Here is a 230,686-nt window from a genome sequence, read left to right as displayed (position 1 = left end):
AGCGACCGCGCGCGCGACGCCCGGGCACTGGGCCGCGAGCTGGTCCTTGCTGCAAGCGAGAGCGGGCTCTCGCCGGACGACCTGGTGATGCGCTCCACGTTGCTCGGCGGCGCAGGTCGCGCGCTCTCACTCCGGAGCATCGAACAGACCAAGGTGTTGCCGGTCGGGGCAGATGCGGTCGGCTCCGGCGAGCCGCCGGCTGAAGCTCCGTCGGCGGTCGTTTCGGAGTCGGCGCTCAGGCCTGCCGAGCCGGACGACGATGCGGTCGAGCCTCGGCTCGCCATTCCCGGGGCGAGTGTTTCACCCGTGAAGTGGCTGCTGGTGGTGTGTGCGCTGGGTGTCGCTGTTGCACTCCTCGCCCTCGGAGGGCGCTGGTTGTGAAGCTGCGCGCCGCTCTCCTGCTTGCCGCGTCCACGCTGACGGTGGGCTCGCTCGCGACTCGCCCCGCCCCTGCGCACGAAGGCGGCCAGCCCCACCCCGGTGGCACGCTCGACCACGACCGTCTGACCGGCATGGCGGAGTTCGGCCTCGGCTGGTTGCTCTTGCCGGGTGCACAAGTCTGCGTCGAGCCGAGCATCGCGGGCTGCAGCCAGGGGGACTCGAGCCTCGGGCTCGAAGCCTGGCAGTTGTTTCGCGCGACACGCTCGTTCACCTTGGGCGCGGGACTGCTGCTCGGGCTCACGCCGACCACGGACGCGCCGCGGGAAGATCCTCCCGGCGTGTCGCGGGACCACACACGTCGCTATTTCACGGTCGAAGGGACGGCGCGTTACTACGCCTTCTCCGGGCCCACGTTCGAGGGCTGGCTCGGCCTCACGAGCGGGCTGGTGGTCGTGAGTGATCGTTTTGCATCGAACCGAGGCAGTACCGACAAAGCGCTGGTCGGCCCCCGGGGGGTCACGATCCGCACCGAGGGTTACACCGTCGGTCTGGCCGTGGGCGCGGCGTATCGCTTGAGCACCAACTGGTCCACGGGCGCGGCACTGCGCTACGGCAGCTGGTTCTTACCGGAAAAGCCCGCGCGCTCGCCGTTTGGCGACGAAGCCTCGCTGCGTGGACAGAACAACCTGCTGAGCTTCGGCATCAACATCGCGTATCGCGTCCCGCTCTGATCCTTGGAAGACGGCCAACGCCAACTTCTCCGAGGCGTGTCGCGCGTCGGCGTTCTGAGCTGACTGCGAAGATCGAAGACGCAGAGATTTCACAGGAAGGCGGAAGGGCGGAGGATTTGCATTCAGCAGAGCGTGCATTCGATCGTTCTGCCACCTCTGAGTCCCTCTAATTTCCGTCCTCCCGCCTTCCTGTGAATTCCTCCGGCTCTTCCTCCGCCTCTCGCTGTGAAGGCCAACGCCTCTCGCTTCGATTCTCACACGGGTCTTGCGGCCAAGATCGCCAGCAGCTCGAGCATGCGTTCGAGCACGACGGCGGTGACCGCGAGCAAGCCCAGCGAGCGCACCGGTGCCAGGAGCGGGCCGATGAACGCCGGGCTCGCCGCCCGAGCGACCAGCGAGCCCGCAACCTCGATCACGACCGACGCCACCAGGATCGGCGCCGCAATCGCGAGCGCCAGCTCGATGCCACCCACCAGACTCTGCGTCGCATGAAAGAGCGATGCGCCGACCTCGATGTCCGGGCGCGAGAGCGCCTGCACGATGCGGCCGGGTCCACCGCTCTCCAGGAACAAGATGGACGTCAAGAGCCCGAACAGCGCGCCGAGTGGCGTTGCACCGGCCTCGACCGTAGGCAGGGACGAGGTCTCTCGAGCACCGCGTAGATCATCGATGGCGCCGCCAGTCATGCTGGCGACCCAGAGCGCGACGGACGCCGTCACCGCGATCGGGAGGCCCTTGGCAACTTCGACCAAGAGAGCGACCGGCCAGGCGACTCCGTTCGGTCCGACCACCGGCAGCCCGGGCGCCACGGAAGCTGCGAGCGCCAGCGCCAGCACGACCCGCGCCGGCCCCGGAAAGGCCCGGAGCCCGAAGGCCGGCACCAGTGCAACGCTGGGGGCCACCCGCGCCCAGGCCAGCCCCAGGCGCGATAGATCGACCCCGCTCTTGTCGAGCGCCGCTGCGACCTCGCCGACCAGACCCGTCACGGCGGCGAGCATTCTTCGATGCGGGGCCGGGCGCAACGGCCGACGCGCCCCTTTTGGCTTTGCCGTCGTTGACGCGAGGCGTGGGGGCCGGTAACGGTTCGCGGCCCAAGGCCAGAGGAGAGGATGCGATGAGTCTCGACACGTCCACCGTCGGCTACACGACCCCCGCTTACGAGTTCGCGTACGACTGGAAGACCGTCGTGCTCTACGCCCTCGGGATCGGCGCAAAACGTGACGAGCTCGACTACCTGTACGAGTCCAAGGGCCCGAAGGTGTACCCGACCTTCGCCGTCGTTCCCGCCTACGCCGCGCTGGGTGACGCGCTGGTGAAGACCCAGGGCAACCTGGCGATGGTCGTGCACGGCGGACAGACGGTGAGCATGCGCCGCCCGATCCCGTCCGAAGGCACGATGAAGACCATCGCGACCATCACCGGCATCTACGACATGAAGAAGATGGCGGCGGTCACCGTGAAGACCAGCACCGAGGTCAACGGCGAAGCGTGCTTCGACACCGAGTGGTCGATCCTCTACCGCGGAGCCGGAAGCTTCGGCGGCCCACCGCCACCGCGCGAAGAAGTTCCGAGCGCTCCCAAGGACGCGCCCCGCACCTGGATCTTCGAAGAACAAACGGCGCCGGAGCAGGCACTGCTCTATCGCCTCTCGGGGGATCTGAACCCGCTGCACGCGGATCCCGAGTTCGCCACGATGGTGGGTTTCCCGCAGGGGCCAATCCTTCACGGGCTCTGCACGTACGGCTACGCCTGCCGCGCCATCGTGAAGAACGCCTGCGGAGGCGACGCCGGAAAACTCAAGCGCTTCACCGCGCAGTTCCGCAAGCCAGTTTGGCCCGGTGAGGCCATCCGCACCGAAGCGGTGGCCCTCGACGCCGGCAAGCTCGCGCTGACGGTGTTCGCGGGAGGCCGTGACGACGCAGTGATCACGAACGCATGGGCAGAGATCGGTTGAGCAATGGCTAAGAGCGACAAAAAAGACAGCGACGAGAAGAAGAAACCGCTTGAGACCTCGGAACCCCCGTGGGCCAAGAAGGGTGGCAAACCCGAGCCCGAGCCCGAAGAGGACGACGACGACGACGACGACGACGACGACGACGACGAGCCGGCTGTCGCTCCCAAGAAAGCGGCTCAACCCACGTCGGACGACGACGACGACGACGAGGACGAGGACGACGACGACGACGACGACGAGGACGAGGACGAGCCGCCTCCACCGCCACCGCGCTCGAAGCGGTCGGCCCAGGGCCCAGCGAAGAAGTCCGCGCGCCCATCGGACCGCGCGCGTCCCTCGACCCGCCAGCCCAAGAAGTCAGAGCCGCTACCGGACGACGGCCTGCCCAACTGGCTCCCCTGGGCGGTGATGATCGGCCTCATCGGCGTCGGTGTGCTGGGCGCGACCGGCGTATTTTCGAAGGGCTCGAAACAGGCGACGGCGGCCGAGGCCCCGATCTCGAGCGCCGAGGCAACCACTCCGGACCAGATCTCCGCGCAGCACCTGCTGGTCCAGTACAAAGGTTCGATGCGCGCGGCTCCGACCGTCGAACGCACCAAAGAACAAGCCAAAGCCCGCGCGGAAGAGGCGCTGAAGAAGGCCAAGAGCGGCGGCAACTTCGACGCCCTGGTGGGTGAGTATTCGGACGAACCCGGTGCTGCCCAGCGCAAGGGACAGCTCGGCAAGTTCTCTCGCCAGATGATGGTGAAAGAGTTCTCCGACGCGGCGTTCGGGCTCAAGGTCGGGGAGCTCTCCGGCATCGTGGAGACCGGCTTCGGCTTCCACGTGATCAAGCGCACGGAGTGAGGGTGCGCTACCTACCGTTGCTCTCGGCCGCGCTCGCGCTCAGCGCGTGCGCGCTGACGACCTACGAGGGGCCGAGTGAGCCACCACGCGGCGCGGCTCAGCCGATCTGGCCGCCGCTCGGCGAAGCACCGGCCACTCCGCCCTCGGAGTCGGGCGAAGAGGCCGAAGGCACCACCGCCGCGCGCCCAGAGACCATCGCCGCTCGCCACATCCTGGTCATGCATCGCGCTGGCATGCGCGCCCCGGAGACGATCACGCGCAGCAAGGAAGAGGCGAAAGCGCGCGCGGAGGAGGCGCTCAAGCGCGCGCGCGCGGGGGAAGACTTCGTGAAGTTGGTCGGCGAGTACTCCGACGAACCCGGCGCGAAGACCCGCGGTGGCACCCTGGGTCGTTTCCCGCGCGGCGTGATGGTCAAGGAGTTCGAGAAGGCAGCGTTCGCCCTCGAGCCGGGTCAGATCTCGGACGTGATCGAGAGCCCCTTCGGCTTCCACGTGATTCAACGGACCGAGTGACTCACGCCCTGAGCAGGTGTTTGGCGATCACCATGCGCTGAACCTCGCTGGTGCCCTCGCCAATCTCGCAGATCTTCACGTCCCGCAGGTGACGCTCGACGTCGAACTCGCGGGTGTAGCCGTAGCCGCCGTGGATCTGCAGCGCGTCGTTGCAGGCCCGCGTCGCCGCTTCGCTCGCCCAAAGCTTCGCCATCGCCGCCTCGCGACTGTAGGGCTGTCCCAGGTCACACAGCCAGGCCGCACGGCGGATCAACAGCTCTGCCGCGTCGAGCTCGGTGGCGGCGTCCGCCAGCTTCCACTGGATCGCCTGGAACTCGGCGATGGCTTTGCCGAAGGCGCGCCGCTCCTTGGCGTACGCCACCGCCATGCTGACGGCCCCCCGTCCCAGACCGAGCGCCATGGCCGCGATGCTGATCCGCCCGCGGTCGAGGATCTTCATCGTGTCGTAGAAGCCCTGATCGACGTTGCCGACCCGATGGCTGTCCGGCAGGCGCACGTTCTCGAACGTCAGCTCGACGGTGTCACTCGAGCGGCAGCCGTACTTCTCCAGCTTCTTGCTGGCAGAAAAACCCGGCGTGCCGCGGTCGACGACGAACGCCGTGATGCCGCGCTGAGCGGGCACGTCGCGGTTGGTGATGGCCAGCACCACGCAGAACCCGCCCACGGAGCCCTGGGTGATGAACATCTTCGTGCCATTGAGCACCCAGTCCTCGCCGTCGCGCACTGCTGCGGTCTTCATCCCGGCGCTGTCGGAGCCGGAGCCCGGCTCGGTCAGCGCCCACGCAGCGAGCCACTCACCGCTGGCCGCCTTGGGCAGGTACTTCTGCTTCTGCTGTTCGTTGCCGAAGCTGAGGATGTGGCTGGTGCCGAGCCCGTTGTGACTTGCGACGGTCAGCGCCAGCGAGCCGTCGACTCGCGCACACTCTTCGACACACAGGGCGTACGACAGAGTGTCCATCGCTGCGCCGCCGTACTCTTCGGGGATGCGAATGCCGAGCAGGCCGAGGTCCGCCAGCTTGGGGACGATCTCGTGAGGAAAGCGCTCCTCTTCGTCCCACTGTTTTGCGTGGGGTCGAACCTCGCGCTCACAGAACTCACGCACGGATGCGCGAAGGAGTTGATGCTGCTCGGATAGCTCGAAGTCCACGGGCCTCTCAGCGCGCGGGACAGGGGCCGCGCAGGGCTCCTAGCTAGCACGATTCAGCCGCGCTTCACCACGCCCACAGACGCTGGCTCGGAAGGCTGGAGTCGCCGGCTTCACTTCGCCGGAACGTCCAACAGCTTCTTCAATCGCTCCAGCTTTTCGGCCTCGCTCAGGCTGACTTTCTGGGCTTCGGGCGCGGCCATGCCCGCGCTGAGCGCATACTCTTCGTCGCCGATACCAAAGACCTGGTCCCCCTTACGCCCGACCACCCAGCCGATCTTCGGGCTGGTGTCGTCGTCGCGCCGCTCCATCGACAGGCCGTCGAAGGTCACACCCTTCAGCGCCTTGGATCCGTCGGCCTTCTTCAGCGTCTTCAGCACGTCCTTCGCGGCGTCTTCGTCCGCACGCGCCACCGACAGCACACGCCAGCGCTTGCTGCCGTCCTTGTAGAAGCCGACTGCACCCGCACCGACGCCCGCGATGCCGAGGGCATCCGTGGTGGTGAAGTTGACCCCCATCGGGATGCGATTGTCCGAGGGCAACGCCGCCACGGCCTTGGGTGGCTCCTTGTCGCCGCTGAGTTTCTCTCCGATGGCCTTCGCGATCGGCGGGATTGCCTTCGCCGCGCTCTCCTTCAACTGGTCCGGCGCCTCGACCTCGTTGGTGTACGAAAGCTCGACCACGTGCTCACCCCGCCACACGTAGGCGATGCCGGTCCCCGCAGCGGCGGCGCCGCCGGCCTCGAGCTTGGCCGGCGCCGACTCCACCGGGTCGGAGTCAGCCACCACACGCTTGGTGAAGAACGCGTACGCGCCTTCCTTGCTCGCGAACTGCGACAGGTTCACGTTGACGGCGCCGGGTGAGCCTTTGCCGTCGACGTAGCGCAGCGTGACGACGCGCCGCAGACCGAAGCTCTTGTAGACCTCACACTCCCCATCGAACAGCTCGGTGCAGACCTTGTCGACGTTGGCGGGTGCGTTCTCGCCGTATGCGCGGGTCTCGCCGTTTGGATCGACGCAGTAGTCCCCAGCCGCGCGCGAAGAACCCGGCCGAGACCTTGTCGGAAACCGTCCCACCCCCCGCCGCGCAGGTCCCGGGTTTGCTACTCGCGATGGGGGGTGGCGCGACGCCCTTGTCGGCCTCTGCCGGCTTCTTGTCGCAGGCCGGAAGCAGGAAAGGGAGCAGGGCCAAGGCGTGCCGGACGTTCATGGGCCGGACTTAGAACGAGGGGCGGTCCCAGGCAATTCCCCGGTGACCGCTGGGCCGGCGCTGAGCATCCGGCAAGTCCTTCGAGCCCTGAAACGATTGCATAGCGCTGCAATCCTTACTGCCTCGGGAATCCATCACGGCCCACAATTACCTGGAATTCCGGGGGGGTCAGATCTCGATCCTCGGCACAGGCCTTGCTCAGTACAGGCTCGTGGTGGTGCGTTTTCAGAAATCAGGCCTCTCTTGGGTCACGGCCCCGGCCCGCCGGCGGAGCCGGGGGTTCACCCTCATCGAGCTGGTCGTGGTGGTGATCATCGTCGGTGTGCTGGCGGCCATCGCCATTCCGACCATCACGGGTCAGATGCGCTCCCGCCGCACGCAGTTCGTGGCGAAGGAGCTGTCGAGCCTCTACCGCAACGCTCGCATGCGGGCCATGGGTCGCGGCTCGGCGGTCATGGTCCGCTTCGACCGCTCGGTGGATCAGGAGGGACGCTTCGAGGTCCGAGAAGCCGTCCGCAGCGCTCAGGCCAACCCGAACTGTGATCGGCTGCCGGTCTCGAGCTGCACGCTGACCACGTGGTTGCCCAACAATCCCGACAGTCAGGTCATCGGCCAGCTCACCATCAAGGGCCGCTCCGAGCTCGACGGCATCATGACCCGAGTGAAGGATCCGCTGAACAACGACCAGGCCTCGATGGATGTGTGTTTCACGCCCATGGGCCGCTCCTTCATGCGCTACGGGCAGGCCAACCCCTTCGCCGCGCTGACCACCGTGCCCCGCGTCAAGATCACGCGGGTCAACACCACCTCACTGGAGCCCTACGGCCCGTCGCGCTGGGTGCTGGTGCTCCCGAACGGCAACACCCGACTCGGAGTCGCGACCGTGGAGACCACGCTGTGACCCGCGCACGCGCCCCCCGTCGCACCCGTCGCGGTTTCACCGCCGTCGAGCTGCTGATGGCCATCAGCATCTTCGCGATCGGCGTCGCCGGCATCATCGCGATGCAGAAGGTCACCGTCGGCGCCAACAAACACGCGAAGAACCTTTCCATCGCCACCCACATCGCTCAGGCCTGGCTCGACCAGCTAGCGGTCGACGCCGCGGCGTGGAACCACCCGTCGCCGGGCATCCCGACACCGGACCTCAACGACACGATCTGGCTCCAAGCGGCCGGCAACAATGCCAACCAGTGGCTGCGCCCGGCGTTCGATGCCAATCGCAACTTCGGCGCGGCCTTCGATGCGCTCGGTAATCCCGTGGCCGATGCCAACGCCGGCACCGCGGTGTTCTGCGCGCATGTTCGGCTCTCGTGGATGTACCCGGCGACGGCGGGCAACGGCCTGCTGCGCACGGAGGTCCGCGTGTTTTGGCTGCGCGATGGCCAGGGCGGCACCGTCAACGGTCAGCCCACCTGCGCCGTGCTCACCCCGCCCGCCACCATCGAGGCTGCTGGGCTCAAATACCACTTCGTGCACACGGCCTCCGCCGTGAAACAGAACACCGCATCGTGACCCTCTCACTCCTCTCTTCGGTCCGCTCCTCCCCGCTTCGCCGGCGGCGGCGGGGTTTCACCCTCGTCGAGCTCATGGTCGCCGTCACCGGTGGCTTGTTCGTGTCGCTCGCGGTGTTTGCCATCTCGCGCCAGACGGGCCGCTTCTACACCCGGGAGTCGCGGGTGGCGGACGCCACCATGAGCGCCATGCTCGGCTTCGAGCGCCTGAAGGCCGACATCGGCCGGGCCGGCTTCCTGAGCAGCCCGAACATTCGACAAGATCCGAACTTGTGCGGAGACTCGACGACCTACCCGGTGCTGCTCCAGCGCCTGGCGCCCCTGCGCATCCGCCCGGGGGGCTCGGCCGCGAGCGCCGCCGCGCACATGTCGGACAACGGCCTCGCGCCGGACGAGCTGACCCTGATGGGCAGCTACACGGCGGCGGAGGTCTTTCCGATCTGGAACGTCGACAATGTCGGCGCGACCTACGTCGTCCACTTGCAGCAGAACACCGGCCCGCTCGGCCGCATGGGTTATCCGTCTTCGCCGAATCAGCTGACGATGCTGGAGTCGATCTTCGGCGCCCAGCCGGGGCGAGGCGTGCGCATCCAAGACCAGTCCGGTGAAACGCAGTACGCCACCGTGCAGAGCGTCGCGAGCGCCAACGGCCCCCAGGTCATCTTGAGTCAGGTGCCCGCGCTGCGCTTTCGCCAGGGCGTCGGCAACATCTGTGGGCTCAAGGGCAACGTGACCGGCGCCACCATCAACGTGGTGAACTTCATCAAATACGACCTGCGCAACATCCAGAACCAGTCGAACCTGGGCGCCAACGCCGCCTACGACCCGGCCTACGTCGCCGGCGCCCACCCCTACGACGTGGGCACTCGCTTCGACCTGGTGCGCGTCGAGCTCGACACCTCGGGTACTCCCATTCAGACCACCGAGGAGCTGGTCGCGGAGTATGCCGTCGATTTCAAGCTCGGCATCACCGTCGCCGTCACCGTGCCGGCCAACAAAGATCAGACGCTGCTCGAAATCCCGGCGTCGCCAGCGGTCGCGAACTGGGCGGGGGATCTGGTGACCGACATCGTCAACCCGGCCAACGGCCCCCAGCGCGTTCGGGCGGTGCGGCTGCGTCTCTCGATCCGCTCTCAAGAGCCGGACCGCGACGCCAACCCACCCAACCCCGGCCAGCTGTTCCGCGTCGGCCTCGGCACCGGCGCCGCCCCGCCCTTCGCGCGGGTGCGTTCGGTCCAGGCCGACGTGGCCCTCCACAACCAAACCGCGGTGTTCTACTGATGCGCCCGCAGAATCCAAAACTACGATTCCGGCGCGACGAGCGCGGTGCTGCCGTGTTCGTGGTGGTGCTCGCCATCACGCTGCTCACGGCGGTGGGGGTCTTTGCCCTGCGCAGCGCGAGCCTGGTCGATCAGGCGGCGGGTTATGACCGCCAGGCCTCTCAGACGACGTATCTCGCCGAGTTTGCCGGCCGCGCCGTTGCTGCCGAGGTCGGGGACGGTGCCGCCCGTGTCTACATCGACAAGGTCGCGAACGGCACGGACACCTGCTTCGCCAACAAACTGCTCGACCCCAACGCGCTCGACCCCAACATCACCTATCTCCCCTGCTACAAGCTCTTTTACAACGAGATTGGCAGCCGGGTCGACGCCCACTTCTCCGGCAACACGGTGCTCTCCGATCAGTCGACGACGGGCGCTGGCAGCCTGGGCCCTCAGCTGGACGCAACCGGCGCCATCACGCCAATGGAAGGCGTGTTCGTGGTCGAGATGACGGACCCAGCGGAGAGCACCCCCACCCCGGGCTCGGCCGTCGGCAGCAACAACCCCGCCAATACTTTCCGGGACGTGCAGCTCACGTTCACGGCTTTCGCGCAGGTGCGCCCCTTCGACGTCACCCCGGATGATCCGTGGTGTGCGGCCAATTCCCTTTCGACGTCCGCCAGCGTCACGTCGCTGCGTGCGCACGTCACGCTCAGGAACGTACCGCGGTGAGGAGAGAACGATGAGGCAGGCTTCTCGGCTATGGATCGGCTCAACACTCGCGCTGGGTGCGCTACTGGTCAGCCTTCGGGCTAGCGCTCAGAAGGACGTCAACCCGCCGCCCCCGAACGTGCTCTTGCTCGTCGATTCGTCCGGATCGATGGAGTACAAGTCGTCGAACCCGAGCTTCCCGGTGTGCGACCCGACGACGAACAACGTCAGTCAGAAGAGCCGCTGGATCGAGCTCGTCGAGGTGATGACCGGCACCGTCAAGGACTATCGCTGCGAGGCGATGGACCGCAACAGCAACAACTTCAACACCCAGTACACCCTCAACGGCACCGATCCGCCGGACCGGTATTATTCGAACCCGTACCACCGGCCCATGCACAAGGACTGCGCGCCGGGCCCGGGAACGCTGCCCGCAAACGTCTGGGACTGGGTCGATCTGGAGCCCCGCAAATACAACAACCTCGGCAGTAGCTGTAACTTCGAGCAGGAGAAAGACGGCCTGCTCGACGATGGCGCCTTCCGCAAGACCGTGCGCTTCGGCCTGATGACGTTCGACAACCACGCCGACGCCGGCCAGGGCTTCGCCGGCAACGCCCCGAACTACACCTCGGGCTCGACGGGCGCCTGGAGTTATTTCCTCAGCAAGGCGACCGGCAAACCCGCAGGCTGTAACACCATGAGCGACATGGAGGTCGGCGCTCGCAACAACGCCGCCCCGCCCTGGGAGGGCCGCCTGATGAATTTCGGGAAGTCCGGCGACAAACCCGAGAAGCAGAACGACCGCATCCAGCAGGTGCTGATCGGCACCCGTCCCTACGGCGCCACGCCGATCGCCGGCATGCTGGACGACGCCCGGGAGTTCCTCTGGAACGACGCCTCGACCGATCCGCTCGACGTGAACGAGAAGTTCGGCCCCAAGGACGACCCGTATCTCGCCGGCGGTTGCCGCAAGAACGTCATCATCCTGCTCTCCGACGGCGAGCCGAACATGGATCTCCGGACGCCGTGTGAAGACACCGCCAACGGTGGCAAGTGTCCCTATCCGACCTCCGAGGCGACGGCACTCACACTCTCGAGCGACCCGACACACCCGGTCGAGACCTTCGTGATCGGCTTTGCTGTCTCGAACGTGACGCTCGCGAACAACACCAACGTGGACTGCAAGACCCTCTCGAACTTCGACCTTTCGAACAACGCCGGGCTCTGCAAGTCGTTCCCGGGTGAGTCGCAGCTTCAAGCCTGCTGCGTGCTGAACCGCATCGCCTACAACGGCGGCACCCAGCGCGCCTACTTCGCCAACGACAAGGACGAGCTGCGCGCCGCCCTGTCGGGGATCTTGTCCGGTCTGGCCGTCGCGGCCTCGAGCCGCACGCTGCCGGTGTTCGCCTCGGTCCCCGGTGGCGGCTCGGGCGCGGGCCCGGCGGGTTTCCGTTTCTACAGCTCGTTCAAGCCGAATCAGTTCGGGCTCTGGAAGGGCATCCTGGAGCGGCAGCGGGTGGAGTGCATCACCGACGTCAACACGGGCACGGTGGATCCGATCCCGCAGCTCCTCGACTCGACCAAGGGCGACGACTTCGTCTGGAACGTGAACTCCGGCAAGGGACCGCAGCGCAGGTTCTGGACCGTCTCGGGTGACCTGGACAACGGCAAGATCCACTCCGATCGCAGCATTCGGCCGGGCCTCGCCAGCGACGTCGACGGGGTCGGCCTCTACGGCGGCACCACGGTCTGGGGCGACGCCAACACCTGGACCTCCAACACGCCCCCCGAAGCGCTCGATATCGACAACAACACCTGCAAGAACCTGAACGCGGCGCAGTGCCGCGACCTCTATCTCCTGTGGCTCACCGGCGCGGACACCGCGTCGTCGTACGCACGCTGCAAGACCCCTGGCTCCCAGAGCTGCAGCCTGATCGGCGACATCTACCACTCGACCCCCCGGGTCATCGGCCGGCCAGACGAGCTCTTGCGCGACGAGTCGTACCAGATCCACGCGCTCAAGAACGGCAAGCGCCACACGCTCCTCTACACCTCCACCAACGACGGCTTCCTGCACGGCTTCAAGGTTCGGTCGGGTGACCCGGCGAACGACCTCTTCAAGGTCGAGAACGACGACAACAACGAGCTGTGGGCCTTCATGCCGCCGGCCGTCTTGCCCGCCGTGAAGAGTGAGTATCCGCCGGCCCACCAGTCGCTGCTCGACGGCGTACCGGTGATCCAGGACGTCGTGGCGGTGGAGAACCCGCCGAACAGCGGCAAGTACAAGTTCGAGCGCAGCAAGGCAGACGCCCAGGCCGGCAATGGTCAGTGGCGCACCATCATGGTCCAGAGCTTCGGCGGCAACCTCGGCGGCTACTTCGCCATCGACGTCACCGATCCGGTGGTGCCGCAGAACCCGAACGACCCGAAGAAGGGGCCGAAGTTCCTGTGGCAGCTCAGCCAGTACAGCGATGGCAAGCCGCTCTTTGGGCGGGGCGGTGCGACGCCGCTGATCACGACCATCTTCTACGACGACGGCGGCGGCGCGAAGGAGGTCGCGGTGGCGATTCTCCCGGGCGGCGAGGATCCCGACGGGCCGCAAGGCGGCGATCAGAACCGCAAGAACCAGTCTCCGACCAACGTGGACTCGCGCTTCAATCCGCGCAGCAAGGTCCGGAAGTGGGACAACAACGAGTGGAACCACGCTGCGCGCGCGCTCACTGTCGTGCGCCTCGACACCGGCGAGGTGATCCGCAGCTTCCGCGCCGACGCCAACAAGGCCGGCGCCCTGCAGACGAAGAACCGCGTGCTCGAGGTGGACATCGACTCACCCATCACCGGCATCCCGGTGGCCTTCCCGGGCACGACGGGCGCGGTCTCGGACCGGGTCTTCGTGGGAGATAGCGACGGTACGCTGTGGCGCGTGGATCTGGCGTCGACCAACCCCGACAACTGGAAGATGAATCTGTTCTTCGACCTCTACGCCAACGACGGTCCGAAGGACGGCCAGCCCATCGCCACCGCGCCGGTGCTGTCCGTGGATCTGCTCGGTAACGTGACCCTGGCGGTCTCGAGCGGTGATCAGGAGTTGCTGGTCAAGCAGGGCGGCATGAGGAACTACGTCTTCTCGCTGCTCGAGCGGCCCAACGCAGGAAAGACCGCCTACGAGTCCTACGCCAACTGGCTGGTCGAGTTCAAAGACGGCGAGCGCGTCACGGGTCCGATGTCGCTCTTCAACGGCGCGCTGTTCTTCACCAGCTTCAACCCGGATTCGGGCAACGGTCCGGTCTGCGGCTCGGGCACGAGCAAGGTCTGGGGCATGGACTACATCCTGCCCAAGACGCCGGGCAACACCGTCAACGACATGGACGACGGCGGCAAGGAGCGTCTGCCGGACTCGGGCACGCTCGTGCAGTACCTGGACAACACCTCGGCCACCCTGGCCAACTCGGGCATCATCTTCGGCGTCGGTGTGACGCAGCTGCCTTCCTGCGTTCAGGAAGATCCGAACGCCACCGATTCGTTCTTCGGCTCCGGAAACCACACGACCATCAGCAGCGTCACGCCTGGCCAGTTCCAGCTCGTCATGCACACCTCGGGCACGGGCAACACCAGCGACAACTCCCAGACGCAACGCATCCAGATCACCCTGCCGACTCCGCCCTCGACCAGCCGGATTGATTCCTGGGCTGCGCTGGTGGAGTGATCTCGAACCGGTCCGTGCTTCGAGCCTCGACAACCCTCGTCTTGTTCGCGCTCACCCTCGGGTGTGAGAACAAGAAACCCATCGAGTTTGGCCCCCTCGCGTCCAGCTCGGCCAAACCCGTGGATCGCCTCGCCCCCGGGGAGCTTGCCCCGGGGACCGACCAGGTCTGGGGTTTTGTCGCGCCGCGGGAGATGCGCCTGGACAAGCAGTTTCCGACACAAGCCTTCTTCATCGGTCCAGTCTCCGCCGAGGCCCTCGCCAACTACGTGCGAACCCGGGTCGAGGTGGAGCGCATCGAGATCGGCGCGGCGCGCACGGTGTTCCCCCTCGCCCGCATCAAGGGCGGTCAGGCAGACCGTACCTACCGCATCGAGGTGCTGCAGGTCGGGACGAGCTCACGCTTGATCATCAACGACGTGACGCCTCCGCCCTTCGAGCCAGGCCTCAGCGACGAAGAGCGCTGGAAAAGAGTGGGGCTGACGCCGGACGGGCGGCCGATCGATCCCAAAAAGTTCGAGTGAGCCCGATGGGCGCAGCCCGACCCGTGCCATCATGGCCGGCGGAGGACGGACATGAAGCTTTCGAGGAAAGAGTTCTTGCGGGGGACGCTGGCGGCGGCCGGCGGCGTGATGGGTCTCGCCGCGGTGAACACCGGCTGCGGTGGCGACGACGATGGCGGCGGTGGCGGTGGCGGCAGCGGCGCTTGCTCGACCTCGTTCGACACCAACCACGGCCACACCCTGAGCGTGTCGCAAGCCGACGTCGATGCGGCGGCGGACAAGACCTACGACATCAAGGGCTCGGCGCCTCACAGTCACCAGGTCACGCTGACCGCGGCCCAGTTCGCGTCGCTCAAGTCGGGCAAGAACGTGTCCGTCGAGTCGACGGACGGCGGCGTTGCACACACGCACAACCTCACGATCAAGTGCGGCTGAGAGCGGCCCTCTCTGCGCTGGGTCTTGGCGTCGCGGCCCTCGGCGCGTGCGGGCACGACGAGCGGCTGTCGATACTGGCCGACGCAGGCGCTCCAGCCGGGGGCGCCGGGGGAAGCGACGCGGGCGCCGGCGGCAGCGCCGGCAGCTGGCTCGAGTCGGTAGAGGCGCTGCGGCTGTTTCCGACCTCGAGCCACCCCTCGGTCAGCTTCGAAGATTGTCTGTTCGGTTCACCCCTCGCGTTCGAGCGCGGCGCGAGCTCGGAGATCATCGTCGCGGTCGGCGAGCGGGTGGTGGGTCTCGAGCCGGAGTCCGGGGCGGAGCTCTACAGCATTCTGCTGCCGGCGACGGGGGCGGAGCGACCCTTCGTGATCAGCACGCCGGTGCTGGTAGGTCACCGGCTCGTCGTTGCGTATCACACGACGGAGATGCCGGGCGAGACGCACAAGCCAGGGCGCGACGTCATGGACCCGCGCAAGAGCCAGCACGTCGCGGTCGTCGATCTCGAGGCGCGCGCGCTCGATGCTTCATTCCCTCTCCTCACGCTCGCCGCGACCGCGCCCGCCTTCGACGCGGGCAAGACCGTGCCCTTCCGACCGGATCACGCGCTGCAACGCGGAGCGCTCACCCACGTGCCGAGCGCGTCGGGCCTGGGAACCATCGTCGTCACCTTCGGCAACGGGCGCGACCTGCAACCCTGGCACGGCTGGGTCTTCGAGCTCTCGTTGGACGCCTGGCAGAAGAGCGGCGCCGCCGCCGCCATCAGCCTGACGCGAGTGCTCACGCCGGAGCACGACTGCGGCCCCGAAGACGAATCGGGCTCGCGCGCTCGGCTCTGCGGCGGTGGACTCTGGGCGCCGTCCGGCCCACTGTTGATCGACGCTGATGCCGGTCCCGAGCTGATCCTGTCGCCGGGAAACGGCAAGCTCGATCTGCCGCGGGGTGACTACGCGAACACGCTGCTCCGCGTGCGACCCGGTCTGCCGTTCGTGCCTGAATGCAACAACCAAGCGTGCAGCAACTTCGACGCCGATCAGCCGGCCCTCGCCTGCATCGAGTCGTGCACGAACCTATTCGTGCCCCGCGTGCCCCCGGATGATCCCCCGCTCCGACCCGAGAGCGGCGTGTGCGACGGAACCAGCTTGTTCCAATGCTGGGAGAAGCTCGACTACGTCGGAGGCAGCACACCGGTCGTCGCGGCGACACCGAAGGGAACCCGCGTGCTCGTGTACCCGACCAAAGAGGGGCACGTGTTCCTGGTCGACCTGGCCCACTTCGGCAAGCTGTATCAGCGCAAGAAGTTGGTCGATGTCTGCGGCACGAAATCCGACGGCTGCCAGGCCGACTGGGCCGGCATGATCGTCACCCAACCCGCGCTCGCGCAGATCGGCGCGGAGACGCTGCTCGTCATCCCCACCTTCATGCCGGACACGACGCACGAGTCCGGTGTGTTCGGCCTCGCGCTCAGCGACGGACCGAGCGGACCCGAGCTCGAGAAGCGCTGGGTGTTCCCCGCCGCCGGCAGCTCCGCAGCAAGAAAGCGCTTCCGTTGGCATCCGTCCCGCGCCAGCGTGGTCGAGCTCGCCGGCGAACAGACCGTGTGGCTCGTCGAGCCTGGCACGGTCGACCAGGTGCCCGGCAAGCTGCTCGGACTGCGCGCGTCCGACGGCGCACTCCTGATCGATCAGCCAATGGCCGGGCGCGGTTTCCGTTTTGTAAAACCACTCGCACACCGCGGCGTGCTCTACACCCCGAGCTGCAATCGGGACCAGGGCGCCGGCAGCCTCGAGGCGCATCGGCTGCTGCCGCTCAGGACCGGGCGGACCGCCGGCTCCGCCAGCGGGTTTCAGGCTTCAACTCCGAGGTAGCCTCCCCGCCCCGATCGCGGTACGCAACCGGCCGTGACCGAGACGCTCGCGCGCACGCCGCTCTACGACGAACACGTGAAGGCCAGAGGGCGCATCGTCCCCTTCGCCGGTTGGGAGATGCCGGTCCAGTACGCGGGGATCAGCGCGGAGCACGAGGCCGTGCGCACGCGCGCGGGAATGTTCGATGTCTCCCACATGGGGGAGCTGGAGCTCTCGGGGGAACACGCCGCGGCGGTCGTGAACTACCTGGTCACCAACGATCTGGGTCGGCTCGACGACGGGCAGGCCATGTACACCTGCTGCTGCAACGAGCGGGGCACCATCCTCGATGACCTGATCGTGTACAAGCGCGCGGCCGACCAGATCCTGGTCGTGTGCAACGCCTCGAATCGCGGGAAGATCAGCCAGCATTTTGCCGCGGCTGCCAAGGACCACTGTGAGTTCAGGGACGTCAGCGACGACACGGCGCTGCTCGCGCTTCAGGGACCGAAGGCCCTCGCGGTGCTGGCGGCCGCCGGCACGGATCTCGGTGACATCGAGCGTACACTCGGCGTGTTTAGATTCCGCGACGGTGTCGTCGCCAACATCAAGACCACGGTTGCTCGCACCGGATACACCGGTGAGGACGGCGTGGAGATGTTCTGCGCCTCGAGCGACGCTGCGGCGCTCTGGCGCGCCCTGATGGCGGCCGGCGAGAGCTTCGGCATTGCGCCCGCCGGGCTCGGCGCGCGGGACACCTTGCGGCTCGAGGCGCGTCTGTCCCTGTACGGCAACGACATCGACGAGACCACGAACCCCATCGAGGCGGGGCTCGCGTGGACGGTGAAGCTCGACAAGGGAGACTTCGTCGGACACAAGGCCATCGCCGACGTAAAAGCGGCGGGCCCTTCGCGCAAGCTGGTCGGTTTCGAGATGACCGGTCGTGGTATCGCCCGGCACGGCTACCCGCTGGTCGGGCTCGACGGCGCAGTGATCGGCCTCTGCACCTCCGGCGGGCCTGCCCCGACGGTCGGCAAGAACATCGGCCTCGGCTACCTGCCGAGCGCCATGACGGAGATCGGCCAGACCTTCCGGGTCGACTGCCGCGGCAAACACGTCGACGCCGTGGTCGTGAAGACACCCTTCTACAAACGCCCGAAGGCGTGATTAGCCCCCGAGCAAGCCTCGGAGAAGCGAGCGACAGATGAGCGGAGCGAACGAGGTCAAGACCGACCGCAAGTACACCAAGGATCACGAGTGGGCGAAGCAGGTCGGCAACGAGGTGCTGATTGGCATCACCGCTTTCGCCGTCGAACAGCTCGGCGACATCACCCTGGTCAACGTCGACCTGAAGGCGGGCGACACGGTCGATGCCCACAAGGGGTTCGGCACCATCGAGAGTGTGAAGACCTTGAGTGATCTGTTTGCGCCCATCGGGGGCAAGATCACCCGCGTCAACACCGAGCTCGAGAACAAGCCCGAGCTCGTGAACGACGACTGCTGGGAAAAGGGCTGGATGGTCGCCATCGAACCCGCCAACTGGGACGCGGACTCGGCGGCACTGCTGGAGCCTGCGGCCTACGAAAAACACGTGGAGGAGTCCGGGCACTGATGCGCTACCTGCCCCACACCCCGCTCGAGATCGAGCAGATGCTCGGTGCGATCGGCAAGGGCTCCGTCGACGAGCTGTTCTCCACCGTCCCGGACGAGGCGCAGTTCCGCGGGGCCTTGAACGTGCCTCCCCCGGTCGACGAGGCGACGCTGATGGCCCACGTCGCCGAGCTGAGCCAGAAGAGCACCGGCGCGCGCATGCTCTCGTTCCTGGGTGCGGGCATGTACAGCCACCACATCCCGCCCGCCGTCGACCAGCTGCTCCTGCGCAGTGAGTTCTACACCGCATACACACCGTACCAACCCGAGGTCGCGCAGGGCACGCTGCAGGTGATCTGGGAGTTCCAGACCATCGTCAGCGAGCTCTTCGGCCTGCCGCTTGCCAACGCGAGCCTGTACGACGGCGCCAGCGCCACGGCCGAGGCGGCGCTCATGGCCAGGCGCCTCACCCGCCGCAGCAAGATCCTCACGAGCGGCTGTGTGCACCCGGAGTATCGCGCGACGACCGCCACCTATCTGTCCGGGGACACGACCCCGGGCGTGGTGGACTTGCCGATTGGCGAAGATGGCCGCGCCGATCTCGCGGCCATCGAGGCCGCGCTCGCGGACGACGTCGCCGCCGTCATCGTTGGTTACCCGAGCTACGTCGGTCCCTTGACGACGCTCGGCCCCATCGCGGAGCTCGCACATGCGAAGGGTGCGCTGTTGATCGTGGCGTGTCCCGAACCCTATGCGCTGGCCATCGCCGAGGCGCCGGGCGCTCAGGGCGCGGACATCGTGGTCGGCGAAGGGCAGCCCATCGCCTGCCCTCCGCAGTTCGGCGGTCCCGGTGTGGGCCTGCTCGCCTGCCGGCAAGACCGCCAGTACCTGCAACACCTGCCCGGCCGGGTGTGCGGCGAGACGGTCGACGCGGCCGGACGCCGCGGCTACGTGCTGACCCTGTCGACGCGGGAGCAGCACATCCGGCGTGAGCGGGCGACGAGCAACATCTGCACGAACCAGGGGCTCCTGGCGCTGTCACTCACGATCCGCATGAGCCTGCTGGGCAAGACGGGCTTCATCGCCGTCGCCGAGCAGTGCCTCGCCAAGGCCACCTACCTGCGCGGCCGCATCCTCGGTCTTCGGGGTTACTCCGCGGGTTTTGGCGACGCGCCGTTCTTCAACGAGTTCGCCATCCGCAGCGGACGCGGCAGCGCGGCCGAGCTGTGTTCCAAGCTCGAAGCCGACGGCATCATCGCCGGTTTCGATCTCGGTCGAGTGAACCCCGCCTGGCAGGACCGCCTGCTGATCGCGGTGACGGAGCTGCACACGAAATCCGATCTCGATCGCCTCGTGACCGCCCTCGACGCGGCGTGACGCCGCGGGATCAAACCCCCGACCGCGCCCACTCAGCGCGCGAGGCTGCTGCCGATCTCCGCCCCGGCGGCGAAGTAACTGCCGGTGCTCGACAGTGGCAGGATGTCGAAGGTGCGCGCGTGCGCATACGGAATGCGCTCGACCGACAGCACGACGTGACCCGAATCGAGCTCGTCGCCGGGCCGAAGCGCCGCGAACGTGCCGCCAGCCGCCGTTGGGTGGCCCGCGCTAATTTCGAGCACTCTCCCGCCGGCGAGGGTCACCCGCAGCACCTCGTGATTTGCGACCGGCGTGCTGGCGACCCGGGCAAGCGGAACCGCCACGATTGCATCGTGGTCGACGCTGTACACGAGGTCACCGGCACGCAGCTCCGAGATCGAGCGCTCTCCCGCCGGCGTCGCGATGGGCGTCTCGGGTGAGGCGCAAATGGGACAGCTGCCCTGGCGCCAATTCCAGATGCCGCCTTCGCAGACGATCTCGAGCTCGCAGCTCGGTCCGCAAGAGGCTCCGGGGCTGTCGCAGGTCGAGCCGGCCTGGGGGAGCTGGCTCGGACAGCCCGCCGCCGGCGTGGCGCAGGCCCACTCGGGCGGATCGATGGTCTGACACACCGGATACGCTGAGCCACCCTTGCATCCGCTGCACGCGCAGCGCGCTCCGCTCTCGTACCAGCAAGCCAGCGTTGCGTCGCTGCAGGTGGTCCCGCTCGTGGGCGGCGCCCCCGGGCAAGCGGCAGGCAACGGCGGCGCCGCGCAGACGTTCGCGTCGGGAGCCTTCACCGCCCAGGTCTCGTCACTCATGCACTTGGCGGTCGTGCGGCACGCCGGTCGCGGGTCGTCCCCCCAGCTGCAGTGGGCGGCGTCCGGAAACAAGCTGCCGTTGTCCGGCGGCGGCGTGCAGCCAGCGCCATTCGTCGGAGGCGACGCCGGGCAAACACTCGCGCCTCCCCCCGCACCGGAGGCGCCGCCGCTGGCACTCGAACCGCCGCCTCCACCGCTGGCGCTCGAGCCACCGGTTCCACCGCTGGCGCTCGAACCACCACCGCCGGTTGTGTTGGTGTTCGTCGTCTCGCCGCTGCACCCTACCAAGCCGACACAAGTCAGCGCAGCCGCGAGCGTGAAGCTGTGACGCATGCGCGCAAGTCTAGCTCATCCCCGCATGACGAGCAGCGCCCGTTTTGGGCCTCACCCGGATGGCTCGGGTTCAGTTGGCCTCATCGTCCGGTGGATCGAAGTCCTCCACCTCTTCGAACGCCCCCGTGCCCTCGCTGCGCTCGAAGGCCGAACCGATGGGTGCTTCCAGGAGCGGGATGATCTCCGGATCGTAGTTGGCGATGGTGTTCACGTCGTAAATGGCGAAGTTGTCGGGGTCGCTCATGTACTCGTCCGACTCGAAGCCGGACAGAAAACGCCAGCCACTGTCGATGTCACGATCCGGTTCTTCGCGGTACATGAAGGCGATCTTGCGGCCGTCGACCGTGATCTTGTCGGTGGCAAAACAGGCGCCGTACCCGGTGGCGAGCGGCTTGATCTTGGCCGGGCTGAGCTTGAACTTCTTGGTCTTCGGCATCACGGCGTCTCAGGATGAAGAGTGTCCGAGTTGGGCGGCGGCCATACTGCCACATCGGGCGCCGTCGCCCCCACGCCGATGGCAGTGTTCGGTTTCGGCGCAGCCGCCCAGCCCCGAGTCATTCCTCTTCCGGCCGGTACGCAGGGAACGGGTTCTTCCACCAGCTCTCGCCGGTGCGGCGGTAGACCGTGAGGCGGGCCAGATCGATGCCGAGGGTCACACTCATGTGCTGCCCCTGGTTCGTGCCCTTGCCGCCGCCGGCGGCCAACGTGATGCCCCACGGCGCTCCAAGCACGAGCTGCCCCATGCCACCCGCGGAGCCGAGCTCCCACCAGCGTTCGTAACCCCCGAGATCGATGGCGGCACCCCAACCTCCGTTGACGAAGCCGTGGGTCGCCGTGCGGAGCAGCAGGCCGAGATCGGTGCCGTGACCGAAGTGGGTCTGCCAGTGGAGGATCCCACCAAAGATGACGGTGTGCGCCGGCGGAGTGCCGAGGCCCGTGTCGAGCTGAAGCGTTGGCTGCGACTGGGTCGATTGTGTGCCCTGTTTCGTCCATGACGCACCCGGCGCGACGTAGAGCCATGAAGACACATCGGCCTTCGCCGCCCGCGGCGCCACGACCAAGCCGAAGAGCAGGCCGAGCGCGGACACGTGAGTCTTCAACACGTGCGCCGAGGTACCACGATACGGCAGGCCAACCAACGCATTTCAGGCGCCGCTCGCGGCTTGCCCGCGCCGCATCGCCGATCTCAACGGTCGGGCCCGCGGGCCGCGTTCTTGGCCTCGAGCACACGCTCGACGACCAGCCCGGTTGCGTCCGGGTGGTAAAGCAATCCGTTGTGACCACAGCCTTCGATCAGGATCTCGTCGCCGTGGTGCAGCGCAGCGCCTTGGGTCACGACGCTATCCGCGCCCGCCACGACCGACGTGTGCGGCACGCCGCAGTCGCCGCGCTCGGCGAGGCGGCGCAGCACCACACTCTCGGGCACGATATCGCGCCCGGCCTGCACCGGCATCAACCAGCCGCGGCGCGTTCCCCGGAACGGACTGGCGAGTGAGATGCTCTGCACGACGCGAGGGTCACCACCGAGCTCCTGGACGAACCAGCGGGCGACCAGCCCGCCCATGCTGTGGCCGACCAAGTGCACGCGCACGGCGGCGGGCAGGCGCTCGACGAGCTCGGCCAAGCCTTCGGCCACACTCGCGACACCCGGGCCGGGCGCGTAAGAGAACGATGCGGTGTGCGCGCCGGTGCCCTTCTCGATGGCTTCACGCATCGGGCGCAGCACTCCCGCGGTGGCGAACAGTCCGTGGAGCAGCACCACGACATCGCTGCCAGGCTCAGCCAGCCGAGGGTACGACGCTGTTACGTCCCGATGCAGCAGGGTGGCCTGGCGCGCGAACGCGATCGCCTCATGGCTCGCCTGGCGGAATCTCGATAGCGGCGAGCTACCGGCCAACGCCCCAAATGTTGCGAGCCCACGCTTCATGCGTCTCTCCCTGGTTTGTAGCGCAGGAACGCTGCCTCGGACACCTTCTCGTCGTCCGTTCAGCGGCAGACGAGCCAGCGCGTCGCCGGCTTCGCATGCACTAGTCGGGACGCCGGCCCCAAAGCGACGGTGGTATGAGGAGGATCGGAGCCGAACCGGAAAACCCCTGCGTGAGCTCGTCCGATCCCGTCGCCCCCGCGAACGCCTTTTCGCACCAATTCGTAGTCCCGGCGTCGGACATCGACGACCTCGGGCACGCCGGCAACGTGAGCTGGGTGCGCTGGCTGCAGGACGCGGCGACCGCGCACTCGCACGCGGTCGGGCTCGGGCTCGACGAGTATCGCCAACTGGGCGTCGTCTGGGTCGTACGCCGACACGAGGTCGACTACTTCGGCGCGGCGTTCATCGACGAGGCGTTGACGGCGTGGACCTGGATCGAGTCGATGAAGGGCGCGACCAGCCTGCGCCGCACGCGCTTCGTCCGGGATAGCGACGGCAGCAAGCTCTGCGAAGCGGCGACCACCTGGGTGCTGCTCAGCATCTCCAGCGGCCGCCCGACCCGCGTTCCCAAAGCTCTGCTCGAGCGCTACGGCTTCGGCTGATCAGAGCGGCGCTACCGGGGCAGCATGGATCATGAAGTATCAGCCCGTCAGGTCTTCGGCCAGCGCACCGACCGTGCGCACCGGCAACTCCACTTCGTAGGTGTACTCCGGATGCGCAACCCCCAGCCAGACGGGTTTCATGGCGCTCACGGCCGCGGCGGCCGCGGCGGACAGCGGGATCTTCACGTAGTGAACGGCGGTGGTGCGGTCACGCCGATCGTTGCGTGGGTCGGGAGTGGCAGCAAAGCGCTCCCCCGCGATGAGCGCATAGAACTTGTCCTCCAACCCAGCCAGCTTCTGCAGCATGACTTCGCGCTCGGCGCGCTCGTCGTACTCGACGAAGATCGTGAGCGACAGCTCGCGGTCCCCGGGTACTAGCTCGTTGTAGGTCTCGATCTCGTGCAGCACGGCCTTCTCGGCCGTGATGCGCTCGGTCCGCAACATCTCCTGGATCTGGAGCAGCGCCGTGTCGTGATTCTCGAACACGGCGCTCATGTTGGGCCCGAGGGCGACGCGCCGGAGCTTCTTCTCCGCAATGACGCGGGCGCGAAAATGCTCGCGCACTGCTTCATAAGCGCCCAACTCCAGGATTTCACCGCGCGTCACCGGTTTCACGCCGAAGCCTCCGGCTTGGGGTTGCCCTGGTCCGCTCCGACAGCGTCGGACTCCGGACCCTCGCTCAAGCCGTACGCGGCGGCCAGCGCCTGGATCGGGTGCAACGACCGCCGCCGGTTTTCCTTCAGCACCCGCAGGCCAGCCAGGCTGCAGTCCGTGACCACCAGCGCCGGCTCCTCGTTCTCGATCGCCTGGGCCAGGCGCGACGCGTAACGCCGCCCCTCTTCGTAGTACGCCGCCTTCATGCCCCAGGTGCCGTCGACCGCCGAGCACCGCTCCACGATGCGGACCTCGGTGTCGGGCAGCTGGCTGAGCACCCGCGCGCCCGGTACCGCGATCTTCTGCGCGCGCAGGTGGCAGGCGGCGTGATAGGCGACCACGCCAAAACCCCGCTCGAAGTCCCGGTTGAGGGTCTTCTCCCGGCGGAGCCCGTCCAGGAACTGCATCAAGTCGAGCGTGGCGTCGGCCACCTCCTGTGCCTCGGGTGTCCCGAGATACACGGGCCACTCCTTCTTCATCGTGTACCCGCAGGTGGGTCCGGGCACGACGATCTTCAGTCCCCGCCGCACGTGCGGCAAGAGCGCCTCGACGTTGTGCTGCATCTTGCGTTTTGCCGCGTTGATGTCGCCGCCGTCCAGGTTCGGCATGCCACAACAGGTGAGCTCCGCCGGCAGCGTGACCGCATAACCGTTCTTCTCCAGCACCAGCACCGCGTCCCGCGGGACCTCGGGAAAGTTGTATTCGCCGTAACAGGTGGGAAACAGCACGACCTCCCCCGCTTCGCCCGCCTCGGCAGGAGCGGCGTGCGACCGCAGCCAGCGCGTGAAGGGTTCGTCGGCCAAGGGCGGCAGCGGGAACTCCGCGCTGATGCCTGTGACCTTCTCCATCACCTTGCGCGTCAGGCGCTGCGCGTTGACGAAGTTCGCCATCGGTGCCGAGCGCCCCGCACCGGCCCAGCCGACCAGCTGCGGCTCGCCGAGCACTCGGTCGACGATCGGGATGCCGTCGCGGCGCGCGCGCTGGGCCTTCTCCCGTGCCATCAAGCGCGGGAAATCCAGGAGCTCCCGCGCCCCCTCGTCCTCGGTGTACGGGCACTTGATGTAACAGAGCTTGCACTGCCAGCAGTGGTCCGTGACCGCTTCGAACGTGGCCGGACGCAGCCGCTCCGCGCCGTCCGCACGCCCGGACTCGATGTCGCGATCGATGGCGTCGAACAGCAGCGGAAACGACCCGCAGTACGTCACGCACATGCGGCACTCGTGACAGATCTGGAACGTGCGCCGGAGCTCGGCTTCGAGGTCGCGGGGATCCCAGTAGAGTGGCGTGTTGGGATCGAAGACCGGCGGGGACTGGGGGTGGCGCGGGATGTTGCTCATCGGCTCCAACTGTTCATGACAAAAGGGCCCCCGGCTCCGCGACGGGCGCGGAGACCGAAGGCCCATTTTTCAAGTGTACATCTTCAGGGGGGTGCTCAGGATTCGAGCTCCTTGAGCGCCTTCGCGAAGCGCCCAGCGTGGCTCTTCTCGGCCTTGGCCAGGGTCTCGAGCCACTCGGCGATCTCGTCGAAGCCCTCTTCCCGAGCGGTCTTGGCCATGCCGGGGTACATGGTCTCGTACTCGTGGGTCTCACCGGCAACTGCCGACGCCAGGTTCTTGGCCGTCGAACCGATGGGCTTGCCCGTCGCGGGATCACCCACCTGCTTCAGAAAAATCGAGGTGGCCATGGGCATGGCCGGTCTCGCCGTCCGCCGTGTCCTTGAACAGGCCAGCGACCTCCGGCAGACCTTCAATGTCCGCGACCTTCGCGAAGTACATGTAGCGGCGGTTGGCCTGAGACTCGCCGGCAAAGGCGTCCTTCAGGTTGTTGTGCGTCTTGGTTCCTTCGAGCTTGGGCATGTTCCCTCCAGGGAAGGCGCGCGACTTCACGCGCCTGAAACGGGTTTTCGTCGGGCCAGCCGACGGGCAGTTACCTAACGCCGGGAGAGGCCCGTGGCCAATCGAAACTTTTGATGTGCCGTTAAGCGTTGCTTATGGGCACAGCGGCTGGTTCCCAGTGGCGAAATGGGCGCAATTTTGTATGCTCGGGACGCTCGCCGCCGTCGTCCGAGATGGACCTCTCCAACGTCACCTTGACCCAGCTCCGCTACGTCGTCGCCGTGGAGCGTTTTCGCTCGTTTCGGCTGGCCGCGGAGAGCTGCCACGTCTCCCAGCCCGCGCTGAGCATGCAGCTGAGCAAGCTCGAAGAGCTGCTGGGGCTGACGGTGTTCGATCGCTCGCGACAGCCCGTGGTGCCGACCGAGGTCGGTGTGCCGGTGGTCGAACAGGCGCGCACCATCTTGCGGGAAATGGAGCGCCTCGCGGAGGTCGGCCAAGGGGAGCGCGAAGTCGTGGGGCGTTATCGCCTGGGCGTGATCCCATCTCTGGCTCCGACCCTGGTCCCGCTCTTTCTACCGGGCTTCTCCCAGCGCTACCCGCGCGTCGAGCTGATCGTCGAGGAGGTCCAGACCGAGGCGATGCTCGCGCGCCTGCACGGCGACTCCCTCGACGGCGGCCTCGCCGTGACACCGCTCGGCGTACCGGGCCTGAAGGAGCAGGAGCTGTTTCGCGAACCGTTCTTCGTGTACCTGCCGCCGGGACACCTGCTGCTACGGCGTGCGCGGGTGAAACAGACGGAGCTCGCCGACGAACCGCTCTGGCTCATGGCCGAGGGCCACTGCTTCCGAACCCAGGTGCTGCGGCTGTGCCAGGCGGACCGCCGGGCCGATCCCATGGGAGCACGCTTCGAGAGTGGCAGCTTCGAGACCCTGGTGCGCCTCGTCGACGCGGGCGAAGGGCTGACCATCTTGCCCGAGCTCGTGGTCTCGGGGCTCCCGGCGCGAAAGCGCAAGGCTCAGGTGCGTCCGTTTTCGGTACCCGTGCCCGTCAGACAGGTGAGCTTCATCTACGTCCGCGAACACCTGCACCGCGCCATCACCGACGCACTGATCGCGACCCTGCGCGCGCGCACCGACTCGCTGCTGCCGCCTGCGAAGGGCGCGACGGTCATCTCTCCGGTCGTGCCGGACTGACGAGGGCCACCCTCGCGACGCGGAGCGGCGCGGGCCTCCGCAACACGAGCCCAGCACCGCCGTGACGGCCAGCGGGCGAGGCGCCGCTCGCGGCGAACCCTACCGCTCCCCGTCCGGCGAGGGCTCGGCCTCGAGCAACACCGACAACCCCTTGGCGCCGAGCACGGCGTAGTTCCGCACGCAGTTGTTGAAGATGGCGTGCACTCGCTCGGCCTTCTCGGCCAGGGCTCGCACGGGGGCGACCCACGCGGCGAGCTCTGCCTCCGCATAGAGGTAGTCGAAGCGCTCGTGAACGCTGGCGCCTCGTTTGCTCCAGCCCGCGCGGTTGTGTCCGTGAAAGCGCACGAGCGCGAGTTTGTCCGAGGTCACCGCTGACACGGGCGGCACGCCGCCGTGCTCGACCTCCGGCTCGTCCACGCACACGTACGCAAGCTCATGCGCGCGCAGCAGCTCGAACAGCCGCTCGCGGCGGCCAGGCTCGAACCAGGTCTTGTTGCGCAGCTCGATCGAGAACGGCACATCCGGCCAGCGCGCGCGCAGCGCCTCGATTCGGCGAGCGTTGCCTCGAGTCGCGGAGAACCAGGGTGGGAACTGCGCCATCACACAACCGAGCCGCCCCGCTCGCACGAGGGGCTCGAGCAAAGCAGAAAATCGCGCACTGATCTCGTCCGCGATCGCGGCAGGCATGCGGTCGGGGTACACACGCCCCGTGTGCCCCGCGTGGGCGAGCTCCGCCGCGAGCTCCTTGGGCAATCGCTCGATGTCGATGGGATGACCCGTCACCACCGGGTGCGCCTTCACGTCGAACACGAACGTCGGCGGCGTCCACACGACCCAGTTCTCGGCGACCGACGGCGGCAAGAGGGTGTAATAGGTCGCGTCGACCTCGACCAGCGAGAAGTGCGCGGCGTAGTGACGCAAGCGCGCCTCGCTGCTCGACACCCCGCGCGGGTAAAATAGCCCGCCCTTCACCAGGGTCTTGTCGGTCCAGCCGGCGGTGCCGAGTGCGATGTTACCGAGCGCCGCCGGTTCGCGCGCACGCTCGGCGAGCCGGGTCGCGCTCGCGTAAGCTTCGGGATCCGGCTCCGGGATCGCCAGGCCTGTCGCGGGACCGGTCATTTCTCTGCGGGCCGCGCCAGGCGTTCGGCCAGCGCGCGCACGGTGAGCGGACTCGAACCCTCGGCCTTGTTGTTCACGATCACCAGCAAGACCTTGCCCAGCGCCTCACAGGCCGCGGCCAAGCGCTCCACGTCCGCGCGCATTTTCTCCTCGGGGGCCACGATGCGATCGAACGGCTCGAGCTTCTGGCGGCGGTCGGCGTAGCGCTCACCCGGGGGGATCAGCAAGCGGGTCACTACGAAGGGCGCGGTCAGCACGCCGGGCACGTCGAGCTGCTCCCCCAGATCGGGCATTTTCTCCCAGAAGTTCAGCACGTGCCCGACGCCGTGTTCGGTCAGCACGTCGAGGTAAGCGTGGGTGAAGAGCGCGCGATTGCGCAGCTCGACGGCGTACTCGAACCCTCGAGGCAAGCGCGAGAGGAACGCGCCCAGCTGGTCCGCAAACGCCGCGGGCGCAGGCAGCTCGCTCTGCCGGAGCGGCATCAGCTCGAACACGAGCGGTCCCGCGTGCTCGACGAACTCTTCGCTGACCGGCTCGAGCACGTGGCGTTGAAACAGATCGACGTCCAGGAACCGCGGGTTCCGCTCGCGGGTCTTCGGGTGGACCGCGCTCGTCACCTCACTCCAGACCTTCATCACGGCGCGAAACTCCGGAGGCAGCTCCGCGCCGTAGCGGGCCAGGGTCGGTCGGTCGAGCGGAGCGTAATAGCTGCGGTCGATGCCCACCGTGCGGAACAACGGGTAACGGCTGTACAGCTCGAGGCCGTGAGCCATCAGGTCTTTGTCCGTCGTCCCGGGCGGGTAGACGAGGCCCGCCCAACCGGGGAACGTCCATGACGAAGTGCCGAAGCGCACATGCTCCGGCAGGCGCGCCCTGAGCTGGTGTTCGGCGCTGAGGTCGAGCTGTCTCGAGACCGGGGCTTGGGGCGCAAACAAGTCGAGTTGATGGCCCATCAGATCCGCCCGAGCCCGATCGCCTCCACGCCGCGCTCGGAGAGCAGGCGCACGCCATGGATCAGCCAGGCAAACCGCTCGTCCTTCGTCAGCCCGCGTTGGTATCGATAGTAGATCTGCTGCAGCACGACGGCGGTCTTGAACAGGCCAAAACAGTAATAAAAGAGCACGTTCGAGACGTCCCGGCCCGTACGCTCGGCGTAGCGGTCCGCAACTTCGCGCCGGGTCAAGCTGCCGGCGATCGTGGTCGGCCCCCAGCGCACGGCCTGAAACGGCTCGCTGTCGGCGGCGTCGATCCAGTAGCTGAGCGTCGTTCCGAGATCCATCAACGGGTCGCCGAGCGTGCACATCTCCCAGTCGAGCACACCCACGATGTGCGTGGGCGCGTCCGGATCCAACACCACGTTGTCCAGCTTGAAGTCGTTGTGAATCAGGGTCGGCGCGCCTTGTTCGGGGATGCGTTGGCCGAGCCAGGCCCCGAGCTCGGTGACCGAAGCCAGGTCGTCCGTCTTCGCAGCGGCGTAGCGCTCGGTCCAACCCCGCACCTGACGCTCGACGTAGCCGGTGGGTTTTCCCAGATCCGCGAGCCCCGCCGCGGCGAAGTCCACGGCGTGCAACTCGGCCAATCGGTCGACCAGCTCGAGGTGCAGCGCCCGGACCTGGGTCGCATCGAGGGAGAAGCCCGCGGGCAGATCCTTGCGCAGGATGACCCCGACCAGGCGGCGCATGACGTAGAACTTCGCGCCGAGCACACTCTCGTCCTCGCACAGGGCGAGGGGCTCCGGCGCCAAGGGGTAGACGGAGTGTAGCCGCGACAGCACTCGGTATTCGCGGCTCATGTCGTGAGCCGTCTTGACCCGACTGCCGAAGGGCGGCCGACGCAGCACGTACTCGTTGCCACCAGCCCGCACCAGGTAGGTCAGGTTCGAGTGTCCCGAGGGGAATTGTTCGATCGTCAGCTCATCGGTCGGCGCAATTTCCGCGATGTGCTGCCGCAGGTACGCGGCCACCGGCTCGAGGTCGAGCTCTTCTCCAGGGCGGATGGCTCTCGGGCTGTCGAGCCAACGGTTTGACGTCGTCATCGGCTGCGCGGCGGAGTGTAACACCAAGCGCGCATTCAGTTCGTCCCGGAGAGAAACCCGACCCGTGGGTCACGCGCCGGGCTTGCTCGCCGAACTGCCGGGCATGGAGGCGGTGGCCACCAAGCGGATGGTCGGGGAGACGCTCCAGCTCGAGATCCCCACTTGCGCGAGATGCTGGAGCTCCTCGACGAGTCCGGTGCCGAGCTCTGTGCTCACGATGCACCTGCTCGAGCTCGAGAACGCAGGCTTCGGTCCCTCGGGCAAAAAGCGAGGATTTGGCCGTGGATTTCATGGACAATTCTGAGGGGGCCCAAGTAATTTTCGTGTAATTCTCGGGGGTGCCTGCCTGCCGAGGCCGCCCCCGGAGGGGTCCGGGCGTGGTATCTTTGCGGGTGGAATGCGCGATCCCGAAGGGAACAAGTCCGGCCCAGCAACCCGCCCGCAAGCGCGGCCCGCGTTGCTGGTGAAGGAGCATGAAGTCCCCCTCGCCGAGGGTGTGACGGTGATCGGCCGCGGCGGCAGCGCACACATCTCGATCTCGGGCTCCCTGGTCTCGCGGGAGCACGCTCGTCTGATCTGCACGGATCTGCGCGTCACGGTGGAGGACGCCGGGAGTCGAAATGGCGTCTTCGTAAACGGAATGCGGCTGGACTCGCCGGCCCTGCTCGAGGATGGCGACACGCTCTTGGTCGGAACCACGCAGCTCACGTTCTTCTTGACGACAGGCGACGACGCGGCGCCGCCGAGGCGGATCGCGGTCGACGAGCAAGGAAACATGATCGCCCTCGACGAGGTGGCCGACGCGCTGACCACGCGCACGGAGATCCGCTTCGAGGACGAGCTCGACGACACGCTGGATTACGATCGCGATGAGCTCACCGTTCAGGGGCAGCGGCCACCGGCACCGCGCATGGTGTCGGCGCTGCGGCAGATCCCAGCGCCGGACACCGAACCGCCACCCGCGCCGCAGGCGACCGAGACGCTGACCGCGGCCAACCCCAAGCCGCCCTCTGCCGTGCCGCTGGCGCGGGTGAGGATGACCAGGGCGGCATCACGCCCCTCGTCCCCACCCCGGGTGGGTCCGGTGCGGAGCGTCACCCCGTCGACGTCTCCGTACGCCGCACCGCCCCCTTCGACGGGGGCGTACCCCGCGGTCCCGGGACAGGATCCGATGGTGCCCGTGCTTGGCGTGGTCGAGCGTATGTTGGGGCGCGGTGACGTCGACGCCGCGACCCGCTCGCTCGCCGGGAACCTGGACAAACGCATCGACGCTCTGCGCCGCGGCCAGGCCGTCAGCGAAGCCCTGCTCGAACAGGCATCCCTCGCAGCGCTGGGGCTGCTCGAGCTCTCCGGAGATCCCGAATGGTTCGATCGGGTGGTCGAGCTGCACCTGGCCGCCGAAGTCCCGATGGGCCACGCGGTGCTGGACCGCGCGACGCCGTTCGTGGGGGTGGTTCCGAGCGCCAGTCAGAGCCGTCTGGCCGAATACCAGAACCTGATTCGGGAGCGATTGGGCGACGTCGAGGTGCAGGTGCTCGAGCGCTGCGAGCGCATCCTGGCCCTCGGCAGCTGACCCTGGGGCTGGGAGCTCCCCGTGCCCATGCCGTGCCTCTGCCCATCCGCGAAACCCAGGCGCGCCCCCCGGCTCAGCTGTCAGACTTGATCACGAGGCCGTGCGCCTTGAGGATCCGACGGGCGAGCGCCGCTTTGTGCACCTCGTCCGGGCCGTCGTAGATGCGCGCCGCGCGCTCGTGCAGCCACCAACTCGCGAGCGGTGTGTCGTCGGTCACGCCCAATCCGCCATGCGTCTGGATGGCGCGGTCGAGCACGCGCCCGAGCACGTTGGCAGCGTAGAACTTGATCGCGCTGACCTCGTTCCTGGCCTCGTACTGGCCGAGCTTGTCGATCTTCCAGGCGGCGTGCTGGATGAGCAGCTTGGCGGCGTCGATCTCGGCCCGACTCTCGGCCACGAAGTCCTGAATCATCTGCTTGGTGCCGAGGGGTTTGCCCGGAGAAACTTCCCGGGTGGCGGCGTAGCGACACATCATCTCGAACGCGCGCTCGCAGATCCCCATCCAGCGCATGCAGTGGTGGATGCGCCCGGGCCCAAGGCGCTCTTGCGCAATCATGAAGCCGGCACCCTCGTCGCCCAGCCGGTTCGTAGTCGGGACACGGCAGCCGCGATAACGGATCTCGGAGTGGCTGGCCCAGCCGGAGCCCTCGTGCCCCATCACCGAGATGCGCCGCACGTGCTCGAACCCCGGGGTGTCCGTCGGCACCAAGATCATGCTCGCCCGTGCGTAGGGCGGAGCGTCTGCATTCGTGACGGCCATCACGACCGCAAACGCAGCGCCGTCCGCCGAGCTGGTGAACCACTTGTGGCCGTCTATGACGTAGCTGTCACCGTCGCGCACCGCTCGTGTCTCGAGCCAGGTCGGGTTCGAGCCCGCTCGCTCCGGCTCGGTCATGGAAAAACAGCTACGGATCTCGCCGGCGGTCAGCGGCCGGAGAAATCGCTGTTTCTGCTCGGGGGTACCAAACAGATGGAGGATCTCCATGTTGCCCGCGTCCGGCGCCTGACAGTTGAAGACATAGTGACCGAGCGGGCTTCGGCCCAGCACCTCGCTCACGAGCCCATGCTGGCGAAACCCAAGTCCCAGGCCGCCGTACTCGCGGGGTACTTGCGGGGCGAACAGGCCCGCCGCCCGCACGCGCTCGCGCACGGCCTCGAGCTCACTGGTTGCGTCGCTGAAGGCTCGACCGAGCATGAGCTTCTCCAGCGGATGGACCTCGCGCTCCATGAAGTCCCGCACGCGTGCGAGCAGGTCGACCATCTCCGGGTTTATCTCGAACTCGAACATGAGCGGTCTTCAGCACCGATTCAGCGGCGCGTCCAGTCGGCGGGATCCGGCAGGTGCGGGAGCGCGTTGAAGCTGGCGAGCCCGCTCCTCCCAGGCGTAAAAGCGATCTCGGTGAGCGACGAGTTGTGGATCATGAATCCGAGGTCGAGGGCGACCTGGGCCGACGCCGACAGGATCTGCGCAACCAGCGCGCCGATGGTGCCCGCGGAGGTGACGCACAGAATGCGGCGACCGCGGCCGTCGTCCCGAGTGACACGGGCACGGGCGCGCTCGAGCCGCCGCTGAAATTCGCCAAAGCTCTCGTGCCCAGCGTCGGGCGCGTCCGTGAGCGCCCAATCGACGAGGGCCTCCCGCAGCAACAGATCCAGCGCGCGTCCGCGCCGTCTGAGATCACTCGCAGCGAGATCCTGCGCGACGGCGCCGAGCTCGGGTCGTGCCTGAAGCAGATCGGGAAGCCGCGCCGGCAGCAGCAGGTCGGCGGGGTACTCGTCGAGCTCGGGCAGACACTCGAGCTCAGGCGGTGAGCCGAGCTGTTCGAGGATGGCCTCGGCAGTGTGCCGGTGGCGGCGCCTCGGTCCGGAAAAGACCGCGTCGATTGACCAGCGATGAGCCTGAAAATAGCAGCCGAGGCGCCGCGCTTGCTCGACTCCGTGGTCGCTCAGGCGGTCGTAGTCGTCGCTCATGAACGACGCCTGCGCATGGCGGACCAGAAACAGAGCGCTCATCTCACGGCAACGACCCGGCTCAGACGTTTCCGGCGACGATCAACTGCCACTGTGCGCTCGCGTCGCACGGTCCCGCTTTGTGGCGCACCTCGATCACGACCCAGCGGCCGTCGTCACCGCCGTTTGCGATCGTACCTTCGCCCCAGCTCAGCTTCAGCTGTTCGTTGGCGCCAATCCCGCCCGCTTGACTGCTCTTCGCCGGGCTCGTGCCACAGGGCATCACGTCCGAGGTCGTGTTGAGGTACGCGTAGATATCGTAGTCCGCGGTCGCCGGCGCAGTGAGCGTGACCTTGAGCGTCAAAGCTTGGCCGAGCACGCTGTTGTTGTCTTCGGTGACTCGCACCTTGAAGAACTTGGTCCCGGTGCCGGTGCTCTGCTGCGTCCCGGAGCCGCTGTCCCCGCTGACGGTGCCCAGGCTGGTCGACGCTTCGCAGCTCGCGGTGCCGGTGCACGAGCCGCCCGAGCCGCCGCTGCCGCCCGAGCCGCCGCTGCCGCCCGAGCCGCCGCTGCCGCCAGCGGCGCTGCTGCCGCCGCTGCCGCCGCTTGCGCTGCTACCGCCGCTGCCACCCGTCGCACCGGCGCCGCCACTGCCACCGGTCGCACCAGCCCCACCCGCTCCTCCACCGCCGCCACCGATTGCCCCGGTGCCGCCGCCGCCCGTCGGCCATCCGCCTCCACCCCCGGTGTTCCATGCGCCGCCGTTGCCCGACCCTGCAAGCCCGCCTGCACCCGCGGCGCCGCCATTGCCCTCGTCGTCGACCTCCGCTGCCGTGGCACAGGACAGGGTCAGGGCCGACACCAGCCACAACGCTCGAAGCTGCGCCATCTCGGCCCATCGTAGCGCGAGATGACCTGGGTGCGCCATCAGAGCCTGCGGGCTCGCACTCTTGCGCGCGGTGGTTACGCCGGAGGCGGGGCAAGCCGGCAGTCGATGAAGGCGCCCGGCGCCGCCACAAGAGCGACGCCGGGCCGAGGGTTCATGCGCCGCCCAAGCGGACGAGCGTGCCGATGACGCGCTCGAGTTTCGCGACGATTCGCAACATCTTCTTCCCACTTGTCGGCGCAAGCCGACGGCCCCCCGCCCGCGCCACGCACAGCGCGCCTCGAGGCGCACGCGCTCGCCTTCCGCCTCGCCCGCGCGTCAGAGTCGACTGTGAACCAAACGCGCACCGCCCCTCGTACGCGCAACTCCGTGAATCGCCAGCGCCTCGACTGCGAGTTGATCGCGTTCGGCCACGAGTCTCCGCCCCAGCTCAGCGGCGTCGGCGACGCGGTTCGACAGCGCTCGCTCGATCACACGTCTTGCCGAGACACCGCAGGCCGCTCGGGATTTCTCGTCCTCGTTGGCGCAAACCAGCACCCAGCAGGTCTTCCGCGCCAGCGCGCAACGCGCCTGGAGCGTGGCGATTTCCAGCCCTGTGGGTTCTGCCGGGAGCGAGAGGGCAGTGGTGCGATCCCGTTGCCAATGACCGACCACGACGCTGGCGCCGAGCGCGTTCGGTTGCTCCAGCCTCGACCAGAGCTCGGGCAAGCGCGCCGGCAACACGAACACGAGTCTGCGCGGCGGGTCCGCGCCTTCAGAACCGCGCGCCGGCTTGGCAGCCGAACCACCAAAGGCAACCCGCTCTGCCTCGTTCGACTCGGGCACGAGCGCAATCAGCGTCGGAAATGAGCCCGGAAGAGCCAGTGAGGGAAGCGCGGGACGGTCGGTGGGAGATGGCACTTCGGACTCGTCCGGACCGAGCAGCAGAGAGAGCACATTTTGACTGACCTCTTGCCCCAACTCCTCGGCCAGGGACTTCCAGGTCTTGCTGCCCGTGGCGACTTCGTCGCCGACCGCCGCGAGACCGATCTCCCGCTCGAAGCCGGGCACGCGCGAGCCGAGGCGACCGAGATCTTCCGCGGCGCCCGGCGCGATCAGCGGCGCTCCGCGCGGGCGCAGATTGCGGCCTGCAAGGCTCCCTCGGGTGAGATCCTCCCCCGCCCGTCTCGCGCCGCGTGCGCCGACCCGAGCCAGGTCGTCGCCCACATTGCTCGCGGCGCGAACGCCAGCTGCCTCGGCAGAGACACCGCGTGCGCCCAGACGCGCGCAGTCATCGCCGAAGTGCGCAAAAGCCCCGCCCAAGGCGGCGAGGATCCCCCCGATGATCCCGACTTTTTTCCCGTCTTCGCTCACCCGACCCCGCTTGATACGCCCGAGACACCGCCTCACTTCCCGCGCACCTTCGAGGGTGCACGGACGCCGCCGGACCCCGCGCTCGAGGTGGTAGTCTCCGAGTGTGGCAAAGCTCGGCTCCACCTCCGTAGTTCGTGGTCTCGTCATCGCCTTCGCCGCCATCGTGCTCATGTCGTGGGCCTCGCTGGCCCACGCGCTCACCACCCCGATCGCCGGCGCAGTTCCCTACCCGGCGAGCGGACCCAAGCTGTACCTGCCGTTCCCCGCAGGCTCGAAGATCCGCGTGCTCTCCGGCTACAGCCCGAGCGGCGGCTCGAGCCTGCACGCGGACACCAACGCAACCAGCAAGGCGAACGACTACTACGCCCTCGACCTCGTGTACGACGACCAGCCCAACTCCGGCAAAGGCTTGCCAGTGGTGGCACCGCTCGCGGGCAAGGTCGTGCGTGCGGGTTGGGCAACCAGCGGCTGGGCCAACTACGGCCAGCGCGTGATCCTGGAGCACGATCTCGGAGACGGGCACGTGTACCACAGCCTCTACGCGCACATGGACTCGCTCGCCGTGACCGAGGGTGCGCAGGTGACCGTGGGGCAGAAGCTCGGAGCGCTCGGGCAATCCTGTCAGGGCACACTCTCGTGCAGCTCATTCTCGACCCCCCACCTGCACTGGGCGCTGCATCGGGACAGCTTGGTCGGTGGCAGCGGCACCGGCGGCTCTTACGGCGGCAACGCCGTCGTGCCCGAGTCCATGGACGGCGTCGAAGATCTGAAACAGGGCACGCTCATCACGAGCACGAACACGAGCAACCCCGTGTGTGGCGACTCGGTGTGCAACGGCACCGAGACCCAAGCAACCTGCCCAGGCGACTGCAAGGTGTGCGAGCTGATCCCTTCACAAGGACGGATCGTCGACGAGACCGAGGACCTGTGTTTCAAGCAGTCGGGTTCGCCCGCGTACTGGTACAGCGCGAGCGTGGGATATCAGAGCTCGTTGTTCTGGACCAACGCCACCAACGATCCGAACCCCGACAACTTCGGAGTCTGGGAGCTGAACTTCGCCGAGGCGGGCGACTACGACGTCGAGGCGTACACGGCGAGCTTCGCCCAGTCGAAACAGGCGGCCTACACCATCAAACATGGCGGCCAATCGAGCAAGAAGACCCTCGATCAATCCGCCAAGGACGGCTGGCAGTCACTGGGAGTCTTTGCGTTCGCGAAGGGCGCGGCCCAGTCGTTGCGGCTCGATGACAACAGCGGCGAGGCCGTCAGCCTCAAGCGCAAGCTGGTGTTCGACGCCATCCGGTTGACCCGAATCAACGGCGGCACGGGCGGCACGGGCGGCAGCGGCACCGCAGGCAGCGCGGGCTCCGCCGGCGCTGTTGCCGGCGGCAGCGGCGGTGCCAGCTCGTCTGGGGGTCAGTCGAATGCGGGCGGCGCGCCGGCTGCGGGCGGCGGCTCGACCAGCGAAGACGAAGCCGGCGGCTGTGCCTGTCGGTTGGGTTCTGCAGAGCCCCCAGGGCTGCGGCTCTGCGCGCTCGGCTGGTTGCTCGCGCTCAGCCTCGCTCGGCGCCGACGCTCGCTCAGCCGTCACCCTCGGCTCTGAGCTGCTTGGCGAGCTCGATCAGCTGAGACAGCTCGTGCCGTTCCGGGCTCGACTGCTCCGCGGCCCGACTGATCTCACACCCGGAGCCTGAGCGAGAGGGTCATGGGCGGGTTCGACAGCGTCAGCCGTGCCGAGTTCCGCGCCCGTCTAGTGTGCCGAGTCCGCAAATCGGGCAAGATGTGACCTCGGCACACTAGCGAATTCGCGGAGCGAATTCCGCGGGGTGAATCGCGCGAAGCGCGAGAGGGGCGCGCGGCGCCCTTTCGAGGAAGATAGTGTCCGCGCTGCGATAGCAGCGCCGCGCGGAGCGCGGTCCGCAATTCGGTTGCGAATTGCGGACTCACGACACTAGCGCCCGCTCAATCAACGTCCCAAACGGCGAGCGAGCAAGGCAGATCGCCGTTCTTCAGGCGATGTCTGCGCGCGCCGCGCGGTGGGTTGAACGGCACGTCCGGACCGAGCAGCAGCGCCACGCGATGTCCGCGCGGCAGACGAGCGAACACCTCCGCGAGGTCGGCGTAAAATTCTCGATCCGCAGCCAAGCGTTCGCCATACGGCGGGTTCGAAACCACCAGGCCCGGCGGCTCCGTTCCGCGAAAGTCGGACAGCTTCGCCTCGGAGATCTCGACTCTTGCGCCGGCGCGGGTCGCGCTCGTCTTCCCCAGCGCCACGGCTCTGGGGTCGTAGTCGTAGCCAAAGATCGCCGGCCCCGATGTGCGTTCACGCCCGCGGGCGCGCTCTCTGAGAACGGCGACACGTTTGGCCAAGGTGCGATCGAAGCTGGCCCAGCGCTCGAAGCCGAAGCGCCGCCGTGCCAGGCCCGGAGCTACGCGGCGCGCCAAGTGATCCGCCTCGATCAGCAGCGTGCCGGACCCACACATCGGATCGGCCAGCGGACGTTTGGTATCCCAGCCCGACAAGGCGATCACCGCCGCGGCCAGGTTCTCCTTGAGCGGAGCCAGGGACCCGGGTTCCCGATAACCCCGTCGATGCAGCGACTCACCCGAGAGGTCGAGCGCCACCGTCACGCGCCCACGCGCGAGCCGCACGAACACACTCACGTCGGGATCCCTTCGATCGACCGAGGGCCGCGCGCCGGTCACAGCCCGCAGTCGGTCGACGATGGCGTCCTTGGTGCGCTGGGCCACGAACATGGTGTTGTCCAGACCGGGTGCGGTACCCACCGCGCTCACGGCGATGGTCGTGTCCGGCGTCACGTGCGTCTCCCAACGCACGCTGTCCGCCGCGCGGTACAGGTCCGCTTCGCCGTCACAGGCAGCCTCTGCCACCGGCAAGAGCACACGCATCGCGATGCGACTCTCGATGCACACGCGGTAGGCGTCCTCCCAACGACCCGACAGCTCGACCCCGCCCACGACCGAGCGCACGCGGCCAATGCCGAGCTCGCTCAGCTCGTCCGCGAGCACGCGTTCGACTCCCATGGGAGCCGTAATGAAGAACTTCATGAAGTGGGCCGTTCACCCGGACCTGCGCCGGGAGCGTCGCAAACCGAGGCTCGTGATAGCCTGTTTGCATGCGGCGCGCGACGACGTCCGTCCCGTCCGAGGCGAACCGACGCACGCTCGGGCTCGGCGTCGCGCTGTTGTCGGTATTCGGTTGCGCGCTGGCGTTCGGCGACATTTCCGGGGCGTCGAGGCTGCGTCCGGGCCAGTTCGACGCTGCCTCTTTGGTGACGCCGAACACCCAAAGCACGACCGCCGCCGGTACTTCGACCCAAACCGCGCGAGGCGCGCGAGCGATGGGCACCGGCGCAGCGAGCTCGGCGTCGCAGCCTGCCCGCTGCCCAAGCGACATGGTCGACGTCGCGGGCCGCTTTTGTGTCGACCGCTACGAGAGCAGCCTGGTGGACGCGCGCACGGGCCACCCGCTCTCGCCCTACCACCATCCGACCCCGATGCTGGCGCTCCGAGATCAGCAAGAGTGGCAGGCGAAGGCGCTCGGCATCGGACCCATCAGAGCGCACGCCGTGCCGCTGCCCGAGCTCCCACACTGGCAGCTCGAGCCCGGCGTCGTACCCCGGGCGGTGTCGGAGCCGAACCGCGTGCCGAGCGCGTATCTCGATCTCGACGCCGCGCGCCTGGCCTGCGCGAATTCGGGCAAACGCCTGTGCAAGAAGCGCGAGTGGATGATGGCCTGCCGTTCGGAGCGCGGCACTCGCCATCCTTACGGGGAAGAGCTCGACCCGGCCCGCTGCAATCTCGCGGCGCCACTCCACCCCGCCGTGGGCCTGCACGGCATGCGGGAGCTCGGCGGCCGAGATCCTCGCCTCAACCTCGTCGAGCTCGGCGGGCGGACGCTGCTCAGACCGACCGGCTCGCTGCTGGGATGCGCGAGCCCCTGGGAAGGCGACGCCGCCTGGGACATGGAGGGCAACCTCGACGAGTGGATCGATGATCCGGCGGGCACGTTCGTCGGCGGGTTTTACGCGCGCGAGACCCACTGGGGTTGCGACGCGAAGGTCGAAATCCACTCGGCCGATTACTACGACTACAGCCTCGGCGCGCGCTGCTGCGCCGACTGACGCCTTCAGCTCTTGTTCGCCCGCTGGCGGATGGCATCGAGTCGAAGCCGGAGCCCCGTCAGCCGGATGAACCCCGTGGCGTCCCGCTGGTCGTACACGTCGTCGCGCTCGAAAGTGACGAAGTCCTCGCGATACAGCGTGTGCTGCGACTTCCGGCCCACGATGGTGACGTTGCCCTTGTACAGCTTGAGCCGCACCGTTCCAGTCACGAGCTCCTGGATCGAGTCGAACATGCCCTGCAGCATCAGCCGCTCCGGCGCGAACCAGAAACCTCGATAGACCAGCGCCGCGTACTCGGGAATGAGCCCATCACGGATGCGGATCTGCTCGCGATCCAGCGTGATCGACTCCATGGCGCGGTGCGCCTTGTGGAGCACGGTTCCGCCCGGGGTCTCGTACACGCCTCGGCTCTTCATGCCGACGTAGCGGCTCTCGCACAGATCCACGCGACCCACACCGTGCCGGCCAGCGATCTCGTTCATGCGGGCGAGCAGCATGCTGGGGCCGTACGCGTGCCCGTCGATGCTGACGGGGTTGCCCTTTTCGAAGCCAATCTCCAGGTACTGAGCCTCGTTGGGGGCGTCCGCGGGATCCTTGCTCAGGATGAACATGTCCTTGGGCGGTTCGTTCCAGGGATCTTCGAGCACCCCGCCCTCGAACGAGAGGTGCAACAGGTTGCGATCCATCGAGTACGGCTTCTGGGCCGTCGCCGTCACCGGAATGCCGTGTTTCTTGGCGTACTCGATGCAGTCCGTACGGCTCTTGAGGGACCACTCGCGCCACGGCGCGATCACCTGCACCTCGGGATCGAAGAACATCGCCCCGAGCTCGAAGCGCACCTGATCATTTCCCTTGCCGGTCGCGCCGTGAGAAATGGCGTCCGCACCCGACGCCTTCACGGTCGCCATCATGCCTTGAATGATGCACGGCCGCGCCAGCGAGGTACCGAGCAGGTATTCGCCCTCGTAGATGGCGTTGGCTCGGAGCGCCGGGAACACGAAGTCCCTGACGAAGGTCTCGCGCAGGTCCATCTGGACGTACTCGACCGCCCCGCTGTCTTTCGCCTTTTTCTCCAGGCCGGAGAGCTCCTCGGCCTGACCCACGTCGGCGCACCACGCGACCACCTCACAGTGATAGGTCTCGATGAGCCAGCGCAGAATCACGCTCGTATCCAGCCCCCCCGAGTACGCGAGCACGACCTTCTTGATGGGTTTCACGACAGTTCCTTCTCCGGGTCCTCGAGCACTTCTTTGAAGCGCTTCGCCATTTTGCCGGCCTGATAGCCGTCCGCGACCCGGTGGTCAAACGAAGCACCGAGGGTGAGCATCGGCCGCACCATTAGCTGGCCATCGACCACCGCCGGGGCGTCCCGAACGGCGCCGACCGTCAGGCAGATGGGCGTGCGGGACGGCGGGAAGAGGGGGGCCTGGCCCACGGTGAGACCAAAGCCGCCGACGCTGCTGACCATCGCGGAGCCGAAGGCGTCGTAGGGGATGCCCACGGCGCCGAGGTCCAAGTCGTAGTCGTAGGTCAGGCGCTCCCCGAGCTGCATCAGGGCGCCGACCAGCGCCGGCGGCAAGCTCGACAGCATGCGCGCGGTCTTCTGGGTCGGGTGATCCTTCTTGACGCGGATCCGCTCGGCCCGTTCGGTCAACTCGCGCGCCAGCTCCGTGAGGCTCTTCTGATCCACACGGCTCACCTTGGCGCCGGCGAGGTTCTCACCGTCCTCGAAGGCGACCTGAAAAAAGATGTCGACGGTATCGCGCACGTAGATGCGGCCACGCCGGATGATGGCGTTGACCTCGGGCCGCTTTGCGATGGCGAGCGCGAGCGCTTTTCCGACCAGGTGCGTGAGTGTGATCTTCACGCCCGAGGCGCGGCGTTGGCGCTCCAGGAACGCGAGGGCGTTGGTCGCGTCCACGTCGATGATGCCGTACACGGTTGGATCCCGCGGCGGGCCCCAGGCGTGAACGGCCATGGAGCGCCAGGCGGGCAGGTCTTCGAGGCGGCGGAAGCTCACGGCGGCGGAGCAAAACCGCGGCGCGCGCCGAGCGCAAGGGCCTGCTCGATGGACCGGGCATCCGGCACGCCGGTCCGCCTCCAGACCTCCCGCCCGGAGCGGTCCAGGACCACCAGGGTTGGCACCTGAGTGATCGAACCGAAGGGCCCGCCGCCAGTGAGCGTGAACGAGTCCGCCATCGCAATCGGGTACGAGAGCGCGAGGGTCGACCGATACGCGACCGCCAGCTGAACGTATTTGGGTGCCTCGAGCACGACAGCGCCCGCGTTGGCCCGGGGCACGTGCGAACGGATGACGTCCTCCAGCCGCTCGGCAACCACCTGCGACGCGATGTCGTACGTCGTGACGAACAGGATGGCGGTGGCGCGTCCCCGCGTGGTCTCGCTCGAGAGCTCCGCCCCGTCGGTCGTCCCGAACGCAAATTCCACGGGCGCGCCGGTCGGCTGGGGGGGCACCTCCAGGTCCTGACGCCGATCACCGCCGCAGCCAGCCAGGGCAGCAGCGCCGGCGACCAGGGCGGCGAACGCCCAAGCAGAGCCCGGCCTGCGCCCGCGGCGGAACGACGCGCGGGACGGCATCACGGAGACGACGCGACGGGCCCCACGCTGTACTCCGGCTCGAAGAGATCCGCGCACATTCTCAGGGCCTCGGGGTACTCCCGCCCGTTACGCCGGTGAGCGAGCACCACGAGCGCCAGCTCGTCCACCAGCGCACTGACCGGCGCCTTTTCGAGGCGAGCTCCGAACAGCTCCTCTCCGTGGCGGGGGGCCGCATCGTTCTGCACGATGGGATCGTGCCGCACCCACTCGAACCCGTCCGCAGCGCGGTAACCACAAGCCAGAACCTGTGCGAAATCCAGATACAGCGGCGTGACGATGGTCGCGATGCGCAGGCCATCCGCGGCCACGCCCGAGAGCGCCCGCACCGCCGCGCCCGGCGCGAGCTGCAGGTCCATCGTCCCCACGGCCGAGGTGATGCGCGCTCGTCGCGCCGGGTCGCTCTCGACCGCCAAGAGCGGTGCGTAGAGGGCGATTCGCGGCACACTCACCCGCTCGGCGTCCTGCTCCAGCGCATTGAGCCAGCGATCCCGCGCGACCGCATCGAGGGCTTTGTACGCCATCGCAGCAGCCAGGGCGGCTTCGGCGTCCGTAGCCAGGGCGTCGAGCCACTCGCACCAAGCGGCGATCACCCGCGGCTCCACGCCGGCCGCAACGGCGCTTGGGAGCGCAGACTCGCCGACACCACTGGGTGCTGACGCTTCGAATTGCCGACGTGGCGGCCCCTCGCTCATCGTGGGCGACCCTAAAGGATCACGGCCAGGCTCGCAACCCTCATGCGTGTCAGGAAAAACGCCGAATGAGAACGCGCCCTTCGTGATGTTCAGCGCTCGACGAGCGCGCCGATCTCTAGTGAGAGGTCTCGCAGAAGTTCGTCGAGTTCCTGCACGCGACTCGCGTGCGCCGCGATGGTGAGATCGCCACCGCGCTCGGCGAACAGCGCACCGAGGCCCTCGCTGGCCTCGAAGATCCCTTTGACGAACACGACGTCGCGAGCACGGACACGCACACTGCGGGTTACCAGGTCCGGACCGATGAGCGGGGCGATGGGCACGGCGACCGAGCCTAACAGAAACGGCAAACCCCGAACCGGCGAGGTCTTCCGAGCGCCCGTGGTGCGCAAAACCGTCGCCGAGAGCCAGCGTCACCGTGACGACCAGACCCAAAATGCTCTAGCGTGCGCTCCCAGATGCCCACGCCCGAACCCAAGGACGACGCGGAGGAGCTCGACGAGCTCCCCCCGCTCGATCCCTCGTTCGACGACGAGCGGGACGATCCGGACGAGGCCGAGCTCGTTGCGCTGCTCGACCCGCTCGAAGAAGACGTCGACATGGACCCGGAGCCCCACATCCCGGAGCTCGAGCTGGGGCTCGAATTGCCGGACGAACCCGACATGCTCGGCGATGAGCACGAGGGGATCCTGGACATTCAGGGACTCTTGACGCTGGCGGACGAGGCCGAACCCTCGGAGGACGGCGACAGCGCCGGCCCCGAGAAATTGGACCCGGCGGCGGACATCCGTGAAATCGAGGAACCGATCGTCGGCTCCCTCGAGGAAGGCACCGACGAGCCGCTGGAGGATTTGATTTCGGAGGATCTGCCCGAGCTCGACGCAGACGAAGCGGGTGGGCTCGAGGACGAAACTTCGTGGCTCGCCGCCGAGCCAATGCTCGATGAAGAGATGCCCGAATGGTCCGAGCGCCCGTGGGTCGTGATGCGACACGAAGAGGCGGGAACTGACCTCGGTGCGCTGGCACTGACCGCAGGCCGCGTCTGGGTGGCCGGCAGGCGACTCTGTGCGATCGACCGGACCGGGTCGGTGCAGGTCTTTCCGACCAGCTCACGCGTGGTTCGCCTCGCCGGGCTCGGACGCGGTGTCGTGACGTTCTCCGCGTCCGATGCCCTCGAGTGCTGGAGCGAGGACGGGCTGACCCGCCAGCTGACTGGCCACCGCGAGTGCCTGGGCCTGACGACCGACGCGCCGGCCCAGATCGGCATCAGCGCCCTCGGCGATGGCGCTCGCGCCTTCCTGCTCTCCGCCGAATCGAACCGCATCGCGGTGAGCCACGATTCGGGCGCAACGTTTCAGGGCAGCGAGCTCGGAGGCAAGGTCCAGGCGCTGTCGGTGGGCGCGCCGGCACGCCTCGTCGTGCAGGGCAACGAGGGGTTTTCGCTGCTCGAAGCCGGCGCACCCGGCGCCACGCTGAGCCGCGTCGAGCTCGACGCCCTCGCGGAAGAGACGGCGCGCGGCGCCGGTCTCTTGCTCGGATCGGCGGGCCGCGTCGTTGCGCTCGCCAGTCGAGATCGCGGGCTGGTCGTGTCCGCCGACGGCGGGCGCTCGTTCTCGCGCGTTCCGAGCACCGTCCACGCCACCGCGCTGTGTCTGGGTGAGACCCGCGGGCGCCCGCGGGTCTGGCTGGCGGTGTTCATCGAGTCCGAAGAGCGGAGCGTGGTCATCGAGGTCGACGTGACGACGCGGTCGGCGGAGATCGTGGCGGAGCTCGATCGCGCCGATCTCGCGCCTGCGCACGAGGTCGACGACGGCCGGGTCAGCGCGCTGCTGTGGGACGGAGCCTCCGGCTGGCTGTGGGCCGCGGGCGGCTCGGGCCTGTATCGCATCACCCCCCCCGCCTCGAGCTCGTGAGAAGGTCCTCGAAGCTTCGGCCGCGCGCGCAGAGCTCCCTTCCCGTCCTTTGCGCGTCGCGCGAGTCCCTCCGGGGCGACGGGCTGACCTCCCGGCTCGCGCCGCAGCACCTCCGCTTGGTGTACTTGGCCAAGTTTTGCGCGACGTGGTAGGCGCGACGAGTCATGGCGATCATCGTCCAGAAGTACGGCGGCTCCTCGGTGGCGGACATCGGCAAGCTGCGCCAGGTGGCCGACCAGGTCGTACGGGCCCGGGCAGAGGGCAACGAAGTGGTGGTCGTGGTGAGCGCGATGGGCAAGTCCACCGACAACTTGCTCGCGCTCGCACGCGAGGCGGCGCTGCCGCCGGATGTCGCCCCGTCGAACGGCGGCGCGCAGCCGGAGCCCGCGAAACGCGAGCTCGACATGCTGCTCTCGACCGGAGAGCGGGTGAGCATGTCGCTCTTGTCCATCGCGATCCAGGCCCGCGGCTACGACGCGGTGAGTTTCACCGGGTCACAATCGGGGATCATCACCAACGACCGGCACTTTGACGCGCGCATCATCGAGGTGCGCCCGCATCGCATCGAGGACGAGCTACACCGTGGTCGCACCGTGATCGTCGCGGGGTATCAGGGCATGAGCTACAAGCGAGAGATCACCACGCTCGGGCGCGGGGGCTCCGACACCACCGCGGTCGCGCTGGCCGCGGCGCTGGCCGCGGATCGGTGCGAGATCTACAGCGACGTCGACGGGGTCTACTCGGCCGACCCGCGGGTGATCGCAGACGCTCGTCACCTGCCCTCGCTGGACTACGAGACCATGCAAGAAATGGCCGAATGCGGCGCGAAGGTGCTGAACGCGCAGGCTGTCGAGTGGGCGCGGCGCAACAAGATTGCCATCGTCGCGCGCCGCACCGGCGACGGCGTGGACCAGGCACCGTTCCGGGAGACCGTCGTCTCGGACGCTTCCCACTCGGACGCCGCGCGCCGCGCGGTGGTCGTCCAGAAGAGCCTCGCGCTGATCAGTGTGGACCGCGCCGCCGTCGGAGCTCTGCTCGAGGTTGCGGCCCGACACTCCCTGCCGCTCGGTGATCTGACGCTGGGCAGCACCGAGGCCGTCGCTTGGGCGCCGCTCTTGAACGTCCCGAACTTCCGAGAGGTCAGCGGCGCGCTCCAGGCCGCGGGGCTCGCCGGCCTGAAGCTCGAGGAGGGCCTCGGCCTGCTCAGCTTGGTCGGTGTCGAGGTCGGCACTCGCGCCGACGTGCTGTCGGAGGGTCTGCGAGCGCTGACCGCCGCGCCGCGCTTCGTGTTCAGCCATCCACTCCGGCTGTCGTGTGTGCTCCCCGAAGCAGCGCTCGAGCCGGCGGCCCGCGCGTGGCACGAAAAGCTAGGCCCCGGCGCGGCGCAGCCGGACGCCACGCGGCTGACGGCCTGAGCGCGCCGCTTCGCGCGCAGGCTCAGACTTCTTCTTCGTCGAGGGCAGCGAGCGCAGTGCGATACAACGTCGCCTCACTGAGCCGTCCGTCTCGAACCGCGCGCGACGCCAGCCGCGACAGCACCTGACGCAAGCGCCACATCAGATCGGCGCGGCGATGTTCGGCGATCTCCTCACGGCGAGCTGACAGGAGCGCGTACACCTCGTGATCACGGCCGAGTCGTATCAACACGTCTGCGAGCTCGAGCGCCAGCGCGTCGTCCTCGGCGTTCGCGCGGACGGCGAGCTCGAGGCGCGACGCCAGCTCCACGTCTCGTGGATCGAACTCCGCGGGGATCTCCGGGTCTTCCGGGGGCACGAAGGTGTCGCTCGGCTCGTCGGAGCGCGGCTCACGCTCTGCTTCCGTGTCGATGGCCACGAGCCTCCCCGGCGGCTCGTCCGATCCGAGCGCAAGCTCCTGCTCCACCTCGCGGCCCGGAGGCAATTCGACCTCGAGCGGCTCCGCCTCCGCCAGCCGAAGCTCCACCCGCGCAGCTTCGCGCTGAGGCAGCTCGACCTCGAGCGGCTCGGGCGTTGCCGCCGGCAGCTCCACCTCGAGCCCAGCGTCGGCACTCGCTGCCGCCGGCGGGCGGCGCGCAGCCTTGCGTTGCGGTTCGGGTTCGACCCGGCCGCGTTCTCGGCGACCGCGTGCCGCCACCACAGCCGCGACCTCGCGGTAGGCGCTCGCGACGTCCTTGTCCCGCGGACTCACCCGCAGCGCGACCGCCAGGTGTCGCTCCGCCGAGAGCACGTCACCTTGGGTGTCGCGTTCGAACCGCGCCGCCTGCATCAACCACTCGGCGGCCGCATCGGGCGGTGCTTCGGCGAGCTCGATGCGGTCGCGCATGCGCCCAAACGCCAGGCTGGCACCAGCAACGTCCCCAATTGTGGCACGCCACTGCCCTTCCAGAAGCGCCGCCTCGATCGCACGCGGTGAGCCGGCATGCACCTGCCTGACACGAGCAATGGCTTGGGGCATGTCCTCTAGATCCGTCGCGAGCAATCGCGCCATGTCCACCAGAGCATCAGCGTCCCCGCGTCCGGTTCGTTCGGACAGCGCAACTGCGCGCGCCAACAACGCAAACGCACGCTGACTCTTGCCCGCTTCCATCAGCGAGCGGGCCAGGCCCGCTGTCGCCACCGCGTCGTCCGGCACGTAGCGCAGCGCGCGCTCGAACAGGCGTCCCGCGTCCTTGACGAATCCGTGAGTGAGCAGGGCGCGCGCGGATCGGGTACATGCTCCGTGTCGAGCACTCGCCCCGAGCGACGCCGCCTCCAGGTGTTCGGCGTCCGCCAGAGCCCCATCGACGTCACCCAGCTCGACGCGAGCGTCGAACCGGGCCCAGCGCACCTCGGCGAGGCCTGGCGACGCCGCCACGGCGCGGTCCAAGAAGCCCCTCTGCTCGGCGCCGGAGCTCGTGAGCTCACTCAAGCGCAACCACAACCGGGCGCTCAGCGGGGCAAAAGGCTCACCTTGCACCATGTTTTCGATGGCTTCGGAGGCACCAGCGAGATCTCCAGTTCGGGCCAAGAGCTCCGCTCCGATGAAACCCGAGCGCGCCGCCGGCAGCCTCTCGACGATGAGCCCTAGGGCCGCCTCGGCACGCCCAGCGGAGAACAGATCGATCTCACCAATCAGCTGAGTGATCTGCGGGTGTCGCGGCGCGTGCTCGAGCGCTGCGATGTAAAGCGCACGCGCCGCATCGAGCTCACCGCGCACCAGTGCGTCATCGGCCTGCAGCGTGAGCGTCGCGAGCTCGAGTGCTCGAGCCGCGGCCGCGTGCATCAACGCCGGCTCGAACGCCGAGTCGAGTGCCACATGCACCTCATCGCCGTGGGACTCCAGCTCACCAAACCGCACGCGCGCGGTCGATGGGGCGCGCGCTCCAACCGCAGGCAACACCGCCCGCGTGAGGCGTGCAGCCACGCCGCGAACGGTGACCAGCCTGCCCGTTCGCTCGCCGAGCTCGCCGAACAGCGTGTCGACCGCCTGCAACGCAAACAACAGCGCGGGCGCGCTCAGGCCCGCACCGCGAACGTGGCTCAGCACGAAGCGGGCATCCCCGCCGATGGGCGCCCACAAGAGATCGAAGGCAAGTGCTCCTCTCGCCCCGGAGAGTCCCAGTGCCAGCCCCTGCGGCAGGGTCCACACGCTGGGTGCGCGCTCGAGCGGCCCGACGATGTCGCCGAAGCGCGGCGCGAGCCACGACGACAGTCCGGTGTGGGTGACCGCGAGCTCGAGCCGTTCGAGATCTCCACGCCGATGTCGAAACACCGGCACGCCGCCGGACAGGTCGACGGGAAAGCGCAAGCCCGGCAGGGTTGCCGACAAGCCTCGCAGCTCGAGCGGTCCCACTTCCACCGGCTCGTACAGCTCGATGCCCAGCGCGCCGCGCGTGGCGGTCAGCCGGAGCGGGACCCGACCATCGGCGAGGGCTGGATCGGCCGCGAGCGGCCACTGCCCGATCGGGCTCAAGCCGGGGGAGCGCTCGGACTGCGACACGTTGGCGCAATCGTACCAGGTCGAAAGCAGGCAGGGTAATGCCGTGCGCGTCCGCTCACGAAGCGCTTATCGAAGCCGTGGTCCGGAGTCCGGCGGGCATTGGTCCGAGGGCAGTGCTCACCGACCGGAAGGCTGGAGCTCGGGCGTAGGCAGGCGCGCGTGAGCTCCTCGGACGGCGCCGCGGCGCGCTGCGGACAAAACGAGCGCGCGGGCCATGTGGCCCGCGCGGTGACTCCGGGCGTGACGTCTCACGCGCCGTCTTTGCCTGCCTTCTTCTTCATTCGACGCATCAGCTCGGCAAACCCGCTCTTCTTGATGACGCGCCCGAATTGGCTGCGGTAGTTGCCGACCATGCTCGCGCCCTCGGTCACGATGTTACCCACGACCCACTTCCCGTCGACTTTGTGCATGGCGTAGTCGATGTGAACCGGCTCTTCGCGCGCATTGGTCTTGCTCTTCGCGACGGTCTTGACCAGGACGCCCTTCTTGGCGTCGGAGACGCCGTCGTAGGTCACCTCGTAGTTCGCGGTCTTCTTCAGGTTCTTGCGGTAGGCGTTCTTCACCAGCCGCTTCAGGAGGTCCTGGAACTCCTGCTTCTCGGCGTCAGTCCGGTCGTCCCAGTGCGTGCCGAGGGACTCCTTCGCGAGGTCCGCGTAGTCCAGCAGCTCGTCGAAGACCTGGTCCATCTTCTTCACGTCCGCCGCTTTGCCCTTCTTCACCTGCGCGCTGAGCTCTGCCTGTTTTGCCTTGAGCACGGCGTCAGCGTTGCCGTCGGCCAGGGCGGTTGCCGAGAAGCCGAGCAGGAGGCCGATGACGGTGACGAAGTGGAACCAGCGGCGACGGAACATGACGTGATTTTCCATGGGGCTACTCTTCGTTTTACGCAACGGGGGTGCCAAAACTTCACTGCCGGCGAAATTTCCGGTCAAGTCCCTGAAATTCATTCACTTACGCCCGGAGCGCGAAGGCGGGGGGTAGCCCCTGACCGTGCCCCGCCCGTGATCTGTGCGTCCGGCGCACACCGACCGTCGTTCACGCCGCGGGCTCCGGGTCATGGGCCGCGAGCGACCGCCCCAGGCTGACCCGGAAGGTCGCACCCTGCCCGGCCTCGCTATCGACCCGGAGGCCGAACCCGTGCTCTTCGGCGATGGCCTTGACGACCGCGAGCCCGACACCGGTCCCGTGGCTGCGGGTGGTGAAGAATGCGTCGAACAGTCGCGGTCTGGCCGCCTCGTCGATCCCTTCCCCCTGGTCGGACACACTGAGCTCGGCGACGCCGTCGGCGACGGTGACCCGCACGTTCACCACCTCACCCGCGCTGCTTGCCTGTACCGCGTTGCGCACGAGGTTCCAGGTCAACTGTTTCATGTGGCCCGCGTCTGCCTCGACACGAACACTCTCCTCCCCTTCATACACGACGTCGACGTCGGACACCGCCCGTCCGGACTTGCCAGCCAGCTCGACGACATCGCGGGCAATGCGGGCCACATCCACCTCGGCGATCTGCGGTGTACGAGGTCGCGTCAGGTCCATCATGTCCGTGACGAGGTCGTTCAAGCGGCCGGCCTCTCGCTGCACGATGTCGCACAGCTGTTTGTCTTCATCCGAGAGCTCGGGGCTGTCCCTGAGCAGCTGAATCGAGCCCGCGATCGACCCGAGTGGGTTCCTGATCTCGTGGGCGAGACCGGCGGCCAGGCGGCCAAGCGCCGCCATCCGCTCGGCCTGATCTGCCCGGGCCTCGGCCGCGACAACCCGCCCGCTGGCAATGCGCAGCCGCTCCGCCAGGTAACCCGAGAGCAAGGTCACCACCACCAGCATCAGCAGGTTGACCAGGACGTAGTAGACGACCTCGCTCGGGCTGAGCTCGTACAGCGTACGGGGTTGGTCGGAAGGCGGAGGCAACCAACCGCGTTCGAGCAGCGTGACCACGCCGATGTAGAAAGCGCCTCCTGAAGCCGCAGCGACGGTTGCGCCTCTGAGGCCGGCGAGCGCCGCGCCCGCGACGCAGGTCAGACCGTAGAATGACGTCGCGCCGCTCGCCGCGCCTCCGGAGAGATAGACGAGGACGGTCCATGTCGCCTGATCGATGACCAGCTGCGCGAGCGCCAACAGCTCGAGCCTCTTCCCGGCGCGGAGCACCGCTGCGTAGATGCCGGCGCTGGCGAAGGCAAATCCCAGCGTCGCCCAGCCGACCTGGGTGCTGATGGTCTCGCCGCCGGCGCTGCGCAGGTAGAAAGAGCCGATGACACCCAGCGCCGCCGACAGGAAGAAGAGCCGGGCGGCCGTGACCCAGGCCAGACGCCGCGGCAAAGGCGCGCCGGCGAGGTTGTCGGGAATGCCAAGGCGGACGGGCACGAGCGCCGCCCGTCAGTCGGCCTTGATGTTACCGGCGAGGGAGAAGATCGGGAGGTACATCGCGATCAGCACCACACCCACCATCCCGCCGACACCCACCATCAAGATCGGCTCGATGGCGCTGGTCATCGCCGCCACGGCCACGTCGGTTTCTTCTTCGTAGAAGTCGGCGATCTTGTTGAGCATCTGATCGAGGGCGCCGGTCTGCTCACCCACCGCGATCATCTGGACGACCATGTCCGGGAACACCTTGGTCTCGGCCAGCGGCTCGGCCATGTTTTTGCCCTCGCTGATCTTGGTCCGCACGTGCTGAATGCCCGACTCGATCACGACGTTGCCGCTGGTTCGCGCGCAAATGTCGAGTGCGTCGAGGATGGGCACACCGGACTGAAGCAGCGTGCCCAGCGTGCGCGTGAAGCGTGCGACGGCGATCTTGCGGAGCACGGGGCCCACGATCGGCATCTGCAGCATCGCCTTGTGGACGACGCGTTTTCCGGCGGGTGTCCGGTAGAAGTAGATGAACGAGCCGGTCGAGATCAACAGCACGACGATGATGAACGGCAGATAGCTCACGAAGCCGTGGGACAGCGCGACGATGATCTGGGTCAGCTTGGGCAGGGCGTCCTTGCCACCGCCGAAATCCGCGAACATGCGCTCGAACGCCGGGATCACGAAGGTCAGGAGGACCGTCATGACACCGCCGGCAATCACGATGACGATGCTCGGATAGACCATTGCGCCGCGCACCTGACGCACGAGCTTCTGGCGCTTCTCGAGGTACACCGACAAACGCTGCATGATGGTGTCCAAGATGCCGCCGACCTCGCCGGCGTGGACCAAGTTCACGAACAGCTCGTCGAAGACCTTCGGGTGTTTGCGGAGAGCGTCGCTGAACGACGCGCCCTGCTCGACGGCGCTCTTCACTTCTCTGAGCACGTTCCCGAAGATCTTGTTGGTCTGCTGACCGCCCAAGATCTCCAGGCACTGCACGAGCGGCAGGCCCGCGTCGATCATCGTGGCAAAGAGGCGCGTGAAGGTGACGAGATCTTTGGTCGTGACGCCTGACCCGATGGTCAGGTTGAGGTCTTTGGCCTTTTTCTTGACCTTGACCGGGTTGAGCTGCTGCTGTCGCAGGCGCTGATTGACGGCGTCCGCGCTGTCCGCCTCCATGACGCCCTTGCGGACTTCCCCGGTTCGGGCGCGTGCTTCCCACGCAAACTCGGCCATGCTCACTCTTATCGGACGGACAGGACCGAAGCATAGCGGCGTCGACCCGAGAGCGTCAAAAGGTCGGCCATGATTGATGACCCGTCGCTCCGCGAAATCGCCGAAAACTCCCTGGTGCGGCTCGGCGTCAGCCCAGGAGCCAGCCTCGCGCTCGCCCATCGCCGAGCGGGGGCCTGGGAGGTTCGTGTCGGGGGGGCCGGCCACCTCGACCGGGCCCGGCGCCGGCCGGTCTCAGCGGAAACACCCTTCGATCTGGCCTCGGTGACCAAGTCGGTGTTCGCGCTGACGGTGGCGCGCCTGGCCCATCGGGGCGCCATCGATCTTGGTGCTCCTCTCGCTCGATACCTGGCCGAGGCGCGGGGAACCCCCTCGGCCGAACTTCCCCTGGAGCTCTTCCTGGCCCATCGCGCGGGCCTCGCCGCTCACCGCACTCTGTTCGCCCCGCTGGTCGCCGGTCAGCCCGTTCGGCGCACCGTGGCCCTGCAGGCGGCGTGCAACGCGCGCCGAGCCGACGCTCGAGGACCGGTCCCTGAGCATGGATTCGCGCCGGTCTACAGCGACCTCGGGTACCTGCTCGCCGGCGTTGCCGTCGAGCGGGCGGTCGGGCAACCACTCGACGAGGTCGTCAGGGACGAGGTCACGGGCCCGCTCGGGCTCGCTTTCGTCTCCGCTCGCCAAGCCGTGCGGGCCGAAGGTTTCTCGTCCCGGGTCGCGGCCACCGAGGTCGTTGCATGGCGCGGTGGGGTCGTGCGCGGGCTCGTGCACGACGAGAACGCCTGGGCCCTCGGAGGTCACGGCCTGTGTGGGCATGCCGGCCTATTCGGCACCGCCGAGTCCGTCGCCCGTTTCGGTTGCGCGGTCCTCGATGTCCTCAGCGGGCGCGCTCCGGAGCTACTGCCCCCGGAAGCTGCCGAGTGGCTCGTTCGCCCCCGGCCCGGTTCGACCTTGCGCGCCGGCTTCGACGGAGTCGAGGGCCCAGGGTCGGCCGCGGGCACCCAGATGAGTCGCCGGACTTTCGGGCACCTCGGGTTCACCGGCACCAGCCTCTGGTGCGATCCCGATGCCGGGGTCGTGGCGGTGATATTGACCAATCGGGTGCATCCGACGCGCGATCACCTGGCCATACGCAAGGCACGCCCCAGGGTTCAAGACGCATTGATTTCGCTGCTCTGTCCCCGCCCCTGACGCTGCCTCGATGCGCGCGGCCGGACACCTGCCGCCAAATTCCTGGAAACATTCGGAAAGACGTGCAAAATTTCCAATTGTTCCTGCCGTCGTTGGCGACGGCGCCCTTTCGCGGCAGGATCGAGGCAGTCAGCCGATGTGGAAGCTCTCAATCGAAGACGACCAGGCCAATAAGACGGTCGTCAATCTCGTCCGCGACGAGTATTCGATTGGGCGCGCCGAGGAGAACACCGTCCGACTGACGGAGCGGAACATCTCTCGGCTCCACGCCAAGCTGGCGCGCAACGGCACGGGCTGGGTGCTCGAAGACGGCGCCAGCTACAACGGTTGTTTCGTCAACGGCGTGCGGGTGAGTGAGCCGCAGGGCCTGGAGCACGGCGACCTGGTGCAGGTCGGCGACTACCGCCTGGAGATCACGGACGAGCAAGTTTCGCAGGCCGCCTTCGCCAAGTCGACCGTGCCCGCGATGGCCAAGGGGCAGTCGATGATGAGCCAGCCGGACCGGCTGGTCATGTTGGCGGGCCCGACACCCGGTGCCGAGTTCGCGCTCGCAGGAGCTCGTGTCGTGATCGGTCGCGGAGAGGAGTGCGAGATCTCCGTGAACCACGCGTCGGTGAGCCGGGTTCATTCGGAAATTCAGGCGCTCGGCGACGGGCGCTACGAGATCGTGGATCGCGAGAGCGCCAACGGACTGCGCGTGAACGGCGTCGACCTGAAACGAAGCTTGCTCGACGCGCGCGACACCATCGAGCTCGGCGACGTGGTCTTCAAGTTCATCCCGGCCGGCCAGATTTACCATCCCGGCGCCGATACGACGACGCAGATCGGCGCCGTCGGGGCCAGCATGCTCGAACGCCACACTCCTGCACCCGGTGTTGGCATGGAGCGGCGCACCGCGGCCAACGTCGGGATCCCGCCGATCTTGAAGGGAGTCGCGGGGCTGGCATTCCTGGGTGTCCTCGTCATGGTCGGCATGGTGGCGCTCGGCAACCGTCAACCCACCGCCGGCGACCCGGCAGCTCAACCAGGGGACACGACGCTGCAGGTGCTAGCCGACGCGATGACGCTCGTTCAGAACGGCGACGTCGAGGCCGCACACAACAAGGTCACCGGCGAAATCCCCGAGAACAGCAACGCCCGCCAGTCCAACGAGTTCAAGGACATCGAGGCACGCTGGGCGGACATGTTGCTCGACCTCGCGGGCCGCGAACCCGATCCGCAGAAGAAGCGCGCACTGCTCGAGCGCGTGGCGCAGGCGACCAGCGTGGACTCGGTCCGTCGCAAGCGCGCCTCCAACGAGATCGCCGTGCTCGATCAGGGAGTCGATCCCTCGGAGCTGCCCAGCGCGCCCAAACCGGAGGGCACACCCGCAGACGCGGCGGCGGTTGCGCCAGCGCTCTCCGGGGGCATCGTGCGCAGCGATCCTTTCGCGACACCGGGCTCGAAGCCGAGAAAGCCGGAACCGTACGCTGCCAAACCGAAGCCGAGCGCGCCGGAGACCGGTGGCCCGGACGTCAAAGATCTCGCCCAGAGTGGTGATCGCGCCAAGCTCACCAGCGCCAAGAATGCGCTAAAGGGCAAAGCGGCGAGCCGCAAGGCCTCCGATAGCGAGCTGCGCATGCTCAGGGCGTTGTGCCGGCAGCTCGGTGACATGAGCTGCGTGAACTGAGCCGCGCGTATCTCGACACGAGGTGCGCACGCCCTTCCGGATCCTCCGAGCAGCGAGCGATGACTGAAAGAGAGCTCCGAGTTCGTGTGCGCGGGGCGATGACCGAGAGCCCGCGGGGCGCGCTCACCTCACGCCCGGTGCTCGCCGTGCTCACTCTGCTCGTGCTCGGCGGGTTGGCCGAGGTCACGCCGGCCTTTCGCAAACTCCGATTGCTGGTCGCCCCAATCGAGTCGGAGGCAACGCCAACGGGAGTTGCCCCGCCGGTTCTCGAGGTTGGCCAAGCGGAGCTCGAGACCGAGACACGCTCGCGCCCAGAGCTCGCACAACCCGAGCACGTCGAGATGCCGGCCGAAGCTCGCGGGCCGATCGCCCAGAAGACCGCAGGGGGTACGCCCCTGCCCGCCATCGATGCGGAGAAACCGCCCATCCCGCTCGAAGGCGGCGAGACCGGACTGGCGGGTTTTTATCGCGCGCTCGAGCACACGATCAAGAAAGAACCCGGCGCCGTCACCCGCGTCGTGCACTTCGGTGACTCGATCGTGACCAGCGACTACGTCTCCGGCACGCTGCGACGCAAACTTCAGCGCCAGTTTGGCGACTCGGGGCACGGCTTCTTGCTGATGGCCAACGCCTGGCCCGCCTATTTCCACAACGACGTGAGCCGCTTTGCATCGAGCGGCTGGCTGGTGAGTCGCATCGTCGGACCGCTCGCGCCGGACGGCCTGTATGGCCTGGGTGGCGTCTCGTTCCGCGCACCCCCCGGCTCACGCGCGCGCTTCGGGACGGCCAAGCGCGGCAGTTTCGGGCGCAACGTCTCACGCTTCGTCGTGGCCTACGTCAAAGAGCCCGGCGGCGGGAAGGTGAAGCTGCGCATCGACGGGGCGGACCGCGTGGAGCTGGATACCGCGGCGCCAAGCACCGTGGTGGCGTACGAGGAGGTCCAAGTCGAGGACGGCGAACACGAGCTCGAGGTCGTGACCACCGCCGGGACGACGCGGGCGTTCGGCGTCGTCATGGAGCGGGATGCGCCCGGCATCGTGCTCGACGCCATCGGGATCCAGGGCGCGCGCGTGCGGTTCCTCGACAAACAGGACGATCAACACTGGGCGGAGACCCTGCGCTGGCGGCGCCCGAACCTCCTGATCTACGAGTTCGGTGCCAACGAGAGCGGCGACGGATTCGCCTACCCGATGGACGAGTACTTCCGCACGATGAAGGACGTGCTCGAGCAGGGGAAGCGTGCGGTTCCCGATGCCGGCTGCCTGGTCGTCGGCGCGATGGACCGCGCCGAGAAGAAGGGCACGACGCTGGCGTCGATGGCGGTGATCCCGGCGATCGTCGCCGAGCAGCGCAAGGCCTCGGCTGCCGCCGGGTGTGCGTTCTTCGACATCTACAAAGCGATGGGGGGCCCTGGCAGCATGGCCGCTTGGGTCGGGCGCGGCTTGGGCCAGGCCGATCTGACCCACCCAACCGGCGTCGGCTCGGAGGTGCTGGGCAACTGGATCTTCCGGGCGCTCATGGCCGGCTACGACGACCACAACAAGGCTGCGCCGCCTTGAGCGCAACACCGCCGCACGCACCTCACTCGGGACGCGGGGGCAGCGCCCCGAGCAACGCCGCGTACAGGGCCTGGCCCAGCTTTTCGTAGCCACCCGGCGCCAGGTGGATGCGATCGGGGGCAGCCAGCGGCGGTTTCTCCTTCGCCCAGCGCGCAAAACTCCCCTCCCCGCCCATGGCGTCGAACGCGCTGAAGAATCCGCATCCGAGCTTTACCGCTGCGCCCTTCGCAGTGCTGTCGAACTCGAGCACGCGCGGGGCGCTTCCGCCAGCGAGGGTTGCCATGTCCGGCGGGCCGACGATCAGACAGTCAGCGTTCGGTGCAGCCGCGCGCACGCGGCCCACCAGGTCGTTCAGGTGCTTTTCGTAGCGCGCGCTCGGCAAGGTCGAGGCCGCTTCGTTGGTGCCGTAGACGATCACCACCAGCGCCGGCGCGCGCTCGGCCAGCGCCTGACGCCACTCCGCTTCGTTCCACGCGAGCGGTGTCGCCACTCGGGCGCCGTTGATGCCGAGAGTGTCGAGCACGATCCCGGGCGCGACACTCTCGACCAGCACACCAAAGAGCTGGGGCGCACCGGCCTCGACCCCCACATCGAGCGTCGCTCCCGCGTCGGCGACGAGCTCGAGGTGACGCAGCTGCCCCACCGCTCTGCCAGCCTTTGCATCTGCGCGCTCACTCGTCGTGCCGCCCCGGAAAGACACCCGCAGCCGGTCACCGGGCTCTGCGCGATACATGAGCGTGAAGCGCGTCTTCCCCGCCGATGAGCCCTTCAGTCCTTCGACGCTGACCTTGGCGTCCAGGCTCGTCGGCACGGCGCGCTGACCGCCGAGCCCGAACACACCGTCGAGTTGTTTCATGCTGCCGGCGGGTGACGCTGGCTCGCGCCGCCACTGCCCCTGACGCGCGACCTTGAGCAGTGCGTGTCGATACGGCTCGACGCCGAGCTGCACGAAGCCCGGCCCCCCGTTGCCGAACTGGGCTTGTAGCGGCCGGCGCACCGCGTGGGTGTAGAAGTCCGCCGCGGTGTGGGAGTCGCCGAGCCACACCAATCGCACGGGTGATTTCCGTTCATGCCGCTCGAGCTCCGCGATCTCAGCGGCGAAGTGCGGCAGTGACAGGCCCGCGGCGCGGGGCGACCCTGCGTCGGCGGGCGTGGGCGGCGGCGCGCCGTTTGCGGCGGCGCTCGGGGCGGCGCTCGACGTGCTCGGGGCGCTGGGCACCGCGGCTACGCCCGGGCGCGCGTCGGCCGGCGGCGCCGCACCGGGAAAGGACGCCGTGCCCGCAGCGCACGTCACCGCGATCAACGCCGCAACGCTCGCCAGCGCCAGCGACAAGAGGTCGGAGCGATCAGAAGAGGGCGTCTTCGATCTCACCGATTCGCTCCGTTTCGCTCTGGATGCGCCGCTCTTGGACGCGCTTTCGCACGTACGACACCAGGGCGTCGACGTAGCTCTCGAACGGCGGGCAGCGAATCGGCGTTGGCGCGAGGATCTCGTCGGTGTTGCGAGTGTCGTAACGCACCGGCGTGGCCAGGGTGTCGACGAATGCTCGCGGGCTCTTCGCGAATAGACCGAGGCCCGGCGCGGAGAGCAGCGCCTTGGTCAGCTGCGTCGGAATGAAGCCGCCGGGGAGGCGTTTGCCGCCACTCTGTGCCACCAGCTCGAAGACCCTGCGGACCGTCAGCGGTCGAGGGTCGGCCAGGTGAAAGGTTCGCCCGACGGCGCCTGGCTGGCGCCCAATGTGGTGGGCCGCGCGCACCACGTAGTCGATGGGCACCAGGTGCAGCAGGGCATCACCCCGCGTCGGCAACGGCACCGGGAAGTCCTGCGGTGAAGTGACGATCACCAGGATGAGCAGATAGGGGCCGTCGAAGCGCTCGATCTCACCGGTCGCCGAGTCTCCGACGATCAACGTCGGCCGCAGCACGACGATCGGAAGCGGTGACGCTTTTCTGGCCAGGCGTTCGGCGCGCGCCAAGCTCTCTTCGACGTGGCTGCGAAAGGTCTGCCCACGGTTGAGCTCGTCTTCCAGCACCAGCCCTTCGCGGTTGCCGCTCACCAGCGCGCTCGAGTGGACCACGATGGATCTCACGTTGGTACAGCAGCGCCCGAGCTCGACGACCTCGCGGATCGCCCCGATGTTCGTCTGCTCGGTGGTGTCGCGCGGCACACCCGGATAGGTGATTTGCGCCAGGTGGTGCACGCGGTCGATCTCGGCCCCAAGCGTGCGATACTCCGCGCCGCTCAGCCCGAGATCCATGGCGGCGGCGTCCCCCTCGATGATCACCACACGCTCGCGATGTGCCTTCGGCAAAGCGGCGATGATTTTCGCCGCGTCCTTGGCGAACTTGTCGCGGACGATCAGGTAGAACAGCGAGCGCGGTTCGACCACGAGCAGGTACTCGACCATCTTCCGCGCGCGAAAGTTGGGGAATCCGGTGACCAGGGTCACGTCGTCGTAGCCGCGCTTGGCCAAACCCTCAGCCTCCGCCGCAGTAGTAGCCGCCGACCTGGCCGAGCCACTGGCCGAAATCTCCCTTGTACTCGCAGAAGGGAGCCGGGCCGGACAGCGCAGCCTGCGCGCAGTAGTACCCGTAGATGTAAGGACGGCACACGCCGTTCTGAGCAAACAAACCGTCGCGACACGCCTCTTCTTTGTTCGCAGGACACGAGCCACACGACGTGTTGGAACAAGCGAGCGCACAGGTGAGTGACTCGTTGCAGCTGGGATTCAGGAACGGTGCCAGGCAACGCGCGTACGCATTCTCGGTCGCGAACTGGATCAAGCAGTCGTAACAACCGGGGTCGCTGCTCAGCAGCTTGCTGAAGGTGTCCTGGCAGGATTGCTGTCCGCCCTCACCCTTGCAGGCGGCGGTGATCGTGCTGAGCTGAGCGCCACTGCACGCCTTGAAGGACGCAGGCGGCGACGTGACCGTGTTGGGCGCGCAGCCGGCGTACCCCGCAGGGCAGTTGCCGCCGGAGCTGCAGACTTGCCCGGCGCAGCTCTTGCCCTTGGCGCTGCAATTGTCACACAGGCCGCCGAACTGCCCGCAGAAGGCGTTGTTGGAGCCAGGACGACACTGGCCGGTCGCGTCGCAGCAACCGGCACAGTTGTCCGGCCCACAGTGCGGTCCTTTGTAGCAGTAACCTTGCGGAGCGCAGGACAGCCCACTCTTGGTGCAATCGCCGCACGCGGTCCCATTCACACCGCACTCGGTGTCCGAGTTCCCGACTTGGCACTGACCTTTGGAGTCGCAGCAACCGAACGGGCAGGTCAGCGCGCCGCAGCTCGGCAGGTATGCACAGTAGTTGCCGGGGACACCGCACTTCTTCGGTGAGACGCAGGCTTCGCACGCTTTGCCGCCAGCACCGCAGCTCAGATTGTTCGTGCCGGCGACACACTTGCCCGCGGTGTCGCAGCAGCCCCCGCAGGTCCCGGGGCCGCAGGTCGGCGGCGCCCCCTGGCACGCTCCTCCAACGCAGCCCTGCCCTTGGGTCAGACAGTCGTCGCATTTGCCGCCGCTCACCCCGCAGGCGTCCGACTCGCCGCCATTCCGACAAACGCCCTTCGCGTCACAACACCCTCCACAGTTCGCGGGTCCACACGGGGGCGGCGGCCCCTCGCAGCTACCCCCGACACAACCGAAGCCAACGGAGCCGCAGTCGAAACACGCGACGCCGGTCTTGCCGCAGGCGTTGGTCTCGTCGCCCTTGCGACACACGCCCGCCGCGTCACAGCATCCATCACATGGGCCGCAGCCCGGACTGCCGCCAAAACCACCAAAGCCACTCGTGCCGCCAGCCCCGCCGAAGCCACCGCCGAAGCCGCCGTCGCCCCCAACACCACCGCTGCCGCCGGCACCGAAGCCCCCTGCCCCACCGGCGCCGCCAGCCCCACCCAATCCGCCCCCGCCAAATCCACCTCCGCCCACTCCGCCTCCGCCAAATCCGCCTCCGCCGGTGCCTGCGGCGCCGTCGGCTTGGGGCAGCGGTTCCTCCAGCTCGAGCGGACTGCGTCCGCAGCCTGCTGGTAGGAGCAACGCCCCCGCCGCGATGACGAGACCAAGGGTCAAGAGCCGCTGAGCCGCGATGCCGACGGGGCGTGCCATGCGGTGATTGTACCCCAAAGCGGCGCGCACCGGGCGACGCCGGGGTGCGAGGACTACCGGCTGAGGGCGATGCTCTTCAGCAGACTCTCGAGCGCCGCTTGATCGGCCTCCGCCCGCAAAAACCCGGTGCGGCCCCGCCGCCCGAGCGACACCACGACCGGCGAGCCCGGCGTTGCACTCGGGGTGCCTGCACCCAGGCGGAGCGGCTGCACGAGCACGACGAACGACGCATCCTTCACCCGCGAGAGCGCCGCCGCGACCTTTGCGTCGCCCTTGTGGCTGGCCTTCTCGTCGGAATCCGCCGCCACCATCACGCCCAAGATCGGCACCGCATCCAGGGAGCCCGCCCCGAACACCCGACCGTCCTTGTGCGCCCACAAGAGCTCGAGATCTTGGGTCTCGGCGCTCACCTTGCCCGACTTGTCCGCGGCGGTCCGCATCGGACTCGGCTTGAGGCCGAGCAGCGTGCGCTGCGCGGTGCCCGGCACGCCGGGGATCTGCGCCGAGCTCTGTTTCACGCTGAGCTCACCGGCGAATTGCCGCAGCGGTTCGCCGAGCGCCTTGACCGACAGGAGCTTGAACAGATCCTTGGCGCCGGCGTCGAACTGCTTGGCGTCGGTGGTAGAGGCTCGATAGACGGCGCCACCCTTGCCCGCCTCGACGTAGACGCCATAGGTCTCCCAGTCGCCTCGGCCGCGCGAGAGTTTGTCGAGCACGCCTTTGACCTTCTCGCGGTCGGGCGCCGACAGCCGATCACCGAACAGATCACCGAGGCCTTGTTCGATGTTCTTCGCAGACGCTTCGCGGCTTGCGCTGCTGGTGCGAACCAGGACGGCGATCGGCGTCGCGGCGGGGAGCGCGCCGATCGGCGCCGCATCGCCGAGAGCAAAGCCCGAAAAAATCTCGGCCGCCGCGCCCTCCTTGGCAGCGTCGAGCTCGACCATCACCTCCAGCCGGTCGCCCAGGGGCTCGACGACGATGCGCCCCGCGTCGGCGCTCTCCAGGACTTTGACGAACGAGTCCACGGCGCCCGAGAGCGCGGCGATGGCGGCGGCCGGATCGCCGAAATCTGGCGCGCGTCCGCCGTGTGTCTGTCGGTTCTTGCCGTCCAGCTGCTCGAGCTCGGCCTTCTTGCTCTTCCATGCGTCACGCAGCGTCGAGGCGACCGGACCCGAGAGCGCGGACTTCCTCAGTGACAGTGAGATGGGGCGCTTCGGTGGCGGCTCCTTGCTCAGCGTGCGCGCAGCGTAGGGTCCAACCTCGGTCAAGTCCGCGGCGTGACGCGAGGCGAGCAGGTAGTTGCCGAGGATCGCCAGGCTGACCTCAGTCGAAGCCTTGCCCGGCTTGGGCTCGATCAACGTCATGCCGGTCTCCGCGTGCGCGCGGGCCGAGTAGAGAGCGTCGGCGCCGGCGGTGAGCTGCGCCGTCAGCTCGCGACCACTCCGGACGTGGATCGCGACGGCGACCTGGACCGCGCCGCTGGCGTCGGCGCTTGCCGCGCCGGTCATCGGCACGTCCGCGTCGATGGCCTCCGCCGCCGCCGTCGGCAGGCCGAGCAGCATCGACACGAGGAGGCCAAAACTCTGCGGCAGCAGGCGGGCCGGGCCTCCGCCCGTCTCACGCAGCTTGCCCCAAGCCTCGCCCGGCTTGCCCACCACGAACGTCGCGGCGAGCCCCTTCGGCTCGGGCACCGGAGACAGATCGACCGCTACCGTTCCAGCTTCGGGTCCGCCTTTGGGTTTGTCGTCACACGCGAGGGTGAACCCACCAAGCGCGAGCACGGCAAACCCCACGAGGCGGCGCCACCGGCGACGTTCAGAACGGGATGTCGTCGTCGCCACCACCACCGTAGTCCGCGTCGTCATAACCACCGCTCGGCTGGGGGGATTGCTCATCGGGGGCACCATAGTCGTCCCGGGAGCCGCCGCCACCACCGCCACCACCACCAGCGCCGCCGCGAGCGCCGCCACCACCGCCGCCGCTGCCGGACAAGATGATGTTGTTCGCAACGATCTCGGTGCGGTAACGCTTGTGCCCCTCGCGGTCCTCGTAGCTCGAGGTCCGAAGCCCGCCCTCGACCATCAGGCGCGAACCCTTGGTCAGAAACTTACCGAGCGCTTCGGCGCGTTTGCCCCACACCACGACGTTGTGCCATTCGGTGCGCTCTTGTCGGACGCGATTCTTGTCGAGATAGGTCTCACTCGTCGCAAGCCGCATCTTCAATACAGCCTGCCCCGAGCTGGTGACCTTGAGTTCGGGATCCGCTCCCAGATTCCCAAGCAAGAACACGCGGTTCAGTCCTTCAGCCATCGTCCGGCACTCCTTGAGCCAAATAACCCCGGGCCTCGGGGAAGTGGCCCACGGGTGTGGTCGCTCAGCCGGGAGGAGTCAAGCGCGCCCCGGACAGAATACGCCCGGCCTGGCCGGCCCCGTCTTCCTCGCCCAGTTCGGCCAGCAGTCCCACGACCTCGGCGCGCAGGCTGACCAGGCTCTCGCGCAGCGCGGGAGGCGCGCTCGCGGCGGCGGTGACCGGCGTCGGCGGAGCCAACGGCTCTTCCTTGGCCTCACGCAGGCGCTTGCGGGCGCCCGCAATGGTGAAACCGTGGGAGTAGAGCAGGTCCTTGACCTTGAGCAGTTTGTCGACGTCACGCCGAGAATAGACCCGCTGCCCCTTCGCGCTCTTGCTCGGACGAATGGAGCGAAACTCCGTCTCCCAGTAGCGCAGCACGTGGGGCTCGACGCCGACGATCTCCGCGACCTCCCCGATGCGGTAGTAGAGCTTTACGGGGATGTCCGCGCGCGGTCCGCTCACCAATTACTCCTTCGCGAGCTCGGGGGAGACACCCGTGGGGCCGCCCGTGCGTTCGTCATTGAGCGCCTGCTTGAGCAGCTGGCTCGCTTTGAAGTTCAGCACCCGGCGCTCCGTGATGACGATGGGATCGCCGGTCTGAGGATTGCGACCCTGCCGCTGCCGCTTGTCGCGGAGCACGAAATTGCCGAAGCCCGAGATCTTGATCTTCTCGCCCCGCCCCAGGGTCTCCTTCATGGTCTCGAAAACCAGATCCACGAGATCGGCTGACTCCTTCTTCGAGAAGCCCCCGAGCCTCGCGTAAACGGCTTGGACGATGTCGGCCTTGGTCATGCGCTCCCCCTTCAGCGCCCAGTCGGGCTGACCCCCGGAACCACACCCGGGTCGGTCGTCAGGGTAGGGTCATAGTACAGGTCCGCGACGAAAAGTCCATGCGTCACGAGAGCATGGCTCACGTGACCCGGGCCGCTTTCAGGCTGCCCGGGAGAGCACCGGCGCTTCCGCGGGCTCGGCCGGCGGCTCGGACGCCCGGGCGAGGACCGCCTTGCGAACGGCGACCTGCTCCGCCACCACCAGCCAGGCCACGTAGGAGTAGCCGAAGGTGAACAGCGAAGCGAATGGCGCGGCGAACCAGTGCCCGGTTTCAAGCGCCGCGACGACGCTGACGGCACTCAAGAGGGCCAGGCCGATCTCGAGCATCGGCAGCTCGGCGTGTTGCCGGTAACGGCCGGCAATGATGCCCTTCTTCGGGGTCCGGACGAACTCGCCCGACATGCTGTTCAGGCCCTCGTAGACGGCTCGAGACAGATGCGGGGCGAGCCCAGCACCGAGGGCGATCAGGAGCGGCAGGCGTTTGACGGCCATCCATGCCGAGCGGCCCTGAGCCCGCTCAGCGACGATGTAGAAGCCGGCGAGGGAGCCCGTCGCACCGAGGCAGAGCGGCAGGTCGACGATCAGCATCATGCGCGGATCCGTCGCGGGCATCAGGATCAGCGCCGGCAAGAGCAGCACCGAGAGCAGCACCATCAGCGGATAAGCGAAGTGCGGCGTGAGGTGGAAGAAGGCCTCGAGGCGTTGAGAGAAGGTGAGCTTGGAGGCGATCAGCCGCCCCATGAGCTTGCGGGAGGTCTGCACCGTGCCCTTCGCCCAGCGGAACTGCTGCGCGCGAAACGCGCTCATGTCCTCCGGCAGCTCTGCCGGGGTGATGACGTCGGGCCGATAGACGAAGCGCCATCCGGCGAGCTGCGCCCGGTAGGACAGATCCAGATCTTCGGTGAGCGTGTCGTGCTGCCAGCCGCCGGCCTCTTTGATGGCCGCGCGCCGCCAGATGCCACCCGTGCCGGAGAAGTTGAACATCAACCCCGCGCCGAAGCGGGCGCGATTTTCCACCAAGTGGTGGCCGTCGAGCATCAACGCCTGAATGCTGGTGAGCAGGCTGTGGTTGCGGTTCAGGTGACCCCAGCGCGTCTGGACCATGCCGGTGTTTGGGTTCTGAAAGTGGCCCACGACGTCGCGGAGAAAGCGCGGCTGCGGGATGAAGTCCGCGTCGAAGATCGCGACCAGCTCGCCCTTCGCCCGGGACAGACCGTAGTCGAGGGCGCCGGCCTTGTAGCCCACGCGGTCGGGACGGCGGATGTAGACCATGTCGAGGCCCTGGCGGCGCAGCTCCGCGACCTTGGCCTCAGCGATCGAGCGGGTCTCGTCCGACGAGTCGTCGAGCACCTGGATCTCCAGCCGATCGCGCGGGTAGTCGATGGTGGCCGCCGCTTCGAGCAAACGCGCCACGACCGTGGCCTCGTTGTAGAGCGGGAGCTGGACCGTCACGGACGGCAGATCACTCTCGCTGATCTCGGGAGTGCAGACGGCCTGGGCCAGGCGGCGACGGTGACGCGCCACGAGCAGCACCAGGTGAGCGCGGTGCACGCCATAACCACAGAGCAGGAGGAGGACGGCGAAGTAGAGGACGACGAGGGCGGTTTCCATGGGTTACCGGTGTTCAGGTAACACCCGGAAAACCGGCGATCGTCACGAGCTTGTAATTTGTTGCACTGCGTTGTCGAACAGGGCTTTACATTACAATTTCGAGGGTTTGTCGCTACCGAACAAGATGTCGCCGCCGATTCCGAGGCTGACGACGAAGTGGCCGGCCTTGGTCGGGCCTTCAGGGTCCCCCCATGGGGTCTTGGGGATGTTTCCGTAGCCAGCCTCGGGGAAGAGCGGCACCCGGTTGGAGTTGGGGGGATCGGGCGGCGTCGTGGCTTTTCCGCAGCCGTCTTCCAGGCTGAAATCCGCGGATTGCCCAAACGCAATGGCCGCGTAGGGCGAGAGCTGAAGCCACGGGGTCATCGGGATCTGAAGCCCGCCTGTGAGCCGGAGCGCAGTGCCGAGGGCCTTGAGTGTCTGGCTGCAGTCGGCGCGGGGCGCCTTCCAGTCGATGTCCCGCTTCACGTCGAAGCGGTGGATGAACAGGAAGTCGAGCTCGCCAAACAGCCCCATCTTGCCCGGCGGTGCCGAATACATCAGCCCGACGCCGAGATCGATGCCCTGAGGCACCACCTTGATCGTCGTCTCCGGTGGCCCGAGCTCGAGGCTCTTCCCGGGCTGGTAACTGTTGGCTCCGAACAGGAGCAGCGCCGAGTACTGGCGGAACACGCGCACGCCGCCCCGCAGCTCGACCCCGCCGCCTGGGCCGAAGAAGTCCTTCATCTGATAGCCGCTGGCCAGCTCGCCCGCGGGGATGCTCGCGCCGACCCGGGCCCCGACCAGAAATCCGAAATTCCCCTCAGCCTCCGCGGGCGCGGCACCAGCGGCGCCCCCTTCGCCGCCGTTCTTCGCGCCGCCAGCGCCCGCGCTCGCGCCGCCTTCGCCACCACTGCCGCCCGCTCCGCCTGCCCCCGCCGCCGCTGCGTCGGGATCGACCTCGAGCTTGAGCTGCAGCTTCTTCTTCTCGCCGGGCTTCAGCTCGAGCGTCTCCTCCAGTGACTTGTATCCTTTGGCCGAGACGGTGACCTTCCGGCGTCCTGGGTTCACCGGACGATCCGCGCCCAACGCGGCGGTGGGCACGTCCATGCCATCGATCTCGAGCTTCAAACCTTCCGCACCCGCCGGCTCGATGTTGATGCGCAGCGCGGCAATCTTCGGCTCGACGTCCGGCAGCTCTTTCTTGGCGTCCGCCACGGCGTCCTTGAAGACCTGCGGTGCGTTGTCGGGGAGCTGGGTGCGCACGAGCCGGCGATACGCCTCGGCAGCCTCGACGAACTGACCCAGCTGCGCCTGACAGCGAGCGATGTAGACGAGATGAACGGGCGCGTCGTAGAGCTGCTCTGCGCGCTGGAGTTTGTCCAGGGCCTCGGTGAACTTGCCCGCCTTGTACTGATCGATGCCCTGCGTCGCGAGCTGACGCGCGGTGGCCTTGTCGGCAGCAGACTGGGCCACGGTCGGCGGCGCCACGCTGACGATCGAACCGAGCACCGCGGCCCCGATGATGACGCGGGCGAGCCCGCCCGCAAGAAAGCTTCGAACCAGGCGCATGGCTTTCCGTACGGCCAATCACCTCGGGCGGTCAAGGATTGGAGCGGATCTCAGTACCCGACGTCAGTCCCGCCGGTGGTCTTGCCGCCGGTGGTCTTGCCGCCGGTGGTCTTGCCGCCGGTGGTCTTGCCGCCGCTGGTCTTGCCGCCGCCGGTGTGTGGGACCTGCGGGGTGGTGGGCGGCTTTTCGGCGGTCGGCGGCTCGGCGGAGGCACTCGCCGAGGTTGGAGGCTCGACTGTCGGCTGGACAGAGGGGGTCGGAGTCGGGGTCGGCGCCGGCGCGGCCGTTTCAGTGGTGGCGGGATCGACCCCGGTCACCGCGACGATCGCGGGCTCGGGGTTGGAGGTTCCCGACCCCGAAGCGACGCGCATCACCACGAGCGAAGCCACACCCAACAACAGCAGCCCGCCCACGACCGCACCGATCAGCAGCCCGGCGTTGCTCTTCTTCGGCGGGGAATGTGCGTTTTGAGTCGTGAACGGCGCCGCGGTCACACCCTCGACCCGGATCGGTGTCGCGTGGGTCGACGGCGCGACTTGAGTGGGGCTCGAAGCGAGCGCGGACTCCATGGAGTGCATGCGCGAGCGGGTGATGCCCGCCAGTTGCGCGAGCGCGTCCGATAGCTCCGCGGCGCTCTGGAAGCGACCCGCGGGTTCCTTCGCCAGACCGCGGGCGACCCAGCCGTCGAAACCGGGTGGAATGCCGGCCTCGAGCTGCGAGGGGATGGGTGTCGGCGCAACACACAGCTGCACCAGCAGATCACCCACCGCTTCACCGCTGAACGGCAGCCGACCCACCACACACCGATAGGCGATGACCACCAACGACCACAGGTCGGAGCGGTAGTCGATCCCCCGCAGTCCCCGGGCCTGCTCGGGGCTCATGTAATACGGCGTCCCGAGCACCGAGCCCGTGCGGGTCGACGACGAGAGACCGGTGGAGCCGTCGGTGAACTTCGCGATGCCAAAGTCGACGACCTTGGCGATCTCCGTGCCGTCCTCGTCGTCGTGAACGAGGAACACGTTCTCGGGCTTGAGATCCCGGTGCACGATGCCGACGTCGTGAGCCTTTAGCAGGGCGCGGGACACGTGCATGACGATCTGCGCGGTCTCGGCGATGGAGAGTCGGCCCACTCGATTCAACCGCGAGTCGAGCGGTTCGCCCGACAGGTACTCCATCACGATGTAAGGGCGCCGGTCGCTCATCACCCCGTGGTCGAACACCTTGACCACGTGCTTGCTCAGCAGCTGCGCCGCCGCTCGCGCCTCGTTTTCAAATCGACTGCGGGCCTCGGCGCTGTCGACGAATTCGGTCTCGATGAACTTCACGGCGACGCGGGTACCAAGGGAGCTGTGAACCCCCTCCCAGACCGACCCCATGCCGCCACGGCCGAGCAGGCGGGTCAGGCGATACTTCCCCGCAACGAGCTCGCTTGGCGGTGTCTCGTCCTCTCCCGTCATCGAACCGAGGCAGAAGATTAGCTGGCCCATTCCCAGGGCGCCAGGACCCGGCAATTTGGCGCGAGCCGGCCGCCGGACCTGACCCCGGAATCGCGCCGGAACCAGGCGTCGCGGCCCGCGCACCGGTGAGGTAGACGCCCGCTCATGGGCACGCATCTTTTTCCGCCGGGCGACCCGAAGGTCCTCTACCTGGTCGACCTGTCGAGCTATCTGCTGCGGGCGTACCACGCCATCGGAGAGCTCACGAGCCCGACGGGGGAGCCGACCAACGCCACCTTTGGCACCGTCACCATGCTCGAGCGCCTGGTGCGCGAACGCAGGCCGGCGCTGATGGCCATTGCCATGGACTCCGGGCGGGACACCTTTCGCCGCGAGCTGTACGCGGACTACAAAGCCACGCGCCCGCCGGCACCCGAGGATCTCAAGCTCCAGATCGGACGCTGCCAGCAGATCATCGAGGCGTTCGCGATTCCAATCCTGAAACAACAGGGCGTCGAGGCCGACGACCTGATCGCGACCGGCGTGCGCGAGGCGCGCAAGCTCGGACTCTTGGTGGTGATCGTCGCGGCCGACAAGGACCTGATGCAGCTCGTCGGGGACGACGTCGTCATGTGGGACACGATGCGTGACCGAGTGTTCGGCCCGCCGGAGGTCGAAGAGCGCTTTGGTGTCCGCGTCGATCAGCTCCGCGATTTACTCTCGCTGATGGGCGACAGCAGCGACAACGTGCCCGGCGTCCCCCACGTCGGACCCAAGACCGCGCGGGACCTCCTGGTCGAGTTCGGCACCCTCGAAGAGGTGTACGCGAACCTCGACAAGATCTCGAAGAAGAGCCTGCGGCAAAACCTCGAGGCCAACCGCGACAAGGCCTTCATCAGTCAACGGCTGGTGACGCTGAAGGACGACTGCCCCATCGAGTTCGAGGAAACGGCACTGCGTTTTGGCGGGCGCGACATCGAAAAGCTCCGGCACATCTACGCGGAGCTGGGGTTCCAGCGCCAGGTGCAGGCGCTGGACGCCGCCCAGGAGCCAGCCGGCGGCGCCGGGACCGAGAGCCCCGATCGTGCCCGACGAACCAGCGGGTGAAGTTGCGGTGTCGACGCTGCTCGAGCGGGCACAGCTGGAGGCGTGGGCGGGAAAGATCCGCGCCGCCGGACAGCTCAGCGTGCTGGCCACGACCGCGCGTCCCGCTGCGGTGGCGGACCTGGTCGGCATCGGGCTGTCGGTGGAGCCGGGAACCGCCGCCTACGTTCCGCTCGCCCACCGCGCCCTCGGCACTCCGCGGCAGCTGACGCTCGATGATGTGCGGGAGGTGCTCGGCCCGCTGTTCGCGGACACGAACATCACGAAGGCCTCCCATAGCCTCAAACACACTCAGGTTGCCTTTGGCTGGAACAGCCTGGAATTCGCCGGCGGGCGGGCCGACGCACAGCTGAACAGCTACCTGCTCGATCCGGAGCAACGCCACGATCTCGAGTCCATCGCCAAGCGCGAGCTCGGCTTGGTGCTCGCCACTCTCGACGAGCTGACCAAACCGGCGCGCGGCAAACGCATCGACTTCGATCAGGTGGCCCTAGAAGAGGCCGCCCCGTTTGCCGCGCTCGGCGCTGAAGCCATGCTGCGCGCCACGAGCCGCACCTCCAAGCGCATTGCCGACGAGGGCCTCAGCGGACTGCTGGACGACATGGAGCTGCCGCTCTCACCCATCCTTGCCGAGATGGAACAGCGCGGGGTGCTGATCGACATCGCGCGGCTGGCCGAGATCGGGCGCGTGTGCCGCAAAGATCTGGAGCGCCTCGAAGCGGAGGCTCACCGCGTCGCGGGCCGAGCCTTCAACCTGGCTTCGCCTCGACAGCTCGAGGTGCTGCTGTTCGACGAGATCGGCCTCACGCCCCTCCGACGCACCAAGACCTCGCGTTCCACCGATGCCGAGACCCTCGAGTCGCTGGCCGACCAGCATGCCCTGCCGAGGGTGATCCTCGAGCACCGCCAGCTCGCCAAGCTGATGGGCACGTACATCGATGCGCTACCGAGCCTCGTGAACCCGAAGACCGGGCGCGTGCACACTTCCTGGGAGCAGGCGGTGGCCGCGACCGGCCGCATCTCGAGCACCGACCCGAACCTGCAGAACATCCCCATCCGCAGCGAGGTCGGGCGGGAGATCCGCAGCGCGTTCGTCGCGCCGCCCGGCCACTCCATCGTCAGCGCCGACTACTCGCAGATCGAGCTGCGTGTGCTCGCGCACCTGTCCAAGGACGCTGTGCTAGTGGACGCCTTCCACCGCGGCCAGGACGTGCACACCCGCACTGCGATGGAGGTGTTCGAGGTGGACGAGGCCGGCGTCAGCTCCGAAATGCGGCGCAGGGCCAAGGCCGTGAACTTCGGGGTCATCTACGGGCAGGGCGACAGCGGCCTGGCCAAGAGCCTCGGCATCCCGCGGGCCGAAGCCTCGAACTTCATTGCCACCTACTTCCGCCGCTACGAGGGGGTGCGGCGGTTCATGAACCAGACGCTCGACGGCGCGCGAGCCAGTGAGTCCACTCACACGCTGCTTGGCCGGCGACGCATGGTCCCGGACATCAAGAGCGGCAATCGACAGAAGCGTCTGGCCGCCGAGCGGGTGGCGATGAATGCCCCGATCCAGGGCACCGCCGCCGACATCCTCAAGCTCGCGATGCTCCGCTTTCGTGAGCCACCGACGCCTGGCGCCCACATGGTCCTCACCGTTCACGACGAGCTCGTGTTCGAGGTCCCGGACGGCGAGGTCCCGCTGGCTGTGGAGCGGATCAGACACGCAATGGAGTCCGCCTTCGCACTCGACGTGCCCCTGGCGGTCGACGTTGGATTCGGGCGCACCTGGAAAGACGCGCACTGAGCCGACCTTCCACCAACGGCCACCGCGGGTGACGCGAGCAACCGCGCCTCGCCAGGCGTCGTCAGTCGGTCGCTGCGTCACCAGCGTCGTCCGGCGGGGCATCCGCCGCACCGCCGCCAGAAGGCTCGCCAGCCGCGGAAGCTTGGTCTAGCTTGCCGCGCGCCATGTCCGCCGACGAGCGAAAATCCCACGTGCCGGTCGCCATATTGGGCGCCGGGCTCACGGGTATGAGCGCCGCCCTCCAGCTGCAGGAGGCGGGCGTCGCTCACCGCATCTTCGAGAAGCTGGGCCACGCCGGCGGTCACGCCATTACCCTCGAAGAGGGCGGTTACCGCTTCGATCGCACCGGCCACCTCTTGCACCTTCGGAACGCTGCCTTGCGCCCGCGCGTGCTCGGCTGGATCGGCGACGATCACACGACAGTACAGCGCAGCAGCGTGATTTGGTCGAACGGCGTCTACACGCGGTATCCATTTCAAGCCAACACCTTCGGCTTGCCGTCGGACGTCGCCTACGAGTGTGTGATGGGCTTCGTGCAGGCGCACTTCGCCACGGACAAACCGGAGCCGAAGAACTTCGAAGAGTTCTGCCAGATCCACTTCGGCGCGGGCATCAGCCGCCACTTCATGCTCCCGTACAACTCGCGGCTCTGGGGTGTACACCCGAGCGAGATCACCGCCGCCTGGTGCCAGCGCTTCGTCCCACTTCCCAAGCTCGAAGACGTGATCGCCGGAGCAGTCGGTGTGAGTGGGCGAGAGCTCGGGTACAACCAGAGCTTCGTCTACCCGCGACTCGGCATCGGCGAGCTTCCGAAGGCCATGGCGCGGGAGCTCCCGAAGCTCGAGCTCGGACGCTCGCCGGAGCGCATCGACTGCGCCGAGCGCCGCCTGACCTTCGCCGACGGCGAGCAGGTGACCTACGACGCCTTGGTCAGCACGGCCCCCCTACCCGCGCTGGTCTCGCTGCTGTCCGACGCACCAGCGGCCATCCGGGCGGCGGCCCAGAAGCTCCGGGCAAACCCGCTCTATTACCTCGACGTTGCCCTCGATGCGCCGTGCGGCAAACCCTACCACTGGGTGTACGTCCCGGAGGCCGAGTATCCCTTCTATCGGGTTGGCTGCTACTCGCATTTTTCCCCGGCCATGGCGCCCGACGGAAAATCGTGTCTGTACGTCGAGCTAGCGGACCGCGAAGCCCCGGACCTCACGAAGCTCTTGCCTCGCGTCGCGCAAGGCCTGACGGAAATGGGGCTGATCAGAGGCCCCGAGGCGATCGCTTTCGCGCGCGTGCGGAAGATCGACTACGCATACGTCATCTTCGATCATGCGTATTTCGACGCTCTCGCCGTGGTCAAGCCGTTCCTCGCCGAACAGAACATCGTGCTGGCCGGCCGCTACGGAGACTGGAACTACTCTTCGATGGAAGACGCTCTGCTCTTCGGTCAAGACGCCGCAACACGAGCCCGGGAGCTGATCGGATGACTGACGCACCCCGCATCTCCATCGTCATCCCGATCTACAACGAGGAGGGCATCCTGCACTCCGCGGTCGTCGACCTGCGCGAGCGGCTCGGCCCCTACGGCTGGAAGTACGAGATCATCCTGGCGGAGAACGGCTCGCGCGACCGCACGGTCGAGCTCGCGCGGGAGCTGTGTGGCAAGTACCCCGAGGTCCGCTTCATCTCGGCCGGCGAACCCAACTACGGCAAGGCGCTCCGCGCTGGGATCTTGGAAGCCCGCGGCGAGCTGGTCCTGTGTGACGAGATTGATCTGTGCGACACCGACTTTCACCGCCGCGCCATCGAGCTGCTCGACTCCGGTCGGGCCGACATGGTCATCGGTTCGAAGCTGATCGGCGGAGCCGAGGACGAACGCCCGCTCTTGAGACACGCAGCCAGTGTGTTCTACACCGGGCTCTTGCGCGTGCTGCTCGGGTTCAAGGGCACCGACACTCACGGGCTCAAGGCCTTCCGGCGCGCGACACTGTTGCCGCTGGTCCGCGCCTGCCTGGTCGAAAAAGACGTCTTCGCGAGCGAGCTGGTGATTCGAGCCTATCGCCAGGACTTTCGGGTGCTCGAGATCCCGGTGCGGGTGATGGAGAAGCGCCCGCCTTCCATCAATTTGGCGAAGCGTGTGCCCAATGTGCTGAAGAGCATCATCAAGCTCACCTGGGCGATTCGGGTCAAAGGCTGACGGCGCATCCAGATCGCACTATGACTCGGGTTGATGGCGAATGAGGTGGTCGTCGAGCGGGTGGTGGTCTGCAAGGCCGACGCCGCACTCTTGTGGCCGCTGATCACGGACACCGAACGGCTGAACCGCGCCGTTGGCCTCGGGCGCCTCAGCATCACGCCCAACGACAGCGACAGCGCCTCGCGACACGTCGTGAGCACCGTGTCGGGCGGCTTCCCGCTCGAGTACGAGGAGTGGCCGTTCGAGTGGGTGGAGCCAAAACGCTTCAGCGTGAGGCGGGACGTGCGGCGAGGTTTGGTGACGCGGCTGAGCAACGTGTTCGAGCTCGCGCCGGGTCCCGAGGGTGGAACCCAGGTGACGGTGCGCGTCTCGGCCGTGCCCAAGTACGGGTTCATCTCACCGGTGCTCAGGCTCCAGATGTCGCGCGTGGTCGGGCGCATCGCAGCGCAAGTCGAGCAGATGGATCAGGAGCTCAGCGACAGGAGCGGGCGAAGCCTGGATGCCGGCCGAGGCGCCGTGGGCCACGACACCCTCGAGCGCATCGCCAAGTCCTACCTCGAGTCGCTTCCGACGGAGGAACGGAGCGCGGGTCAACAGCTGATCGAGCTGGTTGGCAAAGCTTCGGACGTGGCGGTGGACCGCATCCGCCCCTTCGAGCTGGCCGACGCCTGGGGAGAGCGGCGCGAGGTCGTGCTCGGCGCCTGTCTGCACGGGGTCGGCGCGGGCTTGCTGGAGCTGAGCTGGGATCTGGTGTGCCCGAGCTGTCGCACAGCTTCGGAGCGCATGCGATCGATGACGGAGCTCGGCGCCCACGCCCACTGCCAGCTATGTGACATCTCCTTCGATCTGGATCTGGATCAGGCCGTGGAGGCTACCTTCCGACCGACGGAGGCCATCCGTGTTGTCGATGAGGGACCGTACTGCATCGGCGGACCGGCGCGCACACCCCACGTGCTCGCACAGACCATCCTGCCGGCGGGCGGCAGCGTCGAGCTGTGGGCCCCGAGCAAGGCGGGCCGTTACCGCCTGTTCGTGCGCGGCGGCCCCGCTTCGATCTTGCGCGTCGGCCCCGACGGGGCGTCGAGCTTGGTCGCCAAATCCGTCGGCGAAACGCTGGAGCCCGCACAGGCGGACATCCAGCCGGGCGCGAGCATCACAGTCCAGCAAGACGACACCCGTGAACGCCACGTGAAGCTCGAACGGGTGGACTTCAAACAGGCGGCCGCCACCGCACACCACGTCAGCATGATGCCCGAGTTCCGGCGCCAGTTCGCCCGCGAGGTCTTGCGCCCGGGGCTGACGCTGCGCATCTCGCGAGTCGCGCTCTTGTTCAGCGATCTGACCGGCTCGACGGCGCTCTACACCGAGGTGGGGGATGCCCGCGCGTTCAAGGTCGTGCAATCACACTTCGAGCTCTTGAACCGACTGCTCAGCGAGCACAGCGGCGTACTGGTGAAGACCATCGGGGATGCGGTGATGGCCGCGTTCGTTCGGGAAGAAGACGCGGTGGGCGCCGCTCAGGCGATGCACCGTGAATTCGGCGCCTTTCGCCAGAGCGAGCCGGACGCCGTCGGTGTTCGACTCAAGATCGGCGTGCACGCCGGCCCCTGCTACGTGGTCACCGCCAACGGCGTACTCGACTACTTCGGCCAGACCGTCAACGTGGCCGCTCGGCTGCAGGGCGCGGCGGACGGTGGGGAGCTGGTCATGGCGGACGAGCTGGCGGAGAAGGCCGCCATGAACAGCTGGCTGGCTCCTGCGCTCCGGCGCGAGCAATTCTCCGCGGAGCTCAAGGGACTGCGTGACCCGCTGATCGCAGCTCGCATTCTGATCGACGACGGCAAATGATCTGGCACGCGCGGCGCCTACCAGCGCTCGATGCGCCAGTTGCGCTGCTGAGCCAGGCGGCGCAGGCGTCCGTCCGGGTTCACCACGATGGGGACCGCGACCTTTTCGAGCAGCGGCCGGTCGGTGATGCTGTCCGTGTAGAACGAGGCTTCGTGGAGCGAGAAGCCATGTGCATCGGCGAGCCGCTCGGTGCGGGTGATCTTCCCTCGCCCGTAGCACATCGGGGCCTGCAGCCGGCCGGTGAAACAGCCGCTGTCGTCGAGCTCGAGCTCGGTGCACACGACGTGATCGATGCCGAGCTCCCGCGCCAGCGGCGCGGCGGCGTAGCGGGTTGCTCCGGTGACGATGGCCAGCAGATCCCCCTCAGCGCGATGGCGTTCGACGGCCTCACGACCGCCAGCCGTGACGTGGGGCAGCACGTAGTCGCCGAACCAGTTCTGGCAACGCTCCAGCATCCAGGCCTCGGACTTGCCGCGATAGGACGCGAGGGCACGCCCGGCGACCTTCTCCGCGTCGATCACCCCGAGCGTGTATTTGAACAACCACCAGCCGACCCGGAGTGAGTATCCGAGACCGACCTCCCCCTGGTCGCGTTGATAACGCACGTACAGGCTCGCGCTGTCGCGTCGGATCAGCGTTCGATCCATGTCGAACAGGGCGGCGCGGCGGGCGGACATGGCACGGAGGAAGATACCGGACTCGACTTGGGCAGTCTTGCGATGAGCAGGACGCGATCGTCATGAGCGCCGAAAACCCAACGGAACTAGCGGCGAGACAGGCGGGCGCGGGCTAGCACACAGCGCGGCCGGGCTCGCGGCGGGGCCACAATGGGGATATCAAGCCTGCGCCGTGCGCGCTCTGCCCATCGACCCGCTCTTGCCCGAGCTCACCCGCTGCCTCGCTGAGCACGGCGTCGTCGTGCTCTCGGCCGAGCCTGGAGCCGGCAAGACCACACGCGTTCCCAGCGCGGTGTTCGACGCAGGCCTGGTGGGCGACAAGGAGATCTTGGTCAGCGAACCACGACGACTGGCCGCGCGCCTCGTGGCGCGTCACGTCGCGGCGGAGCGCGGGGAGCGGGTCGGGCAGCGCATTGGTTATTCCGTGCGCTACGAAAATGTCGCCGGCCCCGACACGCGCATCCGCTACGTCACCGAAGGTGTGCTGCTCCGGCGTCTGCTCGCTGAGCCCGAGCTCCGCGGCGTCGGCGCCGTGATCGTGGACGAATTCCACGAGCGCAGCCTGGCCACCGATTTGACCCTGGCCTTGCTCTGGAAGCTCAAGCAGAGCCGCCGACCCGATCTCTCACTCGTCGTCATGAGCGCCACGCTCGACGCCACCGCGGTCTCACAGTTCCTGGGCGGCTGTCCCGTGCTGGACAGTCCAGGGCGCGCGTTCCCGCTCACGCTCTCACACCTCGACCGCCCGGACGATCGACCCCTGGAGAAACAAGTCGTGAGCGGCGTGCGTCGGGCTCTCAGCGAAGCCGACAGCGGTGATGTCCTGGTGTTCTTGCCCGGTGCGGGCGAGATCAGGCGCAGCGAAGAGGCGCTGCGGGAGCTCGCGACCCAGGAAAACCTGCTGGTCTTGCCGCTGCACGGAGACCAGACGATCGACGAACAGGCGCGGGCCGTGGAGCCGGCCGCGCGCCGCAAGGTGATCCTCTCGACCAACGTCGCCGAGACCAGCGTGACCATCGACGGGGTCACGGCAGTGCTCGACTCCGGCCTGGCCCGCGTTGCCACACACTCCCCGTTCAGCGGGCTGCCTCGACTCGAGACCGCCCGCGTGAGCCGTGCGTCAGCCACCCAGCGCGCAGGGCGCGCAGGGCGCACACGACCCGGCCACGTCTTCCGTTTGTACACCCGAGGTGACTTCGAGACACGCCCGGAGCACGACGCGCCGGAGATCAAACGCGCCGACCTCTCCGAGGCGCTCCTCACGTTGTACGGTGCGGGACTCGCAGGGTTCGACGCCCTCGACTGGCTCGAGCCGCCCCCGAGTGCGGCCCGCGCGTCCGCTCAGGAGTTGCTGCTTGCCCTCGGCGCCGTCGATGCGGGACACATCACCCCGATCGGGCGGCGCGTGCTGGCGTGCCCCCTCCACCCGCGACTCGGCCGCGTGCTCGCTGAGGCCGAGGCCCGCGGGATCGGGGCGCGGAGCCCTCGCCGTCGCGCTGCTCTCCGAGAGGGACATTCGCCGCGCGGCGCGCACCGGCTTTGGCGACCGTCGCTCACTCGATGGCGCGCGCGGCGACTCCGACGTGATCGAACTGATGGATCGCTTCGACGAGGCGCGAGACGCGCGCTTCGATGCGCAGGCCCTTGCCCGCATGGGGCTCGACGTGCGGGCCGTGCGGGCGGTCGATCGCGCCCGCGGCGAGCTCGTGCGGCAGCTCAAAGACCACCGCTCCGAGCCGGACAGCCTGGATGAAGAAGAACGCCTGCTGCGGCGTGCGCTATTGTCCGGATTCCCCGATCGTGTTGCGCGACGCGCTCGCCCCGGCTCCGCAGACGTGGCTTTTGCTCGAGGCGGCGGCGCAAGACTCTCTCCCGACAGCGTCGTGCACGACGCCGAGCTGCTCCTCGCCGTCGACGTGGAAGAGCGCCCGGGCAAGGGCGGCAACGTCGTGCGACTGGCCAGCGCGGTCGACGTGAATTGGCTGCTCGAGCTGGGCACTGACGCCGTCTCCGAGAGCGACGAGTTGGCATGGAACGACCACGCCGAGCGCGTCGAGCGCGTCGAGCGCATGAGCTTCGGCAACATCGTGCTCGACGAGTCGCGCACCGCGGCGCGCCCATCCCCGGAAGCGTCGCGCGTGCTCGCGCGGGCCGTGTCGGGCTCCACCTCGATCCTCGCGACGGAGGGCGGCCTGACCTCGCTGCTCTGCCGCATCGAGATCGCCCGCCGGGAGCTACCGGAGGCAGGTCTGCCCGAGCTTGGACCCGACGCGGCGGGTGCTGCCGTCGAGCGTGCCTGCCAGGGTGCGACCAGCCTCGCGGAGCTGCGCGAGCGACCCATCGCTGAGCTTCTGCTCGACGGGCTGCCGCCGGAACAGCGCCGCTTGCTCGAGGCCGAGCTGCCCGTGCGGATCAAGCTGCGCGGCGGCCGCAGCCTCGAGGTCCACTACGAACCGGGCAGGCCCCCCTGGATCGAGTCGCGCCTGCAGGATTTTTTCGGCTCCGATCTCGGCCCCAGCATCTGCCGCGGCCGTGTGCCGCTGACCTTGCACCTGTTGGCACCGAACCAGCGCGCCGTGCAGGTGACGACGGATCTCGCCGGCTTCTGGCAGCGCCACTACCCGCAGATCCGAAAGGAGCTCATGCGCCGGTATCCGCGTCACGGCTGGCCCGAAGACGGACAGAGTGCGACGCCACCGGAGCCGAAACCGCGACGCCCGCTCAAGTGAGGCGGTGCGCCGATGAGCACCTAACTAGGGCACGATGGACCTCGACTCGACGCGGTCTGCGCTGGGCGCGTCGGCGTCTGAGCGAAGCGCATGGCGTGGCCGGTCGGCAGATGGCTGGCGCCGCCCTGCCAAGTGGTAGGGCGCCAGCGGCTGCGGTAGTAGTCCACAACGGTCGCGAGATTGCCGGTGGTATCGATCGGCTCGGCTGCCGCCGAGCCGTTGTGCGGCCTTTGGCGAGAGCGGTGCTATTTGTACCAGGCGGGAGCCGTCTTGCACTCGTCCGCATCACCGAAGGCGGGGCAGGCGCAGCGGCGACTAGATCGCCCCACCTGGGGCGAATTGTCCCCACGCGATTTCGTCCCGTCGTGTTTGTCTGCGGTGACGCCCCTTGGCGCGTGGATTGCTTGGTGTGCGTCATGACTCTTGCTCCACACTCCAGTGGTCCGATGACGTTCGAGCCGACGGTTCTGAGCGGCGCGGGTCGCTCAGAATCGTCCCCGGACTCCGGCACGCAGTGCGCTGAGGACCTTGCCACCCGAGCCGGACTCCAGCCCGGTCGAATCGTCGTCGACAAGTATCGCATCGAGCGAGCACTCGACGCAGGTGGAATGGGCCTGGTCTGCCTGGCAACCCACTTGGTGTTGGACGAACTGGTCATCCTGAAGTTCGTACGGCCGGACCTGGCCGGAAACGAAGAGGCCGTCGAACGTTTGCTGGTGGAGGCACGCCTAGCCGCCCAGTTACGCGGCAACCACTTCGCGCGAATCTACGACGCGGGGCGGCTCGAAGACGGTGTGCCGTATCTTGCGATGGAGCACCTCGTCGGGCACACCTTGGCCGATGAGCTCGAAGCCCGTGGCGGGACGTTGCCGGAAGCCGAAGCCGTAGAGTGGATTATCCAGGCCTGCACCGCGCTGGAGGAATGTCACGAAATCGGCATCGTGCATCGAGACGTCAAGCCGGAGAACCTATTCCTGGCCGAGCCTGCGCGCGGCGATCGCGTGTTGAAGCTGATTGACTTCGGCATATCGAAGCACATTCATCTCAACCGCGGACAGCGCCGGCTCACGAACCCCGGCGAAAGTCTTGGTTCTCCCTGGTACATGGCTCCCGAACAAATGCGCACGCCACACCTGGTGGATCGACGCGCGGACATCTGGAGCCTCGGCGTGGTGTTGTTCGAGCTCGTCGGCGGTCGCATGCCGTTCGACGGCAACACGTTGGCTGAGGTCTGTGCGCAAGTGCTGTGCGCGGAGCCCGCGCCGCTATCCGCGGCCGCCAACGCCGTTGGGCCGGGGCTGTCGGGCGTGGTGGCCCGTTGTTTGAACAAGGACCCCCAACAACGCTACGCCACGGCGGGCGCACTGGCTGGCGCGCTGCGAAACTGGGCAACAGGGGACGCGCCGGCGATCGGTAGCGCACTCGAAAACCCGGACGCATCGCTGCTGCCCATGGCACCGGAGCTGGGCTCGGCCGCGCCTGTTCCGGTCCTCCCGCTCGACCCAGAAGTCGAGCTGGGCGTGCCGGACGAATCAGAGGCGTCCGACTATGCGCGGGGTGCTTTGCGCATACCGGGGGAGCGGCGCTGGGGGCCGGCGTTTGCGGGCCTGGGCATGATCGCGGCGACCGTCGCCTCTGTACTGCTAGTGGTACCCGAAGTCCGTGCCAAGGTAGCCCGGGTCTCGTCGCACTACACTCAGGGATGGCTCACGCCGGCGCAATTGGGTGTGTCCATTCCTGATTCGGAGATAAGCCCATCACTGCGACCCGTGCGTCCCGCCTTGGCGCTCATCAGCGTCCCGCCCAGCGAGTTCGAATTCAACGAAACTGGAAGCACGACGGTGCAACCTGCGGAATCACGACCCGCGATGACGAAGCCGTTCGTGAAGCCGGCGCACTCCGGGGGAGCTGACGCGGTGGCAGCGGAGCCAAAGCTTTCGCTCGCGGAAATTGCCGCGCGCAGGGCGGGCTACCAGCAGTACCTACGAGACAACGGACTCGTGACGGTAAAAGAAGCACTGGAAGACCTCGGGTCTAGCAAGGTCTCCGGCGACAACCCGTACTGAAGGGGTGCCGTTCGATTCCGCTTGCCCGCCCATGAGGCTGACACGTTCCACTTCGCAGTTACCTCGCCCATCGCAGTGCCCGTCTCTGGTGCCGCGCCGCATCCAGCCCTCGAGCGCCACGGCAATCACGCCACACCTCGGCAGCATCGGGTGGTTCGCGAGGGAGGGGCCTCGGGAAAAAGCCGAGAGAAACTTCGCCGCATTCGGGCGGCACGAGGGATGCACGGCAGGACCTCATGAGCACCAGGTGAACCACGCGCCGGCCGTTGCTTCGCTCTTGATCGCTGCCGGACTGGGTACCGCGCACGCCCAAGAGCCAACACGTTCTTCGTTGGACGCGGACGAGCGCTTCGGCATCGTGCCGGTCGGGGCGGTCTTGTACGCACCCGAGACGGGGGTGACCTTCGCCGCAGCGGCCCTGCTCTACACTCGCCTGGGTCCGGCAGGGCGGGTGCGCGATTCGAAGGTGATGCTCGCAGCAGCCTACACGCTGCAAAGCCAATGGCTCGTTCAGCTGAGCGGGACATTGTTTGCGTTCGAAGATGCTGCGGCACTCGACTACGAGGTCGACGTTTCCTATTTTCCGAAGAAGTTCTACGGCATCGGCAACGACACGAGCATCCGAGATGACGAGGAAGCCTACATTCGCCAGGCGTATCAGCTCGAGCTCCGGCCGGCGGCGCGGGTGCTACCGAACCTCTACGTCGGTCCTGCCTTCCAGATAAAGCAGTACGACGTGAACGAGATCGATCCCAATCGCCAGCTGGCTTCCGGACGGATTCTAGGCGCGGAAGGTGGCACCGACGTCGCGTTCGGAGTTGCGGGGTTTTACGACACCCGGGAACCGACGCTAAATCCCTTGGCCGGAATGTTCGTAGACGCGCAATTCAGCCACTCGGGACCGACCTGGGGCTCGAGTTTTCAGCATCAAGGCTACATCGTCGATGTGCGCGGGTACGTCCCAATAGCGCCCTGCTGGCAACACGTGCTCGCCTGGCAGGCGTATGGCGAGTTTCACTCAGGAGAACCGCCATTTTGGATGCTGTCCGAGCTGGGCGGACCGTCGCGCATGCGCGGGCATTACCAGGGTCGCTACCGCGACCGGCAAATGGTCGAGCTCCAAGCCGAGTATCGGCTCCCGGTGGTCTGGCGGCTCGGTGCCGTGGGCTTTGCTGGCGTGGGTGAGGTAGCTCGCGACCTGAAGGACTTTCGCCCCGCTGACTCCAAGTTTTCTCTCGGCGGCGGCCTCCGCCTGATGCTCGACCGAGACGCGCGCATCAACGTCCGAATCGACGTGGGCTGGGGTGGTGATGATTGGGGTCCTTACGTTGCGTTAGGGGAAGCGTTCTAGCGCATCGTTTCCACTCGTCGCGTCGGCCGGACGCACCCGTCAAGCGCCGCGAGATGCGCACGCGGGACAGCGAGTCACGGGTTTGAGCGCAAGGTCGCCTTGCTCCCCGCGCACGGCACACATCGTGCTTGGTGTGGAGGAAGGAGCACGACCATGGAAAGCAAGAGCATCGGTTCGAAAATCGATTCCGTCACCAAGAAGGGCGAGGCCGCTCTCACCGAGACTGACGCGCAGATTTCCAAGGCGGCCACTGAGGCGGGGAAAGTTGCCGACGACGTGGGAAGCGGCTTCCAGGAGGTGGCCGAGGCTGGCAGGGACGAGATAAAAGCTACTGCGGAGAAGGCAGGCCTCGTCGTCCGGGAGATCGCGGAGACCGTGGTCCACGCCGCCCAAAAGACAGCGCAGAAGGTCGTCCAGCTGGCCGGCGAAGCGGAGGAAACCGACACGCAGCGCGCCCAGCGCGTCGCCGATGAGGCACGGGACGCGACGAAGAAGCCCTAGAGGCCGTTGCGGCCGACGGGCCGTCGCTCGCCTCGCAGCTCGCCTTGGCCTGCGCCGCGTTAGTGCACTTGCTCGCGAAGCAAACCAGGCTGTCCTCGCAGTCCTTGTTGAGCTTGCAGTCTTTACCCGGCCCCTTCTTGCGGGCGAGCACTGCTGCAACGACCAGCAGCAAGTGCACGGCTCCTCTCGCGCGCCGTCGTGGCCGCGTCTTTCGCGTTCGGTTCATGGAGTCGGGCACACACCGTTCCGAAAACGAATGGTTTCGCAATCCGCGCTGCTTCGAGTAGCTGCGGCTGGCGGAGTAGTGGGCTTCGCTCATTGCACTGGCGGTTCCTCCGCCGCGCGCGCTCGAACTCCCATGCGCCGAGCGCGCTCGTTCGACATGCCGCACTACGCGCCGATGATCGGGTTGATCGTGGCGCTGTCCACGTACTGATCGAAGCGGACGATCTTGCCGTCCGAAATCTCGAGGACGTGGGCGACCGCCGCGCGCACGCTCTTGCCCGTCGCCTTGCCCTTGGCGACGTAGTGTCCGTGCATCACGAGCACGTTTCCCGCGTCGATCAGCCGCTCGATCTCGATCGAGAACGACTCGAAGTCGCTGGGCATCTTCGCGAAGACGTTCTCCAGGACGGCCTGCGGGCTCTGGTAGACGCCTCCGTACTTGTACCCAGCGGTCTCGGTCCACTGGATCTGCGGATGCATCCAGCCAAGCACCTTCGGGATGTCCCCGGCGCCGAACGCTGCATACACACCCTTCACGAAGTCCAGATTGCTCATGGTCATTTCCTCCATGAGTGAGGCGTTCGTTCGTCGCCCGTGGGCCGTTCGTTCGGAACGAACGGCCGGGGTCAGGTGGTCCAGACGATCTTGGAGCGCGGCTCGTAAGAGCACGAGATGCCGGTCGCGACCGAGGCGTCGAGGTGCGCCCCGAGGGCGGGAAGCGCGGCGCCGAGCTGGCCGATGGCGTGGCGGATCGTTCGCGTCACGTTGAGTCGCGCCTTCTCGGTCGCCGAGCCCACCTGCCGCGGCTTCCCGCCGAGGCCCGTCGCCCGCGCGAGCTCCTTGAGGAGCGCCTCGCGCTCGGCGCTGTGCTTCGCGTGCCGCGCGGCGTCGTGCTTGGCTTCGGCGTCGTCGAGCTCCTCGTCCAGATCGGCCAGCCGCTTTCGGTATTGCCGAAGGGCTTCGCGATCGAGCATGGGCCCCGCGTCGCTCACCGGCAGTGGGTCCTCGGCGGGGGCCGCGATGAGCGAGAGGGCGAGCACGGGCTCGCGCGGGTGAGAGACGAGCTCGCGGAGGTGCCAGAGCCCCTTCATGTCCGGCACGTGGACGCTCATCCCATTGAAGGCGACGTGCCAGACACCACCCTCGGGCCGCAGCGTCGCGAGTTCGGTGGGCTCGACCTTCGAGGTCTCATCGAGGAGCGACGCGATCTGAGCCGCCGTCGCGGGGTCTCTGAGCTGCTCTGCGATCGGCAGCGCCTCTCGCAAGAGCTTCGACGCGGTCGCGAGCTCACCCTGCTTCGACGCCACGCGGGCAATCGCGAGCAAGTTGAGGGGGATGGTGCCGTGGAGGTTGCCCACGTTGACGGCGTCGATCGCACGCCGACATCCCAGCGCCCGCTCCCAGAACTGGCGGGACTCGCCGAGCGCGCCGCGCTCTTCCAAGATCCTCCCGACCTCGTTGCAGGCGACCATCTCCCCGACAGAGAGACCGTGGCTGCGAGCGACTTCGGCGCACTCGCTGAAGAGCGCGAGGGCGAGGTCCACGTCGCCATCCGCGCGTTTCGCGTTGGCCACGTGCCACAAACAGAACATGTCGGGCCACGCGACTTGCTCGGCCGGGTAACGCCGAACGATCGCGAGCCCGGCTTCGGTGCGTGCCACAGCAGACTTCACGTCTCCTTGGTGTTGGTCGCACTCGGCGCGAAGGCACATGAGCATGCCGAGGATCGGGAGCGGCTCCTTCGCTCGCGTGAGGAGCTCGATCCCGACGTCGATCGACTTCGCGGCGGCCGCCCAATCCTCGGTGTCCTGCACGATGAGGAAGCCGTGGGCGAAGCGCGCCGTGGCGCGGAGCTCCGGCGGCGCGTCCGGCGCGGCCACGAGCGCACGCTCGATCCAGCCGAGCCCTTCGCGGAGTCGGCCGCGGATCCACCAGAACGCGAGCAGCCCCGCCGAGAGCGATAGCGCGGCCTGGGGCTCGGTCACGAGCAGGCGTTCGAGCGCGACGCGTAGGTTGTCGTCGATGCGCGTCAGCGCGTCGAGGTGCGGCCGCTCGGGCCCGGCCATCAAGCCGCCGCAGGCTTGGAGAGCGACGGCGAGGTAGAAGCGGGCGTGACGTTCACGAACGGCGTCGACCTCGCCCGCGGCGGTGAGCTGCTCGGTGGCGTACTGCCGGATCGTCTCGAGCAGTTGATACGCGCCGCTGTCGCCGAGCCGGAGGAGGAGCGACTTTTCGACGAGACGAGCGGTGAGATCCGCGATCTGCGCGGCGGTCTGCCCGTCGGCCGCGCACAGCTCCTTGATCGCCGTGAGATCGAACGCGCCCGCGAACACCGCCATTCGGCGCAGGAGGCGCCGCTCGTCTTCGGTGAGGAGGGCGTCGCTCCACTCGACGGTGGCGCGGAGTGATCGCTGACCGCCGTCCGCGCGCCGCGCGGGCTGCGGCAGCAAGTTGAAGAGGTCGTCGAGGTGCGAGGCGATGTCTACGAGATCGAGGCCCGCCACGCGCGCCGCCGCGAGCTCGATCGCGAGCGGCAGGCCATCGACCCGGCGGCAGATGTCGCCAAAGAGCCGGCGGGCATGCTCGGTGTCGAAGGCTCCGCGCGCACGCGTGCCCGCGCGCTCTCGGAAGAGTTGCACGGCTGGGCTCGCGACGACCTCCTCGAGGGGCGCGTCCGGACCGACGACGGCGAGCGGGGCCAGTCGATAGGTCACCTCACCGTCCACCCAGAGCGGCTCTCGACTCGTCGCGAGAACGCGAAGCCGGGGGAGTCGCGCCGTCAACGCGGAGGCGAGATCGGCCACAGCGGACACGACGTGCTCGCAGTTGTCGATCACGAGCAGCACGTCGCGATCGGCGAGCCAGCGCGTGAGCGCGTCTTCGTACGACTGCCCACCCGATCTCGGGAGCCCGAGCTGCATCGCCACCTCGGCCGCGACGAGATCTTCCGATCGCAGTGAGCCCAGCCAAACGACGGTCACGCCGCCCGGATAATCCGCGGAGCAAGCGGCCGCGACGGCGAGCGCGAGCGCTGTCTTGCCCACGCCTCCAGGTCCGAGGAGCGTCGTGATCGGAGCCTGGGTGATGCTCTCCGTGACCTCACGGACCTCCCGGTCCCTACCGACGAGCGGCCGGGGGCGTAGGGGCGTCGCGCGCGAGCTCGGTGCGGTCGCCCGCGCGTCCTCGGAAATACTCACACCTCACTATCGCCTGAGCGATGACGCGCTGGCAACGACGAGCGTTCTGTCATCGGGCTCGCGCGCCGCTCGTCCTTCTCGCTCGGCCTGGCGGCCTTGCACGACTCCTTGGCTGAGATCCCGGTGCGGACGCGCCGCGTCGCAGGGCTCGTTCGTGGTGAGCGGGTGACCGTCGCGCGCGGCGCTCACTCCAGCGAGACGGCCGGAGTGTTCCTGCACCGTCATCCGCCGCCGACGAACCGGGAGATCGACTGACTGGCGATCGACGCGACGAGCGTCGGCGCGACCACGTCGATCGCGTGCATCTGCCGTCGCCTCGTGCCAGGGTGCGATGTGACCGACGGCGCGGCACTGGCCGAACGACTCGCTGGGAGCTCCGCCGACGAGATGGTGGCGGCGCTGGGCCTCGGGCGGGCACCGCGGGCCGCGCGCCGCGGGATCCGCGCTTTGTTGTGGCGGGTTTCGGTGCCTCTGGGGCGCACGCTCGCTCGTTTCGATGCGGCAGTGACCGAGGTCGGCATCGCGCGCGCCGCCAGTCAGGCGCTCTCGGCGCTCGAGGCCACTTGGTGCGTGAGTGGCACGGTTCCGCCGGCGGGACCGGTGTTGGTGGTGGCGAATCATCCGGGTGCCTACGACGCATTGGTGCTGCTGGCGGCGATCGGGCGGCGAGACGTCGCGATCCTGGCAGCGGAGCGCAGCTTCTTGCGCGGGCTGCCGGCGCTCGCTCCACACCTCCTGTTCGTCGCCGACACGGGCACACCGGCAGCGCGCGTCGCCGGGGTACGGCGCGCGTTCTCGCATCTGCGAAAGGGCGGGGTGCTGCTCCAGTTTGCTGCTGGGGAGATCGAGCCGGACCCGGACTTTCATCCGGTGGGAGAATGCTTGGCAACTTGGCGCGCGGGAACCGGGGCGCTGGTCCGGGGTGCAGCCAGGGTCGAGGGCACGGTCGTCACCGCCATCGTTCGCGGTGTGCACTCGCGCCGCGCCAAGCGACTGTTCTTGACCCGGCTGGCCGAGCGACGGGGACTGACGACGCTCGCACCGCTGCTGCAGGTTGCCCTGCGAGCCTTTCACGACGTCGCAGCGACCGTGGCCTTCAGCCCACCGCTCGACTGCGACGCGCTCGTCCTCGACGCCCGGGACGACGCGGAGATCGCGGCGCGCGTCCGCCGCCTGGCGCTCGAGCTCCTCTCAGCCTCCGCCGAGAACCGCCGAGAGTGCCGCGCGGAACCGGGCGACGGAGTCCGCCCAGCGCGGGAGCCCGGGGGCCCGCGCAGCGGCACTCGCTTGCATCGCAGCTCTCAGTGACGAATCGCGAATGAACCGGTCGAGCAGTCGCGCGAGCTCGGCGGCGTCCTCGAACACTTGGGTGTCGTCCGAAGCGCCGGTGACCTCCGCCAGCGCCGCCGAGCGCGCGACGATCGAAGGGAGGCCTGCGTGGCAAGCTTCGGTCAGGACCATGCCGTAACCTTCCAAAGAAGAGGCGAGGACGAGAGCGTCGGCCCGAGCCAGCTCGTCAGCCAGCTCCGCATCGGAGAGCACGCCGAGGAACTCGACGCGCGCGTCCCGCGCCATCTGCCGCCCCAGGCCTTCGGCCCAGACCGCGTCACGCTCGGGATCCCCGATGACACGCAGCCGAGCGTCGTCCGAGTCGACGCTCCGAAACGCTCGGAGCACCAGATCGAGGCGCTTGCGCGGCATGAGGGCGCCGATCGAGAGCAGTGTGACGAATGCCGACGGCGTCCGCGGCAAGCGCGGCAGCCGATCCGCCCCTGGCCAGACCACCGTCGGGGTTCGGCCGGAAGACTCGGCGGCGATGCGTCGCGCGGTGGCGTGACTGGTGGCGATCAAAGCAGTGCTCGCGCGCAGCACTCGGCTCTCCGCTTCCGCGAGTGCATCTCTGTCCTCGACCTCTGCTTCCCAGCTGGTCAAGTGGTGAACCAGCAGCACTCTCGGCGGAGCCAAGTGTTCGAACGCCGGGCCGAGCTCCAGAACCGCGAGCGCATCACCGACGACCACGTCCGGCGCACCTTCGCAGCTCCGCGCGGCGAGCGAACGACCGCTCTCGCCGGGAGTGACCGACACGATCTCGACCTGGTCACCCGCCCGAGACAGACCCTCGACGATCAGGCGGTCGTAGACGTAACCGCCCGTGGGTTGCGCGAGCGATCCGTAGAGCAGCCACGCGACCTTCAACTCACACCGGACGCTCGAAGCTGGCGTAAGCGACTGGCGACTCGCGTGCCAGAACCCTCAGCGTCGCGCCAGTCGATGGGGATTTATCGGGCTCGAGTGTAGCGAGCTCCTCCGCCACGCGTCCGGCAAGGTAACGGGCGACCTGCTCGGTCGTGGACAACTGACCGGCGAACGCGGGGTGTTCGTCGAGATTGCGATACTCGAGCGCCTCGATCACTCGGCGCAAGATGGCCCGTAGCTCGCCGATGTCCATCACCACTTGGTGCGGGCCGAGGGATGCGACTCTGACTTCGAGCTCGATGGCGTAGGTCGCGCCGTGCAGTCGCTGCGCGCGGCCGAAGAACGCATCCGGCAGACTGTGAGCAATCATCAGGTGGTCGGAGACTCCGAGCGCGAACATGGCTACTGCCTCGTTGATCAATAGGTGAAGACCGTGTGCAACCCGAGTTCGGGATTGCGGTCGAGCTGCGCGTAGACCGCTGGAGCTTCTTCGAACGGGACCGGGGCGTCGACGAGAGTGTCGAGGCGGTCGTCGGCGAGCAGTTCACAGACCAGCTCGAAGCGGCGCTCGAGCGACCAGCGAGGCGCTCGGGCCGGAGGGATGTGGGACACCTGACTCGACTTCAGCTTCAGTCGGCGCCGGTGGAAATCATTGCCCAGCGCGAGCGGCGCCGAACGGGTGCCGTAGAACGACGCGACGATGATGGTCGCCTCGCGGGCAGCGTGGCTGATGGCCGCGGCCAAACACGCCGGATCCCCCGACGCTTCCAGCACGACGTCGGCGCGTCCCGCGGGGTTGTCGTCGGCCGGGTGGCAAACGCTCGCCGCACCCAGCGTGAGTGCCAAGGCTCGGCGTCGTTCGACGGGCTCGACCACGTGCACGCGCGCGCCGGCGCGCACCAGGAGCCAGGTGGTCAGGAGGCCGATCAGCCCAGCACCGAGCACGACGACTTCGTCGCCGAGCGACGCCTCCGAGTCCCAGACACAGGTGAGTGCAGTCTCGAGGCTGGCAGCGAGCGTGGCGCGCGGCGCCGGGATTGAGTCTGGGATGCGGCGAGCGCTCGTGGCTTGGATACAGTGCAGGTCGCCATGCGGCGCCAGGCAGAAGACCCGCGCGCCGCTCGGTAATGCGGCGTCGCCTGCCACGATCTCTCCGACCCACGCGTAACCGTAGCGACGCGGATAGAGCGGAGTGCCGGGCGCGTCCAACGTCGGCTCGAACGGTAGCGGCGCTTGCCCGCGATACAGCAAGAGCTCGGTGCCGCGGCTGACGCCCGATGCCAACGCCCGAACGAGGACCGACCCGGGAGGAGGCGTGGGTAGCTCGGAGCGTCTCAGTGCGACGTGTCGCGGAGCTTCGAACCAAAGCTCGCGTGCTGGCGCATCAATACGCAAGGCGCCCCCTGACGATGACGCTCTCGCCGGCGCGCTGCACCTGGGGGTCCAACAACCGGATGTCGCCGTGCCCGAGATCTCCGATCGCGCTCAACCCTGCGGCACCGAGCCAACGCGGGGTGATTTCCAGGGTCGCTTCGTCGATCAGGCGCTCGCGCAGGAAGGCCGTGAGCACTCGGGCTCCGCCCTCCACGAGCAGGCGCTCGACTCCCCATGCGACGATGGCTGCCAGCGCTTCGCACAACGACACCAACCCCTCCTTCGACGCAGGCACCAGCCGGACCGCCGCGCCGGTCCCTTCCAGGTCTCGGACGGCTTGCGGGGAGGCGCGCTCTTCGGCTCCGATGATGAGCACGCCGGGGCCGGACTGAAAGAGGCGGAGTGATGGTCGTACGTCGAGCGAGCTGGCCAACACGACGCGTCGCGGTTGCGGACCGTCGCACTCCCGCACGGTCAGTCGCGGATCGTCCAGGCGCGCCGTCACACTCCCGATCAACACCGCCTGGTTGGCGGCGCGCGCCCGGTGTGCGACCGCGAGCCCCTCCGGTGAGCTCAGGAGCACACGGTCGCCCGGCAGGGAGATCTTCCCGTCCAGCGACTGGGCAACGTGCATGGCCACGCGCGGGCGCTTCAATGGGTCTCCCCTCGATCGCTAGCGGGGGTCGGCTTGTGTGCCGATAGGCAGACGTAGCGACCGAAGCGTCGAATTGCACGACGAACGAGGCCGGCGCTTTCGACCATGGCGCAGAGCCTCGACTCGGAGAGCGGATGAACGCCCGAGGTCTCGGTGAGCTTGCTCCGCAGGGCTCTCGACCCGAAGAGTGTGTCGGGCGAGAGGAAACCCGACACGACGAGGCGTCCGTTTGGCATGAGGACCCGCGCGGCCTCCGCCACGACGGTAGCAGGCTCGGAGTACAGGTCGAGCGCAGCGAGGCTGATGACCGCGCCGAACGCTTGGTCGACGAACGGGAGCCGCTCGGCGTTCGCGCGGATGCGAACCGCGCCGGGATTGGCGACGCGGGCTCGGGCAAGCATCGCGCGAGAGAGATCGAGCGCCACGAGCTCGCGCTTCGGCGCGAGCTCCGCGAGCTTGCGCGAGAGACCGCCCGGCCCGCACGACAGGTCCAGCCAGGGGCCGGGGGCGTCCCCGATGTCGCGCACGACCCACTCGGCCTCGATGGCTGGCGACGGCATCGTGAACCCCGTGGACCATCCGAAACTGGCGGGGCGCCAGAGCGTGTCGTAGATGCGAGCGAGCAGGCGAGACTGCATCGCGCGCGAACCGAGCGATGGTCGACCCAAGGGTCCATGCACGAGCTCGGTGGCGACGTCGTCCATGGGGAAACGCTGCTTGCATTCGGTGCAGGCGAGCGCGCACGCGCGAGGCTCGAGTGCGTGCCGGCAGCTCGGGCAGCACAGCAGCGCGCGCACTTGCCCCAGCCCGTCCCCGTGGATCCCCGATGCCATCGACCCACCGTAGCCGCTCGCGGCGCCCTGGCAAACGGCGCTCGGACACGAGGCGTTCGTGACCGGGAGCAGCGGGATGGCGGTGACGGACCCGCGCTCGCGGTTCGCGCTCGTTGTCCGCTGTCGCCGCGACCTCTCGGGCGGGCTCAGGTTGGATCGACCGCTCCGACGAGGTGTCGACGTGCCTCGGTTTGCCCCTGGCCCCGAGACCGCGCGTCCCGACCACGTGCACGTTGCCAGCAGGACCTATCGCGACGCTCTCGGGCGCGTCGTCACGCGAGCTGCTCGGGCCTGCCGTGCTGCCAGCGCCGCCGCGGCGCCCGCTCAAGTGAGGCGGTTCTTCAGGCGCGAGAGCAGCCCGAGCGCTTCCAGCGGCGTCATCCGATCCACGTCGAGCGCGCGCAACGTGTCCAGGACCTCGCGCGCGCCGGGATCCTCGGGCTCGGGCCGCTCGAAGAGCCCGAGCTGCGCATCGGCGCGCCGCGGCTTGTGCACGACACTGCCACCGGAGCCCTCGAGTCCCACCAGGATTGCCTTCGCCCGCGCAAGCACCGCCTCGGGCAGACCTGCCAGACGAGCCACCGCGATCCCGTAAGAGCGGCTCGCGGCGCCGGGCACCAACCGATGCAGGAACACCACGTCTTGCCCGACCTCTCGGGCGCTGACGCAGTGATTGGCCACGTGCTCGCTGCCGTTCCCGAGCTCGGTCAGCTCGTGATAGTGCGTGGCAAAAAGCGCACGACACTGGACCGCTTCGTCGATGTGCTCAGCGACGGCCCAGGCGATCGCCAGACCGTCGTAGGTGCTCGTGCCCCGTCCGATCTCGTCCAAGATCAAGAGCGAGCGTCGGGTCGCTCGCCGCAGGATTTCGGCGGTCTCGCGCATCTCCACCATGAACGTGCTCTCGCCGCGGGCGACATCGTCGCTGGCTCCGACACGCGAGAGCACACGATCGACGACCCCGATCCGAGCGCTCGCCGCGGGCACAAACCCCCCGAGCTGCGCCAAGATCACACACAACGCCGTCTGCCGGAGCAGGGTGCTCTTGCCCGCCATGTTCGGGCCGGTGATGAGCCAGAGCCGCTCCGCATCGAGGGCGAGCTGCACGTCGTTGGGAACGAAGCGCCCCTTCGCGGCCAGGCGCTCCACCACCGGATGTCGACTCTCCCCCAGCTCGAGCCGATCGGAGTCATCCACCACCGGGCGTGAGTAGTCGTAGCGATGTGCGACCTCGGCCATGGCGCTCGCCACGTCCCAGCGCGCCAGCCGCCCCGACAGCTCGCTGATGCGGTTGCCGGCCTGAGCCACCGCTCGCACCAGCTCTCGCAAGAGGTCGAGCTCGCGCTCGCGATAGCGCTCCTCGGCGTTGGTGATCTTGTCCGCGAGATCGTCGAGCTCGGGTGTGGTGTAGCGCTCACCCGAGCGCACCGTCTGTTTGCGCCGCCAGTTCGTGGGCGTCTTGCCGGCCTGAGAGCGCGTGACCTCGATGTACCAGCCAAAGACGCGAGTGAAGCGCAGCTTCAGGGTGTTGATCCCGGTGCTGTCTCGGAGCTGAGTCTCGAGCTCCGCCATGCGCTCGGCGCCGGTCTTCTGCAGGGCGTCCAGCTCGTCCAGCTCGGCGTCGTAGGCGTCCGCGAAGATGGCGCCTTCTTTTGCTTGGGCAGGCGGCCGTTCGACCAAAGCCCGCATCAGCTCCGCGGCGAGGTCGCTGCACAGGTCCCTAGGCCCGACGAGGCCCAAGGTCTCGCGGCTCTCGCGGTCCTCGACCGAGCCGAGCACCGAGAACACCCGCGCCGCCGCAGCGAGCCCGTCGCGCAGCGAGCCGAGCTCCCGCGGGTTGGCCTCCCCCAGCGAAGCGCGGGAGACGATGCGTTCGAGGTCCGTCACGTCGGAGAGTGCAGCGCGCACGTCGGCGCGCAGTCGGGGGTGAACGACGAAGAGCTCGACCTGATCGTGGCGCCTGCGGATCCGCCCGACGTCGACCAGCGGCGCCAGCAACCGCCGTCGGAGCAAGCGCGCACCCGCGGCGGACTCGGTGACGTCGATCACCCCGAGCAGGGTCGCCTGACGCAGCCCCGAGGCGGACTCGGTGAGCTCGAGGTGGCGCTGCGCAACCGCGTCGATGACCAGGTGTGCCTGAGGATCCCAGCGGGCGACCCGGCGCAGCGGCAGCTCCTTGCCTGGAGTACACGCCCGCGCAAAGCGCAACGCCCGCGCGGCCGCGGCCAGTGCCAGGGGCCCGAGGGAGCGTGCGTCCGGGGCAAACACCCCAAGGTCGACGCTTGCGTCGTCGAGCGGCGGATCACTCTGCACACTTGCGACCGGCAACGTCTGGCGCAGCGCCGCGCTCGCGGACTCCGCCAGGCCGGCGTCGGCGGCTCCGACCAGCACCTCGCGCGGCCCGGCCCGACCGAGCTCCGCGAGCAGCGCGGCGAGATCCTCGACCTCGGCGACGGCGAGCTCTCCCGTCGACAGATCGAACAGCGCAATACCGACCCGTTCGCCGCTGCACTCCAGGGCAGCGAGCCAGTTGTTCGAACGCGCATCCAGCTGCTCGCGATCGGTCACCAGTCCCGGCGTGATGACCCGCACTACCTCTCGCGGGACGATGCCCTTGACCTTGGACGGGTCCGCCATCTGCTCGCAGATGGCCACCTTGTGACCGAGCGCGAGCAGCCGCGCGATGTACTGATGCGCCGCGTGATGGGGCACGCCGGCCATCGGCACCTCGTCGGGTTTGCCTTTGTTGCGACTGGTCAGCGTGAGATCGAGCGCACGTGAGCAGACGACGGCATCGTCGCCGAACATTTCGTAGAAGTCGCCCAGTCGAAAGAACACGATGGCGTCGGGCTGGACCCGCTTCGCCGCGGCGTGTTGCTGCATCACGGGCGTGTTCGGCCCGGCCATGTCAGAAGAAGAGCCTCGAAACGCTGACGGAGTCGAGGCTGACGAGCACGAGCCCCTCCGAGGCCCCGTCGGTGACGGCAAATTGGCCGATTTGCGGCACGAACACCATCGACTGCGGCGAGACGGCACGGCTCTGGGCCGCGAGGTTCGCCACCAGCGGCGTGAACCCCCCGGTCACGGTCCACGAGAACTGCATGTCTCGTTTGCTGGGCTCATTGCCACGGTAAACCGCAAAACGATGGGTCAGGCTCTGGAAGATGCAGGCCTCCCCCGGTTTGCCGGGCGCGAGCTGCGCACTGGCATCGAGCACACACGCGACGTCGGCGCTGGTTGCCCGCCCGATGGGACAGGCAGATGGCCCCTCCTTCGGCGCGGCGCAATCGCTGGCCGAGACCTCGAACACCCGGCTGTCGAGCGGCTTCCGTCGCGGGTTGCAGTCCTCGACACAGCGTAGCGACCCCTGCTCTGCAACGACGTGGTGACGGAACCCGCTGCCCGAACCGCTCAGCACCCACTGGTTGCCGGCGCGAACTCGATACGACAGCGCCGAGCCACCGCCGAGGCAGCAGTTGAACAGCTCGATGACGCGATCTCGGTCGGCTTCGTCCGTGAAATTCTTGGGCTCGACCACCAGCCGGTCGAAGTAAGCCTCCACCACGCGCAGATCTCTGAGCTCGGTCGGCGCATCCACCGGACCAAAGGCCTCACGGCAGGTGAAGTAGGCCACCTTCCCGGTTCCCCCGCCGCATGCGGCGCCAGCTCCCGTCTTCCAGTATGACGAGTCTTCACTCGGCACACTCTGGGTGACCTGGACGAGATCGGCGTGGCGGCGCGCGAAGGCACCGAGCTCCGAGGCCGGAACGCCGAGCTTCTGCCCGACGGACTCCGCGTAGGTCATGTCTTGCACGCCACGACCGCAGAAGTTGGCGTCGGCGTCCTTGAGCACATCGGGCTTGCCGCTACCCGTGAAGGCAGGAAAGCCGGCCTTGCGCTCGGGCACGAAGGACCCCTCGTAGACGAGCTTCAGCTCTTCGTCTCCGCCGAAGGCGCGAGGTTCGGACAGCACCAGACCGACCGACAGGCGCTCGGCCAATTTTGGATCGAGCACCAGCGCGTTCTGCGGGTTCGCATCCGAGGAGGAGGCGCTCTTGTACAGCGACGTCCCTACGTGCACCTCGACGGGCTGCGCGCCACCGGTCGGCTTCGGGAACTCGACCGCCAGGACCTTCGGATGCAGGCGCCCCTCGTCACTCTGGTCGGTGGCCAGGTTGCCGCCCTCGGGCGCGCCCAGCCGCGGCAGCCCGCGCAGCGACGGTGCGTTGACCCCGAGATCGCCGGCGTTGACCAGCATGCGTCCGCTGCGCGCGCGGTGTTGTTCCACCACGCGGCACGACAGCTCCCCGCTCACGGTGCGTTTGCCCTCGGCAGTCTGGTCCAGCGTGAAGAACGGGGGCTCCTCGGCATCACCCAGACAGCCCCGGAAATTCTCGATGGTCGACGAGTTGGTCGTGATCGGGCGGCGGCAGGGCGCGTCGTAGTCCTCGATGTCGACGACGGCCACCTGCCCGCTCGACAGCATCACGAAGCCGAACACCCCGCGCAGGTTGCGCGGAGCCGCGCCGCGCGTGTAGTCGAAGTTGGGGCGATACTTGGCTGCCGGCGCCGTGACCGCCAGCGTGGGATCGGGATCACACGAGGTGCCGATGGTCGCGATGCCGGTCTCGGGATCGGCGATGGGCACGTCGCGTAGCGCAAAGCCCACGTCTCGAGCCGGTGCGCCGAAGGCAATGCGATCCGGCGGCTCGAAGGGCAACCGGGGTGAACCCGGGCGCACGATGGGAGTGCGATTGGACGTGCCCGGAGTGACGTCGAAGATCATCACGCTGCCGTCGAACTCGTCGATGGCGTAGGCAAATAGCTGCCCCTTCGACGTCGGCGGGCTCACGGCAACCTGGCTGGTCGTCACGATCCGATTTGGGTTTTCGTACGAGACGGGCCGGAGCGGTGGATCCTGGCGTGGGGAACACGGGTCGGACACGTCGACGACGTGCACGACCGGCGCGCCGCGATCGGCGACGAACAATCGCCCGTCGCTGACCTCGATGCCCCCAGGGTGGGTGATGAAGGTGTCCGGGACGGGGCCGTAGTTTATTTCCGGCGGCACACAGCCCGGCGCCTGGAGATCGCTCGGTGCTTTCTGCACCACATCGTCACCCAGCTTCGGCTCGAGCTTGATGAAGCGCTCGATGTCGCAGGGTTTGAAGCTCCCGGGCTCGCGGTCGAGCAGCGCCTGCGCGTCGATGACGGCGAAGCCTCCCTCTTCGGGCAGCGTGACCAGCAGCTTGCGGCGTCCCGCAGGGGACTTCTCCAGCGCCAGATCGGCGGCGCAGTCGGCCCGCGTCGCCGCGAGCGCAGTGCCGGGTGTTGCCGCGTCGACACTGGGCGCTGCATCACAGCTGGCGCGTACCGGCGCGGGAGTCGTCGAGTCACCGTCGTTGTCCGGCGCAGGCGGGTCGATGACGATGGCCATCTCGCCTGGGGCCGAGGGCAGCGCACAGGCCGGCCACGCCACGAGATCGTGGGCGGGGGGGCGCGCGCAACGGGTCGGGATGGCGAAGATGCCTTCCTTGCCGACGTCGGCCACACCCACGAAGCTCGCGACGCCACCCGGCGTCGACACGATGTCGATCGGGTTCTTCCCGACCGGAATGAAGCGGAACCCCGGGGTCGAACTGTCGAGATCGACGACCTTGCCGGCGCTGAGATCCACCACGGCGACCTCACCGCGCAGGGTCTGGGTCACGAGGGCGAACAGGTGGCGCGGATTGACCTCGCTGTCGAAATCCGGACAGCTGTTGATGTCGTAACCGACACCCTCGCGGTCCGCGCACACGAACGACACCTCACCACTGCGCTCCAGAGAGCGGAGTGGCAGAGACACGGGGGTCTCGGTGCAGTTGACGCTGAACGACGCCAGCGCGACGAACAGCGCGAATTTCACGACCGGCCGCTCGAGGAAGCTCATTTGCTGGCCCTCGGCGCGTTGGGTTTGCCCACCGTAGCGAGCAGCGTCCCGTAGGTCGGGTGCCGCTGATCGAGGTCGATCACACCCAAGTACGAGTCGGTGAAGTGGCCCACGTAGCCATGCGCGTAGGTGGCTTCGCCCGAGCCCGGATCAGTGCCGAGCTCCGTCACCAGGGCGTGCGGCCCACGGCCGGTCTCGATCCAGTCCTCCATCAGCCGCGTCTTCGGGTTGTAGATGCCGATCTTCCGCGAGTCGAAACACACCACGAACACTCGCGTCTCGGGCTGGCCCTCCGGGCTGATGACCTTGCCCACGAGCACACGCGAAGGCCCGAAGGTCAGCGGGATGCTCTCCTGAAACTGCGGCAGGTCGTCGGTGGAGAACAGGCTCTGGTTGGGCCGCGTCTTGCCGACCAAGAGGCTCGAGGGCGCCCGATTCGCCACGTACACCCGCAGCGGGATCGCAGCGCAGTCCCGCAGGCAGTCGAAGCGTGCGTCCGCCGGCTGGGCAGGACACGAGACCTCACACGCCAGACGCTCGTCGCCATCGACTGCGATGCCCCGCGAGTCGAAGCCCAGCGAGTTGGCGTTGATGCCGACGGCCCCTGCGACCTGCATGAATGGGCGCGCGGGCACCGAGCCGGCATCGGAGAAGTAACGGAGCAGATCAATTTCCGCCGCGTCGCGGAAGGTGACCAAAAATCCGGGGTCGTACGTGGCGTCCAGGTTCTTGGCCAGGCCTTCTCGAGCCAGCAGCGGCACAGGCAACGCCGCTGCGCCAATCACGCGCTGCGGTAGGCCGGTCGTGGTGAACTGGAGCTTTGGCCCCACGCCGAAGCTGCTCTGACCATCACCCCAGGCATCCGCGTCACTCACGAACAACGACGCGGCGCCCTCGGTCTGGTGCGTGACCACGATGGCCTCGGCGTCCGGTGTGGCTGCGATGCCAAAGGGCTCGGGGGCCAGGCGCAGATCCCGAGTGTTTTCCTCATCCGGATCGTCACCTCGACGGTGGTTGTCGTCACAATCGCCCCCGCTTCCCGCTTGCCCGCAGTCGAGCTCGAACGGCATCGCGGGCGCCTCACTGTCGTCGATGACATCGACGTAGTGCAGCGTCGCGTCCCCGCGAACCGGGATGAACAGCCGGCCACCGGGACCGGTGGGCCGCGGGCGATAGATCACATCCGTGGCAAACGCTCCGATGCCGACCTTGCCAACGACGAGGCTCGAGCCACCGTCTTGAGGGTTCACGTGTCGGATCGGGCTGCAGCGCCCCGGCTGCAAGAGCTTGCTCGCCGGCGACTTCTCACCCAGCGGGCCGCAGGGTTTTCCCGCATCCGGCCCGCTCGCGTCCACGCACCAGTGGCTTGGGTGCCCACCGTTGTCCTCCGTCGGCAGCAGATCGCAAAGCTTGCCGGGACAGTCCGCGTCGGACTCACAGGCCTTGGGCAAGAGCTCGCGTAGGCGCGTGAGATCGAACGCTTGCAGCGAGCCGCCGTTGTATTGCAGATCGAAGTCGCTGTTGACCACGTACAGGCGGGTCTGCCCCGGGGAGAGCGCGAGACCGACCGGGAAGTAGATGCGCTCGAGGGGTGGCTCGACGCCGGCGCCCGTGTCGTAACAACCGGACACGGCCAGGGCGGCAATCACCAGAGCGCGAGGGGACCACGTGGACATTCGGGCTGGCGCAGCCTAGTCAAGTCACCGCGGATCCGCGACAGTTTCAGCGCCCTACCCAAGTTCGGCGCCGAGAACCGGCAAACTACGCCGAGGCGCCGGAACGAGCCCCGAGGACCTGCGGAAGTTCCGCCGCCCTCAGACCAGATCCAGGATGATCACGCCGCGCTCGCGGTCGTCCTCTTCCTCGCGCTCGGCCTCGGGGGGGCGCCGCGGAGGAATGGCATCGATGGGGAGCTCGAGCCGCGGCTGTTCTTCGTCTCGACGCCGCTGCTCTTCCTCTTCGCGCCGACGAATTTGGTCGATGATGAAGGGGGGTAGCATTGCGGCCTCGATTCAGCCCTGCTCGGGCAGTGTGTCCCGACCAATGCGTTCAATCTAGCTCCCCCACCGCTCGGGTCAAGTTAAGGAAACCGCGAAGTTTTTGCGAACCCGGTTCTGGGAGCTCGGCGCGCCCGTTCGACGCTCCAGGGGGCGTGATAGCGTCGGGCACTGGATGACCGCCCGCTCACCGACCTGCCACCGGCTGATCGCGCTCATCCCGGTGTTAGTCGGACTTTTGTGGCCTGGGTACGCAAGAGCGGCCGCGTTTGATTACAACGACTCGACCTGGGAAGGGACGAGTGAGCTGTTGGCGCTGGCTCGAACCCGACTCGGCAGCTCACGCGTCGAAATCGTCGCCGTCTTGGACTGGGAACGCCTGCGTCCGGCCGATGGGCTGCTGATCTTGCACCCGGCGGTCGACGTCGAATACGACGAAGCCAGCGCATTTTTGCGGGCAGGCGGCCGGATCGCGGTGCTGGACGATTTCGGGAAAGGCGATCTGCTGCTCTCGCGCTTTCAGATCAAACGCGTGGCTGGCCCGCTCCGCCCGGCTCGCGCACTGCGTCAGAACGCAAATCTGGCGATCGCGGTACCCGCCGTGCAGCTGGTTGCCGGGCAGGAACAAGGCCGTCATCCGATCGTCGCCCAGGTCCGCGAGGTGGTCACCAATCACCCCACGGCCTTCACCCACCCGAACCTCACGCCGGTGTTGAAGATCCCGGCGCTCGGCGAGCCGGATGCGACCTTGGCGTTGACCGGCATCATCGTGAACCGCGGGCGGCTGTTCGCCATGGGTGACCCGTCGGTCTGCATCAACCTCATGCTGCGCTATCCAGGCAATCGCGCCTTCACCGAGGGCCTGGTGGACTACCTGGTCGAGGACGACAGCTGGGGCCAGCGCGGCGGCAAGCTCTACGTGCTCGCCAACGAGTTCAAACAGCGGGGTGCGTTCGGGGGTGGCACGAGCCTCGGCCAAGAAGTGAAGGACCAGCTCGATGGCCTGCAGGACCTGGTGCTCGGCATGCACGACGACGGTCTGCCGGACATCTTGGCCATCATGCTGTCGGTGCTGGCCGGCGTCGGGACCCTCGCCTGGACGGTCAACGCCTCGCTGAAGGTCTACCGACGACATCCACCACGTTACGCCGCGACGCACCCCCTCGTCGCTCAAGGCGGTGTTGCCGGCAGGGCAGCGGTCCTCGGCGCGCCCACCACCCACCGAGCACTCGCACTTCTGGAGCTGAAGAGCGCCCTCGAAGAAGGTCTCGCGGAGCAGCTCGGGCTCCAGGCCTGGTCGAGCAGCGCAGTGCTGGTTGCAGCGGTCGAAGAGCGTGGGCTCCTCGGCTCCCCCAGCCTGACGGAGCTCCGCCGCCTGCTCGTCGAGCTCGGGCGCGCCGAAACCGCCGTCGCCGCGACCCAGCCTTACAAGGTAACGCAGGAAACCGTGGAGAGAACCCGGCGAGCGGTGCTAGCAATCCTTGCCGAAGCCAAAGCCCCGAGGGATCCGTCGTGAGTCACGCACTGCAGGTGAGCGAAATCGAGGCCGTCCGCGAGCGCCTCTCGGACGTGCGCCGTCAAGTGACGCGCGTCTACATCGGCGACTCGGGCCCCGTCGACTTGTTGCTCGTCGCGCTGCTCGCCCGAGGACACGTTCTGCTCGAGGGCGTTCCCGGCGTCGCCAAGACCACGCTCGTGAAGGCCTTCGCGACCACGCTGGGCTGCAGCGTGCGGCGCATCCAGTTCACCCCAGATCTCTTGCCCGCGGACATCACCGGAACCTACGTGCTCAATCCGCGCGACGGCACGTTCCAGCTACGGCCCGGCCCGATCTTCGCCAACGTCGTCTTGGCGGACGAGATCAACCGCGCCCCGGCCAAGACCCAGTCGGCTTTGCTCGAGGCCATGCAAGAGCGACAGGTCACCATCGAGGGCGATCGCTTCGAGCTCCCGGATCCGTTCTTTGTGTTGGCGACGCAAAACCCGGTGGACCTCGAGGGCACCTATCCCCTACCCGAAGCCCAGATCGATCGTTTCCTGGTCAGGGTCTCGATGGGTTACCCGTCCGCAAAGGACGAGGTCGCCATGCTGCGCACCCACGGCGTGGTTGCGCCGGAGCCGAACGCCACCCTCAGCCCCGCCGACGTGCAGCAGGTGCAGTCCATCGCAGCGCGCGTGCACGTCGAGGAAGACCTGTTCGAGTACGCCGTCGCCCTGACCGGTTTCACACGCACGAACCCCCGCGTCGTGCTCGGCGCGTCGCCGCGCGCGTCGTTGAACCTCATCCGTGCAGCCAAGAGCAACGCGGTCCTGTCGGGCCGGCCATTCGTCACACCCGACGACGTGCGCCAGGTTGCAGTGTCGGTGCTGTCCCATCGGCTCATCTTGGTGCCAGAGCTCGAGGGAGACTCGCGAGCCCGAGCCACAATCGTCGAGGAGGCGCTGGCCAAGGTCGGACACCGCCGCGCCGTGCGTCCGGTCTGATCTTCTCGCGCCAATTTCCGCCGCGCAGGCGCGTGTTCGAGGGCTGGCCCGGCACGACCTTCGGTTCCGTCGGGTTGACCGGAGCGGGTCGCCCCGGGTCTACTCTTCGGCCATGTCGAGCCGGCTAACGTTCATCGCCCTCTGCCTCGTCGCGAGCCTGGGCGGTTGTCAGAAACAAGGTGACGCACGCATCACCACTCCGTCTAGCGACCAGGCGGGCTACGCAACACGCTATCCCGACGCGATCGCCGCCGTCCGGGTCCGGTACGCGGAGGCCGAGGGCAAAGCGCGTAGCACCATGGGCGCGTTCGGCTCGTATCCCACCGAGCTCGATAAGCCGGCCTGGGCCGACGTGCTCGAGGTCTACAAGGCCGCCGACGCCGCGGGACACAGCGACGAGTACGTGAAACGGCTGCACGAGGCCAACACGGTCACCGAGTTCTTCGGCGAGGAGAAGGCCGAGATCAACAAGAAGGTTGGCGGCGCGGCGCAGTACACGGCCAAACAAAAGGGCTGCACCGTCGAGCTCTTCGGCGTGACCAGCTCGGCCCTCGACAAGGCGGTGGAGAAGCAGCTCGAGAAACGCGTGCGCGAGCGCAACCAGGCCCACCAGTACCTCGACGACCACGAGGACGCCCTCGGCAAACCCAACCGCGAGAAGCTCGAAAAACAGGCCGACGAAATCAGCCTCACGAGCTACCTCGTGCGGGTGCGCGGCGAAGAGACCAAGCGTGAGCTGACCGAGCTGGTTGCGGAGGGCAACGACGTGAAGGCCACCCTGGAGCGCACGATCAGCGAGTCGAAGGCAGCGGTTGCAGATGCCAAGCGCTCGGAGGGCGACAAGAAGAAAGCCCAGGCGCGCCTCGATGCCGCCGAGAAGGCCAAGACCCGCATCGAGTCGGAGACACAGGAATCGCAGAAGCTCCTCGACGAGATGGACAAACGCAATCAGACGCTCGCCGACGAGTACGACAAAGCGTTCGACGATCTGCTGAAGAAGACCGAGGAAAAGTCGAGCGCCGGGGCCGCCTAGGGCGCCGAACAGGTTGAACGTCGTTTGTTTTCCGGGACTGGCAAGGTGTTCGGCGCTCGCGCGCGGAGCGCGCACGGCCGAAGGCCGGGGGTTTGGGGCGCAGCCCCAACGTAAAGGTCCTAGAACACGAGCAGCGCAAGCTGATCGGTGTTCTAGGGCCGGCCGCGTTCAGGACTTCCCGCTTTGGGTCGGGCGCGCCGACGGCGCCCGTCACCGCAAGCCTCAGTGCGACGCGTGAGACTCGACGCTCGTCGTGACGCCGTTGCTCCGCGCGGACCGGCGGTAGGCGCCGGGTGCGGCACCGACCCAGCGCTTGAACGCCTTGCTGAACGCGGCCTCCGACTCGTAGCCCACGCGATCGGCGATGTCCGCCAGCGTCGACTTGCCGTCCCTGAGCAGCGACGCCGCCCGCTGCATGCGCCAGCGCGTCACGTAGTGGAGCGGCGGCTCACCCACCAGCTCCGCGAAGCGCCCCGCGAAGGTCGACCGGCTCATCCCCACCTTCGACGCCAGCGTGGCCACCGTCCACGGCTCGCGCGGATCTTGATGGATGAGCCCAAGGGCAGCACCGATCTGCGGCTCGGTGAGGGCACGCAACCATCCCCGCTGGCTCTCCGGCGTCGACGCCAGGAAGCCGCGCACGATCTGGATGAACAGGATGTCCGCCAGGCGGCTGACCACGGTCTCGGCGCCGGGCCTACCCGACGCCGCTTCGCACGCCATGAACTGCAGCGTCGGCTCCAGCCAGTGCACGGCGCGCCCTTCCTCGCCGCGGATCAAGACCAGCGGAGGAAGCACGTTGAGGAGCGGGTTGTGCCGCCGATCCTCGAACTGGAATGCGCCACAGACCAGGGTCGCGGCCGCACCGTTACCGCCGACCTTGAGCACTCCCCCGGTGCACGCGCCGCCCACGGTCACTACCTCGGACAGCGGGCGAGCTACGGTGTCCGGCGAGTCTCGCAAGGTGTGCGCGTGGCCGTGCGGCAGCGCGAAGAGATCTCCGCTGGCGAGCGCAACGGGCTCGGCTCGACCGTCGACCTCGAGCCAGGCGTTCCCGCGCAGGAGCACATGAAACGACGCAGCCTCCGCCTTTTCCACCTGCACACCCCAAGGCGCTCCCAGCTCGACGCGCCCGTAGCAGACGGAAGACACCCGTACGGTCTGGAGCACGTCGGTCAGAACATCCACGGGCGCTGTCAGCATAGGTCACCTCGACACGAACGAGCATGATTCTTAGTCGAACCGTGCCCGAACGTCCAGCGGCCCCGGATTGTCGAAATTACTCGCGGTATTCGGTTTCGAGGGACGGGCTGGGCAGGCCGGGCATGGCAAAGGCCTGCCCGAAGGCGATGAAGAGAGAGCCCGGAAAGGTGAGGCCCCTCGAGGTCACCGGGACGCCGTAGTCCGCCCGGAACACGATGCGCTCAGCCTGCGGAAACACCGTCCGGAGCCCGAGCCCCACACCGTGCCTCAGGTGCAGGTCACGGAAGCCGTCGAACGCGTCGGCCACGTCATAAAGGCAGCCGCGCCGGCCTGCACACTCCAGAGCTGAATCGGACGGGTTCGATACTCGAGGTTGCTCGCCACGACGTCCTTCCCGATGAAGGCCTGGGGAGCGTAACCCCGTAGCCGCCCATCCCCGCCCACCGTGAGCTGATCGTTCAGGTAGTTCTCGTAGTGATTGATCAACAGGCCGTCGTACACGAAGCGCCCGAAACCCAGGCGCGGCGTCAGCACGCGGGCGTTGAGCTGCGCCGTGGCGTCGGTGGCCGCGCGCGTGGACTTCTCGATGGTGGACGCCGCGATGACCCGCGCCATGCCGTCGCCGAGCGGAATCGTGTAGCCGAGCGCGGCGTAGGTCCCGAGCATGTTCCGCGTGGACGCCAGCTCGCGCGATGCCGGATACACCCGGACGACGGCCTCGTGCCCCAGCCGGAAGTCCTCCTGCAAGGCAAGGGACTCGAAGTCGAGCACTCGGTGGTAGTCGGACAGGTAGCTTCTGAGCTGCAAGAACGGACTCACACGTGTGTCGCTGACCGGGATCGCCCGTGACTCGAACTCTCGGACGGCGCTCGGCGCGAAGCTCTCGGTGTCGCGCAGGCGGTATCGCCGGCGGTCGATCTCGAGCCCCGTCGAGACGTCGTTCTTGAGGTAGCTGCCGAACGAGCGCGTGACCGAATAGGCAGAAAACCAGCGCGCGGCGTCGTAGACGTAGGGGATCTGGTCGTCGCCCACCGTGGTTGGAGAGTCGTAGGTTCGAAGCTCGGTGCCGATGAAGCTGCGGAAGATCTCGTCGTACCAGATCACCAGGGCCTTCCACGCCCACTCGGTGTCGACGGTGGTCAATGGCTCACCGTAATAGAACGTGCCGAACGAACCCTCCGGCCTGCCGCTGTCCCTGTTCACGATAAGGTTGGCGCTGACCAGCGCCTGGATTCGGCTACCGGCGACCCGCCGATCCGCGAACAGCGCTCCCAAGGAGTAGGTGTCCGGCTCGAGGATGAACAATCCGCCGAGCATCTTGTGCGTGCCGAACATGTTCTCTTCAGCCGGCTGCAAGAGCAGCCGAATCAGCTTGCCCTGGTAGATCTGGAGGTTCGTGTTGAGGCGCAAGCTCCACACGTCCTTGGTGATCACGAGCACCCGAACCGTGCCTGGCGTGGGGCCCTTCATGGGCACGAGCAACACCAGCGAGAGCTGCCGACGTTTCCGCAGGTTGCGCGCCGACTCGTCGATCAGCCGCGTCTCGTAGACCTGTCCCTCCTCGAACAAGAGCTCGGCGCGCACGACGCCCTTCAAGGTCGTCGCGTGAAACACGTTGAAGAAGCTCGGGACCGGGTCGCGGTCTTCGATCACGTCGAGGGTGATCACCTCGATGCTCGAGATGCGTTTGCCTTCGGGGTTCGGGTCCAGCTCGCCCTTCACCTCTTTCAGCCCGGCATCGACGCTCTCCCGCTCGTAGGCGGAATAGGTCTGTGGGTCCGCGTGCGCGCGCGACGAGCTGATCGCGAACGAGAGGCCCAGCACGAAAGCGGCGAGCCTTCGGACGACGCTCACGCCTGACCTCGCTCGGCTGCCACGCCAGGATGACCCAGGAAATCCGCCAAGGGGCCGAAGATCTCCTCGACCGCGCGGGCTCCGACGGCCAGATCGCCGTGGCCGTAATCCGCGGTGGCGCCCGCAGCGACGCCCAGCAACACCCAGCGCTTTTCCACGCCGGTCTCGGCACCCCAGGCATCAAAGGCTCTCTGCACCGCGGCCGGCGGCGCCAGGCGATCGTTGCTGCCGGCAAAGAAGATCGCGGGGGCGGACGCGCCAGCCAAGCGCTCGAGCACCGGCTCACCGTCGAGCGTGATCTCGCCCGTTGCCGACGCCGCCCAGGCGGCGAACTCCCGGTTGAGCGGGCCCGGGATGTCCTCGATGACGTTGACCAGCGAGATGCGGGAAACACCCTTCGCGACGTTGGTGGGATTGAACACGAAATGGTGCGCCGGCGTCCGCACCCACTCCGACGCGAATGCGCCGGCGCGGGCCGCCAAGCGCAGCCGCAAGGTCGGGAACAGCACCTCCGGTAGCCGCCCGATGAATGCGGGCACGCGCAGCGGAATCGGCGAGCGCACGACCGCCGGGGAGCCGACGATGGCCACACGCCGCACGCGCTCGAACGGCAGAGTTCGACCGAGCGCGGCGTAGAGCAGCATGCCCCCCATCGAAAACCCGATGTAGTCGACCTGCTCGGAGTGTGTGCGCTCGCAGACCTCTGCGACGGCAAGCGGGAGGTCATGGTGAGCCATCGCACCAAAACGCACCCGCCGGGTCTCACTCAGCGACCGCCCAGCGACGCCGCTGCGCAGCGTCAGGAGCCAGACGTCGCGCCCGCGCTCGGCCAGGTGCCGCGCGAGCGACAGATCGGCGAGCAGATCGTTGTTGCGATGGTTGGCCCCGACCCCGTGCACGACCAGCACGGGCGGCAATCCGGCCGACGGTTCGTTCGGGAGCAGACGCCGGAGCTCGATGTGGGCGCCGTCGGGGGTTCGGAGGCGCTCCTCGAGCGCGTAGGGCAGGCTGACGGAGAGCCGCCGCACCCAGAACCTGAGGTGCAGCCAGAGCATCGCCCAGATTGCGAGCCCCACGGCGACAACCCAGAGTGCGGTCTGGTAGCCCGACATTGGCGAGCTTGGGTTTTACCAGACTCGGCCCCCCCAGCAGTGTGCGATCATTGCGGACCGAAGAATGTCGAAGGCACTCTCGCCAACCACCGTGGCCATCATCCTTGGCAGCGCGGTGGGTGTGATCGCCGCACTGACCGAGGGAACAGCGCCCCGGCGCGGGAACGGCGTCGACACCTCGCCCACACCTCGTCCCGTGCCAACTCGTACCGAGCCAGCGCTGCGCGCGCCGACCGCGCCGGCAGAGTCTGCGCCATTCGAGCCGAGAGCGATCTCGCCCATCGGCAACGCTCCAGACGCCCCGAGCGCGCCCGCGCCTCCGCCAAGCTCGCGACCGCCCGCTCCGCGAGAGGCGGGAAGCGCGCAAATCGGCGAGCTCGAGCTCGGCTGCGCGCGGCGGCAGCCCGCGGCCTGTCTGGCCGCTGCGCGCGCGCACGAAAACACACCCGACCCCGCGAAGGCGCGTCTGCACCGCTCCCTCGCGGTCTCGCTGCTCGACGAACGCTGCCTGGCACGCGATGCCGAGAGTTGTCACGAGCTGGCAGAGCTCTACCGTGCCGGCATCGGCGTAGAGCAAAACCTAGAAACCGCGAGCGCGCTCGATGCACGGACGACGCAGCTGTGCGCGGGCAAGACCACCGGCTTCTGCGCCGCGCCCCCGCCTGCGGGTGACTAGCCCTACCGCGCTTCCGACCTGCGCTGCGCTCGGGGCATCCGGATGTCCTTTGGCGAACCAGGCGACCGGCTCTAAGCTCGGCGCGTGCACCTGCACCCCACCCGGACCGCAGTGGATCTCGCCGTCGCGGGTGTGGTGTGTGTCGGCGTTGGCCTGGCTGCCCGAGAAGCAGCCATCGTCGCGTGGGGTGGCGCGCTCCTGGTGGGGCTGGCCATCGCCCGCGCGGTCACCGAGCTCGGGGTCGCACGCGTGCGAGCCGCTGGTTTCGAGATGTTGTGGCGCAGTGAGCCTCGGGTGCGCAGGATTGCCCGCGGGGACACCGTCGAGCTCGAGGCCGAGGTCCGCAATCGGGACACACGCGCAGCCCGTTATGTCGGCTTGCGCGTCGTCGCCTCTCCAAACCTGAGCGTCGAGATCGAACCTAGCGAGGGCGAAGTCCCGGCCGGCGGACGCCTGCGCGCCATCGTGCGCGTGCGCGCGCCGCGCGTCGGACGGCACGGGCTGCACGGGCTGTCGCTGGAGGTCCGCGGGAGCCCAGGGCTGTTCGAGGTGCCCCTCACGTTCGCCAACCCATTTGGCATCGAGGTCTTGCCGCGCCCATTCGCCTTGGCCATGCGCTCGCCCCGCGGCGGACGCAGTCGTGTGGTCGCCAACGAAGGCCGACCCGGGCCCCTGTCCGGCGACGGCATGGAGTTGCGCGAGCTGCGTGAGCACCGACCGGGTGACGCCCTCAAGCGTGTGGCCTGGAAAGCCTCGGCACGACGCGGCTATCTGATGGTGCGCGACTACGAGCGGGAGGAGCGCGACGTCGTCTTCATCTTGCTCGACGCTTCGGTGGAGCTGTGGTCCGGCGAACCCGGTCATGCGCCGCTCGACCTGGCAATCGACGAAGTGGCGGCGGTTGCAATGCGCCACCTCGGCCGCGGCGACCGGGTGGGGCTCGGGATCCTGGGAGCCCGCCGCCTGGCGTGGATGCCGCCCGCACGCGGCCCACTGCACGGCATCGAGCTCTTGGTCGCCCTCGCCCACGCCGCCGGAACTCATGACTCCGATCGCAGCGACCTCGACGAGATGGACGTATCCATGCGCGTGCTGGAACACATGCGGCCGCTGGATCCCACCGCGGCCGGCCGCGTCAGAGCGAGTGATCTCGATCGCGTGGCACGCAGAGTCGAGCGGGTGAAAGCGCGGTCTCCATTCCCCACGGCCGAGGTCTGGGCCGAGTCCGCCCGCGACCGCGTGCTCCGGAGTTATCTGAGTGCGTTCGGCATTGCATCACCGGCACGACTGGAGGCCGAGCGCCCACGCACCGACGCGCGTCTCGCCGCCGCCCTCGAGCGGGTGGCCCGGGACAAACCCCGAGCCAGCATCGCCTACGTCTGGTCCGTGGCCCCGGACCTGTCAGCGCGCCCGGACCTGCACCGCGCGCTCACGCGATTCCCCCGCCGCAGCATCGATCTGCGCTGGATTTCCATGCGCCTGGAGCAGAGCATTCCACGCTCCGGCTCCCCCTTGATGGCAGCGGTAGGCGATGCGGTCCGAGTCCGCGCCCTGGTGGCGCAAGAGCGCGGCGAACACGAGCTCCGCCGCCAGGGGATCCGCGTCGACCGCGCGGCCCCCCGGGCCGTCGTCGTGACGAGCCCCGCCGAGCCCAATGCCCCGGAGACTGCGCTTCGCTAAGTGCTTCGGCATGCGACAAAGGTGACAAGCAAGGGCGAGTGCCGCTAGTTCGAAGCTCTGGTGATGAGCGAACGTGAGCGCGGGCCGAGGGCTCTATTGCAGGAGCGAGGGCTGGCCCCGAAGAAACACTTCGGCCAGAACTTCCTGACGGACCCCAGCTTGGCTGCGCGCATCGCCGAGCTCGCCACCACGCCGCCGGCCGGAACCGTGATCGAGCTTGGGGCCGGCCTCGGCGCCCTGACACGACCGCTGCTCGTGCGCGCGAGCCACGTGATCGCGGTCGAACGCGACCGAGATCTGGTTCCGCTGCTCGAGCTCGAGCTTGGGGCGGCGCTCGCCGCAGGCACGCTGACGCTGGTCGAAGCCGACGCAAAGACCATCGAACCCGCGGCCCTCGTGGCGGGTCGCCCGCGGCCCCATGTGCTCTGCGGAAACCTGCCCTATCACTTGAGTGGCCCACTGCTCACCCTCGCGGTGAACAACGCCCGCAGCTTGGACCGCGTGGTCTACCTCGTGCAGCTCGAGGTCGCAGAGCGCGTGGCCGCGGGCGCCGGCGACGAGAGCTACGGCGCGCTGAGTGTGTTCGTGCAGGCGCAGTTCACCCCACGGCGAGCCTTCGTGATCCGGCGCGGAGCGTTCCACCCGCAGCCCAACGTCGACTCCGCGGTGCTCGTGCTCGACCCACATCCGGTTCCAGTCAGCGATGAGACCGCCGAGTTCAGGGCCCTCGTCCGCGGTGCGTTCGCCAAGCGACGCAAGAAGCTGCGAAACGCCTGGCGCGGGGTGATGGGCAAGAACGACGTGCAGGTGTCCTCGGCGGCGGAACGCGCGGGCATCGATCTCGATCTGCGGGGCGAGACGCTGGACGTGGCCGCGTTCGCACGCATGGCCAAGGAGATCGTCCATTGACACACCTGTCGAGGCGCGCAGCGCTGCTGGCTTCGGCCATGTTCGTGCTCGCCCCCGCCTGCAGCCGCCCTGCGCCTGCGCCCGGCCTGCTCGAGCGCGCCGAGCTGGGAGTGTTCTTCGGTGGGCAGGTGCAGCAGCGGAAGGAGATCCCCTTCACTCTCGACCGCACCAAACAAACCCAGGGCTTTCGCCTGACCTTCCGCCAGCCCTTGCGAGCGCCGGTCGCCGTGCACTGGGAGATCGATCGACCCGCACCCAAAGGACGCGGGCGGGCGGTCGAGCTGGGAGATGCCGAGGCACGCGCGGGCCTCACGGAGCTCGATCAAGAAATTGCGTTCCGCCCCGGCGATCCCCTGGGCACCTGGAACATCCGCGTGGTCGTCGACGGCAAGATCGCCATCGATCGCCCGATCGCCATCTACGACGCCCGCTCACGCCGCCGAGAGCGCGCCGCCCTCTCGAAGCGCTGACGTCGGGCGCACCCGTTCGGGCCCGTCCGTGAGCGCGCTCAGGAGCAGACCCGGTTTCGCCCGGTCTTCTTGGCTTGATACAGCTTCTCGTCGGCGCGCCGGAAGAGATCCGGCGCGGTCGCATCATCCTCGTGGAACTCGGCGCAGCCGATGCTGACGGTGACCGGGATGGTGACCTCCTGAAACACGAAGCTGTGCGCGGCGATGCGCGCGCGTAGGTTGTCCGCCAGGGAAATGGCGCCGTCGAGCGCCGTCTCGGGCAAGAGCACGACGAACTCTTCACCGCCGTACCTCGCTACGGTCTCGTCCCGCCGCACACGAGCCAAGACCAGCTGGGCGAGCTCTCGCAGGACCTGGTCCCCCGCCAGGTGACCGTACTCGTCGTTGATCTTCTTGAAGAAGTCGATGTCGATCACCAGGAGCGCGAGAGGCCGGCGGTGGCGGCGCGCGCGCAAGAACTCGCGCTCCAGCGCCTCGTCGAAGTGCCGCCGGTTGTTCACCTGCGTCAGCCCGTCGGTGATCGTCAGCTTGAAGACCTCTTCGAAGTACGCGCTCTCTGCGTCGGCTCCGGTCAGGTACTTGAAGATCGTGGAGCCAACCTTGATGCGGTCACCGTGCCCGAGCTCACACTCCTTCTTGAGCTCAGCCTCGTTGTGCAGCGTCCCGTTGCGCGAGCCCACGTCGACGACGAACCAGGGTTCGCCGCGCTGTTCGACCTGCGCGTGCCGCCGCGAAACCGCATCGTCATCCAGCACGATGTCGTTGTCTGGGACGCGGCCGATGGTCAGCGGGCTCTTCTCGAGCTTGAAGCGCTTGCCGCGCATCGCCTCTTCCTTCGCGTAGATCACCACCAACGAGTCGTTCCCCGGCGGCGCAGCCGGCGGCCGTTTTCCGATCTCGGTGATGACGGTCTCTTGATCGAAGTTCGCCACGACGAGGCTCCAAGCTGCTGACTACTTGCGCGTCCCTTCGAAGCGATAGTGAAGCTGCCCGCTCACGTTCGCGTCACCCTCGCCGCCCATTTGCAGCTGGAAGTCGGCGTCGATGATCAGCTTCTTGTCGTCGAACTGGGCGCTCCCGCGCGTGAGGGTCCCGGTGCCCGGACCGTCAGTGCCCCAGCACTTCTGTCCCGCGGCGAAGCTGCCGGTCTTGCCCGTCATCTGCGCCTTGAGCGTGCAGATGTCGCTGCCATTGCCGGAGTCGATGAAGGTGACGGAGATCTCCGGACCCGCGCCACTGACGCGGGTCTTGGCCTTGTCGTCCTTTTCGCTGCGCTCGGCGCCGGAGAACTTGTAGGTCGAGGTGTCACTGCCCACGTACTCGCCGGCGTAGACGACCACGAGCGTCGGCTTTTTTCCGGGCTGAGGTTTCTCGCCGGCTACCGGTGGAGCCTCCGCGGTGGGGGCGGCGGTCGGCGGCGGCGGCGGTGTCTCGGTGTCCGGCGGACTCTCGGCGGCGGCGCTGGGCTCGACCTCCGCGGAGCGGGAGTCTGCCTTGGCGAGGTTCGCTTGCTCGGACTTCTCTCGCGCGGCGTGCTCCGCCTTGGCGAGCGGCCCCTCGCCGAGCGGGGTCTCACTCGGAAGCGCGGGTGCGCACGCGAAGAGCAGCCACGGAGCGAGCCAGAACCAGAGCCGACGCATGGGCCATGCTAAACCATGCCGCGCCGATCGCCGCAAACTTCGGCGAAAACCGCGCAAGGCGGCCCCTCGGCGTCAGCACTACTTCTTCTCGGACTTCGAGCTCTTCTCGGACTTCGAAGCGTCCGCCTCGGCCAGCTCATCGACCACGGCCTCCGCCAAGTGGGGGCCCTCCTCCAGGTAGTTGTCGTGCGCGACGAGCTGGAACTCCTGGAAGGTATTGATCGTGGCGGGCGGGGGATCGCCGTACAGCTCCAGCTGCACGGCAGCCCAGAGCTCTTTGGCGATCAGCGCTGCGTGCTCCGGCGTGCCGGGGTCGCCGGCGTAGGCGTCGAGGCCCTCGTCGGCCTCCTTCAGCTCGAGGCGGGCCCGAACCGGGTCGACCTCGGCCTTGGTCATGAAGCGATCGGTCAGAAGCACCGCGTGGTCATCCGCCACGTCCACGAAGCCCGAGCCGACGGCGACCCGCTGCTCCTGTCCGTCGATGTGATAGCTGACGATGCCGGTCTTGAGCGCGGCGAGCAGCGGGCGGTGCGCCGGCAGAACACCGAACTCGCCCTCCACGCTCGGAGCGGTCAAGTCGGTGACCTGTTCACTCAGGGCGACACCCGTGGGCGTCACGATCTCGAGGCTGATGGTCGCTGCGGTCATTCAGCTCTTCCTCGTGTCAGGAAGCACTCTTGAGCTTCTGGGCCTTGGCCTTCGCCTCTTCGACGTTGCCCACCATGTAGAACGCCTGCTCCGGCAGGTCGTCGAGCGCCCCGGACAGGAGCTCCTTGAACGCCGCGACGGTCTCCTTCAGCGGAACGTACTTGCCGACCATGCCGGTGAACTGCGCGGCGACGAAGAACGGCTGGGACAGGAAGCGCTGGATGCGGCGCGCGCGCGACACCACGAGTTTGTCGTCCTCGCTGAGCTCGTCCATGCCCAAGATCGCGATGATGTCTTGGAGGTCCTTGTACTTCTGCAAGGTCTGCTGCACACCGAGCGCGACCTGATAGTGCTCGTCGCCGATGACCTGCGGATCGAGCATGGTGCTGGTCGAGTCGAGGGGATCGACGGCGGGGTAGATGCCGAGCTCGGCGATGCTGCGCGAGAGCACCGTCGTGGCGTCGAGGTGGGCAAAGGCCGTGGCCGGAGCGGGATCGGTGAGATCGTCGGCCGGAACGTAGATGGCCTGCACACTCGTGATGGAGCCCTTTGTGGTCGAGGTGATGCGCTCCTGCAGCGCGCCCATCTCGGTGGCCAGCGTGGGCTGGTAACCCACGGCGCTCGGCATGCGGCCGAGCAAGGCGCTCACCTCCGAACCGGCCTGGGTGAAGCGGAAAATGTTGTCGACGAACAAGAGGACGTCCTGGCCCTCTTCGTCGCGGAAGTACTCGGCGGCGGTCAGTGCCGAGAGCGCGACGCGAGCGCGCGCGCCCGGCGGCTCGTTCATCTGGCCGAACACCAGCGCCGTCTTGCTCAGCACGGGCTCACCCGTCTCGAGCTTCGACTCTTGCATCTCGAGGTAGAGATCGTTGCCTTCGCGGGTGCGCTCTCCGACGCCGGCGAAACAACTCACGCCACCGTGGGCCTTTGCGACGTTGTTGATCAGCTCCTGAATGAGCACGGTCTTGCCCACGCCGGCGCCGCCGAACAGGCCGATCTTGCCGCCCTTGCGGTACGGGGCCAGGAGGTCGATGACCTTGATGCCCGTCTCGAACACTTCGACCGTGGTGCTCTGATCGACGAACTTCGGAGCCGGGCGGTGGATTGGCCAACGCAGCTTGGCCTCGACCGGGCCCTTCTCGTCCACGGGTTTGCCGACGACGTTCATGATGCGACCGAGGGTGGCAGGGCCCACCGGCATCAAGATGGGCGAACCGGTGTCGATCACCTCTGCGCCGCGGACCAGCCCTTCGGAGGCGTCCATTGCGACAGCGCGGACGACACCCTCACCGAGGTGCTGTGCCACTTCGAGCACCAGGTTGTGCTTCTCGGCGGAGATGTTGGCATTGGTTACCGTGAGGGCATTCAGGATCCGGGGCAGCTTGCCGCGCGGGAACTCGACGTCCACGACGGGGCCGATGACCTGGGTGATTTTGCCCTTTGCTCCCTGGGTGCTCTCCATGGTTCGCCTTTTCGTTTTCGTCCCGAGACGGACCTTGCCCCGACGACTCGGGGCGGACCTCTTCGGGCGAACGCGCGTCTACCATGCCGCACCGCGTCTGCCAACGGCATTTTCCTCAGGTTTCGCAAGGGCTTGCCCGACGGCGGGGCGCCGGAGAGGGCGGCCCGACGTCAGAGCCGAGCTGCGACCGTGGCGGTCCGGCCGGCACCGACGGTCGCCGTGCGTACGGCTCGCGAGCCACCCGGTCCGATCAGCACGACGGTGTGGGCCCCCGGTTTCACCTTGAAGCCCATGATCGGTGTGTGGCCGATCGGTCGCCCGTCGACGACGACGTTCGAGGCGGGGATGGAGTTCACGTTCAGTCGACCCATGGCGGTCCATGCGGACCGGACCACGGCGGGCGCCGCGGGCGCCGGGGCGGCGGCCACCGGCGCGGGGGCGACAGGCAACACCAGCGCAGCGCGCGGTTCGGGTTGGGCGACGGCAGCAAGGGTCGGCGCTGCCACCGCGGCCGGAGTGGGCAGAGCTTCCGACGGCGAGAGATCGAAAGCGACGACTGTCGCCTCCTGAGCGCCGGAGGTGATGGAGCGTGAGGGCGGAGTTCGGTAGCCCGGGGCGCGCACCGTGATCCAGTGCTCGCCGTCCGCCAGCTCGAGCTCACACGGGGTCGACTCACAATGGGCGCTGCCATCGACGAAGACACGTCCGTTCGTGACCTGCGCTCCGTCGGGCGAGCGCGCGCTCACCACGCGGGTGTGAGCGAGCCGAGACGCCTCCGCGGCGCGTGAGGCAAAGCTGATCAGCATCAGGACGACCATCGCCACTGCGCCAATCGACGCCGCGATGAGGATGAACGGCGACCAGCTCCCGCGGGTCGTCGCCGTATTGGGTGTTGGCCGGGGCGGGGGTTCGGGAGCCGGCGCCAGAGCCCGCACCCCGGGCAGGCCGATCATGCGGCGGAGCGCCGGGATGGTCTTCTTCCAGGTACTGATTCCGGTATCCGAATCGAGGCGCGCACGCGGAGCCGGCAGCCAGCTCTGGCGGCTGGGCGCGGGGGTGAACGGGATTGGCCTAGAGGGCGCGGAGTGGACCGGCGAGCTTGCGTGGAACTGCGGCGCGGACGGAAACTCTGGGGTGCGGTCGAAGGCACTCTGGACCGAGGCGTAGGGATGCACCCCAAGCGCCGGCATCTGGTCCGTCACCGGCTCGGCAGCGATCGCAAACGAGGGGTGGACCACGATGTCCGTACACTCTTCGCGGAACTCCGGCGCGCGCAGCACGCTCTGCAGCGGAACGGTCAGCGTCAGGTCGTCGTCGTCTACGAGCCACTGTGCGTGTCTGCTCATGTTCGTCTCCGGCGTGGACTACCTGAATCTACACTGTCCCACCTTGGATTACACGCAAGAAACCTGATTGATTTCAGATATTTTGCCCCATTACCGGAAATTTCCGCCGGCGCTGGCACGACGTTCGGGCAAGCCGAAACCGGCCCGGGCCCATCTGACTCGCGTTCGCCCTTTCGGGCTAAACACGAAGGCTCCACGGCTCAGGCTCCAGGCTGCAGGCTCAAGAGCGCGCGTCGAGCGAGCGAATGAGCCCTTGGAGTGCACGAACGAATTCGTCATACGCCGAAAGGGCGAAGGCCGAGTCAGAACCCCGCGCCCCCTCGTCCGCGCAAGTGCCGGCGCGCAGAGGCGCCAGCGCCGCGAGCACCGCCCCGGGCCGCCCCGGGGGAGGCACCACTGACGCCGGCGCCGACACGTACTCCTTCCCCTGCGGCGCCGGCACGAAGAAGATCTACGAGCCGCCGACTCTGAAGTGAGAGCTGCGAGACTCGACCTGAGCAGTCTTGCGATGCTCAGATCGCGATCGTCACGAGCGGCAAAGACCCACTTGAGCGACCGGCGAGGCCGGCGGATGCCTCCTGGCGCATGGCATGAGTCGCGAATATTTGGCAGGTCGCGCGGGTCACAGCGTTTTTTTCAATGCGCAAAAGCGCACGGGGCGAAGCTACGGGCCGCACCACTGAACCAAGCGCGCTGTGCGACGGCGTGCCGCGCGGCGCCCGCGCTGTGCAGCAGAGGGCGGCGCGCAGCCGCGCATGCGCGGGGAATCACGGGGGGGCGCGCGCGCGCACGACGATGACCAGCGACACGAGATGACGCGAACGTGATGTCGGATGATCGCTCACCAACGCGGACATCACCGTGGAGCGTCCTTGACTGTTCGAGTCGCGAGCCCGTAGCATCAGCCTAACTTCGGGGAGGTCTGCTCACGCAGCACGCAGCACGCAGCACGCAGCACGCAGCACGCAGCACGCAGCACGCAGCACGCAGCACGCAGCACGCAGCACGCAGCACGCAGCACGCAGCACGCAGCACGCAGCACGCAGCACGCGACACTCGGCCTGGCGTTGGCTCGCCCATGTCTGCGCGTTCGGGATGGGATGCGTCGGTGCGAGCTGCGCGGATCAGGCCCCGCCAGAGTTGAGCGCGCAACGGCAGGCCATTCAAGCGAATGACCTGGTGAGCGCCACGTTGGACGTGCCAGCGGAATGCGGCACAGGAGATGACGAGGCCATCCCCTTCAACTACGACTCGCCGGGCGGCGCCCACCACCATCTGTACAAGTCCGCGCGTGCCGTGACAGTCGTGCCTGGAGCGCTCGTCGGCTTGCCTGCGTTCCCAACGCTGCTCGCCATCGACTGCCCGGGCGCGAACAAGACGAACCAGCTCAAGCTCATCGAGCCGAGCACCGGAGCCGTCAAGAAGACGATTCCGCTCGGCCCGGCGGGCACCGAGTGGCGCGGCATGGCGCTTCGAGGAGACCGGGGAGATCTGATCGGGCTCGAATCCACCTCGGACCTCACTGCAACGTATCGCGTCCACTCCGTCCGCGTCGATCCGAACGTCCCGGCGGGCCAGAGCCGAGTCACTCAACTATTCTCGGTGGCGGCTGCCGCCGGAGAAGAACGGGTCGCCGTTGGAATCGGCTGGAACGGTGAGGACGATCTGGTCAGCGTGCTCGTCAACGTTCTTGGGTTCAACGTCCCCGATCGCATTCTGAGGTTCACGGAGTCGGGCGGCGCTCCACCAGCCGGCACGCTTCCAAGCCAGACCCCGATCAGCACCCTGGCCTGCCCGGCGTTCCTCGGTGATACCGAGCATACCGCTGTACCGACCGGTCTCCTCGTCAGCGGACGCTCGGAGATATTCGGTTGCGACGAGAGCTTCGCGGCATCGACCGACGACGATGACGTAGCGCTGTTGCAGCTCCTGGCTGACCAGTCTGGTGACACCGACGTTTCGTCGCCCCTCGAGGGGTTGCTCTATGATTTGGAGTGCGACGCCATCACGTTCGCGGACGTACAGCGGACCGTCGTATGGGCCATGACCCGCAACGGGCGCCAGATCAGGGCGTTCACGGTCCCCCAGGGGACTTGCGGCAACGCGGGGGCGCCAGCAGAGCAGACCCAGCAGTTCTTTGGTCCGACCGGTGCCCCGAATCCCGCCTTCACTGCCATCTGCTCGACGTTCACCCTGGATGCTGACAAGGACGGCATCTTGGATTGCTGGGAAACGCTAGGCGGCATCGACTGGGATCTGGACGGAACGCTCGACTACACGTTTCCCCCGGGCGAGAAGCCGACTTTGCTGGTGCAGGACATCTACGTCGAGATTGACTACATGGCAGGGCACAACCCACTCGCGAGTGCGTATCAAGACAGCACCGGAAAGGATCCCATCGAGAAGACCAAGCAGGCGTTCGCCGGCGCGCCCGCATTCTATGCGGACGCCGACGTACTGAAGCTCTTTCCGATCTCGCGCAGGCTCCACGTGCTGGTCGACGAGCAGTTGGGCCACAGTGGCGCGTTGAGTTTCACCGGTAATGGCTGCTCGGACCCCCCAGCGATCGGCATCCCCGATTTCGATTTCATCAAGGCAGGCCACTTCGGCACGGTCGCGGAGCGCGCCCTGGCTGACTGGGACGCCAAGACCCACCCCGCCAAGGCGAGCGTATTCCGCTACAACCTCTGGGTTCACGGCTTGCTGGGTGGGGCGACAAAATCCGGGTGCGCCGAGTTTGGCGGCAACGACTTCGTCGTGTCGTTGCCCGGCGAAAACGTCGCTGACGTGAGCACGAAGTGGTACTTCGACGAGCCCGCCGGGAGCTTCATGCACGAGCTCGGCCACACGCTCCACCTGGAACACGGGGGCGCGGACAGCCTGAACTACAAGCCGAACTACCCGAGCGTGATGAACTACAGCTTCCAGTCCGATCTGAATTCGAAGCGGCGCCTCGACTACTCGCGCGCCGAGCTTCTGCTCCTGGACGAGGCGAACCTGAACGAAAGCATCGGGGTGCCCGGTTTCCCGACCGATACCAATGGCAACGTGGGGAGGACGCAGGTGTGCAGGTGCGCTCCGTCGAAGTCACCTCCTTGTCCGTGTTTCGCCAAATTAACGTCGCCGTACACGGATTGGAATCTGAACGGCCCCGACGACGGGTTCATCTCTCCCACGGACATCAACGGTGATCTTGCCATTGCGAGCAAGCTCAAGAGCCACGACGACTGGACCAACATCCAGGTGAACTTTCGGGGGAGCTTCGAGGCCCTGGACGGCGTGCGGCTGACGTCGGTGGACGAGACGCCGCGCCCACCGTTCTTTGACGACATGGATGGTGATGGCGTTGGCGTCGGCACGGACAACTGCTCCCCCGTGTTCAACCCATCGCAGACCGACTCGGACGGAGACGGCGTCGGGGACGCCTGTGACTTGCCAGTTCCCGTTGCGTGGCCGATGTTCCGACGGGTTGCAGATCATTCCGCGCGCGCCGGAGTCGTCGCGTCGAACGGCCCGGCGCTCGACTGGACCTTCGCGACAGGGAAGAAGATCGACGGCTCTCCCGCCATCGCCAACGACAGCTCGGTCTTCGTCGGGGCGCACGACGGGCGCCTGTACGCGCTTTCCCGCACTGGCTCGCTGCTCTGGACGTTTCAAACGGGTGGGCCGATCGAGTCGGGCCCGGCGCTTGTCGAGCTCGCGGCCGTCTACGTCACGTCGCTGGACGGCAAGCTGTACCGGCTCGGTTGGTCGGGCGGCAAACAGTGGGCGTTCGCGACTGGCGGGGCCGTGCGCTCGTCGCCCACCCTGGGAGTCGATGAGACCGCGTACTTTGGCTCCGACGATCACGCCGTCTACGCTGTGAACAGTCAAGGAGCGCTCGTCTGGAGCTTGGCGACGGGCGGCGAGGTTCGGTCGTCTCCCGCGATCGCGCCGGATGGGACCGTGTATGTCGGGTCGGATGACAAGCACGTGTATGCGATGAGCCCGGCCGGCGCCCTGCTCTGGAAGCGCGCGCTCGGGGGTCAGGTGCGAGCGTCTCTTGCGGTCACGGCATCCGGCTCGATCGTGGTCGGCGCGCGCGACGGACGCCTGTACGCGCTGAGCGCAAATGGGGACATCCTCTGGAGCTACGATGCCGGGAAGCACATCGACTCTTCGCCGGCCATCGCTTCGGACGGGACCATCTACTTCGGAACCGACGGAGGGAGCCTGATCGCGCTCCATCCCAACGGCACGTTGAAGTGGAGCTTCGACGCCGGGGCCCATATCGACTCTTCGCCGGCCGTCGACCGCGCGGGGACCGTCGTGTTCGGCGCGGACGATGGCCGGTTGCGCGCGGTCGGGGCCGGCGGTGCGCTGCTCTGGAGCCTGGAGACCCACGGTGACGTCGACTCCTCGCCGGCCATCGACGGCACCGGGCGGGTCGTGGTCGGATCCAAGTCCGGCAAGCTGTTCGCGGTGACAGCGCCGTGAATGAGCGCGCGCGCTTCGCCGGGACGTTGGCGCTGGCGCTGACGACATGCACCCCCACCCCTGAAGCCCCGGCTCCGACGACAGTCGCCGCCCCAAAGTGGAGCGATGACGTCGCTGAAGACGACTATTCACGAGAAGCGCGGCACTGTGAGGCGGTCAGCCGAAAGGCTCGGTGCCCGCGGGACCGCTGCAGGGCGTGGCCCGACGGTGCCTGCGTGCCGATGCCGTGTCAGGGTTTGGACGTGGCGTTTTGCGTCCGGTCCGATTGCCAGCTGGGGACCAATTGCCGCGGCGAGGCGCAGTGCACGTTTCGCCCCAGTGGGCCTCCACCAGCGTGCGGACCAGAAGGCTACGACGGACTGAGCGTGAACTGCTGCCCGGGGCTGGTAGGGCGCTGCTACTCGGTTCTGTCGGACGGCGGAGCGTGCTCCAGGCCAGACGAGCTTGCGTTCCCGCACTGCATGCCCTGTGGCAACGGCAAGTGCGACGGACCTCTAGAGAACAAATGTAGCTGCCCGGAGGACTGCTCATGACGAACCCACATCGCTCACGATTCGCGCCACTGCTGGCGGTCGTAATTACGCTTGGCTGCTTCAGCGCGTGTGACCAACGCGGCACCGATCCCGACTCTCAGAGCAGCTCAACGGCGCTCTCGGCCTGCGGCAGCGGGCCGAACGAGGACGCTTGCGGCGCGTGCGTCGCGCAGAAATGCTGCACGGAATGGACCTCGTGCAAGAGTTCGACCGATTGCGCAAAGGGGGGCCCGACCGGAACAGGAGAGTGGAGCTGCCAGCGGGCCTGTCTGGCTCAAAAGGGTGGAAATGCGGCCACCGCATGCAGCGCTCAATGCGCGACCCCAGGCCACACCAACCTCGCCACGGCGACACAGGCCATCTTGGGCTGCATCGCTTCCCAGTGTGGCGGGGAATGCCCAAGCGGGTGAGCCTGTCATGGTGCCAGCGGAGTTCGACGTCGCCAGCTGTTGCATGCACCAATGCCGCCCCGCTCGACTGAACCTCCTGAAGCCTGCAGCCTGAAGTCCGTAGCCTCCGCTGTCGCCCGAAAGGGCGAAAGCCGAGTCAGAGGGATTCTTCGAGCTCGCTGACGGCCGGGAAGGTGGACTGGATGCTCACGAACGTGACGCCGGTGCGGCAGTGCAACGTCTGCTCGAGCACCGCGCTGGTGGCGAAATTCACGACCGCCCGCGCGTCCGTCTCGGAGAGTTGATCGGCAGGGCAGTCGAAGAGTGCTCCGGCAAGCCCCGCGTTCTTGATCTGGTACTTCTGGGCGACGGTCAGGATCGTCTCCCCGCTCGTGTTCTCGAGAAAACACAGGCCCGACGGAAACAGGTGACCGGCCTTTGCGAGACCGACCAATCGTTTCTTGCTCGGCGACGTCGTGTAGCCCGCCTTCGTTTTGTCGTAGGCCACGACCTGATCTGCCAGACCGCCCATGACGAGCGTCGACACGAGCTGTTCGCCCGGCGTCGAGCCGCCGGCAGCCAGCGGAATCAGTACCTGCGCGTCATCACCCCGTGAACCAATCGCCGCACCACCCGCACTGTGACCGACCATGCCGAGCCGCGTGGCGTCGAGCTTACCTTTCATGAAGCCCAACCCCTCGCTGGTCGCGCCAATTGCTGCAACGAGTTTGTCGAGATCACCTGGCAGATCCTTGGTGAGATTGAAGCTCAGCATGTCGCCCAGGTAGAGACCGGGATGATCGGCGGCGACCACCACGAAGCCGCGGCTCGCCCAGTGCTCCATGTGCGCGAGAGACTGCGTTCGGAAACCGGCCGTGCCATGCACGAACACGACCGCCGGATACGGCCCGTGCGCCGCGTCCAGGGGCAGGTCCGGATAACTCGACGAGCTCTGCCAGGGGTTGTCCGCGTCCGGGATCTTTCCCTTCTCGGAGTCCGGGAGCCAGCTCCGCACGTCGTAGATCTTGGGGTCGACGCCCGCCTCGCTCCCCGGCTCTGCTGGGTACCAGATCTCGGCCGTCAAACCGCCGAGCTGTGCAGTGCGCACGCCCACCGGCCACGCGCCGGGCAACGAGAAGTCTTCGCTCGACGCGAGCAAGCTGACCTCGGCACTGCAGCCCGGAACCTCCAGTGGTGCAGAGCCGCCACTGCCCCCGGCCACGCCACCGCTTCCTCCGGCGCCACCCGCTCCACCCGAGCCCGCACCGCTCTCGTCACTCCCGCAGCCGGCCGCAGCCAAGCCGACCATCACCGCAAGTGCAACCTGCCGCATCGTGAGGGGAAGCATAGCGCACGAGGAGAACCGACGCGGGGCGTCAGGAAAAAGCTCGAGGCAGGGAGGCGACCGGCTCGCACTCGGGACGTGGCGCTCTGGCCAAGCCCGGGAGAGCGTGTCGCCTCCCTGCCCGATGATCAGGAGCTCGTCCGTTGCGCCCTGGCCCGACGGCGTCGGGACAAGAGGCTCAGGCCGAGCAAAACTCCGAGTAGGGCGCCGCGCGAACCGCTGTCGCCGCTTGGCACGCGGCAACCGCAGCCGCCGTCGTCACCCGAGTCGGCGGCCTTGCCGCCACCGGTTGCACCAACCCCACCGGCTCCACCCATGCCACCGGCGCCGCCCGTGTTGTTCGTGGGCGGCACGCAGTTGCCGATGCTCGCGTCTTTGCTGGTGCACTCGAGGGTGGTCGGACAACCGTTGCCGTCCAGGCCACGGCAACCGTCGACGCAGGTCTGCGTGGCCAACGTGTCACACACCTTGCCGCTGGTCGGACCGCCGCAGTCGCTGTCCTTCTCACAACCGCAGTGGGTCTCGTTGCTCTGCCCCACACGACAGATGGGGCCGGCGGGAACACCTTTGCACTGGGAGTCATCGTCCGGCGAACACACCGCGCACTTGCCGGTGTACGGATTACAGACCGGCTTGCCGCTCGGGCACAGCGTGCTGTTCGTCTTCGAGCACTCGCCGCACGTGCCGTCGTCCTGACAGGCTGGCATCGTGGGATCCGTGCACTCGGAGTCCGAAGCGCAGGGTTTGCAGGTCTTGGTGGTCGGATCGCAGAACGGCTTGTTCGCCGGGCAGTCCTTGTCGGAGTTGCACTCCTGGATCGTGACCGTGGTCGCCTGCTGTCCGGGGGTGGCCGGATCGCCGTCCGAGAGCCAGCTCTTCGGAGGCCCGCCGGCCTTGCCGGAGGCGTCGATCTTGCCCTGATTGGCCAGGGTACCGGTGCTGGCGTTCACCTTCACCTTGAACTTGATGCTGATCGTCGTGCCGACATCGACCGTGCCACCCACGCTGCCGTTGGCGCCGGTGCCGAGGCGCACCGTGAGCGTCTTGCTGGTCGGGTCGAAGTCCCCCTGATCGGTGTCCTTGGTATCCGTCTTCACGCCGGCGTTGGGACCGCTGACGATCTCGAGGCTGCCTGGCACGTAGTCGAACCCGGGGTCGAGCACGTCGGTTAGCACGCTGTTCGCCGCTGCGTCGTTGCCGCTGTTCTTGGCGGTCAGCACGAACTCGACGACGTCACCGGTGAGCAGCGCGCCGCCGTTGACGTCCTTTGCCACCTTGGTGAACTCGAGGAAGTCCGGGGCCTTGTTCGTGAGCGAGGTCACGAAGCCGCCGAGCAGGAAGATATCGAGATCCGACGAGGCGCCGACCTTTGCCGACGTGTCGCCGGCCTTGACCCAACTGGTGACGTTGGCCGTGTCCAGATCGAAGCCCGCCATGGTTCCCGGTTTGCCGGACAGCTTCGGAACGTCGGATGCGCCGCTCTGCGCGACACCGAGATAACTGCGCGAGGAGTTGAAGAAGTTGTCGATGGGGTTCTCGGCGTCCGACAGCTTCTGGCCGTTGAAGGTGAACGAGTCGCCCGTGTAGACGGTGTCTCCTTCGTAGGTAAACGCGGACATTTTAGCCGAAAAACCCGGCGGAACGAGGAAACCCGACAGGGTGACCTCGGCCTTCTCTTGGCCGGCGATCCCCGGATCGATGGAGGTGAAACCATCGAAGAGCGCGAGGTTCCGGAGCTCGTCGCCCGCCTTCTCGTAGAAGACCACCATGGTCCAGGCGGAGAACGCGCGGTCCACCTTCATGCCCACGAGCGGCAAGGACTCGACACCCGTGATTCGAAAATCTCCGGCGCCCCACTTGGCGACGTAGTCGGTCACGTCGGCGCTGGACTGGTAGTAATACCAGTCGGGGTGGCTCGGAAAACCGTACGAGATGGTCCAGCTCGCGTCGGCGTTGACGGTCTGGGTCGGACCGCTCTTGAAGTCGATGACCACATTCTTGTCGGCGGGCTCACCCACCTTGAGCGCTGACCAGTACACGCGCGCGTAGGTGACCTTGGCTCCAGCCGGCATCACGAGCGTCGCACTGGTGCGCGCCTGTTCCGCCGTGATGGTCGCGTTGGCCGCGTTGTCGCGCCAGTAGAGATCCGGCGCGGTGTCATCCACCTCGAGCTGGCCTGCGCATGTCACCGTGCTGCCGGTCGGCGGTGCCGGCACCGAGGTCGAACAATCCACGGCGAGCGTCGAGCCGAAGACGACGACGTCACCTTGGGAGTCGGCCTGGTGGCGGAGCTTCGGCGGCGCGGCCGCGGCAGCGGAGCTGATGAAGCCCAGAGCAAACAGACAAGGAAGTGCAGTACGGAGGCGAATGGCGGGTGCGACCATGAAGGTACTATTACCACCCGCACCTACATCTGACTACCAGAAAATTTGTACGCTAGTGCTGGAATGTCGGGGGGGAGCCCATCCCACGATTTGCCGAGTTTTTCGCTATTTGAAGCACTCGGGTTTCGGGACCCGGACCCCTTGGGCGTCGATCCGATACGGCGGGTTACAGCTCGGGGGAGCCGCCTTCGGCACCCAGGGGGCTCGCGGACCGGGCCCAGGGGCCGGCGGCCGCGTGGACGGAGCGGGCGGCTCGGACGCGCTCGCTGTTGGGCGCTCGGGTGGCGGGACGACGACCCCGTTCGCACTCGCGGGAGCAGCGGGCAGAACCGCTGGTGGCAACAAGGACGGCGCAGGTTGCATGCCGCGCGGGCCGACGGCCCGCGGCGCAGCGGCGCCCTCGATGCTGGCAGGCGTGCGCCGCACCAGGACCCATACGATCAGAAGTGCACCGAGCGCGGCGGCGGCGGCGGGCAGGAGCCAGATCCACGGGACAGCCGCGGCCACTCGGGTCGGTCGAGTGAGGCGTTCGGTTGGTGGGCTCGTCTGGCGCGCGATCTCCAGCGGCTCGGTCGGAACGTCATCCGTGAGCGTGAGTGTGATCGACTCCGGTGCCTCGACCGCAACCGCGCTCGTCAGGGTGCGCGGCGCCGTATCACCAAAGCGCGTCTCGACGGCGGTTGCCTCACCCATCGGGCGGGTGGGTACGACCACGGGTTCCGACGCGCGGGCCTCGACGGGCGGGGCCTCGTCGTGAACCTCGTCGACGATGGTGTCTTCGCTGGGGTTGCGCTGCACCGGCTCGGTCCACGCTTCGATCTCTCTGACTCGCCTTGCACGTTTTTCGATCGCGTCGGCCGCGATGCCCGCGAACCACTCGGCGACCTCCCGTTGACTGGCCAAGCCGACGGCGTGGTCGAGCGCCGTAGCCATTTCCAGCGCGCTGGCGAAGCGCGCGCTCGGCTCCGGCTCGAGTCCCCGGAGCACCAGCTGGTCGAGCTCCGGCGGCACGTCGGCAACGAGGCTGCTCGGCGCCGGAAAGTCCCCCGAAGCGACGCGCCGCACCAGCGTCTGCTCGGTGTCGTTGGCAAACATGCGCGCCCCGGTCAAGAGCTCCCACAGCACCACGCTGGCGGCGTACACGTCCGTGCGCCCGTCCACCCGCTCACGCCGGAGCTGCTCTTTGGCCATGTACTCGAGCTTGCCCTTGATCTCCTCGGTGCGAGTGAACTGCAGTCGCTCGCGAGCATGGGCGATGCCAAAATCCGTGACCCTCACCACACCGTCCGCCCCCAACAAGACGTTCTGCGGTGAGACGTCGCGATGCACGATGCCCGCCGGCGCGCCGGAGTCATCGCGGGTCTCGTGCGCGGCGTTCAGACCCTCGAGGGCGCCCGCGACCAATGCGGCGCTGATGCGCAGGGGTGGGAGCTCGCCGCGCTCGAGCGACAACTTCAACGCCTGTGCGAGGGACAGCCCGGACACGTAGTCCATGACCAACAGCAGCTCGCCGGGCAACTGCACGACGTCGAGCACGGGCACCACGTTCGGGTGACGGATGCGCCCCGCGATGCGAGCCTCGTCGATCAGCATCGACACGAAGCCGGACTCCTTGGCGAGGTGGGAGTGATGGCGCTTGATGGCCACGATGCGCGAGAAACCCACCGGGCCCGTCGCACGCCCGTAGTGCACGTTGGCCATGCCACCGCGCGCAAACGCCTCGAACACGAGGTAACGACCGAGGCGGGTGGGCTGCATCGCTCAGCGTTTGCGGAACGAGTCCGGATCGATGCCGAAACGCTTGAGTGTTTGATACAGCCACGGGCGCCCAAAGCCGAGGTCGCGCGCGACCTGCGCGACGTTGCCTTCTCGGAGCGACAGCGCGGTCTCGATACGGGCCCGGAGCACCGCGTCTTCGAGCTCGGTGGACAGCGGGCCCGAGGCGTCCGGTTCGCGCTCGGCTCGGCTCCCGAGCTCCGGCGGCAGGTGCTCGACGGTGATCTTGCCGCCGTCGGTGGCGGCGCGAGCGGCGGCCGTGCGCACGACGTTGCGGAGCTCGCGCACGTTGCCCGACCAGCTCCCGGTGATCAATGCCTCCATGGCTTCGACGGTGAACCGGACCAGGCGATTGGGCAAGAAGTGGCTCGCGAGCAGCGCCACGTCTTCCGGTCGTTCACGCAGCGCCGGCACACGAATGCGCCACGCGGCGATGCGGTGGAGCAGATCGGCGCGGAAGCGTCCCTCGGCCACCATCTCGTCGAGGCTGAGGTTGGTCGCCGCGACCACCCTCACGTCCACGCGCTGGGCGCGGTCCTCGCCGACGGGCCGGACCTCGCCCCCCTCGAGCACCCGCAAGAGCTTGGCCTGGATGTCGAGGGGAAGATCACCGAGCTCGTCGAGCAACAACGTGCCGCCGTCGGCCGCGCGAAACAGTCCCTGGCGCGAGCGATCGGAGCCGGAGAACGCCCCTCGCGAGTGACCAAACAGCTCGGACTCCACCAGCTCGCCCGGGATGGCCGCGCAGTTGACCGCGATCAGCTCACCGCGACGCCCGCTCGCCGCGTGGAGTGCCTCTGCGATCTTCTCCTTCCCCGTGCCGGTCTCCCCTTCGATCAACACCGGCTCCGTGAGCGGACCCATGCGCTCGATGGAGCGTCGAATTGCAGCGATCCGCGGGCCGCCCAGCAAGGTGCTCACGCCAGGGTTCGCCGTCAGTGCCTGAAACGGTGTCACGTCGGCCACGACGCGAAGCAGCGTCTTGCCGCAGCGCAGACTCTGCCCCACCGCCGCCGGGACCTCCGGCGCCGTGATGCGGCGGCCGTCGACGAAGGTACCGTTCCGGCTGCCCAGATCGGTGACCAGGAGCCCACCGCGACTCGGTAGGACCTCCGCGTGTAGACGCGAGGCTTGGCCGTCCTCGAGGCAGAGCTCCGCCGACGTGTCGCGCCCGATGCGCATGCGCCCCGTGACCGCCTCCGCCCGCAGCTCCGGCTCTACGCCCTCGGTGAACACCACGACCAGCCCGAGCACCCCCGGGGCCTGGTTCTTGGGCAACGGCCCGTGTCGTGTCTCCGTGACGTCAGCCACGGAGGCATCTTACCCGAATTCGGGTTACGCGCTTCGCCCGCGCAATCTACGATGGGACCCCGGTGGCCCTTCGATCCGCGCTCGGTCTGATGCTGGCGGGTCTGTGTCTTCTGCCCGCGCCGTGTGACGCGGCAGAACCCGATAACGCCGCCTGCCTGCGCTCGTACGAAGCCGCACAGCGACTGCGGCTCGCGCGCAAGCTCCAGGCCTCGCGGGTAGAGCTCCGGAGCTGCGCGGCGAGCAGCTGCCCCGGTGTCCTCGCGGCGGACTGCAGGCGGTGGCTCGGCGAGGTCGAGCGCGCCCAACCCACCTTCGTGGTCGTGGCGAGGGCAGGCGGCCAACAGATTGACGACGTGGAGGTCCGCGTCGACGACGAGGTGGTCGCGGACAAGCTCGACCCGGCGGCGATCGCCGTCGACCCGGGCTCTCACGAGTTGCGCTTCGACGTCGCGGGCCGACCACCGATCTTGCGTCGGCTCGTCTTCGCCGAGGGTGAAAAGGAGCGCAAGGTCGAGGTCGATTTTGGTGGCAACGCCGATCCTGAGACACCCGGACGACGCAACCTGGTCCCGGTGTATGGCCTCGCGGCGCTCGGTGCGATCGGCATCGGCAGCTTTGTGTTCTTCGGAGTGCGCAGTCACTCGCGCCGAGCGGACCTCGAGTCGTGCCGGGGACATTGCCCGGACGACCGGGTCGACCGCGTGCGGACCGATCAACTGGTCGCCGATGTATCCCTGGGCGTCGGGCTCGTTGCGCTCGGCGCCGCGGGGTACTTCTACTTCAGCTCCGACAAGCCGGACTCGGAGCGGACGGCGGTGCGCGTTGGTGCCGCGCCCACGCCGGGCGGTGGGCGGGCGGTCCTTCTTGGCAGTTTCTGACGCGCACGCCCGGTCGGTCAGCGCACGCGCTCGAGCGGCGAGCGTCTCCCCGCGGCGCCACGCCGGCGCAGTCCCACGACACCGATCAGACTGAAGAGCGCCAACCAGGCGGGGCCCCTCACGCGGTCTTCCCCTGTGGCGCGACAGCCACAGCCCGCTTCGACCGGCTCGTTCGTCACGTGCGGCTGAGCAGGCTTGGCTGCCGCTCCTCCCACGGACGCCGGTGTTCCGACGGAGGGTGCACCGCCGCTGGTCGCAAGACCCGAACCGGTTCCGCCCGCGCCTGCGCCGCCAGCGCCACCGGCACTCGTGCCACCTGCAGCGCTACCGCCGGTGCCAGAGGGTGGAGGAGGCGGCGGCGGCGCGCCGCACTGGGCGCCGCCCGCGGTGGGTGTGCAGGGTTTGCCCGCCGGACAGTCTTCCACCGAAATGCCTCCGACGTTGGTGCAATGCGCGAGCTGGCCGTTGGGCAGACACAGATCGTGCGCCGTGGCCGGCTTGTCCGCGCAGAATCCGGCCACGCAGCGAGCCCCTTTTGCGTCGTCCACACACGCAGCACCGTAAAAGGAACAGTCGCCGGTCGAGATCGCGCCATCGTTGCAGTCACCGATCAGCTTGTCGTTGACGCACACCTTCTTCTGTCCGACCGCTGGGCAGAACACACTCGCGCAGCGCACACCCTTCGAGTCGTCGACACAGGTCGCGCCGTACGCACCACAGTCCCCCTCGCCGCAGTCCGTGCTGACGATGAGGCTGCCCTCGCAGTGGGGTTTGCATGTGCCACACGGACCGCCACCGGGCCCTCCACCCCACCACTCCCAGTGCCAGGCCTCGCTCGGAACGGTGCGCTTGAAGCCGTACGCCGCGCCGTGCGCGTTGAGCCAGTTGAGCACTCCGGATGACGACGTGTTCAGATCCAGTGCGTGCCCGCTCTGATGGTTGCTGTAGCCGGGTTTCGCCGCAAGATTGCAGCTATTGCAGCTGCAATTGACGTAACAGCCGTAAAGGTACTGTTGCTGTGCCATGGTGCGAAAGCCGCTGACGATCTGGATGTTCACGCCCGCCGCTGCCGCCGCCTGAGCCATCACGTAGTAGGCATTCGCGGTGCTCCGCTCCACGGGTTTTCCGTCCACCGTGACGACGGTGATGGGAAACGCATTGCCTGATGAGTAGCCGGTGTCGCCGTGCTCCGCGCAGCTGATGCTCGACAGCTCTTCGGAGACTAGGGCCACCGCCGGTTCTTTACAGGCATCGTCTTCGGGCTCGTCGGTCGGCTGGGCCGCGGAGCAGCCGAAGAGCGCCAAGCCGAGCCATGCCAGGACCAGACACAACAGGCGGTTCATCGATCATTCCTCCTCGCCGAACGGCGAGCCATGAGCCAGAGCCCGAGCAACGAGAACAAGGGCGCAGCCCCGGGTGCTGAACCCCGCATGGGCGTCGTGGCGCACCCACTCGCGTCGTCGCCGCCGATGACCTTGGTTTTTTGCCCCGAGCCACCGCTACCCGTCGCCACGCCTCCCCCACCCTGAAGCGCGCCGCCTGAACCGAAGTCCCCCGCGGCACCTGCGGCCCCGGCCTCACCTGCCTCGCCGCCGCTCGCTCCTCCCGAGCCACTCGCGCCTCCCGCGCCTCCCCCACCGCCCCCTGCAGGCGGCTTCGGCGCGCCGCACTCGGCGCCCGTGGCGGTCTGAGTGCAGGGCTTGCTGGCGGGACAGTCTTCAGCCGAGATCCCACCCAGGTTGGTGCAGTGTGCGAGTTGGCCGTTCGGCAGGCAGACGTCGTGCGCTTTCTGGGGTTTGTCCGCGCAGAACACGCTGACGCAGCGGGCACCGGCGGAGTCGTCGACACATGCAGCGCCGTACACCGAGCAGTCACCGGTCGAGATCCCGCCGTCGTTGCAGTCTCCGATCAGCTTGTCGTTGACACACACCTTCTTCTGGCCAATCGCCGGGCAGAACACACTCGCGCAGCGCACACCTTTCGAGTCGTTCACACAGGTGGCTCCGTACACGGCGCAGTCGCCCGTGCCGCAGGGCGAGACGATCTTGCTGCCGTTGCACGCGGTCGGCTCGCAGCCGCCGGTGCAGGCGCCGTTGGCTTTGAGCACCGAGATGTCGCTGCCGTAGTAGAAGCGCAGAATGTCCATGAACCCCCAGCCGGACTTCTCGAGACAGCGCGCGCCCCACTGTCCCATGCAACCACGGTTCTGACCGAAGCCGGGCGGACCGACGTATCCGAGTGAGGTCTGTTTCACCGCACCGCCGGTCTTGCCGAAGTTGTAGGTCACGTAACCCTCGGTCGACCCACCGGAGCCGTGGCACGAGGGTCCGCCGGTGTTGGTGTCCCCCGCGACGTAAAAGCCGTAGGTGAGCGCGCCCGCAAAGGACAGGTACTGGCCGGCGGTCTCCTTCACCGCCTGGAAGTGTTTGGCTTGAGGCGCAGCGCCGCAGCTGTAGACCTGGCAACCTTGCCCGTCGCAAATCGAGCCCTTGGTCGCCATGCTGTAATAAGCGACCGAGCGGGCAGCGATCGCCTGAGCCTTGAGCGCCTCGAGCCCGGCGCCACCGTTCTCGCAGGTGATCACGTGGGGCAAGTAGTCGTCTTCGAGCGCCTTCACGCCTTTGCCGGTGACCGGGATCTCGCAGTACGCAGCGCCGAGGGGCGCGGCCACCACGGCTTCGGAGATCTCACCGACGGTCTCGTCACTGTCGACCGGCGCGCCGCACCCCGCTCCCAGAACCAGACTCGCGAGGACTACGGCGACACTCTGTCTTTGCATGGCGCTGATGCATCAGTGCAACCCTCGGGCCGCCCGTAAGTGCCTGATATCGCGTCGGGAGAACATACGCCGACGGAACACTCCGAACGGGTTAAGCACAGCAGTTTCAGCGACTTGAGTCGCCCGGTCTGTTTTCGACACTGTTCAGCGCGGGAGCTGGACCGCGTCGACCCCGCGTTCAGCCCGAGCCGCGTCAGGACCGCGACGGTGAGCTCACTGCGGCGGTTTGACCTGGAACACGTCCCACGCCGGCGTGTGGTTGTTCTCTGCGGCAACCTGCGCGGTGACGTAGAGGGCGGGGTACGTCTTTTCGATGCTCACCGAGCCGCCACTGTCGCTCGTCACCACACCCGCGACGAACAGCTGCGGATTCGCCGCGTCGCGGCGGGTCGAGGAAAACACGATCCAATAGTACTTCTTGCCACCGCTCGCCTCCGCGGTCGGGGCCCAGCGCGGCCACGAGTTGGTGAGCCCCGGGCTGGTCTTGCCGACGCAGGCCGGCGGGTCGTTGGCGGCCAAGCGCAACGCCGTGCCGCCCTTGCCCGGCACCACGTACACCTCACCGGTCGCCTCGTTGTAGCTGTCGGCCCAGGTGGAGTCGGGCTCCTTGCGCGGGGCACAACGATTGAACGCGAGCAGCGTGTCTTCGGGAGAGATCACCGGGTAGTACTCCCAGAACGCTGGATCGCTCGCGCCCGGCAGCGGAGTCGCGGCGCCGCCCGCCCGGTTGTTGTAGGGGATGGTGTAGATGTCCATCGTCGGATCGGCGTCCGTGACGCGTGCGATCACCCCCTCGCCGGTGACCGGCGCCGAGACGTAAGCGATGGTCGTGCCGTCGTGCCACCACGTGGGCGAAGCCACGGGTCGGGGATCGCCAGTGCGGGCGAGGATGCCCCAGCCAGTGTTCGGATCCGTCGCGTGCAGATCGGTCCAGGCTAGCTCGTACTTGCCCGCGGTCGCCGTCGCCTCGTTGAACACCGTCACCGCGACCGCGTCGGTGGCCGAGTAATGGGCTTTGCTGGTGGTGGGCGCCGCCTGCCGGGTGCGACCGAGCAGAGAAATCGCGGTGGCCGACACGACCGTGGCTGCCGGCGCAGTGCCCAGTCCGTCCACACTGCGCACGTCGACGCTGCGAGTGCTGGCCGCGCCGTCCCGCGTGTAAAACGTGTGATTCCCGTCCGGCGCCGAAACGTGACACGCGACGCAGGTGGTGTCGCCGCCCACGATGGTGGGGCTGAGCACCGTCGAGACCGCGGTGTCTCCGATGGTGAACCCCTTGAGCGCGGTCTTGTTGCTGCCCGCCGCCCCGCTCGTCCAATACACGACGGAGCCCGGCGCCGCGACGGGTGCAATGTGGATGGGCCCCGTTGCTCCGGTGAAGGGCCCGGCGCTCAGCTTGCCCGCTTCGAGCTTGGCTCCGCGCAGCGTGACCTCGATGTCGTGGCCGGCGCTGTGCAACGTGAGCGCCTTCCACTGGCTGAGGCTGATGGTGTGGGACTTCTGGGTGGTGTAGACGACCAGGTCGTTGACCTGATTGTCGACGTGCAGACGCAGCTCGAATACGTTCTGCTCCGCGGGTGCGGACCACTCGAAGAGCAACGGTGTCCAGTTCTTCGGTACGAGTGCGTCGATGGGGGGCTCGGACAAACAGGGACCACCGCTCGTCTGGCCAGGCACACCGAACTGCCCGGGCAGGTCACCGGGCAGCGACGCTTCGATCTCCGGCGCCTGCGGGAAGTCGGGGAACGGGCCCTGCGCACCGCCCGCTCCACCAATGCCAATCGCTCCGGTGCCTCCGTTGCCGCCGGCGCCCGCGGTCGCGCCACTTCCCGTCACCGCACCCGAGCCACCCGCGGTGCCGCCGTCATCACCCGAGCAAGCGACCCCGAGCGCGAGCGCGGAGCCCAGGGCCAAGAACAAGAGGCGGAGTGACGGATCCGTAGGGCCCATGACCACAAAGATACGTGTCGGCGGCGATCTTTGCACCGTGCCTGGTTGAAACTGCGCACCCTCGCTATATTCGGCGCGCGGGAGCCGCTTTTTCCCCCGCGATGGACTCGGTGTCGAAGGAAGAACGCGACGAGCTCGGTCAGACCCTTGTTGCCATGAGCCCGGCCGAGGCGCAGCCGAGCCAGGCGTCCGACCCCGTCGCCCTCGGAGCGGTGCTCGCGGCGGGAGGTCGTCGACATATCCGCCACATCGGACGCGACGGCATCTCGACCTTCGGGCTGCTCTTGTCGGCGCTCTGGGCGGTGGACTGCACCTGCGAGCCGGACGGCCGCGGCCCGAGCGCAGGCGTGGCGCGACCGCTAGTCTTCGCCAGCGCGAGTTCCGCGGCCGGCAACTCGACGGCGGAGCCCATCCGCGGTCCGCTCGGCTGCGAGCCAGGGCGCCACCGCTGCGTCGGCGAGAAACTGGAGGCGTGTGATCCGGCGCACGGCGGCTGGACCCAGGTCAACGTTTGCCAGACCCAGGCCCACTGCAACGCCAAGCTGAAACAGTGCCTGGTGGACCCGTGCATCCTCGGTGAGTACCAGTGTCACGGCCGCGAGCTCGAACAGTGCGACTCGAACGGTTGGGCGGTCCGCCGCACGTGCTATCCACCGGAGAGGTGTGATCCCGAAGCGGGCCGGTGCCGTTGAGGCGTGCCGATGGCCGAAGCATTCAAACATCTCTTGAACCGAGACGTCGTGCGCTCTCTCGGGCCCCCGAGCCGACTCCAGTGCCGCCCACGTCGAGAAGCGCGGCCAGCTCGCGCTCTGAAACCGCTCCTTTGCCGTAGCGCGCCCTCGCGTAGCTGCGAAGCGCCTGGGCATGTGCCTCGCGCTCCGCGCGCGAGAGTCGTTCGGCGAGGGACTCCAGGGTCTCGGCGCGCTCGCGTACGAAGCCGAGCTCGGCGAGGCGAGCCTCGAACTTCACGAATGCGGGGGGCGGCGCGTCGAACACCTCTGCAGGGCCATTGGCCTTGCGACGACGACTGCGCAGGGTCCGCACGATGAAGGCGCCGACCGCGATGGCGCCGAGCACGGGGATGGTCCGCTCCGGCGCGGCGACCGCTCGGTCGTAGAGGCCCGCGGCGGAGGTCCGAACGTAGTCGAAGAAGGCAGACGCCGTGCGGCTGCGCGTCTCCGTGAGACTCTCCACGCCAGCGGGCGTCGCGTCGAAGACCTCGAACTGGCCGCCGCGAGTGATGTCACCCGTCACGTAGGCCTCCGCCCAGGCATGAGCGTGTTTCGCACGCACGACGGCATAACCTCCGAACCCGTTGCGCTCGACGACCCGGAACCCCGCCACCAGACGCGCCGGGATCCCCAAGACCCGCGCCAGAACGATGAAGGCGGAAGCGAAGAACTCGCAGTGTCCCTCTCGATGCACGAACAGGAAATCGAGGAGCTCGAGCTGGCCATGTGGAACGGCCGGGCGAGCCAGGCTGTACACGAAATCAGTCTGCAGATGCCGGATGAGCGCGTTCGCGCGCGCGCGATCGCCAACGGCTCCGGAGGTCCACGAAAGTGCGAGGGCCTCCAGCTTCGGCACCAAGCCTGCGGGCACACTCAGATCAGCGGGCGTAGGCGGGTCTGGCGCTTCGGGTACGGGCTCGAACGTCCACTGACCCACTCCCCGTGGGTCTCTCGGGCGAAACGAACCGAGTGCATCCACCTCCCACGCCGTGTCGCTCACGATCCGTGACGCTCGCGGAGAGAAGAGCCAGCGACTCGGTTCGGCCGCTTCGACGTCGGTGCGTGGGCCCGTCGCTGCGGCGCCGCTCGACGCTGGCGGGCTGCGCTTGGACGCGGTCCAGTAGGCACCATCGAAGGAATCGAAGACGGCACCCCGAAGGTAGTCTGCGCCCGGGCCGTGCAACCGGAGCACGATGTCCTCGTTCGTCGTGATGAACCCGGACTGGTCCAGCCGGACGTGGGGTGTGAAGCCCGTGCGCCGCATCTTCCGGGCAAAAAACGCCTGAAACTGCTGGTTCGTGGCGCGGTCGAGCACCGGGAGCAGAACGAGAGAGAACGTCGCGAAGAGGACGGACAGGAGAACGACGCTCGCGGCGGCGCGCGGCGTACGTGCCGAAGCCCGGAGCGCGGCAGCTCCGCCGGCTGCATCCACGAGCAAGCTCAGCGCCACGAGCACGGTCAGGTACGGGTAGGCCGCACTCTTCACGCCGATGCCTTCCGCGATGCAAATGACGAGCACGAGCGCGCGGTCGAAGTTGCGTCCAAAGAGCGCGTCTTTGAAGAAGAGCCGGACGACTGCGATGCTCGCGCACAAGAGCGCCGCCGAGAGTCCCAACCCGGGCTCCGTGGTCGTGGTCCTGACCCAGAGGATCGGAACCGCTGCGCCGGCAATCATCCAGAGCAGCGCCCCGAAGGTCGTCAGAGACGACCGCCAGGGCAGCACTACCGCTGCGACTGCGACGACCGCGAGACCGAGCGGCCAAAAGAACGGGGCGCCACCGGTCGCAAAGAGGAGCGTCGCCAGGAGCAGCGGTAGCGTTGCCAGAAGACGTGCGCTCACAGCATCAGTCCCTCACCGCGACGGATGCTCTCGATGGAAACCGTCCTCATTGGACCAGCGCCGCCGGTCTTCGCGGGGGCTCCGACCGCCACCCCATGCACGCGCACGCCCTTCTTCTCGATGCCTCGCACGAAGGCCTCGCGCGCTTCGTCCCAGCCATCGACGATCATCACGACCGCGGAGAGGCGTGCCAGGTACGGCGTGAGAAGTTGCAAGAGTCGCGTTCGATCCACGCGGGTATCGACCTCGGCCACCGCGAGGTGATCCAGCGCCTGTTCGAGGAACCCCAGGCTGCGCCCCAGCGTCAGAGCGTGGATTTCCCCGCCCGTCACCAGGAGGTCGACGAGCGCATCGCCGCGACCCAGATGGGCGACGACCCCGGCCGTGAGGGAGACCGCGGCCTCGAACGTCTCGTCGCTCGACGCCGAGCGCTTCTCGGTGCCCACGCAGTCGAGCACCACACCGACGCGGGTGAAGTACTCTTCCTGGTACTCACGAACTGCCGGCTTGCCAGTCCGCGCCCAGGTGCGCGCCGAGAGATCGCGAATGCGGTCGCCCTTGCGATAGGGACGCACGCCGCGTAGATCCATGGACTCGCCGGTCCGCGATGCCAGCGCCACACCGCCCGGTTGGTGTTTGGTCGCCAAGGGCAGGTCGAGCCCGCGCACGTTGGCGGGTCGTGGCACCACGCGCAGCCGGAGCGGGGAGCTCTCGAGCGGTGGCCCCGACAGAAGACCCAATGGGACGAGTGCACTGACCCGAAAGCGGCCGAGCGTCAGATCGCCACGCTCGAGGAAACGCGCCCTCAGCGTCGTGCTTGCGGGGGTATCGGAGCCAAGCTCGGAGATCGGCTCCGCTCGCTCGAGCCAGCGGCCGAAATACGGCAGGAACGGGCCATCGACCCGGAGCGGGGCGGTGCGCGGGCCGGGGCCGGTGCGTGTGCACTCGACGACGAACGACGCCTCCGCGCCCACGAACACACGCACCGGAGCATGCACGCGCAGCGCCAGCGGCGGTAAGCGGAACGATCGGCTCACGACCAGCGAAGCGAGCATCACCGCGGCGAGCACCGAGAACAACACGTAGACTTGGGTGTGCGCGACGTCGACGGCGAACGCGCCGGTCACGAGCGTGGCCGAGAAGAGCCAGCGGCCTTCGCGCGTGAACGCGCGATACAGCCGCCACACCCAGCGGCCTCTCGGCGATGCGGGCTCGCCCAGCGGCTCGCGAATGGGCCGGCGCGAACGCGCGGAAGGGATGAGCACGTAGTTGAGTCGCGCCCAGTTCACCGCGCGCAGCCGGAACCATGGGGAGCGAGTGTCCTGGCCTGGACCTCCCGCGCTCACGCGGGCACCCGCACCGTGGACACGATGCGCGTGATGACGTCCGCGCCGTCGCCGCCGGCGTAGCGGACCTCGTCGCGGAGGCCAACTCGATGCGACAAGGTCGCTACCGCGATGGCTTTCACGTCCTCGGGGCTCACGTAGTCGCGCTGGTCGAGGAAAGCGTGAGCCTGGGCGGCGCGAAATAGCGAGAGTGAGCCGCGCGGGCTGACGCCGAGGCTGAGCTCCGTGTCAGCGCGGGTCGCCTCGACGATCGCGAGCAGGTAACGACCGACCAGTGGTTTCAGCTCGACGTTGCGGACGGCCTCCTGGATGCCAATGAGCTCGCTCTGGCTGCACAGCGGCACGAGATCGTCGAGTGGATCGTGCTTTTGTCGGGCGAAGAGCATCTGGAGCTCCTCGGGTGGGCTTGGGTAGCCAATCGAGACTCGCACCAGGAAGCGATCGAGCTGGGCTTCGGGCAGCGGGTAGGTGCCCTGGTAGTCCGCGGGGTTCTGGGTGGCGACGACGAAGAACGGTGCATCGAGCGCGTGGGTCTCGCCCTCGACGGTCACCTGGGACTCGTTCATGGCTTCGAGCAGCGCGGCCTGCGTCCGTGGCGAGGCGCGATTGATTTCGTCCGCGAGCAGCACGTTGGTGAAGATCGGCCCACGATGGAAGGAGAAGGTGCCCGATTCGGGGTTGAGCACCAACGAGCCGGTGATGTCGCCGGGGAGGAGATCGGGCGTGAACTGCACGCGTGTGAAACGCACGCCGAAGGACCTGGCCAACGCCTTCGCGAGCGTCGTCTTCCCGACACCGGGCACGTCTTCGAGCAGCACGTGCCCCCCGGCGAAGATGCCGATCAGCGCGAGCTCGATGACCGCTTCCTTGCCACGCAGGACCTGGCTCAGACCGGCGCGCAGCTTCTTGACGAGTTCGTGATGCGCGACCAACTCCGGCAAGTCTTGCAGATTTGTGTGGGCTCCCCAATCGGATTGTTGACCATGCTCCCGGATTGAGGCCTTTGCGCTGTTGCCGTTGATGGCAACGATTGGCGCTGCGCGAGTCCTCGCTGACGCTGCTGCTCGGTGCGCTCGCGTCACCGGTCCCGACGACGGCAATCGACGCGGTGATTCAATTCGAATCGGCGACGTTCCGCGCCACGACGCGGGCGCGCTCGCGCTGGAACCACCCGGAGCCCACGCGCACTCGGCTCTGACTCGGCCTCCGCCCTTTCGGGCGAAACACGGGTCCGAGCCTAGTCCCCGAGCGCCTTGGCCGGCGTGATCACGGCCTGACCCGCCGGGCCTTCCAGCACCAGCGCTGCGGCGACGGGCGTGGGGCTGGAGTTCTGGTACTCGACGGGTTGCACCGCCACGAACGATCCTGACGGCGTGTAAGCCAGGTCGATCAGCACCCCACTGGTGTCGCGATCGCCGTCCTCATCCAGAGCGTAAGGCAGCTTCGTCAGCGCGACGAAGTCGCCTGCCACTGCCGCTGCCGCGACCTGCCCAATGTCGCACCTGAAGTACCGAAACGCTTCCGTGACCTTCTCACCGGTCGGCTTGTAGATGAGCTCGCTGAGCACCAGGAGTTTCCGCCGCTTTTCGATGGTCGGCAGGCTGAGCAGGAACTCGGAGAGAGCGGGATGGGTCATGGCACACCTATTGAGGCGTCCGACCTATCGCGAAGCCGCATCGACCACAAGTGGAACTGGGGTCGGCTCCGGTCGCACCCCCCGCAGCGTTGTCGCACACAGCGGCCGCGTCACTCGGCCGAAGTTGAACGGCTTCGGCTTCAGCCCGCCGTTCGCCTTCACGAAGAAAAAAGGCGCAACTCGCCCTAGCGCCGCGCCGACCCCCACCCCGAGCCCCAAGCGCAGCACTGCGTGGCTCGAAAGGATGCGCAAATGGCGACGGTCGGTGCTTTTCGCGGAGACAGGTTGGGCCTTCTGCTCTGTGTGGGGGCGCTGTTCGCCTGCGGGGTCAAGACCTGGTCGGTCCGCCCAGGCACGCCCGCCATCCGGGCGCTGTCGGTCGACGAGACCCAGCTGTTCGCGGGCGACGCAGCTTGCACCTCCACCCTGCGCGTCCAGGTCGCGGCGGCCTGCGCCAAGCGGGGCACCCCCATCGAGGTGAGCGTCGCGGGCACACGCGTCGCGACCCTCGCCCGGCCGGCCCGGGCGGAGGTCGCACCAATGCCGAAGAACCTGCGCCCGAGCTACACCAAGGCCGGCAAAGACGAGACGAGGCTCCACGTCGACATTCCGCTCCCCGCCGAGGGGGCCGAGGTCTCGTTGAAGAGCCGCGCACTCGCACACTTTGGCAAGCCGAGCTCCGTCGAGCTCGTCAGCACCGGGACGACTCTCGAAGTCAGCCCCGAGCTCTCCGCCAGCTGCCGGTCGTTAAACGTGGAGGTCGAGTGCAATTGAACCGCATCGCATGTTTTTGCTTCCTGTTTGCCGTGCTCGTTCTTGGCTCCGGATGCGGCGCCTTCAAAGAGACGGTTTCCTATCGAACGTCGACGGCCTTCATGCACCAGGACGGGCACCCAACGCCCGAGATGCGAGCGTGCAAGACGCCGCTGAGGGTCGCGGTCACTCCGTTCAAAGACGCGCGCAAAGCCAGCCTCGCGGGTGTCGATGAGAGTGGAATCGCCGCGCTCGGCAGCGTCCTCGTCATGCCTGCAACGGGGCAGGAACGCATGACGGGGCCGACCGAAGCCGGCTCGGCGAAGGCCCAGTACGTGCACGATGACCGGCGCATCTTCGCCATCGCGCTGTGGGCCGAGCTGGCTGACTCCGGCTGCTTCGCCGAAGTCGCGTTCGACCCGCTGGACCAAGCCCAGTACGACCTCGTCTTCACCGGCACCATTCGGCGCTTCGGCAGCTTGCGAAAATCGGCGTTCGTTCCGTTACCGTTGATGCTGGGTTTCTTCGTGGCTTCGGGCAGCGCGAAGAACGCGGCGCTGCTGGAAATCGACCTGATCGCGCAGCGACCAGGCGTGAAGAAGCCGGTGCTGAAGTACGGGCTCCAAGGCCACTGCGGAGACTGCAGCGAGAATCGCCTCGTCGACTCCGCAATAATCTCCCTGCGCACGGGTCACGCCGACTTCGTCTCGCGGCTGCGCAGCTACTTCGGGAGTCGGAGCACGGCTTACTGGAACCGCTATCACGAGCACCGCGTCGCGGTTCGTCGCGCAGCGATGGATCCGACCCTCGCCCGGCTGGAACAAGCCGAGCGGAACGAGGCCGGGGCGGTCGCCGAGGATCTGCGGGGAGTGATCGAAGCGAGGACCCGACGCCTCGACGCCATTGCGGCCGTCGACCAGAAGCGCGAGCGCGCTTGGGCAAAGACGAGCAAGGCGCGGGTGAAAGCCGAGATCCGCGCCACCAACGCGAAGATGGAGGAGGTTCACGCGAAACTGGTTCGAGCCGCGGTGTTGAGCGCCGTGTTCTCAGCAGGCTCCGCGGTCGTGTCGGGCAAGGTCCCGAGCGTGTCGGCGCAGCAACGGGCGCGAGACAACGCCAAGACCCTGAGCGCCATCTTGAATCACACCTCCGGGTCGAACGGTTCGCTGCTCACCCCGCGCGACCGCAAGTTGGTCGAGCGCCTGGTGAAGGACCGAGCCGCGGCGCCGGCACGCAGGCAGGCCGCCCTCGCCGCGTATCGGCGCGAGATGGGCAGCGCCGAGCAAATCATCGAACGAGCCCGCGAGGCCGGCAAGGAACCCACGGTCGAGCAACCCACGGCTTCGCGAACGCCGGCGGGGCCGCGGCGTTCGCGGTGAAATCGCGGAAGTCATCCAAGATCCGCACAGCCCCCCGGCGAGGCTCACAGCTTCTCGAAGTCTCCGAGCGGTCGAAACACGCGCGCCGCCCAGGCGGCCTCGTTGTGGGGTGCGCCGCTCTCCCACCAGTGCCAGAGATCCTGGTCGAACACGTACCCCTTCGACGCGAGCGCGTCGCGGAGCTGCACGGTCTCGCAATAGGCGTCCGCAGCGTCCGGTGAGTCGTCGTTCACACCATCGGCGTCGGAGTCCACACAGCCGGAGCCGGGACCACCACCCGAGTCGAGGTAGAGCTTGGTGGGCTGTTTGCCGGCCTTCTGGAACAGCCCGATGACGGTCTCGTTGTTGCTCTTCATGGAGCCCCAGCCGAAGCTCCCGGAGAGGGAGGCCGCGAAGTCCCAGGCGCCGGGGTCACGCCACGCCTCGTAGAACGCGATCAGCCCGCCGAGGGACGAGCCCATCACGCCGACCTTGGTGGGCTTGCCGTAGTGCGACTCGATCAGCGGACGCACGACGTCTTTGACGTAGGCGGCGTAAAGGTCGCCTTGCCCGCCGACCTTCTGGCCCGAGATCACGTCGCTGACGGGTGTGTACTCGTCGATTCGTGCGGCGCCCGCGTTGTCGATGCCGACCAACAGGGTGTTCGGACCGGCAGACTGATCCAGCTTCCAGCCGCCGAACATCGCCTCTGGATCGAACAGGTTCTGCCCGTCGTGCACGTACAGGTGATGTGTCGCGCTCGCCTTGGGCACCCGAACCCGGAGGGTGCGCGGGGGGATCCCCGTGCCGCCAACGTCGAGCCAGCGCTCGAGGTGGTTCGCGCTCGCCCGAACCAGGCTGTACTCACCGTTCGTGTCGTAACCAAACCGCCGCGCCACGGGATCGGCGTCGAAGCTCTGCTTGCCGTCCTGGAACTTGTACTTGGAGCCGTCCGGGCTGGGCACACTCACGACGGACCAGAACAGGCCCGCCTCGGCCTTCATCGCCGCCGGCTGCCACGAGTTGAGATCCCCCGCGAGCGTGTAGGGCCCTTTGCCGTCATCGATGCGCACGAACAGAAACCCTCCGGGCACCTCCGCCGGCAGCCCGCCGCTCGCCGCGAGCTTCGCAACTCCCGCCTCGGCGTTCGTGGCCCCGGACAGGATGGCTTGAAACGTGGCCCAGTCGTCGCTCGGGCCAGCGTCCGCGTCCGCACCGGCGTCCGCACCGCCACCGCTCCCGGCCGCGCCGCTCGCGCCGCTCGTGCCACCGACGCCGGACGTGCCTCCGGTTTGCACCGAGCCGCCCGCACCACCCGCGCTCGAACCAGGCGGTGCAGCGTCATCGGAGCACGCAGGCAGGACACAGAGAAAAAAAGCGAGACCGAGACCGGACCATCGAGGGGACACAGCGGCGCCGTCTAGCAGAGCCCCTTGGCCGAGGCCACCGGTCAGCGATAACAGCGCAAGGTGCTCAAGAACTCCTCGCCGTAGGCCGCGAGCTTGCGCGGGCCGACGCCGGGGACGGCCATGAGCTGAGCTTCGCTGGTCGGGCGGCGCACGACCATCTCGAGCAAGGTTGCGTCGGTGAAGACGACGTAAGCGGGCACCCCCCGCTCCTTGGCGAGCTCGCGGCGCAGCGCGCGCAGCGCATCGAACAGGACCCGATCGGCCCCGACGTTCACCGGCGCGGGCGCGGCTCCCTTGCGCGGGACTTTTCCCGCGGCCATCGACGCGAACAGATCGAGCCCGCCGCAACGGTCGCACGAGGTCCCACACGGCGCGATGGCCTCGCCGAAGTAGGCAACGACGGACTGATGACGACAGTCGGTGGCCTCGGCAAAGCGGAACATCTCCCGCGCCATCTGGGATTGGCGTTGAGCAACCTCCGGCGGCGCCTCGGCGGCAAACCGGTCGTAGGTCGTGACCTCGCCCCAGGAGTAAAAGAGGATGCAGTCGCTGGGCACCCCGTCGCGGCCCGCGCGCCCGATCTCCTGGTAGTAGCCCTCGATGGAGCGAGGCATGTCCCGGTGGATCACGAACCGCACGTTCGACTTGTCGATGCCCATGCCAAAGGCAATCGTTGCGACGACCACGTCGACGTCATCGTTCTGGAAGGCGTCCTGCACTCGGCTGCGATCGTCCGGCTCCATGCCGGCGTGGTACGCCTTTGCGCGGATGCCGTGCTCACGCAGGTAACTAGCGGTGCTCTCCGTCGCCTTGCGCGAGATGCAGTAGATGATGCCGCTCTCACCAGCTCGCGCCCGCACCAGACGCAAGATGCCGTCGCGGACCGCCGGCAGCCGCCGCCCGTCCTGGCCGTCGCCGCCCTTCTGCAGCGCGCCGATGTGCAGGTTCGGGCGGAAGAACGAGCCGCGGAAGAGCGCGGGATTGCGCATGCCCAGCTGCTCGACGATGTCGCGGGTGACGACGGAGGTGGCCGTGGCGGTCAGGGTGAGCACGGGTACGTCTCCAAACCGGCGCTTCAGATCGCTGAGCTCGCGATAGGCGGGACGAAAGTCGTGGCCCCACTGGCTGATGCAATGGGCTTCGTCCACGGCGATGAGGGACAGGCGGGCGCCGCGCAGGGCGCGGCCCGCGGACGCGGCGAGCCCCTCGGGCGCCGCGTACACCAGCTCGAACTCGCCGCGAGCGATGCGGGCGACCCGTTCCGCTCGTTCTTCTTTGGGGACGCTCGAGTTCAGAAAGGTCGCGCGCAACCCGACCTCGCTCAGGGCGTCGACCTGGTCCTTCATCAGCGCGATCAGCGGTGAGATGACGAGCGTGACGCCACCGAGAAGGCGCGCGGGGATCTGAAACGTCAGCGACTTTCCGGCGCCGGTCGGCATGACACCGACGGTGTCGCGACCCGCGAGCACGGCGGCGATGATCTCGGCCTGTCCCGGCCTGAAGCTGGGAAAGCCGAAGACCTCTTCGAGCACGGTCTCGGGTTTTTCAGTGATGGGTGGTCGGGTGGCGGGACGCTCGGGAGAGAGCGCCGCGGAGATCTGGCGCAGCATGCCGAGCACCTCGGGCTCGAACAGCGCCGAGTTTCGTGCCCAGAGCAGGCGCAGCTCCGCGAGCCTCGGCAAGAGCTCATCGCGGCGTGCGGGGGGCTCCGCCGTTGCCGCGGCGTGGAGGGACTCGACGACCTCTCGCAGCTCGGCGTGGGTCGAGGGAGTCATCGGGTCGGTCGCGCTCGGCCGGGCATCGAGGCGGATCTATCGCATTGGTGACCCTCGCACTAGCTCCGGCCACGCATTCTGGCCTTGTCCGCGGATTCCGACCGGGGGACTCTGCGACCCGCACTCTGGCAAAGACGATGGCACGGTGTTGGCGACGAGCGGTGGCGGTGCTCGCTCTCGTTCTGAGTGCGTTTGCACTGAGCGGCTGCCACCACGAGCGACCCGAGCGCCTGCCGGGCGAGACCGACCTCGTCGTCACGCGCGTCGTGCTCACGGGCCCAGGCGGCACCGACCTACGCCTGGCGCACGGCGAGCTGTTCATGTTGCTCGGCCTCCGGCCGGGCAATTTCCTGATCACCCACCGCTACTTCAACGAGTTCCGCCTGGCGGAGGACCGCCGTCGCATCGTGTCGTGGTGGCAGACCTACGGCTACTTCGACGTCGAGGTCGCGGAGCCCAAGCTCGACTGGGCGAAAGATCAGAAGAGCGTGACCGTGACCTGGACGGTGACGGAGGGCCGCCCGTACAGCGTGGCGTCCGTCGAAGTGCGCCATGCTCCAGCAGAGCACCGGGCCGCGCTCCTGAAGCTCATCCCGTTCGAGCTCGGCGACCCCATCGACCTCGAGAAGTTCCGCATGGGCCGCCACGAGATGGCCTGGCACCTGCAACGGGACGGCTTTGGCCACGCCGGAGTCTTCAGCCGCGCCTACGTGGACAAAATCCAAAAGGTCATCCACTGGGTCTACTTCGTCGATGCCGGACCCAAGACCAAGATCGGCACGGTGACCGTCGAAGGGGCGCTCAAGATCCCCGAAGAGAAGATCCTGTGGCGGGGGGACGTGCGGCCAGGTGATCCCTACAGTCTGGAGCTCAAGGAGAGCATCGAGCGTGACTTGCTCGACACCGGTTCGTTCGCGTCGGTGGTGGTCAAGCCGACCAACGCGCAGATCGAGCGCGTGCTGCCCGGCGAACGCCCAGATCCCGGCGGTGTGCTCACGCCGGAGCAAGTGGATGAAAACGGCGAGCTCGTGCCGCGTCGACTGGGCGACTCCATCGATTTCCGGTTGGTCGTGGTGGAGGCCCCGTCGCGCGAGCTCAGACTGCGGGCCGGTGCCGAGGGCGATCCGACCCGCGGCGACGTGTACACGGGAGGTTCACTCTGGCTGCGCAATCTGTTCGGCGCGTACCAGCACCTCGTGCTCGAGGGGCGCGTCGGCTACGGCGTGTTGTGGAGCGGCGACGACGACGAGTCGAGCGGCGCCTACGGTGAAGCGCTGGTGCGCAGCGTGCACGGCGGGCTCTTCGGTCGCAGTGTGGATGGCCGGCTCTCGGGGCGCTTTCGTGATCGGCTCTACCCGGGGTTTCGTACCCGCGAGCTGGCGGCCGGCCCGGGCGTACACACCCGCTTCGGGAGCAACGTCTTTTTCGATCTGGACGCGCTCTATCGCTTCGAGAAGGACATTGGCTTCGGCCCGTTCACCCAGGCGACTCGCGACGACCGCGACCTGCCCGACGAGGACACCTCGAAGGGGCCCGCCCTCGAGCTCTCGTTGATCTGGGACGCACGCAACGATCGCGTGGAGCCAACCAGCGGACACTTCCTCGGCCTCACCAGCGCGTGGTCCCCGGGCGGGTCCGCCGGCGGGCAACGTTCGCTCTTGCTCGCGCCAGACGCACGCGTGTTCGTGCCCCTCGGCGAGAAGAGCTCCCTCGCGCTGCGGTCTTCCTTCGGGTTCGTGCTGGGGGCCAGCGCCGATGGCATCGCGCCCGGAGCGCGCCTGTTCGGCGGCGGCGCGTTCGGCATGCGCGGGTTCGGTCGCGATCGACTGAGCCCGAGCGCCACCTGTGATCCGGCAGCGGGCGGCTGCGATAGCGAGCTGACCGGCGCCCTCGGTTTGATGGAGAGCCAGGCCGAGTTCCGCTTTCTGCCCTTCCGCAAGACCTTCGGCTTCGCGGCCTTCGTGGACGCGGGCGCCGCCGGTCGGGGTCCCAATCCGTTCGACGACGGCGTGAGCGTCGCAGCGGGATTCGGACCGCGACTGCGGCTCTGGTACGTGCCCATCGGCCTCGACTTTTCGTACCGCATCTTGCGAGAGAACAGCCTCGAGAACGGCAAGCCGTTCGCGCCCTACTTCGTGTTCGTGCGGATCGGCGAGGCGTTCTGAGGCGTCAGTCGCTGGGAGAGGTCTGCGCGACCACCAGCTGACCTTGCGGAGTGAACCCTGCCCCGCTGCCACGGTTCTTCGCGAACTCACTCGCCGCCTGCCCGGGGCGAAGCGAGAGGTAGATCATGGGAGCGGTACCCGTGGGCAGCGCGCCACTAGCACCGAGATCGACCGGCTTTCCGTTTGCATCACGGAACTTCGCCCGGTTGGCGGCGAGCGAGAAATCGACGTACGTCCCCATGGCGAGCCACATCTCGGCGACCTCGCCTTTGTATTTCAAGTTCCCGCCATTGTCGCCGAAGACGCCCCACTGCGAGCCGGTGTTGTCCATCAGGGTGTGCGAGTAGAAGTCCACGGTGATCGACGAGACGCCGTCCAGATACAGATGGCGCGTGTTGGGGTCCGACAAGTCGGCGCTGAACAGCACATGATGCCAGCTGGCGGTGTCGGTGACGGTCGCGGAATGAAAGTCGAGCGCCACTCCCCCGCCCGCCTTGCGCCAGACCAACCGAAACTGGTCGCTTGCGTTCCACTCGAGCTGGTTGGGTGAATTGGAGCCCGCAGCCTCTGGACCGATGCAGTACGTGCTGCCGAGACCCACGCGTTTGAACCAGATTGAGCCTGCAACCTGTTTGCTGTCGGTGGCTCCGTTGAGCTCGAACTTGCTGTCCAGCCAGTTGGTGACTCCGTCGAACACCACGCCGCGTACTTGGAACGACGTGCCGCCGCCCGTCCCGCTGCCGCCGGCGCCGCCGCTGCCTGCGCCCCCGACCGCGGCGCCACCGCCGGCATCCGTGCCCGACGCGCCGCCGCTGCCGCCCCCCACTCCGGCGGCGCCGCCAGCCGCACCTGCGCCGGCTGCACTGCCTGTGCCGCTCGCGCCGGCTCCGCCCGTCGCGACGAAGCCGCCGGCTCCACCTGCGGGCTGCGTGTCTCCGATGTCGAGGCAACCCGCGGCCCATCCCAGCGTGGCTGCGACGACGAACACCGGGCCAACACGCGATCTCACAGGTCGAAGCATACACACGACGCGATGCTCCGCACAGACACGAGGCTCGCCCGCAGACGACTCAGCTGCGGTCCGCCGCCAAGCGCAAGCGGGTGAGCTGTCCACCCGGAGCCGGGACCCACCGCCGGCGATAGTACAGGTCGAGGAACTCGGGGTTCTGCTCCGCTCGGTCTCACACAGCGCCGCGGTGATCTCTCCGAGTTGCCCGGTGAGTGCGATGTGCTTGCAACCGCACCGCGCTCCGCCTGCCCCCTCCTTATCCGGCAAGCGCCGGCGGCGGTCAGGCCGTGTGGGCGAACCGAGACCGGCCGCGCGGGTGAGATCGAAAGGACGCCACCGGCGCTTGCGCGGATGGAGGGGGCGCGTCGTTCCGAGATTGGATGCGCGTGCGCGGGCTGCAACCCGGGCGAGACCACCAGCGCTATCGCTGCGCACAGCGCCAGGACCGCGCGCTTCGTCGTCCTCCCGCTCACGGGTGCATCATCGCACGACTGACGTGCAGGTTTCGATGGACGTGCTCCGCCTGAGCAGGCGTCCGAGTCAGCCGGTCATCACGTCGTCGAGCGTGGTCGCGGTGATGACGCGCTCGACCCAGCGGTCGAGATCGGTCACGGGCGCGTTGAGGATGCGCGTCACCGTCGCCGCGGGCACCCCGCCGAACTTCAGCTCGAGGAGCTTGATCAGCACCTCGGCCTTGCCCTCGGCCTTGCCTTCGGCCTTGCCTTCGGCCTTGCCTTCGGCCTTGCCTTCGGCCTTGCCTTCGGCCCTCAAAATCTGCGCACCGGTCATGAAAGCTTCCTCGCCTCTGGGCCCGAGTTGCCGGGTCAACTGTTGAACTTGCTCGGGAGTGGTCTCGCTGGCTTCGAGAATGTAGCGCAAAACCGCTCCGAGTGCCGCCACGCCGTTGGGAGCCGCGAGGACGTCCTCGACCGTTCCGCGCCAGCGAGCGAGCTCGGCCAACAGGTCACTGGAGCGACGAGCGCGGTCCAGGCAGAAGAGCGAGAGACGCCCCAGCGCGGTCATCGCGCGGCGGTGCAGAGCCTTGGACTCGGTGCGGGTCAGGTCGTCGTGCAGCGGCTGGAAGCTCGGAATGCACGTCTCCAGCTCGGCCGCCAGCGCCGCGTCGAGGTCGAGCAACTCCCGGAACGCGAGCGGAGCCGACCAACCGCCGTCCGAGTGGCTGAGCAGCATCGGCACGATGGCGGGGAGCTTCTTCGCGTCGGGGTGCTTCTCGAGATACCCCTCCCAGATGCGGAGCATGTAGCCCAGCAGGCGCAACGGGATCCAAGCGTCGGCCGTGCTCTGGTGCTCGAGCAGCAAGTACAGATAGAGCTCGCGGTCGTCGAGGCGCGCCGAGAACAGCACGTCCGAGCGCGTGTCCGCGAGCGCCGCGTCAACGACGCTGGTCGGTTCGACGCGTAGCGTGGACCAGTCGATGCGCGCGCTCACTTCCGCGGGCAGCAGCAGGCGCAGCTCACCCTCAGCGTGTTCCGGCTGTGAGAACACGTACCGGAAGAGACGGTCGTGGTGGTTGTGCACGGCGGCATCCTAGTTCCCTTGCACGCGGGATCCCAGGCGCGCTCGGACGTTGTCCGTCACTGCGCCCGCCCGATCTGCGTTGGGCCTCGACGGCGGTCCTCGTGCCTCCCCGGTCGTTGCTCGCGGCGCTATCGCGCCGCTGCGCCGCCTGCCCCCTCCAAATCCGTGCTCGCGCCGGCTTCCCAGGCCGGGAGTCGCAGCTCGAGTCGATGCGAGACGCGTGAAGTTGGAAGGGCCTGGGGCCGGCGCTGCGCGCGGATGGAGGGGGCGCGTCGTTCCGAGATTGGATGCGCGTGCGCGGGCTGCGAGCCGGGCAAGACCACCAGCGCTATCGCTGCGCACAGCGCCAAGAGCATGCGCTTCACGGCGGCCCCGCTCATGCCCGCATGATCGCACGAATCCGCTGAGCTGGGCGATGCTCGGAAGCGTAGTCCGTCACAGCGCCCGCCCAATCTGCGTTGGGCCTCGACGGCGGTCCTCGTGCCTCCCCCGGTCGTTGCTCGCGGCGCTATCGCGCCGCTGCGCGCCGCCTGCCCCCTCCAAATCCGTGCTCGCGCCGGCTTCCCAGGCCGGGAGTCGCAGCTCGAGTCGATGCGAGACGCGTGAAGTTGGAAGGGCCTGGGGCCGGCGCTGCGCGCGGATGGAGGGGGCGCGTCGTTCCGAGATTGGATGCGCGTGCGCGGGCTGCGAGCCGGGCAAGACCACCAGCGTCAGTGCTGCGCACAGCGCCAGGACCGCACGCTTCGTCGTCCTCCCGCTCACGGGTGCATCATCGCACGACTGACGTGCGGGGTTCGATGGACGTGCTCCGCCTGAGCAGGCGTCCGAGTCAGCCGGTCATCACGTCGTCGAGCGTGGTCGCGGTGATGACGCGCTCGACCCAGCGGTCGAGATCGGTCACGGGCGCGTTGAGGATGCGGGTCACCGCAGCCGCTGGCACCCCGCCGAATTTCAGCTCGAGGAGCTTGATCAGCACCTCGGCCTTGCCCTCGGCCTTGCCTTCGGCCTTGCCTTCGGCCCTCAAAATCTGCGCAGCGGTCATGAAAGCTTCCTCGCCTCTGGGCCCGAGCTCTCGGGTCAACTGTTGGACTTGTTCGGCAGTGGTCTCGCTGGCTTCGAGAATGTAGCGCAAAACCGCTCCGAGTGCCGCCACGCCGGTGGGAGCCGCGAGGACGTCCTCGACCGTGCCGCGCCAGCGAGCGAGCTCGGCCAACAGGTCACTGGAGCGACGAGCGCGGTCCAGGCAGAACAGCGAGAGACGCCCAAGCGCGGTCATCGAGCGGCGGTGCAGAGCCTTGGACTCGGTGCGCGTGCGGGGGCGAAACGTGTCCATGGTCGGACTGCCAAGATCGCCCGCGGCGAAACGCTCACCAAGATGCTCTGAGCGTCACCGTGCGCGGGGGCTACGTCCACGTCGCCGTCGCCGTCAAGGTCAACGTCAACGTCGCCGTCAAGGTCAACGTCGCCGTCAAAGTCCGAGCCCGTCGATTCCACGGAATCGCGGTGGGTCCAACCCGCAAACTCACCCGGCGAAGCATACACCCGAGGCGATGCTCCGCACAGACACGAGGCTCGCCCGCAGACGACTCAGCTGCGGTCCGCTGCCAAGCGCAAGCGGGTGAGCTGTCCACCCGGCGCCGGGACCCACCGCCGGCGATAGTAGAGGTCGAGGAACTCGGGGTTCTGCTCCGCGAACATCGCCTCGGCCACTCGGTCCGCGGCGGCGACGAACGCGGCCTCGGTCTCACACAGCGCCTCGGTGATCTCTCCGAGTTGCCCGGTGAGTGCGATGTGCTTGCAACCGCAGTGACTCTGGCAGCGCGGAGCCAGCTCACACCCGGCGCACGTGGCCTCGACTCTGTCCTTCGTGCGCTGCAACCGCGCCGCCGCGCTCGGGTCGATCCCGGTGTCGACGTGCCCGATCACGAAGTCGGAGCGGCGATCCTCGCCGACCATCTGCGCGCCGGCCGCGACCAAGGACGGCGAGCTACCGCCCTGCGGCCGCGCGGCGACGTCATCGGGATTGCTCCCACACGCGGCCAGCGCCGCCGCGAGCCCGACCCCGACCACGCTCGGATACGCGGGCCGGCGGCCGAGCTTCCGGGGTCTTGGCCCAAGTTGGCTCAGCGGTTTCATGAAGAACGGACAGAGCAGAATCTGTTCCATGCGGGGAAGTGCCAGGCTGTGCCGCGTCCTTGCTTGCGCCCCGGCGTCGTCCAAAGCATTTTCGCTGGCGCATTGACGAGCACGGCTCCGGCGGTGCGGCCTCGGCGTCGCCTCATCACACGCATCGCGCGTGCGTTCGCCGTCACGCTCAGTGTCCTGCTCGCGCTCGTGGCCGGGGCCCTCGCCTTCTTGCACAGCGCGAGCGGGCAGGAGTTCCTGCGCAAGAAGGTCGAGGCTCGGCTGAACGAACGCGTGAACGGCAAGGTCGCCATCGCCCGCCTGGGCCTGCACCTGTTCGGGAACGTCGAGCTCGGCGGCGTCGTGGTCTCGGACGCAACGGGGAAGCCGGTCGTCGAGCTCGATGCGCTGACCGTCGTCCCCGCATGGCGTGAGCTGTCTTCCTCCCGCGTGGTGATCCAACGCGTCGAACTGACGGGACTGCGCCTTGCGATCGAGCAAGACGCCGACGGTGTGTCAAACCTGAAGCGCCTGCTCAAACCGAGCGCGCCGAGCGCGCCCTCACCCCCGAGCCGGACCCGCCGGCAGATCGTGGTGCGGGAGATCGCTCTTCAGAAGCTGGGCCTGACCCTGACCAAAGCCGACGGCAGCACGCTCGCCGTCCGCGAGCTGGGAGTCGACGCGACGCTCGACGCGGTGCCGAGTGAAAAGACCGTCACGCTGAGGGTGTCGCGCCTCGCATTGTCCCTCACCCGCGCTGCACCGAAGGGTCCGAAGCTCGAGCTCAGTGATTTCCAGACCTCCCTCGACGTCGCGCTGATCGAAGGGCATGGCAAGCTCAGCTTGGGCGCGCTGCGCGCCAGCCTCGGGCTCGAGCGGCCGGACGCTCCGCGCTACTCCACTCCGGTCAACCTCGGCGGCATCGAGGTCGAGCTCCGTGAAGGCGGGCTCGGCGCGACGCTCACCAAGCTGGAGGCAGGGCTCGCGCTGCTGGACACCCTGGAGCTCGAGGGCGGCACGAACGCCGACGGCTTGAGCGGGCCGCAGCGGGCGCTGGTCGCCGGCCTGCGCCTCGACGCAAAACAGCTCAACACCCTGCTCGGCAAACCCCTGATTCTGACCGACGTTCAGCTGCGCGTGAAGGTCGATGGTCAGCCCGAAAATCTGAGCCTCGACACCTTGCTCGCGAGCGCCGGCGGCAAGCTCACGCTAAATGGCAAGCTCGACGCCACCAAGCTCGACCGCCCCGGCTACGATCTCACTCTCACCGGCAGCTCGATCGCCAGCCGCAAGCTGCTCTCCAACAAAGACGCGCCCGACGTCGAGGTCGAGAAACTGAGCCTGGGGGTCAAGGGCACGGGCGCCAAGAAGGACGAGATCGAGGCCGACGTGCGGCTCGACGTGGGCCCGATCCGCATCGGACGCATTCACATCGATGACGTGATGTTGCGGGGTCGGCTCGACAAAGGCGTCGTGACCATCCGCGAGCTGACCCTGCACGCGCTCGATCAAACCTTGAAAGCAAGCGGCAGCTTCGTGCTCGCCGACAAACGCCTCGAGCTGAAGGTGGAGCTCAGCGGTGACGTCGGTCAGGCCCTCGCAGCAGCGCGCCGCGCCGGCGTGCCCATCAAGTCGAACGTCCCGCCGGGTGCAATTTCCCTGGGCAAGGGTGAGTTTCAGCTCGAGGTGAAGGGCAAGCTCGATGAGGGGCTGACCGTGAGTCTGCCATCGGCGCGCCTGCGCGTCGCGGGGGGCAGCGTGAAGCTCGACGGCAACGTGACCCTCTCCCGCGGTGAGCCGGACGCCTCCGGCAAACGCGCGCTCGGCCTCGACAAACTCGACACCGACGTCGTGCTGAGTGGGGTGCGCCTGTCGTCGCTCGCCGCGCTCCGCGGCAAGAAGCTCCAGGGCATCGACGGTACGGTCAGTGGAGCCATCCACCTCAGAGGCACGAAACAAGACCCGTCCGCCGACCTCGACTTGCTGGTCCGGGCCAAACGCACCGACGACGCGCGCGCACCCGAACTCGCGCTGAACGTGAAGGCCAAGGGCGGCAAGCGCAACCTCGACGCGATCATCACGCTCGAGCGGCGCGGGGCCGGCGGCGCGGACACCCTCGTCACCGTCAACGCGCGCCTGCCCATCACCGTGAAGGGCCGGCGCGGGCTCGATGCGGGTCGGCCGCTGGCCGTGGAGCTCGACATGCCGCGGGTGACGCTGGGCGAGCTGCTGCTGCTCTTGCCCCCGGCGGTCGCAGACAAACTCGCGAAGGTCCCGCGCCAGACCTCGCTCGAAGCCCACGCAAAGCTCGGTGGTAGCTCGAGCGCGCCGAGCGGCGAGGTCTCGCTCGACGTGGTGGCCTGGGTACCGTTTGCGCCGATCCGCCCACGCATTGCCGTGCGGGGCCGGCTCTCCCCGGACGGCAAGGGCAGCCACGCCACCGCCACGGTCCGGGCGCTGCTCGACGAGAACAAGGCTCCGCTGGTGAGCCTCGATGCGGATGCGCGCTTCGGCGGCTCACCGCTCTTGCCGCGGGGCACCCAGGAGGTCGAGTGGAAGCTCGCGGGCAAGGTCAGCCCTCAAAATCTAGGCTCGCTGCCGCTGCCGCCGGAGCGTTTCGGAGATCTCTCCGGCAAAGCAGGCCTCGACTTCGAGCTCGCGGGCAACCGCAAGGATGCAACGGGCCACGTCGAGCTGGCGCTGTCGAAGATCCAGAAGGGGGAGCTTGGGCCCATCGATGCCAAGCTGACGCTCGCGCTCGAGCCCGAGGCGACCCGCGTCGATCTGGGCGTGAAGGCCGCCGGCCTCGACGCACTCCGCACCCGCGGCACGCTCGGAGTGGGCGGCCGGGGGCTGTTCGCGAAGATCAAAGAAAAACGCCTCGGCGGCTCGGCGCTGAACGTCGACGTCGTGCTGCCCAGACATCACCTGAAAGAGTGGGCCGCGCTCAGGCCGAAGCTCGAGCGGTTCCTCGGCGCGGCAGGCGGAGCGATTCACGTCGACGGCACCCTCGACGCTCCCACGGCCAAGGGTGAGCTCGCGCTCGACGATTTCCTCACCGCGTCCGGCGAGCCGGGCCGGGCGAGCGTGAACCTCGACGCAAACCTGGAGAGTGTGGGCGTCGATGTGTCACTCGGGCCGCTCAGCGATCGCCAGGCGCTCGCGCTGCGTGCGCACACGGCGCGCGCAGCTCTCGCGGAGTTCTTGAAGAAGAAGACCGGCGAGGCGGCGCTCGAAGTGCAGCTGACGGCCCGCGCGAAGGACAAACCCCTGGGCAATCTGCTGCCCAAGCTCACCCGAGATTTTCCCGACACGGGCGCCAAGGGCACCTTCAACTGGCACATGGACGGGAAATTCTCCCTGGCATCGACGGACGGCGCTCGCCGCCTCGCGGACGCGACCTTGGACGGTCAGCTCAGTCTCACCGACGGCAGCGTGCCGATCCCCAAGAGCCAACGCCGTTATGAACGCGTCGAGCTGGCGATCAGCGCGGCACACGACGCGCTCGGCATCGAAAAGCTGGAGCTCCACGAGGCCGATCGTGAGAAGCCCGACCGGCGGATCAGCATCACGGGGCGGGTCCCGTGGCGGAAGCTCCGCCCGGACCGGCTCGATCTCGAGATCCAGGCCAAGGACTTCCTGCTCTTTGGCACGGACACCTTGGGCATGCCCGACGCACCACGCGCCGCGCTCACCGCGAAGATCAGCGTCGCCGGCGATCTGTCGCAGCCCCGGCGGCGCGTCGACGCCACCGTACACAACCTCGATCTCGTGATGCCCGACCGCCTCGACAAGGCGCACTGGCCCGAGAAGGCCGACCTGGGTGACGTGCTCACGCTCGGGGAGCCGGGCGTGAAGCTCGGGAAGCTGCCGACACCAAAACCCCTCAGCGAACCCCCACCTCCGCCGCCGTCAAACCCTCCACCAGCGGACGCACCGGGCGCCGCCGGGACGGACCTCTTCGTTCACATCATCAAGCCCATCAAGGTGCAGAAGATGCCGTTCGAGCTGGTCGCAAAGGGTGAGCTCGAGGTGGCGATCCGCGCCGGGAAGAAACCCGCCGTGCGCGGCGAGCTGAAGGTCGTCGACGGTTACATGTCCCTGGGCGGACGCCTGCACGGCATCGATCACCGCCACAAGAGCCGCATCTACTTCGACGCCGCGCACCCAGGCGGTGAGCTGGATCTGTTCGTCCACCTCGCCCCCAACCCCGTCGTCCTGCAGGACGTGTCCTTGGCGTCGAGCGGTGGCAATGACGTGCGCCTGCACCTGACCGGGCCCATCGCCAAGGCCGTATCGAACGTGAACGGCGTCGGCAACGCGGATCTCTGGGACATGCTCCCGGTCTACAACGCGGGGCGCGTGAAGTTCTGGTCGCAGCCGGACATGCAAGCCACCGCCACCGTGCAGCTGCCGCGGGAGTATGACGTCGTGCTGCTCTCGTACATGGCGGCGAACCTGCCGCACAACCTGTTCTTGTCGCGCATGAACGCCTGGGCGGATCCCCACGACGGGCGCGCGGCCTACGGGCGCGTTCAGCACATGGAGGCCGACCGCTACTCCGAGAGCGGCAAGAGCCGTATCCGGGCGACCGCCCGACCGCCCACGCTGGGTCAGAGCAGCGCCGAGCTCGAGGCTGCCCACCTGTTCGTGAACGAACCCCACACCAAGGTCGGCGCCGGAGTCGTCGCCGGCAGTCGCCTGGGCGGCGGACCCGCCGTGTTCTTCGACTGGGCGAGTCAGGATTAGAACACCGTGATCGAGCTGATCGGCCTGCCCTACTCACCCTGGTCCGAGAAGGCGCGCTTTGCCCTCGAGGTGCGCGGCATCGAGTATCGGGCCGTCAGTTACTCACCGTTGCTCGGCGAGCCGGCGCTCCGGCTCAAGCTGCGTCGGTTTCGCGGACCGGTGTCCGTGCCGGTGCTCCACGACGGCCAGGGCGAGCACATCGCCGATTCCGCCGCCATCGCCCGCTGGGCCGACCAGCGGGGCGCGGGCCCTCGGCTGTTTCCTGCGGAGCACAGCTCCGCAATCACACGGTTCATCGAGCTGTCGGAGCGCGCGCTCGCCGCCGGGCGCGGTCTGTCCCTGGTGCGGATGCTCGCCGACGACGAGGCCCTCGCCGAGATGGTGCCCCGACCACTGCGAGCGCGCCTTGGCCGCGTCGGCGTGAAGATCGCGGCCCTCGGCGTCGAGCGCACGCGCCGGAAATACGGCGCGACGCGCGCGGACCAGCAAGCACACGAACGCGCGCTGACGTTGGCCCTGGACGAGCTTCGCGCTGCCGTCGCAGCTTCGCCCGCATCCGGCCCGGCGAAGACCTTGCTCGACGCCTTCAGCTTTGCCGACATCGCCGCGAGCCAGGCGCTCGCGTTCGTCTCGCCGCCAAGCTTCGGACTGCGCCTTGGGCGAGCCAGCCGCAGCAGCTTCACGGATCCGGGCTTCTCCGAGCGTTACGCCGATCTGGTGGAGTGGCGCGACGCCATCTACGAAAAGTTCCGGCCACGCAAAACAGCATGAGGTAGCATCCCGCCGCCATGCGAATCCGCCTGCTCGCGCTGCTCCTGGTCGCCCTCGCGCTCTGGAGCTGCCGCCGGCAAGAGGACCAAGTCGGCAGCCGCGGTGCGCCCCTGGTGTTGGTGCTCTCTCCCGCCCACGGCGCCGATGCCGCGCGGGTCAAGGAGCTGGAGAAGCTGCTCGAGGCCGAGAGCGGACTCGAGCTCGAGTTGCGGGTCGCCCCGAGCAGCGACGCCGCGGTGCGCATGGCGGGCAGCCCGAACACCGACGCGGCACTGCTCACGCTGTTCGAGTACCTGTTCTGCCGGCAGCTCTACGGTGTGAACGCCGGCTTGCGGGTGCGCCGCAAGGGTGGCGCCGAGACGCATCACGGTGAGCTCGTCGTGAAGAAGGGCAGCGGCATTGCCAAGCTGACCGACCTCGACGGCAAGAAGATGGCGTATGTCGACCGCTACTCCACGACCGGCTACGTGCTCGCGGCCAAGCTGCTGGCCGACGCCAAGGTCAACGTCACGCCCAGCTTCGCCGGCAGCCACGAGGCCGCGCTCTCGGAGGTTCGAGCGGGTCGGGCCGCCGGCGCCGCAACCTACGCAGGCGCCACCGCCGGGATGGCGGATCTCGAGAGCGTCGCCACGACCCCGGAGATGCCGAACGAGCCGGTGTTCTTCCGCTCGGGCCTCGATCCCGAAAAACGCCGCAAGCTGGCGGCGGCTCTGTCGGCGGTGGCCGGGCGGGAGGACGGCAAACGAGTGCTCGGTGGCATGGCGAACATCGAAGGTTTTGCGCCGACCGACGACGCGGCCTACGACGCGGCCAAGGCGCTGATCGGGAGCATCGGGCAGAGCGTGAAGAACCTGATCCCGAACGGTTGGTTGGTCGCCAACGAAAAAGAGAGCAAGCCGGGAGATCTCGCTCCGTAGTCGCGGTTGGCGACTGGCGACCTCGCCGGTCGTACGGCACACATCACCAAAACACCCGCGCGCTGGACCAACGCCGTCCGCACTCGTAGAGTTCGCCGCATGCGCTGCCTCGTCCTTGCGATGACGCTGACTCTCGCCGCCGCGTCCGCGGGTTGCGCCGACGTCGCACCCTGGCAGCGCGCCAAGCTCGCTCACCCCAGCATGACGGACACCCGTGAGAGCCCAGGCCGCGCACACATGACCGCGGTTCAAGAAGGCGCGATCGGCGGCACCGTCGGCGCCGCGAGCGGATGCGGCTGCAACTGAGCGCTGCGCAGAGGTCCATTGACGATGTTTCGCCGCGCGCGAACCTGCTTCACGCTGCTCCTGTCTGCGGGAGTGCTACACGCCGAACCCTCGAGCGTACGCTGGGACACCAGCGCCGAGGTGAGCGGTTATCGAGACAGCGATGGGGTGAGCACCCTCACGCCAGCCGTGACTGCGGGTGCCCGCGATCCACTCTCGGGGTGGTCCGCAAAAGGCAGCTACCTCGTCGACATCGTGTCGGCGGCGTCGGTCGACATCGTTGCGACCGCGAGCCCCCACTGGGTCGAGCTCCGTCACGCCGGCACGCTGACTGGACGCTACAAACCGGGCACCTGGGGCGCAGGCTTCTCGGCCGCGGCATCCGTCGAGCCCGACTACGTCTCGCTCTCCGGGGGCGTCACCGGCTCGTTCGATTTCCACAAAAAGAACGCGACGCTCGAGCTCGGCTACGCTTACTCCCACGACACGGCGGGGCGGACGGGCACGCCGTTCTCCGTCTACTCCCTCACACTCACGCGTCATGACCTCGCGGGCTCGCTCGAGCTCGTGCTCGATCGCGCGACCACGTTGACCCCGTCCTTCGAGCTCGTGCTCGAGTCCGGGCATCAGGAGAAACCCTACCGGTACCTGCCCCTGTTCGAAGCGAGCGTCGCCTATCGAGTCTCCGCGGGCGCATCCATCGACGAGGTCAACCAGCTCCGGCTTCCCGGGCGCACGGCCGAGAGCCTCCCGGATTCGCGGCGGCGCACGGCGCTCGCCGGCACCCTCGCCCACCGCTTCCACAGCTCGACCCTCAAGCTGTTCGATCGCCTGTACGCCGACAGCTGGGGGCTTCGGGCTTCCACCACCGATCTGACCTGGACCTTCGAGCTCGGACGGCGCTTTTCCCTCTGGCCCCACGCGCGCTTTCACTCCCAGGGCGGGGTCTCGTTCTGGGAGCGCGCATATGTCGGACAGATCGCGAGCGGAACCTTGCGTGTGCCGCGCTACCGGAGCGGTGACCGCGAGCTCTCGCCGCTCTGGACCGCCACCCTCGGTCCCGGCGCGCGCTGGGACCTCGGCGGGTCCGATCCCCGAGCCTTCAGCGCGATCCTGGAGGTCGATGGCAGTTACACCCGCTACGCAGACGCGCTCTACGTTGCCCACCGTTACGCGGGCTTCGCAGTCGCGGGAGTGGAGGCCACTTTCCAATGAGACGCGCGGTCGGGTTACTGTTTCTGCTGGCGTCCGCCTGCCAAGATCCGGTGCACAGCGCCAAGGTCGACGCGCTCGGACCCGAGCCCGGCCCCGACGGACCCGGGCCTTTCCACCGCCCGGGCCAGCCCTGCACCGTGTGCCACGGCGGACTCGGCCCTGGAAAACCAGAGTTCGAGCTGGCAGGCACCGTGTTCGAGTCGCCCGACTCCGTGACGGGTGTGGACGGGGTGCGGGTGTTCCTGATGGACAAGCACGGCAACACCGATTCGCTGTGGAGCAACTGGGTCGGAAACTTCTTCGCCACCGCGGGCGAGCTCACGGTGCAGAGACCATTCTGGGTGCGCTTGGAGTCCGGCGACCACACCATCGAGATGAAGACTCCGGTGGAGCGGGCCACGGCCTGCGCCGAGTGTCACTCGGATCCAGCCAGCCAGAGCTCGGCCGGCCACGTGTATCTGTACGAGGCTGCACCGTGAGGGTCGCCGTGATCACACTCGCGCTCACACTGGTCGGTTGCTCCGGCCCGACGGATCCCACGCTCGACCTGCGCACACCACCCCGCGAGACCTTCGACCCACCGAGCGGCATGCTGGAGGCACGTTGCGGCTCGCTCGACTGCCACGGTCAAGTCGGGAGAAGCCTGCTCATCTACTCCAAGTACGGCCTGCGCCTCGAGCCGAGTGATCGCCCCGGCGGAGACAAACTCTCGGACGCCGGCAGTCGGGAGAGCGAGCGCGATCAGAACTACCTCTCGGTCGTCGCGATCGAGCCCGAGCTGCTCGATCGCGTCGTGCGAGACAGCGGCGCGCATCCGGAGCGCCTGACGCTGGTCCGCAAGGCGCGCGGCGCCGAGGCACACAAAGGGAATGCTCCTTCCCGAGAGGGCAGCGACGCCGACCGGTGTCTCTTGGCGTGGCTCTCGGGCAACGTGGAGGAGCAGCTGTGTGTCAGCGCGGCTCAGCAACTGCCGCCGCCGGCGTGGTGAAGTGCGCGCCGACGACCGCGTCGAGCGCGCGGAACTCGATTTCGAGCTGGGTTGCGAGCTCGTGGCTTCCGAGCCGGAACGCCAGGCGCGACGTGTTCTCCAGCGTCGCCGAATAGGTCATCAAGATCTGCACGTGCTCGGAGGGGCGCAGCACGGTCTTCGGGTCGAGCGCGCAGCCTTCACAGCTCTTGCCCGACGTCATCTCGCGAGCGAGCTCCAGGAAGTGCGCGGCTCCCACCTTTGCGCCGTCGGCGTCGGCGTGCAGGCGCGCGAGCAAGAGCTCGGGCAGGACGACGAAGCGCCGAGCGAGCTCTGGATCACGCCCGAGCAGCGGCGGGACCACGTACACCGCGCGGGTCGGCAGCGCTTCCGCAACCAGCTCGTGGGAACGCGCCAGCACCATGCGACCCCCGGGCAAATGGACGCCGGGGTGCCGCCGGGTGAACTCGGCCCGACGCCAAGGTTGGGACAGGAGCCCCGGAGCGACGACGTCGATGCCGGCGCAGCGTGCTTCGACGATACAGGCATACTGAGTCGCGCCCTGATAGGGATCACCGGTCACGAGCACCAGCGACCCGGTCGGGACAGCACGAAAGAGGTCGCGAGTGAACGCGCCGCCGTAGTGGTCACGAGACGGATCCACGTCCGCCACGCGCGCCATCAGAGGCAGCGCCGGCACGACCGCTGCAACGAGTGACAGCACCCCCGCTCGCGGCAGTGAGCCACGGAACCGCTCGAACAGCGCCGCAACGCCTACCCCGCACAGGATCACGAGTGAGAGCTGGCTGGCAGCCGTCGCGCGCTCGAGCAGCGTGAGACTGCTCTCCCCCTCGACACCGAGACGGCTCAGGGCCGCGAACACCGGCCCCGGTACGACGAACGCGAGCAAGAGCACCACCGAAGCCCTCCGCCGTTTGGGGAGCAATGCGAACGCTCCCACCACCGCCAGGACCAACGGCAGGGGGCCCAGACTCTCGAACAGGAGCAGCGAGACGGCGCCGACGCGCTCGGCCGCCGGCTCGACACTCCCCAGGCGCACAGCGCCGAACCAGCCGCCGTAGTCGGACCGTGCCAAGAGCCGCGAGAGTCCCTCGAGCGTGGTGCCGTCCCCCGCCGCAACGAGTGGACCGCGTCGCGCCGCGAGAAATAGCAGTAGCTCGCACACGAGCCACGGCAAGAAGAGAGCGGCCCCCGCTTCTGCGGCGAACCGTCGGTTCGTTCGTAGGCCGTGAACGAAGGGCCGCCCGACCCAGACGAGCACGGCGGGCACGATCAGGAGGCTCGCTTCGTGGTGCGCCAGGTACAGCGCAAACCACCCACACACCATCAGCAGTGGGACGCGTCGGCGCTCGGGGCTCGCGTCCTGCACGCGCAAAGCGAGCCAGAGGCCGAGGGCAACGAACAAGTGGTCGAGCGGTTCGACCTCTGCAAACGACGAGCCGATCAGGCAGCTCTTGGACAGCGCGAGGCTGAGCGCCGCGGCAATTCCGCCTGCGAGCGAGCGCGACAGTCGCTGGGCGATGAGGGCGACCAAACCAATGGCGACGGCGTTGAACAGCGCGCTGGTCAGGTTGACGCGAAACGCCACCGTTCCCAGGGGCAGCGTCGACGCAACGTGCCCGAGCAGCGTCCACAGCGGATATCCGGACGGGCGCGGCACACCCCAGACGTGGGCCGCCGTCACGAGCTCCGCCGAGTCCCCGATCAGCATCACCTCGCGGCACACCCGCGGCACCGCGATGCCGAATGCACCCAGCGCCGCGAGGAGAAAGAGCCATGCCTCCCGCAGCATCGGCAGGGGCTTCGCGTCGCTCAGCATCCAACAAGAACCATCAGTAGCTTTCGACCGACCGAGCGGGGCGGAGCGTAGCGTGAGAGGCCCGTTCACGCGAGAGCAGCGCCGGCGGGTGCCGCATCGGCGCTACGAAAAGAGCTGCCCGCGGGTGACGCAGTCCGAGCGGAGGTGTTATGCTGGCCAGCTCGAGGGGGAGAGCAATGACACGCTGTCTATTCGGTCTCGTGGTGGGGCTTGCCGTGGCTTGCAGCTCCGACGACAACGGCGGGAGCACTGCCTCGACGGGCGGCGCTTCGAGCGGCGGCGCGTCCTCCGGTGGCAGTTCCTCCGGTGGCAGTTCCTCCGGTGGCAGTTCCTCCGGTGGCAGTTCCTCCGGTGGCAGTTCCTCCGGTGGCTCGTCGAGCGGCGGCGGCGCGGGGACCGGTGGCTCGTCGAGCGGCGGCGGCGGTGTTTCTTCCGGCGGCGCCAGCGGGCAGACTCTCTCGAGCAAGTACCCCGGTGACGTCGGGATCGAGAACGACCCGAACGTGATCTGGGTCGAGAACTTCGAAGAGGCCTCGGTGCAGGCCGTTACCACCCGCTACGAGTCGTCACAGGCGAAGGGTCTGAGCTTGGACGCGGAGGTGCCGAGCGCGAGCAAGGGCAAGGCGAGCGGCAAGTTCACCGCCAACGGCAGCGGGCCGAACGCCGTCGACCTCTACAAAAAGCTCCCGGGCCAAGCGGAGCTCTACGCGCGCTACTACGCGCGCTACGGCGCCGGAGCGGAGTGGCATCACACTGGGGTCTGGCTCGGCGGATACAACCCGGCTTCGAACTGGCCCAATCCCCAGGCGGGGCTCAAGCCGAACGGCGACGATCGCTTCAGTGTGTCCTTCGAGCCGATGACCAAGGCACCGAACCCGCGCATGGATTTCTACAACTACTGGATGAAGATGCACTCGTGGATGGATTCCCCCTCGGGTAACACCGCCTACTACGGCAACTCGTTCGTGCATCAGAGCGCCATGACCGCCAAGGACAACCAGTGGATGTGCATCGAGATCCACATCAAGCTGAACCCGTCGGCGTCGAGCGGCGCGGGCGCCGAGCTCGGGCTGTGGGTGAATGACCAGTCCGTGGCGCAATTCACGGACACGACGCCGACCGGGTATTGGATCAAGGACAAGTTCTGCCCGAACAGCGCCGACGGCACCGAGTGCACCGACTACAAACCGGCAAACCCGACGCTCGTGCCCCTGGATCTGCAGTACCGCAGCACCGCCGCCCTCGAGCTCAACGCCTTCTGGCCGCAGAACTACATCACGAGCGGCGGCGCTGGCAGCGTTTGGTACGACGACATGGTGCTCGCCAAGACCCGAGTCGGCTGTATCCAGTAATCCCGTTCGGCCCAGCCTTCGCTCGAAAGCGCCCCTGGGCATCCATCTTGCAGGGCGCTCGCGCGGGGGGACTACGAAAGAAACTCGTTGCGGGCGCTTGGCGCGGGGCCGATTTGGAGTATGCCTCCCGCGGTGATCGGGCAGGAGACCATCGACCGTGTGCGCGCGCACACGGCCATCGTTGCGCTCGTCGGCGAGACGGTGAAGCTCCAGAAGCGGGGCCGCTCGTTCACTGGGCTCTGCCCATTTCACAAAGAAAAAACCGCGAGCTTCCACGTCAATGAAGAGCGGGGCTTTTATCACTGCTTCGGCTGCGGAGCGCACGGCGACGCTTTTCGTTTCTTGATGGAGCTAGAGGGGCTGTCCTTCGTCGAGGCGATCCGACGCCTCGCCGAGCGCGCCGGCATCACCATCGTCGAACACCACGACGAACGTGAGCGCAAGGCCGAGGTCGAGGCCCGCCGCCGCCAAGAAGAACTCTACGCCGTCGGCAACGTGGCCGCCGAGTTCTTCGAGCGCATGCTGCGCGAACACTCCCTGGGGCGCCACGCCGAGCGCGAGCTCGAGAAGCGCGAGCTGCGCGCCGACGATCCCACGGGACCCATCGCCGACGCACTCCAGGCCTTCCGCATCGGCTACGCACCCTACGGTTGGGACGCGCTGGCGTCGCACCTGCGTGATGCCGGCATGAGCCACCTCGCGGCGGAGCAGGTCGGACTGCTCGTGCCCCGCAAGAGCGGCAGTGGACACTACGATCGCTTTCGCCACCGCCTGATGTTCGCGGTGCTCGACCTGCAAGGCCGAGTGATCGCCTTCAGCGGTCGCGCGCTGCCCGATCCCGAGGACGCGGAGCTCCGCAGCCTCGGCGTCGAGCGCATCGGCGGCGGAGCCCCAGCAGAGCCACCGGCGAAGTACGTGAACTCACCCGAGTCACCCATCTACAAGAAGCGCGAGGCCGTGTTCGGGCTGTATCAGGCCAAGAGCGCGATCCGCGATTGTGGGGTCGCCGTCTTGGTCGAGGGGAACTTCGACGTGATGAGCCTGCACGCCCGCGGCATCAAGAACGTGGTGGCACCCCTCGGCACGGCCTTCACAGCGGAGCAGGCGCGGCTCGTGAAGCGTTTTGCGCCGAACGTCACGCTGCTCTTCGACGGTGATAGCGCGGGACGTCGGGCGGTGATCGCCTCTCGCGACTCGTGCAAACAGTCCGGGCTGATGGCCAAGGTGGCCACCCTGCCCCAGGGCACCGACCCCGACGAGCTGGTGCGCGAGCATGGCGCCGAGGCCATTCGCCGGGTCGTCGGCGCAGCCCGCGGCATGCTCGAGTACTTGATCGATACCGCCCTCGACTCCTTCTCCGGCACCGACGCCCACGCCCGCGCCGCGAAGCTGAAGGAGATCACCGAGCTGCTCGCGGCGGAGGACGACCCAGCGGTCCGCGCGCTGGCGGAACAGCACGCCGATCGCGTCGCCGCCCACCTCGGCATGGGCGACGACCGAACTTTTCGCGCCCTCCGCAGCTCGGTCCTCGCCGGCATGCGCAGCGGCGAGGCCAGCCCCCCACCGCGGGCTGCGGCGCCCGATCGAGCCCGTTCGACTGCCGGTCGGGCCGAGATAGAACAGGTGATATTCGGCGCTTTGTTGGACTATCCGGCGCTTCTCGGCGATGACGAGGTGCTCGCCGGGGTCGACCTCGTCGAGGGGGACGTAGCGGGCGGGGTTGCCGCACTGCGTCAAGCGTGTCAAGACGGTGAGTTGCAAAACCCTGAACTTATCCTTGCGAAGCTCGGGCCTTCGATCCATCCATTCGCCTCCGCTCGGCTGGCCGCCCCAAGACACGAACGTCTCGAGGACGCTCGGCTCGAGCTTTTGCAGAACGTCGAGAAGTTGAAACGGCTCGAGCTCAAGCGAAGAAGAAGCGAAGTGGTAGCGGAGCTTCAGCGCGCGGCGAGCGTTGGGGATGTCGATCAGGAAATGGCTCTGCTGCGTGAGCACATGCGCCGTACGCGCGAGCGTCACGGGCTTTGAATCGAGGTAGCTGTGGTAGCAAAGAAAGCGACGAAGCCGATCAAGAAGACCAGCCTGCCGAAGAAGGCAGCCCCAGCGAAAGGAAAGCCTGCGCCCAGCGCGAAGGCCAAACCTGCCGCCAAGGCTGCGGCAAAGGCTGCTCCTCAGAAGGCGGTCGCGGCGAAGGCGACTTCGAAGTCGAGCAAAGACGACAAGAACAAGGAGCGCGAGAAGCTCCTGCGCGAGAAGGGCAAGGCCGCCGCGCAAAAGCCGAACGGTGCCGTCAAGGCGAAGGGCAAGGCGAAGTCGGACGATGACGACGACGACGCGCCGGACTCCGAAGAGCGCAGCACCTCGAGCTTCCCGCCGCCCGCCAAAGCGAAGGGCAACGGCAAGAGCAAACAGGGTGTGGCCGAGCTGATCAGCCTCGGCAAGAAGAAGGGCTTCCTCACCTACGACGACGTCAACGAGGCGCTGCCGCCCGACGCGGTGCAGCCCGATCAGATCGACGACGTGCTCTCGACGCTCGACGACGAGGACATCGAGGTCGTCGACGACGCGACGAACCTGAAGATCCAGGCCCGCCACATGGCGGACGAGGAGCTCAGCTCCGGCAAGCCGCAGCCCAAGGGTGACGAGGAGCCGGAGACCCCTGCCCCGGCCGCCAAGGCTGGCGAAGAGGACTACTACAAGTCCAACGACCCGGTGCGCATGTACCTGCGCAAGATGGGCAGCGTGGCGTTGCTCACCCGCGAGGGCGAGGTCGAAATCGCCAAGCGCATCGAGGAGGGCGAGAACGAGGTGCTGGGCTCGATCCTCACCAGCCCGGTCGCGGTGCGCGAGATCATCGACATCGGTGAGCGGCTGAAGGCGCACAAGATCCGCGTGAAGGACATCGTCCGGGACGCCGAGGACGAGGAGCACGAGTTCGACGAGGAGGAGGCGGACCGCCGCATCATCCGCCTGATCGAACGCGTGAAGCGCCTCGAGAAGAAACACTTCGACCTCGGGGAAGAGCGCAAGGCCACGAACGACGTGCGCCGCAAGCAGATCGACAAGGAGTTCGGCGAGAACAAGCAGGAGCTGGTCGAGACCCTGCAAGAGATGCGGCTCAACAAGAAGACCATCGACAAGATCGTCGGCAAGCTCAAGGCGATGATCGAGAAGGTGCAGAACGCACAGTCGAAGGCCATCGAGCTCGAGAAGCAGTCCGGGTCGAGCAAGAACGAGCTCAAGAAGATGCTGCGTGAAGCCAAGGACGATCCGGAAGCGGAGCGCACCCTGGCTGAGAGGCTCGGCATCGATACGGAGGAGCTCGGGGACGTCAGCGAAGCGCTGAAGAGCGCGCAAAAGGGCGTCAAGAAGGTCGAGGAAGAGCTCAAGATCGACGTCAACGAGCTGATGCGCACCTACGAGTCGATCATGGACGGCGAGCGCAAGGCCGAGAAGGCCAAGGCCGAGCTAGTCGAGGCCAACCTGCGCCTCGTGGTCAGCATCGCGAAGAAGTACACGAACCGCGGCCTGCAGTTCCTGGACCTCATCCAGGAGGGCAACATCGGCCTGATGAAGGCGGTCGACAAGTTCGAGTACAAGCGCGGCTACAAGTTCTCGACCTACGCCACCTGGTGGATCCGGCAGGCCATCACCCGCGCCATCGCCGATCAGGCTCGCACCATCCGCATCCCGGTGCACATGATCGAGACGATCAACAAACTCATCCGCACCAGCCGCTACCTGGTCCAGGAGTACGGCCGCGAGCCGACGCCGGAAGAGATCGCGGAGAAGATGGAGCTGCCGCTCGACAAGGTGCGCAAGGTCCTGAAGATCGCGAAAGAACCCATCAGCCTCGAGACCCCCATTGGTGAAGAGGAAGACAGCCACTTGGGCGACTTCATCGAGGACAAGAGTGTGATCAGCCCCGCCGACGCGGTCATCAACATGAACCTCTCGGAGCAGACCCGGAAGGTGTTGAAGACGCTGACGCCGCGCGAGGAGAAGGTCCTGCGCATGCGCTTCGGCATCGGCGAGAAGAGCGACCACACCCTCGAAGAGGTCGGCCAGGACTTCGAGGTCACCCGCGAGCGCATCCGCCAGATCGAGGCGAAGGCCCTCCGAAAGCTCCGGCACCCGAGCCGCAGCAAGCAGCTGAAGAGCTTCATCGAGAACTGAGCTCGCGGAGCGAGCGAAGGCGGACGGCGCAGCGACTGCGCCGTTCTGCTTTTGGTGAGAGACTCGTCTAGCGTGCCCCCAAACATGAACCCGAGCCCCTACGCCAACGTGGCAGCAGGCGGATACGCGGCGAACACCGCGAAAGACGCGAGCGACCTCAACCTGCTCTCCGTTCTTCACTACGTCTGGAGTGCTCTGCTCGGCTGCGGCACGCTAGGCATGGTCGGTTATTTCATCCTCCTCGGCGGTGTGTTCGGCGTCAGCGCGACGAGCGGCGGCGCTGATCCGAGGGGCGCCGCGGTGGCCGCGGGCGCGACGATCGCGGTGGGCCTCGTGGTGGGCGTCATGATGGGCGCACTCTTCGTCGTTCACCTGCTTGCGGCGTCCGGGCTGCGCAAGCGCAAGCGCCGCGTGCTCATCATGATCGCCTCGGCCCTGATGTGCACCAGCGTCCCGCTCGGCACGCTGCTCGGGGTCTTCACCTTCATCGTGCTCGGACGCCCGGGCGCAAAGGCGCTCTTCGAGGCGAGCTGACGCAGTCGGCCAGAGCGTCGCGCGGCGGGAGTCGTGAAGGTTTGGCGTTGCGCGCGCGGCAACCGCACGAATGACGACGGGCACCCGCACGGCGCGCTACGCTTCGCGCGTATGCCGCTGGACAACCAAGGCCGCGCCATCGAGTTCGGGCGGACCGCTGACGACTACGATCGACACCGCCCTGGTTTTCCCGCTGCGTTTCGCCAGCGATTGTTGGAAAAACGCTGGGCCCTGCCGGGGCAGCGCGCGCTGGATCTCGGGACCGGGACCGGGACGGTCGCGCTGTCCCTCGCCGAGTGCGGGCTGGACGTGGTTGGAATCGATCCTTCGGAGGAGCTCCTCGCTCGCGCCCGGCAGCGCGCGAGCACTGCCGGACTGAAGATCCGCTTCGAGCGCGCGACGGCGGAGGATACGCAAGAGGCCGAAGGGTCCTTCGACGTGGTCGCGGCGGGGCAGTGCTGGTGGTGGTTCGACTCCGACCGCGCGCTGGCGGAGGCGCGGCGCGTGCTCACGGCCGAAGGGCGGCTGATCATCGCGAGCTTCTGTTACGTTCCGACCCCCGGCTCGGTCGCGGCACTGACGGAACAGCTGATCCTCGAGTTCAACCCGAGCTGGGGCATGGCAGGGCTCACCGGCATCTTCGAGTCTCACGTGCGTGATCTGGACCGCGCGGGCTTCGATGAAGTCGAGAGTGTCAGCTGGGTCGAGCCAGTGGTGTTCACACACGAGGGGTGGCGCGGGCGGATGCGCGCCTGCAACGGTGTCGGCGCCGTGCTCGGCGCGGAGGACACGGCTCGTTTCGATGCCTCGCTCGCCGAGCTGCTCGCCTCACGCTTCCCCGAGCCGCTCCGGATCCCGCACCGAGTCTTCATCGCCACCGGCCGAGGCTGAGCGTCGTCGAAGTCAGCGCCGCGCCAGGTTCCGGCCAGGCCCGCTCGTGAGCCGGAGAGTCATCGGCGGGACCTGCGCCGACGCGGCCGCCGAGACCCCGAGGCCTGCGCCTGCGGCGACCCCGCTTGCGCCGCTGGTGTCTGGGGATGCTGGCCTCGCGGCGGCGGCACCTGAGGACGCTGCCCCTGGGACGGTTGCCCTTGCGGACGTTCCGGCTGCCGGTGCTGTTGCTGCTCTTGTCCGTGCCGCTGGCCCTGGGGTCGCGGCCCTTGGGGATGTTTGCCGTTTCGAGCCGCGCCCGGCGGCGCAGGATCGCGGAGGTGCCGGAAGAACTTCAGACCTTCATCCCGGAGTCCCTGGTACACGGGCGGGGTAGGCTTCGCAGGCGCGCTCCGGCCTTGCTGCGGCGGCGGCGCCTGCGGCCGACGGGCGTGCGGATCGTAGCTCGGTCCACGTCCGCCGCCGCCGCGTGTTGGATGGGCGGGCGCCGGCGGACCGCCACGGAGCCCGAGCGCGTCGCGCCGTTTTCGCTCGTCGCGGTCTGCGTCACGGATGATGTCGAGCACCGAGGCGGTGTTCGCGCGTCGTGCCGCCGCGCGGAAGTCGCCGCGGAGAACCGTATCGGGCGTCAGCAGGTTGCGCTCGTGGAGGCTCCACATCTCCTCGGCGTACGGGAGGCGACGCGCCGACGGGACGTGACGGGCGAGAAAACGGTGCAGGTTGTCGACATCGCGGACCAAGAGCGTCCGAGCATTCGTGTTGTGAGCGGTGTCGATGGACTGCGGAAAGTCGATCACCACGGGGCCGTCCGCACCGACGAGCACGTTGAATTCGGAGAGGTCGCCGTGCACGACGCCGGCACACAACATCTGGACGGCCGCTCGGACGAGGCGGTCGTAGATCGCACGCGCCGCCACGGCGTCGAACGAAAGGTCGCCCAGGCGCGGGGCGGGAATTCCCTGGGCGTCGGTCACGAGCTCCATCAGGAGGACCCCCTCGATGAAATGGTAGGGAACGGGCACGCGCACACCCGCCGCGTGGAGCCGGTGAATCATGTCCACCTCGGTCGAGCGCCAGGCGGACTCGTCCTTCGCTCGACCGTGTTTGGAACGGTTGGCGATCGCCCGCTGATCGCGGCTGTTGCGCACCTTGCGCCCTTCGGTGTACTCGGCGCGGTGTTTGAAGGAGCGGTCCTGAGCGTCCTTGTAGACCTTGGCCACGGCGTACCGCCCACCGGAGACGACCAGATAGACCTGTGCTTCCTTGCCGCTCATCAGCGGTCGAACGACGTCGTCGAGGACTCCGTAGTCCAAGAGCGCCACCAGGCTGTCAGGCACCCGCATCTGGCCGGGACCCTACTCCATCCCCCGGCGGCGTCGCCTTGCGCGACATTACCGGCTCAGACGCGCGTGCTAACCTGCTCTGATGAGTGCAGTTGCCCGGCCCCGGCGGCCGTTCGTGGTGACCTGCGCGCTCTTGGCCGGCTCCGCACCGGGTTGTTCGGACCCCGATCCGGTGGTCAGCTCGAACCCACCCCGTACGGCGGGCGCCCGCTCTTGGCTCACCCCGAGGAGCTGAACGAGCAGCGCTCGAGCGCGGTCCTGCAGCAGCACGGCATCGAGATCACGCGCGATGTCGACGCGCTGAAGGTCGTGGAACAGAGCCGACCGGCGACCGCCTTGCAGCGAGTTTTCGGCACGATCCTGTTCGTGCTCTGCTTGCCGCTGCTCGGTCTCCTCGCACTTTCGCCCGATGGCCGGCGCAAGCTCAGACACGCCTGGGCCGACGTCCGCGGCAGCGGCCCGCTGCCGAGCACCGTCGTCGAGATCCGTGCCGAGAGCCTGCGCGCCTACCACGCCCGCGGCGGCGAGCGCTGGGATGAACAAATCATCGACGGCAGTGATCTGCTCGGCATCACCTTCTCACCCACGCTGGGATACGACGAGGCCGTCACGCGACAGCCGGCGAGCTTGCGCCTCATCGGCCTCCAGAGCTCGTCGTCACTGCCACTTCGCCGCGCGAACCTGGCCGAGCATGCGCTGCGTGATCTGCTCGTCGCGGCCACACTGCGGCTGCGGCGCGAACGTCCTGAGCTCGGGCTGGCAGCTGTGGAGCTCGTTGCGACCCGCTGTCCGTTTTGCGCGGCGCTGTTCGTGATGAGCCCGGGCGCCAGGTGCCCGAGCTGCGGGGCGTTCGCAGGTCAGACTCCGTGAGAGGAAACAGCGCCGGCGGCGAGGTCGCGGAGGGTGACGCCGGGGCGTGACTCGGCGCGTTTCCCCCGCACAGCGCGCGATATTGCGCGCGAGCGACGGCGGCGAACGCGACTGACGGGCGCGGAGCAAGGCGTCGTCATCGACAGTGTTGCTGACACGACGACGCCCGACGACTTCGTCAAAGAAGAGGGCGGCGTCGTTTTTTGGGCACACGACCTGGAATCTGGGAAGGGCGGGATCTTTCGCATCGATGCCGTCGGCTCGACCCCCGTCCCGCTCGTCGAGAACATCAAGCCGACGAGCCTGGCCGTCGATTCCCAAGCGCTGTACTACTCCGACGCACTCGACGCCTCGCAGCAGCACGGGATCTGGTGCGTGCCACGAGCGGGAGGCGTGCCGGTGCGCATGGCGAAGTCCGGCGCGAAAGTGCTCGTCATCGGCGCGGACGCCCAACACGTCTACTGGCGCGAAGACAACGTCGCCAGCCACGCCGCGCGATCCGGCAGGTCGAGCTCACTGGGGTCGAGTAAGCCGCGCTCAGTCTGATCCGTTTCCAAAACCCTCGCCTGCCATCTTCGCACGAAGAGGCCCAACGCGGGCTGCCTTTGGGCTGGTCGTGCCGCTCGCCTCAACGCTCCAGGAACTTGCCTCGAAGCCACTCCACCGCGGCGCCGAGCAGCGAGGGCCGTGTGCCCGGATCGGCTTCGCAAGCGGCAAAGCTCGCGGCCAGCGACGCCGGGTCGAATCCTGCGGCTCCGCCGATGAACACGAGCACAGTCTCCGGCTTCCTCCCAGCCCACGGCTCTCCGAGATCGATGCGCGCGCGACGTCCGACGATCTGCAAGCGCGTGCGGTGATCCGGGCGCGCGTCGAGATACACGAAGCCTTTGGCTCGGAAGACGGCGCTCGGCAGCTCGGTACACGCTGCTCTCAGCTTTGCGAGCGAGAGCAGTGCGGAGCTGCGGTAGGTGAAGGTCGAGAAACCGTGCGGTGTCGCGCTGGCGAGAGGGGCCGACGCGTGCTCTTCGAGGTCCCGTGTCAGCTCCGGGCCGAGCCCCAAGAGCAGCTCGAGCGGCACCTCGGCTCGGACCGTCTCGACCACGCGAGCGGTCGGGACCCACTCGACGATCTTGCTCCGCAGCTCGGCCACTCGCGCGGGAGTCACCAGATCCATTTGTTGAGCAGCACGACATCCGCCAGGACGAGCTGTTCGCGCGCCAAGGTGAAGTGTGGCTCGTCGGGCTCCGGAAACTGCTCCGAGTCGACGACAAGAACGACGCCGTCGACGAACAGGGGCCAGCGCCGCTCCATCAGCGCGAATGTGCGCAGCACACTGCCGGGATCGGCGATCCCCGACAGCTCGACGACCAGCTGCTCCGGCGGCGGCTCGCGACGGAGGAGGCGCTGCACTGCACCCAGCAAATCGTCCTTGATCGAACAACAGATGCAGCCGTTCGTGAGGGTGACGCTGGTCTCGTCCGCTGCCTCGATCAGCTCGGCATCGATGCTCACGTCGCCGAAGTCGTTCACCAGCACGGCGACTCGCCGCCCGTGCTCTCCGGCCAAGATGCGGTTGAGAAGCGTGGTCTTGCCAGAGCCGAGGAAACCGCCGATCAGCGTCGCGGGCACGGGTTCGTAGCGTTTGCGCGCAGGCGCTTCGTCTGCCGGCATGCCGACCTCAATCCAGGTGTTTGAGTAGCCGCACCAAGCTGCGTTCGACCTCTTCCGCGGGCATCCCGATCAGACCCGCAACTTCGATCACCGTCTCGACCTCTGCACGATCGAGCCGCCGGTCTGCCAACGCGACGGCGAGCAGATCTTCGATGACCTTGCGGCAAGCGAGCGGAGACAGATGCGACTTGAGGCGCTCGGCAACCTGGCGCAAGCGCGCGTCGTGCTCCGCCGGCGACAGCTCGAGCAGCGCCTCGGCTTTGTCGACCATGCCGCGTCGGCCGACGAGCTTGCCCAGCGCCTTGCGTTCGCCGCGCGTGATGCGTCCGTCGGCCAGCGCCACGGCCATGCCGGCGAGCGCGCACAGCTCACGCGTCCAGACGACCACGTCCAGGTCGTCCGACATGAAGCTCGGATTCATCAAGCTCATCAGCCCCGAGACCTCGCGCTCCAGTTCCTGCTCCGGCAAGAGCGCGCCGCTCTTGCCCAAGAAGCGGTGGAAACGTGCCTCCGATGCGCTGCGACCTGCCAGGGCGTGAAACGTCTCGGAGCGCGCAAACAGGTCGAGCGCCTTGACCCGGATCGGGCTGTACGGGTGGGTTGCGAACCAGTCCGCTTCGCTGCTCTCCATCTGGTCCCGGGTCACCGCGGCGAGCTGGTCGGCGTGAGCGCGGGCGTGTCCCAGGTAGCTCGGTTTGGAGAGCCCGCTGGTGAGCTTGAAGAACGCCCGTACCGCCGCGTCGAAGTCATCCGAACAAAGCAGCCCGACGCGGTCCGCGGACAGTTCCGCGTAGCGCATCCAGGCTGCCAGGCGCACGAGCTGAATGGGTGCCACGTCGTCGTGCCCCACGAGATCGGCGACGGACAGGTTGAAGTGGCCGAGGAGCGCGTGGCCGATTTCGTGACCGAGCACGAAGCGAAGCTCCCCCTCGTCGAGGCGCTCGAGAGCCTCGCTGGTGAGACCAACGAGCAGGACGCCGCCGGCATCCCGGGGTGGCACGACGAAGGCGTTGATGCGCGTCTCGGACACGCAGTAGAGCTCGACGTCCGCTTCGATGCCCAGCGTTTCGCTGACGTGTGACAGCGCAGCGAGAGGTTCTGGTGCCATCGCCGGCGACAGGCGCAATGCGCTGAGCAGCAGCTGGCGGCGCGCCGAAACACTGGCGGCGTCCGCGTCCCGGGCGATCAGCAAGCGAACGAAGCGTTTATCCGCCAGGAGCTCGCGTCTGAGGTCCCGATCACCATCGAAGACGATGCGATCGACGTCGAGCTTCGAAGCGAGCGCGGCCCCAGGCGCCGCGGCGGAGCTCAGTTGCCGTCCCACGGTTTGCCGAGCGCGGTCAGGTTCTTCTTGGCGTCGGCTCGGTACGGATTGTCTGCTGGAGCCAGCCGGAGGAAGGCCTCCCAGTGCGGAATGGCCTCCTTTTTGGCGCCCATGGCCCGCGCCAGGATGTGATGCGCCTCCCACTCCCAGCGCGGTTTTTCGCCGGCCTTCGCCATGAGCTCGAGAGACTTCGTGAGCTCCGTCTCCGCCTCGCCGTTGCGATTGCTGGACGCCAGCAGCTTGCCGTAGCGGAACCGCCACAGGAAGTTGTCGGGCTGACCTTCGACGGCGGACTGGTACTCCTGCAGGGCTTCGCCCTCTTTGCCCAGGTCGTAATAACAGTCACCGAGCGCTGCGTGGGCCTCGATGCGGCTGGGCTTGAGCTGCAGGGCCTTCTGGAGATCTTTGACGGCGTCCCGCACGGCGCCCTGTTTGAAGCGAAGCACGCCGCGCTGCCAGTAGGCGTCGGCGAGCCCCGCGTCGAGCTCGATGGCCTTCTGCACGGCGACCTCGGCGCGCGCCGGGCGTCCAGCTTCGTTGGCGGCCCACGCAACCCAGAAGTGGTAGTCGGCGCGGTTCGGATCGAGGTCGACGGCCTTCTCCAGCGTACGTAGCGCCTCGGCCAGGTTCGAGCCCTCGGTCATGAGCGCCTTGCCGCGACAGTGCTGCGCCTCGGCCGAGCTCGGGCGCTTTTCCAGCACCTTGCTGATCATCTCGCCGGCCTGCTTCGCGGCCTTGGTCGTTGCCTTCCCGCACCCCACGCGCAGCATCAGATCCGTGTCGTTCGGCGCCTTGGCGAGCGCATCTTCGTACGCTTGCAGCGCCTCCGCACTTCGCCCCGAGGCTTCGAACAGGAGGCCGCGCTCGAGCGCGAGGCCGGGGTAGTCTTTGTCGACCGTCGCAACCTGATCGAACGTCTTCGCGGCAAGCTCGAACTTCTTGTCGCGTCGATAGGCAGTGCCAAGCTTGAACTTTGCCCCCACGTCGCCCGGGTCGAGCTTGAGCGCCTCGATGTATTGTGTCACCGCCTCTTCGGTCTTGCCCTGGGCCACCGAGACGTCACCGATCGCCACCAGGATCATGACCGACTCCGGCAGGGCCTTCTTCGCGTCGAGCAGCACCTGCCGAGCGTCGTCCGTTTTGCCGAGGGTGTTGAGCAGCTGGGCCAGGCCGATGTGCACGAGCGCGATGTCGGGATCGGTGCCACCGGCCTTGAGCACCGCGCGGAACACCGCCTCGGCTTCCTTGCGGTTGCCCACCGCCTCCTGAACGCGGCCGTACCAGTACGCGACGAGCACACTGGTCGGAAAATCCACGCGCAGCTTGTTCACTGTGGTGGTCGCATCCTGATTGCGCTCGAGAGCCAGCGTCGTCTTGGCGACGCCGATCTTCGCGGTGATTTCTTTGTCGTCAGCCTGTGAGGCGGCCTCGAAGCGCGCGAGGGCTTCGGAGTAGCGGCCGGACCGGTACAGTGCGTCGCCGAGCCCCACCAGTGCGCGGGCGGACTTGGGATCGATCTTCAGTGCCTCGGAAAATGCGCGCTCGGCGTGAGTGACCCGCGAGCGAGCCAGGTGCACCTCCCCGAGCAACGTGAACGCCTCGACCAGCTCGGCCGAGCTGGCGGTGCCCGCGCTTGCCGTCACTTCTTCCAACAGCTTGGTCGCGGCGGCCTCTTGCCCGAAGTTCCAGGTTGCGCGCGCGGTGAGCGTCCGCGCCCCGGCGTGGGACGGGCTTCGCGTCAGCGTGACCTTGGCGAGCTCTTCAGCCTGTTTGCGATCCCCTGCGGCGAAGCGCGCGCGCGCGAGGCCATAGGCGGTGCGCGCGCTCTTTTCGATGCCTTCGGCCTTTTCCCAAACCGCAGCGGCGCCCTGCAGATCGCGCGCTTTTAGGGCAAAATCTCCCTGAAGCGTCAGCACGTCGATGTCGTTCGGCCTTGCATTCGCCAGCGCCTCCAGCAAACCCTTTGCTATCGGTTTGTTGGCCGCCGCTGCCTGGGCGGCGCGCGCGAGCTCGAGGTTCGGCACGTCCTTCAGCTGCTCGGTCTTGAGCTCGTCGAGCAGCACCTGCGCACGCGCGCTCACTTCGGGATCGGCACCGAAGCGCAGCTCCCGCGCGTACGCCACATAAGCGACGTAGGCAGCGAGCCCCTTTTGTCGTTTGTTCTTGGCGCGCGCCCCCTCGGCGATCTGGTAGGCCAATTTTGCGTCGGGGAAGGTGTCCTTGGCGAGATTGTCCCGCACTCCCTTGGCGGTGTCGGCCAGGATCTTTTGATAGTCGCCACTCTTGAGCGTGTCGTAGACCCAGAGCACACCGAACGGACCGACGCTCGGCACGAGGGCCAACGCCCCCCCCGCCAACACCAAAACGACAGCGACCGCCGCGATGGCTCTGAGGCTGCGCCTCTTTGGAGGCGGCTCGAGCTCTTCTTCGCGCGCGACGCGCTGCACCGGCGCGCGGGCCTGCGCGGGCGCGGCGCCCTCGGCAGGGGCTGCTCCTTCCTGCGGCAACCCGCCAAACTCCATGTCGTCGCGCGCCGCGTCGATCGAACCGCCGCCGCCAGCGTCGAGGTTCACTTCACCAAACGCAGTGCCGCCTCCGGACTGGCGGACCACGCCGGAGGCGTCGCCGCCGGGCTGAGCACCCCACGGCGGAGAGGACTGTTGCGCGCCGCCTCCTCCGAGATCGACCTCGCCGAATGCGGCGCCCATCGGCTGGGTGCCACGGGCCATCGGCATGCCCGCGGCGTTCATGGGCATGCCCGCGGCATTCATCGGCATGCCCGCGGCGTTCATCGGAAGCCCGGCGGCCTGAGCCGGAAGACCGGCAGCAGGGGCAGGCAAGCCCGCAGCGGGCACGGGGAGCCCGGCGCCGATTGCTGGGAGGCCGGCGCTGATGGCCGGAAGTCCGGCGCCGATCGCCGGGAGCCCGGCCTGGACCGCCGGGAGCCCGGCCTGGACCGCCGGGAGCCCGGCCTGGACCGCCGGCAGATCGCCGCCCACGGTCGGCAGCTCCGCGCTCAGGGATGGCAAATCCAGCTCGCCGAAACCGCCGCCCCCACGAGCCGGGAGATCGGCCGCAGCGACCGGCAGATCGATATCGCCGAAACCACCCCTGCCGGTGGCGGCGGTGGGAAGGTCGAGGGCGGACGCCGGACCACCGGCTCGGCGAGCGCCGACCGCTGGAAGGTCGAACTCCTCTGCCTCGGGGTGGGCACCCAGCGACCCGGGAAGGTCGATCTCGCCAAAGCCCATGCCGATGACGGTGCTTTTCGGGTTCTTCACCACCGGCGCGGGTAGGTCGACCTCGATCGGCTCTGGAACGACAGGCCGAGCTGGCGGAGGCGCAGCCCGAGGCGGTGGCGGTTTGGGCGGTGCCGGTTTTGCCGGGGCCGCCGCTGCCGGGAGGTCGAGATCCATCCCGATATCGCCGAAATCTGCGAACTCGGCCGAGGCCGGCGGGGGGGCCACGAGGGCGGGCAGGTCGGCCTCATCCGGCGTGAATGCCGGGGGTTTTTGCCCGGGTCGAGGCGGAAGAGGAGGTCCCCCGGGGCGCGGAGGGGCCGGCGCTGCGGTTCCCAGCAGGGTGGCCTTCGGAACCGGCTTGGCGGCAGCGGGCGCCGCACCGCCGGGGCTCGCGACTCCCAGCATCGTTTGTTTGCGGGCCGGCGGCGCGCCGGGTTTCGCCGGCGCTCCGGCCGTCATGGCACTGGCAAGGAGCGGGCTCGGCCCGGTCGCTCGAGGATCCGGCGGCGGATCGACCTGGAACGAATTGCCGCACTTCGGGCACCGCATCTTGAGCCCGCTCGACGGGACGCGCCGCTCGTCGACTTGATAGGGCGCATTGCACCCCGGGCACTCCACCTTGAACACGGGCCTGCCGCTTGTCTTAGCAGGATATCGCTCGACTTGTCGCGCTTTCTGCGGCCCGCGCGCAGCAGACCGTGGTAGTCGCTCTCCCGAAATGCATCGCTGGACCTCGGTGGTGGTTGGCGTTCTGTTCTCCGGCGCCTTGGTGGGTGCTCTGATGAAGGCCAGGCCTTCCGGTTCCCATTCGAGCGCCCCCGGGCCGAGCGCGTCGGTCTCAGCGGAGCCCGTCGCGTTGCCGGGGCCGATCCCGAGCGGCAGCGCCGGCGACGAAGACCCCACGGCAGGCCTCGTTCCGAGCCCCGAAGACACCACCGACGGCGGCAGGCCGCTCCCGAACGCGGCCCCCTCCGCGGTGTCTTTCGGCGTGATTCTGTTCACTTATCAGGGCGTGCAGTTCGCCCCACCCGGCGCCCGGTCGAAGGAGGAAGCCCTCGAAAAGGCCAAGGCGGTCGTGGAAGACGCCAAGAAGGATTTCGGCGACGCGGTGAAAAAGGGCGACCGCGGCTCGACCAGCGACGCCGGGCGCATCCCCCGCGGCGTCCTGGAACCGGAGATCGAGTACGTACTTTTCACCCTGGAAAAGGGCGCCGTGCATCCAGACCCCCTGGATACCCCCCGCGGATACTGGGTTGTGCGCCGGGTCGACTGACACTCCGCGCTTTCGGCGACAACCCCGCGTAAGGTAAGTGTTACCCGGTTCGTCCCCGTAGATGTCCAGCCCATCGGAAGCCATGACCACTGAGGCGCTAGAGACTGAGCTCGCGCGCCTGCGCGCCGAACACGAGAGCGCCGACAGCGCCGTCGCGCGAGCGATCCTCATGCACGAAATCGCCGTGCTCGAGGAACGAAGCGGCGACAGCAGCGCGGCGGCTCGCGATCAGCTCGATGCCGTGAACGCTGAGCCCGAATTTCACGAGCCCCTCGAGCGCTTGATTCAGATCATTCAGCGGAGCGGGTCGAGCAAGAACTTGGGCAAGCTGCTCGATCGACTGTCGCAGGTCGCGGAGGGCGCAGAGGAACGCGTGCGCGCGTTGCTCGAGCGCGCAGCGCATCTGGTCGACGTCGAGGTGGACACGGACACGGCGCGCGCCGTGCTCGAGGAAGCCGCGGAGGAGAAACCCGACGACTCGGCGGTCTTCCTCTCGCTCGAAGCACTTGCGGGCAAGCTCGGTGACGGCGAGCTGAGAACCCGAGCACTGAGTGCACGAGCCGCGCTGTGTGAGCATCCGGCGTGGCGTGCCCTGCTCTTGCTCGACTCCGCGCAGCTGAGCCTCGAAGACGGGGACACCGACACGGCCGTCGAGCGCATCGAACGAGCCATCGAGCAGAAGAGCCAGGCAACCTATCCCGCGCTCCGCGCGCTGGAGCTCGTGGGCAACCGCAGCTCTCGCTTCGACGTCGTCGCGCGCTCGCTCGAATCCCAGGCTGCACTGCTCCTGCGCGCCGAGTCCGATGCAGCGACGGGCGACTCGCTCGGCGTGCCGCAGCACTCGCGTACCGCGGCGCACGCGGCCGACGCTTGGCTCCGCGCCGCCGACGCCCATCGGCGGCGTGGCGAGGTCGGTGATGCCGCGGCGCTCCTGGATCAAGCCATCGCTCGCGTGCCCGACGAGCCCGCTTTGTCGCACGCCCGGCTGGTCGTGGCCGAGGTCACGGGCGACACACACAAGAGCGCCGAGCTAGCCAAGGGTGAGCTCGAGCGCGGCGCCAAGGGCGGCATCGCTGCTGCGCTTTGGCTGCGCGTCGCCGAGGCTGCGGCCTCGCAAGGTGACTCGGCGCAAGCACTCGAAGCCGTGCGCCGCGCCCTCACGGAAGATCCCGGCAGTATTCCGGCGCGCGTGCTGGAGCTCGATCTCGTGGACTCCGGTGCGGACCCTGCGGCGCTCTCCGCTGCGCTCGAGGCCGCCGCCGAGTCGATGGGAAGCGACGAGGCCAAAGCGCGATACTTCCTGGTCGCGGCCGAGACCTGGTCCCGTCTCGGCTCCGACGTCGGTGGTGCGAAGGCCGCGTTGTCCCAAGCGGGTATGTACGGCGCTTCCCCGCTGACCGTCTCGCGCGTCGCCCGGATGCTCGCGACGCTCGCCAACGACGGAGCTTGGTACGAAGAAGCCACACGCCGCCTGATCGGCGCGCACGCCGCCGAGAACGAGCTCGTCGGGATCTGGTTCGAGCTCGCGCGCTCACGACTGTTGCGTGGCGACGAAGAGCACGCACGAGCGGCATTGGGCTCGCTGCGGGACTCTGACGCGGGCCGCTGGCTCGGTAGCGCGCTCGAAGCCTACGCACTGCCGCTCTTGGCGAGTGATTCGGAAGGCAAGGCGGACGCAGCCCTCGCCAGCTTGGTCGGCCTCGCCACCGAGCCCGCCGCCGGAGGCGCGCTGCGTATGGCGATGGTGCTGCGCGCGCTGATCGGGGGCCGCGAAACTGACGCGCTCGAACAGCTGCGAGCGCTGTGTGCAGACAACCCGAGCAATCTGGCCGCAGCCGCCGCGCTTTCGTCCCTCGCGCGCAAGCGTGAACAGCCCATCGGCGCGGCAGAGGCCCTGGCCGCGAATGCGGCCGTCGCCGAGGACGCGGAGCTGGCTGCTGCTTTCGAGCTCGAAGCAGGCATCTTGTTCTGGCAGGGCGGGGAGCGCGCGCGGGCGGTCGAGGCGTTCACCCGCGCGGCGGATCGCTCACCGACCGCGGGCGGCCCGGTGCTGGCGTGGGCGCTTCGGGCAGCGGAGCCGGACTCGGTCTCGGCGCGCCGACGGGCTCTCACCTCGAGCGAGGATCCCGGCGACGGCAGCCAGGCCCTCGAACGCTTCGGTCTGGAGGTCGGCAAAGAAGGCGATCGCGACGCGGCGCTCGAAGCACTCGAGCTCGTCGCCACCTCGGCGGACGCCGCGGTGCGGGACGCGGGGCTGCTGGGCCGAGCGCTCTACTGCGCGGACGAGACACGCGAACAAGCCCTGGACGATGTGGCCGCATTCGGCGGTGATGCCGAGGCCGTCGCGCGCGCGGCCTTGCACCTTGCCGAGCTCGAGGCGGGTACCCTCGACCCGTCTCGTCGACTCGAGACGGCCGCCGCCTGGGCCCACGCCGATGACAGCGTCGCGCCGGCTTTGGAGTGGCTGGGCGCATCCATCGCGGCATCCGACCGAGAGGCGGAAGCTGGCGCCCGCCGCGCCCTGGCCGAGCGCCTTCCGCAAGGTCCCGCCGCGACCGTGCGCGCAAGCGCCGCCGTCGTTGCATTGTTCTCGGGCACTGAGGGCGAGCCGCTCCTGGACGACGACAGCCCCGCGGCGCGGCTGACGAACCTGGAGCTTGCCCCGCCGGGCTCGGACCCACGCCGTCGTGCTCGCGCGCTGCGCGGTGTGGAAGGCGCATTCGGAGAGGAGAGCACTGCGCTCGCGCGGGCCCTCGCCGGCTGGAACTTGCTGGTGGCGGGTGACGCCGACGCGGCCCTCGAGGCGTTCCGCGCGGTCGTCGAGGAGCACCCAGAAGAAATCATTGGCTGGGAAGGGCTGCGCGTCACGGGCGATCTGATGGGCGACCGCGGGGTCGTCGCCGAGGCCAGCGCGGCGCTCGGTGATGCGGTGAGTGACGACGCGCGGGGCGCGGAGCTGTGGGAAGAGTCCGCGTTCGTGCTGATCGACGAGCTCGGCGACACCGCGCGCGGAGAGTTCGCCTTGTCCCGCGCCATCGCCCGGGACATCGGGCGCTTCAAGTCGTTCGACAAGCTGTTCCGTCTGGTCCGAGCGCGCAAAGACCGAGACCGACTCCTGGAGCTAGTGACACTGCGCCTCGAGGTCGCGGAAGATCCGGACGAGATCGCCAAGCTCTACTGGGAGCGCGCTCGTGTGCTGCGCGAGGCGGGCGACCGGGACGGCGCGCTCACGGCACTCGAGAACGTGACCCTGCTCGAACCGGATCACGTCGGCGCGCTGGCCCTGTCCGGTGAGATTTACCTGACGTCCGGCAAGCTGCCCGAGGCCGCCGAGAAGCTCGCTCGACTCTCGAGCCTGGCCGAAGCTCCGGTGAAACAACGCCTGATGAGCGGCGTGGCCGCCGTCGACATCTACGAGAACAAACTGGGCGACATCGACAAGGCGCTCGAAGTGCTCGACGGCCTCTACCGATCCGGTCTGTCGACCTTGCCGGTGCGCGAGCGACTCGCGCGCGCGGCGGCCAAAGCGCAAGCCTGGGAGCGCGCCACCGTGGTGCTCGAAGAGCTGATGGAAGAGCGCGAAGAGAGCGAAGGCCGCATCGAGGCCGCGCGACTCGCCATGGTCATCCATCGTGATCGCATCGGCGAGCCCGGCGCTGCAGCCGCCGCCGTCACCCGCCTCTTGGCGGAGTCCCCAGCGGACGGCGAGGCCCTGGACCTCGTCCTCTCCGGCGTGTTTCCCCCGGAGATCGACCGAGCCCTGCTCGAGAACGGGCAGGCCGCGCTCGTCCAGGGGCTGATGCGCGAGCCGCTGGACGCCGAGCGCGTCGATCGCCTGGCCCGGGTCGCGGCCCGCGCAGAGAACCCGCCGCTGCGTCAGGCGGCGCTCGGTGCACTCGTGGCCCTCGGCGAGGGCTCGCCCGAGGTCGATCACGAGCTGACGGTTCTCGACCAACGCGTGGCGCGCGTCCCGCAAATCGCCATCGACCCGCGGGCGCTGCCAGATCTTTGCGACCCGCATGATGCCGGGCCCATTCCAGACTTGATGATCGCGATGGCAACGACGTTCGCGGATGCCCTCGGGCCGAACCTGTCGGCGTTCGGCGTGAGCAAGAAAGAACGCGTCGACCCGCGCTCGGGACTGCCGGTACGCAACGAGGTCGCAGCGTGGGCTGGTGCGCTGGGCATCGGGGACTTCGAGCTCTACGTCGGAGGGCCCGATGATCAGGGCATCTTCGGGGTAGCAACCGAGACGCCGGCGATCGTCGTCGGGCGCGCGGTGCAAGCCCCGCTGTCGGCTGCGCATCGCCAGGCGCTCGCGCGGGAGCTGTTCGCGCTCAAGCGAGGCACGACGATCTTGAAACACCGCGACGCTACGGACGTCGCAGCGCTGGTCGTCGCCACGTGTCGGGTGGGCGGTTACGAAATGCCTTCGCCGCAGTACGCAATGCTCGGCGAGTTCCTGCGGGTGCTCACCAAGGAAGTCTCGCGCAAAGTGAAGAAGCTGCTCCCGGACCTGGCGGCGCGTGCCGCAGGCAGGGGTCAAGACCCGGCCGAGTGGGTGCGCGCGGCCACGTCGAGCCTCGATCGCCTGGCGTCGATCGCCGCTGGCGACGTCTCCTGGGTGCTCTCGGGCGCCGGACAACCTCGCGGCCAGCTCGGAGCCTCGATGGAATCGCAGGAACGTACCTCGCGCCTTCTGGCCTTCGTGCTCTCGCCGAACTACCTGAGGCTGCGCGAGCAACTTGGGATGGGCGTTCGATGAGCAAGCCCGAAGATCCCAAGGAGAAGGGCAAACAGCCCGCGCCGGGCGCCGGAAGCGCCGGCCGAAGTGCGAGCGCGCGCAGCATCGGCGAGGAGCTCGGCGATCTCGATTTCGAGCCCGACGCCCTGCTCGACTCGCTGCTGTCGGACGATCCCGCCCCGAGCCAGCCGCCGGCGACGGCCAAAGCCGAAAGCGCGAAGACGGGAGCAGAGGCCGCGGCGCCTGACAAACTCTTCGAGCCCGACGAACGTGCGTGGTCCGCGGACGAGGTCACGATCGCAGCGCCCGTCAACGTCGAGGCGCCGCCGCTCGCGCCGCCCGTCAGCGCACCGCCACCGTCGGGCGCAGGCTTGGATGACGTCGATGATCTGCTGGAGGCGGCGGCACCGTCAGTGCCCGCCCCGGAACCTGCGCCAGCGCCGGTGCCCGCGAAAGCGCCCGCTCCGCCGCCGCGTCCGGTCGCGTCACCGCCGCGACCGCCGCTGCCCCCGCGGCCCGGGGTCCCCCGCCCCGCCCCGTCTGCGCCCCAGCACGAGCCGCCCGTGCCGGACGAGGTCTCCCACGCCCTCCTGAGGGCCGACGAATTCACTGAGCTTCCGCCGAAGACGAGCTCGGACGCGGACATCGACGCGTTGGTGGGCGGTCTCGAGGACGACTGGGGCCCTGAGGAACCCGCCGTCGTCGCATCGCCAGCGGTCCTCGAACCCGCTGCCCCCGCCGACGACGACGTCGGAGCTGACGATGCGCCCGACGAGAGCGCCAGTGACGACGCCGGTGAGGCTCCCGCGGAGGAGCTTCTCGCCGACGAAGGAGCCGACGACGACGAACACGCTAGCTCCGGCGCAGCCGCAGCACCCGAGCCGTTGTGGACGCCGCCCAACTGGGAACAAGACCGACCTGCTGCGGTTCACCTCGCCGAGCAAGACGCTCTCGAGAGTATCGTCGCGCGCGCCGAGTGGTTGGACAAGGAAGCCGCAGCCACCAGTGATCCGGCGGCGAAGGCGCGAGTGCTGCTCGTTGCGAGCGAGCTCTGGGCCATGGCCGGCAACGCGGCAAACGCGCGCGCGTCCGCGAAGCTCGCGCTCACGCTCACTCCGACGGCGCCGCTGGCTCAGCGCCAGAACCGGCTGCTGGCCGCAGAGGAGCGGGATTTCAAGACCGTCGCGGTTGCGCTCGATACCGAGGCCAAGAGCAGTGCGAACCCGGATGTCCGGGCGCACGCGGTCTACCTCGGCGCGGAGCTCGCACGGCTCGTCGCCAAGGACGACACTCAGGCCGATCGCAGGCTCGATGTGCTGCACAAGCTCGACGCAAGAGACCCGCGTCCCGCGCTGATGAAGCTGGGCAGGGAGCTCGGTGCCAGCTCGAAGCCGGCCGCGGCCCCAGCCGGGCTGGACGGAGACCTGCTGCCGCTGGCGCGCGCGCTGGCCGATCTGACCAGCCTGCGCTCCGGGGCGCCGCCGAGCCCGGACACCCAGTCCCTGCCAGTCCAGTTCGATCGAGCCCGGCGCGCTCTGGCCACCGGCGACGCCGCGAGCGCAGGCGTCGCGACCGCGAAGCTCGCAAAGCTCCCCGGCTTCGAGATGGCCGCCAGCTGGCTCGCAGCTTCCCTGTTGGCATCGCACGCTTCGACGCGACCACAAGCCATCGACCTGCTGAAGGCGATCGCGGCTCGGACTGACGCGCCGGCGGCGAGCCGAGCCCTGGCTGCGCGCGCTCTCGAACAAGGTGATCCTTCCGCCTTGTCCGCGCTGCTCACCGGCGATGCCGCCGATCGCGCGGAGCTGTCGATCGCGGATCGCGTTGCGCTCGCGGCTCTCACCGGCGGTGGGGCCGAGCTGGCGGAGCGCTGGCTCAGCGATCTCGAAGGTGACCCGCGTCTCGCACCGCTGGCCAGCGCGGCCGCGTACACGATGCGGCCCTTGTCCGCCCAGGCCGACCTCGTATGCGGGGATGAAAAGAGCCGCACCGCCGTTGCGCTCGGACACAGCATGGTGGCCGCGCAGATCGAGGGCGCGGAGCCCGGCATCCTCAGAGCCGCGCTCGAGCGGTATTCGGTCGCACACGAGGGCGACCCATTGGTCGACGCCCTCGAGGCCGAGCTGGCCCTGTCGGCGAGCGCGGCGTTCCGCGTGGCCCAGGTCCTTGCGAGCTGGCCCGGCGCGGACGACCCGATCGCCGAGCGCGACCGGCGTCTGGCGGCCGGACTGGTGCACGAACTGGGCAAGGACAAGGACTCTGCGACCCGCGAGTACTCTGCGGCGCTCCGAGCCGATCCCGCGTCCGAAGCGGCGATGCGGGCGCTCTCGGGAACTGCTGACCCGAGCGCGATGGTCGACCTGCTCGTGGGCCTGTCGGACGCGGCCGGCGACGACGTGACCAAGTCGTTGCTGCTGACCGAGGCCGCACTCCGGGTTGGCTCCGAGAGCTCGGACTTCCCGGCCCTCATCGATCGCGCACAGGAGCTCGCTCCCGGGCTGCCGTTTGCGTATCGGCTGGGGAAACAGCACGCCCGGCGCCGAGGGGACGGCGAAGCCTTGCTCAGCTGGCTGCGGCGCCGAAAAGAGAACGCTTCGGATCCCATCGAAGAGGCGTTCGACAAGATCCGTGAGGCGCTGTTGCTCGCCGACTCCGACGGCGAAGCCGCGGCCGCACTGCTCGCCGATGCGAGCCAAGCACGCGCCGCCGACGTCTCCATGCACGAGCTCTTCGAGCGGCTGTCGCCCGCCGCTGGCAGCTCCCGAGGAGCGTGGCGCGAGTCCGTCGCCGCCTCGCAGGAAGGCTCTGGCAAGGTGCGCCTGCTGGTGGAGGCTGCGCTCGAATACGAACGTGCGGACGACCTGCCCGCCGCATCGCGGGCGGCCTCGGCCGCCGCGGGGGCCGGTGACAGTGCCTTCGCCCGAGTCACCGCGGAGCGCCTGGCAGCGTTCGGACCCCGAGGCGCGGAGCTCGCCGAACAATTGCTCGCTGAGGCGAAGGCAGCGACCGAACCGGCGAAGCAGGAGGAGCTCTACGAACGCCTGAGCGCCCTCGACGTTGCACGAGGAGACGCATCGAGCGCGCTGCTCTGGCAGAGCGCGATCCTGGAGAGCAACCCGAAGAACTTGAGGGCGTTGCGCGCGCTCGAGCACGCCTACCTGTCCGACGGTCGGACGGAAGAGCTCGAACCAATCGCAGCGACGCTGGCAGGCCTGCTCGATCGCAACGAAGCCACGGCGCACGCGATGCTGGCGGCGCGTTTGCGCCTGCTGGCCGGCAATGCCGATGGGCTGCGGGAGCTCGCCGAGCTCACCCAAACCCACCCTCCGCCGTCACTCTGGGCGTTGCGCACGCTCAGTGTCGCCGCCCGTAACGGCGACGACGACGAGCTCGGTCTGGCGGTCGAACGCCAGCTGAGCGAACGCGTCGCACGTGCGATCGATGCCGCCACCCTCGCGCTCCGTGCCGCCGAGGCAGCCATTCGGCTCGGCAAGCTCGAAGACGCAAAAGCCCTGCTCGACCGCGCCGTCGAGCTGGTGCCCGAGCACCCCGTGGCGCTGGCCCGCCAGGCGGAGATCCTGGAGAAGCTCGGCGACGCACGCGGCGCTGCCGAGGCCCTCGAGGCGCTGGCCGGCGCAAGCACCGTCCCGACTCACCAGGCAGAGCTCTGGCACAAAGCCGGTTGCCTCTGGCTGGACGCGGTGAAGGACGACGAGCGCGGTCAAGCCGCTCTAGAATTCGTCGCCGACCTCGATCTGACCCGTGCCGACGTGTTCCCGCGTTTGCGCGATCTGTACGTGAAGCTGGAGCAGCGAGAGAAACTGGCTGAGCTGCTCGAGCGGCGCATCGCCCTGACCGACGACCCAGACGAGCGGGTCTCGCTCGAGGTGACGCGGGGCAAGGCGTTGGCCGACATCGGCGACCGGTCCGCCGCGAAAGAGGCGCTGTCCGCCGCGCTGGACGCCAACCCCGATCACGCGGATGCGCTGGATGCCTTTGCCGAGCTCGCGGTGCACGAGGGCGACTGGGAGGGCGCCGAACAGGCCTGGATCCGCCTGGCCCGTCAGTCCACCGAGCCGGAGCAACAAGCGGAAATCTACCGCAAGCTCGGCGGCCTGTACGACGTCGACCTGCCGAACCCGCAGCGCGCCGAGCTGTCCTACCGCGAGGTCCTGAAACGCCTCCCGAACGACGTGGGCGCAATGGAGTGTCTGGTGCAGGTCTACGGACGACTCGGGGACATCCCAAAGTCACTCGAGCTCCAGACCGAGCTCTTGAACCGTGCAGGCACGCCGGAAGAAAAACGCGATCGCACCATCGAGCTCAGCCGTGTGCAGGAAGACCTGCAGCGCGACCGGCGCAAAGCCGAGGCAACCCTGGACAAGGCGCGCAAGACCTGGCCGCAAGACGGCGTCGTGCTGCGGGCGCTGGCCGAGTTCTATCGCCGCGGTGGCGAGGCGACTGCGTTGAACGTGCTCCTCGACCGAGCGGCCAACGACTCGCGTCGGGCGCTCGGAACCGGGCGCTTCGACGCGGCGCTGTTCGAATCGCTGGCGGCGGTAGCCGAGCTGCGCGGCGGAACCGACGCGGCGCGCGTCGCCAACGCGACCCTCGCTGCGTTGACCGGACAGCAACCCCAGATCGACGGCGTTGGTCTCAAGGCGGGGGACGCCCGCCTCGACGACCTGCTCGCGCCGGAGCTCTTGAACCTGCCGCTGCGAGCGTTGCTCAAGAAGGTCGGGGACGCGCTCGACGGTGCTTACGCGATGGATCTGCGGTCCATCCGCGCCACACCCTTGCCGTCCGAAGCCGCGGTGCTCGCGTCGCAGGTGCAACAGATGGCCACCGCGTTCGGCATCCACAACGTGGAGGTCTATGCGTCCGCAGCGCTCGGCCCCACCTGCACGCCGGCCAGCTCCGCGCCCCCGCGCCTCGTGCTCGGCACGGAGCTGCTCGCCGCGGACATCGACGAGACGGCGCGCACGTTCTTGATCTTGCGTGCACTGAAGCTCTTGCAAGCCCGGGCGTCGACCCTGTCTCGCACTGCCCCGATCGATCTCTGGCCGGTGCTTGCGGGCATGCTCAGCGTATTTGCTCCGACCTGGCAACCGGCGGGTGTGGACGCAAAGAAGGTTGCCGAACACCAGACTCGGCTCAAGGCGGCACTGGTGCGGGAGCTCGACACCGACGTTCCCGTCCTCGCGATGGAGGTCATCGGCTCGATCGGCAACCGTGCTTCGCAGCTCGGCACCGCCGTGAATCAGTGGGGCAACCGCACCGCGCTCCTGGCGCTCGGCTCACCCAGCGCCGCGTTGCTCGGGGTCGCGCTCGGCGGCGGCCACCCCGAAGGCCCACCGGAAGACGCGAGCGAACGCCTCAAGTGGATCGTGCGCAACCCGGAGGCGCGCGATCTCGCCGTCTTCAGTGTGAGTGAGCAGTACGCCGAGGCGCGGCGCCGGCTCGGCGTCGAAGGCTGAGCGCAGCTTCGACGCCTCGCCCGCTCACTCGACGACGAAGCGGACCGGCTCACTGAGCTCACCCCGCGCGCTCGCGACCCGGACTTCATGCTGCCCGATCGCGAGCGGCCAGCTCACCGCAAACGGTGCCCCGCTCGACCCGACACTCTTGCCATCCACGACGAAGCGTACACTCGAGTCGCCGGCCGCCACGCGCGCCCGGAGCACGATGGCCTGTGCGCGTGCAGGCAAGCCCGGATCCCGGACGAAGCGCGCGCCTTCGAAGGGGAAGGCCAGACGCGCTGGCGCACTGTCCAAGCGGACGTCTTGGCCGGGACAGCGAGGCGACCACGCATCCGGCACCACAGGCCGCCCCGTCGCCGCGGCCCAGGCCGTGAACCGATCGGGATAGCGCTCGCGGATCTCCGGCCGCGCCGCCGCACAGGCAGCGCCCGCCCGCAGCCCGTTGTTCGGGTCGATCGCAACCTCGACGTGCAGGTCGCAGTGGCTGTGCACCCCCCGCCCGGGCACAAACCGCTCGCGGATGCGCTGTGAGCAGTGAGGCCCCGGCAGCTCGCCACTGAGAGCACACACCTCGATCTCCTCGAGCACGCCCGGGGCGACGAGCGGCTCGGTCTTCCTTCCGCGCATCGCCGCCATCATCACATCGGCAAACAGCGGAGCCGCACCGGTGACGCCGCTCGAACCGCTCATCGGGTGGCCATCGAAGTTGCCGACCCAGACAGCGACGCTGAGCTCGCGCGTGTAACCCACGGTCCAGTTGTCGCGGAAGCCCTTCGAGGTTCCGGTCTTCACCGCCGCGGGGAACGGCAGCTCGAGCACGTTGCCGCGTCCGAAGGCCGCGACGCGCGCCTTCGGGTCGGAGAGGATGTCCGTGAGCAGTGCAGCGACCTCCGCTGGCATGACCCGAACCTCCTCCCGGGGAGGCAGCGCAATCTGCTCGCCCTTGGCGAGCCGCGCGCGTGTCACCGCCCGGAGGGGTCGGAACAGGCCACCTCGCGCCAGTGTCGCGTAGGCGTTCGCGAGCTCGGCCAGCGTGACCTCGCCATCCCCCAGAGCGATGGCGGCACCGTAGTGTTCGGCGGCTCGGTCGAGCGCCGTGAACCCGACGCGGTGCAACGTCTCGAGCACGTGCGCGGGTCCGGCCTCTTGGGCCACGAACACCGCGGGCACGTTGTACGAGTTGCCCAGCGCCTCTCGCAAGCGCACGGGGCCGTGGAAACGTCCGTCGTAGTTCCGCGGCGAGTAGTCCCCCTCCGGCGTCGAGAGGTGCAGCTCCACATCCGGCAAGATACTGCCGGCGCCGAGGCCCATGCGCTGCATGCCGGTGGCGTAGACGAAGGGTTTCAGCGTCGACCCGGGCTGCCGCAGCGCGAGCACACCGTCGTTTTGCCCGAGGCTCCGCTGATCGAAGAAGTCCGGCGAGCCGACGTAGCTGAGTATGTCACCGCTCTGGTTGTCGATCACGATGACCGACACTGCACTCGCGTCGTAGCTCGCGATGCGTTCGCGCGTCTGCCGGGCGAGCACACTCACCTCACGCTGCAGATCCGCGTCCAGCGTCGTGACGACCTCCGACAGTTTCTGGTCGATGAGCTCCGGCTGGAGCGCCCCGGACAGCACCGCCCGGACGAAGTGCGGCGCGCCACCCTCGCTGCCGCCCTTGGTGAGCACGATCGGCTCCGCCTTGGCGCGCTCGACGGCGTCTCGCGTGCTGAAGCCGTTGTCCAGCATGCGGTCCAGCACGCGGTCGCGGCGCCGAGTGAGCCGCGTGGTGCCCCGCTGTGGGTCGTAGAGGGTGGGACCGCGGGGCATTGCGGCCAGCGCCGCGGCCTCGCTCAGCGACAGCTTGGCGGCGGGTTTGTCGAAGTAGAGCCGGCTCGCAGCCTCGATGCCGCGCACGTTGGGCCCGAACTCCACTCGGTTCAGGTACTCCTCCAGAATGTGCCGCTTGTCGAAGTGAAGATCGACGCGGAGCGCGATGGCCATCTCGCGCAGCTTCGCCCCGAGTGTTCGGGGACGCGGAACCACGTTCTTCACCAGTTGCTGCGTCAGCGTGCTCGCCCCGGACACGATGCGCCGGTGCCAGAGCGCCTGCCCGACGGCGCGTACGACGGTCAGCGGATCGACGCCCGGATGCCAGTAAAAACGCTGGTCTTCCGCCGCCAGAATCGCGAGCGGCACCTCCTTTGGCAGCTCCGCCAGCGTCACGGGGGCGCCGAGCCCGCCCTCCCGCGTTCGCACCTCGGTGACGAGCCGCCCGTGGGCGTCGTGGACCCGAACACTCGTCGCGAGCGCGCTCTCCGCCGGCAAGAGCGCGTCGGGGATGCGCTGGAACGACGCGGCCACCAGGAGCGCGATGATCGGCGCGAGCAGCGCACCGAGCAGAGCACGCGCCGCCGGACTGCGCACCCAGCGGAGCGCCGCGGTCAGCCTTCGTCGCCCCATCATCGGATCTCCATCAGCGACGCAGCCGTGCGACCGAACGTCTCCGGTGTGTACATCTCCTCGGCTTTGGTGGGTGGCACGATGAACTTCCCCAGCGTCGTCGCCCGCGCCAGGTACCGATAGTGGTACATGCCGGCGGCCATGTGATCGACGAAGAACACCACACGATCGTCCCGCAGCTCGCGCCGGTACCAGCTCTCGAGGAAGGCCGAGCCGTGAGCCACGCGGTCTTCGTACTCGTCGTCGCAATCGTAACAGTCGTTCGAACCCTCGCCGCCGTCCCCCGCGCCGGCCCGGAGCCAGGCGGCGGTCGTGCTCAGGTTGGTGTCGACCGCCTCGAAGCCTGCCGGTAGGGGATCGTCGATCACGACGAACTCGCGCGGGCTGGGGGTGACAATGACCAGATCGGCCATCACCAGATCACCCCCGCTGAGCTTCGTGACACTCGCGTCAGGCAGGCTGAGGAGGGCATCACCGAGGGTGTCCGCCGTCACGCGCCGCAGCGTCTTTTGCACGAAAAAACCCCGGTCGAGCGCCTGCGACGGCAGCGTGCGCCGTGCGTACTTCAGGCGCGCCTCGTAGAACAGCGTGCCCGTGCCCTGCTTCTCGAACACCAGCGTGCCGCCCGAACCCAGCTTGGCGCTCGGGATCCGGTGGTCCACGGTCTCGAGGTTTCGGCCGTGCATCTCGGCCTTCACGAGCTCGTTCCCGCTCAGCCAGATCTTGGCCACGTAGTCCGGCACGTACTTCTCCTCGGAGCGCCGGTACTGGTCGAGAGCGATCAATGAAAACGCGGTCTCTTGAGTCGAGCGCCACTGGCCACCCTTGCGCACGGAGACCAGACCGCGGGCCAGCGGGCTCGCCAGCGGGTGCCCCGATTTGACGGCGACCAGGGCGCGCAAAACCAGCGCGCTCGTGCGGGCCGTCGAGTCCATCACCACCGCGTAGTCGTTGCCGAGGTTCTCGTTGGCGAAGGCCATGTTGGCATCGAGGCGCAGCTGGCCTTCGATCTCCCCTGCGAGTTTGTCGATCATCTCGCGCTTCTGCTTGGAGATCGCCAGGGCGTGCAGCAAGAACGCCTGCCCGAACAGCGGCATCTGCTTGCGGCTCTCGTACAGACGGCTCATGTAGCCCGTGTCCGGCGCCCCAACCTCCGCGAGCACGTCGACCACGAAGGCGGCGGTTGCCTTCCACATCTCGTCCTCGCGAGCCTGCTCCAGGTAACGGCGCACGTAGGTCCGGGCCTGTTCAATGCTGCGAGTCGGCACCGCTGCTCCGCCCTGCTTGGCTTGATGCAGCACCCAAAGGGCGTAGGTGCTGACCCAAGGTGAGCTCTCGGGGGAGTCCGGCCACATGCCGAACCCGCCATCGGAACGCTGCCGCGAGAGGATGTCGGCCACGGTCTTCTCGATCACGGGGGACAGCTTCTTCGGCAGCTCGAAGTGGTAGTCCCGGGCGAGCTCGCGCAGCGGCACGAGCGGCATCAAGCGGCTCGAGAGCTGCTCGGTGCAGCCGTACGGATACTCGATCAGCTGTTCGATGCCAGCATCGAGCCCAACCAGGGCACTGCTCGACAAAGACAGCTCGAGCGAACCGACGTCACGGCGGATGGCGCTCAGATCGCCCAGCTGCTCGCCGCTCGCTTTGTCGGTCTGGCCGTACAGCGCCACGGCTTCCATCACCAGCGGGACCTTGACCTCGCGCTCGACCTCGACAGCGTCCCGCTCTCCCTCGGCCTTGGCCTCGAAGTACAGCTTCGCGTGCCCCGCGGTCTTGGCGAGCATCGGGAACCGTACCTCTACGGACTGATCCCGCCCGAGCTGGATGACCCGTTCCGCCTCACCGGACAGCTCGAGTCCCTCGACTCTGGCCTTCACACTGACGTTGGCGGGGCCGAAACCCTTGGAGGTGACCACGACGCCGGCGTCGAGCTGATCGCCGGCGCGCACGAAGCGGGGCAGCGCCGGTCGCGCCATCAGACGCCGGCTGGTGACCACGCGCGCTTCGCCGTACCCGTAGCGGTCGTCGAGGCTCGTTGCCACCGCCATCAGGCGATACGTCGTGAGGCTCTCGGGGATCTTGAAGCTGACCTTGGCGAGACCCGCGCCGTCCGTGATCAACGTCGGGTTGAAATAGGCGCTCTGGCGGAAGTCCCGGCGTGCACTCTGTTTCCCACCACCACCGTCTCCTCCGTCCTGACCCTTGTCGACGCCGAGCACCGCGCCCAGATCGAGACCGAGTCGGGCCAGCGCTTCGCGCGATTCGAGCGTCGCCACCTGCAGTGGGCGCGACGCGGTGAATACCGGCAGCGGATCCGGTGTGCGATAACCGATCAGACTGAGCACACCCTCGTCGACGGCGTACAGGGTCACCTCGGCGCTCCTGGGTTTGCCCGCGGCGTCCCGCACCCGCACCTCGACCTCGGCGGTGGCGCCGGGACGCAGTTCTTTGTCCTTCGGTCGCACGTCGACCTTCAACCGGCGTGCTTCGGGATCGATCACCAGCTCCGCGTATCCCGCGCGGTACTGCGGCGCGCCAACGTCGGCCTTTCGGCGGTCGGTCGGCGGCGCTTTGCTGCGACCGCGGAGCAGGTGCACACTCACGAACGCGTTGGGGCGCATCGTGTCCGTGATGAGTACCTCGACGGTCGGTGTCGTTCCGACCAGCTTCTTGCGCTCGGACCTGTAGACCCCTGCCCGCTCGACCGTGATCAACGCCTCGGCGTCCGGGAACGGCGACTTGATCAGCACGCGCGCAGTGTCGCCGACCTTGTACGACTTCTTGTTGAGCGAAAGGTCGAGCTTCATGCGGTCGTTGTCGCTCCAGGTCTGAGCACCGGCCCCGATGCCGAAGAAGCTGAGCGCGGCCTCCGTTCGGTTCTTGCGCTCGTCCGTGGCGCGGGCGCGAAGCAGGTAATAACCGCCCTCTTTGACCTCGATCGAACACGCCGCCGGCGCGCTGGCCGTGACCACGGAGCAGGACCCCATGGCGGTGTCGATGGGCTTGGAGATCGAGTGAAAACGTCCGCCGCCGACGTCTTGTCGCGCCAGCGTCCACTTGCGCCGCACGAGCTCGACGTTCACCGCCTTGCCAGTGAGCTTCTCGCCCTTGGGCGAGAACGCGAGGACCGCGGTCGTGACCCGCCCGGGCGCGTTCACGAAATAGTCGTCGAGCTGTTTCAGGCCGACGTAGAAGGTCGCCGGGTGCACGACGGCGCTGGTGCTACCGCCGATGGACTGGCGTGAAACATCGGTGACCTCCGCGTCCAAGGTGACGAGCTCTGGACCGCGCTGCCCGGGCAGCGTGAGCGCGAGCTCCGTGCGGAGCTTGCCTTGCGCATCGAGCTTGCCGGTCTCGGTCTTGAGCTGCGCGGCCCCGGAGTCGGCGTCCTCGTCGTCGGCGAAGAACTCTCCGCCATCCGTCGAGTACTCCTCCGTGCCAGGTGGCGCGAAGCTGGTGCGACTGCGCGAAATCGTGTAGCGGACACCGGCCTTTGCCATCGGCGCGCCGAACAGGTAATCGCCGTGGGCATCCCAGCGGGCCTTGTCCCCGCGCACGTAGTCCGGGCGGTCGCTCTCGGCGCTGACCTTGAACTCCGCCGCGCGATACTCCGCGACCTCGAAGTACTGGTTGATGCCCTCGTCTTCACCCAGCCCCTCGGTGCGAACCTGCCAGCTGCCCAGCGCGCCAGTGCGCGGGATCTTCAGGCTCGCGTTGAAGGTGCCGAACTTCCCGAGGTTGACCTTTTGCCGGGAGACCTCGTCGCCGTCCGGCGAGCGCAGAGAGAGCTCGAGCGCCAGGCGCGCGGGGATCGAATTGCCGGAGGGCACCTCGGTGCGGACGATGCCCTTCAGCTGCACACTGTCCCCGGGGCGGTAGATCCCGCGCTCGGTGAAGAGCATGCCGTAGCTCTTCTGGCTGCCCGAGAGATCCGTCGCGACCCCAAACCGCCAGCCGTCGAGGTGATCGGAGACGTACCGGTAGGACCAGTCGTCGCCTTCACGCGCCACGACCACGGCGCGCGACGCGGGCTCGTCTTTGTAGAAGTTCGGCTGAAAGTCGGCGGCCGGAATCGAGGCGATACCTCGGGAGTCCGTGTCGTACACCTTCACCGGAGCGCCGGTTCTATGGAGCTCGACCTTGGCGCCCGCCGCCGGTGCACCACTCGACAGATGTGAGACCCAGACCAGCGAGCCGTGGCGCGAGAGCTTGGCGCTGATGGCCAGATCACTGACAGCGAGCACGCGTACGTCCGTGCCAATGCGCTCGCGCTCCGGCCGGGGGCCCTTGCGCGCCTCCCGCTCCGTCCAGCGGATCCCCAGTGCCATCGCCCCGCGATGTGCGCCGGGCAAGACGGCGCTCGGGTCGACGAGCTCCTTGGACAACACGTTCGCGGGCGCGCCGGGCTTCACTCGGCGCTGCTTGGCCCCCGCCAGTTTCACGAGCGTACCCAGGCGAGCTTCGGCTCGGCTGCCGTCAGCCATGACGAGAAGATCTGCGGGAGTGAGTGCCGCGGTCGTCAGCTCGTACTCCTTGACGTTGACCGCACCGATCTTGATGGGCCTTGCCGTCACCGGCTCCACCACGTCACCCGAGACGCCGATCTCCACCGTCGGCCAGAGATCGTCGACCACGATCTTCTCCGTGTACGCCTTGCCCATGCGCTGACCGAAACGGTCCGTCAGATCGGCGTTGACGCGCAGCATGTAGCTGGCCCCGGGGCGCAGCTTGGCGGAGAAACCCGCGTAAGTCGTGGCATCGTCTTCGTCGCGCCACGTCTCCCACTGGATGCCAGCGTTCGGAGTGAGGCTGACTGCGCGGCGCAGATCTTTGAGCTTCACTGCGTTGGAGAGCTCGAAGCTGAGCCCCGAGCCTGCCATGCAATCACCATTCGGAGTGTCGCGGTTGCAGCTCACCCGCGTGACCTGCAAGGGACCGTAGGTCTCGAAGCTCACGGCGTCGGCTCGACCTGCCGGCAGCGGTCCCTCTTCGCCAACCAACGCCGCACCGATGGTGAAAGCGAACGCGGAGTGAATCGGCAGCGGCAGATTCGGAGTCACCAAGAGACGCTTGGCCTGGGCGGGATTGGGGCGCTTCACGCTGAACGCCAGCGGGCGCGCTTTGCCCCCGCTGGTTGCGACCAGGCTGCTCGCCCGCGCGAGCACGTCGGGGTCGACGGGCTGGTTGAACAGCAGCTCGAGCGTCGTCTTCGGCTCGAGACCCCGTGCACCCGACGACGGCGTGGATCGCACGAGACGAGGCAATGGTGTAGAGAGCTCGAACCGGTGGGGTGAGCCGAGGGTCGAGCCGTCGAGCGCGCGGGTGCTCGCGGGGATCTCCACGCGAATGTTGGTGGCGCCGGGCAGTCTGCCCTCGCGCGGCACGAACAACAGCGCCCGCGTTCCGACCCACTGCCAGCGCCCTTCGAGCTTGGGCGTGGTCTCGATGGGCGGCACCGCTTCGTCCCCAGCCAGGGACAGTGCACGCAGTGGGCGGCTGAAGACGACACTGAGCTCCGCGCCCGTCGTCGCCTCGCCCTTGGGACCGGCGAAGACCACTCGGAACGGTCCATCTTCACCGCGTCCTCCTTCCCCCTTGCCGAGCGACAAGGTGCGCGACGGGACGACGCTGGGCATGGTCGCGCCCCCGGGCACACAAGCCGCCGCGACCAGGGTCAGGGCGACGAGCAACGAGCGAAATCGCCGAAGCGGTGACTGGGACCTGTTGGATCTGGGGGAGCGCATCCGGGACCATCCTCCGAGCACCCGTCAGCAACGGGCGTGCCCGGCCTATACCCCGGCATTTTCTCGGCGAGCGCCCGGCCTTGCGCGCCCGGCGTGTGCGCTCACCCTCAGCGTGCGGCGGCAGACCCACATGCCGGAAGCGGCGCCCCGGGGTGCTATCCTCCCCGGGTGCGTGCGATCGCCGTCCTGGCGGCACTATTGTTCCTGGCGGGCGCGGCTCGCGCGGAGCCCACCGCGCGGTTCCCCGATCCGGGGCAGGCGCGCGCCGCACCTCCGCCTGCCCCCGCCGAGCTCCGTAAACCAGCCAACGAACCCTGGGGCCGCAGCACCGCGCGGGAGCATTTACGGCGCGCCAGCGAGCACCTGCGCCGAGGTGACACCGCCCTCGCCCTCGGTGAGCTCAACGAGGCAACCCGCATGGACCCGAGCTTCGGCGAGGCCTACCTGGAGCTCGGCCGAGTGAGGGAGCTGAGTCGCGATTTTGCGGAAGCTGATCGAGTCTACGCCGCCGCCGCGCGGATCCCGAGCGCGCGTGCCGATGCGCTGTTCGGGCAAGCTCGGGTCGCGCGCGTCTTGGGGCGCCACGCCGACGCGTTTCGAGCGCTCGAGGGCGCGGTCGAGCTCGCGCCGGAGCGCAAGCGGGTGCAGCTGCTCGCCGAGTGGTACGTGGAACGCCGCGCGTGGCCCGCGGCCCTCGTCGCCTGGCGAAGGGTGCTCTCGCTGCTCGACGACGAGCAAGGTCCCGAGCGCGACGTCGCGCGCTTGCGTGTGCGTGCCCTCGTGGTGCTGGCAGCAGAGGCTGATCCTGTCGTTGCAGGAGCGTCGCATCACGGCAGCTGGGTGCGGCGCTCTCTCGCGCAGATCGGGAAAAAACCGCGCTGAAGCCTGGCTCAGCTCTCCAGGTGAGCTTCGGCAACCTTGCGCACGTCGTCCGGCATGGGGCAGCTCTTGAGCGCCGACAGATCCGTCGTGACCACGGTGTGGTGCACCTCTGCGCTGACCACCCGATCACTCGCCCGCACGAACTCGTAGCGCAGCGTCATGCTGCGGTTCCCGAGCCGCGCGACTGTCGTTTCGACCACGGCGATGTCGCCGTAGCGAAGCGGCGCGCGAAAATCCGAATGCACTGCCACCGCGGGCAATCCAACCCTTCGCTCCGTGACGAGCCGCGCGTAGCCCCCGTCGAGCGGCTCGAACAATCGCTCCATGGCCTCATGGGCGTAGGTCAAGAAGTGCGGGAAGAAGAGCAGCCCCGCGGGATCGACTTCGTGAAAACGCACCTGGCGCTCGTAGGCGAACACGAGCGTGAGCCTACACCGGCGGACGCTGGCGGAAGGGGGGCAGTCGCTGCAGAGTCCCCGCCCCGCGAGCGTGCGGAAGTGTAGGCAGCGTGACCCAGGCCTTGCCGGTCAGCGGGTTTTACCGGACACTTCTGAGCCATGCGGCTTCGCGACCGGTCAATGGCTCTGTGTGCGGTGGTGGGCAGCTGGATCGTGGCCTGTAGCGCCGGCGGCAGCGGCGGTGGTGACGGCGGGGCGTCGTCCGGCGGCAGCGCCGGAGCAACGACCGGCGGCGCGGCTGGAGCCGGAGCCGGAGGAACCTCGACGGGTGGGACGTCGAGCGGTGGCGCAGGCGCGGGCGGCGCAGGCGGGACGGCAGCCAGCGGTGGCGCCCCGACCGGTGGAACCGGCGGCGCGGCCGGCAGTGCGAGCGGCGGAGGCGGAACGTCGAGCGGCGGGACCTGGGGTGATGCCGGTATCCCGGACGTGACGTTCAGCTACGACGGACCGGTCGAAGACGACGCCAGCATCGGAGACGCATGCGCTGCGACGACGGTGAACGCGGAGGCCGCGCCCCTCGACATGTTCATCATGATGGACAATTCCGGCAGCATGGGGACCGACTGCAACATCGGTCAGGCCACGACTTCCAAGTGGTGTTATTCGATCAACGCGCTGTCGCAGTTCTTCCAGACCGCGCCGACCGGCACGGGCGCGGCGCTCCAGTACTTCCCGAAGTGTCTGGGGTCGCTCGCGGAGTGCACGACCGGGACGGGATGTGCCGTGGCCGAGGTACCACTGGGGAATCTGCCCGGAAATCTCACTGCGCTTCAGACTTCTCTCGACGGCACCACACCCAACGGCGCGACTCCCATGGAGGCGGCGCTGCACGGGCTCGCCACCTACACGACCCAGAAACAACAAGCCGGGCGCGTGATGATCGGCATCTTCATCACGGACGGCGTGCCCGAGACGTGCACCACCAACGTCAACATTCTCGCCGGCATCGTGCAGACCCACCTGACCACGGACAAGATCAAGACCTTCGTCATCGGCATGGACGGCGCGGACTTCGGCAAGCTCGACAGTATCGCCGCCCCGGGAGGGGCCGCGCTGCACTCTACGAACTGCGGCGGAACGTCGCCGTGTTATTCGTACAACGTCGGCAACGGCAACCCGGCCGCGTTCACCGCGGTGCTGTCCGCAATCCAGAAGAGCGCGGTCGCCTGTCAGTTTGCGATGCCGAGCACGGACGGCGGCATCACGGACCCCAACAAGGTCGAGGTGCAGTACTTCCCGGCGGGCGCGCCGCCCTCGCAGAAGTTGCCGAAGGTCACCAACGCGAGCGCTTGCTCCGGCGGCGGCTGGTACTACGACAACAACGCCAGCCCCAAATCGATCCTGCTGTGTCCGTCGAGTTGCACCATCGTGCAGCTCGACACCAAGGCGAAGATCGACGTGTCACTGGGTTGCCTGGGATCGTGACGGGGTACACTTCAGCTTTCTCACCGCGACAGCCGGACGGGAGCGCCGCAGATCGCGGCCATGTCGCGCGCGCCGACCCGTTGTAAGCCCTGTGTAAGCGCGACCACCGAAGCTTCGCTCATGCGGAGGGTGGTGGAGAACGTCCCGCGCCGGAGGTCCGGGCAAACTCACCTGCTCAGTCGCCATGCGGAGTACGCTCTGCTCGCCATGCTCCAGCTCGCGGACGGTGGACGGCCCAACACGCTGCGTGGCTCCGACCTCGCTGCGCGGATTGGCGCGCCTCGGCACTATCTCCTCAAGACGCTGCGCCGGCTCGTCCGTGCCAAACTGCTCGTCGCGCAGAGAGGTCACGGTGGAGGATACGCGTTGGCGCGCCCGGCCACGTCCATCAGCTTCTGCGACGTGCTAGCGGCGGTTGGACAGCAGCCTCTCACCACCGCCGGTACGTCACGATGCCGGCAGCGTGGCGCACGGTGTCCGGTGCATGGCCCGTATCGCGTGCTCTCGGATTGGGCCGAACGCCAGCTGATCTCAGGCCGCGCTGCGCGGGTGAGCCGGCCCCGCCGCGCGGCATGACGGCGGTCAGGCCCGGACACGCACTGCCCGCGTCGCGCAAGCGCCATGTAAGCGCCGTGTAAGCGCCAGCCAATAGGCTGCCGTCAGGAAAGGAAGGCCGATGAGCAAGAGCAGCCTGGATGGCGTGCGGCGAACGCTTCTGGCAGTCGTCGCCGCGTTGTTGGTCTGGACGTCAACGATCCCGGCGCAGGCCGCAACCGGCGCTGAGAACTTCAACGCAACCTGTGCCGCCTGCCACACCGTCGGCGGCGGCAAACGCGTCGGTCCCGACCTCAAGGGTGTCACCGAACGCCGCTCGGAGGAGTGGCTGCTGAAGTTCATCAAATCGTCGCAGTCGGTCATCAAGAGCGGCGACCCCACCGCAACGGCGCTGTTCGACGAGTTCAAAGTCCAAATGCCGGACACCCCGTACTCACCGGCCGAAATCAAGGACATCCTCGCTTACATCCAGAGTGGCGGTGAGCCCGCCGCCGCGGCGCCGGTCAGAGCCGCAACGCCGGACGACATCCGCAAGGGTCAGGCGATCTTTCAAGGGATCATCCGCCTGAAGAACGGCGGGCCGCCGTGTAACTCGTGCCACCACGTCCAGAACGACGCCGTCATCGGCGGCGGCGTGTTGGCCAAGGAGCTCACCACGGTCTTCGGGACGATGGGCTCACCCGGGGTCCACGCGATCCTGGGCAAACCGCCGTTCCCGGTGATGGCGCAGGCGTACAAAGACAGGCCGATCACGGAGGACGAGGTCATCTCCATCGTTGCGTTCCTGCAAGACGCCCACGCCAAACAGGCGTTTCAGCAGCCTCGCGACTACGGGTTCCGGCTGCTCTACGGCGGCGCCGGCGGGCTCCTGATCTTGATGCTCCTCTACTCGCTCATCTGGCGCCGGCGCAAGACTCACCCCGTCAATCACGAGATTTTCGAGCGTCAGATCCGCACCGAATGAGCCCGGCCCGTGCAGTCACCATCGACAAGGCCTTCGAGAGATTTGGAGAGGTAGAGACATGAGCTGGATCCAGGACATCATCTCGCCCGAGACGCGGCACTGGGAAGAATTTTACCGCAATCGCTTCCAGCACGATCGCATCGTGCGGAGCACTCACGGGGTCAACTGCACGGGGGGATGCTCCTGGCAGATCCACGTGAAGGACGGCATCGTCGTCTGGGAAACGCAGCAGCTCGACTACCCGCTGCTCGAGGACTCACTCCCGCCCTACGAGCCTCGCGGCTGCCAGCGAGGCATCTCGTATTCGTGGTACCTTTACAGCCCGCTGCGCATCAAATATCCGCTGATCCGCGGCGCGCTCATCGACGCGTTCGAGAAGGAGAAGGCGGCGGCCAAAGGGGACGCGGTTCTGGCCTGGGAGAACCTGCAGAAGAACCCGAAGAAGCGCGCAGCGTACCAGAAAGCCCGCGGAAAAGGCGGTTTCCGCCGCGCCTCGTGGGACGTCGTGCTCGAGCTGATGGCGGCCGCCAACATCTCAACTGCCAAGAAGTATGGGCCCGATCGTGTGTTCGGCTTCTCGCCCATCCCGGCGATGTCCATGCTCAGCTACGCCGCCGGCGCGCGGTTCCTTCAGCTCTTCGGCGGAGTGAACCTCAGCTTCTACGACTGGTACTGCGATCTGCCCACGGCGTTCCCCGAGATCTGGGGTGAGCAGACCGACGTCTGTGAGAGCGCCGATTGGTACAACTCGAAGTTCATCGCTGACATGGGCGCGTGCCTGAACATGACGCGCACTCCCGATTGCCACTTCTTCGCCGAAGCCCGGCACAACGGGACCAAGGCCGTGGTCTTCGCGCCTGACTTCAGCCAGGTCTGCAAATACGCGGACCAATGGGTTCCGCTCCACGCGGGCAGCGACGGCGCCTTCTGGATGGCCGTCTCCCACGTGATCTTGAAGGAGTTCCATCACGAGCAGGCGACGCCGTACTTCATCGACTACGTGAAGAAGTACACGGACAGCCCGTATCTGGTGAAGCTCGAGAAGGTCGGCGACCACTACCGACCAGGCCGCCTCGTTCGCGCCAACGAAATCGCCAAGTGGAAGGACATCGACAACGGCGACTGGAAGTTCCTCAACATCGATCAGGTGAGCAACGAGCTGGTCGTGCCGAAAGGCAGCGTCGGGCACCGTTGGGACAAGACACCCGGCAACTGGAACATGCTGCACGAGAACGCCGTCGACCACGAACCCTACGACCCGACGCTGACTCTGCTGGGAGATCGGGACGACACCTTGCCGACCGAGTTCACCGAGTTCGGTCTGGACAAGGTCGCCGTCCGCAACGTGCCCGTGCGCTACCTGGACACCGTCAACGGCCAGGTCGCCGTGACCACGGTCTACGACCTGATCATGGCCCAATACGGCGTCGGGCGCGGGCTCGCCGGCGACTATCCGAAGGACTACACGGACCCGAACGCGGCCTACACGCCAGCCTGGCAGGAGATCTTGACCGGGGTCGATTCCAAGACGGTGCTGCAGTTTGCGCGGGAGTGGGCGAGCACCGCCGAGATCACCCAAGGCAAGTGCATGATCATCGTCGGCGCCGGCATCAACCATTGGTACCACGCGAACCTGATGTATCGCGCCGGCGCCATGGCGCTGATGCTCTCGGGCTGCGTCGGCAAGAACGGTGGCGGTCTCAACCACTACGTCGGACAAGAGAAGCTGGCGCCGGTCGACTCCTGGGCAGCCATCGCGTTTGCCAAGGACTGGCAGGGGCCCAGCCGCCTCCAGCAGGCCCCCCTGTGGCACTACATCAACACCTGCCAGTACCGCTACGACGGGCAGTTCTCGCGCTACAACGCGGTGCCGAAGAACGACCGCACGGCGCAGCACACCGCGGACACGATCTACCAGTCGGTGCGCATGGGCTGGATGCCGTACTACCCGCAGTTCGAGCAGAACCCACTCGAGCTGACGCGTGAGGCCGAGAAGCACGGCGCGAAGTCGAACGACGAGATCACCGAGTACGTGCTCGAGAAGCTGAAGAGCAAGAAACTAGACTACTCCGTCAGTGATCCGGAGGCTGACGTAAACCACCCACGCGTTTGGTACATCTGGCGCGGCAACGCCATCATGGGGAGCATGAAGGGGCACGAGTACGCCCTCAAACACTACCTCGGTACCCATTCCAACGCTATCGGCAAGGACTCGGACGAACACACCAAAGAGGTGAAGTGGCACGACGTCGCGCCGACCGGGAAGATGGACCTGGTCGTCGACCTCAACTTCCGCATGGACTCGTCGGCTCTCTACTCCGACATCGTCTTGCCGGCGGCATCCTGGTACGAAAAGGCGGACCTCAACAGCACCGATCTGCACTCCTTCATTCACCCGCTCTCACAAGCGGTGGCGCCGGTCTGGGAGTCGAAGTCGGACTGGGACATCTTCAAGCTCCTGGCGCAGGCCACCAGCGAGTGTGCCAAGAAACACCTGGCCACGCCCCAGAAGGACATCGTCGCGACGCCGCTGTCCCACGACACGGCGGACGAGATCACCCAGCCGGAGATCAAGGACTGGTACCGCGGCGAGTGCGAAGCGATCCCGGGCAAGACCATGCACAAGCTTGGCGTAGTCGAGCGCGACTACACGAAGCTGTACGAGAAATACATCACCCTCGGGGAAAACATCAAGAAGACTGGCCTCGGCGGTCACGGCAACCACTACCACTGCCAAGACGAGTACGACCAGCTGCTCTCCTCCAATCACTTCCCGAAACAGACGTTCGACGGCAAGGTCTACCCGTCGCTCCGCGAGGACAACCAGGCCGCGAACGTGCTGCTGCACCTCTCGACGCTCACCAACGGCGAGCTCAACGTGCGCGCGTACGAGAACATGGAGAAGAAGACGGGCCTCGTGCTCGCCGACCTCGGAGAGGGCAGCAAGGACGTCCGCATCACCTACGAGGAGCTCCAGGCGCAACCACGACGTTACAACACGTCACCGCTCTGGTCGGGGTTGATGAACAACGGCCGTGCGTACGCGCCGTACACCTACAACTACGACAAACTCGTGCCGTGGCGGACGCTCACGGGCCGCCAGCACTTCTACCTCGATCACGAGATGTACCTCGCCTACGGCGAGAACCTCCCGACCTACAAGCCGTCGCCCAAACCCGCGGCCTACGGCGACCTGAAGGAGACACTCAAGGACGGCGAGGCGCTGGCGCTCAACTGCCTCACTCCGCACGGCAAGTGGCACATCCATTCGACCTACATGGAGAACCACCGAATGCTCACGCTGTCGCGCGGCTGTGAGCCATGCTGGATGAGCGAGGCTGACGCGGAGGAGCTCGGCATTCAGGACAACGACTGGGTCGAGGTCTACAACGACCACGGTGTCTACTGCACACGCGCCTGCGTGAGCGCACGTATCCCCAGGGGTGTGTGCATCGTCTATCACGTCCCCGAACGAACCGTTGGCATTCCGAAGTCACAGGTGCGCGGCAATCGGCGGGCGGGTGGGCACAACAGCTTCACGCGCATCCACCTGAAGCCGAACTACCTGAGCGGTGGCTATGGCCAGTTCAGCTACCACTTCAACTACTGGGGCCCGATCGCGCCGCAGCGAGACACTCACGTGATCGTCAAGAGAATGACCAAGGTCGTCTTCTGAGAAAGGACAGCAGTCATGGATATCAGAGCTCAGATCTCGATGGTCTTTCATCTCGACAAATGTATCGGCTGTCACACTTGCTCGATCGCCTGCAAGAACATCTGGACCGACCGCAAGGGCGCGGAATACCAGTGGTGGAACAACGTCGAGACCAAACCCGGCACGGGCTACCCAGGAAAGTGGGAGGACCAGGAGATCTACAAGGGCGGCTGGTACCGGGACGACGTTGGGCGCATCCACCTGAAGGGCGCAGGCAAGAAGAAGGGCCTGTCGAACATCTTCCACAACCCCAACTTGCCTGCGGTCGAGGACTACTACGAGCCGTTCACGTACGACTACCTGAACCTGATCGAGGCGCCGGCCGGAGACGATCAGCCCACCGCCCGTCCGATATCGCTGATCACCGGCGAGCCCATCGACGTGAAGATGGGGCCGAACTGGGACGACGACCTGGGCGGCAGCCCCGACTACGCCCGCAACGATCCAAACCTCGCAAAGCTCTCGCCCGCCGAGCGCGAAGCCATGTTCCAGCTGGAGCGCATGGCGTTCTTCTACCTGCCTCGGATCTGCAACCACTGCTTGAACCCTGGTTGCGTGGCCTCGTGTCCGTCCGGTGCGATCTACAAGCGCGGTGAAGATGGCATCGTGCTGATCAACCAGAAGGTGTGCCGCGCTTGGCGCATGTGCGTGACCGCCTGCCCGTACAAGAAGAGCTACTACAACTGGCACACCGGAAAGAGTGAGAAGTGCATCCTCTGCTACCCGCGCATGGAGGCGGGTTACGCGCCGGCCTGTATGCACTCCTGCGTCGGGCGCATTCGCTACATCGGTGTGCTCCTGTACGACGCCGACCGCATCGAGACGACGGCATCACTCGAGGACAAACAGCTGGTGCAGGGTCAGCTCGACATGCTGATGGACCCCTTCGACCCGGAGGTCATCGCTGCGGCGAAGGCCAACGGCATCCCCGACTCGACGATCAAGGCCGCTCAAGACTCCCCGACCTACAAGTTCGTCAAGACCTGGGGCATGGCCCTGCCGCTCCACCCGGAGTTCAGGACGCTGCCGATGCTGTTCTACGTACCGCCGCTCTTGCCGGTGATGGCTTCAGTCACCGAGTCCGACGGTGCCCAGAAAGAGAAGCTGAACCCCATAGCAAAGACCTGGACCGACAACTGGCTCTACGACACCAGCACCGAGGAGCTGTTTCAGACGATCGACCAGGCCCGGTTCCCGCTCAAGTACATGGCGAGCCTGTTCAGCGCGGGTGATACGAACGCGGTCGCGTTGCGGCTGAAGAAGCTGATGGCGGTAAGGATCTACCGACGCTTCAAGACCGTCGGTGACATTCCGGAGAGCAAGGTCAACCAGCTCCTGAAGGAGACCGGGCTGAGCCAGGCCGAAGCGGAGGGCATCTTCCAGCTGACGGCGCTGGCGAAATTCAACGACCGCTTTGTCATTCCGCCCGCGCACCGCGAGCAGGCCATGGAAATGCTGGAGTTCACTGGAGACACCAAGGGTTCGACGGGCTTTGGCTTCCGCGAGAAGCCCGAGCGGGGGATGTGAGATGTCCTTCGCACGCTACGAGCTGTTGGCCCTGTTGTTCACCCATCCGGGCTCAGGCTTCGACGAAGCCGTGTCGCTGGCGATCGCCGCCCACGTGGACCGTTATCCCCATGCCGCGCTGGCGCTGGAGAAGTTCCGTCGACTCCTACCCACACGCGATCTCTTGGCTCTGCAAGAGCTCCACACCCGCACCTTCGACATCCAGCCCATCACGTCGCTCGACATCGGGTACACGCTGTTTGGCGAGGACTACAAACGCGGCGCGCTGCTCGCCGGCTTGAGCGGAGAGCACAAGCGCGCGGAGAACGACTGCGGCAGCGAGCTCGGAGACCATCTACCCAACCTCCTCCGACTGTTACCGAAGCTGACCGACACGAGCGTGCGGGACGAGCTCGTCCGCGTGATCCTCGCTCCCGCCGTGCGCGAGATGATCCGCGAGTTCGGGCCCGAGCGGATGGCCAAGAAGGAAGAGCTCTACAAGAAGCACCACAAGACGCTCATCGAGGCTGCCTCCGGCGAGATGCGCACGGCCTACTGTCACGCCCTCGAGGCGCTGTACGAGGTCCTACGCGAGGACTTCGAGCTCAAGGTCAGCCTGCCGCTCGACCAGGAATCCAAGTTCGTCGGCTCGGTCGGCGCGGAGCTGGGGATCGAGAGTGGCGCAGCGCCCAACAGCCTCCCGGGCTTCGCCGCCGGTGACTCCCGAGGGTCGTGCTCCAGCAACGTGAGAGGGACGTGATGAACCTGCCGTACGTGTTTCTATTCGCCGGGCTGCCCTACGCCGCGATGCTCATCTTCTTGGCGGGCACCATCATGCGGTACCGCAACACGGGCTTCAAAGTCTCCGCCTTGTCGTCCCAGTTTCTGGAGGGACGGAGACTGTTCTGGGGCTCGGTGCCGTTCCACATCGGGATCCTGGTGTGTTTCTTCGGGCATCTGACCGCGTTCTTGATCCCCGAGGGAACCCTGCTCTGGAACAGCAACCCGGTGCGGCTGATCGTGCTGGAGATCACGGCGTTCTCCTTCGGCCTGAGCACGCTGGTCGGGCTAGTCGGGCTGATGGTCCGGAGATTCACAAACCCGCGCATCAAGATGGTCACGACCCGCATGGACGTCGTGCTCGAACTCCTGATCCTGGCGCAGGTGCTGTTGGGTCTGTGGGTGGCGTATGGCTATCGCTGGGGCTCGTCATGGTTCGCGGCGGATCTCTCGCCCTACCTGATGTCGCTCTTCAAACTCGATCCCAACCTGGTGGCGATCAGCGCCATGCCCGTGCCGATCCAGCTGCACGTCATCGGCGCTTGGCTCATCGTCGGGATCTTCCCTTTCACTCGGCTGGTCCACATCCTGGTCGCGCCGCTGCACTACATCCGCCGTCCATACCAGCGCGTAATGTGGAACTGGGATCGTAAGGCGATCCGCGACCCGGCAACACCCTGGAGCAAGGCGCGACCGAAGAACAACTGAGAGGGACACATGCCCGTGGAAGCGAAAGCGACGGGGGCCGCTCACAAGGCCCTCTTCTTGAACACACTCGCGTTCACCGTCTGCTTCGCAGCCTGGATGCTCAACGGCGTGCTGGTGACGTTCCTCGCGGCCAATCAGGTGTTCAAGTGGGGCCCGGTCGAGGTCGGGTGGCTGATGGGGATTCCGGTCCTCACGGGATCGGCGTTCCGGCTCCCGGCCGGGATCCTCACCGACAAGTACGGCGGGAAACCGGTTTTCACCGGCCTGCTCTTGTTCGCGGCGCTGCCGATGTTCCTGCTCTCGTACGCCAACAGCTTCCTGGCCTTCGCGCTGTGCAGCTTCGGGTTCGGGCTGGCGGGGGTCAGCTTCTCGATCGGCATTGCGTTCACGTCGGTGTGGTATCCGAAGCGGAATCAGGGCACGGCGCTCGGAGTCTTCGGCGCGGGTAATGCGGGTGCGGCGCTGACCACCCTGTTGGCGCCCTCACTGCTGAACGAGTTCACCAACCACGGCGCAAACCTCGAAGGCTGGCGCAAGGTACCGGTCGTGTACGCAGTCGGGCTGTTGCTCATGGCGACGCTCTTTTTCGCGCTGACGACCAACAAAAAGCCCGCGAGCTCCGGCCGCAATCTGCGCCAAATGCTCGCGCCGCTCCGCAGCGTCCGTGTGTGGCGTTTCGGGCTCTACTACTTCCTGGTATTCGGCTGCTTCGTTGCGTTCTCGCAGTGGCTGGTCCCGTACTTCGTGAACGTCTATTACCTGCCGCTGGTCACCGCAGGGATCTTGGCTGCGCTCTTCAGCTTCCCGTCGGGCGTGATTCGCGCGATGGGCGGCTGGATGTCGGACAAGTGGGGCGCCCGTCGGGTGATGACCTGGGTGCTCGTCACGTCCTGCCTGATCAGCTTCGCGGTGATCTTTCCGAAGATGGAGGTCTTCTCGCCGGGTCAGGGCATCATGGCCAAGGCCGCCGGTACGGTCACCTCGGTGTCGCCAGAGAGCATCGGTGTGGGTCGCGAGAGCTACGCACTGACACAAAAACCCACGACCTTCGCCAAGCTCGAAGCCGGGCTGCTCGTCTTCCCCAAGAAGGAGGTGTGGCAGGAGCCCGCGGTGGTCGTCGGACAAGAGGTGCAACGGAGGGAGCTCTTGGCGAAGGGGGTCACACGCATCTTCTTCCAGGCCAACGTGTGGATTTTCGCCGTGCTGGTCACGCTCTTGGGCTGCATCTGGGGGATCGGGAAGGCGGGCGTCTACAAGTACATTCCGGACTACTTCCCCGATGAAGTCGGCGTCGTCGGAGGCATGGTGGGTGTGCTCGGGGGACTCGGCGGCTTCTTCTGCCCGATCGTCTTCGGATACCTGCTCGAGGGGACGGGCCTCTGGACGAGCTGCTGGATGTTCATGTTCGCGCTGTCCACGGTCTGTCTCGCGTGGCTGCTACGCACCGTGCGTTTGCTCGACGCGAAGCTGACACCGCGCACTTCTCAACGCCTGGAAGCGCCACTCGAGAGGGCAACCCAATGAGCAAGACCGATGAATCCGCTCCCGCCGCGGCCGGCGGGATCGGGGGCTGGCTCCCCAAGTGGGAACCGGAGAACGAAAGGTTCTGGACCGAGACCGGCAGCAAGATCGCTCGGCGAACGCTCACGCTCACGACCATCAGCCTCATCCTCTCATTCGCCACCTGGTTCGTGATGAGTGTGCTCGTGGTTCGCCTGCCCGCGATTGGTTTCAAGTTCGACACGATGCAGCTGTTCTGGCTGGCGGCGATGCCCGGGCTCGCTGGCGGCACGCTGCGAGTGATTCACAGCTTCTTGATCCCGATCTTCGGGACGCGGTTGGTTGTCGGAGTCGCCACGCTGCTCAAGCTCATCCCCTGCATCGGTCTGGGCCTCGCCGTCCTGGACCCAGAGACGCCCTTCTGGGTGTTCCTGGTCCTCGCTCTCACGGCCGGCCTGGGAGGCGGCGATTTCTCCTCTTTCATGCCGAGCACGAGCCTGTTCTTTCCCAAGCGGCTCCAGGGAGCGGCGCTCGGCGTCCAGGCTGGAGTCGGAAACTTCGGCGTGAGTCTCGCGCAGTTCGTGAGCCCCTGGATCATCGGCTTCGCGCTGTTCGGCACGCTCGGCGGCGGGGCTCAGGTCTTCAAAAAGGGCGCCGTTAGCCAGGATATCTGGCTCCAAAACGCGATGTTCTGGTACGTGCCATTTCTCGTCATCGTCGGGATGCTGTGTCTGGTGTTGATGCGCAGCGTCCCGATCAAGGCATCGTTTCGCGAGCAGCTCGACATCTTCAAGGACAAACACACCTGGTTCTGTACCGTCACCTACGTCATGACGTTCGGATCTTTTTCCGGCTTCGCGGCGGCGTTCCCCCTGATGATCAAGACCGTGTATGGCGGTTTTCCCGGAGCTTCGGATCCGCTGAAATACGCCTTCCTCGGCCCGCTGCTGGGCTCCGCCGCGCGCGTTGCTTTCGGCTTCGTGGCGGACAAGGTCGGCGGCGCCATCCTCACCCACATCGTCGGCCTGGCGATGATCGTCATCTGTGGAGTGATGGTCTTTCTGGGACTCTTGACGCCAACCTCGCTCGATCAGTTTCCGCTCTTCGTCGGCTGTATGCTGGGGCTCTTCCTCTTCAGCGGTGTCGGCAACGCCTCGACCTTCCGGCAGTTTCCGATCATCTTCGCGCATTCGCCGCGACAAGGAGCGCAAGTCTTGGGCTGGACCGCTGCGGTCGCCGCGTATGGCCCATTCGCCTTCTCGATGCTCGTGGGCGCCTCGATCACCAAGACCGGGTCGGCCGCACCATTCTTCCTCGGAGCGGCGGCGTTCTACCTCGCCGCGGTGGCGGTCAACTGGTGGTATTACACGAAGAGCGGTTGTGAACGCCCGTCTTGACGTGATCGAGGACGCGGGCGGCGTGCGTGAGCTCGCCGACACCTGCGGACGGATCGTGCGGAGCCTGCGCATCTCCGTGACGGACCGCTGCAACCTTCGCTGCACCTACTGTCTCCCGATGGGGAGCGGCTTCCGGCGCGCCGATGAGCTGCTCTCGTGGGACGACATCCTGTGTGTCGTTCGGGTCGCGTGCCGCCTGGGTGTGGACCACGTCCGGCTGACCGGGGGGGAGCCGCTCGTGCGTCCCGGGCTCGCCGAGCTGGTCGCGCGGCTCAAGCGCGAGACACAGGTGCGCGAGGTGGCGCTGACGACGAATGGCGTGCTGCTGGAGCAACACGCGGCCGCGCTCGCGGAGGCAGGCCTCGATCGCCTCACCGTCAGCGTCGACTCCCTCAGGCCGGAGCGCTTCCGGGCGATCACCTGTGCGGGCGCCCTCGACGAAGTCTGGCGAGGCATTCGGCGCGCGTCGGACGCCGGGCTGCGACCGCTCAAGATCAACGTGCTCGTGCTGCGCGGAATGAACGATGACGAGATCGAAGCCTGGGTCGACCTCACTCGTGACCACGATCTCGTGGTGCGTTTCCTGGAGCTGATGCCTGTGGGCGAGGGCGCGACTCCTCGCCTGCACGAGCGGTACGTCGACCTCACCCAGGTACGCCGTCGCCTCACGGCAGAACTGGGGCTGCTCCCGGCCGAGGGAGTGCCGGGAAATGGTCCAGCGCGCTACTGGCGCGTGCCGGATGCCAGAGGGATCGTTGGGTTCATCACGCCGATCTCCGACGGCTACTGCGGGGCCTGCAGCCGGTTTCGGCTCACCGCGACGGGCGAGCTGAGGCCCTGCCTGGGCCACGACTTGGGCGTCCCGCTGCGCGACGCTATCCAGGCACGCGACGAGGCGCTCGTGGCGTCGCTCTTCGTCCACGCGGCTGCCATGAAACCCGTCGGTCACCGCTTTGGCGACGGCAAGGTCACGAGGATCCGGATGTCGCGGCTCGGAGGCTGACCGGGCCACCGCCGGCTCCGGAGGTCCGTTGCAGGAGCGACGATCGCGAGGGCGCCGGCGCCCCAGGCGCGCTTCAAGCAGAGGCGGGGCGTTGACTCGCGGTCTGCAAGCGGCGTCGGAGCACCAGGAGCTGTTCCGACGGGGTTGCGTCCAGCTCAGTCTCGAGCGCTCGACGAAAGTCGTCGTAGGCGGCCAGTGCTTCCGCGGGCCCGGACACCCGGCTGAGCAGCTCCAGCTTGGTGAACACCAGCTCCTCTCTGAACGGGGACAACCTCGTGGCTCGCCGCAAGCAGTCGAGAGCGCGCTCATCCGCTCCCGCCGCCGAGTGAAGCTGCGCCAACCGCGCGAGTGCGTTCACCTGGCGCTCTTTGAGCTCCTGACGCTCCACTTCACACCACTCCGCGAACGGGTCGTCCTCGAACAGGTCGCCCCCGTACAGAGCGACCGCCTCCTCCAGAAGAGCGAGCTCGATGTCGGCCGCGCCGGGAGAACGCATGCTTCGGTCCAGCAGCTGCTTGTACCGAAACACGTCGATGCTGATGGGGGTGTTCATGTCGAGGTAATAAACCTCGCCGCGATTGCGCACGTACAGCCACTGACGCTCCTTGCGGTGGGGTTCGATCACCGAACGCAAGGCGTGAACCACTCCGTGCAACCGGTTCGCGCCCTGGTGGGGATCCACGTCCGGCCAGAGCTGCTCGATCAACACGTCGCGGCTCGAAGGTGCGCCCGCCTTCAGCGCGAGCAGCTTCAAGAGCACGATGGCTTTGTTGCGTGTAAACGCCGCCGCTGAAATCTCCTGCCCGCGCTGGTGGACGCTGAACGGACCGAAACATCGCAGCTCGAGCTCGGGGCAAAGGTTGGCGAACGTGGGGGGAATGTCACCGCTCGGGCGCTCGTCGAGCAGGAAGCCCGCGTGGTGGGCCTCCAACCGAACCGCCGCTTGCTGGGCCATGGTCAGGAGCGGCACGAGGCGACCCGTTGCGTTGGCAGGCCCCTCCCGCCCGAAGTCGAGCACGGCGATGCCGTAGAGGCGACCGTTGGTGATCATGGGCAGACAACACGGGCTCGCGGTTCGGCTCGGCAAGCTGCGGCGACAGCACTCCGGCCAACTACGTCGGCCGGGGTCGCCGACGAACCCATGCGCGGCCGAGACGGACGGGCACCCGGCCCAGGCCCCTGCCTCCGCCTGTTTGCAGATGAGCGAAACGGGACCGGTAGAGACTACTGCGCTCGGACTGCCCGTGGTGGGGTCGATGATCGCGAGGCTTCCGTGGTGAGCGCCAGCGAACTGTCGCATCGACTCGAGCAGCACACGCTGCGGCTGTCCGGGCGCGCCCTCCTCGAGGCCGCGGCACATCGAGTCCACCGATTGGCGCAGCGCCGCGAGTCCGGCGCGGATGGCGGTGCTGAGGGGCAGCGCTGCGCGCTCGAGCAGGTCGAGCACGTGCTCCACCGGAAAATCGTCGCGCCGCGACATGAGATGGAGCGAGCCGAGCACTCCGCGCGCGTCAGGCAACGGAACCGCGGCCAACGAGCGGATCCCAGCGTCGACGACGGCGCGCCGGAGATAGCGGGGGTCGTCGGCCAGTCCCCCTCTCATGACCAGGGGTCTTCCCGTCGCTGCAACGATGCCGGGGTAACCGACGTTCACGGCAAAGCGGGGTCGCTCCGCCAGCGCTGCTCCGTGGGGCCCCGCCCATACACAGAGCAGCGGATCCCCACCGTCGGGCTCGCAGAGAAAGATCTCGCCGTCGTCCGCGCCGGTGGCGTTCAGGAGTACCTGGAGCACCGCCCTCAGCCCAGGCAAAAGGTGATCCGCGGAGATCGCAGCGGCGACCTCGCCCACGACAGCGGAAACGTCGAAACCTCCGGCAGGCACCCCTGCGGTGATCGCTCGCGAGACGACTCCCACGAGCTCGTCGTTGTCGAAAGGTTTGGTCAGGTAGTCACACGCACCGGTCCGCATCGCGTCGACGGCCGAGTCGACCGATCCATACGCGGTGAGCAAGACGACCTTCGTCATGGGCCAGCGTCCTCGGACGCTCTTCAGCAACTCCACTCCGCTCATGCCAGGCATACGGATGTCGCTCAGAACAAGCCCGAATTCCGACACTTCCATCAGCGCGAGGGCTTGCTCTGCGGAGTACGCGACTTGAACCTCGAGCTGGATCTCCTCGAGCAGCATGGCGATGCCGTCGACCATGTCGCGGTTGTCATCCACCACCAGGACACGCATGCAGTTCATGGGCTGGCCTCTACGACGCTTGCCGCTTTGTTCTCCACGCCCGCCTTCGCTGCGGACTCACCTCCGGTCGAAGCGGGCAACACGATGCGGAAGACGGTCCCGGCATCGATCGCGCTGTCGACCTCGATCCGGCCCGCGTGGCTACGGACGATGTTCTCCGCGACAGAGAGCCCCAGCCCCGTGCCGGTGGATTTGGAGGTGAAGAAGGGCTGGAAGATCTGGGCGAGCTGGTCGGCTCCCATGCCCGGACCCGTGTCGCGAACGTCAATCACTCGCGCGCTCGCGCCCGCGTCGTGGGTCTCATGCGCACCAATCCAGACCTCGTCCCCGTCCCTGGCAGCTTCGATGGCGTTGAGTGCGAGGTTGAGGACCGCCTGGCCCAAGAGACCGGCATCGACCTCTGCCCAGATCGGGACGTCTCCGCTGTGGCCGTCAGCCTGCACCCGTACGCCGGCGTTGGTGGCAAGTGGTTGAACTGACTCGATGGTCTCTCGGCAAATTTGCCGCAGGTCCACCCGACGTCGCTCTGGCTTCCGCGGCCGTGCGAGCTTCAAGAGATTGCCAACGATCTTGCGACAGCCGTCCGCGTTGCGGCGGATGGTCTCCAGGTGCCCGTAGATTGGACTGTCCGGTGCCGAGTTCGCGAGGGCGTGTTGACTGTACAGGGAGACCACTCCGATCGGGTTGTTGATCTCGTGCGCAACCGCAGCGGCAAGCTTGCCGACCACGCTCATTTGCTCCTCGTGCATGAGGTGTTTTTCCACAGACACGCGGTCAGTAATGTCGCGCGCGACCATCACCAGCCCGAGCGGCTCTCCCCGTTTCATCCGCACCAGCGAGTGCGTCGCCTCGAACGTACGCCCGGCGCGCTCGAAGGTGGACCGAGCGGGCGAGGCAGGATCGTTCTGCAACGTGTTGAACAGCGTTTCGTAGGTCTGCGCTTCGCCGACCAGGCCGTCCGCTTGTCGAAGCTCCCGCGCTCGCCGGTTACTGAAAAGGACCCGCCCGCCAGGGTCCAAGCAGGTGACGGCATCACCCATACAGTCGATGATCGCCTGCAGTCTTGCGCGCTCGATCTCGACTGCGCCACGGGCGTCGGCAAGCCGTTCTTTTTCGGAGTTGAGCTCGTCGATCGTCCAGAGCAAACGTCGCTGACCCTGCCGCAGCTTCGCCGTGAGAGAGCGAGTGAAGAGTGAGCTGGCGAGGAGCGTGAGCACGAGCCCTCCGAGCACGGCCAGCGCTCGGTAGTTCAAGGCCCCGCCCAAACCTTCTTCTCCCATTGGGAAGAGGCAGTGATGGGGGAGGATGCCGGAGCCTTCACCGAGAATGATTAGCGCGACGAGTCCGATGGCCAAAGCCAGTACGAGTGACGCAGAGCGACGGCGGAGCACGATATTTGCGTTGACGACGTGCAGGACGAAGAGCGGGAGACAGGGGTTTTCGATCCCGCCAGCCAGATGCACGAGGGCCGCGAGCGCCAGGCAATCAACTGCGATCTGAACCGCCGCATGAGTGAACCACGACCATCGCCCATCAGGACCGAGGATGGCCAGCACGGCGTTGTACGCCAGAAGCAGCGCGGCCACGCTCCAGAGGCCGGTCGCCGAATCAGGCGGGAGCTGACCCAGCACCGGTCCAGCGAGCGCGAGCACCGCGGCGACGCCCAGGACGGCGACCCACCGCAGGCGCACGAGCCAGCGAAATACCGCGTCCAGCGACTCGGCTGCGGAAGTTTCGGCTGGCGACCACCCCTGGAACACTTGAACCCCGATCCGTCAGTTTAGCCTCGGGGGGGTGCCGACTGCGAGGCGGAAATGCGCCGGAGTCTGGCCTGGTATGCGTTCCGTCAGGCGCTCACCACCCTGGACGGCCAACTCCAAGACGCCAGCAGCCGGCTCGAGCTGCTCCATCACGTTGACCAGCGTCACGGTCCCCATGGAGCCGAGCAGCACCGGGTTCACCGTCGACCTGTCCGCGTCACCTCCGCCCGGAAACTTGACGCCGTGCAAACCAGTGCACTTCTCCGGTAGGGACAGCTGCGGAAGAGCGCTCGATTTCGACGTTCAACTGAGCTGGACCACCGAGAGCAACACGCTGACTCTCACCTGTCCCGCGGCGGCGGACGCTTCGACCGACTGAGCGCCCAACGCTGCGCGCGTCAACGGAACTGCTCGGCTCAGCGGGATTGTTGGACGGCCCGCGTCGTCCGGCTTTTTGGCGGCCGTGTCGTGACCAGAGTCCGCGCGAGTTGACTTTGCAGCGGGCTCACTCTCCGATACACGCATGCGCGCGTCGCTGGCGCTTTGTTGCTGCGTGGTGAGCTCCGCTTGCGGTCGCGGCGAGCCGGCGCGTTCTGCGGGACCCGAAGCGAGTCCGTCGACGCCGAAGACGGAGCCGACCGAGACGCGCCCAGCGCGGCGCGCCTCAGCTCAGCGTACGGCGCCGGTGATTCAGGTGGACGGCGACGTCGGCGGCCTGGACCAGGACGCGGTGGACGCCGTCGTCGCTTCGGCGAGCGGCGCAGTCGACCGCTGCTGGGAGCAGGGCGTCGCGCGAAACGAGCTGGTCGCCGGGACGCTCCAGCTCGTGCTCGGCATCGGCAGGGATGGTCGAACTGTGCATGGCTACGTGAAGCAGAGCTCGCTGGGCGAAGGCGAGATGGAGCGCTGCATGCTCGACGCGCTCTCGAAGCGAACGTTCCCGAAACCCGTCGGAGGCAAGGTCGGCGTCGTGCGCACAAGTCTGTCGTTCGAGCTGGAGAGGGACGTGCGTGCGCCGACGCCATGGGCGAGCCCGAAGGTGAGCGAAGTGCTGAGCAACGCAGCGAACGAGCTCAGCGCATGCAAACACGGTGCGACGGGCGCGTTCAGCGCGACGGTGTACGTCAAACAAGTGGAGCTTCCGCCACCCGACGCGGGGGACGGCGACTCGGGCGCTGACGCCGCCGACGCCGGCCCGAGCTTCGTTGGTGCGGCGATCAGTGTGGGAGTTGCCGCCCCTGACGAGCAGGCGTGGGGCGCGGTCCCATGCCTCGCGGGAGTCCTGTCGCGGGCCGTGTACCCGACGCCGGGAAGCTGGCCGGCAAAGCTGACGTTCGAACTGTAGGCGCACATCGAGATCGCGCGCTGGTCGTACCCGCGGTACACTTGCGTCATGGTGCGTGCTCCTTCCCCGGGCTGCTTGGTGCTGTCCGTGTTCCTCGCGGCCGGCGGCTGCGGTGTCGAAGAAGAGGGCGGCGCCAGCGCCACGGGCGGTGCTGCCGGCGCTGCTGCGAGCGGCAGTACCGGCGGCAGTGGCACCGGCGGCGGCGTGTCCGGCGGAGCAGGCGGCGCGACGGGCGGCACGTCAGGCGCGGGCGGTAGCGCGACCGGCGGCAGCGCGGGTGTGGGCGGCGGCGCAGGGACGGGCGGCGCTGCGGGCGCAGGGACGGGCGGCGCTGCGGGCGCAGGCGGCGCTGCGGGCGCAGGCGGCGCTGCGGGCGCGGGCGGCACTGCGATCGGCGGCGCGAGCGGAACCGGCGGCGCATCCGGCGGAACCGGCGGCGCATCCGGCGGAACCGGCGGCGCATCCGGTGGAACCGGCGGCGCATCCGGCGGAACCGGCGGCGCGTCCGGTGGAACCGGTGGCGCGTCCGGCGGAACCGGTGGCGCGTCCGGCGGAACGGGTGGCGCGTCCGGTGGAACCGGTGGTGCGTCCGGTGGAACCGGTGGCGCGTCCGGTGGAACCGGTGGAACGGGCGGCTACACGTGCAGCTCCTTCTCGAACGTCACTGGGGTCAACGCCGTCTGCAGCAACCCGCCGACGGGGCAGTGCAAGATGAATTTTTCGCCCGGGACGGCGTCGTGCACGACCCTTTGCTCCAAGCTGGGCGCGACCTGCGCGTCCGTGCACGACAACTCCGGCACTTGCGGCACCTCCTCCTCCACGACGTCGTGCGGCAACACCTCCTGGTATTCAGCGATCTGCTTCTGCACCATGCCGTAGCGCTGGAAACGCGCGGGACGACTGCGCGGCTCAGAGTCTGGACGTTGCCGCGGAGCTTCCGCTCTTGCCGCCCCCGGCGTCGCCGCCGGAGCGCCCGTCTGGGCGCCGGACGCGCCTGCGCGCACGTAGTGCGCTGGCCAGCTCAGAGCTCGTCGGCACGAAGGCCAACACCACCAGTGAGCGTGATTTCATCGAGCCCAATCCTATCCGGGACGCCCGAGCCTGTCCTCTTGCCCCCCGCGCCCACGGCTCCGCGAGGTAACATTCCTTGATGGCACGCCAATGCCACTTCCGCGCGGGGCTCGCCCTCTTGGCTGCGCTCTTGCTGCTCCCCCACGGCTGCGGTTCGAAGAGCGGGTTACCGGTCGCGCTCAACCAAAGTCCGACGGGGCTCTTCTGCGCCACCGCGGACTACGCCAGCGGAGCGAAGGAGCTCGGGCTCTACATCGTGCTCGATCGATCGGAGTCGATGGCAAATGACGGCAAGTGGACGCAGGCCACCGCAGCGCTCGGCGCCTTCGTGTCGGACCCGTCGATGGCGGGCGTTGCCGTCGCACTCGGCTACTATCCTCTGGGTTCCAAGTGCGCCCCGTCGTCCTACGTCGCACCGGCAGTCTTTGCCAAGGATCTGCCCGCGGACGCAAAGCTCGTCCTCGACTCGCTCGCGGCCCAGAAGCCGAGCGGAGAGACGCCAACGCGGCCCGCCTTGTACGGGGCCATCGAGTTCAGCCGCGCGTTGATGCTCGCGGAGCCGACGCGCCGGGTGGTCGTGGCGGTGGTCAGCGACGGCGCCCCGCTCTCGTGCGAATCGACGCCCGCCTCGGTAGCCGAGGTGGCAGGGGACGGCGCCACCGGCACCCCGCAGGTGCTCACGTTTGCCATCGGTCTGCGCAGCGGGGCCGTGGGTGACCTGGATCTACTCGCCGAGAAGGGCGGAACGGGCCAACCCGTGCTGGTGAGCGACGGGCCCGGTGCGGGGCAGGAGCTCGTGGACGCGCTGCGCGCGCTGCGCGAAGGCCAGCTGGACTGCCGCTTTGCCGTGCCTCCAGTGGCTGGCGCAACGACCAAACCGGAGGACGTTCGAGTCGCGTATCGACTCGATGCGACGAGCGGACTCACGAGCGCACCGCGAGTCGCTGACGGCGCGGACTGCGGCGCAACCCCCTACGGGTTCTTTCTCCACGGCGCCGCGCCGCCGACCCACGCGGCGCTGTGTCCGGCGCTCTGCAACCTGCTGCGTGAGTTTCCCGACTCCCGCGCGACAGTGGTCGCGGGCTGCGGAGATGGGCTCGACGCCAGCGCTCCGCCGCCGCCCCCGCCCGACGCAGGCGACTGTGGCGGCATCATCACGTTCGCGTGTGTCACAGCCTGCGGGACTGAGGACTATGTACCGCCGATCTGCGCGGGAGCGTTCTGGCAGTGCCCACCCGGCAGCGTCTCCTCCAACCAGTGCGGCAGCTGCGCGCCGGTCCCCCATGTTTGCTGCCTGCCCGACGCGACCCTGGCAGACGCGCAGTGCATCGACGGCACGTGGTTGTGTCCGCCGGGTGGATCGCTCTACGGCACGGGCACCTGCAAGGCGCCTGGCGTCTGCGCCGCGACCCTGCCGTGCGCGGTGGGACAGTACTGCGAGAGCCCCAACTTCAGCTGCGGCACAGGTACGCTCGCGGGCCACTGCGTTCCAGAGCCGGCGAGCTGCGCGGCGGGCGGGCCGGCGGTCTGCGGTTGCGACGGGACCACTCACCCGAACGCCTGTGATGCGCGCAAGCAGGGAGTGGACCTCTCGAAGGATTTGAGCTGCCAGAAACCCATCGGCACGTTCGATTGCGGACCCCTGTTTTGCAACGTGAGCGCGGAGCTGTGCAAGAAGACGACCGTCTTCGGCGGCAGCGTTCCGCTCGAAGACTACGCCTGCATCCCGGCACCGCCCGGGTGCGCCACCGGCTGCGGATGCAAGCTGTGCGCCGCCTGCCCACCGGGCAAACTCTGCAACGAGACTTGCAGCAAGGACGCCAGCGGCGGTCGCACGCTGAGCTGCAACCAGTAGAGAAACCCCAAGGACACCATGCCACCCGACTCCCTGATCTTCGACCTCGATGGAACCCTGTGGGACACGAGCGCGAGCTGCGCGGTCGCGTGGAACCGCGTCGTGCGTCGCCACGCCATCGTGTTCCGGGAGATCGTCGCCGATGACGTGCGTCGAGTCACGGGCCGGCCGCATGACCAGTGCATTCACGCCGTCTTTGCTGGACTCCCAGCCCAGACGCGCGAGCTCCTCGCGCACGAGACGATGCAGGAGGACAACCTCGTCATCGCCGAGCAAGGGGGCGACCTGTACGAGGGTGTCGTCGATGGGCTGCGTGCGCTCAGCGCGCGCTTGCCCCTGATGATCGTCAGCAACTGTCAGCGGGGTTACATCGAGACCTTCCTCGAGGTCGCCGACGTCGCGGCGTGCATTTCGGACTTCGAGTGCTGGGGCAACACGGGCCAAACCAAGACCCAGAACCTCGCCGCGGTCATCGCCCGAAACAAGCTTTCGGCTCCGCTATTCGTGGGAGATACCGCCGGGGATCAAGAGGCGGCGCAGAACAACCAGGTTCCGTTCGCATTCGCGCGCTACGGATTTGGGCAGGTGCAGTCACCCGAGCACGTGCTCGGCGCGTTTGCGGACATCTTTCGGCTCGTCGAGTGATCGAGCGGCCCGTCGCGCACTCACTCGCTCGGGAGCAGAACCTGCTTCTCTGCGAGCTTGGCGGGCGCGGCGTCCGGAGTGCGCCAGCTGGCGCCGAGGTCGTCGGAGACGATGACCGAATAGGTCTGAGTGAACTTCTGAGTCGCGCCGTACAGGAACACCCGCTTGCCGACCGCGAGCATGCGCGAGGGCACACGAACATCGGCGCGCACGTCCGAGTGAGCCGCGTCGTCGTAGGCGACCGTGAAAGGTGTCCAGGTCCGCCCGTCGTCGCGGGTCGACGCCACGCGCACGATGCCTTGCATGGGCACTGACACGATCGTGGTGCCCTCGACCCGCGCGAGATCGAGCTCCGGGCCCGGCGCGACGTTCACGCCCGGAAACCGTGGGAGAGGGAGCGGGGCGCAACGCCCTCGGAACGCACACGCCACCAGGCTGACTTCCTTGTCGGTCTCGCGTTTGTAGGCGGCCACGAGCGCTTTGTCGTCGCAGCTGAGCGAGACCAGCTCCGCGTCTGCCGGCGCGAGATCCGCGCGCTGCGGCGGGCCATCGGTACCCTCCGACGAGACCATCATGCGCGACACGTCTTCACCGAGCCCGAAGGTGAACCAGTGTGGGCCGGCGGCGCAGCGCTCGGCAAAGCTCGAGGCCACGCGCACCGGGGCGCCGCGCCAGCTGATGCCACCGTCGACGCTCTGGTGCACGCTCTGGTTCACCGCGCGCCCAAAGGCGGCGGTCAGCACCCCGTCGACGACTCCGACCGAGCGATAGCCAGCGCGAGCGGCGGGCAGGCCGCGGCCCACGACGGGTTTGCTCGTCTCGATGGGATGCACCGCCTCGCGGGCGCTGATGCTCGGCTTGACCAGCTTGACGTAACCGCCGCGGATGAACGGCCACGACCGACGCGCGAGCTCGGCGAGCCGATGCCCGGTCACACCAAGCTCGGTGATCGAGACCTCGGTCGGGCCCGAGCCCCCGTATTCGGCGAAGGCCCAGGCAGGCTGCCGGTGCGCTCGCTCCGCCGCCGCCGACTCCGTCAGATCTCGCGCTAGCTTGGCGCAATCCTGAAACGGCCGCTCCCCCGCCTCTGCGCTCACCAGCCGCCGGCGCAAGAGCACGCTGAACTCGCGGGAGTTGTCCCGGAGCAGCGACGGCCCGGTGGGGCCGACCATGCACAGGCCGTAGTTGGCGAGGTTGACCGCCGCGGCGTTCAGCTTCCACGCCGCGAGGGCGCGGGGGTGCAGGAGCCACAGAGCGCCCGCGATGCAACCGACGATCAGCACCGTGCGCAGTCGGATGATGGGACCCGACGACTCGCTCTTCGGTTCGGGGCTCGCTTCCGATCGCGGTCCTGCGGCCGCGGGCGTCGATCCCCGTGTCACCATCACGTTGCGCGGCAGCGATTTCGGCGGCGGGCTGATGAACGGAGAGCTCGGCGGCTCGGTCCGCGAGCGTTGAACATTTCCCGGCACGGCGCGGAAGTTGGGGCGCGAAGCGGGGAGCGGCATCTTCGGGCCGGACGCTAAGGCAGTCGGCGCGGATTGGCCCAGAATGTCGCGCTGTTTCCCCTACAGGGCGGCGACCAGATCCGCCCACAGATCTTCGGCGTCCTCGATCCCTACACTCAGTCTCACCAGCCCATCGCCAATGCCGGCGCGCGCGCGCAGCTCGCTGGGCATCGTCGAGGCCGTGGTGGAGGCGGGATGGGTGATCAGGGAGCGCACGTCACCCAGGCTCACCGCGTGGCTGATCAGCCGCACCCGATCGAGCAGCGCGGCCCCGGCGGCCACGCCACCCCGGAGCTCGAACGACAGCAGCGCACCGAAGGCCCGCATTTGCCGGGCCGCCACCGCATGCCCCGGGTGATCCGGGAGCCCCGGAAAAAAGACCCGTTCGACAGCGGCATGCCGCGTCAGGCGCTCCGCCAGGATCTCCGCTGAGCGGCACGCCCGTTCTTGCCGCAGTGCCAGCGTACGCATACCGCGGGAAATCAGGAACGCGTTGAACGGTGCGAGCACGCCGCCGAGACCCTTGACGATCAGGTCCCGCACCGGCTCCGTCTTTTCCCGGGAGCCAACCACGACTCCACCGATGGCGTCCCCGTGACCTCCGAGGGCCTTGGTCAACGAATGAACGACCAGATCCGCCCCAAAGCGGAGCGGCTGCTGGCAGTACGGAGTCGCGAACGTATTGTCGACGATCAGCGTGATGCCGCGGCTGTGAGCCGCCGCAGCGAGGGCCTCGAGATCCGTGATGCCGAGGGTCGGATTGGCAGGGGTCTCGGCGTAGTACACGCGAGTTTGGGGCGCCGTAGCGGCGACGTACGCCTCCACCGAACCCGCTTGCACGAAGCTCGTCTCGATGCCGAACGCCGGCAGGCGCTCTCGCATCAGGCGCGCACTCTCGCCGTAGAATGCCAGCGGCGCGACGATCTGGTCCCCGGCCCGCAGGGTCCCGAGCAGCGCCCCCGTCACCGCTGCCATGCCACTGGCCGTTGCGACCGCGCTCTCGCCGCCCTCGAGCGCGGCGACCTTAGCCTCCAGCTGCTCGACGGTGGGGTTGCCCCAGCGCCCGTAGATGTAAGCGTCGTTCTCGCCGCGGAAAGCGCCCGCGGCTTCCTCCGCCGAGTCGAACGCAAAAGCGCTCGAGAGCACCAAGGGTGCTTCGAGCGCTTGGCTCGCGTCGCGCTGCTCACCAGCGTGGACGCTCAGAGTGGACGGACCACGCCGGGTCTCGGCCACCGTTCGAGCCTAGATCCGATCGTCCGTACGCAGGCGCTTGCGCCGGCGGCGGGCGGCCTCACTCATCTTCTTGCGTCGCTTCACCGACGGCTTCATGTAGTGGCGACGGCGCTTGAGCTCTCGAAGAATGCCTTCGGCAGCCATCTTGCGCTTGAGATGCTTGATGGCTCGCTCGATGCCTTTGTCGCCAACAATGACCTCGAGAGGCCTGCACTGAACTGCTTCGCTGGGATTAGTCACGGGAGGGCGGGATATGGCAGACCAATGGAGGATTTTCAAGCGCGATGCCGACTGAACCAAGCCTGACCCCCACCGCAGTCAAGGCACCCCACGGCGCCACGGTCTTCGAAGTCAGCTGGGCGGACGGCGAGACCCACCGCTATCCGCACAGAATCCTTAGAGGTTTCTGTCCGTGCGCGGGTTGCCAGGGGCACGGCGGGGCGATCCACTTCGTGGAGGGCGGAAATCTCGAGCTCCGGGACATCGGGCAGGTGGGCAACTACGCCCTCTCCCTGCGCTGGGGCGATGGGCACGACGGCGGGATCTACTCCTTCCGCTATCTGAGGCAGCTCGGTGCACTTTTGAAAGAGAAGGGTGCGGAGGGCCTCGAGGCCCTCGGAGAGCTGCCACGTTCGTGAGCCACGAGCGCATCGTCGTCGTCACGACGTCGTTTCCTGCCCACGCAGGCGACCCGTCGGGGCACTTCGTTGCGGCCGAAGTGCGGCGCCTCGTGGAGCGCGGCGCCCGAGTGCACGTGATCGCACCGGGTCGCGAGCGCACCATCGACGGCCAGCTCGTCATTGGCATCGCGGACGGAGGTGCCTTTGGCTGGCCCGGCGCACTGGCTCGATTGCGAGAGCGTCCGGCGCGGGCGATCGGCGTGCTCGGCTTCGTGCTCGGCGCGCGGCGTGCGCTCGCGGCGCTGCCGCACGACCGGGTGATCGCACACTTCATCCTGCCCGGCGCATGGCCGATTGGCATCGGCAGCTCGCGCCCGCTCGAGGTGGTCGCGCACGGCAGTGACGTGCGACTGCTCGGAAGACTGCCGCGACGCCTGCGCGCGCGCATCCTCAGCGCACTGCTCGGACGCGGCGCGCACTTTCGCGCAGTTTCCCACGAGCTCGCCTCACTGCTCCGCAGCTTCGACCCGCGCGTTGCCAAGCACCTCGTGGTCGAGCCCGCCGCCATCGACCTCTCGCGAGTACCAGAACGGGCCGAAGCCAGGCGGCGGCTCGGCCTCGACGACGCCCCGCGCTGGGTGGTGATCGCAGGACGGCTGATACCCGACAAACGCGTGGCTGTTGCCGTCAGCGCGGCAGAGCTGATCCCGGACGCACGCGTCGTGGTGCTCGGGGACGGCCCCGAGCTCGAGGGTCTGCGCCGTTCGTTCCCGGGAGTCCGGTTTCTGGGGTTGGTCCCCCGGGATCTCGCCTTGACCTGGATCGCCGCCGCCGATGTGCTGCTCTCGGCGTCGCGCGCGGAGGGCGCCCCCAGCGTGCTCCGGGAGGCGCGCGCGCTGGGTGTGCCCGTGGTCGCGACGGCGGTGGGCGACATCGCGCGCTTCGCCGCCGAAGACGCCGACATCTGGCCCGTCGACCCGTCCAGTTGAGCGGGGCCCGTCTCGCTACAGCGACGGGTCACGAACGCGCGGCATGAGCTCGGCGAAGTTGCACGGCCGAGTGCGCGCATCGAGCTGCGGCACCAGGATCTTTTCGAGCGCGAGGCGACACGCTCCGGTCGAGCCGGGCAGCATGAAGACGAGGGTGGTCTTGCACAGCGCGGCCTCGGCGCGAGACTGGATCGTGGCGGCGCCGATCTCGGCGTAGGACAGCCAGCGGAACAGCTCACCAAAACCCGGCAGTGCCTTCGTGACCAGCGGCGCCAGCGCGTCCGGCGTCACGTCGCGGGCGGTGATGCCCGTGCCACCGGTGGCGATCACGACGTCGACGTTCGGGTCGTCGATGAAGGCGGCAAACGCCGCGGTCAGTCCGCTCAGGTCGTCCGGCACGATCCGGCGTTCGACGATGACGTGGCCAGCGGCGCCGAGCTCACTGACGACGAGGGCGCCGCTCGTGTCCGTCTCGAGCGTGCGGGTGTCGCTCACCGTGAGCACCGCGAGGTTCAGGGGTTCGAAGGCGCGTTCCGACATGGCTCGCGACCGTAGCCCAAGCGCCAAGCCCGCGTCTCGGCGTCAACTTCCGCCCGCTGCCCAAAGCAGGCTACCCTGCCCGCCAGAATGCAGCCCCCCTGGCAACCCCAAGTGCCGAACGCCGTCCCGGCCCAGTTCGCGTCCCCCTACCCCGACGAGGGCGACGGCGTCAGCGCGATCCGGGCAGTGAAGGCCGTGTTTGCGGATCCGAACCTGAAGAACAACCTGCTACTCGGCATCGTCTTCATGGTCATCCCCATCGTCGGCCCGATCGCCCTCTCGGGTTGGATGTGTGAGTGCCACCAGCGACTCATCCGGCGCCACCCGAACCCACTCCCCAAGATCGACTTCAGCGACTTCGGTGAATACATCAAGCGCGGCCTGACAGTGTTCCTGGTCTCGCTGATCATCACGATGCCCGTGCTGTTGATCGCGTACGTGATCATGGGTGCGGCGGGGGCAGCGGTGTATGTGAGCATCGCCGCGACGGGCGAGCCGATCGTGGCCATCCTGGTCGGCTTGGTGGTCGGGCTGTTCGGACTGCTCGGCCTGTTCGCGCTCAACGTCGTGGTCAACGCCGCCCACACCCGCGCAGAGCTGACGGAGGATTTCAGTGAAGCGCTCAAACTCGGCAAGATCCTGAGCTACTCCCGGATCACCTTTGGCACGGTGATCGTGAAGAACATCACCTTCGGTTTCATCGCCTTCGGCATGGTGCTGATCGGGATCCTGCTCTGTTACCTGGGCCTGTATCCCGCAATCGTGGTGATTCAGATCGCCGCTCTCCACCTGCGCTACCAGGTCTATCGGGACTACCTGAACCGGGGTGGTGAAGAGATCACTCTCAAGGCGCCGCAGCAGCTTCCTTCCGAAGCCCGCGCGCCCGGATACTGATCGTGCCCGACTCGGTGCCGCCGGATGAAGAGCTGCTCGGACTGGCTCCCCTCGGTGTGCCCGACAAACTCGCACCGGGTCCCGCCGAGGCGCGCCCCGCAAAGGTGAGCGAGGCCCTCAGCTTTGCGTTCGACGACAAGCTGAGTCTGTGGGTGGGCGGCCTCTGGTTGTTGGTTCCGGTCGTGGGCTGGCTCGCCATTTCGGGTTGGGCCTCGGAGGCTCAACACCGGCTCCTGGCCAATCACCCCGATCCGGTGCCGCGCCTGAGGCTCCGGGACTTTCTCCACTACGCCCGCCGGGGGCGGGCGGCGGCGTTCATCGAGCTCTTCGGCGTGGGGGTGCTGTGGGCTGTCGGGCTGCTCCTGCTCGGCATCCTCAACGCCAGCCTGCTCGCGGCGGGACTGGTGGCAGGCTCGCTGGTCGTTCCCCTGGCGGTGTTGACCGCTTCACTGCTGTTGGTCGTCGCCGTCCTGGGCTTGGTGACCGTCGTTTTCAATTCGTTGCTCACGCGCGCGGAGCTGGGTGAGAAGCTCGCGGACGCGGTCGCGCTGGGCGAAGCGTGGAGGGAATCGCGCTCGCTTCGAAAAAAGACCTTCACGACCTACCTGCTCTACGTTCCGGTCACGCTGGCGCTGCTCATTCTGGGCTCGATGCTGTGCGGACTCGGAGTGTTGCCCGCCCTGGTTGCGATCAAACTCACCGGCGCACACCTGCGCTACCAGCTCTACGTCGAGCGCCTCGCGCGCGGGGGGCACGCGCTGCCGTCGCGCCCGCCCGCAGTGCTGCCATCGGAACAGCACATGGTGCGCCTGCTCCAGCTCAGCAAGGCAACGGGCAAACGATGAGCGCGCGGCTGCTGCTGCTCACCGCGCTCGGCGTGACGACGCTCGCTTGCACACCGAGCCCCAGAGGTGCGCCTGGCGAAGCTGCCGAGAGCGCTCCACCCCGGGCTCCGCTGGTGGCGCCGAGCTCGGCACCGGTAGCCAGTGCATCCGCCGCGGCGCCCGCGCCGGACGAACGCCCCACCCCGCCCCCGGTCGATCCAGGCCCACCCCCGGTTCTGGTCCCCGGCGGAAAAAAGACGACCAAGAGCGCGACAGGGCTGGTGGTCAGCGTGGACCCCGAGGCCTCGCGGCTCGGGGCTCGAGTGCTCGAGGCCGGTGGCAACGCAGTGGACGCCGCCGTCGCCGTGGCCTTCGTGCTCGCCGTCACCCACCCGAGCGCAGGGAACCTCGGCGGCGGCGGCTTCATGTTGATCCGCCCCAAGGCGGGCCCAACGACGGCCATCGATTTCCGCGAGACCGCACCGCGCGAGCTGCCGCGCGCCGCGTTCCAAAAGATGATCGCCGGCGGCGGCATCGGACCAGGGTCCGTGGGTGTGCCGGGAACCGTGCGCGGGCTCGCGCTCGCCCACGAGCGGCTGGGCAAGCTGGCTTGGAGACAATGCGTCGAGCCGGCAAGACGCCTGGCGGAACGCGGGCACCGCATCCGCTCCCGCGAAGCGCAGACCATTGCCTGGAACTGGAGGGCACTGAGCCGTGACGCTGCCGCCAGGGCGGAGTTCGGCAACGCGGGCAAACCGCGCCAGGAGAAGGACCTGTGGGTTCGCAAGCAGCTCGCGACGGTGCTCGGGCGCATTGCCGAACACGGCGCCGCCGGGTTCTACGAAGGGGAGACCGCGAGGGCCATCGCGGACACCCTCGCCAAAGCGGGCGGCACCCTCGGCACCGAAGACCTCGCCGCGTACCGCGCGAAGCTGCGTCCCCCGCTCGAGCTCAGCTACCGCGGTCTCAGCGTCGAGACCATGCCGCCTCCGTCGGCCGGCGGCGTCGCGCTGCTCGAGACCCTGCTCATGTTGGAGCGAGAGAGCGCATACAAGAATCCGATGGGCTCGGCCGCCGACGCACACTTGTTCCTCGAGGCCTCACGCCGAGCGCAGGCCGATCGACGCTACGGCGTCGTCGATCCGGACTCGATTGCGCCGGGCGTGCTCGCCCGCAAGCTCGCGGGGTTTCGCGACGTGTACTCGCTGCTTCAGCGCGTACCCATCGACGCCGAGCACGCAACCCCAACCGACAAGGTGCGTGCGCTCCCCAATGGGGCAAGCGAGGAGCCCGAACACACCACACACTTTTCCGTGGTCGACGCCGACGGTCTGGCGGTCAGCTGCACCACCACCCTGTCGGCGGGGTTTGGCTCGAAGCTCGTCGTGCCCGGCACCGGCGTCGTGCTCAACAACTCGGTGGCTTCGTTCTCGAACGTCGGGGAGAACCAGCCCGTCGGTGGGCACCGCACCGTCAGCAGCATGGCGCCCACGCTCGTCACTCGCGACGGGGAGCTGCTCCTGGTGCTGGGCTCGCCCGGTGGCGACACGATCCCGAGCACGGTGGCACAGGTCTTCCGACACCTGGTCGACCACGGCATGCCACTCGACGCGGCCGTGGACGCCGGCCGCCTGCACCACAACTTCTTGCCCGACGAGTTCCGCATCGAGCGCGCTCGCCCACCCGCGAAGAGCACGCTCGAAGCTCTGAAACGCATGGGGCACAGCCTGAGCAAGAAGACTCTGCCCATGGGCGACGCCAACAACCTCGCAATCGTCGGCGGGCTCGCCTACGGCTACGCCGATCCACGGGAGGGCGGTCAGGCGGTGGCCGCTCGGAAAACCTCACCCTGAAGCCGGCGGCCCGAGCCGACCATGCACAGCCACGATCGTCATCCCACGCCGGTGTTTCCTCTGCCTGCCCAGCTCGGGCTCGTGGTGGTGATCGCCGTCGCCCTCTTCATCCACGCGCCGGGGCTGCACACCGGAATGCTCGCGGACGACTACCTGCAGCGTTCGATGCTGGACGGGACGTATCCCATCCCGCGCGCGAGCTGGGATCTCTACTCGTTCTTCCGAGGGGCCGACGAGCTCCCCATCCTCACCGGCGCCGGCACCCTGCCCTGGTGGATGCCGGCGGAGCTCCGGCTCAGCCTGCTCAGACCCCTGCCGAGCCTGCTGTTATGGCTCGATCACCGGGTGCTCGGGCTGTCGCTCTACGGCATGCACCTGCATTCGCTCGCGTGGTTGCTCGCGTTCCTGCTCTCGTTCAACCTGCTGGCTCGACGCCTGCTGCCACCAACCGCGGCGCTCGTGGCCACCGCGCTCGTTGCCTTCGACGTCGGCCTCGTGTCACCCGTTGCGTGGCTGTGCAATCGAGCAACGCTGGTCTCGGCGACCTTCGCTGCGCTCGGGCTGTACCTGTACCACCGGTATCGGGAGGATGGAGCGCGCCGTGATGCCTGGCTCGCGGCCTTCGCGTTTTCGCTCTCGCTGCTCGGCGGTGAGTACGCGATCTGCGCGCTCGCGTACGTCGCCGCGTACGAGCTCGTCGCCGCGGACGA

The 230,686-nt window shown here is 67.8% G+C and carries 178 protein-coding genes and 3 pseudogenes (2 of these 181 only partly in view); 89 read left to right on the top strand and 92 right to left on the bottom strand.

From position 1 onward, the window contains the following. Both IPI67_40795 and IPI67_40790 read left to right on the top strand, forming a co-directional pair. Positions 1-381, top strand: partial view of a serine/threonine protein kinase gene (locus IPI67_40795; protein MBK7586515.1) — the final stretch only. Its footprint begins 924 nt before the window's first position; 381 of the gene's 1,305 nt are visible here — the last part of the coding sequence; the start codon falls outside the window, past its left edge; its stop codon occupies positions 379-381. Then, the gene (locus tag IPI67_40790) at positions 378-1,112 is read left to right on the top strand and encodes a hypothetical protein (GenBank protein ID MBK7586514.1); all 735 of its coding nucleotides are present in this window, start codon (positions 378-380) and stop codon (positions 1,110-1,112) included. Before IPI67_40795 ends, IPI67_40790 begins: the two co-directional genes overlap by 4 nt. A gap of 254 nt (positions 1,113-1,366) precedes the next feature. On the opposite strand, the gene IPI67_40785 is transcribed toward IPI67_40790, so the two are convergent. After that, positions 1,367-2,098 carry a flagellar biosynthetic protein FliR gene (locus IPI67_40785; GenBank protein MBK7586513.1) on the bottom strand — a complete coding sequence of 244 codons (732 nt, stop codon included), beginning with the start codon at positions 2,096-2,098 and terminating at the stop codon, positions 1,367-1,369. Between the two features lie 128 nt (positions 2,099-2,226). On the opposite strand from IPI67_40785, the gene IPI67_40780 reads away from it, so the two are divergent. From IPI67_40780 to IPI67_40770, 3 genes are all read left to right on the top strand, one after another. Further along, complete coding sequence (locus IPI67_40780; GenBank protein ID MBK7586512.1) at positions 2,227-3,066, top strand: MaoC family dehydratase N-terminal domain-containing protein; 840 nt, start codon at positions 2,227-2,229, stop codon at positions 3,064-3,066. 3 nt (positions 3,067-3,069) lie between these two features. Further along, the gene (locus IPI67_40775; protein ID MBK7586511.1) at positions 3,070-3,912 is read left to right on the top strand and encodes a peptidyl-prolyl cis-trans isomerase; all 843 of its coding nucleotides are present in this window, start codon (positions 3,070-3,072) and stop codon (positions 3,910-3,912) included. 218 nt (positions 3,913-4,130) lie between these two features. Next, a complete protein-coding gene (locus IPI67_40770) occupies positions 4,131-4,424 on the top strand; it encodes a peptidylprolyl isomerase (protein ID MBK7586510.1) in 294 nt (97 codons plus the stop codon). A 1-nt stretch (position 4,425) separates the two neighbouring features. On the opposite strand, the gene IPI67_40765 is transcribed toward IPI67_40770, so the two are convergent. Together IPI67_40765 and IPI67_40760 are read right to left on the bottom strand one after the other, a co-directional pair. Beyond that, complete coding sequence (locus IPI67_40765; protein ID MBK7586509.1) at positions 4,426-5,571, bottom strand: acyl-CoA dehydrogenase family protein; 1,146 nt, start codon at positions 5,569-5,571, stop codon at positions 4,426-4,428. A 110-nt stretch (positions 5,572-5,681) separates the two neighbouring features. After that, positions 5,682-6,644 carry a hypothetical protein gene (locus tag IPI67_40760; protein MBK7586508.1) on the bottom strand — a complete coding sequence of 321 codons (963 nt, stop codon included), beginning with the start codon at positions 6,642-6,644 and terminating at the stop codon, positions 5,682-5,684. A 350-nt stretch (positions 6,645-6,994) separates the two neighbouring features. Between IPI67_40760 and IPI67_40755 the strand changes: the two genes are divergently transcribed. From IPI67_40755 to gcvPA, 11 genes are read left to right on the top strand one after another with little or no spacing between them, the layout of a single operon-like run. After that, entirely contained in the window at positions 6,995-7,678 is a 684-nt protein-coding gene (locus IPI67_40755; protein ID MBK7586507.1) for a prepilin-type N-terminal cleavage/methylation domain-containing protein, read from the top strand. A gap of 56 nt (positions 7,679-7,734) precedes the next feature. Continuing rightward, the gene (locus tag IPI67_40750) at positions 7,735-8,289 is read left to right on the top strand and encodes a hypothetical protein (GenBank protein ID MBK7586506.1); all 555 of its coding nucleotides are present in this window, start codon (positions 7,735-7,737) and stop codon (positions 8,287-8,289) included. After that, positions 8,286-9,569, top strand: a complete 1,284-nt coding sequence (locus tag IPI67_40745; GenBank protein MBK7586505.1) for a prepilin-type N-terminal cleavage/methylation domain-containing protein — start codon at positions 8,286-8,288, stop codon at positions 9,567-9,569. The genes IPI67_40750 and IPI67_40745 overlap by 4 nt, the downstream gene beginning before the upstream one ends. Then, a complete protein-coding gene (locus IPI67_40740) occupies positions 9,569-10,282 on the top strand; it encodes a hypothetical protein (protein MBK7586504.1) in 714 nt (237 codons plus the stop codon). The genes IPI67_40745 and IPI67_40740 overlap by 1 nt, the downstream gene beginning before the upstream one ends. Before the next feature lie 10 nt (positions 10,283-10,292). Next, a complete protein-coding gene (locus tag IPI67_40735) occupies positions 10,293-13,967 on the top strand; it encodes a hypothetical protein (protein MBK7586503.1) in 3,675 nt (1,224 codons plus the stop codon). A gap of 14 nt (positions 13,968-13,981) precedes the next feature. Continuing rightward, entirely contained in the window at positions 13,982-14,488 is a 507-nt protein-coding gene (locus tag IPI67_40730; GenBank protein ID MBK7586502.1) for a hypothetical protein, read from the top strand. A 51-nt stretch (positions 14,489-14,539) separates the two neighbouring features. Then, positions 14,540-14,902, top strand: a complete 363-nt coding sequence (locus IPI67_40725; protein ID MBK7586501.1) for a hypothetical protein — start codon at positions 14,540-14,542, stop codon at positions 14,900-14,902. Continuing rightward, positions 14,893-16,767, top strand: a complete 1,875-nt coding sequence (locus tag IPI67_40720; GenBank protein MBK7586500.1) for a hypothetical protein — start codon at positions 14,893-14,895, stop codon at positions 16,765-16,767. Before IPI67_40725 ends, IPI67_40720 begins: the two co-directional genes overlap by 10 nt. Positions 16,768-16,800: 33 nt before the next feature. Beyond that, complete coding sequence (gene gcvT, locus IPI67_40715) at positions 16,801-17,913, top strand: glycine cleavage system aminomethyltransferase GcvT (protein ID MBK7586499.1); 1,113 nt, start codon at positions 16,801-16,803, stop codon at positions 17,911-17,913. A gap of 37 nt (positions 17,914-17,950) precedes the next feature. Next, positions 17,951-18,358, top strand: a complete 408-nt coding sequence (gene gcvH / locus IPI67_40710; protein ID MBK7586498.1) for a glycine cleavage system protein GcvH — start codon at positions 17,951-17,953, stop codon at positions 18,356-18,358. Then, complete coding sequence (gene gcvPA, locus IPI67_40705; GenBank protein ID MBK7586497.1) at positions 18,358-19,713, top strand: aminomethyl-transferring glycine dehydrogenase subunit GcvPA; 1,356 nt, start codon at positions 18,358-18,360, stop codon at positions 19,711-19,713. Before gcvH ends, gcvPA begins: the two co-directional genes overlap by 1 nt. 32 nt (positions 19,714-19,745) lie before the next feature. Here the strand turns inward: gcvPA and IPI67_40700 are convergent, their stop codons facing one another. The 4 genes from IPI67_40700 to IPI67_40685 all read right to left on the bottom strand — a co-directional run bounded on the left by IPI67_40700 (position 19,746) and on the right by IPI67_40685 (position 22,770). Further along, positions 19,746-20,843, bottom strand: coding sequence for a hypothetical protein (locus tag IPI67_40700; GenBank protein ID MBK7586496.1), 1,098 nt, complete (start codon positions 20,841-20,843; stop codon positions 19,746-19,748). Between the two features lie 70 nt (positions 20,844-20,913). Then, positions 20,914-21,279, bottom strand: coding sequence for a DUF2185 domain-containing protein (locus tag IPI67_40695; protein ID MBK7586495.1), 366 nt, complete (start codon positions 21,277-21,279; stop codon positions 20,914-20,916). Between the two features lie 118 nt (positions 21,280-21,397). Beyond that, on the bottom strand, positions 21,398-21,946 hold the full coding sequence (locus IPI67_40690) for a hypothetical protein (protein ID MBK7586494.1): 549 nt from the start codon (positions 21,944-21,946) through the stop codon (positions 21,398-21,400). 83 nt (positions 21,947-22,029) lie between these two features. Then, positions 22,030-22,770 (bottom strand): hypothetical protein, encoded by a 741-nt coding sequence (locus tag IPI67_40685; protein ID MBK7586493.1) that lies wholly within the window; start codon positions 22,768-22,770, stop codon positions 22,030-22,032. 170 nt (positions 22,771-22,940) lie between these two features. Between IPI67_40685 and IPI67_40680 the strand changes: the two genes are divergently transcribed. Next, on the top strand, positions 22,941-23,372 hold the full coding sequence (locus IPI67_40680; GenBank protein ID MBK7586492.1) for an acyl-CoA thioesterase: 432 nt from the start codon (positions 22,941-22,943) through the stop codon (positions 23,370-23,372). A gap of 39 nt (positions 23,373-23,411) precedes the next feature. On the opposite strand, the gene IPI67_40675 is transcribed toward IPI67_40680, so the two are convergent. The 3 genes and pseudogenes from IPI67_40675 to IPI67_40665 all read right to left on the bottom strand — a co-directional run bounded on the left by IPI67_40675 (position 23,412) and on the right by IPI67_40665 (position 25,882). Next, positions 23,412-23,987: a DUF3501 family protein gene (locus IPI67_40675; protein MBK7586491.1), complete on the bottom strand. Its 576-nt coding sequence runs from the start codon at positions 23,985-23,987 to the stop codon at positions 23,412-23,414. Further along, positions 23,984-25,363, bottom strand: coding sequence for a hypothetical protein (locus tag IPI67_40670; GenBank protein ID MBK7586490.1), 1,380 nt, complete (start codon positions 25,361-25,363; stop codon positions 23,984-23,986). Before IPI67_40670 ends, IPI67_40675 begins: the two co-directional genes overlap by 4 nt. Positions 25,364-25,458: 95 nt before the next feature. After that, positions 25,459-25,882 (bottom strand): annotated as a pseudogene (locus IPI67_40665) (rubrerythrin). A 212-nt stretch (positions 25,883-26,094) separates the two neighbouring features. Between IPI67_40665 and IPI67_40660 the strand changes: the two are divergent. Beyond that, the gene (locus IPI67_40660) at positions 26,095-27,054 is read left to right on the top strand and encodes a LysR family transcriptional regulator (protein ID MBK7586489.1); all 960 of its coding nucleotides are present in this window, start codon (positions 26,095-26,097) and stop codon (positions 27,052-27,054) included. 99 nt (positions 27,055-27,153) lie between these two features. Here IPI67_40660 and IPI67_40655 read toward each other — a convergent pair whose 3' ends face one another. From IPI67_40655 to IPI67_40640, 4 genes are all read right to left on the bottom strand, one after another. Next, complete coding sequence (locus IPI67_40655) at positions 27,154-28,173, bottom strand: DUF72 domain-containing protein (protein ID MBK7586488.1); 1,020 nt, start codon at positions 28,171-28,173, stop codon at positions 27,154-27,156. Further along, positions 28,170-29,126, bottom strand: coding sequence for a DUF72 domain-containing protein (locus tag IPI67_40650; protein MBK7586487.1), 957 nt, complete (start codon positions 29,124-29,126; stop codon positions 28,170-28,172). Before IPI67_40650 ends, IPI67_40655 begins: the two co-directional genes overlap by 4 nt. Next, positions 29,126-30,208, bottom strand: coding sequence for a phosphotransferase family protein (locus IPI67_40645; GenBank protein ID MBK7586486.1), 1,083 nt, complete (start codon positions 30,206-30,208; stop codon positions 29,126-29,128). Before IPI67_40645 ends, IPI67_40650 begins: the two co-directional genes overlap by 1 nt. A 69-nt stretch (positions 30,209-30,277) precedes the next feature. Then, complete coding sequence (locus IPI67_40640) at positions 30,278-30,424, bottom strand: hypothetical protein (GenBank protein ID MBK7586485.1); 147 nt, start codon at positions 30,422-30,424, stop codon at positions 30,278-30,280. Between the two features lie 181 nt (positions 30,425-30,605). Here IPI67_40640 and IPI67_40635 point away from each other — a divergent pair, with 181 nt between their 5' ends. Then, positions 30,606-31,781, top strand: a complete 1,176-nt coding sequence (locus IPI67_40635; protein MBK7586484.1) for an FHA domain-containing protein — start codon at positions 30,606-30,608, stop codon at positions 31,779-31,781. A 73-nt stretch (positions 31,782-31,854) separates the two neighbouring features. Here the strand turns inward: IPI67_40635 and IPI67_40630 are convergent, their stop codons facing one another. The 4 genes from IPI67_40630 to IPI67_40615 all read right to left on the bottom strand — a co-directional run bounded on the left by IPI67_40630 (position 31,855) and on the right by IPI67_40615 (position 35,970). Further along, a complete protein-coding gene (locus IPI67_40630) occupies positions 31,855-33,069 on the bottom strand; it encodes an acyl-CoA dehydrogenase family protein (GenBank protein ID MBK7586483.1) in 1,215 nt (404 codons plus the stop codon). Positions 33,070-33,089: 20 nt separating this feature from the next. Then, positions 33,090-33,794 carry a histidine phosphatase family protein gene (locus tag IPI67_40625; GenBank protein MBK7586482.1) on the bottom strand — a complete coding sequence of 235 codons (705 nt, stop codon included), beginning with the start codon at positions 33,792-33,794 and terminating at the stop codon, positions 33,090-33,092. 19 nt (positions 33,795-33,813) lie between these two features. Then, entirely contained in the window at positions 33,814-34,620 is an 807-nt protein-coding gene (locus IPI67_40620; GenBank protein MBK7586481.1) for a hypothetical protein, read from the bottom strand. A gap of 315 nt (positions 34,621-34,935) precedes the next feature. Beyond that, entirely contained in the window at positions 34,936-35,970 is a 1,035-nt protein-coding gene (locus IPI67_40615) for a hypothetical protein (GenBank protein ID MBK7586480.1), read from the bottom strand. A gap of 103 nt (positions 35,971-36,073) precedes the next feature. On the opposite strand from IPI67_40615, the gene IPI67_40610 reads away from it, so the two are divergent. After that, positions 36,074-37,573 carry a peptidoglycan DD-metalloendopeptidase family protein gene (locus IPI67_40610; protein ID MBK7586479.1) on the top strand — a complete coding sequence of 500 codons (1,500 nt, stop codon included), beginning with the start codon at positions 36,074-36,076 and terminating at the stop codon, positions 37,571-37,573. Between the two features lie 359 nt (positions 37,574-37,932). Here IPI67_40610 and IPI67_40605 read toward each other — a convergent pair whose 3' ends face one another. After that, on the bottom strand, positions 37,933-39,039 hold the full coding sequence (locus IPI67_40605) for an RNA methyltransferase (protein MBK7586478.1): 1,107 nt from the start codon (positions 39,037-39,039) through the stop codon (positions 37,933-37,935). A 68-nt stretch (positions 39,040-39,107) separates the two neighbouring features. On the opposite strand from IPI67_40605, the gene IPI67_40600 reads away from it, so the two are divergent. Then, positions 39,108-40,115, top strand: a complete 1,008-nt coding sequence (locus tag IPI67_40600) for a hypothetical protein (protein MBK7586477.1) — start codon at positions 39,108-39,110, stop codon at positions 40,113-40,115. A 5-nt stretch (positions 40,116-40,120) separates the two neighbouring features. On the opposite strand, the gene IPI67_40595 is transcribed toward IPI67_40600, so the two are convergent. From IPI67_40595 to IPI67_40575, 5 genes are all read right to left on the bottom strand, one after another. Beyond that, a complete protein-coding gene (locus IPI67_40595; protein ID MBK7586476.1) occupies positions 40,121-41,332 on the bottom strand; it encodes an argininosuccinate synthase in 1,212 nt (403 codons plus the stop codon). Continuing rightward, entirely contained in the window at positions 41,329-42,135 is an 807-nt protein-coding gene (locus tag IPI67_40590; protein ID MBK7586475.1) for a 2-oxo acid dehydrogenase subunit E2, read from the bottom strand. Before IPI67_40590 ends, IPI67_40595 begins: the two co-directional genes overlap by 4 nt. Continuing rightward, the gene (locus tag IPI67_40585; protein MBK7586474.1) at positions 42,132-42,713 is read right to left on the bottom strand and encodes a TlpA family protein disulfide reductase; all 582 of its coding nucleotides are present in this window, start codon (positions 42,711-42,713) and stop codon (positions 42,132-42,134) included. The genes IPI67_40590 and IPI67_40585 overlap by 4 nt, the downstream gene beginning before the upstream one ends. Continuing rightward, positions 42,713-43,426 (bottom strand): hypothetical protein, encoded by a 714-nt coding sequence (locus IPI67_40580; protein MBK7586473.1) that lies wholly within the window; start codon positions 43,424-43,426, stop codon positions 42,713-42,715. Before IPI67_40580 ends, IPI67_40585 begins: the two co-directional genes overlap by 1 nt. An 89-nt stretch (positions 43,427-43,515) precedes the next feature. Further along, positions 43,516-43,746, bottom strand: a complete 231-nt coding sequence (locus tag IPI67_40575) for a DUF4911 domain-containing protein (GenBank protein ID MBK7586472.1) — start codon at positions 43,744-43,746, stop codon at positions 43,516-43,518. 135 nt (positions 43,747-43,881) lie between these two features. Here IPI67_40575 and IPI67_40570 point away from each other — a divergent pair, with 135 nt between their 5' ends. Next, complete coding sequence (locus tag IPI67_40570; protein ID MBK7586471.1) at positions 43,882-45,336, top strand: hypothetical protein; 1,455 nt, start codon at positions 43,882-43,884, stop codon at positions 45,334-45,336. Between the two features lie 164 nt (positions 45,337-45,500). Continuing rightward, positions 45,501-46,751 (top strand): aspartate kinase, encoded by a 1,251-nt coding sequence (locus tag IPI67_40565; GenBank protein MBK7586470.1) that lies wholly within the window; start codon positions 45,501-45,503, stop codon positions 46,749-46,751. A 22-nt stretch (positions 46,752-46,773) separates the two neighbouring features. Here the strand turns inward: IPI67_40565 and IPI67_40560 are convergent, their stop codons facing one another. The 4 genes from IPI67_40560 to IPI67_40545 all read right to left on the bottom strand — a co-directional run bounded on the left by IPI67_40560 (position 46,774) and on the right by IPI67_40545 (position 52,875). Beyond that, the gene (locus IPI67_40560; GenBank protein ID MBK7586469.1) at positions 46,774-49,293 is read right to left on the bottom strand and encodes a hypothetical protein; all 2,520 of its coding nucleotides are present in this window, start codon (positions 49,291-49,293) and stop codon (positions 46,774-46,776) included. Positions 49,294-49,541: 248 nt separating this feature from the next. Further along, a complete protein-coding gene (locus tag IPI67_40555) occupies positions 49,542-50,156 on the bottom strand; it encodes an ABC transporter substrate-binding protein (GenBank protein ID MBK7586468.1) in 615 nt (204 codons plus the stop codon). 169 nt (positions 50,157-50,325) lie between these two features. Further along, entirely contained in the window at positions 50,326-51,648 is a 1,323-nt protein-coding gene (locus IPI67_40550) for a two-component sensor histidine kinase (GenBank protein ID MBK7586467.1), read from the bottom strand. 12 nt (positions 51,649-51,660) lie between these two features. Beyond that, a complete protein-coding gene (locus IPI67_40545) occupies positions 51,661-52,875 on the bottom strand; it encodes a type II secretion system F family protein (protein MBK7586466.1) in 1,215 nt (404 codons plus the stop codon). A gap of 69 nt (positions 52,876-52,944) precedes the next feature. Here IPI67_40545 and IPI67_40540 point away from each other — a divergent pair, with 69 nt between their 5' ends. The 3 genes from IPI67_40540 to IPI67_40530 all read left to right on the top strand — a co-directional run bounded on the left by IPI67_40540 (position 52,945) and on the right by IPI67_40530 (position 57,288). Next, a complete protein-coding gene (locus tag IPI67_40540; GenBank protein ID MBK7586465.1) occupies positions 52,945-54,060 on the top strand; it encodes a beta-lactamase family protein in 1,116 nt (371 codons plus the stop codon). A gap of 136 nt (positions 54,061-54,196) precedes the next feature. Continuing rightward, positions 54,197-55,729: an FHA domain-containing protein gene (locus IPI67_40535; GenBank protein MBK7586464.1), complete on the top strand. Its 1,533-nt coding sequence runs from the start codon at positions 54,197-54,199 to the stop codon at positions 55,727-55,729. Positions 55,730-55,788: 59 nt separating this feature from the next. Beyond that, entirely contained in the window at positions 55,789-57,288 is a 1,500-nt protein-coding gene (locus IPI67_40530) for a hypothetical protein (GenBank protein ID MBK7586463.1), read from the top strand. Between the two features lie 22 nt (positions 57,289-57,310). Here the strand turns inward: IPI67_40530 and IPI67_40525 are convergent, their stop codons facing one another. From IPI67_40525 to IPI67_40480, 10 genes are all read right to left on the bottom strand, one after another. Further along, entirely contained in the window at positions 57,311-58,660 is a 1,350-nt protein-coding gene (locus IPI67_40525; GenBank protein MBK7586462.1) for a hypothetical protein, read from the bottom strand. Then, the gene (locus IPI67_40520; protein MBK7586461.1) at positions 58,635-59,762 is read right to left on the bottom strand and encodes an SDR family oxidoreductase; all 1,128 of its coding nucleotides are present in this window, start codon (positions 59,760-59,762) and stop codon (positions 58,635-58,637) included. Before IPI67_40520 ends, IPI67_40525 begins: the two co-directional genes overlap by 26 nt. 4 nt (positions 59,763-59,766) lie before the next feature. Beyond that, on the bottom strand, positions 59,767-61,395 hold the full coding sequence (locus IPI67_40515) for a hypothetical protein (protein MBK7586460.1): 1,629 nt from the start codon (positions 61,393-61,395) through the stop codon (positions 59,767-59,769). A 53-nt stretch (positions 61,396-61,448) separates the two neighbouring features. Then, positions 61,449-63,188: a hypothetical protein gene (locus tag IPI67_40510; GenBank protein MBK7586459.1), complete on the bottom strand. Its 1,740-nt coding sequence runs from the start codon at positions 63,186-63,188 to the stop codon at positions 61,449-61,451. A 22-nt stretch (positions 63,189-63,210) separates the two neighbouring features. Then, a complete protein-coding gene (gene ssb, locus IPI67_40505; protein MBK7586458.1) occupies positions 63,211-63,705 on the bottom strand; it encodes a single-stranded DNA-binding protein in 495 nt (164 codons plus the stop codon). Positions 63,706-63,769: 64 nt separating this feature from the next. Then, on the bottom strand, positions 63,770-64,207 hold the full coding sequence (locus tag IPI67_40500) for a MerR family transcriptional regulator (GenBank protein ID MBK7586457.1): 438 nt from the start codon (positions 64,205-64,207) through the stop codon (positions 63,770-63,772). A gap of 3 nt (positions 64,208-64,210) precedes the next feature. Then, the gene (locus IPI67_40495; GenBank protein MBK7586456.1) at positions 64,211-64,537 is read right to left on the bottom strand and encodes an integration host factor subunit alpha; all 327 of its coding nucleotides are present in this window, start codon (positions 64,535-64,537) and stop codon (positions 64,211-64,213) included. A 138-nt stretch (positions 64,538-64,675) separates the two neighbouring features. Beyond that, positions 64,676-66,187, bottom strand: a complete 1,512-nt coding sequence (locus IPI67_40490; GenBank protein MBK7586455.1) for a glycosyltransferase — start codon at positions 66,185-66,187, stop codon at positions 64,676-64,678. 90 nt (positions 66,188-66,277) lie between these two features. Continuing rightward, positions 66,278-67,735 (bottom strand): PEGA domain-containing protein, encoded by a 1,458-nt coding sequence (locus tag IPI67_40485; GenBank protein MBK7586454.1) that lies wholly within the window; start codon positions 67,733-67,735, stop codon positions 66,278-66,280. A 50-nt stretch (positions 67,736-67,785) separates the two neighbouring features. Next, on the bottom strand, positions 67,786-69,225 hold the full coding sequence (locus tag IPI67_40480) for a serine/threonine protein kinase (GenBank protein ID MBK7586453.1): 1,440 nt from the start codon (positions 69,223-69,225) through the stop codon (positions 67,786-67,788). 114 nt (positions 69,226-69,339) lie between these two features. Here IPI67_40480 and polA point away from each other — a divergent pair. The 4 genes and pseudogenes from polA (at position 69,340) to IPI67_40460 (ending at position 76,109) form a co-directional block, all read left to right on the top strand. After that, positions 69,340-72,070: pseudogene (polA, locus tag IPI67_40475) on the top strand (DNA polymerase I). Positions 72,071-72,234: 164 nt separating this feature from the next. Continuing rightward, a complete protein-coding gene (locus tag IPI67_40470) occupies positions 72,235-73,551 on the top strand; it encodes an FAD-dependent oxidoreductase (protein ID MBK7586452.1) in 1,317 nt (438 codons plus the stop codon). Next, complete coding sequence (locus IPI67_40465) at positions 73,548-74,261, top strand: glycosyltransferase family 2 protein (GenBank protein MBK7586451.1); 714 nt, start codon at positions 73,548-73,550, stop codon at positions 74,259-74,261. The genes IPI67_40470 and IPI67_40465 overlap by 4 nt, the downstream gene beginning before the upstream one ends. A gap of 33 nt (positions 74,262-74,294) precedes the next feature. Continuing rightward, positions 74,295-76,109, top strand: coding sequence for an adenylate/guanylate cyclase domain-containing protein (locus IPI67_40460; GenBank protein MBK7586450.1), 1,815 nt, complete (start codon positions 74,295-74,297; stop codon positions 76,107-76,109). Between the two features lie 17 nt (positions 76,110-76,126). Here IPI67_40460 and IPI67_40455 read toward each other — a convergent pair whose 3' ends face one another. Then, positions 76,127-76,786, bottom strand: coding sequence for an HAD family hydrolase (locus tag IPI67_40455; protein MBK7586449.1), 660 nt, complete (start codon positions 76,784-76,786; stop codon positions 76,127-76,129). A 172-nt stretch (positions 76,787-76,958) separates the two neighbouring features. Here IPI67_40455 and hrpB point away from each other — a divergent pair. From hrpB to IPI67_40435, 4 genes and pseudogenes are all read left to right on the top strand, one after another. Then, a pseudogene (gene hrpB / locus IPI67_40450) lies at positions 76,959-79,515 on the top strand (ATP-dependent helicase HrpB). A 608-nt stretch (positions 79,516-80,123) separates the two neighbouring features. Then, a complete protein-coding gene (locus tag IPI67_40445) occupies positions 80,124-81,581 on the top strand; it encodes a serine/threonine protein kinase (protein MBK7586448.1) in 1,458 nt (485 codons plus the stop codon). A gap of 247 nt (positions 81,582-81,828) precedes the next feature. Continuing rightward, positions 81,829-82,932: a BamA/TamA family outer membrane protein gene (locus IPI67_40440; protein MBK7586447.1), complete on the top strand. Its 1,104-nt coding sequence runs from the start codon at positions 81,829-81,831 to the stop codon at positions 82,930-82,932. A 153-nt stretch (positions 82,933-83,085) separates the two neighbouring features. Beyond that, the gene (locus tag IPI67_40435; GenBank protein MBK7586446.1) at positions 83,086-83,433 is read left to right on the top strand and encodes a hypothetical protein; all 348 of its coding nucleotides are present in this window, start codon (positions 83,086-83,088) and stop codon (positions 83,431-83,433) included. A 390-nt stretch (positions 83,434-83,823) separates the two neighbouring features. Here IPI67_40435 and IPI67_40430 read toward each other — a convergent pair whose 3' ends face one another. Together IPI67_40430 and IPI67_40425 are read right to left on the bottom strand one after the other, a co-directional pair. Beyond that, positions 83,824-84,213, bottom strand: coding sequence for a nuclear transport factor 2 family protein (locus tag IPI67_40430; protein ID MBK7586445.1), 390 nt, complete (start codon positions 84,211-84,213; stop codon positions 83,824-83,826). A 71-nt stretch (positions 84,214-84,284) separates the two neighbouring features. Then, complete coding sequence (locus IPI67_40425) at positions 84,285-86,855, bottom strand: hypothetical protein (GenBank protein ID MBK7586444.1); 2,571 nt, start codon at positions 86,853-86,855, stop codon at positions 84,285-84,287. Positions 86,856-87,173: 318 nt separating this feature from the next. On the opposite strand from IPI67_40425, the gene IPI67_40420 reads away from it, so the two are divergent. Beyond that, positions 87,174-88,163 carry a hypothetical protein gene (locus IPI67_40420; GenBank protein ID MBK7586443.1) on the top strand — a complete coding sequence of 330 codons (990 nt, stop codon included), beginning with the start codon at positions 87,174-87,176 and terminating at the stop codon, positions 88,161-88,163. Here the strand turns inward: IPI67_40420 and IPI67_40415 are convergent. The 9 genes from IPI67_40415 to IPI67_40375 all read right to left on the bottom strand — a co-directional run bounded on the left by IPI67_40415 (position 88,047) and on the right by IPI67_40375 (position 99,845). Further along, on the bottom strand, positions 88,047-89,051 hold the full coding sequence (locus IPI67_40415) for a glycosyltransferase family 4 protein (protein ID MBK7586442.1): 1,005 nt from the start codon (positions 89,049-89,051) through the stop codon (positions 88,047-88,049). The genes IPI67_40420 and IPI67_40415 overlap by 117 nt on opposite strands. 1 nt (position 89,052) lies before the next feature. Then, the gene (locus IPI67_40410; GenBank protein ID MBK7586441.1) at positions 89,053-89,451 is read right to left on the bottom strand and encodes a 6-carboxytetrahydropterin synthase; all 399 of its coding nucleotides are present in this window, start codon (positions 89,449-89,451) and stop codon (positions 89,053-89,055) included. A 17-nt stretch (positions 89,452-89,468) separates the two neighbouring features. After that, positions 89,469-90,440, bottom strand: a complete 972-nt coding sequence (locus IPI67_40405; protein MBK7586440.1) for a zinc-binding dehydrogenase — start codon at positions 90,438-90,440, stop codon at positions 89,469-89,471. After that, on the bottom strand, positions 90,436-91,059 hold the full coding sequence (locus IPI67_40400; GenBank protein MBK7586439.1) for a RibD family protein: 624 nt from the start codon (positions 91,057-91,059) through the stop codon (positions 90,436-90,438). Before IPI67_40400 ends, IPI67_40405 begins: the two co-directional genes overlap by 5 nt. Positions 91,060-91,076: 17 nt before the next feature. Next, positions 91,077-91,913, bottom strand: a complete 837-nt coding sequence (locus IPI67_40395) for a methyltransferase domain-containing protein (GenBank protein MBK7586438.1) — start codon at positions 91,911-91,913, stop codon at positions 91,077-91,079. A 324-nt stretch (positions 91,914-92,237) separates the two neighbouring features. Further along, a complete protein-coding gene (mutS, locus tag IPI67_40390; protein ID MBK7586437.1) occupies positions 92,238-94,820 on the bottom strand; it encodes a DNA mismatch repair protein MutS in 2,583 nt (860 codons plus the stop codon). 1 nt (position 94,821) lies between these two features. Further along, the gene (locus IPI67_40385; GenBank protein ID MBK7586436.1) at positions 94,822-97,845 is read right to left on the bottom strand and encodes a hypothetical protein; all 3,024 of its coding nucleotides are present in this window, start codon (positions 97,843-97,845) and stop codon (positions 94,822-94,824) included. After that, complete coding sequence (locus IPI67_40380) at positions 97,842-99,521, bottom strand: hypothetical protein (protein ID MBK7586435.1); 1,680 nt, start codon at positions 99,519-99,521, stop codon at positions 97,842-97,844. The genes IPI67_40385 and IPI67_40380 overlap by 4 nt, the downstream gene beginning before the upstream one ends. Positions 99,522-99,659: 138 nt before the next feature. After that, entirely contained in the window at positions 99,660-99,845 is a 186-nt protein-coding gene (locus IPI67_40375; GenBank protein ID MBK7586434.1) for a hypothetical protein, read from the bottom strand. Between the two features lie 172 nt (positions 99,846-100,017). On the opposite strand from IPI67_40375, the gene IPI67_40370 reads away from it, so the two are divergent. The 3 genes from IPI67_40370 to IPI67_40360 all read left to right on the top strand — a co-directional run bounded on the left by IPI67_40370 (position 100,018) and on the right by IPI67_40360 (position 103,359). Beyond that, positions 100,018-101,358, top strand: a complete 1,341-nt coding sequence (locus tag IPI67_40370) for a DUF4350 domain-containing protein (GenBank protein MBK7586433.1) — start codon at positions 100,018-100,020, stop codon at positions 101,356-101,358. Continuing rightward, positions 101,355-102,326, top strand: coding sequence for an AAA family ATPase (locus IPI67_40365; protein ID MBK7586432.1), 972 nt, complete (start codon positions 101,355-101,357; stop codon positions 102,324-102,326). The genes IPI67_40370 and IPI67_40365 overlap by 4 nt, the downstream gene beginning before the upstream one ends. 112 nt (positions 102,327-102,438) lie before the next feature. Continuing rightward, the gene (locus tag IPI67_40360) at positions 102,439-103,359 is read left to right on the top strand and encodes a hypothetical protein (protein MBK7586431.1); all 921 of its coding nucleotides are present in this window, start codon (positions 102,439-102,441) and stop codon (positions 103,357-103,359) included. Between the two features lie 222 nt (positions 103,360-103,581). On the opposite strand, the gene IPI67_40355 is transcribed toward IPI67_40360, so the two are convergent. From IPI67_40355 to IPI67_40340, 4 genes are all read right to left on the bottom strand, one after another. Next, positions 103,582-104,562 carry an AraC family transcriptional regulator gene (locus IPI67_40355; GenBank protein MBK7586430.1) on the bottom strand — a complete coding sequence of 327 codons (981 nt, stop codon included), beginning with the start codon at positions 104,560-104,562 and terminating at the stop codon, positions 103,582-103,584. Positions 104,563-104,638: 76 nt separating this feature from the next. Then, on the bottom strand, positions 104,639-104,821 hold the full coding sequence (locus tag IPI67_40350) for a hypothetical protein (GenBank protein MBK7586429.1): 183 nt from the start codon (positions 104,819-104,821) through the stop codon (positions 104,639-104,641). Between the two features lie 8 nt (positions 104,822-104,829). Further along, positions 104,830-106,416 (bottom strand): hypothetical protein, encoded by a 1,587-nt coding sequence (locus IPI67_40345; GenBank protein ID MBK7586428.1) that lies wholly within the window; start codon positions 106,414-106,416, stop codon positions 104,830-104,832. Then, positions 106,413-107,528: an alpha/beta fold hydrolase gene (locus IPI67_40340; protein MBK7586427.1), complete on the bottom strand. Its 1,116-nt coding sequence runs from the start codon at positions 107,526-107,528 to the stop codon at positions 106,413-106,415. Before IPI67_40340 ends, IPI67_40345 begins: the two co-directional genes overlap by 4 nt. 64 nt (positions 107,529-107,592) lie before the next feature. Here IPI67_40340 and IPI67_40335 point away from each other — a divergent pair, with 64 nt between their 5' ends. The 4 genes from IPI67_40335 (at position 107,593) to IPI67_40320 (ending at position 111,263) form a co-directional block, all read left to right on the top strand. Beyond that, positions 107,593-108,204: an SEL1-like repeat protein gene (locus tag IPI67_40335; GenBank protein ID MBK7586426.1), complete on the top strand. Its 612-nt coding sequence runs from the start codon at positions 107,593-107,595 to the stop codon at positions 108,202-108,204. An 84-nt stretch (positions 108,205-108,288) separates the two neighbouring features. Continuing rightward, a complete protein-coding gene (locus IPI67_40330) occupies positions 108,289-109,884 on the top strand; it encodes a DUF58 domain-containing protein (protein ID MBK7586425.1) in 1,596 nt (531 codons plus the stop codon). Between the two features lie 63 nt (positions 109,885-109,947). Then, on the top strand, positions 109,948-110,793 hold the full coding sequence (gene rsmA, locus IPI67_40325) for a ribosomal RNA small subunit methyltransferase A (GenBank protein MBK7586424.1): 846 nt from the start codon (positions 109,948-109,950) through the stop codon (positions 110,791-110,793). Then, the gene (locus IPI67_40320; GenBank protein MBK7586423.1) at positions 110,790-111,263 is read left to right on the top strand and encodes a hypothetical protein; all 474 of its coding nucleotides are present in this window, start codon (positions 110,790-110,792) and stop codon (positions 111,261-111,263) included. The genes rsmA and IPI67_40320 overlap by 4 nt, the downstream gene beginning before the upstream one ends. 38 nt (positions 111,264-111,301) lie before the next feature. On the opposite strand, the gene IPI67_40315 is transcribed toward IPI67_40320, so the two are convergent. From IPI67_40315 to IPI67_40295, 5 genes are all read right to left on the bottom strand, one after another. Then, the gene (locus IPI67_40315) at positions 111,302-112,195 is read right to left on the bottom strand and encodes a diguanylate cyclase (protein ID MBK7586422.1); all 894 of its coding nucleotides are present in this window, start codon (positions 112,193-112,195) and stop codon (positions 111,302-111,304) included. A 21-nt stretch (positions 112,196-112,216) separates the two neighbouring features. Beyond that, on the bottom strand, positions 112,217-112,903 hold the full coding sequence (locus IPI67_40310; protein MBK7586421.1) for a hypothetical protein: 687 nt from the start codon (positions 112,901-112,903) through the stop codon (positions 112,217-112,219). Between the two features lie 78 nt (positions 112,904-112,981). Further along, positions 112,982-113,551: an ATP synthase F1 subunit epsilon gene (gene atpC / locus IPI67_40305; GenBank protein MBK7586420.1), complete on the bottom strand. Its 570-nt coding sequence runs from the start codon at positions 113,549-113,551 to the stop codon at positions 112,982-112,984. Between the two features lie 16 nt (positions 113,552-113,567). Further along, the gene (gene atpD / locus IPI67_40300; GenBank protein MBK7586419.1) at positions 113,568-115,013 is read right to left on the bottom strand and encodes a F0F1 ATP synthase subunit beta; all 1,446 of its coding nucleotides are present in this window, start codon (positions 115,011-115,013) and stop codon (positions 113,568-113,570) included. A 170-nt stretch (positions 115,014-115,183) separates the two neighbouring features. Next, on the bottom strand, positions 115,184-116,359 hold the full coding sequence (locus IPI67_40295; protein MBK7586418.1) for a PEGA domain-containing protein: 1,176 nt from the start codon (positions 116,357-116,359) through the stop codon (positions 115,184-115,186). A gap of 332 nt (positions 116,360-116,691) precedes the next feature. Here IPI67_40295 and IPI67_40290 point away from each other — a divergent pair, with 332 nt between their 5' ends. Together IPI67_40290 and IPI67_40285 are read left to right on the top strand one after the other, a co-directional pair. After that, on the top strand, positions 116,692-116,835 hold the full coding sequence (locus IPI67_40290) for a hypothetical protein (protein ID MBK7586417.1): 144 nt from the start codon (positions 116,692-116,694) through the stop codon (positions 116,833-116,835). Between the two features lie 703 nt (positions 116,836-117,538). Further along, positions 117,539-120,835, top strand: a complete 3,297-nt coding sequence (locus tag IPI67_40285; protein MBK7586416.1) for a PQQ-binding-like beta-propeller repeat protein — start codon at positions 117,539-117,541, stop codon at positions 120,833-120,835. A 1,079-nt stretch (positions 120,836-121,914) separates the two neighbouring features. Here IPI67_40285 and IPI67_40280 read toward each other — a convergent pair. The 4 genes from IPI67_40280 to IPI67_40265 all read right to left on the bottom strand — a co-directional run bounded on the left by IPI67_40280 (position 121,915) and on the right by IPI67_40265 (position 128,573). After that, a complete protein-coding gene (locus IPI67_40280; protein ID MBK7586415.1) occupies positions 121,915-123,090 on the bottom strand; it encodes a hypothetical protein in 1,176 nt (391 codons plus the stop codon). Positions 123,091-123,230: 140 nt separating this feature from the next. Then, complete coding sequence (locus tag IPI67_40275; protein ID MBK7586414.1) at positions 123,231-125,486, bottom strand: DUF11 domain-containing protein; 2,256 nt, start codon at positions 125,484-125,486, stop codon at positions 123,231-123,233. A gap of 105 nt (positions 125,487-125,591) precedes the next feature. Beyond that, positions 125,592-127,244 carry a serine/threonine protein kinase gene (locus IPI67_40270; GenBank protein ID MBK7586413.1) on the bottom strand — a complete coding sequence of 551 codons (1,653 nt, stop codon included), beginning with the start codon at positions 127,242-127,244 and terminating at the stop codon, positions 125,592-125,594. Between the two features lie 3 nt (positions 127,245-127,247). After that, positions 127,248-128,573: a sigma 54-interacting transcriptional regulator gene (locus tag IPI67_40265; GenBank protein MBK7586412.1), complete on the bottom strand. Its 1,326-nt coding sequence runs from the start codon at positions 128,571-128,573 to the stop codon at positions 127,248-127,250. A gap of 62 nt (positions 128,574-128,635) precedes the next feature. Here IPI67_40265 and IPI67_40260 point away from each other — a divergent pair, with 62 nt between their 5' ends. Then, positions 128,636-129,451, top strand: a complete 816-nt coding sequence (locus tag IPI67_40260) for a hypothetical protein (protein MBK7586411.1) — start codon at positions 128,636-128,638, stop codon at positions 129,449-129,451. 17 nt (positions 129,452-129,468) lie between these two features. Here IPI67_40260 and IPI67_40255 read toward each other — a convergent pair whose 3' ends face one another. The 3 genes from IPI67_40255 to IPI67_40245 all read right to left on the bottom strand — a co-directional run bounded on the left by IPI67_40255 (position 129,469) and on the right by IPI67_40245 (position 134,180). After that, positions 129,469-130,794 (bottom strand): D-alanyl-D-alanine carboxypeptidase family protein, encoded by a 1,326-nt coding sequence (locus IPI67_40255; protein ID MBK7586410.1) that lies wholly within the window; start codon positions 130,792-130,794, stop codon positions 129,469-129,471. Next, positions 130,791-132,230, bottom strand: coding sequence for a hypothetical protein (locus IPI67_40250; protein ID MBK7586409.1), 1,440 nt, complete (start codon positions 132,228-132,230; stop codon positions 130,791-130,793). Before IPI67_40250 ends, IPI67_40255 begins: the two co-directional genes overlap by 4 nt. A 213-nt stretch (positions 132,231-132,443) precedes the next feature. Continuing rightward, positions 132,444-134,180 carry a hypothetical protein gene (locus IPI67_40245; GenBank protein MBK7586408.1) on the bottom strand — a complete coding sequence of 579 codons (1,737 nt, stop codon included), beginning with the start codon at positions 134,178-134,180 and terminating at the stop codon, positions 132,444-132,446. A gap of 101 nt (positions 134,181-134,281) precedes the next feature. Here IPI67_40245 and IPI67_40240 point away from each other — a divergent pair, with 101 nt between their 5' ends. Continuing rightward, positions 134,282-134,872, top strand: coding sequence for a hypothetical protein (locus IPI67_40240; protein MBK7586407.1), 591 nt, complete (start codon positions 134,282-134,284; stop codon positions 134,870-134,872). Positions 134,873-134,894: 22 nt separating this feature from the next. Here IPI67_40240 and IPI67_40235 read toward each other — a convergent pair whose 3' ends face one another. From IPI67_40235 to IPI67_40220, 4 genes are all read right to left on the bottom strand, one after another. Next, positions 134,895-136,751 (bottom strand): DUF4129 domain-containing protein, encoded by a 1,857-nt coding sequence (locus tag IPI67_40235; protein ID MBK7586406.1) that lies wholly within the window; start codon positions 136,749-136,751, stop codon positions 134,895-134,897. Further along, positions 136,748-137,938 carry a DUF58 domain-containing protein gene (locus IPI67_40230; protein MBK7586405.1) on the bottom strand — a complete coding sequence of 397 codons (1,191 nt, stop codon included), beginning with the start codon at positions 137,936-137,938 and terminating at the stop codon, positions 136,748-136,750. Before IPI67_40230 ends, IPI67_40235 begins: the two co-directional genes overlap by 4 nt. 155 nt (positions 137,939-138,093) lie before the next feature. Further along, a complete protein-coding gene (locus IPI67_40225) occupies positions 138,094-139,029 on the bottom strand; it encodes a MoxR family ATPase (protein ID MBK7586404.1) in 936 nt (311 codons plus the stop codon). A gap of 305 nt (positions 139,030-139,334) precedes the next feature. Continuing rightward, entirely contained in the window at positions 139,335-139,733 is a 399-nt protein-coding gene (locus IPI67_40220) for a hypothetical protein (protein MBK7586403.1), read from the bottom strand. Between the two features lie 252 nt (positions 139,734-139,985). Here IPI67_40220 and IPI67_40215 point away from each other — a divergent pair, with 252 nt between their 5' ends. Together IPI67_40215 and IPI67_40210 are read left to right on the top strand one after the other, a co-directional pair. Next, positions 139,986-140,507, top strand: coding sequence for a hypothetical protein (locus IPI67_40215; GenBank protein MBK7586402.1), 522 nt, complete (start codon positions 139,986-139,988; stop codon positions 140,505-140,507). Further along, positions 140,498-141,865, top strand: coding sequence for a hypothetical protein (locus IPI67_40210; protein MBK7586401.1), 1,368 nt, complete (start codon positions 140,498-140,500; stop codon positions 141,863-141,865). Before IPI67_40215 ends, IPI67_40210 begins: the two co-directional genes overlap by 10 nt. A gap of 44 nt (positions 141,866-141,909) precedes the next feature. On the opposite strand, the gene IPI67_40205 is transcribed toward IPI67_40210, so the two are convergent. Beyond that, complete coding sequence (locus IPI67_40205; protein ID MBK7586400.1) at positions 141,910-143,253, bottom strand: hypothetical protein; 1,344 nt, start codon at positions 143,251-143,253, stop codon at positions 141,910-141,912. Positions 143,254-143,294: 41 nt separating this feature from the next. Continuing rightward, positions 143,295-145,028: an ATP-dependent DNA helicase RecQ gene (locus IPI67_40200; GenBank protein ID MBK7586399.1), complete on the bottom strand. Its 1,734-nt coding sequence runs from the start codon at positions 145,026-145,028 to the stop codon at positions 143,295-143,297. A 167-nt stretch (positions 145,029-145,195) separates the two neighbouring features. On the opposite strand from IPI67_40200, the gene IPI67_40195 reads away from it, so the two are divergent. After that, positions 145,196-147,193: a BamA/TamA family outer membrane protein gene (locus IPI67_40195; protein ID MBK7586398.1), complete on the top strand. Its 1,998-nt coding sequence runs from the start codon at positions 145,196-145,198 to the stop codon at positions 147,191-147,193. Between the two features lie 4 nt (positions 147,194-147,197). Here IPI67_40195 and IPI67_40190 read toward each other — a convergent pair whose 3' ends face one another. From IPI67_40190 to IPI67_40175, 4 genes are all read right to left on the bottom strand, one after another. Next, positions 147,198-148,202 carry a hypothetical protein gene (locus IPI67_40190; GenBank protein ID MBK7586397.1) on the bottom strand — a complete coding sequence of 335 codons (1,005 nt, stop codon included), beginning with the start codon at positions 148,200-148,202 and terminating at the stop codon, positions 147,198-147,200. Between the two features lie 540 nt (positions 148,203-148,742). Then, complete coding sequence (locus IPI67_40185) at positions 148,743-149,741, bottom strand: Rpn family recombination-promoting nuclease/putative transposase (protein MBK7586396.1); 999 nt, start codon at positions 149,739-149,741, stop codon at positions 148,743-148,745. 829 nt (positions 149,742-150,570) lie between these two features. Further along, entirely contained in the window at positions 150,571-151,074 is a 504-nt protein-coding gene (locus IPI67_40180; GenBank protein MBK7586395.1) for a hypothetical protein, read from the bottom strand. 254 nt (positions 151,075-151,328) lie between these two features. Next, on the bottom strand, positions 151,329-151,907 hold the full coding sequence (locus IPI67_40175) for a hypothetical protein (protein MBK7586394.1): 579 nt from the start codon (positions 151,905-151,907) through the stop codon (positions 151,329-151,331). A 93-nt stretch (positions 151,908-152,000) separates the two neighbouring features. On the opposite strand from IPI67_40175, the gene IPI67_40170 reads away from it, so the two are divergent. The 7 genes from IPI67_40170 to IPI67_40140 all read left to right on the top strand — a co-directional run bounded on the left by IPI67_40170 (position 152,001) and on the right by IPI67_40140 (position 160,790). Next, the gene (locus IPI67_40170; protein ID MBK7586393.1) at positions 152,001-156,614 is read left to right on the top strand and encodes a translocation/assembly module TamB domain-containing protein; all 4,614 of its coding nucleotides are present in this window, start codon (positions 152,001-152,003) and stop codon (positions 156,612-156,614) included. Between the two features lie 6 nt (positions 156,615-156,620). Then, a complete protein-coding gene (locus IPI67_40165; protein MBK7586392.1) occupies positions 156,621-157,385 on the top strand; it encodes a glutathione S-transferase in 765 nt (254 codons plus the stop codon). A 17-nt stretch (positions 157,386-157,402) separates the two neighbouring features. Continuing rightward, positions 157,403-158,302 (top strand): PhnD/SsuA/transferrin family substrate-binding protein, encoded by a 900-nt coding sequence (locus IPI67_40160; GenBank protein ID MBK7586391.1) that lies wholly within the window; start codon positions 157,403-157,405, stop codon positions 158,300-158,302. Positions 158,303-158,401: 99 nt separating this feature from the next. Further along, positions 158,402-158,608, top strand: coding sequence for a DUF4266 domain-containing protein (locus IPI67_40155; protein MBK7586390.1), 207 nt, complete (start codon positions 158,402-158,404; stop codon positions 158,606-158,608). A gap of 24 nt (positions 158,609-158,632) precedes the next feature. Continuing rightward, positions 158,633-159,802 (top strand): DUF3570 domain-containing protein, encoded by a 1,170-nt coding sequence (locus tag IPI67_40150; GenBank protein ID MBK7586389.1) that lies wholly within the window; start codon positions 158,633-158,635, stop codon positions 159,800-159,802. After that, positions 159,799-160,281, top strand: coding sequence for a hypothetical protein (locus IPI67_40145; protein MBK7586388.1), 483 nt, complete (start codon positions 159,799-159,801; stop codon positions 160,279-160,281). Before IPI67_40150 ends, IPI67_40145 begins: the two co-directional genes overlap by 4 nt. Next, complete coding sequence (locus IPI67_40140) at positions 160,278-160,790, top strand: hypothetical protein (GenBank protein ID MBK7586387.1); 513 nt, start codon at positions 160,278-160,280, stop codon at positions 160,788-160,790. Before IPI67_40145 ends, IPI67_40140 begins: the two co-directional genes overlap by 4 nt. Here IPI67_40140 and IPI67_40135 read toward each other — a convergent pair. Next, on the bottom strand, positions 160,753-162,609 hold the full coding sequence (locus IPI67_40135; protein MBK7586386.1) for a DUF2723 domain-containing protein: 1,857 nt from the start codon (positions 162,607-162,609) through the stop codon (positions 160,753-160,755). The two genes, IPI67_40140 and IPI67_40135, sit on opposite strands and share 38 nt — an antisense overlap. Before the next feature lie 176 nt (positions 162,610-162,785). Between IPI67_40135 and IPI67_40130 the strand changes: the two genes are divergently transcribed. The 5 genes from IPI67_40130 (at position 162,786) to IPI67_40110 (ending at position 169,562) form a co-directional block, all read left to right on the top strand. Continuing rightward, the gene (locus IPI67_40130) at positions 162,786-163,961 is read left to right on the top strand and encodes a hypothetical protein (protein MBK7586385.1); all 1,176 of its coding nucleotides are present in this window, start codon (positions 162,786-162,788) and stop codon (positions 163,959-163,961) included. A gap of 132 nt (positions 163,962-164,093) precedes the next feature. Continuing rightward, entirely contained in the window at positions 164,094-165,989 is a 1,896-nt protein-coding gene (locus IPI67_40125; GenBank protein ID MBK7586384.1) for a toprim domain-containing protein, read from the top strand. 54 nt (positions 165,990-166,043) lie between these two features. Further along, positions 166,044-168,137, top strand: a complete 2,094-nt coding sequence (gene rpoD / locus IPI67_40120) for an RNA polymerase sigma factor RpoD (GenBank protein MBK7586383.1) — start codon at positions 166,044-166,046, stop codon at positions 168,135-168,137. Between the two features lie 84 nt (positions 168,138-168,221). Then, a complete protein-coding gene (locus tag IPI67_40115) occupies positions 168,222-168,671 on the top strand; it encodes a hypothetical protein (GenBank protein MBK7586382.1) in 450 nt (149 codons plus the stop codon). A gap of 111 nt (positions 168,672-168,782) precedes the next feature. Further along, positions 168,783-169,562 (top strand): methyltransferase domain-containing protein, encoded by a 780-nt coding sequence (locus IPI67_40110; GenBank protein ID MBK7586381.1) that lies wholly within the window; start codon positions 168,783-168,785, stop codon positions 169,560-169,562. A gap of 59 nt (positions 169,563-169,621) precedes the next feature. Here the strand turns inward: IPI67_40110 and IPI67_40105 are convergent, their stop codons facing one another. Next, complete coding sequence (locus tag IPI67_40105; GenBank protein ID MBK7586380.1) at positions 169,622-170,905, bottom strand: hypothetical protein; 1,284 nt, start codon at positions 170,903-170,905, stop codon at positions 169,622-169,624. A gap of 153 nt (positions 170,906-171,058) precedes the next feature. On the opposite strand from IPI67_40105, the gene IPI67_40100 reads away from it, so the two are divergent. Then, entirely contained in the window at positions 171,059-171,775 is a 717-nt protein-coding gene (locus tag IPI67_40100; GenBank protein ID MBK7586379.1) for a hypothetical protein, read from the top strand. A gap of 33 nt (positions 171,776-171,808) precedes the next feature. Beyond that, a complete protein-coding gene (locus tag IPI67_40095; GenBank protein MBK7586378.1) occupies positions 171,809-172,321 on the top strand; it encodes a hypothetical protein in 513 nt (170 codons plus the stop codon). Between the two features lie 82 nt (positions 172,322-172,403). Here IPI67_40095 and IPI67_40090 read toward each other — a convergent pair whose 3' ends face one another. From IPI67_40090 to IPI67_40075, 4 genes are read right to left on the bottom strand one after another with little or no spacing between them, the layout of a single operon-like run. Further along, the gene (locus tag IPI67_40090) at positions 172,404-172,940 is read right to left on the bottom strand and encodes a cobalamin biosynthesis protein CobW (GenBank protein ID MBK7586377.1); all 537 of its coding nucleotides are present in this window, start codon (positions 172,938-172,940) and stop codon (positions 172,404-172,406) included. Then, positions 172,937-173,446 carry a GTP-binding protein gene (locus tag IPI67_40085; protein MBK7586376.1) on the bottom strand — a complete coding sequence of 170 codons (510 nt, stop codon included), beginning with the start codon at positions 173,444-173,446 and terminating at the stop codon, positions 172,937-172,939. The genes IPI67_40090 and IPI67_40085 overlap by 4 nt, the downstream gene beginning before the upstream one ends. 7 nt (positions 173,447-173,453) lie before the next feature. Continuing rightward, positions 173,454-174,770: a M48 family metalloprotease gene (locus tag IPI67_40080; protein MBK7586375.1), complete on the bottom strand. Its 1,317-nt coding sequence runs from the start codon at positions 174,768-174,770 to the stop codon at positions 173,454-173,456. Next, entirely contained in the window at positions 174,755-178,639 is a 3,885-nt protein-coding gene (locus IPI67_40075; GenBank protein ID MBK7586374.1) for a zinc-ribbon domain-containing protein, read from the bottom strand. The genes IPI67_40080 and IPI67_40075 overlap by 16 nt, the downstream gene beginning before the upstream one ends. A gap of 91 nt (positions 178,640-178,730) precedes the next feature. On the opposite strand from IPI67_40075, the gene IPI67_40070 reads away from it, so the two are divergent. The 3 genes from IPI67_40070 to IPI67_40060 all read left to right on the top strand — a co-directional run bounded on the left by IPI67_40070 (position 178,731) and on the right by IPI67_40060 (position 189,506). Further along, positions 178,731-179,285 carry a peptidylprolyl isomerase gene (locus IPI67_40070; GenBank protein ID MBK7586373.1) on the top strand — a complete coding sequence of 185 codons (555 nt, stop codon included), beginning with the start codon at positions 178,731-178,733 and terminating at the stop codon, positions 179,283-179,285. Between the two features lie 82 nt (positions 179,286-179,367). Continuing rightward, a complete protein-coding gene (locus IPI67_40065; GenBank protein MBK7586372.1) occupies positions 179,368-184,050 on the top strand; it encodes a tetratricopeptide repeat protein in 4,683 nt (1,560 codons plus the stop codon). Beyond that, a complete protein-coding gene (locus tag IPI67_40060; GenBank protein MBK7586371.1) occupies positions 184,047-189,506 on the top strand; it encodes a hypothetical protein in 5,460 nt (1,819 codons plus the stop codon). Before IPI67_40065 ends, IPI67_40060 begins: the two co-directional genes overlap by 4 nt. Positions 189,507-189,530: 24 nt before the next feature. Here IPI67_40060 and pbpC read toward each other — a convergent pair whose 3' ends face one another. Together pbpC and IPI67_40050 are read right to left on the bottom strand one after the other, a co-directional pair. Continuing rightward, a complete protein-coding gene (gene pbpC, locus IPI67_40055; GenBank protein MBK7586370.1) occupies positions 189,531-191,954 on the bottom strand; it encodes a penicillin-binding protein 1C in 2,424 nt (807 codons plus the stop codon). Further along, the gene (locus IPI67_40050) at positions 191,954-197,698 is read right to left on the bottom strand and encodes a hypothetical protein (protein ID MBK7586369.1); all 5,745 of its coding nucleotides are present in this window, start codon (positions 197,696-197,698) and stop codon (positions 191,954-191,956) included. Before IPI67_40050 ends, pbpC begins: the two co-directional genes overlap by 1 nt. Before the next feature lie 168 nt (positions 197,699-197,866). Here IPI67_40050 and IPI67_40045 point away from each other — a divergent pair, with 168 nt between their 5' ends. After that, the gene (locus IPI67_40045) at positions 197,867-198,580 is read left to right on the top strand and encodes a hypothetical protein (protein ID MBK7586368.1); all 714 of its coding nucleotides are present in this window, start codon (positions 197,867-197,869) and stop codon (positions 198,578-198,580) included. Between the two features lie 8 nt (positions 198,581-198,588). Here the strand turns inward: IPI67_40045 and IPI67_40040 are convergent, their stop codons facing one another. Further along, positions 198,589-198,999, bottom strand: a complete 411-nt coding sequence (locus IPI67_40040; GenBank protein ID MBK7586367.1) for an acyl-CoA thioesterase — start codon at positions 198,997-198,999, stop codon at positions 198,589-198,591. A 138-nt stretch (positions 199,000-199,137) separates the two neighbouring features. Here IPI67_40040 and IPI67_40035 point away from each other — a divergent pair, with 138 nt between their 5' ends. The 10 genes from IPI67_40035 (at position 199,138) to moaA (ending at position 212,591) form a co-directional block, all read left to right on the top strand. Then, positions 199,138-200,463 (top strand): hypothetical protein, encoded by a 1,326-nt coding sequence (locus IPI67_40035; GenBank protein ID MBK7586366.1) that lies wholly within the window; start codon positions 199,138-199,140, stop codon positions 200,461-200,463. Between the two features lie 120 nt (positions 200,464-200,583). Next, entirely contained in the window at positions 200,584-201,039 is a 456-nt protein-coding gene (locus tag IPI67_40030; protein ID MBK7586365.1) for an Rrf2 family transcriptional regulator, read from the top strand. Positions 201,040-201,139: 100 nt separating this feature from the next. Further along, positions 201,140-201,982, top strand: coding sequence for a cytochrome c (locus IPI67_40025; protein ID MBK7586364.1), 843 nt, complete (start codon positions 201,140-201,142; stop codon positions 201,980-201,982). A gap of 58 nt (positions 201,983-202,040) precedes the next feature. Then, positions 202,041-205,658 (top strand): nitrate reductase subunit alpha, encoded by a 3,618-nt coding sequence (locus IPI67_40020; protein MBK7586363.1) that lies wholly within the window; start codon positions 202,041-202,043, stop codon positions 205,656-205,658. A 15-nt stretch (positions 205,659-205,673) separates the two neighbouring features. Then, positions 205,674-207,224, top strand: a complete 1,551-nt coding sequence (gene narH, locus IPI67_40015) for a nitrate reductase subunit beta (GenBank protein ID MBK7586362.1) — start codon at positions 205,674-205,676, stop codon at positions 207,222-207,224. 1 nt (position 207,225) lies between these two features. Next, positions 207,226-207,963 carry a hypothetical protein gene (locus IPI67_40010; GenBank protein MBK7586361.1) on the top strand — a complete coding sequence of 246 codons (738 nt, stop codon included), beginning with the start codon at positions 207,226-207,228 and terminating at the stop codon, positions 207,961-207,963. After that, entirely contained in the window at positions 207,936-208,691 is a 756-nt protein-coding gene (gene narI / locus IPI67_40005) for a respiratory nitrate reductase subunit gamma (protein MBK7586360.1), read from the top strand. Before IPI67_40010 ends, narI begins: the two co-directional genes overlap by 28 nt. Before the next feature lie 9 nt (positions 208,692-208,700). Further along, a complete protein-coding gene (locus IPI67_40000; GenBank protein ID MBK7586359.1) occupies positions 208,701-210,215 on the top strand; it encodes a NarK/NasA family nitrate transporter in 1,515 nt (504 codons plus the stop codon). Next, positions 210,212-211,588: a NarK/NasA family nitrate transporter gene (locus tag IPI67_39995; protein ID MBK7586358.1), complete on the top strand. Its 1,377-nt coding sequence runs from the start codon at positions 210,212-210,214 to the stop codon at positions 211,586-211,588. Before IPI67_40000 ends, IPI67_39995 begins: the two co-directional genes overlap by 4 nt. Then, positions 211,572-212,591, top strand: a complete 1,020-nt coding sequence (gene moaA / locus IPI67_39990; protein MBK7586357.1) for a GTP 3',8-cyclase MoaA — start codon at positions 211,572-211,574, stop codon at positions 212,589-212,591. Before IPI67_39995 ends, moaA begins: the two co-directional genes overlap by 17 nt. Positions 212,592-212,664: 73 nt before the next feature. On the opposite strand, the gene IPI67_39985 is transcribed toward moaA, so the two are convergent. Next, entirely contained in the window at positions 212,665-214,839 is a 2,175-nt protein-coding gene (locus IPI67_39985) for a response regulator (GenBank protein ID MBK7586356.1), read from the bottom strand. Continuing rightward, a complete protein-coding gene (locus tag IPI67_39980; GenBank protein MBK7586355.1) occupies positions 214,836-216,599 on the bottom strand; it encodes a hypothetical protein in 1,764 nt (587 codons plus the stop codon). The genes IPI67_39985 and IPI67_39980 overlap by 4 nt, the downstream gene beginning before the upstream one ends. Positions 216,600-216,675: 76 nt before the next feature. On the opposite strand from IPI67_39980, the gene IPI67_39975 reads away from it, so the two are divergent. From IPI67_39975 to IPI67_39965, 3 genes are all read left to right on the top strand, one after another. Further along, positions 216,676-216,978: a hypothetical protein gene (locus IPI67_39975; GenBank protein MBK7586354.1), complete on the top strand. Its 303-nt coding sequence runs from the start codon at positions 216,676-216,678 to the stop codon at positions 216,976-216,978. 306 nt (positions 216,979-217,284) lie between these two features. Further along, positions 217,285-217,944, top strand: a complete 660-nt coding sequence (locus tag IPI67_39970) for an AgmX/PglI C-terminal domain-containing protein (protein ID MBK7586353.1) — start codon at positions 217,285-217,287, stop codon at positions 217,942-217,944. A gap of 48 nt (positions 217,945-217,992) precedes the next feature. Continuing rightward, positions 217,993-218,823: a hypothetical protein gene (locus tag IPI67_39965; GenBank protein MBK7586352.1), complete on the top strand. Its 831-nt coding sequence runs from the start codon at positions 217,993-217,995 to the stop codon at positions 218,821-218,823. A gap of 30 nt (positions 218,824-218,853) precedes the next feature. Here the strand turns inward: IPI67_39965 and IPI67_39960 are convergent, their stop codons facing one another. Beyond that, positions 218,854-219,015, bottom strand: a complete 162-nt coding sequence (locus IPI67_39960) for a hypothetical protein (protein MBK7586351.1) — start codon at positions 219,013-219,015, stop codon at positions 218,854-218,856. Positions 219,016-219,094: 79 nt separating this feature from the next. Here IPI67_39960 and IPI67_39955 point away from each other — a divergent pair, with 79 nt between their 5' ends. Both IPI67_39955 and IPI67_39950 read left to right on the top strand, forming a co-directional pair. Continuing rightward, positions 219,095-220,870 (top strand): hypothetical protein, encoded by a 1,776-nt coding sequence (locus IPI67_39955; GenBank protein ID MBK7586350.1) that lies wholly within the window; start codon positions 219,095-219,097, stop codon positions 220,868-220,870. Positions 220,871-220,888: 18 nt separating this feature from the next. Then, positions 220,889-221,515 carry an HAD family hydrolase gene (locus IPI67_39950; GenBank protein ID MBK7586349.1) on the top strand — a complete coding sequence of 209 codons (627 nt, stop codon included), beginning with the start codon at positions 220,889-220,891 and terminating at the stop codon, positions 221,513-221,515. A gap of 20 nt (positions 221,516-221,535) precedes the next feature. Here IPI67_39950 and IPI67_39945 read toward each other — a convergent pair whose 3' ends face one another. Continuing rightward, the gene (locus IPI67_39945) at positions 221,536-222,798 is read right to left on the bottom strand and encodes a hypothetical protein (GenBank protein ID MBK7586348.1); all 1,263 of its coding nucleotides are present in this window, start codon (positions 222,796-222,798) and stop codon (positions 221,536-221,538) included. Here IPI67_39945 and IPI67_39940 point away from each other — a divergent pair. Further along, a complete protein-coding gene (locus IPI67_39940; GenBank protein MBK7586347.1) occupies positions 222,779-222,973 on the top strand; it encodes a hypothetical protein in 195 nt (64 codons plus the stop codon). The genes IPI67_39945 and IPI67_39940 overlap by 20 nt on opposite strands. 110 nt (positions 222,974-223,083) lie before the next feature. On the opposite strand, the gene IPI67_39935 is transcribed toward IPI67_39940, so the two are convergent. Together IPI67_39935 and rpsU are read right to left on the bottom strand one after the other, a co-directional pair. Continuing rightward, the gene (locus IPI67_39935) at positions 223,084-224,256 is read right to left on the bottom strand and encodes an aminotransferase class I/II-fold pyridoxal phosphate-dependent enzyme (protein ID MBK7586346.1); all 1,173 of its coding nucleotides are present in this window, start codon (positions 224,254-224,256) and stop codon (positions 223,084-223,086) included. Positions 224,257-224,265: 9 nt separating this feature from the next. Continuing rightward, positions 224,266-224,496, bottom strand: a complete 231-nt coding sequence (rpsU, locus tag IPI67_39930) for a 30S ribosomal protein S21 (GenBank protein MBK7586345.1) — start codon at positions 224,494-224,496, stop codon at positions 224,266-224,268. A gap of 44 nt (positions 224,497-224,540) precedes the next feature. On the opposite strand from rpsU, the gene IPI67_39925 reads away from it, so the two are divergent. Together IPI67_39925 and IPI67_39920 are read left to right on the top strand one after the other, a co-directional pair. Further along, a complete protein-coding gene (locus IPI67_39925; GenBank protein MBK7586344.1) occupies positions 224,541-224,894 on the top strand; it encodes a DUF971 domain-containing protein in 354 nt (117 codons plus the stop codon). Continuing rightward, the gene (locus tag IPI67_39920; protein ID MBK7586343.1) at positions 224,891-225,865 is read left to right on the top strand and encodes a glycosyltransferase family 4 protein; all 975 of its coding nucleotides are present in this window, start codon (positions 224,891-224,893) and stop codon (positions 225,863-225,865) included. Before IPI67_39925 ends, IPI67_39920 begins: the two co-directional genes overlap by 4 nt. Positions 225,866-225,880: 15 nt before the next feature. On the opposite strand, the gene moaB is transcribed toward IPI67_39920, so the two are convergent. Then, positions 225,881-226,405 carry a molybdenum cofactor biosynthesis protein B gene (gene moaB, locus IPI67_39915; protein ID MBK7586342.1) on the bottom strand — a complete coding sequence of 175 codons (525 nt, stop codon included), beginning with the start codon at positions 226,403-226,405 and terminating at the stop codon, positions 225,881-225,883. Positions 226,406-226,492: 87 nt separating this feature from the next. Here moaB and IPI67_39910 point away from each other — a divergent pair, with 87 nt between their 5' ends. The 4 genes in view from IPI67_39910 to IPI67_39895 are tightly spaced (at most 21 nt apart) and all read left to right on the top strand, a layout consistent with a single transcriptional unit that may run on beyond the window. Next, complete coding sequence (locus tag IPI67_39910; protein ID MBK7586341.1) at positions 226,493-227,299, top strand: DUF4013 domain-containing protein; 807 nt, start codon at positions 226,493-226,495, stop codon at positions 227,297-227,299. Between the two features lie 2 nt (positions 227,300-227,301). Next, complete coding sequence (locus tag IPI67_39905; GenBank protein ID MBK7586340.1) at positions 227,302-228,144, top strand: DUF4013 domain-containing protein; 843 nt, start codon at positions 227,302-227,304, stop codon at positions 228,142-228,144. Next, positions 228,141-229,976, top strand: coding sequence for a gamma-glutamyltransferase (gene ggt, locus IPI67_39900; GenBank protein ID MBK7586339.1), 1,836 nt, complete (start codon positions 228,141-228,143; stop codon positions 229,974-229,976). Before IPI67_39905 ends, ggt begins: the two co-directional genes overlap by 4 nt. Positions 229,977-229,997: 21 nt before the next feature. Next, positions 229,998-230,686 carry the 5' end (the start) of a hypothetical protein gene (locus IPI67_39895; GenBank protein ID MBK7586338.1) on the top strand. Its footprint extends 1,102 nt past the window's final position, so 689 of the gene's 1,791 nt are visible here — the first part of the coding sequence; the start codon lies at positions 229,998-230,000; its stop codon lies off the right edge, out of view.

The sequence above is a fragment of the Myxococcales bacterium genome (genome assembly GCA_016706225.1).
Taxonomy (GTDB): Bacteria; Myxococcota_A; Polyangia; order Polyangiales; family Polyangiaceae; genus JADJKB01.
Note: the sequence above shows the minus strand (reverse complement) of the source record. Positions and strands in the feature narration are given on the sequence as shown.

Coding starts and splice junctions, on each gene's coding strand:
- IPI67_40685 (MBK7586493.1), bottom strand. CDS start 22,770: ATGAAGCGTGGGCTCGCAACATTTGGGGCGTTGGCCGGTAGCTCGCCG.
- IPI67_40355 (MBK7586430.1), bottom strand. CDS start 104,562: ATGCTGACAGCGCCCGTGGATGTTCTGACCGACGTGCTCCAGACCGTA.
- IPI67_40430 (MBK7586445.1), bottom strand. CDS start 84,213: ATGAGCAATCTGGACTTCGTGAAGGGTGTGTATGCAGCGTTCGGCGCC.
- IPI67_40725 (MBK7586501.1), top strand. CDS start 14,540: ATGAAGCTTTCGAGGAAAGAGTTCTTGCGGGGGACGCTGGCGGCGGCC.
- IPI67_40085 (MBK7586376.1), bottom strand. CDS start 173,446: ATGCCGGCAGACGAAGCGCCTGCGCGCAAACGCTACGAACCCGTGCCC.
- IPI67_40025 (MBK7586364.1), top strand. CDS start 201,140: ATGAGCAAGAGCAGCCTGGATGGCGTGCGGCGAACGCTTCTGGCAGTC.
- IPI67_40340 (MBK7586427.1), bottom strand. CDS start 107,528: ATGTCGGGCTACCAGACCGCACTCTGGGTTGTCGCCGTGGGGCTCGCA.
- IPI67_40580 (MBK7586473.1), bottom strand. CDS start 43,426: ATGAGCGAGGGGCCGCCACGTCGGCAATTCGAAGCGTCAGCACCCAGT.
- narH (MBK7586362.1), top strand. CDS start 205,674: ATGGATATCAGAGCTCAGATCTCGATGGTCTTTCATCTCGACAAATGT.
- IPI67_40740 (MBK7586504.1), top strand. CDS start 9,569: ATGCGCCCGCAGAATCCAAAACTACGATTCCGGCGCGACGAGCGCGGT.
- IPI67_40200 (MBK7586399.1), bottom strand. CDS start 145,028: ATGACTCCCTCGACCCACGCCGAGCTGCGAGAGGTCGTCGAGTCCCTC.
- IPI67_40105 (MBK7586380.1), bottom strand. CDS start 170,905: ATGCGGGTGCCTGACAGCCTGGTGGCGCTCTTGGACTACGGAGTCCTC.
- gcvPA (MBK7586497.1), top strand. CDS start 18,358: ATGCGCTACCTGCCCCACACCCCGCTCGAGATCGAGCAGATGCTCGGT.
- IPI67_39995 (MBK7586358.1), top strand. CDS start 210,212: ATGAGCAAGACCGATGAATCCGCTCCCGCCGCGGCCGGCGGGATCGGG.
- IPI67_39955 (MBK7586350.1), top strand. CDS start 219,095: ATGGCACGCCAATGCCACTTCCGCGCGGGGCTCGCCCTCTTGGCTGCG.
- gcvH (MBK7586498.1), top strand. CDS start 17,951: ATGAGCGGAGCGAACGAGGTCAAGACCGACCGCAAGTACACCAAGGAT.
- IPI67_40490 (MBK7586455.1), bottom strand. CDS start 66,187: ATGGAAACCGCCCTCGTCGTCCTCTACTTCGCCGTCCTCCTCCTGCTC.
- pbpC (MBK7586370.1), bottom strand. CDS start 191,954: ATGGGGCGACGAAGGCTGACCGCGGCGCTCCGCTGGGTGCGCAGTCCG.
- IPI67_40245 (MBK7586408.1), bottom strand. CDS start 134,180: ATGGGCCCTACGGATCCGTCACTCCGCCTCTTGTTCTTGGCCCTGGGC.
- IPI67_40780 (MBK7586512.1), top strand. CDS start 2,227: ATGAGTCTCGACACGTCCACCGTCGGCTACACGACCCCCGCTTACGAG.
- IPI67_40495 (MBK7586456.1), bottom strand. CDS start 64,537: ATGACCAAGGCCGACATCGTCCAAGCCGTTTACGCGAGGCTCGGGGGC.
- IPI67_40585 (MBK7586474.1), bottom strand. CDS start 42,713: ATGCCGTCCCGCGCGTCGTTCCGCCGCGGGCGCAGGCCGGGCTCTGCT.
- IPI67_40215 (MBK7586402.1), top strand. CDS start 139,986: ATGGCGACGGTCGGTGCTTTTCGCGGAGACAGGTTGGGCCTTCTGCTC.
- IPI67_40565 (MBK7586470.1), top strand. CDS start 45,501: ATGGCGATCATCGTCCAGAAGTACGGCGGCTCCTCGGTGGCGGACATC.
- IPI67_40115 (MBK7586382.1), top strand. CDS start 168,222: ATGAACCCGAGCCCCTACGCCAACGTGGCAGCAGGCGGATACGCGGCG.
- IPI67_40555 (MBK7586468.1), bottom strand. CDS start 50,156: ATGGAAAATCACGTCATGTTCCGTCGCCGCTGGTTCCACTTCGTCACC.
- IPI67_40535 (MBK7586464.1), top strand. CDS start 54,197: ATGTGGAAGCTCTCAATCGAAGACGACCAGGCCAATAAGACGGTCGTC.
- IPI67_40600 (MBK7586477.1), top strand. CDS start 39,108: ATGCGGCGCGCGACGACGTCCGTCCCGTCCGAGGCGAACCGACGCACG.
- IPI67_39925 (MBK7586344.1), top strand. CDS start 224,541: ATGCCGACTGAACCAAGCCTGACCCCCACCGCAGTCAAGGCACCCCAC.
- IPI67_40650 (MBK7586487.1), bottom strand. CDS start 29,126: ATGGGCCATCAACTCGACTTGTTTGCGCCCCAAGCCCCGGTCTCGAGA.
- IPI67_40515 (MBK7586460.1), bottom strand. CDS start 61,395: ATGGCACGCCCCGTCGGCATCGCGGCTCAGCGGCTCTTGACCCTTGGT.
- IPI67_40645 (MBK7586486.1), bottom strand. CDS start 30,208: ATGACGACGTCAAACCGTTGGCTCGACAGCCCGAGAGCCATCCGCCCT.
- IPI67_39975 (MBK7586354.1), top strand. CDS start 216,676: ATGCGTTCCGTCAGGCGCTCACCACCCTGGACGGCCAACTCCAAGACG.
- IPI67_40010 (MBK7586361.1), top strand. CDS start 207,226: ATGTCCTTCGCACGCTACGAGCTGTTGGCCCTGTTGTTCACCCATCCG.
- IPI67_40770 (MBK7586510.1), top strand. CDS start 4,131: ATGCATCGCGCTGGCATGCGCGCCCCGGAGACGATCACGCGCAGCAAG.
- IPI67_40035 (MBK7586366.1), top strand. CDS start 199,138: ATGCGGCTTCGCGACCGGTCAATGGCTCTGTGTGCGGTGGTGGGCAGC.
- IPI67_40385 (MBK7586436.1), bottom strand. CDS start 97,845: ATGAGCTTCCTCGAGCGGCCGGTCGTGAAATTCGCGCTGTTCGTCGCG.
- IPI67_40050 (MBK7586369.1), bottom strand. CDS start 197,698: ATGCGCTCCCCCAGATCCAACAGGTCCCAGTCACCGCTTCGGCGATTT.
- IPI67_40435 (MBK7586446.1), top strand. CDS start 83,086: ATGGAAAGCAAGAGCATCGGTTCGAAAATCGATTCCGTCACCAAGAAG.
- IPI67_40460 (MBK7586450.1), top strand. CDS start 74,295: ATGGCGAATGAGGTGGTCGTCGAGCGGGTGGTGGTCTGCAAGGCCGAC.
- IPI67_40150 (MBK7586389.1), top strand. CDS start 158,633: ATGTTTCGCCGCGCGCGAACCTGCTTCACGCTGCTCCTGTCTGCGGGA.
- atpD (MBK7586419.1), bottom strand. CDS start 115,013: ATGGAGAGCACCCAGGGAGCAAAGGGCAAAATCACCCAGGTCATCGGC.
- IPI67_40605 (MBK7586478.1), bottom strand. CDS start 39,039: ATGAAGTTCTTCATTACGGCTCCCATGGGAGTCGAACGCGTGCTCGCG.
- IPI67_40270 (MBK7586413.1), bottom strand. CDS start 127,244: ATGCAGCCCACCCGCCTCGGTCGTTACCTCGTGTTCGAGGCGTTTGCG.
- IPI67_39965 (MBK7586352.1), top strand. CDS start 217,993: ATGGTGCGTGCTCCTTCCCCGGGCTGCTTGGTGCTGTCCGTGTTCCTC.
- IPI67_40275 (MBK7586414.1), bottom strand. CDS start 125,486: ATGGTCGCACCCGCCATTCGCCTCCGTACTGCACTTCCTTGTCTGTTT.
- IPI67_40380 (MBK7586435.1), bottom strand. CDS start 99,521: ATGTCCACGTGGTCCCCTCGCGCTCTGGTGATTGCCGCCCTGGCCGTG.
- IPI67_40255 (MBK7586410.1), bottom strand. CDS start 130,794: ATGAACCGCCTGTTGTGTCTGGTCCTGGCATGGCTCGGCTTGGCGCTC.
- IPI67_40395 (MBK7586438.1), bottom strand. CDS start 91,913: ATGGCATCGGGGATCCACGGGGACGGGCTGGGGCAAGTGCGCGCGCTG.
- IPI67_40175 (MBK7586394.1), bottom strand. CDS start 151,907: ATGGAACAGATTCTGCTCTGTCCGTTCTTCATGAAACCGCTGAGCCAA.
- IPI67_40295 (MBK7586418.1), bottom strand. CDS start 116,359: ATGAGCAGACACGCACAGTGGCTCGTAGACGACGACGACCTGACGCTG.
- IPI67_40250 (MBK7586409.1), bottom strand. CDS start 132,230: ATGCAAAGACAGAGTGTCGCCGTAGTCCTCGCGAGTCTGGTTCTGGGA.
- mutS (MBK7586437.1), bottom strand. CDS start 94,820: ATGGCCGGGCCGAACACGCCCGTGATGCAGCAACACGCCGCGGCGAAG.
- IPI67_40180 (MBK7586395.1), bottom strand. CDS start 151,074: ATGGACACGTTTCGCCCCCGCACGCGCACCGAGTCCAAGGCTCTGCAC.
- IPI67_40070 (MBK7586373.1), top strand. CDS start 178,731: ATGCATCGCTGGACCTCGGTGGTGGTTGGCGTTCTGTTCTCCGGCGCC.
- IPI67_40110 (MBK7586381.1), top strand. CDS start 168,783: ATGCCGCTGGACAACCAAGGCCGCGCCATCGAGTTCGGGCGGACCGCT.
- IPI67_40660 (MBK7586489.1), top strand. CDS start 26,095: ATGGACCTCTCCAACGTCACCTTGACCCAGCTCCGCTACGTCGTCGCC.
- IPI67_40735 (MBK7586503.1), top strand. CDS start 10,293: ATGAGGCAGGCTTCTCGGCTATGGATCGGCTCAACACTCGCGCTGGGT.
- IPI67_40280 (MBK7586415.1), bottom strand. CDS start 123,090: ATGCGGCAGGTTGCACTTGCGGTGATGGTCGGCTTGGCTGCGGCCGGC.
- IPI67_40540 (MBK7586465.1), top strand. CDS start 52,945: ATGATTGATGACCCGTCGCTCCGCGAAATCGCCGAAAACTCCCTGGTG.
- IPI67_40465 (MBK7586451.1), top strand. CDS start 73,548: ATGACTGACGCACCCCGCATCTCCATCGTCATCCCGATCTACAACGAG.
- IPI67_40625 (MBK7586482.1), bottom strand. CDS start 33,794: ATGAGCGCTCTGTTTCTGGTCCGCCATGCGCAGGCGTCGTTCATGAGC.
- IPI67_40570 (MBK7586471.1), top strand. CDS start 43,882: ATGCCCACGCCCGAACCCAAGGACGACGCGGAGGAGCTCGACGAGCTC.
- IPI67_40630 (MBK7586483.1), bottom strand. CDS start 33,069: ATGTTCGAGTTCGAGATAAACCCGGAGATGGTCGACCTGCTCGCACGC.
- IPI67_40480 (MBK7586453.1), bottom strand. CDS start 69,225: ATGGGCCAGCTAATCTTCTGCCTCGGTTCGATGACGGGAGAGGACGAG.
- IPI67_40530 (MBK7586463.1), top strand. CDS start 55,789: ATGACTGAAAGAGAGCTCCGAGTTCGTGTGCGCGGGGCGATGACCGAG.
- IPI67_40370 (MBK7586433.1), top strand. CDS start 100,018: ATGACCGCCCGCTCACCGACCTGCCACCGGCTGATCGCGCTCATCCCG.
- IPI67_40360 (MBK7586431.1), top strand. CDS start 102,439: ATGTCGAGCCGGCTAACGTTCATCGCCCTCTGCCTCGTCGCGAGCCTG.
- IPI67_40160 (MBK7586391.1), top strand. CDS start 157,403: ATGCGAATCCGCCTGCTCGCGCTGCTCCTGGTCGCCCTCGCGCTCTGG.
- IPI67_40020 (MBK7586363.1), top strand. CDS start 202,041: ATGAGCTGGATCCAGGACATCATCTCGCCCGAGACGCGGCACTGGGAA.
- IPI67_40310 (MBK7586421.1), bottom strand. CDS start 112,903: ATGCGTCGGCTCTGGTTCTGGCTCGCTCCGTGGCTGCTCTTCGCGTGC.
- IPI67_40145 (MBK7586388.1), top strand. CDS start 159,799: ATGAGACGCGCGGTCGGGTTACTGTTTCTGCTGGCGTCCGCCTGCCAA.
- IPI67_40485 (MBK7586454.1), bottom strand. CDS start 67,735: ATGCGCCTGGTTCGAAGCTTTCTTGCGGGCGGGCTCGCCCGCGTCATC.
- IPI67_40670 (MBK7586490.1), bottom strand. CDS start 25,363: ATGAGCAACATCCCGCGCCACCCCCAGTCCCCGCCGGTCTTCGATCCC.
- IPI67_39940 (MBK7586347.1), top strand. CDS start 222,779: ATGCAACCGACGATCAGCACCGTGCGCAGTCGGATGATGGGACCCGAC.
- IPI67_40635 (MBK7586484.1), top strand. CDS start 30,606: ATGCGCGATCCCGAAGGGAACAAGTCCGGCCCAGCAACCCGCCCGCAA.
- IPI67_40335 (MBK7586426.1), top strand. CDS start 107,593: ATGTCGAAGGCACTCTCGCCAACCACCGTGGCCATCATCCTTGGCAGC.
- IPI67_40220 (MBK7586403.1), bottom strand. CDS start 139,733: ATGACCCATCCCGCTCTCTCCGAGTTCCTGCTCAGCCTGCCGACCATC.
- IPI67_39960 (MBK7586351.1), bottom strand. CDS start 219,015: ATGAAATCACGCTCACTGGTGGTGTTGGCCTTCGTGCCGACGAGCTCT.
- atpC (MBK7586420.1), bottom strand. CDS start 113,551: ATGACCGCAGCGACCATCAGCCTCGAGATCGTGACGCCCACGGGTGTC.
- IPI67_39950 (MBK7586349.1), top strand. CDS start 220,889: ATGCCACCCGACTCCCTGATCTTCGACCTCGATGGAACCCTGTGGGAC.
- IPI67_40620 (MBK7586481.1), bottom strand. CDS start 34,620: ATGGCGCAGCTTCGAGCGTTGTGGCTGGTGTCGGCCCTGACCCTGTCC.
- IPI67_40445 (MBK7586448.1), top strand. CDS start 80,124: ATGGGCCTGGTCTGCCTGGCAACCCACTTGGTGTTGGACGAACTGGTC.
- IPI67_40000 (MBK7586359.1), top strand. CDS start 208,701: ATGCCCGTGGAAGCGAAAGCGACGGGGGCCGCTCACAAGGCCCTCTTC.
- IPI67_40400 (MBK7586439.1), bottom strand. CDS start 91,059: ATGCACGTTGCCCAGTCGCTGGACGGGAAGATCTCCCTGCCGGGCGAC.
- IPI67_40030 (MBK7586365.1), top strand. CDS start 200,584: ATGCGGAGGGTGGTGGAGAACGTCCCGCGCCGGAGGTCCGGGCAAACT.
- rsmA (MBK7586424.1), top strand. CDS start 109,948: ATGAGCGAACGTGAGCGCGGGCCGAGGGCTCTATTGCAGGAGCGAGGG.
- IPI67_40375 (MBK7586434.1), bottom strand. CDS start 99,845: ATGCTACCCCCCTTCATCATCGACCAAATTCGTCGGCGCGAAGAGGAA.
- IPI67_40470 (MBK7586452.1), top strand. CDS start 72,235: ATGTCCGCCGACGAGCGAAAATCCCACGTGCCGGTCGCCATATTGGGC.
- IPI67_40775 (MBK7586511.1), top strand. CDS start 3,070: ATGGCTAAGAGCGACAAAAAAGACAGCGACGAGAAGAAGAAACCGCTT.
- IPI67_40410 (MBK7586441.1), bottom strand. CDS start 89,451: ATGTTCGCGCTCGGAGTCTCCGACCACCTGATGATTGCTCACAGTCTG.
- IPI67_40750 (MBK7586506.1), top strand. CDS start 7,735: ATGGCCATCAGCATCTTCGCGATCGGCGTCGCCGGCATCATCGCGATG.
- moaB (MBK7586342.1), bottom strand. CDS start 226,405: ATGTCGGAACGCGCCTTCGAACCCCTGAACCTCGCGGTGCTCACGGTG.
- IPI67_40655 (MBK7586488.1), bottom strand. CDS start 28,173: ATGACCGGTCCCGCGACAGGCCTGGCGATCCCGGAGCCGGATCCCGAA.
- IPI67_39985 (MBK7586356.1), bottom strand. CDS start 214,839: ATGAACTGCATGCGTGTCCTGGTGGTGGATGACAACCGCGACATGGTC.
- IPI67_40130 (MBK7586385.1), top strand. CDS start 162,786: ATGACACGCTGTCTATTCGGTCTCGTGGTGGGGCTTGCCGTGGCTTGC.
- IPI67_40700 (MBK7586496.1), bottom strand. CDS start 20,843: ATGCGTCACAGCTTCACGCTCGCGGCTGCGCTGACTTGTGTCGGCTTG.
- IPI67_40135 (MBK7586386.1), bottom strand. CDS start 162,609: ATGCTGAGCGACGCGAAGCCCCTGCCGATGCTGCGGGAGGCATGGCTC.
- IPI67_40155 (MBK7586390.1), top strand. CDS start 158,402: ATGCGCTGCCTCGTCCTTGCGATGACGCTGACTCTCGCCGCCGCGTCC.
- IPI67_40455 (MBK7586449.1), bottom strand. CDS start 76,786: ATGTCCGCCCGCCGCGCCGCCCTGTTCGACATGGATCGAACGCTGATC.
- IPI67_40065 (MBK7586372.1), top strand. CDS start 179,368: ATGACCACTGAGGCGCTAGAGACTGAGCTCGCGCGCCTGCGCGCCGAA.
- ggt (MBK7586339.1), top strand. CDS start 228,141: ATGAGCGCGCGGCTGCTGCTGCTCACCGCGCTCGGCGTGACGACGCTC.
- ssb (MBK7586458.1), bottom strand. CDS start 63,705: ATGGCTGAAGGACTGAACCGCGTGTTCTTGCTTGGGAATCTGGGAGCG.
- IPI67_40545 (MBK7586466.1), bottom strand. CDS start 52,875: ATGGCCGAGTTTGCGTGGGAAGCACGCGCCCGAACCGGGGAAGTCCGC.
- IPI67_39910 (MBK7586341.1), top strand. CDS start 226,493: ATGCAGCCCCCCTGGCAACCCCAAGTGCCGAACGCCGTCCCGGCCCAG.
- IPI67_40695 (MBK7586495.1), bottom strand. CDS start 21,279: ATGCCGAAGACCAAGAAGTTCAAGCTCAGCCCGGCCAAGATCAAGCCG.
- IPI67_40240 (MBK7586407.1), top strand. CDS start 134,282: ATGGACTCGGTGTCGAAGGAAGAACGCGACGAGCTCGGTCAGACCCTT.
- IPI67_40060 (MBK7586371.1), top strand. CDS start 184,047: ATGAGCAAGCCCGAAGATCCCAAGGAGAAGGGCAAACAGCCCGCGCCG.